193 protein-coding genes, 4 tRNA genes, 2 pseudogenes and 1 riboswitch (2 of these 200 only partly in view) are annotated in these 230,686 nt (G+C 43.9%); of the genes and pseudogenes, 97 read left to right on the plus strand and 102 right to left on the minus strand.

Annotated features, from left to right (window positions below):
* From F7R58_RS07345 to F7R58_RS07360, 4 genes are all read right to left on the minus strand, one after another.
* Positions 1–1,157, minus strand: the 5' portion of a protein-coding gene (locus tag F7R58_RS07345) for an alpha-amylase family glycosyl hydrolase (protein ID WP_158064285.1). Its footprint begins 121 nt before the window's first position; the window shows 1,157 of its 1,278 coding nt (coding positions 1–1,157); the start codon lies at positions 1,155–1,157; its stop codon lies off the left edge, out of view.
* A gap of 142 nt (positions 1,158–1,299) precedes the next feature.
* The gene (locus F7R58_RS07350; RefSeq protein ID WP_158064286.1) at positions 1,300–1,878 is read right to left on the minus strand and encodes an IS1096 element passenger TnpR family protein; all 579 of its coding nucleotides are present in this window, start codon (positions 1,876–1,878) and stop codon (positions 1,300–1,302) included.
* A gap of 120 nt (positions 1,879–1,998) precedes the next feature.
* Positions 1,999–3,033, minus strand: coding sequence for a sensor histidine kinase (locus tag F7R58_RS07355; RefSeq protein WP_158064287.1), 1,035 nt, complete (start codon positions 3,031–3,033; stop codon positions 1,999–2,001).
* A gap of 27 nt (positions 3,034–3,060) precedes the next feature.
* Complete coding sequence (locus tag F7R58_RS07360) at positions 3,061–3,738, minus strand: response regulator transcription factor (protein WP_158064288.1); 678 nt, start codon at positions 3,736–3,738, stop codon at positions 3,061–3,063.
* A gap of 192 nt (positions 3,739–3,930) precedes the next feature.
* Between F7R58_RS07360 and F7R58_RS07365 the strand changes: the two genes are divergently transcribed.
* The 3 genes from F7R58_RS07365 (at position 3,931) to F7R58_RS07375 (ending at position 8,258) form a co-directional block, all read left to right on the plus strand.
* Positions 3,931–6,471 (plus strand): TonB-dependent receptor domain-containing protein, encoded by a 2,541-nt coding sequence (locus tag F7R58_RS07365; RefSeq protein ID WP_158064289.1) that lies wholly within the window; start codon positions 3,931–3,933, stop codon positions 6,469–6,471.
* 36 nt (positions 6,472–6,507) lie between these two features.
* On the plus strand, positions 6,508–7,689 hold the full coding sequence (locus F7R58_RS07370; protein WP_158064290.1) for a hypothetical protein: 1,182 nt from the start codon (positions 6,508–6,510) through the stop codon (positions 7,687–7,689).
* A 182-nt stretch (positions 7,690–7,871) separates the two neighbouring features.
* A complete protein-coding gene (locus tag F7R58_RS07375; RefSeq protein ID WP_158064291.1) occupies positions 7,872–8,258 on the plus strand; it encodes a hypothetical protein in 387 nt (128 codons plus the stop codon).
* 52 nt (positions 8,259–8,310) lie between these two features.
* Here F7R58_RS07375 and hemL read toward each other — a convergent pair whose 3' ends face one another.
* Genes hemL through F7R58_RS07390 form a run of 3 tightly spaced genes read right to left on the minus strand, consistent with a single transcriptional unit; the run spans position 8,311 to position 11,620 of the window.
* Positions 8,311–9,600 (minus strand): glutamate-1-semialdehyde 2,1-aminomutase, encoded by a 1,290-nt coding sequence (gene hemL, locus F7R58_RS07380; RefSeq protein WP_158064292.1) that lies wholly within the window; start codon positions 9,598–9,600, stop codon positions 8,311–8,313.
* 35 nt (positions 9,601–9,635) lie between these two features.
* Positions 9,636–10,688 (minus strand): glucosaminidase domain-containing protein, encoded by a 1,053-nt coding sequence (locus tag F7R58_RS07385; protein ID WP_158064293.1) that lies wholly within the window; start codon positions 10,686–10,688, stop codon positions 9,636–9,638.
* Entirely contained in the window at positions 10,685–11,620 is a 936-nt protein-coding gene (locus F7R58_RS07390) for a 1-aminocyclopropane-1-carboxylate deaminase/D-cysteine desulfhydrase (RefSeq protein WP_158064294.1), read from the minus strand. Before F7R58_RS07390 ends, F7R58_RS07385 begins: the two co-directional genes overlap by 4 nt.
* A 338-nt stretch (positions 11,621–11,958) precedes the next feature.
* On the opposite strand from F7R58_RS07390, the gene F7R58_RS07395 reads away from it, so the two are divergent.
* The 4 genes from F7R58_RS07395 to F7R58_RS07410 all read left to right on the plus strand — a co-directional run bounded on the left by F7R58_RS07395 (position 11,959) and on the right by F7R58_RS07410 (position 16,251).
* Positions 11,959–12,711, plus strand: coding sequence for a 4-hydroxy-tetrahydrodipicolinate reductase (locus F7R58_RS07395; RefSeq protein ID WP_158064295.1), 753 nt, complete (start codon positions 11,959–11,961; stop codon positions 12,709–12,711).
* A 95-nt stretch (positions 12,712–12,806) separates the two neighbouring features.
* Positions 12,807–13,178: a hypothetical protein gene (locus F7R58_RS07400; protein ID WP_158064296.1), complete on the plus strand. Its 372-nt coding sequence runs from the start codon at positions 12,807–12,809 to the stop codon at positions 13,176–13,178.
* Positions 13,179–13,658: 480 nt separating this feature from the next.
* A complete protein-coding gene (locus tag F7R58_RS07405; RefSeq protein WP_158064297.1) occupies positions 13,659–15,758 on the plus strand; it encodes a TonB-dependent receptor plug domain-containing protein in 2,100 nt (699 codons plus the stop codon).
* Between the two features lies 1 nt (position 15,759).
* Positions 15,760–16,251, plus strand: a complete 492-nt coding sequence (locus F7R58_RS07410; protein WP_187695215.1) for a thioredoxin family protein — start codon at positions 15,760–15,762, stop codon at positions 16,249–16,251.
* Between the two features lies 1 nt (position 16,252).
* Here F7R58_RS07410 and F7R58_RS07415 read toward each other — a convergent pair whose 3' ends face one another.
* Complete coding sequence (locus F7R58_RS07415; RefSeq protein ID WP_158064299.1) at positions 16,253–16,597, minus strand: hypothetical protein; 345 nt, start codon at positions 16,595–16,597, stop codon at positions 16,253–16,255.
* Between the two features lie 37 nt (positions 16,598–16,634).
* On the opposite strand from F7R58_RS07415, the gene F7R58_RS12940 reads away from it, so the two are divergent.
* Positions 16,635–16,811: a DUF5522 domain-containing protein gene (locus F7R58_RS12940; protein ID WP_187695216.1), complete on the plus strand. Its 177-nt coding sequence runs from the start codon at positions 16,635–16,637 to the stop codon at positions 16,809–16,811.
* 7 nt (positions 16,812–16,818) lie between these two features.
* Positions 16,819–17,343: a DUF4136 domain-containing protein gene (locus tag F7R58_RS07420; RefSeq protein WP_158064300.1), complete on the plus strand. Its 525-nt coding sequence runs from the start codon at positions 16,819–16,821 to the stop codon at positions 17,341–17,343.
* Between the two features lie 75 nt (positions 17,344–17,418).
* Here the strand turns inward: F7R58_RS07420 and F7R58_RS07425 are convergent, their stop codons facing one another.
* Genes F7R58_RS07425 through namA form a run of 3 tightly spaced genes read right to left on the minus strand, consistent with a single transcriptional unit; the run spans position 17,419 to position 19,159 of the window.
* Positions 17,419–17,751 (minus strand): CCC motif membrane protein, encoded by a 333-nt coding sequence (locus tag F7R58_RS07425; RefSeq protein ID WP_158064301.1) that lies wholly within the window; start codon positions 17,749–17,751, stop codon positions 17,419–17,421.
* Between the two features lie 22 nt (positions 17,752–17,773).
* Entirely contained in the window at positions 17,774–18,064 is a 291-nt protein-coding gene (locus F7R58_RS07430) for a DUF2752 domain-containing protein (RefSeq protein WP_158064302.1), read from the minus strand.
* A 48-nt stretch (positions 18,065–18,112) separates the two neighbouring features.
* Positions 18,113–19,159 (minus strand): NADPH dehydrogenase NamA, encoded by a 1,047-nt coding sequence (gene namA, locus F7R58_RS07435; RefSeq protein WP_158064303.1) that lies wholly within the window; start codon positions 19,157–19,159, stop codon positions 18,113–18,115.
* A gap of 138 nt (positions 19,160–19,297) precedes the next feature.
* Here namA and cdd point away from each other — a divergent pair, with 138 nt between their 5' ends.
* Together cdd and F7R58_RS07445 are read left to right on the plus strand one after the other, a co-directional pair.
* Positions 19,298–19,777, plus strand: a complete 480-nt coding sequence (gene cdd, locus F7R58_RS07440; RefSeq protein ID WP_158064304.1) for a cytidine deaminase — start codon at positions 19,298–19,300, stop codon at positions 19,775–19,777.
* A 92-nt stretch (positions 19,778–19,869) separates the two neighbouring features.
* Positions 19,870–20,067: riboswitch (cobalamin riboswitch) on the plus strand.
* Positions 20,068–20,170: 103 nt separating this feature from the next.
* Positions 20,171–22,075, plus strand: a complete 1,905-nt coding sequence (locus tag F7R58_RS07445) for a TonB-dependent receptor plug domain-containing protein (protein WP_158064305.1) — start codon at positions 20,171–20,173, stop codon at positions 22,073–22,075.
* A 74-nt stretch (positions 22,076–22,149) separates the two neighbouring features.
* Here the strand turns inward: F7R58_RS07445 and F7R58_RS07450 are convergent, their stop codons facing one another.
* The 7 genes from F7R58_RS07450 to F7R58_RS07480 form a co-directional block, all read right to left on the minus strand.
* Positions 22,150–22,494, minus strand: coding sequence for a phage holin family protein (locus F7R58_RS07450; protein ID WP_158064306.1), 345 nt, complete (start codon positions 22,492–22,494; stop codon positions 22,150–22,152).
* Positions 22,495–22,506: 12 nt separating this feature from the next.
* Positions 22,507–22,974, minus strand: a complete 468-nt coding sequence (locus tag F7R58_RS07455) for a DUF2147 domain-containing protein (protein ID WP_187695217.1) — start codon at positions 22,972–22,974, stop codon at positions 22,507–22,509.
* A gap of 182 nt (positions 22,975–23,156) precedes the next feature.
* On the minus strand, positions 23,157–24,248 hold the full coding sequence (ychF, locus tag F7R58_RS07460; RefSeq protein WP_158064308.1) for a redox-regulated ATPase YchF: 1,092 nt from the start codon (positions 24,246–24,248) through the stop codon (positions 23,157–23,159).
* 172 nt (positions 24,249–24,420) lie between these two features.
* Complete coding sequence (locus F7R58_RS07465; protein WP_158064309.1) at positions 24,421–24,774, minus strand: RNA recognition motif domain-containing protein; 354 nt, start codon at positions 24,772–24,774, stop codon at positions 24,421–24,423.
* A gap of 164 nt (positions 24,775–24,938) precedes the next feature.
* Positions 24,939–25,856 (minus strand): ribonuclease Z, encoded by a 918-nt coding sequence (locus F7R58_RS07470; RefSeq protein WP_158064310.1) that lies wholly within the window; start codon positions 25,854–25,856, stop codon positions 24,939–24,941.
* Positions 25,857–25,924: 68 nt separating this feature from the next.
* Positions 25,925–26,494, minus strand: a complete 570-nt coding sequence (gene rdgB, locus F7R58_RS07475) for an RdgB/HAM1 family non-canonical purine NTP pyrophosphatase (RefSeq protein ID WP_158064311.1) — start codon at positions 26,492–26,494, stop codon at positions 25,925–25,927.
* A gap of 1 nt (position 26,495) precedes the next feature.
* Positions 26,496–27,338 (minus strand): CPBP family intramembrane glutamic endopeptidase, encoded by an 843-nt coding sequence (locus F7R58_RS07480; RefSeq protein WP_158064312.1) that lies wholly within the window; start codon positions 27,336–27,338, stop codon positions 26,496–26,498.
* Positions 27,339–27,461: 123 nt separating this feature from the next.
* Here F7R58_RS07480 and F7R58_RS07485 point away from each other — a divergent pair, with 123 nt between their 5' ends.
* Entirely contained in the window at positions 27,462–29,060 is a 1,599-nt protein-coding gene (locus tag F7R58_RS07485; RefSeq protein WP_158064313.1) for a peptide chain release factor 3, read from the plus strand.
* 65 nt (positions 29,061–29,125) lie between these two features.
* On the opposite strand, the gene F7R58_RS07490 is transcribed toward F7R58_RS07485, so the two are convergent.
* Positions 29,126–29,692: a YceI family protein gene (locus F7R58_RS07490; RefSeq protein WP_158064314.1), complete on the minus strand. Its 567-nt coding sequence runs from the start codon at positions 29,690–29,692 to the stop codon at positions 29,126–29,128.
* Positions 29,693–30,647: 955 nt separating this feature from the next.
* Between F7R58_RS07490 and F7R58_RS07495 the strand changes: the two genes are divergently transcribed.
* Both F7R58_RS07495 and F7R58_RS07500 read left to right on the plus strand, forming a co-directional pair.
* The gene (locus tag F7R58_RS07495) at positions 30,648–32,687 is read left to right on the plus strand and encodes a dipeptidyl-peptidase 3 family protein (RefSeq protein ID WP_158064315.1); all 2,040 of its coding nucleotides are present in this window, start codon (positions 30,648–30,650) and stop codon (positions 32,685–32,687) included.
* A 213-nt stretch (positions 32,688–32,900) separates the two neighbouring features.
* Complete coding sequence (locus F7R58_RS07500; protein ID WP_158064316.1) at positions 32,901–33,428, plus strand: DNA-3-methyladenine glycosylase; 528 nt, start codon at positions 32,901–32,903, stop codon at positions 33,426–33,428.
* A gap of 5 nt (positions 33,429–33,433) precedes the next feature.
* Here the strand turns inward: F7R58_RS07500 and F7R58_RS07505 are convergent, their stop codons facing one another.
* The 14 genes and pseudogenes from F7R58_RS07505 to F7R58_RS07570 all read right to left on the minus strand — a co-directional run bounded on the left by F7R58_RS07505 (position 33,434) and on the right by F7R58_RS07570 (position 49,342).
* On the minus strand, positions 33,434–34,348 hold the full coding sequence (locus F7R58_RS07505) for a WG repeat-containing protein (RefSeq protein WP_158064317.1): 915 nt from the start codon (positions 34,346–34,348) through the stop codon (positions 33,434–33,436).
* A gap of 56 nt (positions 34,349–34,404) precedes the next feature.
* Positions 34,405–35,337 (minus strand): helix-turn-helix transcriptional regulator, encoded by a 933-nt coding sequence (locus F7R58_RS07510; protein WP_158064318.1) that lies wholly within the window; start codon positions 35,335–35,337, stop codon positions 34,405–34,407.
* 211 nt (positions 35,338–35,548) lie between these two features.
* A complete protein-coding gene (locus tag F7R58_RS12945; protein ID WP_187695218.1) occupies positions 35,549–35,722 on the minus strand; it encodes a hypothetical protein in 174 nt (57 codons plus the stop codon).
* A 259-nt stretch (positions 35,723–35,981) separates the two neighbouring features.
* Entirely contained in the window at positions 35,982–36,320 is a 339-nt protein-coding gene (locus F7R58_RS07515; RefSeq protein ID WP_158064319.1) for a hypothetical protein, read from the minus strand.
* Positions 36,321–36,334: 14 nt separating this feature from the next.
* Positions 36,335–36,778 (minus strand): hypothetical protein, encoded by a 444-nt coding sequence (locus F7R58_RS07520; protein ID WP_158064320.1) that lies wholly within the window; start codon positions 36,776–36,778, stop codon positions 36,335–36,337.
* A gap of 127 nt (positions 36,779–36,905) precedes the next feature.
* Positions 36,906–40,076, minus strand: coding sequence for a type I restriction endonuclease subunit R (locus F7R58_RS07525; protein WP_158064321.1), 3,171 nt, complete (start codon positions 40,074–40,076; stop codon positions 36,906–36,908).
* 6 nt (positions 40,077–40,082) lie between these two features.
* Entirely contained in the window at positions 40,083–42,224 is a 2,142-nt protein-coding gene (locus F7R58_RS07530) for a DUF262 domain-containing protein (RefSeq protein ID WP_158064322.1), read from the minus strand.
* Positions 42,221–43,755 (minus strand): annotated as a pseudogene (locus F7R58_RS07535) (DUF262 domain-containing protein). Before F7R58_RS07535 ends, F7R58_RS07530 begins: the two are co-directional and overlap by 4 nt.
* Positions 43,756–43,796: 41 nt before the next feature.
* On the minus strand, positions 43,797–44,090 hold the full coding sequence (locus tag F7R58_RS07545) for a hypothetical protein (protein WP_158064325.1): 294 nt from the start codon (positions 44,088–44,090) through the stop codon (positions 43,797–43,799).
* A 14-nt stretch (positions 44,091–44,104) separates the two neighbouring features.
* Positions 44,105–44,526, minus strand: a pseudogene (locus tag F7R58_RS13140) (GxxExxY protein).
* A 196-nt stretch (positions 44,527–44,722) separates the two neighbouring features.
* Positions 44,723–45,961 (minus strand): restriction endonuclease subunit S, encoded by a 1,239-nt coding sequence (locus tag F7R58_RS07555; protein ID WP_158064326.1) that lies wholly within the window; start codon positions 45,959–45,961, stop codon positions 44,723–44,725.
* Positions 45,958–47,556 (minus strand): class I SAM-dependent DNA methyltransferase, encoded by a 1,599-nt coding sequence (locus tag F7R58_RS07560; protein ID WP_158064327.1) that lies wholly within the window; start codon positions 47,554–47,556, stop codon positions 45,958–45,960. Before F7R58_RS07560 ends, F7R58_RS07555 begins: the two co-directional genes overlap by 4 nt.
* A 98-nt stretch (positions 47,557–47,654) precedes the next feature.
* Positions 47,655–47,924, minus strand: a complete 270-nt coding sequence (locus tag F7R58_RS07565; RefSeq protein ID WP_158064328.1) for a hypothetical protein — start codon at positions 47,922–47,924, stop codon at positions 47,655–47,657.
* Between the two features lie 464 nt (positions 47,925–48,388).
* A complete protein-coding gene (locus tag F7R58_RS07570; protein ID WP_158064329.1) occupies positions 48,389–49,342 on the minus strand; it encodes a helix-turn-helix transcriptional regulator in 954 nt (317 codons plus the stop codon).
* Positions 49,343–49,438: 96 nt separating this feature from the next.
* Here F7R58_RS07570 and F7R58_RS07575 point away from each other — a divergent pair, with 96 nt between their 5' ends.
* Positions 49,439–49,804 (plus strand): DUF2493 domain-containing protein, encoded by a 366-nt coding sequence (locus F7R58_RS07575; RefSeq protein WP_158064330.1) that lies wholly within the window; start codon positions 49,439–49,441, stop codon positions 49,802–49,804.
* Between the two features lie 46 nt (positions 49,805–49,850).
* Here F7R58_RS07575 and F7R58_RS07580 read toward each other — a convergent pair whose 3' ends face one another.
* The 7 genes from F7R58_RS07580 to F7R58_RS07610 all read right to left on the minus strand — a co-directional run bounded on the left by F7R58_RS07580 (position 49,851) and on the right by F7R58_RS07610 (position 60,039).
* Positions 49,851–50,969 carry a PD-(D/E)XK nuclease family protein gene (locus F7R58_RS07580; protein ID WP_158064331.1) on the minus strand — a complete coding sequence of 373 codons (1,119 nt, stop codon included), beginning with the start codon at positions 50,967–50,969 and terminating at the stop codon, positions 49,851–49,853.
* 22 nt (positions 50,970–50,991) lie between these two features.
* Positions 50,992–51,519, minus strand: coding sequence for a hypothetical protein (locus F7R58_RS07585; protein ID WP_158064332.1), 528 nt, complete (start codon positions 51,517–51,519; stop codon positions 50,992–50,994).
* A gap of 1,509 nt (positions 51,520–53,028) precedes the next feature.
* Positions 53,029–53,101, minus strand: a tRNA-Met gene (locus F7R58_RS07590).
* 121 nt (positions 53,102–53,222) lie between these two features.
* Positions 53,223–54,809, minus strand: coding sequence for a calcineurin-like phosphoesterase C-terminal domain-containing protein (locus F7R58_RS07595; RefSeq protein ID WP_158064333.1), 1,587 nt, complete (start codon positions 54,807–54,809; stop codon positions 53,223–53,225).
* Positions 54,810–54,813: 4 nt separating this feature from the next.
* A complete protein-coding gene (locus F7R58_RS07600; protein WP_158064334.1) occupies positions 54,814–55,563 on the minus strand; it encodes a glycerophosphodiester phosphodiesterase family protein in 750 nt (249 codons plus the stop codon).
* On the minus strand, positions 55,560–57,014 hold the full coding sequence (locus tag F7R58_RS07605; protein WP_158064335.1) for a SusD/RagB family nutrient-binding outer membrane lipoprotein: 1,455 nt from the start codon (positions 57,012–57,014) through the stop codon (positions 55,560–55,562). Before F7R58_RS07605 ends, F7R58_RS07600 begins: the two co-directional genes overlap by 4 nt.
* 43 nt (positions 57,015–57,057) lie before the next feature.
* The gene (locus F7R58_RS07610) at positions 57,058–60,039 is read right to left on the minus strand and encodes a SusC/RagA family TonB-linked outer membrane protein (RefSeq protein WP_158064336.1); all 2,982 of its coding nucleotides are present in this window, start codon (positions 60,037–60,039) and stop codon (positions 57,058–57,060) included.
* A gap of 459 nt (positions 60,040–60,498) precedes the next feature.
* Here F7R58_RS07610 and F7R58_RS07615 point away from each other — a divergent pair, with 459 nt between their 5' ends.
* Together F7R58_RS07615 and F7R58_RS07620 are read left to right on the plus strand one after the other, a co-directional pair.
* Positions 60,499–61,668, plus strand: a complete 1,170-nt coding sequence (locus tag F7R58_RS07615; protein ID WP_158064337.1) for a hypothetical protein — start codon at positions 60,499–60,501, stop codon at positions 61,666–61,668.
* On the plus strand, positions 61,668–62,534 hold the full coding sequence (locus F7R58_RS07620; RefSeq protein WP_158064338.1) for a DMT family transporter: 867 nt from the start codon (positions 61,668–61,670) through the stop codon (positions 62,532–62,534). The genes F7R58_RS07615 and F7R58_RS07620 overlap by 1 nt, the downstream gene beginning before the upstream one ends.
* Positions 62,535–62,552: 18 nt before the next feature.
* On the opposite strand, the gene F7R58_RS07625 is transcribed toward F7R58_RS07620, so the two are convergent.
* The 3 genes from F7R58_RS07625 to F7R58_RS07635 all read right to left on the minus strand — a co-directional run bounded on the left by F7R58_RS07625 (position 62,553) and on the right by F7R58_RS07635 (position 64,993).
* A complete protein-coding gene (locus F7R58_RS07625) occupies positions 62,553–63,506 on the minus strand; it encodes a T9SS type A sorting domain-containing protein (protein ID WP_158064339.1) in 954 nt (317 codons plus the stop codon).
* A gap of 550 nt (positions 63,507–64,056) precedes the next feature.
* The gene (locus F7R58_RS07630) at positions 64,057–64,272 is read right to left on the minus strand and encodes a hypothetical protein (protein ID WP_158064340.1); all 216 of its coding nucleotides are present in this window, start codon (positions 64,270–64,272) and stop codon (positions 64,057–64,059) included.
* A gap of 4 nt (positions 64,273–64,276) precedes the next feature.
* Positions 64,277–64,993, minus strand: a complete 717-nt coding sequence (locus F7R58_RS07635; RefSeq protein ID WP_158064341.1) for a hypothetical protein — start codon at positions 64,991–64,993, stop codon at positions 64,277–64,279.
* A gap of 746 nt (positions 64,994–65,739) precedes the next feature.
* Here F7R58_RS07635 and F7R58_RS07640 point away from each other — a divergent pair.
* On the plus strand, positions 65,740–65,979 hold the full coding sequence (locus F7R58_RS07640; protein WP_229723792.1) for a transposase: 240 nt from the start codon (positions 65,740–65,742) through the stop codon (positions 65,977–65,979).
* Positions 65,980–66,326: 347 nt separating this feature from the next.
* Here F7R58_RS07640 and F7R58_RS07645 read toward each other — a convergent pair.
* Positions 66,327–66,399 (minus strand) — tRNA-Met (locus tag F7R58_RS07645).
* A gap of 87 nt (positions 66,400–66,486) precedes the next feature.
* On the opposite strand from F7R58_RS07645, the gene F7R58_RS07650 reads away from it, so the two are divergent.
* From F7R58_RS07650 to F7R58_RS07720, 14 genes are all read left to right on the plus strand, one after another.
* The gene (locus F7R58_RS07650) at positions 66,487–67,098 is read left to right on the plus strand and encodes an L-threonylcarbamoyladenylate synthase (RefSeq protein ID WP_158064343.1); all 612 of its coding nucleotides are present in this window, start codon (positions 66,487–66,489) and stop codon (positions 67,096–67,098) included.
* A gap of 21 nt (positions 67,099–67,119) precedes the next feature.
* Positions 67,120–67,878: a peroxide stress protein YaaA gene (yaaA, locus tag F7R58_RS07655; RefSeq protein ID WP_158064344.1), complete on the plus strand. Its 759-nt coding sequence runs from the start codon at positions 67,120–67,122 to the stop codon at positions 67,876–67,878.
* Positions 67,878–68,765, plus strand: a complete 888-nt coding sequence (gene prmC, locus F7R58_RS07660; protein ID WP_158064345.1) for a peptide chain release factor N(5)-glutamine methyltransferase — start codon at positions 67,878–67,880, stop codon at positions 68,763–68,765. Before yaaA ends, prmC begins: the two co-directional genes overlap by 1 nt.
* A 152-nt stretch (positions 68,766–68,917) precedes the next feature.
* A complete protein-coding gene (locus F7R58_RS07665; protein WP_158064346.1) occupies positions 68,918–70,063 on the plus strand; it encodes a hybrid sensor histidine kinase/response regulator in 1,146 nt (381 codons plus the stop codon).
* Positions 70,053–73,631, plus strand: coding sequence for a response regulator (locus F7R58_RS07670; RefSeq protein ID WP_158064347.1), 3,579 nt, complete (start codon positions 70,053–70,055; stop codon positions 73,629–73,631). The genes F7R58_RS07665 and F7R58_RS07670 overlap by 11 nt, the downstream gene beginning before the upstream one ends.
* Before the next feature lie 9 nt (positions 73,632–73,640).
* The gene (locus F7R58_RS07675) at positions 73,641–74,015 is read left to right on the plus strand and encodes a response regulator (RefSeq protein WP_158064348.1); all 375 of its coding nucleotides are present in this window, start codon (positions 73,641–73,643) and stop codon (positions 74,013–74,015) included.
* Positions 74,016–74,849, plus strand: coding sequence for a CheR family methyltransferase (locus F7R58_RS07680; RefSeq protein WP_158064349.1), 834 nt, complete (start codon positions 74,016–74,018; stop codon positions 74,847–74,849).
* Complete coding sequence (locus F7R58_RS07685) at positions 74,836–75,402, plus strand: chemotaxis protein CheB (protein WP_158064350.1); 567 nt, start codon at positions 74,836–74,838, stop codon at positions 75,400–75,402. Before F7R58_RS07680 ends, F7R58_RS07685 begins: the two co-directional genes overlap by 14 nt.
* 13 nt (positions 75,403–75,415) lie before the next feature.
* Positions 75,416–75,778, plus strand: coding sequence for a response regulator (locus F7R58_RS07690; RefSeq protein ID WP_158064351.1), 363 nt, complete (start codon positions 75,416–75,418; stop codon positions 75,776–75,778).
* A gap of 36 nt (positions 75,779–75,814) precedes the next feature.
* Complete coding sequence (locus F7R58_RS07695) at positions 75,815–76,015, plus strand: hypothetical protein (RefSeq protein ID WP_158064352.1); 201 nt, start codon at positions 75,815–75,817, stop codon at positions 76,013–76,015.
* Between the two features lie 187 nt (positions 76,016–76,202).
* Entirely contained in the window at positions 76,203–76,739 is a 537-nt protein-coding gene (locus F7R58_RS07700; RefSeq protein ID WP_158064353.1) for a DUF2975 domain-containing protein, read from the plus strand.
* Between the two features lie 3 nt (positions 76,740–76,742).
* The gene (locus F7R58_RS07705; protein ID WP_158064354.1) at positions 76,743–76,952 is read left to right on the plus strand and encodes a helix-turn-helix domain-containing protein; all 210 of its coding nucleotides are present in this window, start codon (positions 76,743–76,745) and stop codon (positions 76,950–76,952) included.
* A gap of 840 nt (positions 76,953–77,792) precedes the next feature.
* A complete protein-coding gene (locus tag F7R58_RS07710; RefSeq protein ID WP_158064355.1) occupies positions 77,793–78,197 on the plus strand; it encodes a hypothetical protein in 405 nt (134 codons plus the stop codon).
* Between the two features lie 477 nt (positions 78,198–78,674).
* Positions 78,675–81,191, plus strand: a complete 2,517-nt coding sequence (locus F7R58_RS07720; protein WP_410493617.1) for a multicopper oxidase domain-containing protein — start codon at positions 78,675–78,677, stop codon at positions 81,189–81,191.
* A gap of 77 nt (positions 81,192–81,268) precedes the next feature.
* Here F7R58_RS07720 and F7R58_RS07725 read toward each other — a convergent pair whose 3' ends face one another.
* The 5 genes from F7R58_RS07725 to F7R58_RS07740 form a co-directional block, all read right to left on the minus strand.
* On the minus strand, positions 81,269–82,054 hold the full coding sequence (locus F7R58_RS07725) for a glycosyltransferase family 32 protein (protein ID WP_158064356.1): 786 nt from the start codon (positions 82,052–82,054) through the stop codon (positions 81,269–81,271).
* A gap of 1,975 nt (positions 82,055–84,029) precedes the next feature.
* Positions 84,030–84,179 carry a hypothetical protein gene (locus tag F7R58_RS12950; protein ID WP_187695219.1) on the minus strand — a complete coding sequence of 50 codons (150 nt, stop codon included), beginning with the start codon at positions 84,177–84,179 and terminating at the stop codon, positions 84,030–84,032.
* A 41-nt stretch (positions 84,180–84,220) separates the two neighbouring features.
* Positions 84,221–84,439: a hypothetical protein gene (locus F7R58_RS07730; protein ID WP_158064357.1), complete on the minus strand. Its 219-nt coding sequence runs from the start codon at positions 84,437–84,439 to the stop codon at positions 84,221–84,223.
* The gene (locus F7R58_RS07735) at positions 84,436–84,840 is read right to left on the minus strand and encodes a DUF5675 family protein (protein ID WP_158064358.1); all 405 of its coding nucleotides are present in this window, start codon (positions 84,838–84,840) and stop codon (positions 84,436–84,438) included. The genes F7R58_RS07730 and F7R58_RS07735 overlap by 4 nt, the downstream gene beginning before the upstream one ends.
* Before the next feature lies 1 nt (position 84,841).
* Positions 84,842–85,600: a hypothetical protein gene (locus F7R58_RS07740; RefSeq protein WP_158064359.1), complete on the minus strand. Its 759-nt coding sequence runs from the start codon at positions 85,598–85,600 to the stop codon at positions 84,842–84,844.
* A gap of 185 nt (positions 85,601–85,785) precedes the next feature.
* On the opposite strand from F7R58_RS07740, the gene F7R58_RS12955 reads away from it, so the two are divergent.
* Positions 85,786–85,959 carry a hypothetical protein gene (locus tag F7R58_RS12955; protein WP_187695220.1) on the plus strand — a complete coding sequence of 58 codons (174 nt, stop codon included), beginning with the start codon at positions 85,786–85,788 and terminating at the stop codon, positions 85,957–85,959.
* Positions 85,960–86,537: 578 nt separating this feature from the next.
* Here the strand turns inward: F7R58_RS12955 and F7R58_RS07745 are convergent.
* The 3 genes from F7R58_RS07745 to F7R58_RS07755 form a co-directional block, all read right to left on the minus strand.
* Positions 86,538–86,741 (minus strand): hypothetical protein, encoded by a 204-nt coding sequence (locus F7R58_RS07745; RefSeq protein WP_158064360.1) that lies wholly within the window; start codon positions 86,739–86,741, stop codon positions 86,538–86,540.
* Between the two features lie 807 nt (positions 86,742–87,548).
* Entirely contained in the window at positions 87,549–88,400 is an 852-nt protein-coding gene (locus F7R58_RS07750) for an RteC domain-containing protein (RefSeq protein ID WP_158064361.1), read from the minus strand.
* An 18-nt stretch (positions 88,401–88,418) separates the two neighbouring features.
* The gene (locus F7R58_RS07755; RefSeq protein ID WP_158064362.1) at positions 88,419–90,131 is read right to left on the minus strand and encodes a helix-turn-helix domain-containing protein; all 1,713 of its coding nucleotides are present in this window, start codon (positions 90,129–90,131) and stop codon (positions 88,419–88,421) included.
* A gap of 271 nt (positions 90,132–90,402) precedes the next feature.
* Here F7R58_RS07755 and F7R58_RS07760 point away from each other — a divergent pair, with 271 nt between their 5' ends.
* The 4 genes from F7R58_RS07760 (at position 90,403) to F7R58_RS07775 (ending at position 92,757) form a co-directional block, all read left to right on the plus strand.
* Positions 90,403–90,654: a hypothetical protein gene (locus F7R58_RS07760; protein WP_158064363.1), complete on the plus strand. Its 252-nt coding sequence runs from the start codon at positions 90,403–90,405 to the stop codon at positions 90,652–90,654.
* A gap of 26 nt (positions 90,655–90,680) precedes the next feature.
* Entirely contained in the window at positions 90,681–90,860 is a 180-nt protein-coding gene (locus tag F7R58_RS07765) for a hypothetical protein (RefSeq protein WP_158064364.1), read from the plus strand.
* Between the two features lie 89 nt (positions 90,861–90,949).
* Positions 90,950–92,455, plus strand: a complete 1,506-nt coding sequence (locus F7R58_RS07770; protein ID WP_158064365.1) for a MauE/DoxX family redox-associated membrane protein — start codon at positions 90,950–90,952, stop codon at positions 92,453–92,455.
* A gap of 32 nt (positions 92,456–92,487) precedes the next feature.
* Positions 92,488–92,757, plus strand: a complete 270-nt coding sequence (locus F7R58_RS07775; protein WP_158064366.1) for a DUF6520 family protein — start codon at positions 92,488–92,490, stop codon at positions 92,755–92,757.
* Between the two features lie 13 nt (positions 92,758–92,770).
* On the opposite strand, the gene F7R58_RS07780 is transcribed toward F7R58_RS07775, so the two are convergent.
* The 3 genes from F7R58_RS07780 to F7R58_RS07790 all read right to left on the minus strand — a co-directional run bounded on the left by F7R58_RS07780 (position 92,771) and on the right by F7R58_RS07790 (position 99,918).
* A complete protein-coding gene (locus F7R58_RS07780; protein ID WP_158064367.1) occupies positions 92,771–95,296 on the minus strand; it encodes a prolyl oligopeptidase family serine peptidase in 2,526 nt (841 codons plus the stop codon).
* A 110-nt stretch (positions 95,297–95,406) separates the two neighbouring features.
* Entirely contained in the window at positions 95,407–96,783 is a 1,377-nt protein-coding gene (locus F7R58_RS07785) for a RagB/SusD family nutrient uptake outer membrane protein (RefSeq protein ID WP_158064368.1), read from the minus strand.
* Positions 96,784–96,930: 147 nt separating this feature from the next.
* The gene (locus F7R58_RS07790) at positions 96,931–99,918 is read right to left on the minus strand and encodes a SusC/RagA family TonB-linked outer membrane protein (protein ID WP_158064369.1); all 2,988 of its coding nucleotides are present in this window, start codon (positions 99,916–99,918) and stop codon (positions 96,931–96,933) included.
* A gap of 1,051 nt (positions 99,919–100,969) precedes the next feature.
* On the opposite strand from F7R58_RS07790, the gene F7R58_RS07795 reads away from it, so the two are divergent.
* The 3 genes from F7R58_RS07795 (at position 100,970) to F7R58_RS07805 (ending at position 102,991) form a co-directional block, all read left to right on the plus strand.
* Positions 100,970–101,233 carry a helix-turn-helix domain-containing protein gene (locus F7R58_RS07795; RefSeq protein ID WP_158064370.1) on the plus strand — a complete coding sequence of 88 codons (264 nt, stop codon included), beginning with the start codon at positions 100,970–100,972 and terminating at the stop codon, positions 101,231–101,233.
* 188 nt (positions 101,234–101,421) lie between these two features.
* The gene (gene tcmP / locus F7R58_RS07800) at positions 101,422–102,279 is read left to right on the plus strand and encodes a three-Cys-motif partner protein TcmP (protein ID WP_158064371.1); all 858 of its coding nucleotides are present in this window, start codon (positions 101,422–101,424) and stop codon (positions 102,277–102,279) included.
* Positions 102,266–102,991 carry a DUF5131 family protein gene (locus tag F7R58_RS07805; protein ID WP_158064372.1) on the plus strand — a complete coding sequence of 242 codons (726 nt, stop codon included), beginning with the start codon at positions 102,266–102,268 and terminating at the stop codon, positions 102,989–102,991. The genes tcmP and F7R58_RS07805 overlap by 14 nt, the downstream gene beginning before the upstream one ends.
* 944 nt (positions 102,992–103,935) lie before the next feature.
* Here the strand turns inward: F7R58_RS07805 and F7R58_RS07810 are convergent.
* A complete protein-coding gene (locus F7R58_RS07810) occupies positions 103,936–108,234 on the minus strand; it encodes a hypothetical protein (RefSeq protein WP_158064373.1) in 4,299 nt (1,432 codons plus the stop codon).
* Between the two features lie 504 nt (positions 108,235–108,738).
* Complete coding sequence (locus F7R58_RS07815; RefSeq protein WP_158064374.1) at positions 108,739–109,614, minus strand: DUF4238 domain-containing protein; 876 nt, start codon at positions 109,612–109,614, stop codon at positions 108,739–108,741.
* A 414-nt stretch (positions 109,615–110,028) separates the two neighbouring features.
* Here F7R58_RS07815 and F7R58_RS07820 point away from each other — a divergent pair, with 414 nt between their 5' ends.
* Positions 110,029–110,997 (plus strand): DNA cytosine methyltransferase, encoded by a 969-nt coding sequence (locus tag F7R58_RS07820; protein ID WP_158064375.1) that lies wholly within the window; start codon positions 110,029–110,031, stop codon positions 110,995–110,997.
* Positions 110,997–111,740 carry a hypothetical protein gene (locus F7R58_RS07825; RefSeq protein WP_158064376.1) on the plus strand — a complete coding sequence of 248 codons (744 nt, stop codon included), beginning with the start codon at positions 110,997–110,999 and terminating at the stop codon, positions 111,738–111,740. The genes F7R58_RS07820 and F7R58_RS07825 overlap by 1 nt, the downstream gene beginning before the upstream one ends.
* 323 nt (positions 111,741–112,063) lie before the next feature.
* Here the strand turns inward: F7R58_RS07825 and F7R58_RS07830 are convergent, their stop codons facing one another.
* Positions 112,064–112,282 carry a hypothetical protein gene (locus tag F7R58_RS07830; RefSeq protein WP_158064377.1) on the minus strand — a complete coding sequence of 73 codons (219 nt, stop codon included), beginning with the start codon at positions 112,280–112,282 and terminating at the stop codon, positions 112,064–112,066.
* A gap of 149 nt (positions 112,283–112,431) precedes the next feature.
* Here F7R58_RS07830 and F7R58_RS07835 point away from each other — a divergent pair, with 149 nt between their 5' ends.
* The 3 genes from F7R58_RS07835 to F7R58_RS12960 are packed head-to-tail and all read left to right on the plus strand — an operon-like array spanning position 112,432 to position 114,520.
* Positions 112,432–113,910 (plus strand): hypothetical protein, encoded by a 1,479-nt coding sequence (locus F7R58_RS07835; RefSeq protein WP_158064378.1) that lies wholly within the window; start codon positions 112,432–112,434, stop codon positions 113,908–113,910.
* Positions 113,911–113,959: 49 nt separating this feature from the next.
* Complete coding sequence (locus F7R58_RS07840) at positions 113,960–114,310, plus strand: hypothetical protein (protein ID WP_158064379.1); 351 nt, start codon at positions 113,960–113,962, stop codon at positions 114,308–114,310.
* A 54-nt stretch (positions 114,311–114,364) separates the two neighbouring features.
* Positions 114,365–114,520 (plus strand): hypothetical protein, encoded by a 156-nt coding sequence (locus F7R58_RS12960; RefSeq protein ID WP_187695221.1) that lies wholly within the window; start codon positions 114,365–114,367, stop codon positions 114,518–114,520.
* Positions 114,521–115,093: 573 nt separating this feature from the next.
* Here the strand turns inward: F7R58_RS12960 and F7R58_RS07845 are convergent.
* From F7R58_RS07845 to F7R58_RS07870, 6 genes are all read right to left on the minus strand, one after another.
* On the minus strand, positions 115,094–115,216 hold the full coding sequence (locus tag F7R58_RS07845) for a DUF3606 domain-containing protein (RefSeq protein ID WP_158064380.1): 123 nt from the start codon (positions 115,214–115,216) through the stop codon (positions 115,094–115,096).
* Positions 115,217–115,291: 75 nt separating this feature from the next.
* Positions 115,292–115,537: a hypothetical protein gene (locus F7R58_RS07850; protein WP_158064381.1), complete on the minus strand. Its 246-nt coding sequence runs from the start codon at positions 115,535–115,537 to the stop codon at positions 115,292–115,294.
* A gap of 436 nt (positions 115,538–115,973) precedes the next feature.
* On the minus strand, positions 115,974–117,854 hold the full coding sequence (locus F7R58_RS07855) for a T9SS type A sorting domain-containing protein (protein WP_158064382.1): 1,881 nt from the start codon (positions 117,852–117,854) through the stop codon (positions 115,974–115,976).
* Positions 117,855–118,091: 237 nt separating this feature from the next.
* The gene (locus F7R58_RS07860) at positions 118,092–119,978 is read right to left on the minus strand and encodes a T9SS type A sorting domain-containing protein (protein WP_158064383.1); all 1,887 of its coding nucleotides are present in this window, start codon (positions 119,976–119,978) and stop codon (positions 118,092–118,094) included.
* Positions 119,979–120,112: 134 nt separating this feature from the next.
* Entirely contained in the window at positions 120,113–124,138 is a 4,026-nt protein-coding gene (locus F7R58_RS07865) for a T9SS type A sorting domain-containing protein (RefSeq protein WP_158064384.1), read from the minus strand.
* 12 nt (positions 124,139–124,150) lie between these two features.
* Positions 124,151–125,101 carry a PKD domain-containing protein gene (locus tag F7R58_RS07870; RefSeq protein WP_158064385.1) on the minus strand — a complete coding sequence of 317 codons (951 nt, stop codon included), beginning with the start codon at positions 125,099–125,101 and terminating at the stop codon, positions 124,151–124,153.
* A gap of 660 nt (positions 125,102–125,761) precedes the next feature.
* Here F7R58_RS07870 and F7R58_RS07875 point away from each other — a divergent pair.
* From F7R58_RS07875 to F7R58_RS07890, 4 genes are all read left to right on the plus strand, one after another.
* Positions 125,762–126,331 carry a Crp/Fnr family transcriptional regulator gene (locus tag F7R58_RS07875; RefSeq protein WP_158064386.1) on the plus strand — a complete coding sequence of 190 codons (570 nt, stop codon included), beginning with the start codon at positions 125,762–125,764 and terminating at the stop codon, positions 126,329–126,331.
* A gap of 65 nt (positions 126,332–126,396) precedes the next feature.
* Positions 126,397–126,918, plus strand: coding sequence for a GlcG/HbpS family heme-binding protein (locus F7R58_RS07880; RefSeq protein ID WP_158064387.1), 522 nt, complete (start codon positions 126,397–126,399; stop codon positions 126,916–126,918).
* A 16-nt stretch (positions 126,919–126,934) separates the two neighbouring features.
* Positions 126,935–127,333 (plus strand): hydroxyisourate hydrolase, encoded by a 399-nt coding sequence (gene uraH / locus F7R58_RS07885; RefSeq protein WP_158064388.1) that lies wholly within the window; start codon positions 126,935–126,937, stop codon positions 127,331–127,333.
* A 67-nt stretch (positions 127,334–127,400) separates the two neighbouring features.
* Positions 127,401–128,162 carry an META domain-containing protein gene (locus F7R58_RS07890; protein WP_158064389.1) on the plus strand — a complete coding sequence of 254 codons (762 nt, stop codon included), beginning with the start codon at positions 127,401–127,403 and terminating at the stop codon, positions 128,160–128,162.
* Between the two features lie 249 nt (positions 128,163–128,411).
* Here the strand turns inward: F7R58_RS07890 and F7R58_RS13145 are convergent, their stop codons facing one another.
* Positions 128,412–129,260, minus strand: a complete 849-nt coding sequence (locus tag F7R58_RS13145; RefSeq protein ID WP_158065425.1) for an RteC domain-containing protein — start codon at positions 129,258–129,260, stop codon at positions 128,412–128,414.
* 137 nt (positions 129,261–129,397) lie between these two features.
* Here F7R58_RS13145 and F7R58_RS07900 point away from each other — a divergent pair, with 137 nt between their 5' ends.
* From F7R58_RS07900 to F7R58_RS07950, 11 genes are all read left to right on the plus strand, one after another.
* Positions 129,398–130,750 carry a sigma-54-dependent transcriptional regulator gene (locus F7R58_RS07900; protein WP_229723873.1) on the plus strand — a complete coding sequence of 451 codons (1,353 nt, stop codon included), beginning with the start codon at positions 129,398–129,400 and terminating at the stop codon, positions 130,748–130,750.
* A 179-nt stretch (positions 130,751–130,929) separates the two neighbouring features.
* Entirely contained in the window at positions 130,930–131,289 is a 360-nt protein-coding gene (locus F7R58_RS07905) for a hypothetical protein (RefSeq protein ID WP_158064391.1), read from the plus strand.
* Between the two features lie 218 nt (positions 131,290–131,507).
* Entirely contained in the window at positions 131,508–131,873 is a 366-nt protein-coding gene (locus tag F7R58_RS07910; protein WP_158064392.1) for a hypothetical protein, read from the plus strand.
* A complete protein-coding gene (locus tag F7R58_RS07915; RefSeq protein ID WP_158064393.1) occupies positions 131,870–132,247 on the plus strand; it encodes a hypothetical protein in 378 nt (125 codons plus the stop codon). The genes F7R58_RS07910 and F7R58_RS07915 overlap by 4 nt, the downstream gene beginning before the upstream one ends.
* Before the next feature lies 1 nt (position 132,248).
* Positions 132,249–132,326, plus strand: coding sequence for a potassium-transporting ATPase subunit F (locus tag F7R58_RS13150; protein ID WP_158065426.1), 78 nt, complete (start codon positions 132,249–132,251; stop codon positions 132,324–132,326).
* A 166-nt stretch (positions 132,327–132,492) separates the two neighbouring features.
* Positions 132,493–134,181: a potassium-transporting ATPase subunit KdpA gene (gene kdpA, locus F7R58_RS07925; RefSeq protein ID WP_158064394.1), complete on the plus strand. Its 1,689-nt coding sequence runs from the start codon at positions 132,493–132,495 to the stop codon at positions 134,179–134,181.
* A 25-nt stretch (positions 134,182–134,206) separates the two neighbouring features.
* Entirely contained in the window at positions 134,207–136,219 is a 2,013-nt protein-coding gene (gene kdpB, locus F7R58_RS07930) for a potassium-transporting ATPase subunit KdpB (protein WP_158064395.1), read from the plus strand.
* 11 nt (positions 136,220–136,230) lie between these two features.
* Entirely contained in the window at positions 136,231–136,794 is a 564-nt protein-coding gene (locus F7R58_RS07935; protein ID WP_158064396.1) for a K(+)-transporting ATPase subunit C, read from the plus strand.
* A 24-nt stretch (positions 136,795–136,818) separates the two neighbouring features.
* Complete coding sequence (locus F7R58_RS07940; RefSeq protein WP_158064397.1) at positions 136,819–137,907, plus strand: porin; 1,089 nt, start codon at positions 136,819–136,821, stop codon at positions 137,905–137,907.
* Between the two features lie 66 nt (positions 137,908–137,973).
* Positions 137,974–139,098, plus strand: coding sequence for a sensor protein KdpD (locus F7R58_RS07945; RefSeq protein WP_158064398.1), 1,125 nt, complete (start codon positions 137,974–137,976; stop codon positions 139,096–139,098).
* Positions 139,099–139,181: 83 nt separating this feature from the next.
* Positions 139,182–140,912 (plus strand): ATP-binding protein, encoded by a 1,731-nt coding sequence (locus F7R58_RS07950; RefSeq protein ID WP_158064399.1) that lies wholly within the window; start codon positions 139,182–139,184, stop codon positions 140,910–140,912.
* Positions 140,913–141,151: 239 nt separating this feature from the next.
* Here the strand turns inward: F7R58_RS07950 and F7R58_RS07955 are convergent, their stop codons facing one another.
* Both F7R58_RS07955 and F7R58_RS07960 read right to left on the minus strand, forming a co-directional pair.
* Positions 141,152–143,146, minus strand: a complete 1,995-nt coding sequence (locus F7R58_RS07955; protein ID WP_158064400.1) for a KUP/HAK/KT family potassium transporter — start codon at positions 143,144–143,146, stop codon at positions 141,152–141,154.
* A gap of 817 nt (positions 143,147–143,963) precedes the next feature.
* Positions 143,964–146,048 carry a T9SS type B sorting domain-containing protein gene (locus F7R58_RS07960; RefSeq protein ID WP_158064401.1) on the minus strand — a complete coding sequence of 695 codons (2,085 nt, stop codon included), beginning with the start codon at positions 146,046–146,048 and terminating at the stop codon, positions 143,964–143,966.
* Positions 146,049–146,901: 853 nt separating this feature from the next.
* On the opposite strand from F7R58_RS07960, the gene F7R58_RS07965 reads away from it, so the two are divergent.
* From F7R58_RS07965 to F7R58_RS08020, 12 genes are all read left to right on the plus strand, one after another.
* Positions 146,902–147,960: a hypothetical protein gene (locus F7R58_RS07965; protein ID WP_158064402.1), complete on the plus strand. Its 1,059-nt coding sequence runs from the start codon at positions 146,902–146,904 to the stop codon at positions 147,958–147,960.
* Between the two features lie 102 nt (positions 147,961–148,062).
* A complete protein-coding gene (locus F7R58_RS07970; protein ID WP_158064403.1) occupies positions 148,063–148,716 on the plus strand; it encodes a DNA alkylation repair protein in 654 nt (217 codons plus the stop codon).
* A gap of 83 nt (positions 148,717–148,799) precedes the next feature.
* Entirely contained in the window at positions 148,800–149,651 is an 852-nt protein-coding gene (locus F7R58_RS07975; RefSeq protein ID WP_158064404.1) for a GLPGLI family protein, read from the plus strand.
* 174 nt (positions 149,652–149,825) lie between these two features.
* Positions 149,826–150,728 (plus strand): universal stress protein, encoded by a 903-nt coding sequence (locus tag F7R58_RS07980; protein ID WP_187695222.1) that lies wholly within the window; start codon positions 149,826–149,828, stop codon positions 150,726–150,728.
* 9 nt (positions 150,729–150,737) lie between these two features.
* A complete protein-coding gene (locus F7R58_RS07985) occupies positions 150,738–151,181 on the plus strand; it encodes a GNAT family N-acetyltransferase (RefSeq protein WP_158064406.1) in 444 nt (147 codons plus the stop codon).
* The gene (locus tag F7R58_RS07990) at positions 151,181–152,311 is read left to right on the plus strand and encodes an alanine racemase (RefSeq protein ID WP_158064407.1); all 1,131 of its coding nucleotides are present in this window, start codon (positions 151,181–151,183) and stop codon (positions 152,309–152,311) included. The genes F7R58_RS07985 and F7R58_RS07990 overlap by 1 nt, the downstream gene beginning before the upstream one ends.
* A 61-nt stretch (positions 152,312–152,372) precedes the next feature.
* A complete protein-coding gene (locus F7R58_RS07995) occupies positions 152,373–153,254 on the plus strand; it encodes a helix-turn-helix domain-containing protein (RefSeq protein ID WP_158064408.1) in 882 nt (293 codons plus the stop codon).
* 132 nt (positions 153,255–153,386) lie between these two features.
* Entirely contained in the window at positions 153,387–154,778 is a 1,392-nt protein-coding gene (locus F7R58_RS08000; protein ID WP_158064409.1) for an MBL fold metallo-hydrolase, read from the plus strand.
* 5 nt (positions 154,779–154,783) lie between these two features.
* Positions 154,784–155,020, plus strand: a complete 237-nt coding sequence (locus F7R58_RS08005; RefSeq protein ID WP_158064410.1) for a hypothetical protein — start codon at positions 154,784–154,786, stop codon at positions 155,018–155,020.
* Between the two features lie 16 nt (positions 155,021–155,036).
* Positions 155,037–155,333 (plus strand): thioredoxin, encoded by a 297-nt coding sequence (gene trxA / locus F7R58_RS08010; protein ID WP_158064411.1) that lies wholly within the window; start codon positions 155,037–155,039, stop codon positions 155,331–155,333.
* A gap of 63 nt (positions 155,334–155,396) precedes the next feature.
* Entirely contained in the window at positions 155,397–155,999 is a 603-nt protein-coding gene (locus F7R58_RS08015) for a TlpA family protein disulfide reductase (protein ID WP_158064412.1), read from the plus strand.
* 76 nt (positions 156,000–156,075) lie between these two features.
* A complete protein-coding gene (locus tag F7R58_RS08020; RefSeq protein WP_158064413.1) occupies positions 156,076–157,605 on the plus strand; it encodes a SulP family inorganic anion transporter in 1,530 nt (509 codons plus the stop codon).
* Between the two features lie 272 nt (positions 157,606–157,877).
* On the opposite strand, the gene F7R58_RS08025 is transcribed toward F7R58_RS08020, so the two are convergent.
* The 4 genes from F7R58_RS08025 to katG all read right to left on the minus strand — a co-directional run bounded on the left by F7R58_RS08025 (position 157,878) and on the right by katG (position 161,700).
* Complete coding sequence (locus tag F7R58_RS08025; protein ID WP_158064414.1) at positions 157,878–158,303, minus strand: organic hydroperoxide resistance protein; 426 nt, start codon at positions 158,301–158,303, stop codon at positions 157,878–157,880.
* Positions 158,300–158,740, minus strand: a complete 441-nt coding sequence (locus F7R58_RS08030) for a MarR family winged helix-turn-helix transcriptional regulator (RefSeq protein WP_158064415.1) — start codon at positions 158,738–158,740, stop codon at positions 158,300–158,302. The genes F7R58_RS08025 and F7R58_RS08030 overlap by 4 nt, the downstream gene beginning before the upstream one ends.
* Before the next feature lie 15 nt (positions 158,741–158,755).
* Positions 158,756–159,388 carry an NAD(P)H-dependent oxidoreductase gene (locus F7R58_RS08035; protein ID WP_158064416.1) on the minus strand — a complete coding sequence of 211 codons (633 nt, stop codon included), beginning with the start codon at positions 159,386–159,388 and terminating at the stop codon, positions 158,756–158,758.
* Between the two features lie 200 nt (positions 159,389–159,588).
* Positions 159,589–161,700: a catalase/peroxidase HPI gene (gene katG / locus F7R58_RS08040; RefSeq protein WP_410493618.1), complete on the minus strand. Its 2,112-nt coding sequence runs from the start codon at positions 161,698–161,700 to the stop codon at positions 159,589–159,591.
* Positions 161,701–162,129: 429 nt separating this feature from the next.
* On the opposite strand from katG, the gene F7R58_RS08045 reads away from it, so the two are divergent.
* From F7R58_RS08045 to F7R58_RS08055, 3 genes are all read left to right on the plus strand, one after another.
* Positions 162,130–164,253 carry a type IA DNA topoisomerase gene (locus F7R58_RS08045; RefSeq protein ID WP_158064417.1) on the plus strand — a complete coding sequence of 708 codons (2,124 nt, stop codon included), beginning with the start codon at positions 162,130–162,132 and terminating at the stop codon, positions 164,251–164,253.
* A gap of 181 nt (positions 164,254–164,434) precedes the next feature.
* On the plus strand, positions 164,435–164,935 hold the full coding sequence (locus F7R58_RS08050; protein WP_158064418.1) for a peptidylprolyl isomerase: 501 nt from the start codon (positions 164,435–164,437) through the stop codon (positions 164,933–164,935).
* Positions 164,936–165,125: 190 nt separating this feature from the next.
* Positions 165,126–165,207, plus strand: a tRNA-Leu gene (locus F7R58_RS08055).
* A gap of 315 nt (positions 165,208–165,522) precedes the next feature.
* Here F7R58_RS08055 and F7R58_RS08060 read toward each other — a convergent pair.
* The 4 genes from F7R58_RS08060 to F7R58_RS08075 all read right to left on the minus strand — a co-directional run bounded on the left by F7R58_RS08060 (position 165,523) and on the right by F7R58_RS08075 (position 167,006).
* Positions 165,523–165,596: transfer RNA gene (locus F7R58_RS08060), tRNA-Ala, on the minus strand.
* Positions 165,597–165,634: 38 nt separating this feature from the next.
* Positions 165,635–166,015, minus strand: a complete 381-nt coding sequence (gene ytxJ / locus F7R58_RS08065) for a bacillithiol system redox-active protein YtxJ (protein WP_158064419.1) — start codon at positions 166,013–166,015, stop codon at positions 165,635–165,637.
* Complete coding sequence (locus tag F7R58_RS08070) at positions 166,012–166,470, minus strand: DUF1569 domain-containing protein (protein WP_158064420.1); 459 nt, start codon at positions 166,468–166,470, stop codon at positions 166,012–166,014. The genes ytxJ and F7R58_RS08070 overlap by 4 nt, the downstream gene beginning before the upstream one ends.
* A complete protein-coding gene (locus tag F7R58_RS08075) occupies positions 166,470–167,006 on the minus strand; it encodes a YfiT family bacillithiol transferase (RefSeq protein ID WP_158064421.1) in 537 nt (178 codons plus the stop codon). Before F7R58_RS08075 ends, F7R58_RS08070 begins: the two co-directional genes overlap by 1 nt.
* Positions 167,007–167,128: 122 nt before the next feature.
* On the opposite strand from F7R58_RS08075, the gene pncA reads away from it, so the two are divergent.
* Positions 167,129–167,734 (plus strand): bifunctional nicotinamidase/pyrazinamidase, encoded by a 606-nt coding sequence (gene pncA / locus F7R58_RS08080; RefSeq protein ID WP_158064422.1) that lies wholly within the window; start codon positions 167,129–167,131, stop codon positions 167,732–167,734.
* Here pncA and F7R58_RS08085 read toward each other — a convergent pair.
* The gene (locus tag F7R58_RS08085; protein WP_158064423.1) at positions 167,718–168,281 is read right to left on the minus strand and encodes a dihydrofolate reductase family protein; all 564 of its coding nucleotides are present in this window, start codon (positions 168,279–168,281) and stop codon (positions 167,718–167,720) included. The genes pncA and F7R58_RS08085 overlap by 17 nt on opposite strands.
* Positions 168,282–168,488: 207 nt before the next feature.
* Between F7R58_RS08085 and F7R58_RS08090 the strand changes: the two genes are divergently transcribed.
* Together F7R58_RS08090 and F7R58_RS08095 are read left to right on the plus strand one after the other, a co-directional pair.
* Positions 168,489–170,645 (plus strand): outer membrane beta-barrel family protein, encoded by a 2,157-nt coding sequence (locus F7R58_RS08090; protein WP_158064424.1) that lies wholly within the window; start codon positions 168,489–168,491, stop codon positions 170,643–170,645.
* Between the two features lie 96 nt (positions 170,646–170,741).
* Positions 170,742–171,518 carry a sulfite exporter TauE/SafE family protein gene (locus tag F7R58_RS08095; protein WP_158064425.1) on the plus strand — a complete coding sequence of 259 codons (777 nt, stop codon included), beginning with the start codon at positions 170,742–170,744 and terminating at the stop codon, positions 171,516–171,518.
* A 44-nt stretch (positions 171,519–171,562) separates the two neighbouring features.
* On the opposite strand, the gene F7R58_RS08100 is transcribed toward F7R58_RS08095, so the two are convergent.
* From F7R58_RS08100 to cphA, 5 genes are all read right to left on the minus strand, one after another.
* Positions 171,563–172,291, minus strand: a complete 729-nt coding sequence (locus F7R58_RS08100) for a hypothetical protein (RefSeq protein ID WP_158064426.1) — start codon at positions 172,289–172,291, stop codon at positions 171,563–171,565.
* A gap of 648 nt (positions 172,292–172,939) precedes the next feature.
* Positions 172,940–173,428, minus strand: coding sequence for a DUF4920 domain-containing protein (locus tag F7R58_RS08110; protein ID WP_158064427.1), 489 nt, complete (start codon positions 173,426–173,428; stop codon positions 172,940–172,942).
* A gap of 15 nt (positions 173,429–173,443) precedes the next feature.
* Complete coding sequence (locus F7R58_RS08115) at positions 173,444–174,574, minus strand: cytochrome-c peroxidase (RefSeq protein ID WP_158064428.1); 1,131 nt, start codon at positions 174,572–174,574, stop codon at positions 173,444–173,446.
* A gap of 189 nt (positions 174,575–174,763) precedes the next feature.
* Positions 174,764–175,168, minus strand: a complete 405-nt coding sequence (locus F7R58_RS08120; protein WP_229723795.1) for a hypothetical protein — start codon at positions 175,166–175,168, stop codon at positions 174,764–174,766.
* Between the two features lie 440 nt (positions 175,169–175,608).
* On the minus strand, positions 175,609–177,867 hold the full coding sequence (gene cphA, locus F7R58_RS08125; protein WP_158064430.1) for a cyanophycin synthetase: 2,259 nt from the start codon (positions 177,865–177,867) through the stop codon (positions 175,609–175,611).
* Between the two features lie 257 nt (positions 177,868–178,124).
* On the opposite strand from cphA, the gene F7R58_RS08130 reads away from it, so the two are divergent.
* A complete protein-coding gene (locus tag F7R58_RS08130) occupies positions 178,125–178,898 on the plus strand; it encodes an exodeoxyribonuclease III (RefSeq protein ID WP_158064431.1) in 774 nt (257 codons plus the stop codon).
* Here the strand turns inward: F7R58_RS08130 and F7R58_RS08135 are convergent.
* Together F7R58_RS08135 and F7R58_RS08140 are read right to left on the minus strand one after the other, a co-directional pair.
* Positions 178,895–179,266, minus strand: coding sequence for a cupin domain-containing protein (locus F7R58_RS08135; RefSeq protein ID WP_158064432.1), 372 nt, complete (start codon positions 179,264–179,266; stop codon positions 178,895–178,897). The genes F7R58_RS08130 and F7R58_RS08135 overlap by 4 nt on opposite strands.
* A gap of 99 nt (positions 179,267–179,365) precedes the next feature.
* Entirely contained in the window at positions 179,366–180,019 is a 654-nt protein-coding gene (locus tag F7R58_RS08140) for a CoA transferase subunit B (RefSeq protein WP_158064433.1), read from the minus strand.
* A 121-nt stretch (positions 180,020–180,140) separates the two neighbouring features.
* On the opposite strand from F7R58_RS08140, the gene F7R58_RS08145 reads away from it, so the two are divergent.
* Positions 180,141–181,925: an ABC transporter ATP-binding protein gene (locus F7R58_RS08145; RefSeq protein ID WP_158064434.1), complete on the plus strand. Its 1,785-nt coding sequence runs from the start codon at positions 180,141–180,143 to the stop codon at positions 181,923–181,925.
* 44 nt (positions 181,926–181,969) lie between these two features.
* Here the strand turns inward: F7R58_RS08145 and F7R58_RS08150 are convergent, their stop codons facing one another.
* A complete protein-coding gene (locus tag F7R58_RS08150) occupies positions 181,970–182,674 on the minus strand; it encodes a CoA transferase subunit A (RefSeq protein WP_158064435.1) in 705 nt (234 codons plus the stop codon).
* A gap of 282 nt (positions 182,675–182,956) precedes the next feature.
* On the opposite strand from F7R58_RS08150, the gene rplS reads away from it, so the two are divergent.
* Together rplS and F7R58_RS08160 are read left to right on the plus strand one after the other, a co-directional pair.
* Positions 182,957–183,310: a 50S ribosomal protein L19 gene (gene rplS, locus F7R58_RS08155; protein WP_158064436.1), complete on the plus strand. Its 354-nt coding sequence runs from the start codon at positions 182,957–182,959 to the stop codon at positions 183,308–183,310.
* 237 nt (positions 183,311–183,547) lie between these two features.
* Positions 183,548–185,344 carry a hypothetical protein gene (locus tag F7R58_RS08160; protein ID WP_158064437.1) on the plus strand — a complete coding sequence of 599 codons (1,797 nt, stop codon included), beginning with the start codon at positions 183,548–183,550 and terminating at the stop codon, positions 185,342–185,344.
* 70 nt (positions 185,345–185,414) lie between these two features.
* Here the strand turns inward: F7R58_RS08160 and F7R58_RS08165 are convergent, their stop codons facing one another.
* Together F7R58_RS08165 and rpsA are read right to left on the minus strand one after the other, a co-directional pair.
* Positions 185,415–187,970, minus strand: coding sequence for a T9SS-dependent M36 family metallopeptidase (locus F7R58_RS08165; protein ID WP_158064438.1), 2,556 nt, complete (start codon positions 187,968–187,970; stop codon positions 185,415–185,417).
* Positions 187,971–188,075: 105 nt separating this feature from the next.
* Positions 188,076–189,860, minus strand: a complete 1,785-nt coding sequence (gene rpsA, locus F7R58_RS08170) for a 30S ribosomal protein S1 (protein ID WP_158064439.1) — start codon at positions 189,858–189,860, stop codon at positions 188,076–188,078.
* Positions 189,861–190,103: 243 nt separating this feature from the next.
* On the opposite strand from rpsA, the gene F7R58_RS08175 reads away from it, so the two are divergent.
* The 3 genes from F7R58_RS08175 to F7R58_RS08185 all read left to right on the plus strand — a co-directional run bounded on the left by F7R58_RS08175 (position 190,104) and on the right by F7R58_RS08185 (position 193,264).
* Positions 190,104–191,411 (plus strand): DEAD/DEAH box helicase, encoded by a 1,308-nt coding sequence (locus tag F7R58_RS08175; protein WP_158064440.1) that lies wholly within the window; start codon positions 190,104–190,106, stop codon positions 191,409–191,411.
* Between the two features lie 45 nt (positions 191,412–191,456).
* Positions 191,457–191,801: a MerR family transcriptional regulator gene (locus F7R58_RS08180; RefSeq protein ID WP_158064441.1), complete on the plus strand. Its 345-nt coding sequence runs from the start codon at positions 191,457–191,459 to the stop codon at positions 191,799–191,801.
* An 83-nt stretch (positions 191,802–191,884) separates the two neighbouring features.
* Positions 191,885–193,264: a helix-hairpin-helix domain-containing protein gene (locus F7R58_RS08185; RefSeq protein ID WP_158064442.1), complete on the plus strand. Its 1,380-nt coding sequence runs from the start codon at positions 191,885–191,887 to the stop codon at positions 193,262–193,264.
* Between the two features lie 18 nt (positions 193,265–193,282).
* Here F7R58_RS08185 and rluF read toward each other — a convergent pair whose 3' ends face one another.
* From rluF to F7R58_RS08210, 5 genes are all read right to left on the minus strand, one after another.
* Positions 193,283–194,005: a 23S rRNA pseudouridine(2604) synthase RluF gene (rluF, locus tag F7R58_RS08190; protein WP_158064443.1), complete on the minus strand. Its 723-nt coding sequence runs from the start codon at positions 194,003–194,005 to the stop codon at positions 193,283–193,285.
* A gap of 21 nt (positions 194,006–194,026) precedes the next feature.
* Entirely contained in the window at positions 194,027–194,734 is a 708-nt protein-coding gene (truB, locus tag F7R58_RS08195; RefSeq protein WP_158064444.1) for a tRNA pseudouridine(55) synthase TruB, read from the minus strand.
* Between the two features lie 397 nt (positions 194,735–195,131).
* Positions 195,132–195,947 (minus strand): undecaprenyl-diphosphate phosphatase, encoded by an 816-nt coding sequence (locus tag F7R58_RS08200; RefSeq protein WP_158064445.1) that lies wholly within the window; start codon positions 195,945–195,947, stop codon positions 195,132–195,134.
* A 31-nt stretch (positions 195,948–195,978) separates the two neighbouring features.
* Entirely contained in the window at positions 195,979–196,275 is a 297-nt protein-coding gene (locus F7R58_RS08205; protein WP_158064446.1) for a DUF3098 domain-containing protein, read from the minus strand.
* Between the two features lies 1 nt (position 196,276).
* Entirely contained in the window at positions 196,277–197,173 is an 897-nt protein-coding gene (locus F7R58_RS08210; RefSeq protein ID WP_158064447.1) for a cell division protein FtsX, read from the minus strand.
* 159 nt (positions 197,174–197,332) lie between these two features.
* Between F7R58_RS08210 and rsmA the strand changes: the two genes are divergently transcribed.
* Positions 197,333–198,133: a 16S rRNA (adenine(1518)-N(6)/adenine(1519)-N(6))-dimethyltransferase RsmA gene (gene rsmA, locus F7R58_RS08215; protein ID WP_158064448.1), complete on the plus strand. Its 801-nt coding sequence runs from the start codon at positions 197,333–197,335 to the stop codon at positions 198,131–198,133.
* Positions 198,134–198,193: 60 nt separating this feature from the next.
* Here the strand turns inward: rsmA and F7R58_RS08220 are convergent, their stop codons facing one another.
* From F7R58_RS08220 to F7R58_RS08240, 5 genes are all read right to left on the minus strand, one after another.
* Complete coding sequence (locus F7R58_RS08220; protein WP_158064449.1) at positions 198,194–200,824, minus strand: choice-of-anchor L domain-containing protein; 2,631 nt, start codon at positions 200,822–200,824, stop codon at positions 198,194–198,196.
* Positions 200,825–200,955: 131 nt separating this feature from the next.
* Positions 200,956–201,498 (minus strand): DUF1003 domain-containing protein, encoded by a 543-nt coding sequence (locus tag F7R58_RS08225; protein WP_158064450.1) that lies wholly within the window; start codon positions 201,496–201,498, stop codon positions 200,956–200,958.
* A gap of 15 nt (positions 201,499–201,513) precedes the next feature.
* Positions 201,514–202,278: a TIGR02757 family protein gene (locus F7R58_RS08230; protein ID WP_158064451.1), complete on the minus strand. Its 765-nt coding sequence runs from the start codon at positions 202,276–202,278 to the stop codon at positions 201,514–201,516.
* Between the two features lie 65 nt (positions 202,279–202,343).
* Positions 202,344–203,912, minus strand: a complete 1,569-nt coding sequence (locus F7R58_RS08235; RefSeq protein WP_158064452.1) for a glycoside hydrolase family 10 protein — start codon at positions 203,910–203,912, stop codon at positions 202,344–202,346.
* A 333-nt stretch (positions 203,913–204,245) separates the two neighbouring features.
* The gene (locus F7R58_RS08240) at positions 204,246–205,352 is read right to left on the minus strand and encodes a M23 family metallopeptidase (protein WP_158064453.1); all 1,107 of its coding nucleotides are present in this window, start codon (positions 205,350–205,352) and stop codon (positions 204,246–204,248) included.
* A gap of 409 nt (positions 205,353–205,761) precedes the next feature.
* Between F7R58_RS08240 and F7R58_RS08245 the strand changes: the two genes are divergently transcribed.
* The 9 genes from F7R58_RS08245 to F7R58_RS08285 all read left to right on the plus strand — a co-directional run bounded on the left by F7R58_RS08245 (position 205,762) and on the right by F7R58_RS08285 (position 220,405).
* On the plus strand, positions 205,762–208,929 hold the full coding sequence (locus tag F7R58_RS08245; protein ID WP_158064454.1) for a helicase-related protein: 3,168 nt from the start codon (positions 205,762–205,764) through the stop codon (positions 208,927–208,929).
* Positions 208,930–209,709 (plus strand): DUF4391 domain-containing protein, encoded by a 780-nt coding sequence (locus tag F7R58_RS08250; RefSeq protein WP_158064455.1) that lies wholly within the window; start codon positions 208,930–208,932, stop codon positions 209,707–209,709. It abuts the gene before it with no gap.
* Positions 209,710–209,875: 166 nt separating this feature from the next.
* Positions 209,876–210,772 (plus strand): Abi family protein, encoded by an 897-nt coding sequence (locus F7R58_RS08255; RefSeq protein ID WP_158064456.1) that lies wholly within the window; start codon positions 209,876–209,878, stop codon positions 210,770–210,772.
* A 39-nt stretch (positions 210,773–210,811) separates the two neighbouring features.
* A complete protein-coding gene (locus F7R58_RS08260; protein WP_158064457.1) occupies positions 210,812–212,551 on the plus strand; it encodes a DUF262 domain-containing protein in 1,740 nt (579 codons plus the stop codon).
* 3 nt (positions 212,552–212,554) lie between these two features.
* A complete protein-coding gene (locus F7R58_RS08265) occupies positions 212,555–214,549 on the plus strand; it encodes a site-specific DNA-methyltransferase (protein ID WP_158064458.1) in 1,995 nt (664 codons plus the stop codon).
* Positions 214,550–214,584: 35 nt separating this feature from the next.
* Positions 214,585–215,406 carry a BRO family protein gene (locus tag F7R58_RS08270; RefSeq protein ID WP_158064459.1) on the plus strand — a complete coding sequence of 274 codons (822 nt, stop codon included), beginning with the start codon at positions 214,585–214,587 and terminating at the stop codon, positions 215,404–215,406.
* A gap of 47 nt (positions 215,407–215,453) precedes the next feature.
* Entirely contained in the window at positions 215,454–218,489 is a 3,036-nt protein-coding gene (locus F7R58_RS08275) for a type III restriction-modification system endonuclease (RefSeq protein ID WP_158064460.1), read from the plus strand.
* A 13-nt stretch (positions 218,490–218,502) separates the two neighbouring features.
* Entirely contained in the window at positions 218,503–219,186 is a 684-nt protein-coding gene (locus tag F7R58_RS08280; RefSeq protein WP_158064461.1) for a hypothetical protein, read from the plus strand.
* Positions 219,187–219,340: 154 nt separating this feature from the next.
* Positions 219,341–220,405: a DUF6998 domain-containing protein gene (locus F7R58_RS08285; protein WP_158064462.1), complete on the plus strand. Its 1,065-nt coding sequence runs from the start codon at positions 219,341–219,343 to the stop codon at positions 220,403–220,405.
* Positions 220,406–220,834: 429 nt separating this feature from the next.
* Here F7R58_RS08285 and typA read toward each other — a convergent pair whose 3' ends face one another.
* On the minus strand, positions 220,835–222,640 hold the full coding sequence (gene typA, locus F7R58_RS08290; protein WP_158064463.1) for a translational GTPase TypA: 1,806 nt from the start codon (positions 222,638–222,640) through the stop codon (positions 220,835–220,837).
* A 206-nt stretch (positions 222,641–222,846) separates the two neighbouring features.
* Between typA and F7R58_RS08295 the strand changes: the two genes are divergently transcribed.
* Complete coding sequence (locus F7R58_RS08295; RefSeq protein ID WP_158064464.1) at positions 222,847–224,016, plus strand: methionine aminotransferase; 1,170 nt, start codon at positions 222,847–222,849, stop codon at positions 224,014–224,016.
* A 32-nt stretch (positions 224,017–224,048) separates the two neighbouring features.
* Here the strand turns inward: F7R58_RS08295 and lat are convergent, their stop codons facing one another.
* A complete protein-coding gene (gene lat, locus F7R58_RS08300) occupies positions 224,049–225,386 on the minus strand; it encodes an L-lysine 6-transaminase (protein ID WP_158064465.1) in 1,338 nt (445 codons plus the stop codon).
* Between the two features lie 73 nt (positions 225,387–225,459).
* The gene (locus F7R58_RS08305; protein ID WP_158064466.1) at positions 225,460–227,010 is read right to left on the minus strand and encodes an aldehyde dehydrogenase family protein; all 1,551 of its coding nucleotides are present in this window, start codon (positions 227,008–227,010) and stop codon (positions 225,460–225,462) included.
* 286 nt (positions 227,011–227,296) lie between these two features.
* Here F7R58_RS08305 and F7R58_RS08310 point away from each other — a divergent pair, with 286 nt between their 5' ends.
* Positions 227,297–228,163, plus strand: coding sequence for an RNA polymerase sigma factor RpoD/SigA (locus tag F7R58_RS08310; RefSeq protein ID WP_158064467.1), 867 nt, complete (start codon positions 227,297–227,299; stop codon positions 228,161–228,163).
* A 50-nt stretch (positions 228,164–228,213) separates the two neighbouring features.
* Here the strand turns inward: F7R58_RS08310 and F7R58_RS08315 are convergent, their stop codons facing one another.
* The 3 genes from F7R58_RS08315 to F7R58_RS08325 form a co-directional block, all read right to left on the minus strand.
* A complete protein-coding gene (locus F7R58_RS08315) occupies positions 228,214–228,705 on the minus strand; it encodes a Crp/Fnr family transcriptional regulator (RefSeq protein WP_229723796.1) in 492 nt (163 codons plus the stop codon).
* A 116-nt stretch (positions 228,706–228,821) separates the two neighbouring features.
* A complete protein-coding gene (locus F7R58_RS08320; protein WP_410493619.1) occupies positions 228,822–230,228 on the minus strand; it encodes an efflux transporter outer membrane subunit in 1,407 nt (468 codons plus the stop codon).
* Positions 230,229–230,274: 46 nt separating this feature from the next.
* Positions 230,275–230,686: the final stretch of an efflux RND transporter permease subunit gene (locus F7R58_RS08325; RefSeq protein WP_158064470.1), read on the minus strand. It continues 2,735 nt past the right edge of the window; the window shows 412 of its 3,147 coding nt (coding positions 2,736–3,147); its start codon lies beyond the right edge, outside the window; it ends in the stop codon at positions 230,275–230,277.

Below are 230,686 nucleotides of genomic sequence, written 5' to 3' on the forward strand. Positions count from 1 at the left end.
TCAAAATTGATTGGTTTTGTGGAAAAACTGAGCACCGTTAGTACTGCGTGCATTCCGTTTTGCCTTAGGTATGCCAGAATTTTATCATCGGCTGTAGTCTTCAGCAAAAGCGTCCTCACGGCCGGGTCGCCACCCCGCAGCGCCGGATTATTGCTTTTAAGGCGCAACAGAGTCTTATAGAAGTCATGCAGTTTATTAGTACCGGTCCACGGAATAGGGTCCTTCTCAAAAAACTCAAGTCTTTTTGTGCGCATCGGTATTTCCTGCCCGTTATAGATGAGTGGCACGCCGTTCCACGTCACTGAAAAGACGGCCAGCGCCTCTGCATAGATCCCATATTTCTCAAATTCAGTACCGTTCCAGGTATTCTCGTCATGATTAGATGTAAACCAGGCACGCATAGAGCCGTCTCCAATCTCTGAATATCTGGTCAACAGTGTCTTAAGTTCACCTAAAGTAACTTTGCCATCGCAAAAATCCCTGGTCAGGTGCATCCAGTTCCAGGAATAACTGGCATCGAAAATCTTTCCGTACCCGGGATCATCAAGTTCGTCAAATTCACCGAGCCAAAAAAGTGGTTTCAGTTTTTCCAGTTCAGGTCTTGCCTGTTGCCAGAAACCCAGTTCCACCCATGCTGCCAGGTCGCAGCGGAATCCGTCTATATTTGCTTCCCTAACCCAATATTTCATGGCCTCAATCATGGCCAAGCGCATATCAGGTTTAGAGTAATCCAGTTCAATGATGTCGGCCATTCCGGATGCGGGTTGAAAATCGCCGGTAAGGGGATCCCGCAGATAGAAATCCGGGTGGGTATTCGTCCACACATGGTCCCAGCCTGTATGGTTGGCTACCCAGTCCATAATCACTCTGAATCCGAAGCTGTGCGCTTCATGCACTAAATTTCTTAAATCTTCCAGTGTACCAAATTCCGGGTTTACAGCTGCATAGTTGGCCGCCGCATACGGACTGCCCATACTTCCTTTTTTGTTTTTCTGTGCGATAGGGGTGATCGGCATCAGCCACAGCGTTTCAACACCCATATCCCTGAGCCGGGGCAAATGTGCGGTAAATTCCTTGAAAGTTCCTTCGGGAGTATACTGTCTCAGGTTTACTTCATAGATATTGGTGGTGTGCTTCCACCTGCAGGTTTCATTCATATTGTTCTAATGATAGAAGTGTTAAGAACAGCAAGGTCGGGATAATTCCCCAATTATTCCCCGAATGGAGTCCTACAATTCCAGCGAAACAAAATTCGCAGCCGGACATTAAAAAACCCTGCGGTTGCAGGGTGTAAATTTCTTAATCTTCATCGTCATCATCCAGTGGCTCATCAGCGAAATCCAAAGCATCGTCATCATCAAAATCATCATCCTCATCGGCAAAATCACCTTCTTCAAAATCATCGTTGAAACCAAAATCTTCGTCCTCGTCCAGAAGCGGCATCACCGGCTTCTTGCTTTTACCTGTACTTTTACCGGGTGCCTTCAGTGGCACCGCACCAAAACGGAAAACGGTTATTGGATAATTAACAGCAGGCTTTTCATCCACCATCTCTACAAGTTCGCAGAAAAATTCCCAAAGGTCAAGCAGTCCGTACTGAAACTGTGCACGGTCGCCTTCATTTGCGAATGCTTCATCAATATAAACGTCTGACATAATCTCACCATCGCCCTCATCGGTCATATCCTCCAGAGGTACGGACTTAATGATGGTCCCGTCTGACTCGAGCAGATTAAAGGCTGACAGTTCCTCACCCTGAAGGCTGAAGGCACTCTTGATACCTAAATGCAGGTTCCAGAGTGTCTGTTTCCCTTTGATTTCAATATCGCGGAAAATATTGTCCTTGGTATCTAAAATGACGCGGATTTTATAAACCATTATTGCTTTCTTGTATTAGTTTTGCTTAATGTTAACGGTACAAATATAGGATAATTGTAAGCGGAGCAAAAAGTTTTAAAAATCTTTTTTTTTAAAATATTTTATTACATTCCGCGCCGTCTAAGGCTCGGTTTCCAGCATAAAAGTAAAGGTGGTTCCTTCCAGATAAACGCTGTGTACAGAGATGGCTTCGTTGTGTGCCTCGAGAATATGTTTTACGATGGCCAGCCCTAATCCGGAACCGCCACCACGGCGGCTGCGTGAAGATTCAACCCGGTAAAACCTTTCAAAGATGCGCGGCAAAAGTTCCTTTTTGATGCCCATTCCATTGTCGGCCACCTCTACCAGTACTTTTGAGCGCAGTTTGTTGGTGCGCACCGTGATCAGTGCATTCTCGCGGTTGGAGTAATGAATGGCATTTGAGATAAGGTTAATGATCACTTGGCTGATCCGCTGCCTGTCCGCACGCACCATAATTGCAGCATGCGAGGTCTGGAGCTGCATCCTGGCTTCCCGACGCTCAGCTTCAAGATCCAGCATATCCATGATTTCGCGGATGAGGATATTGAGGTCAAATGTGGTAATATTAAGGTTGATTTCGCCGTATTCAAACTGGTTCAGCATATCCAGGTCCTTCACAATATCCAACAGCCTTTCCACCGATTTATCAATGCGTTCCAGGTACTTGTCCCGGATGGCCAGGTTCTCAACACCGCCGTCTATAAGGGTTTCCACATAGCCCTGAATGGAGAAGAGTGGTGTTTTCAACTCGTGTGAGACATTGCCTATATATTCTTTGCGGTAGCTGGCCATCCCTTTCATGGTGTCAATTTCGTTTGCATTTCTCTGGGAAAGCTCGGAAACCTTTTCACCAAGTTGTGTGAAACTCATTTTACTCTCGTCTGTCGGGATAATGCCCTGCGGCAGGATGGTACTGATGCGTTTGATCTGTTTTTTGCCATAATAGCCAAACAAAAATTCCAGAAGAAAATAATTTACGGCCAGCATTATCAGGACACAGAGTGACATGATCATGTAAAAACGGTTGCGGTCCTCCGCCAGCTGTTCCTGTGAGAGATTGAAGGCCAGCGCCACAAAAACCGTCACAAGGGTGATGAAAAGCGAGGCGATGAAAGTAAGTTCCCTGAATTTCAAATTGAAGAAATATTTAAAGATATCCGGTTAAACAATGAGCTTATAACCAATTCCTTTAAGCGTCTGAATAGAACTGAGACCTAATTTTTCCCGCAGGCGGCGGATGTGCACATCTATTGTACGTTCTCCCACCACTACATCGCTACCCCAAACTTTCTCCAAAATCTCCTCTCTCTTAAAGACTTTATCAGTATTGGAAGCTAAGAGATAAAGAAGGTCAAATTCTTTCTTGGGCAACAGAAAAGCCTGTCCGTTTCTGGAAACCCTGAAGTTATCCTTGTCAATCACCAAATCGCCCACTTCAATAAGTTTGGCCTTTTCATTTACCTGCGAAGTAAGCTGCAGAAGTGCATTCACCTTGGATATAAGAACCTTGGGCTTGATGACCTTTACAATATAATCATTACCGCCGGCCTGATATCCCGCCAGTTGGGAGAACTCCTCGCTGCGAGCCGACAGGAAAACGATAAGTGTTTTCTGAAGGCTTTTTATCTGTCTGAGTTCCTGGCAGGTTTCAATACCGTCCTTTCCGGGCATCATGACATCGAGAAGGATAAGATCCGGTACGAGTGTGCGCGCTTTTTCGATACCTTCTTCACCACCACTGGCGGTAACTACTTCATATCCTTCCTTTTCCAGATTATAAGACAGGATTTCCAGGATGTCCTGTTCATCATCAATCAGTAAGATCTTTTTGGTACTCATCTTCAGTTTTTATCCTTTCAAAATTACTAAAAATTAACACGTGGACCGGCCTGCCTGCCTTTATTCACGGAAAGTTAATATTGGCATTTTCCTGTTCATTATTTATTAAAACAAACTTAAAACTGAGTATACAGCAATTCGCAGGGGACTGAGGACCTTTGCAGTGAAAGAAAAACAAGTAAAAAACAAGAAATGAAAATCACTAAATTAAGTGTTGGAGTTTTATTCCTCCTGGGAACGGCACAGACACTTTCAGGACAACAGGCCGCACAGGATACGCTTAGGACAGAGAAACAGATTGAAGGTGTTGTCCTGCGCGGCAGCGTAAAAAAAGGTGCGGAAAGCAACCTGATCAGCCTTCAGCGCAAATCTGCCGAAGTAATTGAAAGAGTAGGTGCAGTGCAGCTTGAGAAACAGGGAGTCGGCGACGTATCTGTAGCTGTAACCAAAGCCACCGGCGCACAGAAGCAGGAAGGCAGCGGCCAGGTTTTCATACGCGGTCTGGGCGACAGAAGTAACTCCACAAGTATGAACGGGCTGCCCATTCCTTCCAACGATCCCGCTTATAAGAACATTGACCTCGGTATCGTGAAAACAGACATGATCGATTTCGTAGGACTGGAAAAAGTATATAACCCCAGGCTTTGGGGCGATATGGCGGGCGCAAATGTGGATATTGTCTCCAAAGTATACACCGGTAAGCCCTATTTCAAAGTAAATTTAGGATCATCAGTGAATTTCAACGCTTTCTCAAAGCCAAATTTTTACCTTCAAAACGGTCCGGATTATTTGGGCTTTAAACAGATCAGTAAGCCCAAAAACGCCAAAATTGCCCAATTTGGATATGCCTTCAATACAGGCTGGCAAAATGAAGAGACCTATAATCCCATTAATTCTTCGCTTGGTGTTGACTTCGGCAAATCTTTCCGGATAGGAGAAGAAGGAAAGCTGAGTGTTTTCGGATTTGGAAATTTTGACAATGATTTCAATTTCAGGGAAGGCATCATACGTTCCGTAGATAATTCCGGCGCGCCACTCAAAGACCTGTGGGGTCAGGAATTCACCTACGACACTAATACCACCGGGCTTCTAAACCTCAATTACCGCATCAACAGTGATCATACGGTGAAGGCTACCACCAATTATATTCATACCACAGAACAGAAACTGGGACTTTATGAAGGGTATATACGGGATACAAATGAAGACCGGACCAATGAAACCGCACATATGCGCAGGGCAACCTACAAAACAAATGATCTCTGGATTAACCAGATTGTCGGTGAGCACCGTATAACAGATCCGCTGAAGCTATATTGGAATCTTGGTTACAACCGTCTGGACAGCAGAAGACCGGACCGGCAGCAGAATATCAGTGTTGAAAACCTGAACACCGGCCTTCACCACTTCATTGCCGGAAACGCCGGAGCCAATCACCGCTATTTTGACCAGCTTCTGGAGAATGATTACGCTGCTAATATCTACGCAGATTATCAGCTGAGCGACAAAATAAAGATCACCGCAGGTTACCGCGGACGCTTAAAAGATTCGGATTTCCGTGCTACACAATATAATTTTCGGGTTAAACTGGCTCCTGGCAATTATTATGTAACTCCCGAAGATTACGGTGCATTTTTCAACTATGAAAATTACCAGTCCGGTGCATTCTTTGACATAAGGACCTTCCGCGGAATTGTGGGTGCAGATGAGATGGCCCTTGTTCCACAATACTATCAATCCGAAGTGATGAACCACGGAGCTTTTGCCAATGCTGAATTTAAAGCCGGAGAAAAGCTGACTGCCCAACTCGGTGTGAGTTATGAGAACCTACAGCAGTCCATCCTTTACAATACTAGTATTCAGGAAGGGGATGTAGATAAAGACTATTCCAAAATCCTGCCGGCGCTGAACCTAAAATACAGTCTGAACGACCTGCATAACCTCCGTCTGTCCGCGTCCAAAACGTACACTACCCCACTTCTTCTAGAAATTGCACCTTTCGAGTATGAAGATATAGACGAACTCAGCTTTGGAAATACAGACCTGAACCCGGCAGATAATTACAACCTGGACCTGAAGTGGGAATGGTTCCCAAAACGGGGCGAATTGATTTCGGCTACAGTTTTCGGAAAATACATTTCAAACCCAATTTCCCGCGTCACCGTAAACTCCTCTTCAAATTCAGTTTCGTTTGTGAACACAGGCGACAGCGGAATGATCTTCGGTGTTGAGGCCGAATTGAGAAAAGATCTGTACACGAATGGTAATTCCCGGTTCTATACTTTTATGAACGCCACGTACCTTAATACCGAACAGGAACTGGATTCCGAAAAGGTGGACAGAGAAAATCCAAATTCAAAAGTTGCAGTTTCCTTTATCAGCAGCCAGGACAGAATGCAGGGGGCTTCCGGCTTCTTGGCCAACCTTAACCTCGGCTGGGAACAGAAATGGAACCGGAACACTATGGATGTAGTCCTGTCCTACACTCATATTTCCGATAATATCTATGCTCTGGGTTATGAAAGTAAGGGCAACCTGGTAGATAAAGCAGTAAATTTTCTGGATGCGACCGTGAGGTTTTCCCTTAATAATGGCCTGGGAATATCTGCCAGTGCGAAAAATTTGCTGAACACAAGTTTCACCCGCGTACAGGCCAATGCCAATGGTGATGTAATAGTGAGGGAGTATAAAAAAGGGATAGACGCCGGAATCGGTTTTTCCTATCAGTTTTAAAAATCAAAACCATTATAATCTAAAAAAAGCTTTATTATGAAAAAGAACAGTCTGAAAGTACTGACCGCAGCACTTATCCTGAGCACAGCCACATTTGCGGTACAGTCCTGCAGTAATGACGATGATCCCATCATCACCACACCCGCCGGCAGTTTTGAGCCGGGAAATTTTAAAGGTGAAATAACCACGGGTAATACAATTACACTGGATCCCTCCAAAGTATACAAACTTACGGGACCTCTGGTTGTGAAAGAAGGTGGTAAGCTGATCATCCCTGCCGGAACCAGAATTGAAGCTACAGGAGGTACTTCAGCCTACGTCACTGTTGAACAGGGCGGGCAGATCTTTGCCAACGGTACTGCGGCTGCACCTGTTGTTTTCACAGCTTCCAATGCGACACCCGGTGCCTGGGGCGGACTCGTAATCTGTGGCCGCGCACCCATCAACAAAGGTACAACTGCAATGTCTGAAGTGGGCAATGCTACTTACGGAGGAACCATAGCCACTGATAACTCAGGAACACTGAACTTCGTGCGTATCGAATATGCCGGCGCCATCTTCACCGCAGAAAAGGAATTTAACGGTCTGTCCCTTTTTGGAGTGGGCAGCGGGACTCAAATCAACAATTTAGCCGTAATAAACGGTTCGGATGACGGTATTGAATTCTTTGGCGGAACTGTTAATGCCACAAATATCCTGTCTGTAGGCAATGAAGATGATGCTTTTGACTGGACTGAAGGCTGGAACGGTACAGTGAACGGTGTTTATGCCAAAAGAAGAGCCGACAATACCGGAAACAGAGGCATTGAAGCCGATAACAATTCCAATAACAGAGATGCAAGTCCAAGGTCTAACCCTACCATTAAAAACGCCACATTCATAGGAGCTCTTACCGGTGAAGCGGACGGAATTAAACTTAGAGAGGGAACGCACGCAACCATAGACAATGTTGTTCTTTCCGGTTGGAAAACAGGAATCAATGTAGAGCACGACCAGTCTGTCGCTTATTTCAACGGAGCTGGTAAGATCACCAATGTAAGATTTGACAATGTGCAGACCGAGGCCTCAGCGAAAGCAACGGCGGTAGGAACTACGCCTGGAGTCACAATACCTGTACTGCCCGGTACATTCACTGTAAATGCCGCAGCAACCGGCGCAGGTGGAAGCAACGGAACTGGACTGCCATCATGGGCAACTGGTTGGAGCGGACTTTTTTAGAACTTTTTTTCTTTCATTCATATCAGCAAGGCGCCGGAATTATCCGGCGTCTTTTTCTATACATCAGGATTTCCAATATTAAATTTTTCCGTTCCAGTGTTAATTTAATATGAATTTTTTGTTAATTCAATAATAATTATAGTACTTTGACTGAACAAACGAAAGACATAAATAATTGAGATATGAAAAAGACGGCAATAAAAACAGCAGTATTGGGAATCCTACTTTTCGTGGGATTTTCAGAAGGTCTGCAGGCACAGCATACCAACAGCCTTATAGAAGAAGTAAGAATTACTAATAAGGACGGCTTTACCCAGTTGAGAAACATTATAGCGCAGAATTTTGATTTTACCGATCCGCAGCTCACCGAAGGAACCACCAATTCGTTGGTGAAATTTAATATTTCAACAGACGGCAAAATTGAAAATGTTCGGGCAGATAGCCGCTGCAGGGCCATTAACAAAAATCTTGAAAGTGCCTTAAGCGGTCTTCATTTACGTTTTAAAGGGCAGCGTGAGAGGCCTGTGACCTATGTAATGCCGGTAGAAATCGCTATTGCGTCCCGTTAGGCATAAAAATGATGAGAAAAACGAAACCGGTTCCCATTTGGAACCGGTTTTATTATTTATCTGAATATTCGAAGCTCTGAACCGCTTCCAGCGTCCGGCTGATTTCCGCGTCTTTGACCGCGTCACTAATGAAGTACGTTTCATAACCGCTCGGTGGCAGGTAGATTCCGTTCTTCAGCATATGGTGGAAAAAATTGTTGAAGAGAGAATGATTGGCACGCTGTGCCTCATCAAAATCAGAAACGGCTGCAATGTGGAAAAACACACTCATCATGGAACCTTTCCTGTTGATGCGGTGCTGGATATCTTTGCTGTTCAGAATCTTACCAATCTCAAAATCAAGCGTTTCGGTGGTTTTGTTAATCCGCTCATAGAAACCGGAGTCATTCTTTATCAGTTTCAGTGTTTCAAGACCCGCACGCATGGCCAGCGGATTCCCGCTTAAAGTTCCCGCCTGATACACGGCTCCTTTTGGAGCAAGATGGTCCATAATTTCGTTGCGCCCGGCAAATGCGCCTACCGGAAGACCACCGCCAATCACCTTACCGTAAGTCACCAGGTCGGCTTTTACGCCGAATACTTCCTGTGCCCCTCCGAAAGCCAACCTAAAGCCGGTCATTACTTCATCAAAAATCAATAAGGCCCCGTTGGCATCACAAGCTTTCCTAAGTTCCTGCAGGAAATTGTTTTCAGGCAATACACAGCCCATATTTCCCGCCACAGGCTCAATGATTACCGCGGCGATCTCCCCTTCATTGTGGCGGAAAAGGTCATGTATCTGTGCTATATCGTTATATCTGGCGAGCAAAGTATCCTTCGCTGTTCCCTGCGTAATTCCCGGTGAATTGGGGTGCCCGAAAGTGACGGCGCCGCTTCCAGCTTTGATCAGGAAAGAATCGGAATGTCCGTGGTAGCAGCCTTCAAATTTAATGATCTTGTCTCTTTGGGTAAATCCACGGGCCAAACGTATGGCGCTCATGCACGCTTCCGTGCCGGAAGAAACCATGCGGATCTGATCCACATTGGGAACATTTTCTACAATGAACCGGGCAACTTCAGTTTCGAGTTCGGTGGGAGTTCCGAAGGAAAACCCTTTTTCCGCCTGCTTTTGGACAGCTTCCAGAACCACAGGGTGGGTATGTCCCAAAATGGCAGGACCCCAGGAATTTATATAATCAACATAGGTTCGGCCATCCTCATCGGTCAGGTAGGCTCCCTTAGCCGACTTCATAAAAACGGGTACACCTCCTACAGATTTGAATGCGCGCACAGGTGAATTAACTCCGCCCGGAATATAGCGCTGCGCTTCTGTAAAAAGCGCAGAACTTCTTTGATATATCATCAGTTTATTTTTAAATAATGTGCAAGTGTCTCTAACTATCTTGGCTTACGTCCCTGCAGGAAAACAAGGTCTCCGGCACGCAGTTTTCCACCGTCCTCCATCCTGTTCTTGGCCAGCAGTTTGTCCAGCCGCACACCGAATTTCTGAGCAATAGCATGCATGTCTTCCCCAACTTCCGCCTTGTATGCCGGCACATTTCCTTCGGAACTTTTAGACTCTAGGAAAACAATATCATTCTGCTTCAGTTTGCCGCTGCTCAAGTCATTCCACTTCATCAGGCGGCTCTCACTGATGCCGAATTTATCAGCAATTTGAAGAAGGTTCATATCTGCAGGTACTACAAGATATTTCATCCCGCCGTTCGGATGGTTCTTAACCAAAACTTCTTTTAAGAGATCGCTGTTCTTCTGCTGCTGAACTTTTTTCTGCTGAGTGGCATAGGAGGTCTGCTCGTAACGCACCTTAATCGTTTTAGCCTGACTGTCTGATGCAGATTTACGTCCCGGATTCATCTGCGCAAGAAAAGTACGGTCGTCCTGAAGGGATGGATATTTATTGAGTAGAGCCGTATAGACCGTCTTGGAATCTGTATTATCGTACTCGTAGAGCTTATGCTTTTCAATGATGGATAAAAGGATTTGCGCATAGCGGGGGTTGGTGGCATAACCGGCCTTTTTCAGACCGTGGGCCCAGCCTTTATAATCCTTGATGTCGAGCTTGAAAAGGCTGACATAGTATTTTCTTTCTGCCAGAAATCGCGAATGGTCTTCGTAGCTTTGGCGGACATCATCATACACGCGGAAACATTCGTTGGGTGCGTCATCGTTATGCCGCATTGTTCTGCCGGTCCATTCGTCCTTACACTTAATACCAAAATGGTTATTGCCTTCCTTTGCCAGACGGCTTTGTCCGGCACCGGTTTCAAGAAGTCCCTGTGCCAGTGTAATGGAAGCCGGAATCTTGAATTTTTCCATCTCCTCTACCGCATAAGGTGCAAATTTTTGAATATATTGTTCGTCGGTGGTCCAGGTTTGGCCTTGAATTTGCGATAAAATAATCAGTGCTAAAGCAATAAATATTTTTCTCATAAATAGTTAGTTTGTGAACTTACTGTATTGTTAATCAGCTTCCTGCCTTTTGCTGCCAACATTTTATTGGCGCCGGAAATGCCCTGAAGGCCACCGGTGTGAAAGGAAAGGATTTTACTTTCTTTCGGGAAGAAATCTGCCTCTATGAGTGCAAATATACCCTGCATCATCTTTCCGGTATACACCGGATCGAGCTGTATGCCGTATTTTTCGGCAAAAACATTTATAAAACGAATATCTTCGTCAGTTATTTTGCCGTATCTGCCATTTATCTCATTTATCAGCGAAAAATTATTTCTGCCTGATAAAGCAAGCACGCTTTGCTGAAGAGAATCATCATTCACGATTTTAAAGCCCAGAATGTTCTGTTCTGCCTCTGCAAATTTTGAAATTCCGGCTAAAGTCCCGCCGGTTCCAACAGCGCAGCAAAGATAATCAAAACTTTTTGTTTGTTCATTCAGCATGTGCCGGATGCCGTCTACAGCCAGTTCATTAGTTCCTCCCTCCGGAATGATAAGTGCTTCGGGATACTGCTGTAGCATTATTTCCCCAAGTTCCTCCTTTCTCCTGTACTGCTCGCGAGATACAAAGCAAAACATCATTCCTTTTGCCGCGGCAAAGCTCAATGTAGGGTTATGCTGCCATTTATTTGCAAGTTCATCACCGCGTATTATTCCAACGGTCGGAATATCTTCACGATATCCTAGCGCGGAAACAGCGGCAATGTGGTTGGAGAAGGCTCCGCCAAATGTAATCAAACGGGGATTTGCCGTTTTGCGCGCCAGATAGCTGTTGATGTTGTAAAAGAGTTTCCAGTACTTATTCCCTGAAATTTCAGGATCGATAAAGTCTTCCCTTTTTACGAAAAGTCGCACATCTCTGTTTTGTAACGGTATTTCGGTGATGGGGATGTGCGTTTCAGGAAAAATCATCCTGCAAAGTTGTAAAAAAGTTTGAAAATGGAGAAATTCGAAGCTTTTGCTCGAAGCACTTGCTGGAAGACTGATTTACACGGTACAGTTAATATTGATTTACAGAACTGAAGGAGGCTGGTTAAAAATGACATTCAATATTGCACAGGACCAATACTTTATTGAGAAAAGATCAGGAATCAGCGGTAATCCAATTGCATCAGCACATCTAACGGACCAAACGGCATCAGTTAAAGTTACACTGCAGATCGCACCCAGACTTCTACATAAAACTTCTATTTCTTATATTTACGAAGGGTTTTGTAAAATTAAAGCCTGAAATAAGCTAAAAAAGATATATGAAAATAGGTTTACTGGGTTTTGGAAAGACAGGAAAAGCAGTCGCGAATGTAATTCTGCAAAATAAAAATTTTCAGCTGGAGTGGGTGCTCAAACGCAGCAACCAGCTTGAAAACAGAAATGCAGCTGAATTTCTGGGCGTAGACTCGGAAGACCCCGGACTGATAGTTTCCAGTGCCGGCATGACCGTTCCCGATCTTCTGGATAAGTATCCTGTAGACATTATTATCGATTTCTCATCGGATTCTGGAATTCATTCCTATGGTCGCCATGCAGCACAGCGTGGCATAAAAATAATCTCTGCAGTTTCCCATTATAAAAAGACGGAGCAGCAGCTTCTGCAGGAGCTTGCAGCCCAAACGGTGGTTTTCTGGAGCCCAAACATCACGCTGGGCGTAAACTATCTGCTGTTCGCAGCCAAATTCCTGAAGAAAATTGCTCCTGATGTGGACATTGTAATCGTTGAAGAACATTTTAAAGACAAGGACGGAATTTCCGGAACTGCAGCCAAGATTGCTGAAGCCCTGGATGTAGAGAAGTCTGAGATCAACTCAGTACGGGCAGGGGGAATCGTGGGTAAGCACGAGGTAGTATTTGGTTTCCCCTATCAGACAGTAAGGCTTACGCATGAATCCATTTCGCGTGACGCATTTGGCAACGGAGTGCTTTTTGTGGCAGGTAACCTAACCGACAAAAGCACCGGCCTTTATAATTTCGAGGATATTCTTCTGCCTTATTTTTCTACAAATTAGCATATAAGGTTAATAATCCCGAAAAGGCAGTTGACTAAGCATAAACATTACTGTGTATTTCCTTAAATTTATACATAAATCTAAAGGATGGGGCGATGCCAACACGAAGCTACAGTCTTATTCGCCGGCCACTGGGCACCTTACTTTTGCTGGTGGCTCTTAATGCCTTTGGCGGTGGCTGGTACGGAATGGCGGGAGCGGATGCTGTGCCAATATCCTGGTTGGAGGGCAGTCCTTTTCGGGACTATTTTATTCCCAGCATGATACTGTTTGTGGTCGTAGGCGGCTCAGCACTCCTTTCAGCCATATCGGTATTTATGAGACAAAGGAAAGCACGTTTTCTCTCTTTTCTGTGTACTTACCATCATCCTGTGGCTCTCTGTGCAAATAATTATTATCGGTCATGTGTCGTGGATGCAACCTACCACAACGGCAGCAATTTTCATAATCCTTCTGTTAGCCCTTAAACTGCCGAAAAAATGGAAACTAAATATTTTAGTGAACTCCGGGCCCATCAGTATTCTACACTATTACTTTGCTTTCTTTGCGCAGCTTATATCTGGATTATTTATCCATTTCTACATATCCAAAATACCAATGAAGCTTTAATCATTGGCGTTGCATGAGCAATTCTGACCGTTGTTTTTTAATTCTCCCTTGGGCGTATGACCGGCAAGTCATGGGATTTCCTGTTCCGCGATTTCAATCTGACTGAGGGACGCTTATGGACAGTATTCGTCCTATTCCTTACGTTGCTTCCTTTGCTTTATTTGTTAATCAAATGATAGTAAGCAAATGTCCGCGAAGTTTTAGTGATTTTATCCTCAACTCTTAATAATCCATTTTTGACGATAGTAAACAGGCCTTGGATTACTAATATTTTGAGGCTATAATAAATTTGTTAGATTATTCTAACTTATGTAAATTTGCAGCTCAAACTTTCCCGGATGAAATTGAAATTATTCTGCCTGACGGCTGTTCTGCCCTTAATGTTCCACACTCAAACCGCCTCATACGATAGTTTATCTGTGAATACATTGATCCGGGACACCATTACGGAAAAAGTATCCTCGTCCATCGATGAAGTGGTGATTTCCGGTACTATGAAGGCAGTAAAGCGACTTGAAAGTCCAATTCCGGTGGAGGTGTACTCACCGGCATTCTTCAGGAAAAATCCTACACCTAATATCTTTGATGCGTTGCAGAACGTAAATGGGGTTCGTCCTCAATTGAACTGTAATATCTGCAGCACCGGCGACATCCACATTAACGGACTGGAGGGCCCGTACACGATGGTTCTCATTGACGGTATGCCGATGGTAAGTTCACTGGGCACTGTGTACGGTCTTACGGGCATACCCAACTCGCTGGTTGAAAGGATTGAAATTGTAAAAGGTCCGGCATCGTCACTGTACGGAAGTGAAGCGGTGGGTGGCATCATTAACATCATCACCAAAAAAGCGGGAAACGCACCGGCTTTCAGCGCCGATGTGATGTCTACGACATGGGCGGAAAATAATATTGATCTGGGTTTCCAAATAAAGGCCCGCCCCGGCACTACCCTGCTTACCGGAATCAATTATTACAGTTATAAGGAAGTTTCGGATATGAACAGCGACCGCTTTACCGATGTTCCGCTGCAGAAAAGGATTTCGGTTTTTCAGAAATGGAATTTCAGGTGTCCCGAAAACAAACTTTTCAGCATGGCTGCCCGGTATATGTATGAGGACCGCTGGGGCGGCGATGTACGATGGAACCGTTCCTACCGCGGTGGAAATGAAATTTATGGGGAGAGCATCTATACCCAGCGTGCCGAACTTTTCGGTGCCTACCAGCTGCCGGTTCGGGAGAGTATGAATCTGGCTTTTTCCTTTGTACACCATGACCAGGACAGCCGTTACGGTACGCTAAGCTATATTGCAAATCAGAAAGTCGCCTTCGGACAGCTGGCCTGGGACCGCCGTTTGGGAAAACATGACCTGCTTGCAGGTGCAGCAGTGCGCTACACTTATTATGATGACAATACGCCGGCGACGGTTAATCATTCCAATAACAACCAACCCGATAAAGTACTGTTGCCGGGAATTTTTGTTCAGGATGAAATTAAGCTGAACGACAAACACAGTGTCCTGGGAGGCCTGCGCTTTGATTATAACCAAAGTCACGGTTCTATATTTACGCCACGATTCGCCTACAAATGGGCACCAAATGATGAAAACATATTGAGGTTCAATGCAGGCACGGGTTTCCGTGTGGTAAATCTCTTTACCGAAGACCACGCAGCCCTCACCGGTTCACGTGACATTCTGATCCTAAACGGGTTGAAACCTGAAAAGTCCTATAATGCCAATCTTAATTTCACTAAAAAATTTTATTCGGAATCCGGCACATTCCTGGGTCTTGAGGCTACCGCATTTTATACTTATTTTACCAACCGGATTGTACCGGATTATGAAACCGATGTCAACAAGATCATTTATGACAATCTGGAGGGACATGCGGTAAGCCGCGGCCTTAGCATTAACACAGACCTGAACCACCACAGCGGAGTTAAATTCATCCTAGGGGCCACACTTATGGAAAATACCCTTTCGGAATTTGGCATGCGCAGCCACCAACTCCTTACCGAGAATTTTACCGGAACGTGGGCTATCTCCTATAAAATACGAAGAGCCAGACTAACTCTGGATTACACCGGAAACGTATACAGTCCCATGCGTTTACCGCTTCTGGGAGATCTGGACCCACGGAAACCTACATCGCCATGGTGGAGCATACAGAATATACAGCTCAGCTATGACGGCCTTAAAAACTGGGAAATCTACGGCGGCGTAAAAAACCTGCTGAACTGGACGCCTAACCGTGGAAATCCATTCCTGATCGCGAGGAACCATGACCCGTTTGACCAAAACGTGGTGTTCGATCCTTTGGGTCAGGCAGTCGCTACGCCGGAAAATCCGTACGCCCTTACCTTTGATCCCACGTATGTGTACGCACCCAACCAGGGAATACGTGGATTCCTGGGTGTCAGATTTAAACTGGACTGATATGAAATTTACTGCTGCATTTATTCTGTTTTTATTGCCTTCGATGATGTTGTCACAGAGCAATAATGAAAGCACTGATAAACATGCGCTGGAAAAAGCTGAAATCCGTCGTGTTGCCGAACCTCGCCCGCTGCTGATATTTATAACCGCCGACTGGTGCTCTTACTGCAAGATGATGAAAAATAAAGTATTCAGTAATCCTGAGGTTGCCGGAAAATTGCAGACTGACTTTTACTTTGGTGAACTGAATGGGGAATATACAGGACCCATTGTCTGGCAGGGAGAAACCTACCGCTATGTGCCCAATGGCCCGCGTACCGGCACACATGAACTGGCGCAGCATTTGGGTGCAGTTAACGGGAAACTTACTTATCCGACACTTGTTATAGTGGATAAAAAAGACAGGGTGCTTTTCCGGTATGCCGGATTTCTGACAGGCAAAGAAATGGTGGCGCTCCTGGATAAATTAACATCCAAACGATCAAACTACTAATTTACGCTCCCGCCTGCTTTCCAATAAACTTCCGGAACCCCCAAATTTTCCGTTTGCGCAGGTAGTTAAAGTCATGTTCGTAGCTGAAGGCTTCACGTTCGAACGAAATGGACTGATAAGCGCGGTGCGCATTGCCCAGCCGCAGATACCAATAAAGATACTCCAGGATGTACCAAACGTAGAAAAGTACAATCAGAAGTTCGAGTTGCTGCCGCAGGTGGATTTTCTCGTGATTCAGCAGGATCCGGTTGCGGCGGAGCTCAGGGCTTCGAAGCAAAATGAAAGGATAGAGGGTGATCCCTGAAATTTTTGTATTTTTGAGAAGCCATTGCCAAATGATGATCATACCACAAAGATAAAATTTTCAGCATTCCTTTTAACCAATGCAAAACAATCCAATCAAAGAAAACGAGGACTTTTATTACAACGAACAGGGTTATAAGGTCTTTACAGAAGCGTATCACCTGAAGCGCGGTTACTGCTGTAAAAGCGGCTGCAGGCACTGCCCCTACGGATACGACAAGAAAACAGACACCTTCAAGAAACCAATTAAAAAATAAGACAGTCATGAAAAAATATCTTCTATTGATTTTAGCTTCGGCTACCCTGGGACTTACTTCCTGCAGCCCTTTCAACGTGCGTTCCGACTATGCCGAAACTGCTACCTTCAGCAATTACAGGACGTATAAATTAAGGATCGACGACCTTAAACTAAACGATATTGATAAAGACCGCGTACTGAACGAAGTTTCACGCCAACTGCAGACAAAAGGCCTGAGTGTTTCCGACAGTCCAGACCTTATTATCAATGTGAAGGCTAACCACAAAAAAATTAAAGATATCCAAAGCAGGAATCCTTACGGAATGTATGGCTGGGGCGGACCTTTCGGATGGGGTGTGGGCATGAGCCGCACGTGGACTTCCAATCATAATGAAGGTGCACTGATCATTGACCTTATTGATGCAAAAACCAGCAAACTGGTATGGCAGGGAATAGGCAGCGGCATTTCGGTAGATTCACCGCGTTCCAAACAAAAACAGATCCCACAGATCGTAGCCGAAATAATGGCCAACTATCCGCCAAAGAAATAAATTCGAATTTTCCGTATCAACAAAGAGCGCCCCAGTAATTAAACTGGGGCGGTCCTTTTTTCCGGAACTGGTTACTTACTGACCCATGAGGTCACGCAGTCTTTCCTGCATAAGTTCCTGATCCGACAATGCGTCTAGACCTACAGTCATGATCATGATCACCATGTAAATCACTGTTAGTGCACTAAGCACAATACCTACATAACACAGGATTTTGCCCGTTTTTAAAGTCTGAAAATCGCTGTAAAGGGTTGGATTGGCCAGGTAAAGTGCCTCATCTTTCTTAGCCAGCACCAGACCAACAATTCCGCACACCAATCCGATAATTCCATAACAGCAGCATCCCAGGATGGAGATAATGCCCAATACAAGCACAAGTGTAGCATTTGGTAATTTCTGTTCGTTCATAGATTATTGTTTTAAAATGTTTTTATTTGAATAAATAATCGTTCCGCATAAAATAGGAAACAACCATAATCACGGAATTCAGGATGGCCAGAATGACCAGGGCTGAAGCGTAATTCCTTTTTTTGTCCATGAAATGCAGCGCTACAGTAATTCCGAAAACAATCAATGTGTACACTGCCGGAAAAAGCTGGAAAGCCTCTGCAAACCTGCCCTCCCAAACCATAAGCAGGGCCCGCTGCGCACCGCAACCGAAACATTCTATGCCGAATATCTTTTTATTCAGGCAGGAAACCATATAATCCTCCGCCGCCATTCTTAATTTTTATGCATTCAATAATACAACTTTTTCAGGTCTTACACATTACTTTTTCGCACGGTCATACTGGTGCGGAAACGGACAGTCTGCGCCGCTGTCCAAAGCGCCCTGTATGGCCAGATAAGGATTCCTCAGGATCTCACGGGCCACAAAAATAATATCAGCCTGATTTTTCTGAAGGATTTGTTCTGCCTGTCCGGCACTGGTAATAAGACCCACGGCTCCGGTGGCAATACCGGCTTCACTTCTGATAGTTTCGGCAAAAGGAACCTGGTAACCGTCAAATACCGAGATGCGTGCACCGTGGATGTTTCCGCCGGATGAGACATCTATGAGATCTACACCTTTTTCTTTAAGCATTTTAGCCAGCTGTACACTTTCATCCAGGTCCCAGCCGTTTTTGGCATACTCCGTGGCTGGGATCCTCACAAACAGAGGATGGTCATCATCCAGGAGTTCCTGTACAGCCTCTACAATTTCGAGCAGGAAGCGACTGCGGTTCTCCAGACTGCCCCCATACTGATCCTTTCTGATGTTTGATAAAGGCGAAAGAAACTGATGAATGAGATAGCCGTGTGCAGCATGTATTTCAATAAGGTCAAAACCTGCATCTAGCGCCCTTCTGGCACCATCCCGGAAAGCCTGAACCAGACCCGTAATTTCTTCTGCAGAAAGTTCGTGCGGCGTACGCTCACTTTCCTCGTAGGGAATGGGTGACGGAGCTACGGTTTCCCAACCTTCCTCCAGCGGGATCTGTTTGCCGTTCCAGGTAGAGGCTTTACGTCCCGCATGCGCAAGCTGGATGCCGATTTTGCTCTCTGAGTGGGAATGTACAAAATCCACGATATCTTTAAGTTTTTGAGCCTGATCATCATTCCAGATGCCCATACAGCGGTTAGTGATCCGGCCTTCGGGCACCACGCCGGTAGCTTCTATAATCAAGAGACCTGTACCACCCTGAGCGCGGCTGCCGTAGTGAACAGTGTGAAAATCATTTGCCAAACCCTCTTCGCAGGAATACATGCACATGGGCGACATGACCCAACGGTTCTTCAGTTCAAGGTTCCGGAATTTTATCGGAGTATAGAGCATATTTGAATTAAATTTGGTTAAGGCGTAAAGTTAGTGATTACCGCAGGAACTGCGACAGGACCGCAACGAAGAAGCCCAAAAAGCCATGTAGAATCTAAAGAAAAAACACTTACCTTTACTTCCCCATTTTTTATATGCATGCAAAAAGAAATCAAGATCCTGTTTGAGGAAATCGCAGGATATGCCGAACTGAGTGAGACCGAAAAACAACTCTTTGAGGCCGCTAAAAAAGTTCGGGAATCGGCGTATGCACCCTATTCTCATTTTAAGGTGGGTTGCGCGGTGCTGCTTGAAAACGGTGAAATCGTGACCGGCAGTAACCAGGAGAATGCAGCATATCCGTCGGGACTCTGTGCGGAAAGGACTACCATTTACTGGACATCCGCAAATTATCCGGGAGTGAAAATGAAAAAACTTTTCGTAATTGGCGCACCCGATTCAGCACTCACCTCTGTACCTATTCCCCCTTGTGGTTCCTGCCGGCAGTCTATCCTGGAGTACGAAGCAGTGCAGGGTGATAATATCGAAATATATTTCTCTTCCCTCAGTGGCGAAATATATAAAACTTCATCTGTTCGGGATCTTTTACCCTTCTCATTTGATTCGAGCTTCCTCTAAAAAATTCAGCAAAAATAAAATTCTTTATAACTGACATTCTGTTTGTTGTAACGGCAAGTGTGCAATTTTACGCCATCTGCGTTCATCAACATAAATTAAAGACTATCTTTGCGCCACTTTCAGAAAAGGGAATCACGTGCAATCCGTGAACTGTCCCCGCAACTGTAAATCACACGCCCACAGAGATAAAACATCTGTGAAGCAATATTTTGTTTTAATTAAGCCACTGGAAACGGGAAGGCAAAACAAAGGTGAAAGTCAGGAGACCTTGCTGAAATACTTTTTTTATTAATCGCTTTCGGAGGAAAAGTCGGATTACCGTGCGTTTTCACGCGTGGTTTTTTACACTTTATTTTTTCCGGTAGGCATTTACCTTAACTTAAATTTTTTTTCATGAAGAAAAGAGTAATTTATGTTGGAGCTTTGCTTGTCGTTAGTTCGCATGTACTGTCCCAACAAACGCATGAAACCGTCATTGATGAAGTAACTGTGGCGTCAAAAATTCCGCAGCAGCTTTACAAAACCGGTAAAAATGTAAAACTGCTGACGCAGGAGGACCTGAAAAAATATCAGGGCCAAAGTGTAGCGGAGGTGCTGCAGCAGGTGGCCGGTGTTCAGCTAACCGGTAGCGCAAACAATGCGCAGGAGCCCAAATTCACCAAGGTTCGCGGCGGTAAACTGGCTAATATCCTGATTTTGCTGGACGGTGTCCCGCTAAAAGATGTCACCGGAAATGACTACAGTGCGGCTGACATTAGATTGCTGGCGCTGGAAAATATAGAACAAATAGAAGTACTAAGCGGCGCCTCATCCGTTCTTTATGGCTCCAATGCTGCCGGTGCCGTAATCAATATCCGCACGCAAAAAAACACCACGAAAACTGTGGAAGGCGAAGTTGCAGCCAGAGGCGGCTCCTACGGAACATTTGCGCAAAATGCAGCAGTTAGGGGTCAGATTAAAGGATTTCACTATCAGCTTTCAGGATTTAATGAAAAGTCGGATGGTTTTTCCTCGGCTGAAGGTCAGGGTTTTGATAAGGATGGCTTTGAAAAGCAAAATGCTTCCGCCACTGTGGGCTATCGTGGTGCGCGTGTAAGTGCAAACGTGCAGGCAGGCTGGAACCACCATCTTTTTGAATATGATGCCGGGGCGTTTGCTGACGGGAGGAGTCGTGGTGATGATACCCAGAAATTCATTGGCGCCCACTCTGATTTTAGATACAACAAAGGTCAGCTGGTGGCCAATTTGCGTTATACCAACACCGAAAGAACGATTCAGGGTTATGCGAATGATACGTATCGCGACGAATATTTCTATGGTGGCAACAACCTTTTCGCCGAACTCTTCAATAACTATAATGTTTCCGAGCGGTTCAGCATCACAGCTGGCGTTCAGCACGAAAGACAGCAGTTGGGCTCCAGTTCACTACCCTGGGGCGGTTCTGAAATGCAGGAAGATCTAAAAAAAGCCGATACGGAACTTTATAACACCGATCTTTTCGCAAAAGCAAGTGTAAATTATCTGGATTTCCATCTGGATGCAGGTTCCAGGATGACCAATAACTCCAGGTTCGGGAATCATTTTGTGTACAGTATAAATCCGTACTACCTTAAAGAGACCGCAAAGATTTACTACAAGATAGGTTACTCATTTGCCACCGCATTCATAGCGCCTACCCTCTATCAAACCTACGGAACGCTCCCATATACCACGGCCAATTTTGATCTGAAACCGGAGCGCAACAGTACACACGAGGTAGACCTTAGCATCGGGAACAGGGACCGGAGTTTGCTTTTTAATGCCACCGCTTTCTTTACAGAGGAGCAGGATGTATTTGCCTATGCAATGAACCCCGACTTTACAGGCAATTTTGTGAATGTGGACGAAAACAGGATTAGGGGAGTTGAAGTTGGCTTTGATTACAGAATCATTGATCAGGTAAAAATTGGCGGCAATTACAGTTTTGTTGAAAAGGAGAAGGAAGCTACAAGACTCAGAGTACCAAAAAACCGGGTAAATTCATATATTGACATCACTCCGTTGGAAGGAACACGCATTGCCCTTTCACACCAATACGTTTCCAATCGTGCTGATTATTATTTTGATGAGAATTTTCAGCGCGTAGATGTTATGCTGGAGGCCTATCATCTGATGAATCTGAACATCAATCAGAAGCTGGGGAAATCTTTTGAAGTATTCGGGAACATTGGCAACCTCTTAAACACGGGCTACACCGATGTCGTAGGATTTACTACTAAAAGACGAAACTATACAGCAGGATTCAGTTACAGATTCTGATGCTTAACGTAAAGAAAACAGAAGCGCGGCGCAAAAATTTGATTTTTGCGCCGCGCTTCTGTTAACATTTTTAATCAGTCATCGGACGAAAATATGCCGCTCACCAGGGAGGTAATCAGCGAAAGAGCGATACTGAAAATAAAAGCCCACCAGAACCCGTCGATTTGCATACCTTCGATAAAATAATCGGCGATCAGGATTACGATGGCGTTTATCACCAGTGAGAAAAGCCCCAGAGTGATGATGGTAAGCGGTAGTCCTAACAGTTTCAGGATGGGTGATACGATAAGGTTAAGTATTCCCAGCACGATGGCAAAGACGATGGCCGTGGAAAAGCCATCAATATGAACCCCCGAAAGTACCTTGGTAAGCAGAAAGGCAACTGCAGCAGTCACCAGCAAATTGATAATAATCCTCATAGTTTACATTTTTTATAGTTTTGTAAAGTTAGCAAGATTTGTTCTTTTGAAAGTGAGGCTTTTGCCCATCCAGGAAAATTTCCAGAAACCCCGAACCTTCAGAAACCCCTCTTCCGTAATTTGGGCAGTTGAATCCCAAAATTTACCGGAGCTTGCGTCATAAATCTTCCCTTTTTCCCAGATGTGACTTTTTGCATTATACACCAACCCTTCCAGAATTTCCATGCCAAGAATTTTCCTATTGCGAAGTTCAGGTCTTGGATTACGGTGATCCAGGCGGGTATGAATGGGTGTACCACTCCCCAACTCGGGGTCAAACCAGAGAATTTTAGCTTTGTATTCCCTGCCGGACTTATAGATGCCAACCGCTACAGAATGATCGGTTGCCAGCCAGGTGCCCAACACCTGATCGGCACGGGACTGCGAATATAGAAGAGGAAATGAAAGAAGGAAGGTAAAGAAGGATATTTTTGCAAACATCCTATCGAGTATGCAATCTTTCTGCCATGTACGCAAGGAAAACTCAAACTCATGAAACATTTATTAATCGAAGTACCGTAATAACCTGCTGTCGTTTGAGTGATAATCAACATTAAAAAAAAATTCTCAACAAAAAAAACCACCGGCTGTCCGGTGGCTTCTATTATTTTAATGCAAATTAATTATACGTTAAATCGGAAGTGCATGATATCGCCGTCCTGAACGATGTATTCCTTACCTTCAACGCCCATTTTACCGGCTTCCTTCACTTTAGCTTCGGAACCATAGGTTATGTAGTCATTGTATTTAATGACTTCGGCGCGAATAAATCCTTTTTCAAAATCGGTGTGTATCACGCCGGCAGCCTGCGGTGCGGTCCAGCCTTTTCCTATAGTCCAGGCACGAACTTCCTTCACACCGGCAGTGAAATACGTCTGCAGCTGCAGCAGGTCGTATGCCTTACGGATCAGCTTGTTTACACCCGGCTCGTCCAGACCTATCTCGTCCAGGAACATTTTTCTTTCCTCAAATGTTTCCAGTTCGTTAATATCGGCTTCAATCTGGGCTGCCAGAACCACCACTTCCGCATTTTCGCGTTTGGCCATCTCTTCAATTTTGGCAATCCAGTCGTTACCGTTCTTAATTGAATTTTCATCTACATTACAAACATACAATACCGGTTTATTGGTAAGAAGCTGCACATCATCAATTATGGCTTTCGTATGGTCATTGGTTTCAAATTCACGGGCATTGCGTCCGTCTTCCAGGAACTTCTGCAGATTCTGCAGGGTTTCGTAGTTCAGGATATCCTCTTTTTTACCGGATTTGATGAACTTTTTCGCTTTCTCCACTGCCTTGGTCACCGTTTCAATATCTTTCAGCTGAAGCTCAATATCAATGACTTCCTTATCACGCATTGGATCCACAGAACCTTCCACATGAATAATGTTGCCGTTTTCAAAACATCTTAAAACATGAATAATGGCTTCACATTCGCGGATGTTGGCCAGGAACTGGTTACCCAGACCTTCCCCTTTGCTAGCCCCTTTTACAAGGCCGGCAATATCCACGATTTCCACCACCGCGGGCAGAACGCGCTCCGGATTCACTAATTTTTCCAGCTCAAAAAGCCTTTCATCCGGCACAGAAACGGTTCCCAGGTTGGGTTCAATAGTGCAGAAAGGATAGTTGGCAGACTGTGCTTTGGCGTTGCTTAGGCAGTTAAAAAGAGTTGACTTACCTACGTTTGGAAGTCCTACGATACCACATTTCATAAAAAAGGAATTTGAAAATCCGTCCTAACCGGAATTCCGGATTGAACCATAAAATTAATGTGCGCAAAGATAGGGATATATTGTGAATTGAAACTGGCAATAACACCCAATTAACGCTAGGTAAAACAAAAAGTCCGGCAAAAGCCGGACTCTATCTTAACAGTAGTTTATTTTACCACTCTCTTCTTCTGTCGTTATCGCCACCTCTGTTATAACCGCCGCCGCTGTTGCCGCCTCTGTTATAGCCGCCGCCGTTACCGCCACCGAAACTTCTTGGTCTGTCCTCTCTCGGACGGGCTTCGGATACATTAAGTACTTTTTGCTTGAATTCCTTTTGATTAAGTTCCTCGATTGCTTTCAATGCCTCCTCGTTGTTTGGCATTTCTACGAAACCAAAGCCTCTGCTTCTTCCGGTTTCTCTGTCTGAAATCACTTTTGCAGAATCTACGTCTCCATAATTTTCGAATAACGCCTGCAACTCGGACTCAACTACTGAGTAGTTAAGATTTGAAATAAAAATGTTCATAATAAATAAATAAATAAAAATTGTTGATTAATTAAGCGGAAATCAACTAATGAACAAAGGAACCTTGATTGAATTTCTCTTTAAATAATTAGCTGCAAGATACAATAATAATTTATTTATCAAAATAAAATTATATTTATTGAAAATTTTGTCACACAAGCGCTTTAACCAATTTTTATCGGCTCCAGTGCTTTTGGCAGGTAAGATTCGGAAAACACAGACTTTGCCTCATCTGTAAATACACTCAGGTCACCATACCTGTTGGAGAAATGACCCAGAATAAGTTTTCCTACATTGGCTTTCCGGGCAATGCGTGCCGCCTCCAGCGCAGTGGAATGCCCGGTATAATCGGCCATTTCCTTCAGGTCATGCAGAAAGGTGGACTCGTGATAAAGCACATCTACCCCTTCAATAATGGGAACAACGCTTTCCAGATAACGTGTATCACTGCAGAAAGCATAGCTAACCGATTTGCTGGGCTCCAAGGTCAGCTTTTCATTCTTCAGTACATAACCATCCCTTAGTGTAAAATCTTTACCCAGTTTCAGATTGTGATAGTCGCAGATTTCAATTTCAGGATATTTGGAGATTTCGGCCATATTGAGGTGCCTTTCCTTCGGTTTTTCACGGAAAAGATAGCCGTTGCAGTAAATCCTGTGATCCAGTGGAATAGTGATGACTTCTACTCTGTTATCCTCATAGATCTTTTCTGAACTCCTGCTCTGCAATTCATGATAGATAATTTCGAAGCCCCGGTGGGTTTGGGTGATTCGGAAAATGGTTTCCAGCATTTCCTTTATTCCTTTTGGCCCGTAAATGTGGATGGGTGTTTCGCGCCCCAACAGCCGGAAAGAGGAAATAAGGCCCGGCAAACCGAAGAAATGGTCGCCATGGAGGTGGGAAATAAATATATGGTTGATCTTGGAAAAACGTGCTTTTGCCTTGCGGAGCTGTACCTGAGTACCCTCGCCACAGTCGATCAGGAAATGACGCTCCTCCATTTCCAGGAACTGCGCGGTAGGTGAGGAATTAACTGTAGGGATGGCCGAATTGAATCCCAGGATGGTCAGACAGGTGCTCAAGGTTGCTTATTTTAAACTCGTAAATATAGGAAAGATTATGCCGTAAGGTTCAACAGGAATTGCCGGAACTACTGCTCCATATCGGCAAGAAAAGCATCCAGAGCCTTTTTGCGGTGGCTGATCCGGTTCTTGTGTTCGGGTTCCATCTCAGCGAAGGTCAGTTCGTAACCTTCCGGAACAAAAACTGGATCATAGCCAAAGCCCTGTTTTCCTTTATTTTCTGAGAGGAGATTTCCATAGACACGGCCTTCATAATATTTCGGACCTTCGCTGCTGTAATAACAAAGAACTGTTACAAAATAGGCACTGCGGTTTGTATTATTCCCCAGCTCTTCCAATACCTTGGCGATATTCTTCGGGAAGTCATGGTTGGATGCATAGCGTGCGGAATAAATTCCAGGTCTGCCGTCCAGAGCATCCACTACCAAACCGGAATCGTCGCCCAGGCTCGGGATCCCCGTTTTATCAAAACAGTATTTTGCCTTAATCAGTGCATTTTCGTGAAAGGTGTGGCCATCTTCAATGATTTCATCATGAATATCGTAATCAGTAAGGCTTTTTACTTCAAAAAGTCCTTGCAGGATCTGCTGTATTTCTTCTTTTTTATGCTGATTGTGCGTGGCAACAAGTAATTCCATATTAAGTTTTTAGCTGGTTTGAAGATGTATATTTTTTTGTGAAAAGAAAGTGAAACAGGACAAAAAGTACAATTCCTACGGCCAGCAAAAGATATTCTGACACTTCAAAAGCTTCTGAGAAACTTTCGGTGTCACTGTTGGTGAGCAGGAGCACGGAGAGCAGATTGTTAAACGCGTGCAGCAGCACGGGCATCAGCAGCGACTTGGTACGGTGATACACCAGTCCCAATACATAACCGAGCAGCACCGCACCTACAAACTGCCATGGATTGGCATGAACAACACCAAATACCAAAGCGGATATCCAAATGGCCGTCACAGGTTTCATTCCCTTATTGATCAGACCTTTCTGAATAATCCCACGAAAGACCACTTCCTCAAAGACAGGTGCCATAATCACAGCCAGTATAACCAGAGTGGCAGTATTCTGCGTCATCTGTTCCATTAACTTTGAGAAGGCTTCGTACATGGGTCCAAAAAAAGGTCCTGTAACCGGCAACATGCCACTTAAGAATTCAGCGATCAGCATCATGCCGAACATTAAGGGAAATATCAGGATGTACGTGCGGAAACTCAGGGGATTCAGGTTGAACCTCAGCGGCCTGCCCGTAACTGCACGGCATTCAAAATAATCAAAAGCCCAGATGGCACCGATCCACAGTGCTGCATTTGAGAGCATGATATAGAGATTATTTTTCCGAACATCAATACCGAAGACAGTTTCTGTAAAAAAAACGCCCAAACTGAGAAGAATGACAGGAAGCATGGCTCCCATCAGGAGGACCACGGCACCGCGCCAGCCAAATTTATAATGCGGTAAGGATTTAGGGGTCAGTTCTGACATGTGGAAGCATTTACGGCAAATATAAGATTTTGCCATGAAGACCTCAACCGTATTGCTGGCATGCAGGTTTAGAACTTTCACATGTCATTAAAAATCACGATTTTTGCAGCCACAATTTTCTATATGTCAGATTTAATCAAAGAAATACAAAAACGGAAAACCTTTGGTATCATTTCCCACCCGGATGCCGGTAAAACGACGCTGACCGAGAAACTTCTTCTTTTTGGAGGGGCGATACAGGAGGCAGGAGCCGTAAAATCAAATAAAATAAAGAAAGGGGCTACTTCCGACTTTATGGAAATTGAAAGGCAGAGGGGAATCTCCGTTGCCACCTCGGTGCTGGCATTTAACTACCGAGACCATAAAATCAACATTCTGGATACACCGGGTCACAAAGATTTTGCAGAAGACACCTACCGAACCCTTACGGCGGTGGACTCTGTAATTGTGGTAATAGATGTTGCTAAAGGTGTGGAAGAGCAGACGGAAAAGCTGGTGCAAGTGTGCCGTATGCGGAATATCCCGATGCTGGTTTTCATCAACAAACTGGACCGTGAAGGTAAGGATGCATTTGATCTACTGGATGAAGTGGAACAGAAACTGGGCCTTACCGTGGTACCGCTTTCACTGCCCATCGGTATGGGATCGGATTTCCAGGGGATTTACAATATCTGGGAAAACAATATCCAGCTCTTCCTGGAGGAAAAGAAGCAGCGCGTAGGCGACACCATAAAATTCGATGATATTTCTGACCCTCAAATTGATGAAGTCATAGGTGCAAAAGCCGCCGCTACTTTACGCGAGGAACTGGAACTTGTGCAGTCCGTCTATCCGGAATTTAAGCGCGAAGATTATTTGAACGGTGATTTGCAGCCGGTATTCTTCGGGTCAGCGCTTAATAACTTTGGAGTACGTGAGCTGCTGGACGCCTTTATTGACATTGCTCCCATGCCGCAACCTAAGGAAAGTGAAAAGCGGGTGGTAAAACCGGAAGAAAAAGACTTCACCGGTTTCGTATTCAAGATCCACGCGAATATGGATCCCAAACACCGGGACCGTCTGGCTTTTGTAAAGATCGTGTCCGGCACCTTCAAACGGAATGAAAACTACTTACTGGTGAGAGAAAACAAGAAAATGAAGTTCTCTTCGCCAAACGCTTTCTTCGCTGATAAAAAAGAAGTGGTGGATGAAAGTTTCCCGGGAGACATAGTAGGTCTGCACGATACGGGTAATTTCCGCATAGGGGACACGCTTACGAGCGGAGAAAAAATAAGTTTTAAAGGAGTGCCGAGTTTTTCGCCTGAACATTTCCGTTACATCAACAACAATGATCCCCTTAAGGCCAAGCAACTCGCAAAAGGTATTGACCAGCTTATGGATGAAGGTGTGGCCCAGCTATTCACTATGGAAATGAACGGACGAAAGATTATCGGAACGGTAGGTGCGCTTCAGTATGAAGTAATCCAGTACCGACTTGAACATGAATACGGTGCAAAATGTACTTATGAACCGCTTTCCATTCACAAAGCGTGTTGGATAGAGGCCGATGAAAAATCGGAGGAGTTTAAAGAGTTCGCCAGACTGAAGCAGCGTTTCCTGGCCCGCGACAAGTATGATCAATTGGTTTTCCTGGCAGATTCGTCATTCACCATCCACATGACACAGGAAAAATTCCCGAATGTAAAACTGCATTTCGTAAGCGAATTCACGCATCAGGATTAAAAAATATCCCCAATAAAACAGGCGGCCCCTTTTACCGGAGCCGCCTGTTTTATTTATTGAACTGTTTATTTTGCTATAAAGTTGATCTGCAGGTCAATATCATCCTTTATTACCACATCTTTCATGGAGGACTGGTAAGCAATGTCCCATTTCTGTCTGTCTATGGCGAATTTATCAGAAGTTAATGTCAGCACACCTTTATTCAAACCGATTTTTGCGGGAAAAGACACTTCATTGGTCTTCCCTTTTGCAATCAGCGTACCTGAAACCAGATGCGGGAAAGCGGCATTGCCGGACTTCTTCACACTGCTGACCTTAAATACCGCAGTTGGATATTTATCCGTTTCGAAAAAGTCACCGTTCTTCAGGTGTCCGTTAAGTTTCTGCTGAGTGGTTCCGGTAACATCAGTTGCATTGATGGAGTTCATATCCAGCACAAAAGTTCCGCCGGTAATGGTATTGTTCTTCATCTGTACATTACCTTCTTTCACTTTCAGGTTGCCGTTGTGTGAAGACGACTCAGTTTTAGCTACTTTATAGCCCCACCACTTAATATCGGAGGTCACGACTTTTTTGGTCTGCGCAGTAGCTACAGCAGACAGCATTACGAATGCAAGTGCCAGTTTTTTCATTTTTCAGTATTAATTATTAAAATTATCCGGCAAAAATAAGGTTTCCGGGAGGAATGGCAAATGTCACCAGATGTCAAATGTCAGATGTCAGATGTCAGATTTCAGAGCCAAGAGCCAGGAGTCAGGAACCAAGAAGCTGGATTTGGAATTTTGAATTATGAATCTTGGATTTTTCTCCTGTGTACGCTGTAAGTTCTCTGTGTACTCTGTGGTTAAATAAGAGTGAAGATATTGAATTTTGAATTTTGGATTTTGAATTTTTACAGGGCAGATTTCAGAGCCAAGAATGAAGAATCAAGAAGCTGGATTTGGAATTTTGAATTATGAATCTTGGATTTTCTCTGTGTACGCTGTAAGTTCTCTGTGTACTCTGTGGTTAAATAAGAGTGAAGATATTGAATTTTGAATTTTGGATTTTGAATTTTTACAGGGGCAGATTTCAGAGCCAAGAATGAAGAATCAAGAAGCTGGATTTGGAATTTTGAATTATGAATCTTGGATTTTCTCTGTGTACGCTGTAAGTTCTCTGTGTGCTCTGTGGTTAAATAAGAGAGTAGATTTTGGATTTTGAATTTTTGCAGGGGCAGATTTCAGAGCCAAGAATGAAGAATCAAGAGCCAGTCACCACCAACCACTCACCACCAACCACACCAATCACCAATCACCAATCACTGCATTTCATATTCACACAGGTGCCAGAGGAAACAGATATGAGCTAAGGTTGAGGTTGAGGTTAAGGCTGAGGGTTAGACTGGAGGGTTAGAAGGTGAGAAGGGTCAGTACAGGGTTGAGGCAAAAATCGCTTGTAGCGTATAACTTATAGCATATTGCCGATGGCTGATGGCCAACAACCAATGACCAACCACCAGTCACCACCAACCAATCACCAATCACCAGCCACTACCCCCGTCATCCGTCTCACCTGAAATAAATATCTTTGTTAAAATTATTCAAGATGAACAGAACCAAAATTACGCTGCTCGCGCTGGCATCCATGCTTGTACTTTCGTGTACGTCACAGAAGAATGTCACCGCGGAAACAGCTCCTCAGGAACAGAGTACACCCAAGGGCCAAAACAGAATTGACCGATTTGCGGACATTGAAGTTCTGCGCTACGACGTGCCGGGATGGAATGACCTTACTTTAAAGGAAAAGGAATATGTGTACTATCTGAGCCAGGCGGGCTATGCAGGGCGGGATATTATCTGGGACCAGAACTATAAAAATAACCTGACAATCCGCCGGGCGCTGGAAAATATTTATCAGAATTACAAAGGTGATAAAACCACGCAGGACTGGCAGAATTTTGAGATTTACCTAAAACGTATCTGGTTTGCCAACGGTATCCACCACCACTACTCCAATGACAAGATGAAGCCGGCATTCTCCCGCGCCTATCTGGACCAGCTATTAAAAGAGACCAGTACAAAGCTGAACACCGCGGTGGCTGACGTACTCTTTAACGAAAAAGACAGCAAGAAAGTAAACCTTGATCTGAGTAAGGGACTTGTAGAAGGTTCAGCGGTTAATTTTTATGGTGAAGGCATCACCGCTGATGAAGCAGAACGTTTTTATGCCAACATGAAAAGCCCGGATCCGAAACGTGCGCTTTCAACAGGGCTTAATTCAAAACTCGTTAAAGAAAACGGTAAGCTGAGAGAGAAAGTCTGGAAAAGCGGCGGCATGTACGGTTCAGCCATCGATCAGATTACCTACTGGCTTGAAAAAGCAAAAGGCGCCGCCGAAAACCAAAAGCAGGCAAATGCGCTGGCCTTACTCATTAAATATTACAAAAGCGGCGACTTAAAAACCTGGGACGACTACAACGTAGCCTGGGTGGATGCCACTGAAGGCAATATCGATTATATTAACGGCTTCATTGAGGTGTACAGCGATCCGCTTGGCCATAAAGGCACGTATGAAAGTATTGTGCAGATCAAAGATTTTGATATGTCCAAAAAGATGGAAGTCCTTTCAAAACAGGCGCAGTGGTTTGAAGACAACTCGCCGCTCATGCCTCAACACAAAAAGAAAAATGTGGTGGGGGTAAGCTATAAAACCGTCATTGTGGCCTCGGAATCCGGTGACGCTTCACCCAGCACGCCAATTGGTGTGAACCTCCCGAATGCCGACTGGATCCGCGCTGAACACGGATCAAAATCCGTTTCACTGGGAAATATCATTGATGCGTATGATAAAGCAGCCGGTTCCAGACGTCTGAAGGAATTCGTGAATGATGATGAAGAACTGCAGCTGGCGCAGAAGTACGGCGAACTTTCCAGCAAACTCCACACCGCCCTGCACGAGGTGGTGGGCCACGCCTCTGGTCAGCTCAATCCGGGTGTAGGCACGCCTAAAGAGACACTGAAAAGCTACGCATCAACACTGGAAGAAGGCCGTGCTGACCTTGTAGGACTCTACTTCCTTTACAATCCAAAACTTCAGGAACTCGGACTGACCGACGACTGGAAAGGTGTAGGAAAAGCTGCTTACGACAATTATATCCGCAACGGACTTATGATGCAACTGGTACGTCTGGAACCGGGAGCTGATATTGAAGAATCGCATATGCGGAACCGCCAGTGGGTAAGCGCGTGGGTATTTGAGAAAGGAAAAAAGGACAATGTGATTGAAAAAATTACACGAAACGGCAAAACCTATTTTAATATAACCGACTACGATAAACTGCACGACCTGTTCGGCGAGTTGCTGCGTGAGACACAGCGCATTAAATCGGAAGGCGATTACAATGCCGCCCAGAAGCTTGTTGAAAATTACGGTGTGAAAGTGGATCAGGCTATTCATAAAGAAGTGCTGGCACGCAACGCACAGTTTAACGAAGCACCGTACCGCGGATTTGTGAATCCTTATATTACACCAATAAAAAACAGTGCCGGAAAGGTAACTGATTATGTTTTGAAGTACCCGCAATCCTTTGCGGAGCAGATGCTGCGCTACTCTAAGGAGTACAGTTTCCTGCCGGATCAGAATTAAATTGAGCGTACGGGCACGCCCGTTTGACTTTTGAAAGTCAGACAGCGGTACACTCGCCAACAGCAAACCGCTTCATCTTGTGATGGAGCGGTTTTTTTGTTAATCAAACGCAGGTAAGGTCTTGAAAATTTTCGTTTGATAAATTAAGGGTATACAATTTGAGCCTTTAAGGTGAATTTCAATCTCATTTAATGCTTTCTTAAATTATGTCAGATGGCACAACGCATTTCTAAGGCCCATTTTCAACAATACGACGCTGTTCATCTGGCGAAGTCGCTTTTAGGAAAAACGCTGGTCCGTAAATTCCCTGACGGACGGGAGCTGCGTGCGATCATTACGGAAACAGAAGCCTATGCCGGCAGCGATGATCTGGCGAGCCATGCCAGCAAGGGCCGGACTCCACGCACCGAAATTATGTTTGGCGACGGTGGGTATGTGTATGTTTACCTTATTTATGGACGCTATTGGCTGCTGAACATCGTTACCGGCAAAGCCGGGCAGCCTGAGGCCGTGCTGATCCGGGGGCTGAATACCGTAAGCGGACCGGGACGGATTGGCAACCTTCTGGAACTTGATAAAAGCTTTTACGGCGAAGATCTTGAAACATCGGAACGGCTGTGGATTGAAGATACTGTAAAGGCAGGATGTGTGAGCACGGGTCCCCGTATCGGGGTAGATTATGCCGGTGAGATCTGGAAGAATATGCCGTGGCGGTTTGCGCTGGAGCCGGGAATTAGCTGAGGTGATTAATATGGCCAGGTGCCTTTGCCCCAAATGAGTTCATGACAGCTTTTGTGGAAAGTATCAATCCACTCCTCCTCTTTTATAGGTGGATCGAACCGTATTCGGTTACCTTCCATATCGGCTACAAAACTAAGGTAGTCAACGTCTGCAGCAGGATTTTCAAAGTGATTCAAAGAGATTTTTGCACGCCCGCTGGCGGGATTGAATACCTGTATGGGTGAATCAGATATAAAGGGATAAATCACTTTTCCGTCCCTGTTGATGATGCCATACTTTATTTTCTGGTACCGGTGTCCTACATCCTTATAATTTTCAGAACTGTAACTCCCCAGAGAATCTATTTTATCTTTATCAAAATAAATCTCAAGCGCCTTTCCAACGGAAAAATTACCATCCAGAAGATGAAGATAATCCCATTTAAAATTCATTACCGTATTTTGCCCGTAATCAACCACTCCGAAGTACTCGCCTAATCGGACAGCAATGTGATGATCATTAAAGCCAGTAATAATATCATATACGAAAGGCAGTATTTCGTTTTGCCTTAAATCCATTAAACCCCATTTCCCGTTTAGGGATGCCGCCAAAACAGGATCACTTTTGTCAAAATCTCCGAACACTGTATCATAAATAAAAGGTATTACCGCATTATTATCACGGTCAAAAATACCATATTTCCCATTTTTGATCGCCCTGCAAACACCGTTTTGGAAGTGCGGATAAAAAGTCAGATCATATTCATCCGGAATAACGAGATATCCATCGCGGTTGACGAAGCCCCAGCCACTATCGGTACTCACCCAGCCGTAGCCTTCCTCATCAAAATCGGTTACCTTGTCCCATTCTGTGTGATGTGGCACCTCATCGCCTGGGCTTGAGAAATCATTGACTTCCCAAGGATATATTTTTTTCATCATTTGAATTATCTTTAAAAATGGATTAAACTATAAATCTTTACTCATCGTGAGGATGATTACTCATAAAACGCAAGCATCTCCTGAATTTCTTTTTTAACCTCATTACGAAAAGTGGCAGGGCTTATTACGCAAACGCGGTTGCCGTAGGACAGGATTTCCTGTTTGAAATCGTAGGTGGGATACAGCTTGAGACGGATGCGGAGTTCGGTGTCATCGTCTTGAATAATTTCCTGCGAATGATGCAGCGGCAAAGACTTGATGTACTGACCCTGATGGGCATCAAAACTCAGTACAATTTCCTCCAGTTTATGATCATTTGGCGAAATAATGCCAAAAAGATTGCTGTATTCCTCCTTTACGTCAAAATCTGTCCTTTGGAAAGTGGTTTTCTTTATCTCAAGAGCGGAGATACGGTCCAAGCCATAGGCCTTAACTATGCCATCAGGTTGCGCTGAATCATTTTTGTCGGAGTCGCGGGCCAGCAGATACCAGCGGTAACGGAATTCCTTAAGCGCGTAAGGTTCCAGCACCCTGTCTTTTCCCTCCGATTCAGAAAAACTCTGATAGCGCAGGCTGATCAGCCGCCGGTTCATAATGGCGTGCACCAGGCCATGAAGGTGCTGCAGACCCCTGGACTTCCGGTCCTCAAAAAACATAATGTCGCTGCGGTCACGGGTCTCGCGGTACGCCTGCACCAGCAGCAGATTATCGAAAACACTGTCCTGCGACTGCTCCAGTTCCTCCTCGCTGATAACGTATTTATCGTATTTACGCGAATACGAAATCTCAAATCCCATAATTTCAGAAATGGCTTTCTTATCGCGCTCAAAGGTTTTTTTGCTGAACCTCAGTTCCGAACCCAGGTCCTTGGAGGCAAACTGTTTTTCCAGGTATTTTTCAATTTCGTCGTAGGAAGCACCATTTTCCTTACGCTCCCTGAGCAGGACTTCAATCAGTTTAAGTCTCAGGATCTGTTCATTCTTTGCCATAATCTGTGTTTATTAAGCGGTAAATATACAGAAGTAAAACGCCATTTTACGACGGTTAACTTTATACTTTTGCCTTTTGTTTTTACTTTTGCCTTTGTTCTGGCTATACGCACTATGCTTTAAACTCTGTGAATTCCAACTGGGAATGATCTCTGCCGACAGCGGCGGATGCCTATTTGCCTTTTTCTTTTCACTTGTACCTTCTAACTAACTACAGAGCTGCAACCAGAACTGAAGTAACCAACAGTATAAAACCAACCGGAATGGCAATCAGCAGACACTTATAAAAAGTCCTCAATATCTTTTCGCCAACTGAATACTCCCGCGCGCATGTAAGTTCGTCCTCAGGCACCTTCTCAAAGAAATGTGAAATCAGTTTGTTCATTCTGTTTTTTTTTGTAAAAGTAGATTCAGACAACGCCTGGAGAGGACGGTTTTAAACATTATTTAACAGACTTCGCTTGGTTTGCTGCCTGGTGGTTTTTCAAGAAATTACTGAAATGCACACCCCGCAATACCGTGACGCTGATTAGCAGCTGTGCCCATAATACCTTTCTAAAATAAACCTTGTCAGGGTTCGAAACCCTGACAAGGTTAAGTCGGCTGGGACAAGAAAAGAAATCACCTCCCGTTGGCAGATATCATTACAGCGTTCTGTGATTAACCTCCTTTATCTTACTTTCCAGCGTATAGGCGAAAAACTTTAACAGCCGGTCTTTTGGGGTTTTCCGAACAAACCCGATCAAATAACAAGCGAGTTCAGTAAGGTCCTTTGCCGGCATTTCCTGCGAGTACCTGAATTTATAGAATTGCTGCAGGAAAGATTCAGTCAACGCAGGTGCATCTTCACTTTCTGTCCATATTGCTTCAAGCATAGCTTCTTCCTGGTTACGGGGGTAAAGATTGTCCTGGTTATCCAGATAGGACTCGAGTGATTCCGGGATATCATGTTGAGTTTGATTTGCCTTAAGTGTTCGCCTCATAATTCTTTAAACTTTTAACGGACTTCATCTCCATCATAATTAAGTCGGGTGCTAAATTTCTGCTGAATTGCCACCAATTCAAAGTAGTTCTCACGGCCTTTTCTTCGGGACAGTTCCTTCATTTCGGAATCAACTAACACGTTAATCCCGTCCAGTAGACGCTGAAAAACATCGCTGTTAAAGAAATCCGGTTTGGTCTTGGGGAAAATAAACTCACTTAGCTCACCGAAGACAGATTCAACATTCAATTCTGCCTCAAGTTCCCGATTCCTGTCTTCCAAATTCTTTATGTCTACCCCAAATTGATCTAACACCAAGGTCAGAGATTTCATCAGATGATAATTCTGATCAGCTACTGCCTTCTGCTTCCTGCGTTCCAGGTCGTTGAGGATAAGAAGTGAATTCAGCAGTGCGGCTCTGGTTTCAAAAAGTTGAGAATTAACCATCTTTGTTTTCATGATTTGTGTTTTGCAAAGATGAGATAGTTGAGGGACAAAGTATGGCGGTTAAGAAATTATCTTAACTTACCAGTTAAGACCTTATCTATAAGGACAAGCGAAGGCAGGTTAGATTATATTCTACTTCCTAAGCAAAACTATACGTGTAAAGATGCTGATACACCGCAACAGTCTTCATGCTCACTTCTTCATCGGTATATTTTTCCTCGGGTAGCCAGAGAAGCTGATCGTAGATGATGGTCTTCACACCGGCTTTCAGTTCACGGCTTTCCTTCCAGTTGGGAATATTCAGTTTCTCGCGCTGCAGTAGTTCCAGGGTTTCCTTAGCAACTTTTTTCACCTGTTCGCGCTCTTTCAGATTGAGTTCTTTATTCTGAATCAGAAGATCGAAGATCGAAAGGGTTTGTTGGTCCAAGTTTTCTGAGTAGGCTCTTCTCTCCTCCGCCGACAGTTCTTTTACAAACGCCGTCAGCTGCTCAAAACTGCGGATCAGTTCTGTTTCACTCTTACCGTTGTTATAAGCCTCAACAATTTCCCGGTACCGCTCATAGAAATCCAGACGCAACGGGTTTTCCTGAAGCATCTGTTCGAGTTTCTGTTCTACGGCCGTATTCAGATCGTACACCAATTCATTCTTTCTGGCTACCTTTTCAAATGCTTTCCGCAGGGCATCCATGTCGAATTTTGACAGATCTATTTCAACGTTTACGGGTTCAGCCACATGATCCACCTGCACATGCTCGTCTACCACCGCTTGCAGCCGCATAATGATTTCCGTGACATCAGCAGACTTTACTTTCTGATTTAGTTTACTGTACAGCGCGTCAACCGCATTGTACTGTTTTGTAAACTGCTTCGCCTGCTTTTCGGGAAAGAGGGCTTTGTATTTCCTGAACACATTTCTGGCAGAGATTTCAAACTTGGCGCGGGTTTCTTCATTACGGCACACCGCATTCGCTCCTTTGTTAATCGCTGCAATTTTCTGCATTGGGGTAGCATCCATCAGTTCTTTAAGATCAAAATCCAGTTCCTGCAGCATGGCGGTTACCTCTGCAATTGCCGACTTCACCTCTCCGGCCATGGCTTCCAACTGTTCAAAAGGCTTATCATCATATTTGCCGCCTCCCTTCTTTCCGCTGTCACCTTCACCATAAACCGCATAGGCTTTTTCGAGCTGCCGGTACACATTACCATAATCTACGATAAGTCCATTTTCCTTTTCGTCATCATACACACGGTTGGCACGCGCAATTGTCTGCATCAGCGTATGCCCTTTTATGGGTTTGTCCAGATACACGGTCGAGACACAGGGCGCATCAAAACCGGTAATCCACATGGCGCAGACAATCGCAAGGCGGAAAGGATGGTCTTCGTCCTTGAATTCCTTCTCCAGATTTCTTTCCACCATCTTTCGGCGGTGACTTTCAATATCCAGATTCATCGTCCTGAATTTATCCACTTCATTCTGTTCCTGACTCACCACCACGCAAACCTCAGTTGAAGCAGCGATACTGTATTTGCGGCGAAGTTCCTGCTCTTCCTGCGGATCTTTTGACAAGGCAATCTGCTGGTCGAGCTCGGCCAGATACTCCGGCCAGTATTCCATCACATACTGGTACATCCGTACGGCTGTAGGTTTATCCAGCGCGACATACATCGCCTTTCCCTGATAGCCTCTTTCATTGAAATGCCACACGAGGTCTTTCGCTATTTTACGGAGTCTGGGCTCCGCGGTTAAGATGGGATATTCCTTTTTAAACAGAAAGGCCAGTTTTTTTTTCTGGTCTTCGTCCAGATTCTCGTTTTCGAAAACTTCCGCCATCTGCTCGTTCAGGGCCGGATTTTCAAGCTTCAGCTTCTCGCCTCTGTTCAGGTATTTTAAAGGAAGCGTAGCTTCATCTTCAATGGCTCTTTTGAAATCGTAGACGGATACATATTCACCGAAAATATTCTTCGTCACCTCTTCTTCATCCTTAATAATAGGTGTTCCTGTGAAACCAAGGTAGGAAGCATTCGGAAGTCCGTAGAAGCGCATATTCCTCGCATACTTTCCGCCCTGGGTACGGTGTGCCTCATCGGAGATGACGATAATATTCCTGCGATCGGTAATCAGCGGATATTCTGTTTCTAACGCAGGATCGATTGAGAATTTATGGATAAGGGAAAACACATAGCGGTGATTCTCGCTCAGCAGTTCCCGCAGATGCTCGCGCCCCGAAATGCCTTTCTTCTTTCCGGCAATGATGTTTTTGTTGTGCACCACTCCCACACCGGAGAAAGTATCATAGGCCTGATTCTCCAGCTCGGTACGGTCCACCACAATGAGGAAGGTATAGGCGCCGCCAAACTTGCGGTGGATCTTTTCGCAGAGGAATACCATCGAATAGGTTTTACCCGACCCCTGCGTGTGCCAGTAAACACCAAGTTTACCTTCCAGGTCTTCAATGTTCTGCACATTTTCCAACACACGGTTTACGCCGATAAACTGGTGGTTTTTGGCCATCAGTTTTACGATGCTTCCGCTGCTATCATCAAACAGGAGGAAGTTTTCGAAAATGTCCATGAGATTTTCCGGCGCGCAGGTACCGCGGAGCAGCGTATCCAGACTTACTATGCCTTCTTCCTCTTCCGTAATCCTTTTCCAGTCCAGAAAGTATTTGTAAGGGCTTGTGATGGTTCCTACTTTGGCGTCGGTACCGTTGGAAAGAATGATAAATGCATTGTGATAGAAAATATGCGGAATGGTGTCTTTATAATCCTTCAGATTGTCCTCATACGCTGAACGCAGATCCACGGCGTGCGCTTTAAGTTCAAAGAAAACCAATGGAATCCCGTTTACAAATCCTATCACATCCGGGCGGCGGTTGTGCAGTTCACCCGACACTTCCAGCTGGCGCACGGCCAGAAACTCATTGTTGCGGTAATCCCTGAAATCAAAAACTTTAAGAATTTTCTTCTGTGACTTACCCTCTTCAGTGATGAACGAAACTTCAACGCCATTTTTAAGCAGGAGTGCTTTGGCTTTGTTCTGCTGCGCGGTGGTTTTCCCCGATTCCTTCTGTACGATTTTCTCAATAGCACGCGAATACGCCAGATCAGGCAAGCCGGGATTAAAGCGTTTCAACGCTGCCAGCAGATGCCGCTCCAGTACTACTTCGGTTTTATTGTCCCTCCCCAGCAAGCCCGCTTCTCCAATAGTCTCATTCTGCCAGGCGGTAATGGTCGTCCAGCCGAGTTCCTTCAGCACATCTTCAGTGGCCTGTTCTATAAGAGCGTCTTCTGAGTATTCGTAGGACATAATTTATTACAATTTTAAATGTTTTTCGTACAATGGAATGATGTGGTGTTCTAAGTGATATTGCGCTTTGCTGAAATTCCAATCTTCTTTAATCCATTTTCTGTCTATATCTTCGGTAACAACTAAATTAAAGATAAGAGATGACTTCAATGAATCAATATAATTATTTTCAAGTTTAGCTCTATATTTATCCTTCTTAACTTCCGGCATTAATGCAGAATATTCAGAATTTTCGCTCACAGTCAATAATACTAAATTTCCAAAATGATCCTTCAATATCGGCGTTTCAACCGACTTCTGATATAAAACACGATCCGCATCTTCTTCGAAGTGATCCTTACTTTGGGGAAAGATGTGTTCTATAGAAGTCTTAAATGTAATTTTATATTTATTCCATAGCTGATACTCCGCCTCGGGTATTATGGCTTTAAATTCATCTCTATATTTCCAAATTAAGTATTCCGTTTTATGAAACCAATATCGGAAGAAAAATGTTCCATTTAGTAAATTAAGCTCTTGATGGATAAAATTAAAATCTCCACTTACTTCTTTTTCAAATATGGTCTTAAAATTTTTGAAACTAAGTTGTGACATACTTTGATCATCATTTTTTTGACAATAGAAATAATTGTCCAATTTTTCAATAAATAAAGTGGATGATATAATAGAATCTTCGTAGGATTCTAAGACATTCTGGTGATTATATCTGTCGTACAAATAATAAAGAAAGGACGTGAGCCAATATTGAGTTTTGGACTCTTGTACAATATACAGGACAGACTGTATGAGACTTAGCTGTTTATTACTTTCTGTAAATTCTCTTTTTACTGAGTAAGACTTGTCGCTATTGTTATAATATACTTTATTAATCAAAAGGCTTTCTTGATTATCCTCATCTTCAGAAGTCCATTTAATGACAAATTTGTCAAATAAGAATCTCAGTTCAAATAATAAATTAATAAATTTCACAATATTTTCCGATGAAGAAAATTCTCCTTTGTCTGTGGAAAAAAATCTCAGTAAATTTTTTGAATCCACTTGGATGGGATCATTAATGTTATATAACAGATTATACACTCTCAAAGTATGTAAAATTAATTGGGGAAATCCAATTATACTTCTGCTGTTTTCGTGCTGAGAGTTATTTTTTGATACAGAAGCGTCAGGTTCATTTTCTAAAATAGATAGTAAGTCAATAGGTTTTCTATCATTCGCTATGTAATTATTTAACAGAAAATAGGCATCGGAGTGATTGGAGTGGAATCCTGAATTCCAAATCTGTGAATGAAGGACCTTTTCCCATTTTTCAGCTGTAGTGCTGTACACGCTTCTTTCTAAATAAAGATTCATTTTTGAAGATGCATCCCACTTATACACTAAAACATCAATGTCAGCATTAGATAAATTCTCTTTTTTTCTTAGAACACTTAAAAACCTCGATTTAAGGATTTGATGATTCTCCAATTGCTTCCCGCCACTATTTAATGATTCAAAAATTTGATTAAGATTATTTTTGGATGGAACTGTAGTTTGAACCATTATAAGATTTTGGTAGATGTAACTTCCAAAATCTTCTAAGTTATCTTCCTTCCAACCATACTTAATAATTACTTCTTTTAAGGAATTGAAAATATTTAACATCCCACCTATAATTGGCTCAAGAGATTCATCATGATCATCAAAGTGAATATTCTCCTTTTTTAATATATCAATTGTTTGATTACCCAATAGAGCGAAATACTCATTCACTTTATCTCTTGAACTGAAACTCAAACGAGGTCTGTCATTTACAAAGGCAAACTTTGCCAGGTCATTACTGTATTGTCCAAGAATAATCGATAATAGCCATAATGTAGTGAACCTTTGCTGGCCGTCTATTAAATCAATAACTAGTTTATCATCTGTAATTTTACTTGCAAACATCATATTGCCGATATAATACGACCCATTATTTTCTAAAAAAGCTTCAGAAATATCTTCAATAAAAAGTTTGATTTCTTCAACACCCCAAACATACAATCTCTGGTAAAGTGGTATCTGTAAATGAATAGTTTCGGAAAAGTGTATAAGAGTTTCTAAACTAAAATAATTAGATGTAATCCCATCTTCTACTTGAATAACTTCTTTTATTTTTTTAAAACCAATCATTGTATTTTAATTTTAACGTTCTTCCAGTTCATTGCAATAAATTCTTTATCTGTAGCTTCTTCAGATAGATATGTTTTTTTTGCTCTCCTTACATATTCAGGTCGAGATGTATGGGAATAATATTCAACATTTTTATCTTTGAATTTGAAGGTGGTGATATTCCGTTCTTCTGTGTTGCCTATATCCTTCACTTTTACCCTCATTTTATATTTTACGATTTCTTCCAACAATATGTCCGGCTCTATATTTAAATAAATATGTTGTAATATATTAAACTCTTTGCGCATCATGACCTCAGGTGATTCTCTCCGGACACTTTGTAGATACAAAAATTTATTACCCAGTATCTGTTCTATTTCAAATGCAAATTCTTCCAACCTATATTTTTCATATTTCACATAATACCCTAAGACAAGCAGATAATAAAAATGTAAAAAATAATCATTATAAGACCCTTTAACAATACCAGTTATTTTATCCAGTTTCGGAAACTCACAATTAATAAACAAAATATCAAAATAAATTCGTAATCTTTCCAAGGAAAGGAAGAATCCTAATCCTTTCTGAACGGGCTGCATTGGATTAAAATCAATAAGCTTATTAGAACCTAGTGCTTCTTCGTAAGTCGAAGTGTAGATATGTTTATTTTCTCCAATAACGACTTCTGTATTACGCATATTTCGAATACCGGGAAACAATTTTATAGCTTTTACATCTGCACCATAACGTACTGAATTATCCCGAAAATAATTTTCAATTGCATTTTTATCTATAAGACTAAAATCACCTTTAGTCCAATAATTATGTTTTACCCATAAAAGAGAGACAAAATTATTTAAGGAGTATATTTTACTTAATTTAAAACTCCTGCTCTCTATTTTTGCATTTAACGAGTCAAAGCTTGAAGCTACTTCTTTTTGTAACTTTACTTCATCTTTTAACTCTCGAAGATGGTACGACTTCAATACATTTATAGTATCTAGCTTTTTACCTTTGCTGTTGAGTGAATCAAAAAATTGAAAAGCTTTGTTCTCATCAGACGTTATTATTATATTCAGACGTATTTTTCCTAATACTTCTGTATAAAATTCAGTATTAGTAAAGTGGTACTGATTTTTATAAATTTCTATTATTTTCTTAACTTCTAATATGTTTTTCACAGAGATATTACTGTGATAAAAAAAAGAATTATTCTGCAGGTAGCACTTTGCTGGATCAACCAAATAATCAAGAATAAGAAAAGTTGTCAATCGTTGTTGCCCATCCACAATTTGTAATTTTCACCCTCCTTTTTATTTAAAAGAATTGACCCTAGGTAAAAATCACTTACATCTTTAGTGGCAATTGTATCTGAAAAGAAATGGTCATCAATATCTTTAAACAGTTTTAAAACTAATCGCTCACTCCATTCATATGGGCGCTGAAAATCTGGAATTGATAATTTATTTTTAAATAGATCAGATAATGTTATGGTTCCAACATTTATCTGACTTACAACTTCATCTGCAACCAATGTATTTGTTTCAATCATATCAATTTAAATTAATCATTCCTAAAAACATCCATACTCTCCTAATCAAAATCCTCCTCATCCCCATTAGGGAACATCATATCCCGTTCGCCCTGTTCATCATAAAAATCAAATTCTCTTTTTAGTTTTTTGATGTCTTGTAAGATTGCCTTCAAAGCATTAAATTCAGTGGGCTTTCCCTTGTAGTTAAAGTCATTCTGATAATCAAACTGATGCATCATTTCAGTAACTTCTAACTCAAGATCTACTACATCCTGCTCGGCATCGTAGTTCTCATTTTCCAGTTCGTTGCGGTAATGTTCTAATCTTTCTCTTAGTTTTTCAATTTCTCTCATGGTTATTGTTTTTTTTATTTCACATCAGGATTGCCCTGATTTTTTTGCTTGAAGGTATGGTTGAGCAACCGTTTAAACTCTAAACTCTTTGCCCCGAAATTAACTAGCAGGCCCACTTCCAGATCATACGCTTCCAGATAGTTAATAGCCTGCGCGAAATGCACATCTTCCAGTTGCGTCAGTGCTTTCAGTTCTACAGAAATTACTTCCTCTATCAAAAAATCAAGTCTTCTGGTCCCAATTTTCTGCCCTTTATAATAAACAGGCATCACATGTTCCGTGAAAAAGACAGCTGGTGATCATTCATCTCAATCTGTAATGCGCGCTGGTAAATCACTTCCTGGAATCCATTTCCTAAGGCGCTGTGTACTTTCATCGCACAGCCAATAATCTTAGAAGTTAACTCCGAATATTTATACTGCTCGTTGATTATCATAATTTTATTTATTATTAATGGTCGACTTCTAGATGCCTGAAGTGTGATTTTTTTCTATAATTACACTTATCAATTGTCTGAACTGTGATTTTTTTGATTTATTTGATTGCTCTGATAATCCGTTTAAACATCACAAATCCTAACCTTCAAAAAATCATATTCATCACAATAATCAGCTTAATCAAAGTTCAGACACCTACACCTCCACCATCCCCATCATCAAGCGTGGCAATAAAATATCTCGCGCCTCACGTAAACGTTGGTTTTGGTATGTTAGATTGAATAGCTGTTTTGTTATTACATCAAAATATTCTGAAAATTGATTTAATACCTCAACTGAAGGTTTTATAATATCTAAAACCTTAAATTTTGATTTAGATAATTCGGGAAATGTAGCACCAGTCGCTAAACCTTTCAATTGATCCATTCTAAAAATGAAATTATATAATAAATATCCTTTCAAATTTTTATGGTTAGGAGTTATATTAATAAAACCTTGATTAGTTGAAAAAGGCTTATCTAATAAAGCGAACACACCAATAGTTGCTCTACTAGTCATTATAAAAGAATCAGACTGTAAAATTTTCGCAGAGCTTTTAGATATCCCTAAACTATTAGTTTTTAATTCGCTATCAGTAATAACTAATGACTTATTCTTAGTTAAATCAGATGGCGTAAACCAATTAATATCACCATCTATCCAATATTCTTTATTGTTTTTTGATGGAGTACCGCCACCTGATACCATACATAAATTTTCAATTTTCACTTTCTCCCAACCCTCAGGCAAACCTGTTTCGGGATTGATGGTTGCGGATTCGTGCCCCGGAAAACGCATACGCACAAACCATTCTTCGTAGGTTTGCTGTGCCATTTCTTGCAAAATTTTGATGCGCTTGAGGTTGTTCTCTATCAAATCATCATAACCTGATAAAATCGAAGCGATTTTCTTTTGGGTTTCGAGTGGGGGAAAATCCCAAGAAAAATCTTTAATTCCAGAAATTGGAATCCTCATCTGATTAGCAGCCCCTTTTCCCCTTTGTTGTATAAAATTTCTAAATTCAGTTGTTTCAGTTAAATAATACAGGTAAATCTGATTAATGTTTTCATCATAATTAACTCTTAAACAAATTGCGTTTTGATTTAAAAAGTAATTAACAACATTTGAATTAACTCTAATTGTTCTACCAGCAGCTGAATTAACTAAACTTGGATGAGAACCAACAGTTGCAATTATAATATCGTTAATTTCTAATTTATTTTTTATGTATTTATTTCCTAATTCAGAATTTAAAAAACTTATATCATTAATAGTAAATCCTGAACTATTAAAATTTGAAACCTTTAAAACAGGAAGTCCACATTCACGATAATCACTTTCAGTCCAACTTCCACCATTTATAAATTCACAAGCATCTCCAATTTTTATTCTCATAATTTCACCGCTTGAATTTGGTTCATCAACTGGTTGGCTTCTTCGTTCAAGGTCGCTAATTCGCTGTGGAGTTCTTGCATACGGCTTTGGTAATCAAAATCCATATCAATGTCTATATTCACGCCTACATAACGTCCTGGTGTGAGGCTGTAATCCTGTTCGGCTACTTCGTCTATCGTCACCATCTTGCACAAACCTTCAATATCACGATAGGTTCCATCAGGGAAATGCTCGTTAAACCAAGCGTTATCAGCAGCTACTTCTGGAGTTTCGCCTCTGTAAAGCGCCATTATTGCTGTTAAGCCTTCTAATTGCTCTTCCGAGAAATCGTTAATCGTCGTGGTTACTTTTCGGTACACATTACGTGCATCGATCATCAGGATTTTATTCTTGTTTTCAGGACGTTTGCCTTTGTCAAAAAACCAAACGTGGCAAGGCAACGAACGCGTATAGAAAAAGTTGTTCCCGATAGAAACAATACAATCTACATTTCCGGTTTTTACCAATTCTTCAAGAATACGTTTTTCGGCATTTCCGGCATCCGTAGCCGAAGAAGCCATTACAAAACCCGCACGGCCTTTCGGGTTCAGGTACGACATAAAATACTGTATCCACAGATAGTTGGCGTTGCCAATCGTTCCTTTTCCGGTCAACGGCGCACCGAAAGGCAGCCGTTTGTCTTCCGCCAGGAATTTGTTTTTCGCATCTACTTTATCCACGTTAAACGGAGGATTGGCCATCACAAAATCGCATTTGCCGTACAGTTCATGCGGATCGCTGTAGAAGGAATTGTTGTTGGCTATTTTGCCTTCAATGCCGTGAATGGCAAGGTTCATCTTCGCCAGCCGGGTGGTGTTGGATTTATATTCGGTGCCATACACCGTTATGGCTTCGTTCACCCTTCTGTTCAGATGGTCTTTAATGAAATGTGCCGTCTGCACAAACATACCGCCCGAGCCACAGGCCGGATCGTGAATAATACCGTGGTCGGGCTTAATAAAGTTAACGATGAGCTGTACCAGAGACGGCGGCGTAAAGAATTCGCCACCTTCCTGTGCACCTGCACCCATCATGGAAAGTTTCATCAGGAAATATTCGTACACCCGCCCGAACACATCGCCTTTCGCCTGCCGCACCGAATCGCTGTTGAAAATCCGGATTAGGTTGGCCAGGAGGTTATTGTCGGTATCGTCTTCGGGCGTCAGGTCCTGATAGTTCTTCGGGAGAATGCCCGCGAGCTCTTCATATTCCGCTTCAATCAGTTTCATGGCGGTATTCACGGCTTCGGCCAGATCTTCACTTTCCGGCAGCGCGGCCAGATAGCTGTACTGGGCTTTTTCCGGCAGGAACATGGCTCCGGCACGTGCGTAATCATCTTTGGTGGCTTCGCGGCGTTTCTGCGTACGCGGATTTACGGGCAGGGATTGTTCCAGCTGCTGCTGAGCCTCATGAAATTTATTTTCGGCAAAGCGCAGCAGAATCAGTCCCAGTAAAGGGTCTTTGTATTCGGCAGCCGTCAGCTTGGAGTTGGCTCTGAGTTCGTCTGCGGCTTCCCACAGTTCTATTTCGAGTTGTTTGATTGATGTTTGGGTCATTTGTAATTTTTACAGAGCACGGCCACCGTAGAAACCAGTTGATACGGTGTCATGATGCTGATGTTAAATTATTTGGAGTCAATAAGAAAAATATAAATTTACCCCTTCGCTGTCACGAAGATATCCCAGTCTTTAACCACCTCCTCAAAGTAGGCATTCAGGCAGTCAAAGTCATGGAAAGGCACCGTTGTCACCGGTGACTCGTTGATATGATAAAGTTGCAGCTCGCCGGTTTCTGGATTCTCAAGGAATTCGGCGCGGGTTTTAAATTCGAAAATAATGGTATTTGCTTCAGAATCTTTTTTGATGGTTTTAATCTGGGAAAAATCGAGGCAGTAGCGGCCGCTGCAGTAAATTTCGGGTCTCATTCGGTTATATTGTGTTTTTAACAAATCTAATTAAATTCAGCCAGCTGGAAAACAGCAGATGTAAAAGATTTTAGTCTGTTCCAACCTATCAGACTTTCCCCTGGCGCTCACCGACAAAGATAGACAGGTAGTAAGACAAAGGGTGACGGTTATCTGATTGCCACTGTCTGAATCTGATATCTTTATTCTTGGCTCTAGGCTCTAGGCTATACTTAACCACAAAGAGCGCAAAGGCTGCACAGGGAACACGAAGTTCTAGATTATCGATTCTGGATTTGTGGACCTTGGTAATTATCTAGCCTCCCAACTTTCTAATCTCCTAACCTTTTGACCTCCTAACCATCCAACAACCCAACTTACATCGGTACATGGACGCCTTAAATCTGAAATCTGACATCTGATGTCTTATATCTAAAATCTTGACTCTTGGCTCTAGGATCTTTTGACTTTTTCCTTTAATCTTTTTAACTTCTGCCCCGGATTTCAGCATTCGAATACATTTTCAAAGCGGCCTTTAGCCTTTTCTGAAGGTCATCACGTAGTGATGCAGGCTCCAGTACTTCCACATATTCACCATATCCCAAAAGTTCCATCATAAACTCCCAGTTTGGTTTCAGCCTGACTTTAAAGATGATTTCTTCCGGAGTGTCTTTCATGATTTCCTGCGACGCATGCAACGGCATGGTTTTGAGATATTCGCCCTGATTGGGAATATAGATACTGTCTGCCGGACTTTTTCTGAATGAAAGTACAATGTCCTGCGTTGTAAAGTCACCCGAAGAGCCAATAATTCCAAAGACTTCTGTAAAATATTCCTTGGGATGAACAGTTTTGGGATGCTGAAACTTAAGGCCGGTTTCCAACAGGTTCCTGATACGGTCCAGACCAAAAACCCTGAAATCCCTCGAATTGAGCTCATAGGCAAAAACATACCAGCGCCGTCTGAATTCCTTCAGTAAATAAGGTTCAAGCGTACGCTCTTCAAAAGTGTCCGACCAGAATTTCTGATAGGTGATTTTAATCTGTTTTCTGTCCCGGACAGCGACCAGCAGTTCGGCAAGATACCCCGTACCGGAGGGCTTGCGGGTATCGAACTGAATATATTCAGAGAAATCATCGCGGCTTTTGAGTGCCTGATAAATATCAAAAGCTTCGAACATGCGTTCAGAATACTCATCAGCCATTGAACAGACAATCTCATATTTTTTTGTGGACTTGTTAAAAGCGATTTCTATGCTGTAGAGCGTGGAGATATCCTGCAAATCACGCTGAAAGGTGCGGATGGAAACAACATAATTTCCGCCCGTTATTTCCGATTCTTTATTCAGTCTGCCCTGAATTTCTTCAAAACTGCAGGGTTTTACGCGCAGTTTCTGAATAATGATCCGGTGACGTGTTAATGTATCAAGTAACGACATTGGGCTATTCTGTTTTAGTTAACAAACTTCATAAATAATTCGCAGCGACATGCCCTGGCGCGCGTGCCCAATAGTTTCGCATAAAAATTAAATGTTATGCTGAAATGTGCAATTATTGGAGGTCGTGATTTTGATGATTATGACTTTATGAAGAAAATGTTGGATGAAAAATTTGACAATCTGAGTTTTGTGGAATGCATTGTGTCCGGTGGTGCAAAAGGTGCTGATACCCTTGCTGAACGTTATGCTAAGGACATAGGACGTCCCATGGTGGTTTACCGTCCGGATTATAAGAAGTTCGGCCGGGCCGCACCTTTTATAAGGAATTCCGAGATCGTTGAACATTCGGATATTGTATATGCATTTTGGGACGGCCGTTCGAACGGCACGCGGGATGCACTTAATAAAGCAAAAGAACTGGGTAAAATCATCTACATATTTAATTACAACCAGGAGGAGTAAAGAAAGGAATGCGACTGCATTCCTTTTCTCTACGTTAATTAGGCACTCAATTCGCGATGGCTGCTGAACTGGCAGTCTTTACAGAAAGTACTGTATCTGAGATTTGCTTAAGAATTTCGTCATGTGTTGTCTGTTTTTGGGCGGGCAGAAGGCGGTCGTCTGTCAGGACTGGAAGTATTTTCCACCATGCGGCAATCTTGCCGTCAACGGTGTCAGTTTTGAAACCGCTTAACCCTGCGCCCTCGTAATCAGATGTCTCAGGACGAATGCTGATTACCGGCCATTTGTGATTCTTAAATCTGAAATTCATTGTAGCACCATTTGTAAAACCTGAAAGTTTAATGGACTTCACATCTCTGTGCGGACCTGTAGAAATAGTTAAATATGGGAATTCCAATTTTAATGAGGCGGCCATCTCTTCCAGCAAATCATCTTTGATTTTTAAGGATACGCGCTCAAAGTTTTTATAGATCTCCAGGCAGGCTTCGAAGTTGTCGGTTATAATATCAGTAATTTTTTCAGTCATTTCAGTATTGTTTGTGGAATTAGTTAATTTTTTGATTAGATGAAGATATTGGTTCAAAATCTCACGAAGCATAGGTTTGTCATATGCCATTTGTGCGCACTTTTCAATCCATGAACAAATATCCTCTTTGTAGGACAAATTTCTGTATATTTTAAATTCCTGATCACTACTGGCCTGGTCACTTTCTTTACCATCCAGCGTAAGATAAAATAATTCTGCATCCGGATAGTTGTTTCTGTACCGCTGCAGTTGATTCAGCTGCTCAGCCGCATAAATCTTGTTTTCAATAAGTATCACATGCCCTTTTAAATCCTTGACAACAATATCAACCCGTCCGCCCTCAGTACTTGCCTCATTTGTAAAGCCAATATGCTCTTCTTTCCTGCATGATGCAGTTGTTGTGTCCATTGGGTAATTCTCGTCCAGGAACTGCTCAATAAATAGCATAAGAGGTCTCTCTCCTAGTCCATGACTCCCTTTTGGATTTAAAAGCTCTGCCAGCAACGCGGAGTGGGTAAAGACTTCATCTGACTCCATACTCATGATGGAAAAAATATTGAAGTTTTCCCCGGATAGCTCACGTTTCAAATTATAGATTTCCAGCAGACTGGATACATCCTTAATAAAATTGTAATTCATATGATTAGTTCGTTATTTAATATCAATTCATACTGTTGATGTAATCTCTGATTAGCGGTAAATATTCCGTAAACTTTTCCAGGCGGTGTCCATCTTTAACCTCATGCAGCACAAACTGTGTATCTTTTTGGTGAAAGATGACCGTTTGGTCAATTACCTCATCCTCACGCGCAGCGATTATCAAGCACTTTTCAGGATTAATAATTTTAATAAGTTGCTTCTCAAATGCTATTGGAAACGGAATATTCCTTAAACGGGTAGAAACATCCAGCAACGGGCTGAGCAGGATGAGTTTATCCTCAGGCACACTGCGCATCTCCCGCAGCTGATAGGCCAGGTTAGCGCCGGTAGAATCGCCTATGATAACTAGCCGACTGATTTTTTCACATTTCCTAAGAGCCAGTCGTAGAAGATGCTCAATATCGGATTCCACCATCCATTCTAAACAGTGGCAGTTATATTCTGCGCCAAAATAGTTCTTTAAGTCCAGGAACTTACGTGAATTACGGTCAGATCCATAACCGTGGATGTATAAAAGTGTTTTCTTCATTCTAACTTCTTAACTCTTTTTGTTTAAATATTATTAAAACAAAAATATATGTCCGTCACGACAGGATGAGACGTTTAACATAAGCAATTTAGCTGCTTGGTAATGGTTACAATATTAAGAAATCAAAGATGTTGATTTATGGCCCAATTCTGTCCTTTTCGAATTACCACGATCATGAACTGCTAATTATGATGTTCTGCAAAGGTGTAAAAATCGTACTGGTGTAGCGGTTGCGCAGATGCCAATTCCTAAACTGTTAAACCTTAATATTGTAAACTGTGTGCACTCTGATATCTGACGTCTAAAATCGTGGCTCTTTCCTAACCACGGAGATACGGAGGATGCACAGAGGGCACGGAGATCATGAATTATGGATGTTGAATTTTGAATTTTGAATTACTACTTTGTGCTCTTTCTGAATTCTTCGTGATTTTTGTGGTTAAGCAGGTGCGGCGAGGCCGAGAACCGAATTTTGAATTTTGCATCCAGGATTATTTTAATTGGTCTCTTCATAACCTTCTATCCTTCTGGAGTCTGACATCTGACATCTGATATTTGATAACTAACATCCTGCCTCAAAAACTCAAATACTCACACTCAAACACCCTACTACATATGCACCTAACCTTCTAACCAGCGAACTTACGGCGATAAACTGTCTGATGTCTGACATTTTGCATCTCACGTCTAAACTCTGGCTCTTTGCTAACCACAGAGATACAGAGGATGCACAGAGGGCTCGGAGATCATGGATTATGGATGTTGAATTTTGAATTACTTCTTTGTGTTCTTTCTGAAATATTTGTGACCTTTGTGGTGAAGCAGGTGCGGCGAGGCAGAAAACTGAAATTTGAATTTTTGATTCAGGATTATTTTGATTGGTCTCTTCATAACCTTCTGGAGTCTGACATCTGAAATCTGAAATCTAATATCTGAAATCTAACATCCTGCCTCAAAAACTCAAACACTCAAACACCCTACTACATATGCACCTAACCTCCTAACCTTCTAACCACCAACTTACGGCGATAAACTGTCTGATGTCTGACATCTGACGTCTGCTATCCTGGATCCCCAAGCAAGAGAACCACCTCTGTGATTCTCTTTGTCTAGTAGCGGGGACACGACTCGAACCTGCGTTCGCCGCGGCGAATAGGAGCCCTCCACTGGCTATAAAAAAAGAGAACCACCTCTGTGATTCTCTTTGTCTAGTAGCGGGGACACGACTCGAACCTGCGTTCGCCGCGGCGAATAGGAGCCCTCCACTGCCTACAAAAAAAGAGAACCACTTTTGTGATTCTCTCTGTCTAGTAGCGGGGACACGACTCGAACGTGCGTTCGCCGCGGCGAATAGGAGCCCTCCACATGCTACAAAAAAAGAGAACCACCTCTGTGATTCTCTCTGTCTAGTAGAGGGGACACGACCCGAACGTGCGTTCGCCGTGGCGAATAGGAGCCCTCCACATGCTACAAAAAAAGAGAACCACCTCTGTGATTCTCTTTGTCTAGTAGCGGGGACACGACTCGAACGTGCGACCTCCGGGTTATGAGCCCGACGAGCTACCTACTGCTCTACCCCGCGATATGACTGCAAATATATGACAAAAAAGTCAGCTTACCAAATGTTAATACTATTCCTGCATAAAAAGCCGGCTGAAACAGATCAGCCGGCCCCGAAAGAAAAACTAAGAAAAAATTTGAAATTATGGAACCGGATTCGGCTCCTTCACCTCAAAGTTCTGTTCTGCGGTATGAACCTTTCCGTATCGGTCAGTCGCTCTTACCTGCAGTTTGTGCACACCCAATGGCAGTTTTCCGGGGAACGGTGCGGACCAGATATGCTTGGATTCCTCCGCATTGGAAGGCCTCCTGCCCTGTAAAAGTTCATTTGTAGAATCCCATTTCATTACAGACTGTAAAAATGAAGGATCCAGGCTCTCGGTATAGCTCAGTGGTTTCCAGTCGCCTCCGTCCACACGGAATTCCACTACGTCATTTTTGCTGCCCATGAAGAAATTAGCCACAATTCGGGCAGAGTTCCTGCGGCTTGCAATTACCTGAGGTACATACAGTTTAATTTGAAACTCTTCCGGCATGCCCGCGGCTTTATACTGTATACTGTACTTATTGTCTTTGAAGTCAATAAAGGAGTAACCACGATAGGTACCGTCTCGCATAACCGACGCCGGAACGCCGCTGGAATCAACCGTGCCCGAATACCAGTCACCGGAAGTAGTACCCACATTGTACTCATGCAGGTTTGACGCGCCTTCCCAGCCTTCTCCTTTTCCATAGAAAATCTGGGTCTGCTTATGGGTATGTGCCGACATCATCAATACGTTCTCGAAAGGCTTAAGTAAATCAAAAAGCTTTTTACGGTCTGAAAGTCTGAAGTGATCGTCACCTTCGCGTTCGGGCATCATCTGAATATGAAAGGCCAAAACGACCAGTTTATTCTTTGGAACATGTTTGAGACTGTTTTCGATAAATTTAAGCTGATCTTCCCTGAAGCCTCCCCAGTAACCTTTGCCATCGCGAGGGTCCGGGTACAGAATATCATCCAGGACCATGAAGTGAACATTGCCGTAGTTAAATGCATAGTTGGCAGGTCCGAAATTCTCTTCAAAAGTCTCATCCGAAAGATGATCCTCCACTGCATCAAAATTCATATCATGATTCCCAATGACATTGTACCATGGCAAGCCAATTTCTTTTACAGCTTTTATATAAGGCTGATGCAGCGACAGATCATCGCCCACCAGATCTCCCAGACTGATACCGAAAACTGCGTTTCTGCGGTTGTTCTTAACCTCATTGATGATCCCTCTTCGGAAATAATCGATTTCCTTAAGGTTGTAGGGTTGCGGATCACCAAATACCAGGATCTGAAAATCTTTGCTTTCGTCATTTTTGTACAGCGGAAAATTTAGATCTGATGCAGGTTTCCCGGTAGGCGAAGTTCCTTTATATTTGAAAGTGGCAGGAGAACCTTTTGGTTTGTGGTGATAATAAAATTGAGTCAGATTGTTGGCATCAACCTTTGTACGGTAACCTTCAGGCTTGATCACAAAAACCGTGTGGTGTCCGTACAGCGGCAGCGTGTAACGTCCGTTCTTATCTGTAAGTACCACTTCCACCCCGTTGGAAACTGCCACATTTGCTACTCCTTTTTCGCGCTTTTCTTTCACTGAGTTTCCGTTGGAATCCTCGTACACCCAACCTGAAATGGCACTTTGGGCAATTGCAAAAGAGGAAATGAAGAGGCATAATGCCGATATTTTTACATTCATGTTTTTAAAGATTGTTTAGTTGGTCAGGAATATTGGTAGTAACGAAATCAATTCCCATCACCTGTAGTTTTTTATAAGTTTCAGTATCGTTCACCGTCCAGCTGTTGGTCAGAAGTCCCAGTTTACGTGCTTCGCCAATCCATTCCGGATGTCTTTCCAGCAGGACCTTATAATGATAATCAAGACCGTCCAGATGTTCGTCTTTAAGCTGTTGGGGCGACAGATCTCCGTTCAGGTAATGCACCGGGTAAGCGTGTTGCCGCTTTTTTATTTCACGGCAGATATTAAGGCTGAATGAAATGAATTCCACCTGATTTTCAGTTTTCGTTTCTGATACCAGTTTCAGGGCCTTTTCCACAATTATATGTTCAAGTTGCTTTGATTTGGCAGGTTTCAGTTCCACAATAAGTTTCATCCCGGGCGTACGTCTTCCCAGTTCCAGGTATTGCTTCAGAGTAGGAAGTTCTTCACCATTCGACAACTTATGGGTTCTCAATGATGATAATGCGTTTTCCGAAACTTCCATACCGGCATGGTGCTCATCATGATTCACCACCAGGATTCCATCGGCTGTCATTCTGACGTCAAACTCAGATCCGTACACTTTTATAGCCTGCGCATTTTTCAAAGCCTGCAGCGAATTTTCAGCGGTTGGCGGATTGGATTGGAAGAAACCACGGTGGGCAATAATCCGTGTTTGTGCACTCATCAGTTCAGCGGTTAACATCATCAGTAAGATTACATATTTTGTCATTTGTTCCACCACATTTTCACATTAATATCATCTCCGCCCATGGCCGCCACCGCTGCATTATAGTTCTGCGTATTCATTATCCTCGGATTTGTGGGATACATCATCCGCTGAGGCATTTGGCCATTGTTCAGTAATCCACCGTTGTTGGGCATAACGGGATAACCTGTGCGCCGCTGTTCATACCACTGCTGATGGTCCACAAAGAAAAGCGCGATATACTTCTGGGTCATAATCTGTTCCAGCGTGCCGTTGTAAGCCACTTTTGGGTTGGCAAAATAATTGGCAGGAACCGCAGCTCCCCATTGCTCCAGTGTGGCTTTAACACCATTTTCGTAGAAGGTCTGGGCATTGCCGGCTATAATTCCCTTCTGCGCAAATTCGGCCAGGGTAAACTGAAGTTCTGAGTAAGGATACACCAGGATTTTCATTGGAGCTTTTGCCAAATTCTGGTTCATATTGGAAGGCTGATAGTTAAATAACGTTCCGGGAGCATAACCTGCAGGGGCTCCAAAATAACCTATATTGGGGTTTGGTGAGGCCAGACTTTTCGCCTGGGTAAAGAACTGGCTCAGTCTTGGGTCACCGTTATCTTTAAGGATATTAACAAAAAGTTCTCCTGCAGCCCGGTAAGCGGTAAAGTCCTGAGGTCTGGCAATGGGCGCAGTGAACGGCGCAACGCCGGAAATATCAAGTACAGCACCATCCGCAGCATTCTGGAAGATTGGATAGGTAGCAGCATCGTTCACGATTTCCTGAATCCTGGCGTGCACATTTACCTCGCCGTTACGTTTCTGAATTCTGTTCAGCAGCCGCAGCGACAGTGAATTCGCAAATTTTTTCCACTTCACCATATTTCCTGCAGAAGCTTCACCACGGTAAAAAAGATCTGTTTCAGCAAGAGGTTTGGTGGTATCAAACAGTGCGTTTGCTGCCTTCAGGTCAGCCAGAAGACTTAAATAAATATCCTTTTGACTGTCGAATTTTGGCCGGTCCAGATTTTCCTCGAGCCGCAGGGCTTCTGAAAAAGGGATATCCCCGAAGGCATCTGTCAGATTGGCGTAAATAAAGGCATTCAGCACCAAAGCAATGGCCTGGTAGTTCTTCTGATCTTCAGCAACAGCATAGGTGTGCATTTCCTTAACCTGCTTCAGCCATTTATAACTCGTGTTCCAGTAGCCGGCGCCGGTGCCTTCGGTCAGGTAGTACCTGCTCACCGTATTGCCCTCGTTTGGAAAAGGTATGGCTACCTGCATAATCTGGAAGGTGAAATCATCTGCGCGGTTATAACCATAAGTGGCCATGTCATACTGTATGGGAGCCAGCAGGCTGCCGGCGGTGGGGTTGATAATTTTACTTGTGTCCGTATTGATTTCCTCAAAAGAGCGGCCGCAGGAGTTGAACACAAATACTGAGCACAGGAGAAGGCTCCCCTTTATAATGATGCGTTTCATAATAATCTGTTTATTTAGTTGATGAAAAAAGTTCTGCTATAGGTTAGAATTTCACATTTAGCTGAAAACCGATTGTCCTTGCCGACGGTAACTGGCCTATTTCTACGCCCGGCGTAATGGTGCTGTTGTCCAGTGTAGCCACTTCAGGATCAAACATTGGAAATTCAGTCCACATCCAGAGGTTCTTGCCAAAGATGGCTACCGTCAGATCATTCAGTTTTAGCGGCGCGATCATCGCTTTGGGAAATGAGTATGCAAGGCGTGCGTCTCTGAGTTTGATGAAAGAGGTATCAAAAGTATTGGTTTCCACATTAGCACGGCGGTAGTAGTCACCGTAATAAGCGCTCAGACTCACTGCCTTGGTGTTGGGGCTGAATGTACCGTCTGCATTCTGCACAACTCCTGCACCCACAATGGTTCCGCCCGGATTGTCGCGGCCCATTAGGGTATGTCCCAATTTGCCCTGTTCCGACATCTTATGGTGCGTCTGGGAATAAGCCATTCCGCCGTACTGTCCGTCTATGGAAAAACTGAGGGTTACATTTTTGTACTGGAATTCATTTTGAAAACCGGCACGCCATTTCGCAAAGGCATTGCCCACTTTCTCTACATTTGCCGGCCTGGCAGGTAATCCGTTTTCCCCATAAACAACCTGTCCATCAGGTGCCCTAAGGAGTTTAAAACCATAAAGGTCTCCAAGGGAACCACCAACTACAGCGTTGAAATAGACCACACCCGCGACTGTCGCCATAGTGTAGGGTTCAGAACCTACAGCTTCCGGCAGACTCATGATTTCATTACGGTTCATGGACCAGTTTCCGCCCAGTTTCCAGCGGAAATCCGGAGTTTTCACCGGCGTATAGTCCAAAGACATTTCTATTCCCCGGTTACGTATCTCGCCGGCATTAATCCACCTGTGTGCGTACCCGGACTCGTACATCATGGGAATCCGGATAATCTGATTGGCCGTATTGTTCTGGTAAAGGGTAAAGCTGTAATTCAGTCTGTTTCTTAAAAGCCCCAGATCCATGCCCGCCTCTATATTGGTATTGATTTCCGGTTTCAGATTAGGATTTGGGAAGGTGGAGGGAGTAATTACACCTCCCGGAATATCATCCATGTCATAGTATTTCTCCAGCTGATATGGAGAACCGTCAATTCCAACCTTGGCCCAGGAACCACGCAGTTTCCAATAATTTAACGCCGGCGATTTCAGGTTGAACAGATCGGATAAAATGAAACTGGTACTGACGGAGGGGTAAAAGAATGAGCGGTTTTCGGCAGGAAGCGTGCTGCTCCAGTCATTTCTACCGGTAATATCCAGGAAAATTTTATTGTCCCAATCCATTGTAACAAGGGCATATGCACTGTTTACCTGTTCGTCATATGGTTTTGGCACTTTTGTAATGAGCGATATGGCATTGGTAAGTGTGTACTGGCCCGGAACCTTCAGACCTTCGGCACGGTAATCATTCATGATATACTCGTTATAGCGCATACTGGCACCTGCCGAAGCCGATACATTGAACTGCCCGAAATTCTTCTTATAGTTAAAAAGGACGTCGCTGTTATATTCCTGATTGGTTATATGCTGTTCCCTGTAAAAACCCTTCAGGTAATTGGCCGAGCTCCATGGGCGCTGTGTGGTCCGTTCTTCATTCAGAACCTCAACACCTGAACGCAGCATCACGCTGAAGTTTGGAGAGATGTTATAATCCACCGTCATATTTCCGCTGATGTTGCGCTTGTCCACACCGTTGAGCATTTTGTAGGCAATCAGGTACGGATTGTCGATAAATGAGCTGAAGGGATGAATCTGGTCCAGCTCTTCCTGACCGTTCTTCCAGATGGGTTGGTACCACGCCAAATCTACATTAGGATTCTGGAAGATCATAAAGTAGGAAATGGACTGGTTGTTATAACCGGTTGCCGGAAGATTGTCACTCTTGGTCCTGTTGTAAGCCAGTTTTGTTGAAATTTTAAGCCTGTCGCTTAGCTTGTGAAAAAGGGATCCCGCAAAATTGAAGCGGTTAAAGCCTGTATTCGGCATCATCCATTCGTTATCAAGATAAGTGAGAGAGGTACGGAAACTGGTTCTGTCATTGGAATGTTCTACAGCAATGCTGTTGGAATAGGTAGAACCTACTTCCCAGAAACCTTTCACATTGTCGCGGTACGGACGCCAAAGCTGCCTTTCTGCACTTTGACCCTGAACGGTAGGATCGTACTGGAAATAATACTGACCCGCGAACTTTGGCCCAAAGGCACTGCTGGTGCCACCCGTACTAACGCCGTCGGGCGACGCTCCGTAGGAGTAATAGAAATTCCCGTTCTTATCTTTTGCAAGAGTTCCCTGTCCGTATTCGTACTGGTAATCGGGCCACTTCAAAACAGAATCGTAGCTGGAATAGGAATTAAAGCTTACCTGCAGTTTACCGTTCCGGCTTTTCCCGGATTTGGTAGTAATCATCAGCGCGCCGTTTGCAGCGCGCGACCCATACAGTGCCGCCGCGGATGCTCCTTTCAGTACGGTTACACTTTCTATATCATCGGGATTAATACTGTTCAGACCATTTCCCAGATCAATGGGCAGGTCACCGCCCGAGCCGGCACCATAGGCCGGCGTACCTGTGCCGGAGTTTACGCGGGGTCCGTCGCTCAGCGGAATTCCGTCTACAACGATCAGTGCATAATTATTGTCCATGAACATGGACTTTTCACCACGAAGCGTGATTCTGGCAGAGCCCAAAGGTCCGGCGCCGGCAGTCTGAACTTTCAGACCGGCCACCTTGCCTTCCATAGACTGTACCCAGTTATTGTTCTGTGTTTCTTCAAAGGTTTCCGACCCTACAGTTTCTGCTACATAACCCAGGGATTTGTCCTGGCGCTTGATTCCCAGTGCTGTTACAACAACTTCTTCAATCTTTTGCTCTTTCAGGGAATCCTGGCGGGTTTGAGCTGCCATTTCTACAGTCACGATACCGCTAAGTACAAGTACAAGGATTTTCTGTATGTTTCTTTTCACGATCTTTTAATTTGCCGCAAAATTACCGAGCACCGGTGGGTATTGTCTTTAACCCTGCTTTAAGGCTTTATGAAGAAATCGGTACTTTTGGGTTAAAGCAGTCTTAACAGATATTGTAAACTATTGCATACCACGACCTGTACTATGTTAAGCATCGGTAATATAGCATAACGTATGTGAATTTAGAGAAACAGACCCCGGACTAAGCAAGGGGAAGGAGTAGTTTTTTGAACTGCTGCAAACAGTAAACAGGAAAAAATCCAGACTGTAAAAAATCTGGATTCTCTATATAAATTTGTGTTTTTCAGTTGAGATGGAAGTCATTTCAAAAGCTCTTAAAAAGACCGTTTGACAACTCCGTATCTCCACTACAAAATTACAGATAAGGGATCTTTGATATTTTGCCCAAATTTGCCCAGATGGTAAGTAAATTCTTAAAGAAAAAAAGTAATTTGCGGCATGATCAATAAACTGCGAGAGGAATTTGAAAAAATATACTTCAGCGACATTGCCACAACAAAGGGACTGGAGAGTCTGGCCATCAACATGGGTGTTTCCCGAAACTCGCTTCGCAGGTTCCTGGGAAAAATAAAGAATGAAAGTCAACTGCGCATTTCCACACTGAATTTAATAGCGGTGCGCCTGGGCTACCGAAACTTTCAGGACTTCTGCGAGCGCTCCGGATCGACCACACCCATACTTGATTTCGAACTACTGGACATCTACTACGGAACCGTAAAAGGAAAAGGCACATCGTTAAACGAAACCCGTTTCCAAAAAGCTAATTACCATTTCGCAAAAAAAATCATATCCCACCCGGGCAACCTTACAGAATTTGTAAAACGTTTTGCGGCCAATGAAGAAGCACTGGAATATGTCTTTGCCTGGTATCCCTCCTATGAACATATTGCCAACGATAATTATCAGGAAGCCCTGCTTTATGTGGCAAAGATCAGCAAGAAAGCGCACGTAAAGGTTTTCGCATATTCATTTGTTTATTTCGGCAAATTCATGTCCGAAAACCTGTCTCAGGGTGAGGCTACAGAACTTATGAATAAGATTGAAAAGCAGGTAATTAAAATGCGATGTGAAGAATTTGAGGTATTTCCGGAAGCCCGATACAGCACCGTTAAAAGTATTCACTCTCACATTTTTGGAAATCCTGAAAAAAACAGTCCTTTTCCGCTGCTACCTCACTCTGATTTCGGATTTATCCACAGCCGGCCACTTATCGATCGGATTATTTACACCAGTTATGTGGGAAATATGCTCACAATCCTGAAAGATTATAACACCGCAGAAATGCTCATTGGCGATGCGCCCACTGAGAAAGCGCTTAAGACCTTTGAGGACGAAAATCCTCTCTATAAATGCCACGTACATCTGTACCGTATTACACGTGCGCTCCTTATGTTTCATTTGGGTAAGGAGCAGGAAGCCATGTACATGTTCGACCAGTTGCTGGTTAACTCCACCGATGTAATGCGTTATTCCTTCGACAGTAAAATTTATTTCGAACTTCAGTACTATAATCTGGGCTACAAACTTTACCCAAATCGTGAGGACTTTCATCAGAAGTACCAGATTCTGCTGCAGAAAACTAAATTCAGTTATTTAACCAGTTTTTAATGACCGCACTTTTAATTACTATCCTTGGTCACCTGTGCTACGGTACCACTAATGTGATGTGGAAAAATCCGCGTAATGAGATGGGTACCCTACCACTTATCATTACCCGTAGTTTTTTTTCATTCCTGATTTTTCTTTTTAGCTTTATTGCACTCACCAATTTAGGGCTGCTTACTGCACCAAAAATCACTTTTAGGGATTTGCTGAGTACCGCAGGCATCTGTGCAGTGAATTATTTCGGTCTGTTCTTTTATCTGAAAAGCCTGAAGCATGCGCCTGTCTCCAGCACCATCGGTTTCGGAAAAGTGAGCCTTATTATTGGTGTTTTGTCTGCGTACTTTCTTTATGATGAAGAAATTTCGGCCCTGAAAATAGGTATGTGCATCATAGTTCTGATCGGAGTTACTTTCATTGAAAGAGCTGCCAGAATTGGATCCGCAGTAATGTCTAAAGGTTTAATGTACTCAATATTATGTAAGTTATTCTGGGGTACGTCTTATCTTTTTGTCCCTTTTATAGATAAACTGGGACCTATCCTTTTCTGCGTAGTTCTGGAATTTATAGTCTGCACACTCAGTTGCCTTCTGCTGCTTGCAAGCCGCAGCAAGTTCCCTTCCCATACGGTAAGCCGAAGAACAAAATTTGAGATCGGCATCCTTGTCGTATTGGGAACCGGAGGCACTTTCTGCCTGAATTTTGCGCTGGCAAATATCAGCATTCTCCTTTTCGCGACACTGGCCTTAATAGAACCGATTCTGGGTCTCATCATCTCCAAGATTTATCACAGGGAAAGGCTGACACCTCTGCAGTATGCGGGGGTCTGGATGGGTATAGCAGCAGCGTTTGTTTTGGGTGTACTCAAATAAAATCCGGGTCTGCTCTTTCTAGTTCTTAATAAACCGTGTAGATACAGAATTTCCTTCCTTATCTAAAGTCTGCAGGATATAGTTGCCGGCAGGCAGATGAGCTACGTTCAGTTTCTGCAATCCGGAATCATCAGACTGTACCATGATTTTCTGCCCTGCATAATTGAATACAGTGAATTCAATGATGTTCCTGGCAGACCTGACGTGAAGTACATCCTTTACAGGGTTAGGATACACGGTCATTTCCGTATCCAATTCCACCGATTTTACACCAAGTGCATCCTGCGAATTGATTTTCACAAATGAGAAATTACCCTGAACAACCCCAGCTGTTCCCTGCCAGCAAGCGGTATAAAGCGTTCCGTATCCGGCAGTACTTGTTCCGGTAGAATTTGTGGATCTGGAAGAGCTAATATCATTTCCTGTATGCCTAATTTCAATCACGAGGTTGGTACCGGTATACAGGTAGGGCGTGTTAAAGTTGATGGTGTGACTGAAGGCATTAGGATCAGCACCCGATGTTAAAGCTCCGGCAGGAACTACAAGTACTCCGGAGCGCACCTGAGTCTGCGGTCCCACCACATTCGCACTGAAATCAAACTGACGGTTGGGAGGCTCCACCCCATTGCTGAGGAAGATTTCGTAGCTTGGGAAAGTAGCATCAGTAGCCGGCCAGTTTGAAGTTGCGTTGGCGGGCAGCCTGAAGGCAATGGAAGTGAGGTATTTTCCGTTTAACGCGGTCAGCAGGGAATCGTCTATAATAAGCTGATAGGTTCTGGCGGAACTCGCATAAACACCGGTAAATCCTGAACTGGCACTAAGATCCGGAACGGTAACTGATGTCTGCGCAGCGGCATGATGCGTTCCCAGGGCTAGGAAAAAAGCTGCAGAAAGTATTGCTGCCGATCGCCTGATTGCTGTTAATTGTCCTGCATGGCTGTATTTTCTGAAACGAAGTAATTCTGTTTTCATACGTATTTATTTTGATTATCATAAAGTTAGGAAAAAAAATACTGCGCAATTCATAAAAAACTTTGTTAATGAGATTTTAATCATCAATGAGCATTATTAAACTGCAGCCTGTAACCAGAATTGTTTTTGTTTGTCAGATCTTTCACACAGATAAAAAACCAGCGATATCTGCGGTATCAGCGGGAAACTAACTAATACAATCTCTGAAACCCGTGCAATCCGTGCGGGAAAATACATTCACACAGATAAAAAATCAGCGAAATCTGCGGTATCAGCGGGAAAATGAAAAGGTAGTTAACTGATAATTGCGGTACTTACAGCACACAGATTACACTGATTCGCACAGATAAGAATCTGCGAGAATTACAACAAAAAAAGAGAACCACCTCTGTGATTCTCTTTGTCTAGTAGCGGGGACACGACTCGAACGTGCGTTCGCCGCGGCGAATAGGAGCCCTCCCAAAAAAAATCCGTCTCACTACCAAAGCATGACGGATTTCGTGTTCTCAAATACTTGATAGACCTGTAGAACTACTGATATAGAATTTAATTACGTGTTGCCAGACTTATCTAAACTTTCTTTATCTATAATTGTACCGAGATAAGAAAAAAGCAATATAAGCAGCATGACTAGACTGTCCAATATTTTATCCAAGTCTTCGAAATTGGTGTGTAAAACAATAGCAGAAATACGAGAATAAAATTTTAAAATGACAATAAATATAGTTATATAAACTAAAATTTTTACAATAGCTTTTGTTTCCATCTTTTCAATTTTGAGAGGCATCATATATACAAGCAGCAAATTCTGCAATCATAATTGCTGATCCTATTGGACCCGCAAATTTAATCAGCGCTTTAGTTATCGCTTTAGTTATTATTGTTGCACCCACTTTTTTAAGAGTTTTAAGCCCAATGTAACTGACAAATCCCAAACCTACGGCATCCACTGCACAATCCCAAACTTCGTCCCAACTCACATTAACACCTTCCAAATTTACTGATGTGGGCGGAGATACCTGGCCAATTATACTACCAATTCCTGATAGCAATTCCTGCTCAAATTCCAACTGGCTTCCTACTTCAAGAATTTCCGGATTTATTAATACAAATTTATAAACTGCGTTATCCATTTCGTTTTGGTATGTTAAAATGAGATCGAAATCTAATCCGTATTTTTGATAAATAAATTCAGAGTCATCTTTTGAGATATTGTCATTCCGTATCTCATTGTAAAACATTTTAGAATTTCCATTTAATGCTAGTGTTTGATTTTGATAGTTATATAATTTAGCGAACGCCGAAAGATATTCATTGGCAAAATTTAGCCAAGAAATCTCATCTATATTTTTATATCTCATACTGCCATTATACTGATTTTTAACTTTTGCAACGTAGATTTCATTCTCTAAAGAACTAATGTTCGTATCAAAACGGCAAGAAGTAATTGATGTCAATATCGCTATCAACAATATAATGTTTTTCATGATAAAATAGTTTTAAATGTTACCCTACTTTCAGTATTAAGGACGCTGTTTCAGAATTCCGACCGAGTGCAATTCACTTTTGCATGTACGGACCTTTTGCTAGTGCATTTTAAAGAGGACCGTTAGGAGCATCAACAACTTGGGTGATTATCTTTGTTTGTTTCATAAATTCAAAGAAATATGTTGTTATACTTAAATAATTTAGTCAAACCAGCCTAAAAAAACGGCTATTGAAACTAGCGGATTAAAAGTAGAGGCATATACCAATAAGTTAAGATTGATTTCTATAAAAATAAGCACTTGATTAAGTAATTCCCTTTTTAAACCCCTAGACAAACATTTTTTCAAATATATTATAAAAAACAATAAAAAAAGATAGGAAAAACACTCATTTTTATTAATTATATTCTTTAGGAAGACTGACGGTGTTCACTGGAGTTCTGTTTCAAAAGTAATTCGTATGATATTATTATTTGTCCGATAGTTGACTGAAATATTATCTAACTTTAATTTTTTGATGGCATATAGATACGATTTCTTATTTCTATTACTTCAGTACTTTTTTTCAAGAAACTTTATTTTAAGGAAATTGACTTTTATTATGGAGAACTCTACACGGTGCTCGCCAGCAAGAAAGCAAAGGGCAGAAAAGGCTCCATTGTGGCTGCGGAAAGAGTCAGAAGGAAAGGACAAAAATCCTGTTCTGGAAATATCCGCATTAACAAATAGCGTATCAGTTAAACGATGTGCTGCGAAAGATCTATAATCAGAAAATAATCAAATCCGTAGCCATACTCAAGCTTGCCCACTGGTTTAAAGACGTAGAGGAGTTCGGAAATAAAGCCTTCAGCACCGTTGTTCGAACCATCAGGACGCATTCTAATAATATCCTGAACGATTTTACCAACCGCACCACAAATGCTTCTGCCCAATCCTTCAATGCAAAAATCAAAAACTTCAGAATCCAGTTAGGAGGAGTAAAATAGAGGTCTTTCTTCCTATACAGACTCACCACACTTTTCGCCTAATCCTCCAAGTTTTGGACTTTATCCGACTCGAACGTGCGTTCGCCGCGGCGAGTAGGAGCCCTCCACATGCTACAAAAAAAGAGAACCACCTCTGTGATTCTCTTTGTCTAGTAGCGGGGACACGACTCGAACGTGCGTTCGCGGCGAATAGGAGCCCTCCACATGCTACAAAAAAGAGAACCACCTTTGTGATTCTCTCTGTTTAGTAGCGGGGACACGACTCGAACGTGCGTTCGCCGCGGCGAATAGGAGCCCTCCACATGCTACAAAAAAAGAGAACCACCTTTGTGATTCTCTCTGCTTAGTAGCGGGGACACGACTCGAACGTGCGACCTCCGGGTTATGAGCCCGACGAGCTACCTACTGCTCTACCCCGCGATATGACTGCAAATATACAACTTTTTTCCGGCTTTCAAAATAAATGGACATTATTTATAGTGTCGGCTTAATTCATTAACTTTGTGTATGGCAAAAATTCTGCGAATACACCCCGACAATCCTCAGGAAAATGTAATTAATGAAGTAGTTACCGTTCTTAAAAACGGCGGACTCATCATCTACCCTTCCGATACAGTTTATGCTCTTGGTTGCAATATTTTTGACATCCGCGCTATGGAAAAACTTGCCCAGCTAAAGAAAATCAAGCTGGAGAAGGCTCGTTTCTCCATTATCTGTAATGACCTGAGCCACCTTTCCAACTTCACAAAACCAATAGACACGGCTGTTTTCCGCTTCCTGAAAAGCAAAATCCCGGGGCCCTTCACTTTTATCCTGGAAGCCAATAAAAGCCTGCCGTTAGCCTATAAAGGCAACAGGACCGTGGGAATCCGTGTGCCGGACCATGCCGTGCCGCAACTGATTGTGGAAAAACTGGGGCATCCCATTGCATCAACCTCTATTAAGGACGATGATGAAGTCCTGGAATATTCCACGGATCCCGAACTCATTGCCGAGAAATACGACAGCTTTGTAGACCTGGTTATCGACAGCGGTTACGGCGACAATATAGCCTCCACAATTGTGGATCTCACCAGCGGGGAACCGGAACTCATCCGCCAGGGAAAAGGTGACCTTTAGTTCAACACTCAAAAAGAATTCATGAAAATCATTACCTCACCGGCCAAACTCATGACCGTGGAGCCGGCGGCCAGTCCGCTCAAGCCTACCGTGCCTACTTTCATTGATGATGCCGCATACATCCATTCTTATCTGAAGGAAAAATCTCCCAAATATCTGTCGGAACTTATGGAGATTTCGCAGAAGCTCGCCGATGAAAACTGGGAACGGAACCAAAACTGGAGTTCCAAACCTTCCAAAAAGGAATCTGCGCAGGCCATCTTCGCTTTTACCGGCGAAGTATACCGTGGCCTGGATGCAAGAACAATGGACAGTGATTCACTGAAATACCTTCAAAAGAATTACCGGATACTCTCCGGCTTGTACGGACTTTTGAAACCATCGGATAAAATCATGCTGTACCGCCTGGAAATGGGCCGCAAGTTCGAATTTGAACAGTATAAAAACCTGTATGAGTTCTGGCGCGGAAAACTGACGGACAAGTTGAACAGCGAACTGACGTCTAAGGACCTGATCCTGAATCTGGCCAGTTCGGAATACTTCAAGGCGCTGGACCGCAAAAAACTGAAGGCTCCCGTTATTGACTTTGATTTTTTTGAGCTGAAAGACGGCAAACTCAAAACAATAGTAGTTTACACCAAGCATGCACGCGGCATGATGGTCCGCTTTTGTGCCGAGACGCGGGCCAAAACGCTGAACGATGTAAAAGCGTTCAATATGGAAGGTTACCGTTTGGATGATTCGCTGTCGACCGCTACGAAACTGGTTTTTACACGCTGATGACTTTGCTTGGAGATATTAAATCGGAATTTCAGGGGGAACTTTCCCGGCAGTATTCCGCCTCAGAAACCGAGGTTCTTTTTGAGATTTTCTGTGAAGAATGGCTGGGACTGAACCGCCCGGGCCTGCGTAAGGCCCTGCAAAACACTGTGGCCGGCGAAACTTGTCAGAAATTCAGGGTGGCACTGCAGCAGCTGAAGTCCGGAATTCCTTACCAACAGGTTTTGGGTAAGGCTTTGTTCTATGGCCTGGAATTCCTGGTGGACAGTTCTGTACTTATTCCAAGGCCTGAAACCGAAGAACTTGTGGAGATGGCCATCACGGAGCTTGGGACTCTAACCCAAAGACGGGCCGAAGGGTCAGCATACAGTGCTGCTGCGTCAGGAAATCGCCTACGGATCATTGACATCGGAACCGGTAGCGGCGCCATTGCCATTACCCTAAAAAAGCATTTTCGCGAAGCCACGGTCTGGGCTGTCGATTTTTCAGAAGCCGCGCTGCAGACCGCGGCAAAAAACGCTGAACTGCACAATGCCTCAATCAACTTTATTCATACAGATTACCTCAATTCGCCACTCGATGGTAAGTTTGACCTGATCATCTCCAATCCGCCTTATATTGGAAAGAATGAAGCGGATGAGATTGCGGACTCGGTAAAAGAGTTCGAACCTAAAATGGCCCTGTTCTCTCCTGTGGACGATGCACTGGTTTTCTACCGGAAGATCGCAGCCGATGCAAGGTGTCATCTTGCGGAAGAGGGCATGGTTTTATTGGAAATCAACCAGAAACTTGGTCCGGAAACCCTTGCACTCTATAATAATTTCCCCAGCTCGGAACTGCTGAAAGACCTCTCCGGCAACGACCGTTTCATACGAGTGCGTACATGAAATGTAGCCGCTCCTGAGGTTACCTGTTTTGTGACAGGCTTCCCTGCATTTTCGTTTCATGGTTTTCAGTTAGACAGTCACCCGAAATTCCGGCAGCTAATTCCAAAAAGATTATCTTTGGTCTCTTATTACCATTAAATGCGTACTGAATAATGATTCTAATCGTAGATGATTCACCTGAAAATATAATTTCCCTAAAACGGGTGCTCGAGAAAAATGACTTTGAAGTGGACACGGCATCATCCGGCGAGGAGGCATTAAAGAAAATTCTGAAGAAGTCGTATGTACTTATAATCCTGGATGTTCAGATGCCGGATATGGACGGTTTCGAAGTTGCTGAAGCCATATCGGGTTACAGCCGCGCGCGGGAGACTGCCATTATATTTCTGTCGGCCGCCAGCGCCAATGTCAATCTTATTACCAAAGGATATTCCTCCGGTGGCCTGGACTACATCAGCAAACCGGTGGATATGAATATCCTGCTGCTGAAGGTGAAAACCTTTTACCGTATTTATGAACAAAGCCGTGCGCTGAACCAAATGCAGGATGCCCTGCGCGAGGAAATTGAATTCCGTAAGGAAGCCGAGCGTAAGAAAGACGAATTCATAAGTATAGCCAGTCATGAGCTTAAAACCCCAATGACCAGCATCAAAGGCTATATCCAGTTGCTGGAACGCAGTCTGGATAAACATGATATCGAATCCATCCGGACGAAACTCAAAAAAGTACACAACCAGGTGGAAAAACTGAATCTGCTGATTGCTGACCTCCTGGATATCTCTAAAATCGAGAGCGGAAAGCTTAAATTCAACAAAAGATATTTTGCCTTCAATGAGGTGGTGGATCATATTATCGAGATTATGCAGCAATCCAATCCGCAAATAAAGATCCTTAAAAAAGGCAGCGTAAACTGTGAGATTTACGGTGATGAGATGCGCCTGGAACAGGTAATCGTGAATTTCATTTCCAACGCGATCAAATATGCACCGGATACCGAGGAAATACATGTAAATTGTAAACTGGAAGATGACAGGATTTATTTTTCTGTCCGTGATTTCGGGATCGGCATGTCCGAAGAGCATCAGGAAAAGATTTTCGATAAGTTTTACAGAATCGAAGAAACTTCAGAGCGGTTTGAGGGACTGGGTATCGGCCTTTATATCTGTCAGGAAATCATTGACCGCCACCATGGAACCATAGGTGTAAAAAGCACTTTAGGCGAAGGGTCAGAGTTCTTCTATTACATCCCCCTGCATCCAACCGGGGAAAAAATCAATCAATTACAGCATGAGTTTTAAAAAAAATCTACTTTTTGGGCTGGGCTTTTCGCTCCTCCTACTTCTTGTAAGTTCCGCTGCATCCTTTATCAGCATCAGGAACCTGATAGACAGCTCCACAATGGTTCGCGAAACCAATAAGAATATCAAGGACCTGGACCATATACTTTCCCTGGTAAAAGACGCAGAAACGGGACAGCGCGGATACCTGCTCTCCGGTGACACAAGGTTTCTGGAACCCTACACCCGCGCAAAGGCCAAAATAGACGATGCAATTACGGATTTATCGGTACAGCTAACCAAAACCGGCGGGCAGACCCGGAATATGGAAAAGCTGCGCAACAGTATCGATACACGAATTGCAATCCTGGACCGCAATCTTAACTACAAACACGGTAACAATCCGGTTTCGCCGGAACTGCTGCTGGAAGGTAAGAAGTATATGGACGAAATCCGGAATCTGGTTTCCATTATGCAGTCGGCGGAAAAAAATGTGCTGGAATCGCGTACGGATAACATGAATAAGTTTGCCTCCTATACTCCTCTGCTTATCATTCTTTCGGCCATTCTCGCCATCACAATCACCCTTATTTTCTTCCGCAAGGTGAATCAGGATTTCATGGAAAAATCCAAACTTACGCAGGAGCTTGAGGAAAAGAACGAGGAAACAGAGAACCGTCTGAAAGCCATTGAAAAGGTGACATCACAGATCTCAAACGGCGATTACGACATCCTGAGCGACCGGAATGCGCAGAAAAATCTGGGTAATGTGGCCGGCCCGCTGAACAGTATGGCCGCATCCTTACAGGATTCATTTAATTCACTGGAAGAAAAGGAGTGGCTGAGCAGCGCCGCAGCCAAACTGAATAACCGCATGATGGGTGAAAAAAGCCTGGAAACGCTGGCCGCCGACATCCTGGATACAGTTACAGAGCTCACAGGAAGCAGTGTGGCCGCCATCTATCTGCATGAGAACAACCAGTTACACCTGGCCGGAAGTTTCGCACTTTCGCAGTCAGAAATGCGCAGAACTGTACAGATAGGCGAAGGAATCTCCGGCGAAGCCTTCCGCTCATCGAAACTTATCATGGTTAATGAGATTGTGGATGACGCGCTGACCATCAGCTATGCAAGCGGTGCCGCGAAACCCACCAATATTGTCGCACTGCCAATCACACGTTATCAGATTCCTTTGGGCGTACTTGAACTCGGCAGTACCCAAACCTATACACCACGACAGCTGGAATTCCTGGAAGCCGTGGCCGGTAACGTGGGTCTGGCTTTCTACGGCGCACAAAGCCGCATCAAACTTCAGGAATTACTGGAAGAAACACAGGTACAGTCTGAGGAACTGCAGACCCAGCATTCCGAACTCGAAAACATCAACGCTGAACTGGAAGCACAGTCCCAGAAACTTCTGGCCTCGGAAGAGGAACTGCGCGTACAGCAGGAGGAACTGCTGCAGAGCAACCAGGAACTGGAAGAAAGGACCGCACTTCTGGAAGAAAAGAACCTCCTTATCGAGCAGCGTAACATCGACATTCAGCAAAAGTCGATTGAACTGGAGCAAAGCACCAAATACAAATCGGAGTTCCTGGCCAACATGTCGCATGAACTGCGGACCCCGCTCAACTCCATACTGCTGCTTTCCAAACTGATGACTGAAAGTGACGACCTGGACGGGCAGTATGTGGAGTATGCGGAGGTTATGCAGAGCTCCGGACAGGGCCTGCTCACCCTCATTGACGAGATCCTGGATCTGTCCAAGATAGAATCGGGCAAAATGACGCTGGAAATAGAGGAAGTACCGTTAGCCGACATCACCTATGATATGAAGATGCTCTTTTCGCCGCTGGCTAAGGAGAAAAATCTGGAGCTGATCATCGAGACTGCGGAAAGCGCCGCAGAAACACTGCATACGGACAAACTGCGTCTGGAGCAAATATTGAAGAACCTGCTGTCCAACGCCATCAAATTCACCTCTGAAGGCAGCATCACACTTCGCGTGCTGGGCGATGCTTCGGGACACAGGATCAGTTTTAAGGTCAAGGACACAGGTATCGGGATTGCGCGTGACAAGATGAGGCTTGTTTTTGAAGCCTTCCAGCAGGCCGACGGTTCTACACAGCGTAAATACGGCGGCACCGGTCTGGGACTTTCCATCAGCCGTGAACTTGCCCGTCTTTTGGGTGGTGAAATCACTCTGGAAAGCACCGAAGGTGAAGGCAGTGAATTTACACTGATCCTGCCGGTTGATGCTACCAAAGCGACACCGGCGGCTACTGAAATTACAGACAAAGTGGAAGAGGTAACGGAAGAAACCGATTCCGAACAGCCTGAAAGATACATCGCCTCCCATATTCCGCAGCCTATAGAAGATGACCGTGATGACATCAAAGCGGGTGACAAGATTATACTGATCATCGAAGATGATACGCCATTCGCCAAGATCCTGCTTGATTATGCACGCAGTAAAGGTTACAAAGGCATCGCGGCGGTCCGCGGAGATGCCGGCCTTGAAATGGCGCAGCTTTACAAACCCCTGGCCATCCTGCTGGACATACAGTTGCCTGTAATGGACGGCTGGCAGGTAATGGAGGCGCTTAAAGCCAATCCGGAAACCAAACCAATACCGGTGCACATCATGTCGTCCATGAAATTCAGGCAGGAAAGTCTGCTGCGCGGCGCGGTGGATTTCATCAACAAACCCTTCGCCCTGGAACAGATGCAGGACATCTTCAGCAAACTGGAACATGCACTGAACAAGGGTCCGCGCAAGGTACTGATCGTGGAGGAAAATGAACAGCACGCCAAGGCACTCAGCTATTTCCTTTCAGCCAATAATATCACGACCGACATTGCCTCCAACGTGACGGAAAGCATTGATTCCCTGCAAAACAGAGAGATAGACTGCGTGATCCTGGATATGGGGGTGCCACACCATAATGCATATGAAACACTTGAAACCATCAAGCAGAGCGAAGGACTGGAACAACTGCCCATCATCGTATTTACCGGTAAGAACCTGTCGCAGGGCGAGGAAACACGGATCAAGAAATACGCTGATTCCATAGTCGTAAAGACCGCCTATTCCTATCAGCGCATCCTGGATGAAGCCGGCCTCTTCCTGCACCTTGTGGAGGAAAAGAACAGAAAGAAACAGGACGGAAGCAGTAATTTTGAGAATTCCGGTGAACTCAGAAATATACTGAAGGACAAAACCGTTCTTATTGCAGATGATGATGTGAGGAATATTTTCTCGCTGACCAAAGCACTGGAAGTACACGGCATGAAGGTCATCCCGGCCATGGACGGTAAGGAAGCGCTTACCGCGCTGCAAAACAACCCGGATATCGATGTGGTACTCATGGATATGATGATGCCGGAAATGGACGGTTACGAGAGCATCCGTGAGATCCGCGCCACGCCCGAGTACAAAAACCTGCCTGTACTGGCGGTTACTTCCAAAGCCATGATGGGCGACCGCGAAAAATGTATCGCTGTAGGAGCCTCAGATTATATTTCAAAGCCTGTAGACATAGACCAGCTGATATCGCTTCTGCGTGTCTGGCTGTATGACAAAATTTAACCATTCCTGATGAACGAAAATAAAGAAATCCTGATTATTGACGATGACAGCAAGAATATCTTTGCTCTCAGCGCGGTACTGAAGGCCAGAAAATACGGCTGCCTGTCGGCACTCAGCGCAAAGGAGGGACTGTCACTCATGGTTCACAACCCCAATATCGGTGTGGTACTTATGGACATGATGATGCCCGAGATGGATGGTTATGAGGCCATAAGCCTGATGAAATCTGATGACCAGCTGAAAGACATCCCGGTGATCGCCGTTACGGCGCAGGCCATGACAGGCGACCGCGAAAAGTGCCTGGAGGCCGGTGCCGACGGATATATTTCGAAACCGGTGAATGTGGACGAACTTTTGCAGTTACTGAATGAAATACTGAACTAAGTGACTTCTGAACATGCTGATGAATATCTGGAAATCCTCCTTTCCGATGTTCTTGAAATCTACGGTTACGACTTTACAGGCTATTCCCGCGCTTCACTGAAGCGCCGGATCGTCCGCCTTTACGAACTGGACAGGTTCGTCAGCTTCGCCGAATACCGCTATAAGATCCGTACGGACGCAGTTTACTTCAAGCGCTTTCTGGAACAGGTGACAATCAATGTGACCGAGATGTTCCGTGATCCGGCCTTTTACAGGACTCTGCGTACCGAAATCCTGCCGCGCCTGGGTACCTATCCCTTTATCCGGATTTGGATTGCCGGCTGCAGCACCGGCGAAGAAGCCTATTCGGTGGCGATTTTTCTAAAGGAACTTAACCTGCTCCAGAAATCGCTGATCTATGCCACAGACATCAACAGTGCCGTTCTGGATAACGCTTCCCAGGCCATGATCCCGATGAGCAAAATCCAGCTGTACACGGAAAACTATATTGCTGCGGGCGGAAGTAACAACTTTTCCGACTATTACTCAGCGAATTACAGCCTTGGCAAGCTTAACGACAAACTCCGGTCCAAAATCATTTTCTCCAGCCATAACCTGGTGACGGACAATTCTTTTAACGAGTTCCAGCTGATCCTTTGCCGCAATGTAATCATTTACTTCGACCGGCCACTGCAGAACAAGGTGTTCCGACTTTTCGACAACAGCCTGGAGAAATTCGGTTACCTGGCTCTGGGCACCAAGGAATCCCTGGACTTCTCGCCTACTTCCAAAAACTTTGAAAGGCTGAAAGGCGAAAAAATCTGGCGCAAAATCTCCGAAAATGGAAAGGTGTGAAGCACTGATCATAGGAGGCTCGGCCGGAAGCCTGGAAGTATTGCTGAAAATACTGCCGGAACTAGATCCTGCACTGCCCTTCCCCGTGATCATCGTCCTGCACAGGATGCCCGGTAAAGACAGTATCCTGACCAGCCTGTTGGCTGCCAAGACACTGCTTCATGTAAAGGAAGTGGACGAAAAGGAAAAGATGAAACCCGGCACCATCTATATTGCTCCGCCCAATTACCACCTGCTTTTTGAGCGCAACCGCACCTTCTCACTGGACGCCTCAGAAAAAGTAAATTTTTCGCGACCCTCGCTTGATGTCAGTTTTGAAAGTGCTGCGGATGTGTTCGGAAAAAAGTTGGCCGGATTATTGCTGTCGGGAGCCAACAGCGACGGCACAGCCGGATTAAAAGCTATTGCAAAAAAAGGCGGTAAGGTTTTGGTGCAGGAACCGAACAGCGCTGTGGTGAGTTATATGCCGGCGCATGCCCTGGAACAGGTTGCCACAGATGCAGTACTCACGCCGGACCTTATGCCTGCTTACATCAACTCATTAAAAAACTGACAGACAATTATATATGGATAAAAAAGTATTTATTTTTGATGACAATGTGGAGATCCTGGAGCTTTGCATGGAGATCCTGGAGGATCTGGGCTTCGAGGTGAAGACTTCGCCCACAACCAACGAGGTGGAAGAGCAGGTACTGGAATTTATGCCCGACCTGATCTTTATGGACAACTGGCTTCCCGACATCAGCGGCATAGAAGCTACAAAACGCATTAAAGCAAATTCAGAACTCAGCCACATTCCGGTCATCTATTTCTCGGCCAACAGCAATATCAGCGAACTGGCCGCGCTGGCAGGTGCCGATGATTATATTGCCAAGCCTTTTGATATTGAACTGTTTGAAGAGAAGGTACTGAAATACGCAGAAGCATAACTGCAGACCGGGTATTCAAACTGACCAAAATTCAAGATGAAAAACATTTTCTTAAAATTATTTTGCGCAGCATTTCTGTTTACCACCATTGCCTACCTGATGGATGGTGATGCTAAGGAGCAGGATATGGGTGTGAGATTTGCAGAATTCGCGGGAATGCTGGCGATCATTTACCTCATGATTTCGGTGAAATGGTTTTCGGCCGGATTTCTGTTAAGAAAATTACGCCGGGCGTAGGTTGCGGTCACTTCTTAATACAGGGAGTCTGTTTTCAGACTGCTTTTTTTTATCAGCTGCCAGGAGGAGCTCAATACTTGGCCGATTACAGCACTACGTAAAACAACGTATTTATTGTTAAAAGCATTTTATTTATTGTTTTTCAATAAATATTTATTAATTTTGGCTCAACTTAAAAGCCTAAGTCATGTCAAAAACCGATTACACCCTGTTTATAGTGCTTCAGGTATTCGCGTGGATTATCTTTGTAGGTCTCAGCATAGAAGCTGGCGGGCTTATGGTTAATTTCGTATTCAGCATCTTCAGTCCGGATATGCTGCCCAGGCTCTACAACAAACTGGACCTCACCGGAATCTTCAACCAAAGCAGTGCAGCTTATTATGGACTCTACAGTTTCATCCTGATAATTTCTCTGCTGAAAGCCGTCCTTTTCTATGAGGTTATCAAACTGACCTGGACGCTGAAACTGGATCATCCCTTCACACAGACGGTGGCCAGGCAGATTGCCAGGATCAGTTACTTTACTTTGTGCATCGGGCTCTTAAGTTTTATAGGCAGACAGTTCGCAAAACAGGTGGAGCGCGGTGGCTTCAATACTTCCTTCCTTGATCTGTACTGGAACGACAGTCAGGCATTTGTGCTGATGGCCGCGGTCATCTACATCATTGCGGCCATCTTTAAAAGAGGTGTGGAATTACAGGACGAACACGATTTAACCGTTTAAGCCATGCCGATCATTGTAAACCTGGACGTCATGATGGCCAAACGTAAGATGTCGCTGAATGAACTTTCAGAGAAAGTTGACCTTACCCTCTCCAACCTCTCCATCCTGAAAACCGGCAAGGCCAAAGCCGTGCGTTTTTCAACTTTGGAGGCCATTTGTAAAGCACTGGACTGCCAGCCGGGGGATTTGCTGGAGTTTGTGAGTGAGGAATAAAAGAAGTGATTTCTACAACCAAAATACTGTCTTAAAGTTATTGAAGACTATTGAAATCGTATCTATATCCGCTGTCACAGTTGATACCAGTCTTCACAATGGGAAACATGTTGGAATTAATTCATTATGTACAAAATGTGAGGAGGTACGGACAGATATATAAGAAATTCCTATTTTTGTACTGTACTTTTTTATTATGCACCGAAATTTAAAAATCCTGTTACTTTCTTTCACACTCGCGTTATTTCTGGCGCCGGGGGTGAGCTTAGCTTGCAGCAAGAAGGATACACAGTATTTTAAAAAGAGTGTAGCTACCGGAACTTTCATTAAACCGTCATTCGCGGCAATGCAGCTATCCTGCGACAGTGGAGATTGCAGGGACGAATGCTGTCATCCCCAATCACACAATTGTCAAACCGAAGGATGCTCAGGAAACTGCAGCGGCAACCTTTGTGGATCAGTTCAGTATACTGCTGCCACTGAGAGTAAATTATTAGAGTATTGCAAAACTGAAGCCTCCGGCTACTATCGCAACAATTCCAATTTCTATTATCAGAATCCCCATTACTCAGGTGGATTCCATACCATCTGGCAACCGCCCAAAATAGGTTAATACTTCTTTCTTACAGCCCGAGTTATGTCCGGTCGTGAAGTGTTTTTTAACACTTTATCCCTGTTCTTTTAGTGGCGCTGTAAATAAATTTGAACTTCTACTACTCCCGTAAGAGTAAATCTTTCAAAATAGTCTCCTTTTCGGCCGATGACATTTTTGAGGATCCCGATGTTCGTAAGCAGTTTCTAAACAAGGAAACTAAAAATTAACCTGTAATATAAAATTTAATGAAAAATATTCTTCTGGGAATACTGGCTTTCGCATCGGTAATTCTCGTTTCCTGCAATAATCCGCAAACCGACAATACGCACACTGCCGTGACCGCTTTTACAATTGGCGATATTGTGCCCAATGACCAGGTGTGTATGGTCAACAACGCCTATATGGGCAAAAGGCAACTGGAAGTGCAACATGAAGGCAAAACCTATTATGGCTGCTGCGAAAACTGCCAGGTAAGGATTCCACAGGAAGAGAGTGCGCGGATGGCGTATGATCCCGTATCGAATAAAATGATTGATAAAGCCACCGCTGTAATCGCTATTTCGGATAAAAATGATAACGTTGTTTACTTTGAAGATAAAGCCAATTATGAAGTCTTTTTTAAAAAGAAATTTACTTTGATCAGTAATTAATATTGCAGGACTGACTGCAAGTTGTTAAGAATTAAATAATGATATAATATGAAATATCTACTAGCGCTCTTTATGTTTGTGGCAATATCCATAAATACATATGCACAGAGCACCAAAAGTTTTTATACCTGCCCCATGCACCCGCAGGTCGTGAAATCAGCACCCGGCGACTGTCCGATTTGTGGCATGACACTGGTAAAAAAAATTGTTGCGGTAAAAAAGCCGGCAGCCAGACCCGCACCGGTTATGAAGAAGCCGCAACCGGCCGCCATTCCCCCTAAAAAGGCAGCAGTAAAAAAGGTAACAGCCGCTAAGGCTAAAGCTACTCCTACAAATGCAGTGGCGAAACCTACAGTTAAGCCTAAACCGGCGGTCACAAAACCTATTTCACCAAACTTTAAAGCTTCTGCAAAAGCAAACGATTCAGCACGAGTTCATCAACTCGTGCAGCCTAAGACGGACGCCGCTCAGAAAGAAATGGAGCACAAAACGTTTACCTGTCCGATGCACCCCGAAGTGGTTTCTGATAAGCCCGGCAAGTGTCCGAAATGCGGGATGAACCTCGTCGCAAAAAACGAAAGTGAGCAGCACGCTGTCTCGGTCAATAAACACACACATCCTACTTCAGATAATCATCAGCATGAAGCTGCGCAAAAAAAATACACCTGTCCGATGCATGCTGAAGTGGTTTCAGAAAAAGCGGGAAAATGCCCGAAATGCGGGATGAATTTGGTTCCGAAGAAGGGAAGTCTGGATGCTCACACCCACCACCCAACTGCAGTACCTACAATCAAATTCCCGCTGGCTGATAAAAATCTGAAAGGCGGGCGCAAAGTAACCTATCATCTCTACGTGAAAGATACCCTGGTTAATTTTGCCGGAAAAGAGAAACGTGCAATTGCGGTAAACGGCCAGATTCCGATGCCGAAACTGGTATTTTACGAAGGCGATACCGCAGAGATCGTGGTGCATAATTTGTTGAAAGAAGAAACTTCGCTGCACTGGCACGGCCTCCATCTTCCAAACCGAGAAGACGGAGTACCATGGCTTACGCAGAAACCCATACCGCCGAATTCCACTTATACCTATACGTTTCCGATTATTCAGAACGGCACCCACTGGTACCACTCCCACACGGGTTTGCAGGAACAGATCGGGATGTATGGCATGATGATCCTCAAAAAGCGCGCTGATGATCCTACCTTCCGCAAAGGAATTGATGATTTGCCTACGGAACATCTGATCCTGAGCGAGTGGACAAACCTGAACCCCAATAATGTTCAGCGGATGCTCCGCAATGCGAACGACTGGTTCGCAATCAAGAAGGGCGCTACGCAGAGCTATTCTGAAGCCATAAAACAGGGACATTTCAAAACCAAGCTTACCAATGAGTGGAAGCGCATGCTGGCCATGGATGTGAGCGACGTTTACTATGACGCATTTCTGGTTAACGGGAAAACCGAAAGCCAGCTGGCAGGATACAAAGCCGGTGACAAAGTACGGCTGCAAATTGCCAACGGCGGGGCTTCCTCTTATTTCTGGCTTAATTATGCCGGCGGAAAAATGAAAGTAGTGGCCAGTGACGGACTGGATATTGAACCCGTGGAGGTAGACCGTCTAATCCTTGCTGTTTCTGAAACTGTGGATATTGTAGTTGAAATTCCGGAAGAAAACACCTCCTATGAACTCCTCGTTACCCCCGAAGACCGAACGAAATCAGCATCTGTTTATATTGGAGAAGGCGTCCGTAAATTCCATCATCCATTGCCAAAACTCAAATATTTTGAAGGCATGAAAATGATGAACGATATGATGAAAATGAACGGCGACATGAAGGATATGGGCATGGACATGAGTTACCAGACCATGGATATGAATCAGGTTATGTATCCCGAAATCATCGCGGAAAACAATGCGACCATGAAAATGGAAACCGAAGATGCCGAAATGGACCATTCGAAGCACCAAATGCCCGCATCAGGAATCACCACACTGAACTACGGAATGATGAAATCGCCTTATGATACTTCATTATCCAAAGACGCGCCGTTGCGCGACCTGAAATTTACCCTCACAGGGAACATGAACCGGTATGTATGGAGCATGGACGATAAAGTGCTGGCCGAATCTGATAAAATATTGGTAAAAAAGGGTGAGATACTCCGCATTACGCTTTATAACAATTCCATGATGCGCCATCCGATGCACCTTCATGGTTTTGATTTCCGCGTCCTCAATAAAAACGGAATCCAGGCTCCGCTTAAAAACGTCATGGATATTATGCCAATGGAAACCAATGTAATTGAGTTTGCCGCCAACCAGGATGGCGACTGGTTTTTTCACTGTCATATTCTGTATCATATGATGGCGGGTATGAACCGAGTATTCACTGTGGGTGATTATCAGAATCCACTTTTGCCGGACAGAGCCTCAGCTTATAAAAAACTGCAGCGAGAGAGCGATATGTGGCATCTTATGGCCGAGAATGATTTTGCGACCAATGGAAACGACGGGATGGCCATGCTTTCCAATACACGTTGGGAACTGAGCACAGAATGGCGGTTGGGATATAATGACCATCACGGTTACGAGGTCGAAACCCAACTCGGAAGATATGTGGACCGCATGCAGTGGCTAAGACCATTTATCGGATTCAATTACCATTACAGAAAAATTGACAGGGAGAATATTGAAAAGAATCTTTTCGGTCAGGCCAGCACTAAGGATGAAAGGAAAACCTTCAGCGCGGGTGTGGTGTACAAACTTCCGCTGCTGGTCGATCTGCAGGCTGAAATATTTACAGACGGCATTGTCCGTTTCCAGCTAATGCGTGAAGACATACCGCTGACACCTAGATTGCGAGGAGCTTTTATGGTCAATACCGACAAAGAATATATGGCAGGTCTTAAATATATTGTCACCAAAAATATAGGAATATCCACTCATTATGACAGTGATATGAGCTGGGGGGCAGGTATTACGCTAAGCTATTAAGATTATACGGTGCAAAGCGCCGGAATGTCAGCCGGGGATTTGTTGGAGTATGTGCATGAAGATATACAAAATCCAACTTAATCTCCGGCCTGGCTTTCCTGCAGATACTCCCTGATCTTTTCTTTCGGAATTAAATCCAACACTTTACTGATGTCGATGATCTTATGTTCGTCAATGATGCTCCTTACCGCTTTAGCCGCATCAGGATAATTCACCAGACGTTCCAGAAGACCGTAAACGTTGACCATCTTTTTATGCGTGTTCTCAGCATCGCCGCCAAACCAGGAGCCGTTGAAGTGGTGGCTTACATAATTCCGGGGCAGATCCTGCGAGAAATACACCGACGGATACAGTTTCACACCGTGTTTAAGCTCCTGAATGGTGTCACTGTCGCGGTTGGCACCGTATTCCTTTTCCAGCATTTCGGAGAAGATATCGGTATTTATGCGTTCAAAAAAACCTTCCTGCCGGGTGTACCAGTCCATAAAATCCTTTGAGAGCTTATGTTTCGGCTCGGCCATCCAAAAAGCGGAGTACGGCACACCTTTCACCTCGAAACCGCAGACGGCCTGCTCGTTCAGGAACTCATCCAGCGGCAGTTTAAGTTCCATATCGGTGTCCAAATAAATGCCGCCATGTTCGTACATCACTTTGGAGCGCACATAGTCCGACGTAAAGGCCCATTTTCCCTGCGCATACGCCTCGCGCACATACGGGTTATCGTCCAGCGGCGAGTTGGAATCGTTCCATTCAATAATCTCGAAATCGGGATGAATACGCTTCCATGAAGCAATGCAGTGTTCGGCCAGTTCATGCTTAGGCTGCCCGCCAAACCAGCAGTAATGTATTTTTTTGGGAATCATGTGGTAGATTTTGGAATATGGATGGGTGGCTGCAAAGATTGAACCTAAATTCAAAGAGAAGAGGTAAGATTGTGCAGCAGTACATTAATGTAGCAGTGTAGCAATGGAGCAATGTACCGATGGAGCAATGTACCTGAGACAGCCCAGGCCAAGGTGTTGAGTTGTAAAGTAATTGTAAAGCGGTTTATGACCAGAGAAGTCTTTTTAACCACAAAGGGCACGAGGGTTTTACACAAGGGGCACAAAGGGGCGTCGAGTTTTAGCCAAGGGTGTCTTCTTAACCACGGAGACACAGAGGATGCGCGGAGGATACGGGGGATGTGTTGAGATGATCTGCAATCCCCAACTTACACGGAAGTTTTTGCGAGGAGCGGACGAAGGAAGCGACGCGGCAAGCCCAAAGTAGATTCTGTGAGAAGGTTAGAAAGTAAAGTCGTTGAGGTGTGAAGTTGTAAAGCAGTTAAGGTGTTGAGGTGTAAAGTTGTGGAGTTGTGGAAATAATGTTCCGTAGGAACATCATCTGTGTAGCAGGGAATTAGGGAGGAGAATGGGCGTGCCGTAGGTACGCTATCTGTTGGCAGTGGAGGGTGCAAATTGGTAATAGCGAAGTAAAAAGGCAAAAGTGCGGCAGCGGTAATATCCAGTTAGGTTCACACGTTACTTTTTTGCCTCAGGTTTTTTTTATTTTTAATGGAATCGGCGATTCGCTATCAGCGAATTGTCTTGATGAAAAAAGTAACCAAAAAGTTGCCTCACTTATTTTTATTTTTTTTAATGGAATCGGCGATCCTTCTGCGAAGGATTCAAGACTTGGATCTTTTTTCTAAAAAACAAATTTTTCTTTGTAGAAAACTTGCCTCATAGTTTTTATTTTATTTTGAATCGGCGAACCTCGCCTGCGGCAGGTTTATCAAACTAGCGCGAAAACGAATGAAAGTAGTTTAAAGAGGATAAGTGTCGCGCGTCGGACAGAGGAAGTTTTTATTGTTTCCACAGGATACCGCAACGTAATGAAGAAAAATCTGTTTTTATTAACGCAAAAAGCTCCTAGGTCGTTGCGTGCGGTAGGTATCGGCGTGAGGCATCCGAGTGTTTCGGAAGGGATCGCTGCGGGATGACAAAAGGGAAGAAAGAGGAAAGAAGAAAGAAGAAAGAGCCAAGGGAGAAGTAAAAAGTAAAAAGTGAGGCTAGCGACATTTCCCAAACTTACAAGGCTGTCATTGCGAGGAGCGACCGTAGGGAGTGACGCGGCAAGCCCAAAGTAGATTCTGTGAGAAGGTTAGAAAGTAAAGTCGTTGAGGTGTGAAGTTGTAAAGTCGTTAAGGTGTTGAGGTGTAAAGTTGTGGAGTTGTGGAAATAATGTTCCGTAGGAACATCATCTGTGTAGAAGGGAATTAGGGAGGAGAATGGGCGTGCCGTAGGTACGCTATCTGCTGTCAGTGGCAGGTGATAATTGGTAAGAGCGAAGTAAAAAGGTAAAAGTGCGGCAGCGGTAATACGCATTTAGGTTCACACGTTACTTTTTTGCCTCAGCTTTTTTATATTTTTAATGGAATCAGCGATTCGCTATCAGCGAATTGTCTTGATGAAAAAAGTAATCACAAAGTGGCTCGGATAGGCACCGCGACCAGCCTTGGAGCCAAAGGCTAGCGGTGTTTTTTTAACCACAAAGGGCACGAGGGTTTTGCACTAGGGACACAAAAGTGGCTTCCGCTGTAAGCGGAAGAGATCTTGTCGGCGACGAGATGACAAAACTGAAAAGTAGGTTTAGTTTAACCACGGAGACACGGAGGAGGCGTGGAGGACACAGAGGCTTTCAAAGTAGCAGTATGTTTGAGTTTTTGAGTTTTTGAGTGATTGAGTGTTCGAGTGTTATACGCGAGGGTCCGCTTAACGTAGGAGAGATCCCGTCTACGACGGGATGACAGCGGCTTCCGGCGGAAAAAAAAGGCCTCCGGTGAAGGAGGCCGATCCGCTAGGGGTTGGGGTTTTTCTTTCTGAGGCGGTGCAGAAGAAATTTTACTGCTAGGGTGACCAGGTAGCTGGAGGTGCCGCCAACGGCTGCCAGGATCACGGTCTTCAGTATTTCGGAACTTTCGAGCTGGACGAGCAGTACGAGCGCCATGCCGCCTGCCGCGCCTACGCGCTGGGAAGTGTCGAAGAGCATCAAGGCTGCTGCCCGGTCTTTACCGCGGTCTGACTCACCGCCCCGGCAATGGCGCCCGCCAGGGCCAGATAGCCCGCAGCAGTGACGACAGCTGCCGGCAGAGCAACCGGAGCAGTGGCAATGGCGCCGGCGACGCCTGTAAGGAGCAGACCGACATTGCGCAGCCGGCGGAAGAACTTCGGTGTGGGTGCCTGAAGTCTCTGAATAATCTCTTTCATGATTTTGCTTCTTTTATTGTTAATGTCAAATTAATGCCTTTGTCCAGGACAGGATACAGGCGGTCTTTCATTTTCTGCAGGGCCATCCGTGAATGGAGGCCCCTGCCCTCTCCCGTGTGCTGCAGCACCGGTGCTATACATCCGCGCAACTCTTTGACTGCATCATTTCCGGCGTGGAAGAGAATGTACTTTCTGCCGGGAACTCCCAAGATCTCAAAGTGGTTCTTAAACCGGGGACTGAAGCGGCGCCTAAGGGCGTAGCTGCCCTCGGGGATGCAGGATACCCCCGGTTTATTCTCCTTCCAAGGCAGTTCCAGTGTGCGGCAGATTTCCTCCCCATAGAAAAGCAATTTGCCGTTTACACCGCCCGGACCATAGGTTCTGAGTAGGATCGCTTCCATCTTACGGAGTACCTGAAACCCTTACGATACGCAGGGCGTTGAAGGCCCCGTTTTTCAGCGGATAGAAAAAGCCGTTCACCTCCTGGTAAAAGCTGATCCCGAAAAACAGGAACAGCGGATTTACAGAAGCAGCCGGCAGCGCGTTCTCCAGTTCTATGGCCGTTGTAGGCACGGCAGTGAAAGGCAACATGGTGCTTTCGCTTGTTGCAGCAACCGTATCGCCGGTCTCAAAGTTAATGTCGGCAGCACCGGCAACGAGTTTAAAATGCGTGGTTCCCGGCTGTGCCGTCACCTCTACCTGAGGCACAAAGGGTGCGATGGAGATATTGGCATCACCGGTCGCACGGTCCAGAGTAATTGTGAGCGGTGCCGTAAAGCTGGTTTCCAGCGGAGAGCCCGCATTGAATTCAAAGCCCTGGAGCAGTTCCGCTTCACCGTCGATGACATTTCGCTGACCGCGCGGATTAACAGCATCCAGATGGATCACCTTCACCATTTCGCGGGTCATACGGTTCTGCATCCGACTGTCGGACGCGCCTTTAATGAGCTGCTTTACCGAGTTGCGCAGGTATTTGCCGGCCTGACCGGCACGACCGAACTCGGCCATGTTTTCGCGGGTTCTCTCGAAGGCAGGGTCAGTCTGCATACGCTGTGCGGAAATTCCGCCTTTCTCACGGGCCATATAGCCGTCTTTGGTACGGTAGAAGGTAATGTCGCCAATGGTACCGTCCAGTTTAATAATTCCTCTTTGTTTAGGCATGACTTTACGTTTTAAAAATTTAACCATCAGATGTTGAGGTACACCTGTAAAAACCTTTTGTGATCACGGTGTAAAATTTGGGTTAAAATTCCAGGAAAGCAAGTGCCGGTGCCGGTTGCGGCGGTTATTGCCGGAAGAGAAAGTTTGTGCCGGAAGAGGTGTTTTCAGACTGAAAAGGACGCATTATGCCGGAAAGGACTGAATGTGCCGGGAAAAAGGGAGGGTGTTTCACCCAAGTATCCCCGAAGTATCCCCGAAGTATCCCCGAAGTATCGGGTAAGGAGGTTGAGGGTGAGGTTGAGGTTGAGGTTAAGGTTGAGGTTAAGGGTGAGGTTAAGGTTAAGGGGTTAGGAGGTTAAGGGGTAAGGGTTAAATGCTAGGGTGGTTTGGTGGTTGGGTGTTTGAGGGAAGATGTTAATTTCAGATTTCAGATATCAGACATCAGACATCAGATATCAGATTGGAGATGGGAGATAGGAGATTTTAGACAGGAGAATGCAGCAATGTACGAGTGTACAAATGTAGCAGTGTACCAATGTAGCAATGTACCAATGTAGCAATGTAGCAGTGTAGCAGCTGATGATTTGCAGTTTTCCATTTTTAAGATTCTGGAGCCCCGTAGGGGCATTATTTGAAGTAAGAGCCAAGTAAAATGAAAAATGTAAAAAGTGGGTTTGTTTAACCACGGAGATCACGGTGGGGGTGCGGAGGGAACGGAGAGATATTGGGGTAGAGAGTGGCTGAGTGTTTGAGGGAAGATGTTAGATTTCAGATATCAGATATCAGACATCAGACATCAGACATCAGATTTGAGATTGGAGATGGGAGATGTGAGATTTTAAATAGGAGAATGCAGCAATGTACGAGCGTAGCAATGTAACAGTGTAGTAATGTAGCAATGTAACAATATAACAGTTTAGGCAGGTGGCGATGGGTGTCAGTCCAGAATGAGTTCGCGGATCTGGTCGGGCGGAAGGTTGAGGTAGGTGGCGAGTTCGAGCCAGGTGACGGGGTGATGGGGCTGCTTGCCCAGGGAGGTTCTGATCCGTTGCATGAGGTTACGGCTGTAGCGCTCGCTTTTGCCGGTAATGCGCTGGATGTCTTTGGGGTAAATGCAAAGGCGGGTTGGGCGTGGTTTCATGGCTGTGTTTTTTAACTGTGTTAAAGCTTAGAAAACACCGGCAATATTGAACGGAAGAGTTTCGGTAGTAACGAACGATTTTATTATAACAGACCGGCAGAAGGTGCAAATATACTTTAGCGCAGATAATAAAAAAGGGCGGCTCCCGCAAAAGACCAGTCCGTGTAAACGCTGGAAATCCCCGCATAAAAGGCGCTCTGTACCGTCAGTCCCCAAAAAAAATCTGCCCGCAGATCAATTAAAAACAAGGAACAAAAGACAGAACTGTCCAAAGGCCGGTAAAAGGGCATTTCAGGTAAGCGAAATCCATTTGCAGAGGTTTGACCAGGCGGCTGCCCGGGCAACACAGAGGCGGAGTACACTAACCGAAGCAAGTGCTATCGAGGTGACCGCAAGGTGTTGCGGTTACCTAAGCGGTTTACATTTAATAGCAGCCACAGCTCAGATCATTTTAAAGGTGGTCTTTCCAGAATGAACATTCCCCATAATAAGCAAAGAGATTAAACGGACTGTTTTGATTCATTCTGCAAAAATGTGGCGTGGAAGATCAAAAAAAAACGGATGATCAGGAAAAAAGAGCTTTCCTAATCCAAACTTATAAAAGGGTACCGCCATGCAGGTGAACTGCAGCGCGGGTGGGTGGACAAAACGTTGTATGGCGTAACAGGAAGGCGGCTTACAGGTGCCAAAACAATATGCTGAAGTATTGTAAGTACAGATTTACACAGGCTAAGCATTTATATTACTCAGTTGCCTGAGGTGAGATCAGTTCTGTAAATGTGAGACTGCCGGCCCGTATTTCTACGGTTATTGCCCGTCCAGATCATCGAACAACCTGTTCAGGCTGTCATGAAGTGTTTTGGTGAACTTGGTGCGGTCGGTTTTGCGGTTCCGGATCTCCCCTATTGTTTTGTGGTAATTACCCAGATCCACCTCCAGTGACCGCTCTGCCCACCGCATGACTTCGGCGAGATCCGCGCGGCCGCCACTGAAGCATTTGGTATGGTGAAGGGCTACCAAAAGTTCAATCAGTGACGCTTTGGAGGCTGTCCACGGCAAAGGATTATACGGAACAGCCTGCGGCAATAAAGATTTTCCGCTGTCTGAAATCTTTTCTTTAATATACGTTTCCAGCTGAGCATTGGCCAGGATATGCGCTACCGTAATGTCATGAGAGGTTGAAAATCTCTCATCGTAGCTGTGAAGGTCCGGAGCGAGTTTCACTTTCATATCGTACCGGTAGCGGACAAAATATTTTAAATCGAGATAGGTGGCGCGGCGCCTGTAATAGTTGAGAAAATCATGATTCTCTGAGGAGAAATACTCAAGCGCGGTCAATTCCTTTTCATAGTATTTTTTAAGTTCAGTGCCGCTGCCGTACGGAACGGAGGCTTCCAGTGAGAGAATTTTTGTGTAGTAAATAAACTGTGCTACAAATTTGGGCTTGATCTCCCGGAAAAAAGTGACTTCAGCCTGCCAACAGTCAAATTCATGGGCAGCCACCCAGGTTTTCAGCTGCCGTACGGCCGTGTCTGTTTCCGCCAGTACGCACTCGGCAAAGTAAAAAAAATCATGCGCATCGCGCCGGAGCTGTTCCGTCTTATCGGTTAACCGGTTCCACAGCAGGTCACATTTTTTAAACAGCAGTTTTGAATTCATATACAACGGAATATTAAATCATGTTTGGTCACGGTCGCGGTTCTCTTTTCTGTATTTTTCTATGAATTCGCTCGGCCGGAGTCCATTAATTTCGTAAAAGTGATCAGAAAAATTTTGGCGTCTAAGCATTCCGCATTCCTTTGCGAGACCGTCCATATTGTAATTCAGGTATTTTCGGTCGGTATACAGCAAGTGAGTAATGTAATTTATGCGCAGTACCTTCAGGTAGGTATGGAAGTTCATACCTTTATACTGGTTTATTACGTAGGAAAGGTGGGTTCCGTTGGTCCCCAGTTTGTCCGCCAACTTACGGAGGGTAAGACCTGTTGCAGTGAAGCCTTTGGTTTCCTCGAATCTCTTTAGTTTTTCAAGGAGATCGTGTACCACCTCGTCTTTGTATTCATATTTCCTTTTCCCGTAATCCACCGTTTCAGGAAGGCACTCCGTCTGTTTCTGCAGGTCCTCTAACTTACGCAGCAACTGCAGGTACTTTCTGTGAATCCGACGGCTACGGTAATACCTGTAGAGCACAAAAATCAGCAACATACTACCGGTAACAGCCAGCACCGTAATAAATATATTTTTGCGCCGGGAATCCTGCTGAAGCCGGAGCTTCTCTGCCTCCAGTGTTTTTGTATCGTATTCTTTGTGCATACGCGACATTACGTGGCGGAAATCGGAGTACAGAAAATCGTCAGCCTTCAGCAACTGCTGCGTATAATAAAGTTCCTGGCCGGCATCTGCCGTATTTTTATAATGCTTAATAAGGAGTTCATAGTTTTCCCGAAGTTCCGGGAAAATGAAATTATGTCTGGTAAATGAAGAATCTACTTTTTTAAAGAAAATTACCGCATCCTCCGTCTGCTTCAATTTCAGGTAGGATTTTCCGATGTAAAAATCATTTACAGCATTCCAGGCGAAATCGTCCGGTGCCGACAGCAGGCTTCGTGAGCGTGAGAAAAGTACTATTGCCGAATTATAACTGCCATTTTCATATTCGGAACGGCCAAGGCATTTATAAATATAGCCCTTCTCCTGTTCAAAACCTTCAAGATCACGGATCCGGGCAGAAGCTGTGGCCAACAGCGAATCAGCGACGTGCCAGCGGTCCATCTTCTGATTACAGACAATCATCTGATGCAGGGTGTTTAAATACCCTCTGGTGTAATTGTGCCATTCATTAGGATTCGCCGTGCGCACTCTGTTTTCCTCAAAGAAGCGCAGCGCTTTTTCAAAATGAATCAGTGCCTCATCGCAGTGCCCCAGGTAGCTTTTCACTTCACCAAGGTGATAGCGTATTTTGTGCTGGAGATAAGAATCCGGATCTCCGGCAGCATATCCGAAGGCATTCAGATATTCGTGCATGGCCGCTTTATAGTTGCGAAAACTGAAGTAGTACACCACCCCTTTACCAAGCAGGGCTCTGCTGATCTTCACGCTGTCGCCCAACCTCTTTGCCGTAATTACAGCACTGTCGGCATAGCGCAATTTATCCTGTCTGTCCGCAGAAAAGTAAACACCATGCTCGAAAGCGAGAAGGAGCTGCTTATGTCTGGCGTCTTTCCGCGCCTGCTGTGCATGGATCTGTACAAACGGGAGTGCCCGTACATCGTTCTCTTTATAGCGGTCATATATTTCCATAAACTGCCTGTAAGGAAAAGCACCCTTTTCCTGCGCACCCGTGAAAACGCAGGCAAGTGTAAAAAAAATACTGAATACATTTTTAAACATTTCCGCCAGTTAAAAGAAGGGAGAATCAGTCAAATTTACCTAAAAAGTATTTAAACGGAACGGCCACCGCTGCACAAAACTGCCTCACACCAACCTTTTACCCTATTTACCTGATTACCAATTATATAACGAAGGGTTTATGGATACATAATGACATAAAAATGGATACATGATGCCCCAATACGCTTTTTTTCGGCTGCCGGAGCAGGTAATTTCGGGTCAGAATTCTACTCACCCAACCGGTTGGGATAACTTTTAAAAATCTACAAAAATGAAAAAGTCTATCTCAATATTTATGATCATGTGCCTTCTTTCCGCAACCGCATGCAGACCCCTTGAAGGAGAGGCAGAAACCAGCGACCACAGTTCCGCAGAGCGGGATGAATCCAGGATTACCACAGGGCGTGACCCTTATGAAGGAGACAGTACAAAAACCAGCAGTACGGCGAGACCAAGCGACACCGGCGATGATGACGATGATGAACCCACCAAAGACAGGCAGCAGTGGCGCACCATACCGTAATGAAAATCAGCAAGAAACACCATCCCATGAAGAAGATACCAGAACTACCGATACCCAAAACCGCCGCGAGCGGAAGCCTCTGTCCGGAATCCGGAGAATGGGAAATAACGGGCTCACTTACGACCACAGCGGTACTGGCTAAAAACCAGATCATGCCGGAATACTGCGGAAAAAAAGTACGCTGGAGACTGATCAGGCCCGGATAGCGGAACAGCCACCGCAGAAGAATCCGAAGCTCTGACTTTAAAAGCCCGGCCATGAATGAACCAGACGTGAACTACTGAATTAAATCTAAATGATGAAAGATCTAAAATCAACTACTGTACGGATAATCTGTTACTTTTTTATGCTGCTGTTTACGTATGCCGCATTAAGCAAAGTACTGGAATTTGAAGAATTCCAGATACAGCTGGCACAGTCGCCGTTACTGAGTGCCTACGCAGAAGCGGTATCGTACGGAGTCATCGGTGGTGAGCTTATAACCGTATTGCTGTTCTGCTTTGAGCGAACCAAAATTACGGCACTTTACCTGTCGACGGGGATTATGGCGGCATTCACCGTGTATATTTATCTTATTTTAAATTTCAGTGCTTTTGTACCGTGCTCATGCGGCGGCATTCTGGAGGAACTGGGCTGGACAGAGCATCTGATATTCAATATTGCCTGTGTGATACTTGGGGCGGCGGGGATGTGGATTGCTGCGGGAGATCATATTAAGGGCCGCAGGAAAGTGCTTCATCTGGGCGTGCTGCTGGTGACTGCTTCGGGATTTGTAACTGTTCTTTTTCTTTCCTCAGAACATATCATTAAAAAGGAAAACAATTTTACGAGACGGTATATGCCCCACCCTGTGACTGAAGAAAAACGTCTGACGCTGCCGGGTGATGGCTACTATTTTGCCGGAACAGCCCAGAATCAGGTTTGGCTGGGGAATACCGGAGCGCCATTTCTGCTGACTGCCGCTGACTCCGCCCTGACTGTGCTGAAGGAGATGAAGATCAAGCCTGACCACAGCCCCTACCTGTTCCGGTCGGTACGGCTTGCTGTAAGCGGAAACCGGTTTTATGCCTACGACGGCAGTGTTCCGGTGATCTATACCGGAGAACTGGGACAGGCCGAAGCTAAGACCCTGAGCCATAAACAGGCATATTTTGACCAGCTGGAAGTAACCGATTCCCTAAGTTTCGGTATCCGTACCCAAAGCAGTAAAACGAGGAGCCATGTAATTGGACTGCTGAAGCCGCAGGCCGACCAACCGCTCCAATTGCACGAAAAACTTCTGAAGCATGGCCGGGACGGTATATTCGGCGCTGACGGGCAGCTGCTTCAGGACCCCGCCACAGAAAAGCTGATCTACCTGTACTACTACCGGAATGAATTTCTGGTAACCGATTACGGGATGCGGAAGTTCGCGAACTATCACACCATTGATACGGCCAGAGTGCAGCGCGTGAAGTCCGTACGTCTTCCGACAGGGGCTGAACAGATGAGCGCACCACCGGTTACCGTGAACAAAAAGGCATCGGCATACGGGGGTCTTATCTTTATAGAATCGGACCGGCCGGGGCTGCATGAAGATAAAACCCTCCGGAAGCGCGCCGCAGTAATTGACGTGTATTCCACTGAAGAACAGCTTTACACGGGCAGTTTTTACCTCAGCCGACCCGAAAATATTAAACGAATACAGTTTCTGGCCACAGACCGACATCTGTTTGTTCTGGCCGGCAGTGAACTTATCCGGTACCGTTTTGCGCAGAACGTTAGCCGGTATTTTAAAAGCAGGGGAAGCCGAAAACCTTAAACAGAGTAGGCAAAATTTTAAATTTTAACAAGATGAAAAAATTCATTTTACCTGCAGCCGTTATAATGATCGGTGCAGGAAGTGCATTCGCTTCGAATGCCACACAGAAAAAAGCCGACGCTGTGCCGGTGGGGTTCAGGTATGACCCTTCCGCACCGGTGGTGAAATGTATTGAAACTCCCGTGGACTGTACGACGCAGGTTGGGGAGCTATGTACATGGGATGACGGGGCTACTGTTCATCAACTCTATCAGGAAGTGAACAGTACCATGTGCGGGGTACCGCTCTATAAGATCAATTAATTAAAAAGGGATGCTAAAACTTAGCATCCTTTTTCATTTCTTTTCCGATCCAATCTATGGGAACATCCTTGAGAAAGTAATCCAGCCAGTCGAGCAGGCGCCGGGAAAGGTCGGTCTGCGACTTTTCATCTATCATCCCGTGGCCGTTATTTTTATAAAACAGGGCGATCACCTTCTTATCATTCCTTCTGAGGGCATTGTAAAATGTGCGCGTTTCCTGCCAGTCTACATTCTGGTCTTCCAAACCTGTCCAAAGCAACACCGGTGCACTGACGCGGTCGGCATTATAGAGCGGGTTGTTGTCGAAATACTTCTGCCTGTCTTTCGCAAACGGTACGCTCATCCGGTACTGATAGGTCTCATATCTCCAAAAATCCGGCTTGAAGTAATTATAGTTAAATGAGTGATAGTCGTGAACAATGTCAATATGCGCAGTCCCGGAAATAAAAGCAGCAAAGCGTTTGCTGTGTCCGGCAATGAAGTTGGTTTCATAACCGCCGAAGGACTGACCGACCAACGCGATCCTTACCTCATCAACCGCGGGGTTTTTCACCAACTCATCCATTGCAGCGTTCACACACTGCAGGGCCGAAAGACCCGGGCCGTCGTCACCGTACGAGATATCGGGCAGATAGACGAAATATCCTTTTTCCAAGAGGTTCCGAATGTTGAAACCCAAGGACTGCTTCATCGAGGGTTTCAGGAAACGGTTGGCATTCTGACTCTGCTTTTCATAAATATGCACGACAACCGGGTATTTGCGGCTTTTATCATAGCGGGCGGGATAATACAGAATTCCTCTCAGGAACTTTCCATCCGGACCTTTATAGGCTGTGTACTCCATCCTAACCTCTGCTGCTTCGGGACGGCCGACATTGCTTTTATAAAGGGTGACCGGTTTTCGTCCCGCAACAGCCGTCTGAACTTCGGGTACCCGGTTGTAATTTTCGCGTATCCATGTAAAGCGCCGCAGTTGGCTGTCGCCCGAAAATTTCCGTATCAGGTCCTTTGTAAACGGTATGATGACCGTGGTGACGCCGCGCTGCCACAGGCAGTACATTACACTGCCACTCTCCTGCTGTGTGACTTCAAGCAGCAAAGGCCTGTCGGCAGGGGCCTCCGTTACCTGTAAAAGATTTCCACTGAGCAGTGCGGTACTTTTACCGTTCAGCAATTTCACATTGGAGCCCGGGAACGGTGCCAGCACAGTAACCTTACCGTTGGCGGGATCGACAGTGCGGAGGCCCCCGATACCGTCAAACAGGATGTCTCCCCTGCCGGTAAAATAAGGGGTCTGCATTCCGGACCGGTCAAGCAGCGTTTTGCTGCCATCTGCCAACCGGTACAGATTCCACGGTGTTTCCGGTATTTCGCGAAGTTCGTTATAAACCGGTGTATTCAGCACCGGACTCAGCAGCCATTTTCCTTCCGGATCACTGTAAAGCTGCTGCCGGACTGTATCAAGTACGGCTCTTTGGCCAGTGACCGCATCGTAGCGGTACAGTTTTAAAGGGGGCTGACCCTGCGTATAGTCCTGCAATTCCGTGGGATTATAATTCAGGAAATATCTGTCGCTTCTGAGGTTTGCGGTTCTTCCGTAACCGCCGGTAATTTCCTTTAAGATCTTTCCCTCTTCTGCGTCCCATATTACATTTGGGAGCTGATGATCCGGATAAAATTTCTTTATGAGATCCCGGTCGCTGCCATACCAGATATCGGGACCGGAGGTCAATTGCTGTTTTTCCGGCCACAGAAGTTCGAGGGAATAAATGCTGCCGAAAGGCGACCCCAGCGTCGCAACACTGCGAACGGGCCCTGCTGGGTCTGAGAGCCGGGCTACCCTACCGGACTGCAAATTTACAGCAGCCAGGTCTTTACCTGTGTGCCCTGACAGAAAGACCAACAGCCTCTTCCCGTCCTCCTCCGGTTTCAGTACAGTGACCTTTTCAGGAACGACGAGCAGTTCGCGGCTGCCCTGTGCTGTAATGCTGATCACAGCAGTTTTTCCGTCCTCCCTTTCTACTGCCGCGAAAACCGTCCCTGAAGGTCCGGCAGTGCAGGCGACCGTATGTTCCATCTTCCGCACGGTTCTGCCCCCGGCATCCATAAGGATCAGGGCACCGCGCCGTTTCTTATCATGTTGAATCAGCAGCAGGCCCGAAGCAGGAAGATACTCCATGGCGGCCACACCAGTGAAGCCGACGGACTTTCCTGTTTTCATATTCAGCCACTCTCCATTTCCGTCCTTACTGATCAGCCAGATCTCATCCTGCCGGAAAAAACCGTGGCGAAGGATCTGCAGCCGGTTAAAATACCGCGTCCGGTTCGCCGCACTTTGGATTCGCAGGGTATCGTTCTTCCGGTCATATATTTTGCGCCATGTGACCCACCGGCCGCTGTCACTGGCCGTAAGGAAATCTATGTCTTCGGTTGTTTTAATAAGACGGGAAAGCGACGCTTCACGCATTTCCTGGGCGGCGTGAAGGGCAGACAGGAGAAACAGAAGAAGGAGAAGGAGTTTTAGTATTGTTTGTTTCATAAGAGGCTAAGGCTAAGGTTAAGGTTAAGGTTGAGGTTGAGGTTGAGGTTGAGGTTGAGGATGACCCTTCGGCAGGCTTAGTGCAGGGGTTGAGGATGAGTGGGAGTGTCTCAATAACCGGGGTTTTGGGGGTTCAGGTTGGGGTTCAGGAGGAGTTCTTTCTGAGGGAGGGGCCAGACGGAATGGTGACTTTTCCAGTTGGGCTTATAGGCAGCCAGAGTGCTGAGGAGCTCCCAGCGTTTCAGTGTGACGAAGCGCTGCCCGTGTTCGGCAAAGAACTCCCGGCGGTATTCCTTCTGAAGTTCTAAGAGTGCTGCGGCCTGCGACAAAGGCATCACGAGAGCAGCGAGGCCTGCCCGCTGCCGCGTGGCATTTAACCAAGGCAATGCTTCGGCTACCCTGTTCTGACGGATCAGCGCCTCTGCCAGCAGGAGGTTAACTTCCTCCAGCCGGTACACGACAGAATATTCCGTACTGTTTGCAGAAAGGTTCTTATACTTTGCAGAGCGGTAATAGGTCTGGGAGCCGGAGGTTACAGCAGCCATCCAAGCCTGTTTCCTGAGATCGCCCGCATCAAAGGAAGTTAGCAGCTGAGGGCTCAGCGCAAAAGAATTGGGCGCGGCATTGGTAAAGTAATAGAGGGCAGCTTCCTTTGTGGCATCGCCGGAATTCTTTGGTTTCAGCTGCCAAAGGATATGGGGACGTGATTTGGTGAACACTTTTGTGAGGTCGTTCTCAAAAGTATAGGCAGAACTCTGCAGAATATCCTTAGCCAGCAGTTCTGCTTCCTGCCATTTGCCGAGTTCCATTTTGACTTTTGCGAGCACCAGCTGCGCTACTTTGCGGTTGGGGTAAATACGTTCGGCACTCCGGTAGGTTTCCGGCAGCCACCCCACAGCCAGCGACAAATCGGTTTCCACCTGCATGAGTAACTGATCTCCGGTCATTTTCTTTAACTGGCGGTTCACCTGATAATCTGTTGTCTGTGTATAGGGGATCTCACCGAAGATGCGCTGCAGGTAAAAATAAAGCACAGAGCGCAGGAACAATGCCTCCCCTCTGATGCGCGTTTTGTCATCCGCACTCAGCGAAGTGGATTTCTCCACCCCCTCCATGACCGAGTTTGCCGCGTAGATCTGCTGATAAGCGGAGGCCCAGAATTTTTCGACCATGGGGTTGGTAGGCAGTTGCTGGTTATTGTACAGATCAAGGGTGCCATTGGAGTTCGTGGGGTAATAGCAAATAAGGTCATCTGTATAGGCGCCCAGTACAGCTCCCATACCGTCGCCGCCTCCGGCAAGGAGTGAGCTGTTCCAGAGCCCGCCATAGAGTCCGGCCAGGGCGGCATTGGCCGTCTGCACATCATCAAAGACCTGAGGGGTGCTGATCTGGCTGTTGGGCCAGTCGGTTTCGGTAAGTTTTTCGCATGAAGCGGTGCACAGCAGCAGGGCTGAGACACAGGCTGTAAGGGTATTTGTGAGGTTCATTTTTATGGGGTTTTTAGTGGTTTGTTGGTGATTGGTGATTGGTGGGTGGTTGTGAAGTTGTGAAGTTGTTAAGTCGTTAAGGTGTGAAGTTGTGAAGTCGTAAAATCGTGAAGTTGTTAAGTTGTAAAGTTGATTGTTGATTGGTGGCTAGAAGTTGAGCTGGACGCCGGCGGACCATGTTTTGAGCGGGGGCAGGTAACCTGTGAGAATGAATTCTGGATCGAGGCCGAAGTAATTCGTCAGTGTAAGCAGATTCTGGCCCTGTACATAGACCATGGCTTCTTTGAGACCGACCAGGCCTGAAGGTAGGCGAAAGTTGAGCTGGACGTTCTTCAGACGGATGAATGAGGCATCGCCCACAGCGGCCGTACTGTTCTGAAAATAAGAATGAGCCGCATTCTTCTGCGCATTACTGCCTGATGTGTAGGCCATATAGGCCGCATCCGGATTTTCGGGAGCCCATGCGTTCAGCACTTCGACGGGCTGGTTGTTCATGGTTCCCGGTGTGGGCATTATTCTGTTATAATTCCAGTTGCGCTGTTTTACAAACTGGAAGAGGAATGAAAGCTCCAGCTGTTTATAGCGCAGTCTGTTGTTCCAGCCGCCGAAATACTCCACACCGACGCGCTCAATCACTTTATTGTCATCGGGGGATGAGATCTTACCGTCGCCGTTGAAATCCATAAAGCGGTAGAGTCCGGTAACGGGATCAATGCCTTCCAGCTGATAGACCTTCACGAGGGTAAGGGGCTGTCCGACTACAAACTGATTAACGTAGGTGGAGCCCTCGAGGCCCGGGAAGGACAGCAGTTTGCTGTTGGGGATGCTGATGTTGAACCCTGTTTCCCATTTCAGTGCCGCGGCGGTGATGGGCTTCGCGGACAGTTCCAGTTCCCAGCCGGTATTCTGTACGGTGGCGGGAAGGTTGGCCTGCACGGAAGAAAAACCTGTGGTGAAAGGCAGGGGAATACCTACCAACTGGTTGGAAGAACGGTTACGGTACCAGGCACCCGTGAGGCTGAGTCTGTCTTTCAGGAAAGACAGTTCCAGCGCGGCCTCGGTTTTTACCGTCTGTTCCCAACTGAAGTCCGGGTTGTAGAGACGTGAGGGATTCAGCCCGGTAGTTCCGTCGTAGATGTTGCTGCCTACGGTATAGGTGTTCAGGAACATATAATCCCCTATACGGTCATTTCCGGCAGTACCGATGCTGCCGCGCAGCTTGCCGAAACTGAGCCAGCTACTTTCCTGCAGGAACGGTTCGTCGGAAAAGATCCAGGCCGCACCCAGGGCGCCAAAATTCGCAAACCGGTTGTTGGGTCCGAAGCGGCTGGAGCCGTCTCTCCTGCCGGTCATGTTCAGTATATAGCGCTTTTTCCAGCGGTAATTGAGGCGGCCGAAGCCGGCTGCATAGCGGTACTGGCTCCGTACCTGGTCTGTTACCACTTTCGTTTTTGCCGCACCGAGGTTCTGCATGAGGGCATTACTTTCGAAACCGTAGCCCTGTATGCCCGCCTGATCTGACACGGCCTGCTGCACGGTGCCGCCGACCAGAAGTTCAACGGCGTGACTGCCCCACTTCCGTTCCCAGCCCCACTGCGGCTCCAGGATATAGGAAAAACTCTGCAAACTGTTTTTGAAGGCTGTGGAGTTGGCGCTGGTAAGTCCGTAAGAGGGATTGTTTACCGTATGGGGTTTCAAAGACCATTCCTCGAAGGCCTGCCACGAGATCCCGCTGTTGAGCCGCAGCGTCATTTGCGGGGCGAGGCGGTACTGTGCGTTCATGTTGGTGTTCAGAAATTTTGTGCTGTTGGTGTAGGTTGCGAGGAAAGCGGCCAGCGGGTTGGTGAAGGTATTGTTCTCCCAATTCAGGCTGCCATCGGAGCTGTACAGTCGCGGAGCATTGGGGCTGAGGGTGAGGGTTTTATTGGTCAGGTCTTCACTGATGACGGTATTTTTCTGAAAGGAGAGCTGATTCGCGAGGCCGAGTTCGAGCCTGCGGTCGGGGGTGCGGTAACTGAAACTTGTGGCCACATTATTGGTTGTGTATCCGAAATCGGCGGGGAATACTGTGGTCTGTTTCTGGTGCCCAAAGCTGATGAGGTAGTCCGTTGTTTCGCTGCCGCCACTGAGACTGGCCTGGGCCTGAGTGCTGACGGCCGTTTTTCCGATGAGTTCGTCCTGCCAGTTCACAGAGCGGTTCTGGCCCCAGGTACCATTTATATCATAAGCGGTGGCGGGATAGACTGTAAGGCCGTCATTGGAAAAAGCTTTACGGCGCATGCCCAGGTACTGCTCCGTATTCATCATTTTCATTTTGCGCGCCAGCTCACTGAGGCTGTAAGACGAATTGAGTCTGAAATCCGTACGGCCTTTCCGGCCTTTCCTGGTGGTTACGAGGATAACACCGTTGGCACCGCGGCTGCCGTAGATGGCGGTGGCATCGGCATCTTTCAGGATCTCGATGCTCTGGATGTCATTAGGGTTGAGGGAGTTGAGCGGGTTCAGGGATGAATAGGGAAATACGGTGGCGGAGAGTTTGGAAGGACTCTCGGAAAGTATTGGCACACCGTCTATAATGTAGAGGGGGTCGTTGCCCTCGCGCCGGAGGCTGTTGCGGCCGCGGATCTGGATATCAAAGCCGCCGCCGGGGTTGCCGCCGCCCTGAGTGATGCTGACGCCGGCCATGCGGCCCTGAATGGCCGAGAGGACGTTGGTGACGGGCTGGTTTTCGATGTCCTTTGCGGTGACTTTGGCGATGCTGCCGGTGCGCTCTTTGTCTTTTACGGTGTAGTAACCGGCATTAATGGTTACTTCCTGGATCTGCTGCACTTTCGCGCCGAGTTCTACATCTATGGCTGTGCGGCCTGCAACTTCTTCGCGCCAGAGCGGGTGGTTGGGATGGCGGAAGATGATACCGGGATCTGCACCGGAGACGGAGAGCTGGTAACGGCCGGAACTGTTGGTTACGGTGGCCTGGGTGCTGCCTTCCTGAGAGACGGTGACGCCGGAGAGGGGCTGGCCGTTATGGGTGACGGTGCCGGAGACCGTTAGTGTTTGCGCCCGGGTGTGGGAGCAGAAGGCGCTGAGCATGAGAAAGGCGGCGGCGCCGTAAAGTGGTGGGAGATTTTTTTTCATGAGTTTTTTTAGATGTCAGATGTCAATTTTAGATATCAGATATCAGATGTCAGATTTCAGACTTGAAACTGAGGGTCTGGGTCTGATGTCTTTACTTCTGAGTCTTGAGTCCTGAATCTGAAATCTTATTTTAGGGTTAGACATGGGAGGTACCGGGGACGTTTTGCGGAGGCAAAGTCCCGGGGTAAATCCGGATTGGTTTTTCAGTACAGGGGGAAACCCTTTACGAGGCGGGATTTCCCGGCCTGCTACTAAAAAACAACTGATATGAATGTTTCTGAAAATAAGCCCTAAAGGCCGCAGTGGCTGTGCACCCCCACTGTAAGTGTCATCCCGCGCATCGGACGAAGTCTGTTTGCTAAGCAAAAGCCCTTAATCGCAACCTTAAAAAACCAACACTACCCCACTTCCACCCGCTTTTCTGCTTCATTTGGATAATTGGAATAAACAGACTACTTTTAACGTACCAGTTTAAAAATGTGCTTACTCCCACTCTCTGGCTCCAACAAGGGCTTTGGTGTGCTTGGAGCAAAATTTTGTTTAACCGATTCTGTGCGGCATTTGCGTACACAGGATCCTTACCCTTCGCAGCCGTGGGTATAGCGTTGACGTTCTTTATCTCCCAAACGGATTGGGAAAGCTGTGGCGGGAACCTTCAGGTTCTTGTGTATTTAAGGGGGTAAATGGGCAAATGTCGTTCTCATACTGATGTGTTTTGGGTTTATGGAACGATGTACTCGGAAAAGTATGGAGAAAAATAGAGGCGAACTCCAATGCTTTGAAAGAGGCACCGCAAAGAGCCACCATGATTTCTCATGGCTCCACAAAGTCTTACATGAAGTTCGCCCTATTAGATATACAAAAGTAATGAAATCTAATAGATAGTGGCGAACCCATGTCAACTCATGTGGAATATTGCGGTTTTCTTTCACGAGTGACATCATTTATGAAATGTCTTAATTATTTCATAGTAATCGCATTTTTAATTATTAACAAATATAAACACTTTGACGTAATACGCCAAACTTTTTCTATAAAATTTTTTAGGATAATGAAAATAAATAGACTCGACGATATATTTAAAGAAAGAAAAGTACAAAACAGAATATTAGCTAAATACTTTAGCAAATCTGAGGAAACAATCTCAAAATGGAGAAATAACAAGCGACAACCGTCACTTGAAAATCTTTTGGCTATTGCACAATTTCTACGCGTTGATATATGCGAACTATTGGAACCTACAAATTGGGCAGATAAAAAATCAGAGACCTATGATCAGTTTTCAGCGAGAGTTAAAGATGAAGCCAATAAGTAACAGTAACCAGTGAGGTTATAAAAATAATATGAAGCTAATGAGCAGTGAGGTACTTAAGACTCCAAGGTAAATACTTTTTATATATTTAGCTTATAAATAATGTATCCCTATAGTTATCAGTAGCGAAGTACCATAAGTAGTTTTTATGAATTTCGGGTTATCTACAATATAAAGCTAATACTGAAGCAATGAATCAATTTGGAGGAAACTGGAGTGAAAACAAAATCGAAATTTTAGTTGGATATGCTAAAGCTTATCTAACTATAATGAACAAATTTGCTGAAAAATTTAATTGGCAATTATTATACTTTGATGGTTTTGCTGGCTCTGGACACATTAAGGGGGAAGATGGAAATGAAAATCCAATAGTTGGTGCAGCGAAGAGAATATTAGAAATAGATGAACCTAGAAGTTTTGATCTGTATTATTTTGTAGAAAAAGAAAAGGTATATGCTGATTTACTACATAAAGTAACGGTTGAAGCTTTTCCCAACAAAAAGATATTTATTGCAAACACGGACTGTAATCAAAAAATAGAATCTCTAAGTAACTTTCTTTCCTCAAAAAAAGGAAAAGCTTTTAAAGCACTTGCATACATTGATCCCTATGGAATGCAATTAAATTGGAAATCTTTAGAAACATTACAAAAACATTCTGTGGATGTATGGATTTTAGTTCCCACAGGAATGGGAGTAAATCGGTTACTAAAAAAGGATGGAGACATTTCTGACGCATGGCTATCTAGGCTAGAAAATTTCTTGGGTATGACGAAAGAAGATATTTTGCCGTATTTTTATCAAGAAGCTAAAATTTACACATTGTTTGGAGAAGAAACTAAAATAACAAAGGAAGAAAATGCGATAGAAAGATCAGCCAAATTATATGAAGAAAGATTAAACAGCCTTTTTAAATTTGTATCAAAACCATACGTACTGAAAAACAAAATGAATTCTGTAATGTTTCACTTTTTCATGGTATCAAATAACAAAGCAGCAATTAGTATAGCGAATGACATAACCAAAAAGTACAACGATGGCACAATCTAATATAGAATGGACAGAAATGACTTGGAATCCCACGACTGGATGCGACAAAATATCTCAAGGATGTAAATTCTGTTATGCAGAAATAATGTCAAAAAGATTGCAAGCTATGGGTGTTGAAAAATACAAAGATAATTTTGCTGTAAGAACACATGAAGAAGCATTAAAAATTCCATATACATGGAGAAATTCCAAAGTTGTATTTGTAAACTCAATGAGTGATCTATTTCATAAAGATATCCCACTGGAATTCATTAAAAAAGTTTTCAAGGTAATGAATAGCAATCCACAACACGTTTTCCAAGTATTAACAAAACGTGCTGAAAGACTTTTAGAACTGCATACAGAATTAAAATGGACGCATAATATTTGGATGGGAGTTTCTGTTGAAAATGAAAAATTAAAAGATAGAATAGACTATTTAAGACAAACCAACGCAAAGGTGAAGTTTTTATCTCTTGAGCCCTTAATTGGTCCTTTACCTAATTTGAATTTAAAAAATATTGATTGGGTAATTGTGGGTGGAGAAAGTGGACACAGACCACGCCCTATGGATGCAGATTGGGTAATTGATATCCAAGCACAATGTGAAACGCATGAAGTCGCATTCTTTTTTAAACAATGGGGTGGAAAAAACAAAAAAGCAAATGGTAGAGTTCTAAATGGTAGAACTTATGATGAAATGCCAGAAATAGAATTACAGCAAAGTGTTTAAAAAGTCACGATAATAATTAAGCTATCGTTTTCCGACGGACAATAAATTCCGTTGGATCGAAGTTGTAGGTAACTTTTTGGCTCCTACAGAGTAGCCGTTTAGAAAATTTAAGCAATCTAACCACTCTTCTTTGAACAGGCCAATGAATGGGAAGATTACAATTGATTGTGTGACAACCAAAGGTGAAAATAATTTTGATGCCTCGTCTGGGGTACTTAAAAGTACTGTTAATCATTGATAAGCAGTCTTTTTGTTCTTAGAGTTGGCTAAAGGGGCTAATTATTTATGATCTTAAATTATAAATTTATAATTTCCATTAATTGTTCTAGTAAATATTCAGAATCTAAGTCCTCTTCTTCTTTCAACATATTAACAAATCGCGGCTCGGTTGCTATGGTTATCGCTACAGAATTTGTTATAAGACTTTTAAAAAAGGAAAGATTTTCCGGATTGATTGAACTTTTTGTTTTGAAAAAATCAAGATCAATATCCAAAATATAATTTTGTTTCCACAAGTTAGGGTCTATATAATTGTCATAAAACGAGAAGCACGGCTGTAAATTTTCCGTATTTATTACTGTATTACTATCCTTAACACAAAGCGCATTTACGATTATTTTTTGACCCTCATATGCTTCGTCGAAATTGATCATGTTGTAAGCTCCCCATTTTCAGTACACTTCAAAAGTAGAATTTTTTCTTGATATATATTGCTGTTGTTGTTGTCGGATGTGGAAAATAGGCAGGAACCGCAGTGCCCAATTTTCACTGATAAGCACATCGGCACTGCGGCCGCCGACAAACTCCTTTAAAAACACCCGCAATCTTAGCAGGACTGAATGTGCTCTTTGTCATTGTACTGATTGCCGGCTTAAGTTAAATAATTTTATACTTTTAAAACGTGCTGTTTTCGGGGGAGAAGGTCAGAATGGGTAAAGTATTTTTCAAAATTCTTTTTCATTTTGTTGTAATGTAATGTTTGGATTACCATATAAATGCATCGCTAATCTCCCTTCAGGCACATAAAATGAATCTGATATTTCCTGTTGATAATCAGCTAAACTATTATTTGCTAAATATACAGACTCACTTATTGTAAAACCATCTCTAAAATTTTCTAAAAAAAATCTTAACCAAAAAGATGGAATAGTAGCATCTAAAGCCCAAAATGGAGCTATTACAGAACTATAACCATACTCAATCAATTCGTAAATTAAGGATTGAACCTTGTTGGAGAATATGTCTTCATTAATAGAACCTGAATGACAAATAAACAATATTGCGATTTTACCATGACCGAAAATCGATTCTTTATTGACTACAAATTTATCATCATTAAGAGAAACAGCTTTAAAACCAATTTTATCTAATTCTCCATGAGCAAAGAAGATGTTGATATCTTTATCGAACGGTTGCTCAGGAATGCTTTTAGTAAAAACCTCTATATTAAATTCATCAAAAACAGGTTTTATCTTGTCATATCCTAGATTTAGTGTAGGGTCTCCATCTTCAATGGGTATCCAACAGTTTATTAGTAAACTTTCTATTATTACATCCTCGCAATACTCTACAAACCATTCGATTAATAAAACATTTGTAGTGGGTTTTTTTGAGCCAATAAAATCTCCATTATTAACAATTAGATTAAATGGTGTTTTAGAAACTTCTAAATTGGTAGTTATAAGTAATTCTTCAAACTCATCATTTATATCTATTGAAGTATAGTTTAATTCCGCTAGCAACTCTGAATAATGTTTTTCTTGTTCTTCAATTCCGTAATAATCGGCAGAATTGAAATGAAATTTATTCTTACTCTTCAAAAAATTATGCTTAGAGTTCCAAGTTGTGAGGGCGTTAATCGTAACTTTTTTATCACTATTAATTTTAAGATAATGAACTTTATTTTTATGACTAAAAAAGTATATGAATAATTGTTTAGGCTTTAATGTTAGTTTGTCTAAAATATTTTTCAAATAGTGGTCAAATATTTCACTATTCGAATTATCAATAATAAACTGTAGTTCCCCACTACTATCAATATTTGTTTCTTTATAAATGAGGCGTATATCATTAAGAACAATTCCAGTCAATAATATGCTTTCAAAATCATCTTCTTTTAATGCATTTTCAATAATAACATTTGTATCCATTTCAAGATTAGTTATCTCAGATACAAAATCATTAACATTATACGTTGTAAATATCCTTTTTATGTTTTTAATAAAAGTTGCTTTTGTATCTGCAGTATAAAAATGTCTACTTTTTATTGGTAAGATATCTTTTTCATCTAAAATCTCTTCTATTGAGTTGATAGTATCATCCACATTTACAGTCGCAAATCCCTCATCATTAAGTCTTTTTACATTATAGAAGTAATTCAACCAAGGTATTGCCCCTTTTGCTCCGTATTTAAAAATACGCTCCTTATTTTTACTGAAAAACATAATAGAATCATCTACTATTTTTTCTCTATCTTCTTGTTTTCTATTTGCTATAGATAAATAATATGTTCTATGAACTTTCTGATAATCATATTCTTCTAGTTTTAAACTTGTCATATAATTAAATACATCATCTAGGACTGTAGGTAATTCTAAACTTCTAGCAAACTTTAAAATATTGTAAAATACATCTATTGCTTCAGTATAAGGTAATTTGTCAACTACGGATAAGGAGTTAAGATAAAAACAACTGTAAATAAGCGAATTAAATTTATTGCGTTGCTGGTCTGAACACATAAATAATATTCCCCAACCTTTATATTCCTTTCCTTCTTTTATTGCAATAGCAAATATTTCCTCAGATAAATTTCTCGCTTGTTGATATAGAAAATTATGATTCAAAGTTGAAATTATATTACTAACACCTAAATAAAAATAATCACTCAAATTATACATGGTCTTATAATATCTGATGATTGCTAGCATCAATAGATAATTTTCTATATCTTCGGGTTCATACTTTTTAATTGTTAGAGATGAAATTACATCTATTGCCAGAGAAATAATTTCTTTCTCCTCTTCTTTTGTAAATGTATTTTCAATATCTAATGTGGTTACACTGATCTTATTATTTTTTTCAAAGATTTTTTCCAAACACTTGAAGACTTCTTCAGAATTGTATTCTACCGATTTGAACTTCATATCTTTTTTCAATTTTATGTTGTTCAAGTATCTAAATGATATGCTGAAATAATGTAATAAATGAACATAGCCATCAATATTAATTTCAGAAAACATCTTAATTAAAACGTGTCTGTGTGAAGTTAATTGGTATTTACTAAAAGTTATATAATGAAATACGTTAGTTAATCTAAATAGTATATTTTTATTTGCCAAATCACTTAATTTTCCCGCAGGATTAATCAAATATTGATTTGTTAATGCATTAGAAAGTATATTCAATTCATATTCAATATTGCTATCTTCTTTTTCATAATAATAATGGTCAATATAAATTTGAATATCAGCATCATCAGGTAGTATTGGTGTTTCTGACCAAAATAATTTGTTTTTTATTTCATATATAGGAACTGGAAAATGCAAAAAATTCACAAGATTATTGTTAAAATCATCTTCATCATCGTAATATGTAAAACGACTCATAATATCTGATTTTACTCCTTTCTTATTCCTTATAATCTGTCCTTTTTGAAATGCTCCAGTAACAAGGTAGTTTCTCAGCAATATAATGTCTAAAATAGGTACCCCATTTAATACTAAGCCAGAATATTTATTATAATTAGTTAAAATAATCGGAATATATGGCTTCGTACTGTTGGCATTTAATGCTTTTTGTTTTTTCTCTATTTCAGATACCTCATTAACGATTTTATCTAAATAATCAGCATTTTCTTTAGCTTCGATTGGAAATTCTAGAAAGTGGAAAATATTAATTGTTAAGTAGTAATCTCTAAGTTCTAAAACGATTTGATTTGAAATCTCTTCGTCAATTTTGATTTTAGAATATTTAATTTCAGTCAGTTCAGACAGTATAAGTTTTTTAAATATCTGTTGTCTCTCAACAATATCTATTTTTAGTGTATTTAAATAACTTTCTAATAATAAACTGTAATTAGGCGCAGTAAGTATTGAAAATGATAAATATATTTTATTGTCATTTTCAAACAGTGGTTTACGCCAAAAATACGGAGAATTACTTTTATCAGTAATAGAGTGAATTACGGTATTTATTTTTACCTTATCTAAATTCGTGATAAAGTTTATTTTCTCGATCAATAAATCTTTATCTATACTAAAAGGTGTATTTTTTATAGTAACATTTTTTGTAAAAACCTCTTCTGATGTTTTCTCTACCAATCGAGAAATAAAACTAAATATTTTTACTAGCTCTATTAACTCCAAATCCTCATAATCGTCTTTTGAAAATATACTTTCTAATCTCAAAGATGTAACTATGTCATGAATTTCGGATTCATTTGTATTTTGATATCCAACATTTGGGAAAATATATCCATCCAAAATTTTTACGGATATAATAGATTTTCCTCTTTTTTTCTCTTTTACAAATCTTTTGAATCCAAAGGAATATTCATTGTAATTGTTTAAACTTCTTACTTCTCCTATCACCTCTAATGTTGATAGCATAATATTTGTTTCGGATTTTTTTATTTTAATTATTTTCCCATCCTCTTCGAAAATTACTTTTCCATTTTCATATTTTACAATTTCAAAAAAAGAATTAAATGCATAAAGTTCTGAAGCTAAGTTCCAAAGTTTTCTAGAGAGTTCTATCAATAAACCATCTGGATAATCCTCAATAGTTTTTGCCCCAATTAATTCCTTTCCTAAGGAATTAAAAAATTCCATTAGTATAATAGCAACGTCTCCACCTTTTTCCATTCCCTGTACTAAAGGAATATGGGCACCATTTTCGAATGAAATTTTTTCAAATGCAACAGATTCTAAACTAAATACTTTACTTTCTTTTCTCGCAAAATCTAATTGCTTAAAATATAATTTTCGAACTTCATTATAATGATAATTAACGACTATATATATAAATCTTAAAGCTTCTTCTTTGGTAAGTTTGAGAGTTTCAAAAACTTCTATAAAACCCCTGGAACAATCTATAAATATGTTATGACAAAAGAATAAAAAATCAATAATATCTTTATTTTCATCCTCCAAACTAGTATCTTCAATTAGTCTTTTTAGTTTCGCAACATCAAATTCTAATGAAAAAGGATTTTCTTCTAATATGACTTCTCTATTTGTTTCCATTCGGGTTCTAATATCGCTCTTTAATTGTGGCTGCTTGCCGGTTTACTTATTTGTTTTCTATAACTACCCCTTTAGGCACTCCATCTCTATCGCTTCGTCCGCAAAATCTCCGGCTTCAAATATTAAAGAACTCCGTCAACCCTTTAAAGTATCCTTCGAGAAACTCATTTCTGTCTGTGGGGTGAGCCCATGTTGCATGATTAGCATTCGGATAAAGCGTTGGAGAAGGCTTATTGTAAGTCGGTTCTTGTTGTGTAAGCTCCCCATTTTCAGTATACTTCAAAAGTGGAATTTTTGTCGATATTTTGCTGTTGTTGTTAGATGTGGAAAAGCAGTCTGGAAAAGGCACTGCCCTTTTTTCACTGGCAAGCGTATCGGCACTGCGGCCTCCGGCAAATTATTTTATAACACCTGCAATCTTTGCAGTACTGAATGTGCTCTTTTTCATTGTTTTAATTACGATTTAAAATTTAAATTCTTAAACCGTACTGCTTTCTGGGGAACTTACAATCGCTGCTTTAAAGGATCAAATTTCACGATAAAATTTTGTAAATACTCTGAATTTTCGCACGCAATTGTCTGGTGTGCGTAATCATAATTTGCTTTATTAAGCATATATATTTGGTCACTAGTAACATAATGAATTCCTGGTGGTCTAGGTAAAATTTTAAGTTTTGAGGAGCAGAAATGTAAATAGAGTTTACTCGTTAACGGTAAACCAATGTAAGCTATTTCCTTTGCATCAGGGTTAAAATGGTTATTTATACGTTCTCGCACTGTAGCGGCTCCAAAGTCTGGCAAAATAAAATAGTCATTTTCATTTTGAGGTATTTCAATTGATAAAATAAGATCACCCATAGCTTTGATTACATTGTTAGCAAATTCAATGTAGTTAAGACTATTGCTATATTTTACTTCATCGTCAAAGCCGAAAAATCTTTCATATTCAGCCTTTAATTCATCAGTTCCCATTTCCATAATAATCTTCATCCCGTTTTTGAGTGTATCATCAGTATGTTTTTTACGAAAAGGAGTTCTTAATTCAGCGATCAAACCATAACCTGATAGATATATTAATGCTTCTTGTGTCTCATCATTTAAATTTTTTGTCTCAATAAATTTCTTTACTATCGCAACGCAACCCGGGAAGTCTTTCTCAAAGTTTTGATTCAATTCTTCTTCGATTGTAGAATAGTCATATGTGCTATCGGCTAAACGTTTGGTATTCAAATTTTTTTCACTAAAAATTCTCTTGGTAGTATTTTTTTTATAGTGCCGATTTTGGATTTTATCAAAAAGATAAATCTCGTTTTTCTCATTATTAAAAAAATTTCTTATGTGCGCCTGGGAAATATAGTGGTGGTTCTTGGGTACACTCATAATCTGGTTTTAAAGTTGGACTATTATTTCACTAAATTATCTTCGTAAGTGAAGTGTAAGCTCCCTATTTTCAGTACAATTTAAAGGTAGAATTTTTTTCTTGATTATTTACTGCTGTTGTTGTCGGATGTGGGAAAGTCCCAGGAACAGCAGCGCCTTATTTTGACTGACAAGCATATCGGCACATAGGTCCTGCTAATTTCTGTGAACAAAAAGCAATCTATGCAGCATCAATGTGCTCTTTTCATTGTCTTAATTACGATTTAAAGTGAATTAGTTATATGCTTTTAAACTGAATTGTTTTCGGCGGAGCTTGCACATTTAGGTGCAACGGCATTTCAACACTCGTGCTAAAACCACCATTTGGAATGAAACCATAATTTTTAGTATTTTCGGACTTTAAAAGTAGAAAAAATGGAAAAGATAAAATTCATTGACTTATTTTGTGGAATTGGAGGTTTCAGAGTTGCTATGGATGAGGCTTGTGTTGAAAACAACCTTATTCCTCAATGTGTTTTTTCTTCGGACATTGACAAGTATTGCCAAGATAGCTACGAAAATAACTTTGGACACAGACCAGCAGGCGACATTACCCAAGTTGACCCAAAATCAATTCCAGACCACGATATTTTATTTGCAGGTTTTCCGTGTCAACCTTTCAGTATAATCGGACAAATGAAAGGTTTTGATGATACAAGAGGAACATTATTTTTCCATATTGCAAATATTTTGAAAGAGAAAAAACCAAAGGCTTTTATCCTTGAAAATGTGAAGCAATTAGTTGGACACAATGGCGGACAAACTTTAAAAGTTATTATCAAAACTTTGCAAGATTTAGGTTATCACGTTCAATATGCAGTGCTGAATGCTCTAGATTATGGTCTCCCGCAAAAGAGAGAAAGGGTTTTAATTGTTGGACATAGAGAACCAATTTTATTTTCTTTTCCATCGCCTATAAAACCATTTAAACCACTTTCTGAAATTTTAGAAAAAAAGGTAGATAAAAAACATTACGCATCTGATTACATTCGAGATAAAAGAAAAGAAAGTCACAAGTCAGCTTACAAACTTTCTATTTGGCACGAAAATAAATCGGGAAACATATGTAGTTATCCATACTCTTGCGCTTTACGTGCTGGAGCTTCTTACAATTATTTACTTGTAAATGGAGAAAGAAGATTAACGCCAAGAGAAATGTTTAGATTACAGGGCTTCCCTGATACATATAAAATCATTAATAACGATACTCAAGCGAAAAAACAAGCGGGTAATGCTGTTCCTGTAAACCTTGTAAAAGCCACGATTTTAAAGCTACTGCCCTTTGTAGCTACTACTTTAGATATGACAAACCTTTTGAGAGAATATGAAGTAGAATATAACTAATGAGTAAAAAGCCAAGATTAAGAACAGTTGAAAAGTCGTTACCGCCATTTCCGTTAAACGAATTTCCAAAAGATTTTCCATTCATACTTGGAAAAGAATTAGTGTATTTACTTGCCTCAAAAGGCAAAGCAATACTAGAAGGTTCGGAATTTGAATCCATATTTGCAACTTGCATTGGTGCAGATTGGAAACCTTCAAATGTTGGTCTTGACGATATTATACTTGGCAATACAGCTTGGGGAGCAAAAACCGTAAAAGCTACAAAACCAGCGACACAAAAAAAGGTAAGACTGATTTCAGGACGTAATTCGCCTGTTTATTCATTCGGAGAAACTATTGATACACATCACGACCCAAATGCGGTTGGGAAATCAGTTTTAGAAATTTGGAATGAAAGGGTTTCAGCTGTTAGAGAGAAATTTCAAAATCTTAGAACAGTTGTTATGGTAAAGTCTAACGACTTAACCGAAGTAGTTGTATTTGAATTTGACACCATTCGTTACGACCCTGAACTTTTTGTATGGGAATGGAATAAAAACGGTAATCTTCGTGGAATTGAAAAATCAACGACAGAACATCGATTTACTTGGCAACCTCACGGTTCCCAGTTTACCATTATAGAAGAAATTCCCGAAGATAGCTTACTCATAAAAATCAAAGAACCTAAAACGCTAAACAAAGAAGACATTTTGAAAGCACTTGGCTTTGACAAAACGTGGATAAGTGTATCGAAAAGAAGCTAATTAGCAAAAGCTGACTGCGCCTAATATCTAAGCTTTAGCTTCGCTCCATTCGCCTGCGCCTCTGGTCCTTTGGTCTGCTTGACACAAAAGGGAAGATTCGCCTAAGGCAAATGAAAGCCCGTTTAACCTAACCTCCGGATGTTTATTAACCGAAAAGAACAGGAAGGTATTCGCAGGGAACACAACGGTTTGAGAGCCACTGCCTACCCTATTGCGTTCTTTTCTGCACTTCATTAAAGATAGACGGGAATAAGTCGCTCCTTTCGCATCCAATGTGATTAAGGTTTATCGTATTTCGCAGGTAGGAGGCGTATGGCCGTTCTTTAGCGTTCCTCCTCTTCGTCCTGTTCCAAGATGAACTGAAAGCCACAAAGCTCTGAAAGGCATTTGTGGCGCTGCGACCGTTCGGATTGGGCTGTGATATCGGTTCTGTTGCCGAAGTGTGGACAGGTGGCGGGCTGGTCAATGCTTAGAAAAATGGGCGGATGTTCCATAGTGGGCTTAAGAGGTAAGGGGGTTTTGGCCGGAAATCTACAAGCCAAAAATGTAGGTTGTTATTTTCTATCTGCAAAGCGCACTACGCAAAAACATGCAGAAAGGCTCAAAGTGAGGACACTTTGCGCAGCAGGTCTATTCGATTTATTAGATTGAGCAGTTAAAAAATACTGGCAGTTTCATAAATTTGATGACCATGACACCTATCGTTACACAAGAGTCTATTGTTAAGAAAATTAGGGGCTACAATAAAGCCCATTTACTTAATAACCTATTTTATACATTAAAACAGATCGACTTAAAGGAAGAGAATAATCATCCTTTATGGCATTATCTTTTATTGATAAAATGGACATTATTGTACGGGAACGATAAAGGAAAAAAGATTCTTTCAAGGGAAAAATTTATAACACTTTTAAAGTATGTTGAAAAATTTGAAAAGAAATCATTAGATCATTACGTCAAAAATCATGAATGGGATAAATTTTTTCAAATTATAGGCTATCAGCAATTCTATCTGCAACAGGAAGTGCATTGGAGTGATTTTGCCAGACAATTAAAACTATTTGGCTCTTCCTTGAATAGTAAATATGATATAGAGAAATCTTTCAATGAATCATCTGGCCTGCAGCTTTTTGACTTTATATTTTTCATGCATATTTTATGGATGTTTACTTTAGCAAACAGGATGAAAAAAGGCGTAATCTATACAGGTTATATTGGAGAAGAAATTCATGAAATGATGAGAGATATCTTTAATCTTAAAGCGGAGTTTGACAACTTTCTTGTATTACTGACGCTGAATAAATCAATCGTGGGGAAGTCAATAACTCAATTCAAAACAGGAATAAAGAAAACCAACTTACAGGCATTTGAAATGTCATTTTTTACTCAACTTCCTTTTGTACTAAATAGTGAAAATAAATATGAAATCGTACACAGGAATATTTTTAACTATTGCTGCAATTATTTTCTCTATGATTATTTAAAAGCCAATGATGAGAAATTTACTGGGGAGTTTGGAAGAAGATTTGAAAAGTATGTTGAATTAGGCTTAAAAGAGTCTGGTGCAACATATGTGAGTGAACAGGATTTAATAAGAAAATTTGGTAAAGGAGAAAAAATCGTAGATTACGTAGTGGACAATCAAGTATTGATAGAATGCAAAGGGATTGAACCTAAACCATTGTCCTCCGTAATCCCTGAAGATGGAATTGTCTACAATGCTTTTAAGGATTCAATTTTTAAAGCATATTTGAAGCAAATGCTGAATGTAGTAAAGCTACATGAAAAGTTAAAAGATCCTCTATATGGTATCATTATATGTTATAAAGATTTTTACTTATCTTCTTTGGATGATTTTTGCGGGATTTTAAGTGATAATATAGAATCCATATGTATTCAGAATGGGTGGGAAGTTAATCCTCTTCCTCCTGAAAATGTATTTGTAATCAGTATTGTTAATTGGGATATAATTGTTGAGCACGTTAAAGAATTGAGAGTTACACTGCCTGATTTACTTAAACAGGCTGTTTCAAAAAATAAGAAAGAAAAGAATAAATGGTTTTTAGGTCTTTTAAAAGAATATGGTAACGCAAAAGCCAATCTTTCTTATCTTGAGTTAGAAAACAGAAAACTTTCAGAAGCAATTAAAACGCCATCTAAAAAAATGTAGTTGATTTTATTATTTATGTTGTACTGGTTCAAGGTTATTAAATTGCCTCTTGTTCTTGCTTGTTAAAAGCCGCCAGATTTATAAAAACAGTAAAGAGGACGGCACGCCGCTGCACGAAGCCCTGCCGGAATATCTGAACGGTGCCGTGCTGATACCCGATGATACTTTCGTACTGGTGGGCTACTCGACCAGCGAGGAACGTTTCCGGTGGTATGAGGACAATAACCGGTATATCTTCCGGATGGATGAAGAAACGGGTTCGCTGGAACTGCACAGCGAGGTAGTCAATGCAAAATACCTTTTACTTAGACGCAGCGGGCAGCCGTACGCAAGGGACCTGTATGAAATAAAAAGCAGGGGGCCGAAAGTATTCTCCAGCCAGTATTTAAATCAGCTGTAATATCCACCCTCCGCGCGGCCAAAGGATTATTATTTAGCCATTGAGATTGAGAGGGTGAGCGATCCTGAGTTTGAGGATGTACTCTGGGATTTTAAAGAACTCGAAGCCTACAAAAAAATACAGCTGGAGGTTAAAAACCCGTACAGCAAAGCAGGGATGCCGTTTGCAGTGTCGCTTACTAAACTGATGAGGGTGAAGGTGAAGGGATAAGGCCTCACGTACAGGAAAATCTTTAATCACAAAGAACACGAAGGTATTCACAAGGGAAACAAAGTGGGTTTGAAAGTGTTTAGTAAGAGCCAAGGCAAAAGTAAAAAGGAAAAAGTGAGTCGAGCGACAGGCCCAAGTTGGCTTCGAGGGCCGCAGCTATCGGAGGACTATGAAGGGGTAAAGTTGCAGAGTTGTAAAGTTGTAGAGTTGAAAAACTGTTGTTTTTTTTACCACAGAGGGCACGGAGGTTTTCACAGAGAACACAAAGTTAAAACTATCTGAAATCCAGAATCTTAAGTCTTGCAAGCAGGATTGAAAAAAACCGACTTTGGGATTGCTTCGTCGCCTCCTTTGTCGGCAACTCGCAAGGATGCGGGTAATTTAGGACTTTACCCGGCGGTATATAACTGTTGCGGAGTTCATGACAAAGAACAGATCCCCGCTTTCAGAAAAAGTGCTGATCATTCTGCACTCCCCATTCCTGTACCTTATAACCGGATATCTGTCCAGTTAAGCATAAGAAGTTCGAGCACAGCATAGCAGCCGGCTGAAATGGCGGACAGTCCTTAGGTATTATTTCCCGTTTTTCAGATAAGCTTTCACTTTATCTGCACTGTTGCCTACTGACTTTACCGCAGCTTTAAGTTCTGCAGGTGAGACTCCCAATTTTTTTAGGGGTATAATCTTACTCTCCATGTTGCTTTACTAAAACAAAAAAGCTGCAATCTATTTTGTTAGAAAGCCAGAACTGGATGTTCTGGCTTTTCTATATCATTTTCTCATCAAAGAAACTGGATAAATTGCAACTAAAGATATTGCCATTATTGAAAGTGCAATTTTTTTATTACGTTCTATTTTCTTTTTTAATTCTTCTACATTCCTAATTTGATTTTCGGTGGGGTTCAATCCCTCCAATTGAGTTTCGTACTTATCTGCAACACATAAATCAACATATTTTAAACCAGATCCCAATAATGAAATAAATAATGCAATCATTAATATTGTTTTTATTTTCATAATATTTTATTTTGACCCCAAATATGACCACCAGGATTATCCCTGTTTATTATCCCTTCGGGATGACCGAAGTGAAGAGACAGGGCAAAAAGAAACAGTGACAAGTGCGGCTACCTTACAACGCCGTCATCGGGAGCGGAAGGAACTGGAGCGAAGCAATCCCTGAATGAATAGTTAACCTCCTAAGTTGGGGATTCCTTTGGTGGCTGTCCCGACTGCCGTCGGCACAACCAACGAAGCAATGACATGACACGTTTGGTTAAATTTATTATACACTTAAATAAGGCCAGTCAGATTCCTGCGGAATGACAAAGAGGCTGCTGAATTTTAGCAGATTATTGAAAACGAATCTGCATTTTCTCTTTAAAGTTCGCTCTTAACCCCGCAGTCCGGCGGCCGTTTTGACCGCCATGTGCAAGGCCGTTATGAAGAAACTTTATTTTTTAATCACCTTGCCGGTAAGGGTACCTTTTTCGGTTTCAACCTTTACCATATAGGTGCCTGTGGCCAACTGACTCATGTTTATCCGGTTGCTGCCGCGGTTGAAGGCTCCTTTACTTACGATTTGTCCCGTCATGCCGTAGATCTCCCAGGATTTTGGGGTGTCTTTGGTGCTAACCTGCACTTCATCCTGTGTGGGATTGGGGTAGAAGGAAATATGGCTGTCCAGTTCTGTTTCGGTAGTAGCCATGGCGCTGCAGGCCGATTTTGCCAGCTTGGCTACGTAAAATTGTGACTTTCCGTTTGCATTATAGGAAATCGTAGGGATATTGTCATTGGGATCCGTAAAGATATCCGAATGAAAATACCCACCTACTACATAGTTTCCGTCATTATCCACCGCCACGGAGGTAAGTTCATCAGCGGTACCGTAAGCACTCAATATCGGATGCAGTCCAATGGCATTACCCGTGTCTTTGTTCAGTCTTACCAGCAGCGAGTTGGGTTGGTCGTTTTGCGGGCTGGTTACTGAAAAACTGTCCCAAATTTCGTTTAGGGTGGTACCTTTTACAAATGCGATCTCATTAACGTTTATGGCAAGGCGTGCTCTCATGGATCGCGTAAAACTAGAGTCCATATTGTTACTTGTAGGTATTTTAGTCCATAGTATGTTGCCGGATGGATCCATTTTCATTACAAAGTTCTGTTGGCCGGGTTGTACATAGGGAAGAGGAGTGGTTCCAAAGGTTGCGGCTGGTGTACCAATGTGAAAATATCGGCCAGACAGATAGATGTTGGAATTACTGTCCTTTATAAGCGAATAAATTTTTTCGTCTGGAGACGTGTTTACGCTTCCGTTAGCCGAAGTAGTAAATTCCTTTCGCCACACTTCAGTTCCTGTGCTTCCATCGAATGCCAGCACGTAACCGTCATTTGAAAGTGGAGTGTCATTGTAACTCAAAGGCTGGTAGTCCTGAAAGCTTGCACTTGTGCTGCCCGCAACATAATATCTGTTTAATACTTCATCATAAAGCATTTGCACTTTACCTGAAAAAATGCCGGGAGATAGAAAGCCGCTAATTGGCAACAGTAAGGGATTGGGCGCAGGGGTCATATTACCGTTATCATAATTGAATTTTATCAGGTAGTACTGATAAGCGTTGGTAAAATTTGCCGGAACGGTAATGTAGTCGTTAAAATGTGTTCCGGCCAGAAATCCAACTATTGCATGAATGTTTTTTCCTGAGTCCATATACCACACACCGTTATCTGAATAATTTTGTTGCATGGCCACATTCCCCTGTAACGGTTTGCTCCAGGCTAAATTTCCGGTACTGGTATTGTACTTCAGTAAATAGGAAGTTTTGAATCCAGGATCAGTGGACGCTCCGTACGGATAGGTTAGTTGGATCTTGGGTATAGTGTGGGTAGGATCAAAATGTATAGGTTCCATTGTAGATGGAGAACTTGCTTCCACCTGGTTAAAAGCGTTGAACATCATATAGAGACCACCCTCATTATCCACCGCCAGTTTCCATGCATTTTCACTATCACTATACCCGCCTATGGTGGTGGACCAGCGGAGATTCCCCTGACAGTCCAGAGAGAAGAGCAGAAGATCCTTTTGGTGATAAGAGGTTACAGCAGTACCGTTAATATTTGGATTCTGTGGATATATAGCGGTAAGATGGTAGGAGTTATTGTTATTGTCCACTACCACATCGCGAATCATCTCGTCTCTGGTTTCGTAAAACCCCGATCCACCTGCGGAACCTGTATCACCGCCCCCGGCTTTGGCCCACTGCCAACTATAAGTTTGGGCAGTAGCGAGGGTGGTTACAGTGGTGAGGAGTAAAAGGTAAAGTTGTTTTTTCATATTTTACTGTTTCTGTATTTGCGTTATTTAGTGAGGTTTTATACAGGTTTGTTGTACTTCTAAAGGTTCTTTATACACTTTATTAAAGCCAGTCAGATTCCTGCGGAATGACAAAGAGGCTGCTAAATTTTATCAGATTATTGTAAACGAATCCAAATTTTCTCTTTAAAGTTCGCTCTTAACCCCGCAGTCCGGCGGCCGCTTTGACCGCCATGTGCAAGGCCTTATGAAGAAACTTTATTTTTTAATTACTTTTCCGGTTAGTGTCCCTTTTTCGGTTTCCACTTTTACCATATAGGTGCCTGTGGCCAGATGACTCATGTTTATCCTGTTGCTGCCGCGGGTGAATGCTCCTTTGCTTACTATCTGTCCCGTCATGCCGTAGATTTCCCATGATTTTGGGGTGATTTTGGTGCTAACCTGCACTTCATCCTGTGTTGGGTTGGGGTAAAAGGAAATATGGCTGTCCAGTTCAGTTTCCGTAATAGACATTACGCTGCAGGCCGATTTTGCCAGCTTGCTCAAAAAGAACTGTGATTTGCCGCTGCCTGTAAGGCCGTTCATGCTGGGAATCCCGTCATTGGGATCCTCGAAAAGAATACCGTGCATAAACCCTCCTAAAATATAATTACCGTCATTATCCACCGCCACTGCGGTAAACTCATCTTTGGAACCTGCAGAACTCAATATGTCATGGGTGCCCAGTACTGTGCCTGTATCTTTGTTTAATCTTACCAGCAGGGGATCGGCATTATGATTTACAGGACGTACCATAGGGAAGGAACCCCAGGTATCACCTCTACTGCCTTTTACAAAGGCAATTTCATTGTTATTCAGGGCCAGGCGACCTTTTTCAAAACGGTAGCCACCACCGGAGTTTGCGGAAAGTCCCGTAGGTATGGTGGCCCACTGTACCTGGCCTGCCGGATTAAGTTTCATTACATAAGGATTATAGTTTTCTGTTATGTAGGGAAAAGTATAATTTCCGAATGACACTGCAATATTACTGGCAAAAACATTATAGAATCCCGCGATATAAATATTGGAATCCGCATCCTTAATTATATCGAACACGCAATTGTCATCCGGTATATTGTTAGGATTTGCAGTAGATACAAATTCCTTGCGCCACACTTCAGCTCCGGTGGTGCCGTTAAAGGCCAGCAGATAGCCATCTTCTGTAAAAGGAGTGCCTCCGTAGGAGAAATCGGAATAAGTGAAATTTCCATACTGCATTCTTTTGCCGGCCAGATAGTACTGGTTTACTCCTGCAGTTCCGTCATATAATAGACTTACTTTACCTTCGCTATACCCCTGAACTATAAAACCCGTAATTGGTAACAGTAAGGGATTTGGGTCAGGGGTCATATTGCCGTTGTTATAATTGAACTTTATCAGGTAATACTGATAACTGCTCGTAAAGCTGGCAGGGACGGTTATAGTCCCGTTAAGATGTGTACCAGCGGCAAATCCGACAATAGCGTGGATGTTTTTGGACGAATCCATATAAAATATTCCACAGTCTGAGGAGCGTAAGGCGGAGGTAACATTACCCTGTAACGGTTTTTGCCACTCCAGATTACCGTTTGCCGTACTGTATTTTAACAGGTATGCGGTCTTCAGACCCGGGTCCGGAGTCGTGGTATCGGTTTGTGATATCTGTATTACAGGTATGTGATTGGCAGAATCAAAATGCAGCGGTACATAAGTAGGATTACTTGCATAGGCTCTGTTTTGAAATGTTCCCATTATATAAAGCCCGCCATTATTATCCACCTCGATATTCCAGCTTTGCTGCACAGCGGTTGTACCACCAATATTTCGTGTCCAGCGTACATTTCCCTGGCAATCGGTAGAGAACAGAAACAGATCCTGTCGGTCATAATTATTTACGGCAGTTCCGTGTAAGGTAGGACTTGTTGGGTTCATGGTAGCCAGGTAGTAATAATTGTTCTGATTGTCCACCGCGATATCCCGTATGCTTTCGTCTTGTGTGTAATTAAACCCCGAACTGGTTGAGCCCGTGTTTCCACCACCGTATTTTGCCCACTGCCAACTGTAGGTCTGGGCAGTGACCGATATAGTGGACAATAATGTGAGCAGTAAGTAAAGTTGTTTTTTCATTTCAATAATTTTATCAGTACAAAATAGTAATTTTTTCAATAGGGTAAAGTTTTAAGTCATAAATAGGTTTGTCAATTTCACAAAAAAATCAGGTGCCCTCCGCAGAGGGCTACCTGAAGTAAAAAAAAGAAACGTTATTCTTTAAGTAATTTGCTTTGCAGTGCCTTACCGTCGGTAATTACACTTACAATATACACACCCTGCAGCCAGCCGTTCAGCGGTACCGTTATTCCGCCTTTTGCTGCATTCAGTGTTTTGCGGAACTTCACATTTCCGTTGATGTCATGGATAATAACCATCTTCGCTACAATTTTCTCATCACCCGTGTTATAGCTGATCCGCACCTGTTCTCTTGCAGGGTTAGGACTGAGAATAATCGCTTCAGCCGTGTTTTTCTGTGCTGCCATCCTGTTTTCCGGTTTCGAAAATTCGATCGGATGTTTAAATTCACAGAAAGGGCTTTGGAAAAGGATATCATCGCCACCACCACTGAATCCAGCCATCGGATAGAAGAGTAGCGGATTTACATTGAAATCATAAGAACCGCCCGGCGGTATGGTTACGCTGGAAGGAACGTAAGTTCCGTAGCCGTTTGCACTTACAATGCTGAAGGTTACAGCAGTAGAGCCATAATTGTGAACTTCTCCGTAAATCAGGTATGGGTTTCCCCCTTTAACCTCTTTAATGTAGCCGTCTGTTTTGCATCCTCCTGCTTCACAGTTTTCAGGATCCGGCGCTACGTTCATCATACCTGAAGTTACCGTACAGCCGCCATTGCTGACGGAAAGCTGGTAAGTACCGGGCTGGTTGGGCTGCCAGAGCGGCTCAATGAATCCGCTTCCGTTGCTTAAGATGTGCCCGTTGTGCAGCCAGGACCAGTCTGCATAATCCCCTCTTGGGCCAATGATATAACCCTCGTCACGTGGGCAGCGTTCAAAACAGCCTGTAGGGAAGATCCACATCAGACTTTCAAGGCTGTGCGGAACCATTTCGTCCGCCGTGGCGGAGCATCCGCTTGGCCCGATATAGGTTACCTGGTAGGCGCCACCTACTGAAACCTGAATGCTTTGTCCCATCATACCGTTGCTCCAGAGATACGTGCCGGTGGCAGGGCCGTTGGCTGTCAGCGTTACCAGATAGGGAGTACACTGGTCTACGGAGTAGGTGACAGACGGAGCTGCCGGCGGATTGCTTACTGTAACTGTAAAATCTTTGTAAATAGTGCAGTCTCCGGTGGCCGGATTACCGACCCTTAACCTGTAGTTGTAGGTACCAGCAGTCAGTACACCTGTATCAAAACTAATGGGTGTGCTGGTACTCCAGGCCTGCAGCACACTTCCGTTGCCGTCCTCCCACTGGTGGGCGAGCGCCGGGTCAGCAGTGATGCCCATCAGTGTAGTTGAACTGCCGGAACACAAATTGGCTTTGCCACTAATGTTTACAAATGGCTTCTGCTTAATTACTACGTTTACCGGACTGGCCGCCAATCCCTCATCTTTACAGCCATTAGGCGCGGTAAGGACAGCCCAGTAACTTCCGGACTCGGTTGGGGTAAAACTTCCCGTTGTGGGCGCTCCCGCCACAGGTGTGCTGCCATTCATCCATGTATAACTGATGGGTGCGACAGTTCCAAACTGCACATTATAAGTAATTGGAGTCGCAACACTTCCTTCACATATATTATAACTACTTGGTGATAAATAGTTGTTAGAATCAAAGCTTGCTTCAGAAATTGTGACGGATCTCTCATAAACATAAGTACATCCGTATGGTGATTTTGCATGCAGTTTTATCAATCCGCTCCAGTTTCCGTTAATGGTAATCTGCGTTGGCAGGTTGCTACTGGGAACAAAAAATGTTCCGTCAAATTCCCATTTATAACTGTTTGCACTGTTATAGTTCGGAATAGTAAGCGTAATGGTTTCGCCTTTACAGAACTGGGTTCCGGGGTTGGCAAATGCCACATCCGGGATAGGCTGCAGGGTAACGGTTTTGGTTACACTGCAGGTAGGTTCGCCGGGCAGACTAAGCTGCAGGGTAAAAGTATAGGTTCCGGGTGCCAGATTGCTGAATGTAGCAGACTGTAAGCCCTGGCCACTATACTGGGTGGCACTGCCAATTTCACTGTAGGTATAGGTAATGGCAGCAGGGTTAACATCAAACATGGTAGAGCCGTTGTGCACCACAACATTGTAGGTAGACTGCGTGCTGTCACAAAGCACCTCAATACTCAGTTTGGGTTCGTACCGTTTAATGATAGTTGTACTTGTGCTGGTTAAGCAGCCATTATAGTTAAGGACCGCCGTTGCTGTATGCGCGCCTGCTACGTCGACATTGAAAGTGGCACTCTGAGTTCCCTGGCCGCCGGTTAAAGTCATCAGCGGGCTGGGCATCCACGTAATGGATGTCGGGCTGCCAATGCCGGTTACACTTGCTGTAGCAACATTACATGTATTCCCCCAGTCGCCTGTAGCCACAGGATTGATTCCGGCCGGAAGCGGACATGGGTTGGGGTTACAGTTGTTGTTATTTACAGAAACAGCCTGCGAAACAGCTTCGCAACCGTTAGCATCCTGTACCACAAGAAAGTAGGTTCCATACGGAGTGTTACTGCTAATGGTGTAGTTACTTGCTGTAGCTAGCGCGATTGGATTTGTAAGAGTATTTAAATACCACTGGAAACTTACAGAATTGGTGATCCCAGTGGACACATTACCGTATAAAGTAATGGGCTGGTAATTGTTAGGATCACAAACGGTATAGTTATATCCCGGCGTAACGGTAATCTGTGTTTTTGGGAATACCGTAAAACTCGCACTTGCCGTTGCTTTGTAATTGGGGCATAAGCCGACGGTTAGCGTAGCTGTTACATTTTCCGTAATGGTGGCTGAAGGATTGAGGCTGTTGTTTATGATGTAGCCATTATTGGGAAATGTATAGATTCCGCTGGTCTGGTAAGCTAAAGGCGGAGTTGCAGTTCCGTTGGAAAAAGTAAAAATCATTGTCCCGCCTGCATTTGCCAGTGAAGAATTTACCTGAAAGGTCAGCGTATCACCCAGGCACACAGGACCCGGATTAACAAATGTAAGTGTAGGAGTCACCAAAATCTCAACCTGAGTTGTAACAGAATGGGAAGTCCCACATTTAACCACAGTCAAGACAAGGTCAGCATGCGTATTACCACCGCTTACTTCATTAAACTGAATGATAACATTATCCGGGTTGGAAGGATCTGGCAGGATACTGCCGAAATTAGCCAGCGTTGCTCCTGTAACAGGATGCACAAAGGACCATTGTACCGTGTCCGGATCAATGTTATTATAATTTACACTGAAAAGTACTGAACTGCTGGGGCAGAACGGGCCAGTCTGTGCCGGTGTGACGGTAATGCTGCTCAGGTCTATGGTATTTACGGTGAGTTGTGTTGCGTTAGCGGAAGTACAGCCCAGTTGGTCATTGGTCTTATTTCTAACTTTTACAACATAAGGCGCTGCCCCCGCATTAAATACCACAACGACACTTTGTCCTGTATTTCCGCCTTGTATTACTCCGTTGGTCACCTCCCAAACAGGAAGCATGCCCGGATCGACACTGCTTAAGGTATAGGTGTAAGGAATTCCCGCACAAACATTCATCTCGCCTGTAATGGTTCCGGAAGGAGCCGCCGGAGTTTGGGTCACTTTAATTACCCGTGGTTCTCCAGCACATCCGCCCGGTTTTGTTGCCGAAACGATATAAGTTCCCGGTGTTGGGAACGAATACGCTGCCGAGATTCCCGTTGTAGTATAGACGGTAGAATTGTTTAGTGTAATGTTCCAATTCACAGGTACACCGGGGTTGCTGTTGAAAGTTTGCGCCGTTCCGGCACAGATTTCATCAAGTCCTCCCGTGATTGTAACCGGTTCTTCTACGACTATGGTAAAGGAAGCTTCACCCGGACATTGCAGCAAAGTATTATAATATGACGAGGACAATGTGTAGGTACCCGGTACAGATGCTCTAACATAAACTTCGTTTCTGTTGGCAGTATACGTCAGTTCTGCATTGCCCGGTCCCGTAATTCCCCAAAGAAAATTGGTTGTGGGCCACTGTGGCAGGGTATACAAACTTTGCTCTCCAGTACAAATTCCGTTATCACCCTGTATTTCTGCATGCTGCAATACCACAGGAATTTATACGGTAGTCCAGGCTGAGCAGCCACATTCCGATTTGTACATTACATAACCGAAACCGTCAGCAGGATCTACCTGATCCCATAACACCTCAATAATGTTACCGTTTTGATTAACAATAGTTCCTCCAACTACATTCCAGTCTCCCCCGCATACATTGTTAGCAATATATTTTTCCGTGCTCCCTTCACATACAACTGATTTACAGGTTATATCAATTGGAGGTGCAGACTCTACTTCGATGTCCATTTTGTAGACCTGGGATTTGCAGTTACAGCTGTTTGTCACCGTAAGAAAAACAGTATATGTCCCTGCCTGCGTAAAGGTATAAGAAGGTTCATAAGCAGTAGAGAAAATTTCATCTATTCCCGGCCCCTGTACAGCCCATTCGTAATGAACAATGGCAGATCCCCCATTATCATCACTCAGATTATCAAAATACACCTGTGTATTAACACAAACCTGTGGTTCCTGTCCCAATGCCAACTTAAAATTGGCATTTGGGCGGTTGATTTTCTGCAAACATAAAGTTGAGGTTTGCTGCGTATTGTCAGCGTAGGTTACGGTAATCTGCAATGAAGCGCTTCCATGCGCACCCCATTGCACAGTTGCGGAGGAATTACTGCTGGATGTGATATTTCCTCCAGCTGCACTCCATGTAACCTGAGCAATGTTATTGCCCTGTACAGAATATACTACAGTACTCCCCTCACATACTTTCTGACAAGCCTGCCCAGGTGGCAGACTTTCAAAAACCACCCCGTTTCCGGGTTCCCTCGGGTCTTTAGGATCTTCAACTTCTGATCCGTATTCAATGCATCCTACCTGCGTATTCCAGGTTAAAGAAGCGCTGTTACTTTGGGCCAGTCCCCAAAAAGGCAGAAACAAAAGCAGCCACAGCAGCAGCCACTTTTTTCCTGAACGAACTTTCTGACAGTCGTTTTTTTTCATGTTAAATAATTTGAGTTTGTTCTCAGGACTTTCCTGAGATGAATGGTTATTGTGATTTATACTTTAGCTGCAGATCAGGAGTTTCACGCCGGACCATTTGCCCTGTACAATCAACTCTGTAAAAGTTTCCCGATTTCAGTAAAAGGACAGGCAATGTAACCCAATCCTGCAGGTAAATATTTTTTATTAAATCTATGATGTTTCGGCTGAATTCACCAAATATCGCCTCCCATGACAACGGTAAATTCTTAAAAAATAACGGTAAAATCTTAAAAATTTTTAGGACTGATCATCTAAAAAACCGCTAAAACAGTAACATAAGAGCGGATATGTTTTGTTAAATGCAGATAATACCAAAACTGTTTTTTAAAAAAGGAATACAGTGCGGAAAGCTGCAATTATTAGTACGAGATTATAAATTAAAGGGAACGATCGGCGGGCGATAAGTATCAAGAATATACTCCAGTTATACAGATAACGGGATGATCCGTCGCCTCTATTTTCGAAAGTCAGTGTGAAAAAGTTTTATGGGTCCAAATTAACAGTTATCTTTATGAAATTGCATGCAGCTGAACAGAATTTACCCAAACAACTCTAGAGTATATTTTCCAGAAAAGTAATCAACAATTTGTCCTTCGGAATTCCTATTATCTCCAATCTATGTACGAAACCCTGAAACACTTTATCCTCATGCGACAACCTACCGATGAGGCAGCGCTGCAGCGCATCTTTGCGTGCTTTAGTGCGGTGAAGACGGCACGGCGCGAGATTTTGCTGGACCGGAACCAGGTGTGCCGGCATTATTACTTTATTAATTCGGGCGCCATGCGCATCTTTACCACAGATCAGAACGGGAATGAAAGCTCGCGCTACTTCGCCTTCGAGGGTAACTTCATCACCGCACTGCCCAGCTTTATAGACCAGCTGCCTGCAGAGGAATACCTGCAGAGTATTGAGCCCTCGGATCTGCTGCGCATTGGCCGCGCCGATTTCTACGAACTGGTGGCCACCGAGCCCGCTTTTGCGGCCATCTACACTGAAATCCTGGAACTGGGATTCATTAACGCACAGAAAAGAATCTACGGTTTCCAAAGCTTTGATGCCGAAGAAAAGGTAAAATGGGTGATCCGTCACCAGCCTTTGCTGCTGCAGCGCCTGTCCAACAAAATGGCGGCAACCTATCTGGGACTTTCACCTTCTACCCTGAGCCGGATTAAATCCAGACTTTAAGGAAAACGTTGACCTGGAGCAACATTTTCTTCGTCACGGCAAATTACCTTTGCTGAAATATTAGTATGAAAATGTACCTGCCCTTCCTGATGCTGCTGTCCACACTGGCTTTGGCACAAGGCAGCCCGGAGCATACCCCGAAACCGCTTGCCACTTTGGTAAAGCCGGCGGATCATCTGACTTTGGAGGCTGCGCTGGAACTTGCAAAGAGGAGTACTGCTAAGGCTGCGCAATTGGATAAGCAAGTCTCCATAGCCGTGCTGGACGCCTCCGGAACCGTTATCCTGCTTATGCGCGGTGACGGTGTAGGTACTCACAATACCGAGGCCGCCAGGCGCAAGGCCTACACGGCGGTATCCACCAAAACAAATACGCTTACACTCCTGAGGAACGCCCGAGCCAACCCGGACACCCAAAATCTGAACACCCTGCCCGAGCTCCTGCTCCTGAGTGGCGGTGTACCCATTTGGTACCGCGGTAATATAATAGGCAGTCTAGGTGTGGCAGGTGGCGGCAGCCCTGAAAATGACGACGCGATCGCGCGTGCGGCCGCTATTCCGGAGAAAGGAATCTTAACATCCAAATAATCTGAAAATAATCAATATGAAAAAAATGTTTTTTACTGCTGTCTTTGCCGTCCTGTCGGTTATTGCTTTCGGCCAGACGCACAGCCATCAGCTTTCCAGTCACATCCTGGATGTGTCGCGCGGAATGCCCGCCAGCGGCGTAAAGATCCGCCTGGAAAAGCAGGTGGCCGGCTCCTGGACTTTTGTAGATGAAAAGACCACCGATGCCAACGGCCGGATTACCGATTTCCTGCCGGGAAATACATCCAACGGCATCTTTAAACTGACCTATCTGGTGAGCGATTACTTCAAAAAGAACAATACAGAAAGCTTTTACCCATTTATTGAGGTGGTTTTCCAGATCCGCGACGGGCAGCACTATCATGTTCCCATTACGCTCTCGGCCTATGGCTACTCCACTTACAGAGGAAATTAGAGGCGGCAAAGTAGGTATCAAATTAGCACCCTCAGCGTAACATCATTAACCTATTAACTGAAAAAACATGAACAAGCTGATCCACTTACTCTTTGCAGCGGCACTTGCCACAGGCTGCAACGCCGGCAAAGCGTCCGCAGAAAAACCTACATTAACCGGCACCTGGGAAATGCAGGAACTTCAGGGCCAGAAACGCACCACCGGGAAACCGGTCTATATTGACCTGACAGCGGACAGGAAACTAACGGGATTCACGGGCTGCAATACCGTGCGCGGAAACTATACCGCAGACCTTACAAACAACCGGCTAAGTCTGGAGGGCCTGGCCAGCACGCGCATGACCTGCCCGGACCAGCAGGTGGAAAATGATGTGACCGGAGCCCTGCGCAAAACTGCATATTTTGTACTGGAAGACGGAATCCTTAACTTACAGTCGGAAAACCGTACAACCATGGCCCAATTCAAAAAGATCGACCATCCCGACGTGGTGAATAAATACTGGAAACTGACCGTGCTGGACGGCAAGCCGGTAACCATGGAGGCTGCCCAGGAGCGCGAGGCGCATTTCATCCTGAAGAGCGACGGCAGCCTAAGCGGATTTGGCGGCTGCAACAGTTTCAGCGGTTCCTATGAACTGAAGGAGAGCAACCGCATTGACTTTGATGAAAATATGGCCGTGACCATGCGGGCCTGCCCGGAACTAAAGCTGGACGAGCGCGCTTTCCTGAATGTATTTTATAACGCGGACAGTTACGTGCAGGATGGCGACAAGCTGTCGCTGAAAAAAGGCAGCACTACCCTGGCGGTCTTTGAGGCGGTTTATTTCTGAGTAACCGTGGCGTAAAAGGCGATTTCATAAAATAATCACAGTACAGGCAAGCACTGTTCTCCGCATAATTTGCGGAGAACAGTGCTTTTTTTCGCCGCATCATCCAAAATCTGAAATCGCCCGGCCGTAATTCAATAACTTTGCTCTAAATGTTAGCTTTTGGAACAGCCCGTTCAAATTTTTGATGCGAAGAATATTTTTGATTATATAGAAATCAAACATCCGTATCATCCGAAGAATCCGGCATTTTTAATTCTGAGAAAAGGCCTGGTGGTTTATCATGAAAATGTAGACAAGATAGAACTTAGCGGAAATCATGTGGCGCTTATTGATTCGCGGCGGGTGTACGAAATCCTGGAGATCAGTCAGGACCTGGAACTTCTGCTGGTGGCTTTTTCGAAGGAGTACACAGAGAAGCTGCCGCTGAAGATTAACCGGCTGAATGCCTTTGTTTATTTCCGCAATGAACTGGTAAGGCATTCCGGACTGGAACCCGAACCCTTTGAAAGGATATGGAAAAATGCTGACCTCCTGAAGGCGGTACTGGAAAGCAATGATGCCTCCACGCACCGTGGTGAGATCATCCGGCATTTGTTCTCTTCCACCGTTTATCAGTTTGGGGATATGATTGCACAGTCGGCACGTTTTACCAGGGACAGAATTTCCAGAAAACAGGAAATTGTGCTTCAGTTCCTGAAAAATGTAGGTGACTCTTACCTGGATGAACGTGAGGTGACCTACTACGCCGAAAAACAATTTATTACTTCCCGACATCTGTCGGCGGTCCTGAAAGCAGTGACCGGACAAACTGCCGGCCAGATCATTGCCGCATTCGTGATGAAGGAGGCCAGAGGACAGATACTTCTCCAGCCTGTCTCCGGCCAGGATCTGTGCTACAAGAACATCGTGTGAGGTTGTGAATTTCCCGTCGGAGTTATACCGGTTGGCATTCAGCAGTACCTTTATATCAAACTGCTGCCGGACGAAATATTTCTGATACAGAGAGATGGCCTTACGCCGGTTAATATTCGTAAAAATCCGGAAAACTATCCGGAAGGCGTTACAGATACTGAAGTTCGTATTTGTATATTCCTTCAGAACGTACTAGCCGGCACGGGGTTTATCGGCTTCAAGGGAGAGGATGCGGGAGTGGTAAAATATCTGTTTGGTTCTGCCGGAGTGCGATACCCGTTTGGATTATATTCTTAAATTTGTAATTCATTTGGACCAAATCTATTTTGAAAAAAATACTGATTATAGACGACGAGGAAAAGCTGAGATCCTTACTCACGAGAATTATCACTTTAGAGGGGTTCGAAGTATTACAGGCCTGGGACTGCAAATCCGGTTTAAAGAAGCTTGCTCAGGACGATATTGATGTTGTACTTTGTGATGTAAGACTGCCAGATGGCAGCGGCGTGGAGCTGGCGAAGACCATTAAAGGAACATATTCTTCCATAGAAATTATTTTGCTCACCGCTTTCGGAAATATACCTGACGGCGTACAGGCTATTAAAAACGGAGCATTTGACTATATTATCAAGGGTGATGATAACAGCAGGATTATTCCTCTTTTGTATAACGCATGCGAAAAGGCAACATTAGCCAAAAGGGTTCGGCAGCTGGAAAAACAACTTGATGAAAAGCATTCGTTTGACAAAATCATAGGAAAATCAAGACTCATCCTGCAAGCTGTGGAGCTGGCTAAAAAGGTAGCAAAGACCGATACTTCCATTCTTCTAACCGGTGAAACGGGAACCGGAAAAGAAATATTTGCGCAGGCCATTCATCATGAAAGTAACCGCCATAAGCAGAATTTCGTAGCCCTCAACTGTTCCGCATTCAGTAAAGATTTACTCGAGAGCGAAATGTTTGGGCATAAAGCGGGGTCATTTACCGGCGCTTCAAGAGACCAGAAAGGCTTATTTGAAGAGGCCCATAACGGGACTATTTTTCTGGACGAACTGGGTGAAATGGCGCTGGACCTACAGGCCAAGTTATTAAGGGTGATAGAAAGCGGAGAATTCATAAAAGTTGGGGAAACAAAGCCCACCAAAGTAAATGTCCGGATTATTGCCGCTACGAACCGCGATCTGAAAGAGGAAATTGAACAGGGGCACTTTCGCGAAGATTTATATTACCGGATTTCGGTATTTCAAATTCCCTTACCCCCACTGCGCGAGCGGGTGGCAGATTTAGAAATATTGGTGCCCTATTTTATAGAAGTTCTATCTCATAAAATGAATAAGAAAATTAATGCCGTGCACCCCGATGTCATTAACGCTATAAAACAGCACCCGTGGAAAGGCAATATCCGCGAGCTGAAAAATGTCCTTGAAAGAGCAATTATCCTTAACACGGGACATGAAATTTCACTGGATGATCTGCCCATTGATATTCAGATACAATCCACCGTCAAATCCGGAAAGCAACTTTCGGCGTTTTCACTGCAAAGTGTGGAAAAACTTCACATACAGAAAGTACTCAACCATACCCACGGAAATAAAGCGGAAGCTGCCCGTCTTCTGGAGATTGGCATTGCTACCCTATACAGAAAAATTGAGGAATACAGGTTGAGCGAAATTTAAAAGTTCGATTCTATTTACATCCTTTCGTATTGATAAAAAGTCTATCATTTTGATAGGCTTTTTTCGTGGCTCATCTTTACACCCATAATAGTAAATTGCTGATAATAAATTACATACATGTCGCGTGGCACAGGCGGTATGTCATTCGTATGTATGGAAACAAACCATAAACATTTTAAATGAATGCACATCAGGCCGCGGCAGATATCACCGCTACATTACCGGAGCTTACCCATGAAGTGACAAGAAGCATCAACCTGCAGAATCCGTTTGCACTGGTCAGAATACTAACGCGCTACACGCAAAAGATGGTGCAACAGCACAATATTTCAATGGTAGAAAAATGCCTGAATCTGATCGGAAGGATTCATGCCAGAGGAGATCTGATGATCAGGCATGCAGTAGAACACGTATTTGTTTTTTCCATGGATCGCATCATTTTGTCCTGCTCCCCAACCGAAAGAAATCAGGTGATGGAAAAAGTTCCTGCAGGTTTATATCAAATTTATATAAATGAGGTCTATAAATCAGGAATGTGAGGGGGCCAGATCTACGGAATAGCGGAGATCAAGAAAGAACTTTCCCGGGTATGCTACCTACTCCGAAATCCGAATCAGTTATCCGAATTTTAAATGACCAATTAATAACACTAACAGTAAAATAGAAAACCAATGATTACCCTTATTTTAACAATAGCCGGAACAGCCTGCTTCGCCCTTTTAATTAAGTCCATCGATTTTTTTGATAAAATATAGAAATGAAAACGGAATTAGAACAATGTTTACGACTCAGGTTCCCGGAAATCTACCCTTATGGACTGATTTACCATGAATCAGGTGACGACTGTATCGTTTACCGATTGTTAAGGCATTTTGGGCAATATTGTATCGGCAATCTGGAGGAAAGACAAACAGGAGAAATATTGAGTGTAATGAATGAGCTGTATCATTCGAAAGATCTGTTCTGTAAAAACGCAATTGAAAACGAGTTTCTATCCGTCATAGCAGAAAATTTAGGAACAGTTGATCTGATGACTCACCTTAACAGGATTCCTGCAACACTTCAGCTCACCTATATTAAGGTACTGCTGGAAACACTAAAGTATAAAAAAGCAATAGGATGAGTAAAATTAATCAAATCCGGGCCTCCCGCTATTTCGCAGCAAAAGTACCGGAAATCAAAGAAGAAATAAATGTCCTGACTATCACGGGAAACTTTGCGGGAGTACTGCAGGCCGTCGTCAACCACTTAAAATCATTGCTGCAAGAGCGCAAGATAAAAACAATGACAAGCATCATCCGTAATGTAGGATGGGTGTATGCAAGAGGAAGCCAGTATATTAAGGAAGTCATCGGAAATCTTTTTGTACGCTCTTTTGAAGGGTTGCGCAAGCGGTGCGGAGTCCCACAGTGGCAGCTTTTGTACTGCAAATTTCCACCCGCCTTCCGGAAAATTTATGTACGACAAACTCACAATAACTTAATCAAAATTCAATGACATGATCGCATTATTCATCTTAGCTATCGCAGTATTTTTCTACATCATTTATGTATTGCTGAATCCCGAAAAATTTTAGCGGTACAGACACCGCTCATAAAACCATAAAATAAATGTCAAAAAAATTGAGAGATTATTGGAGCGATACCAAAGACGTCAGCCGAACCGTACTCATTTTTCTACTCGTGTACGGTTTGTACCAATTTATTGTATGGCTCTTTAAACTAATTATTAATTAACAAAAAATGAACACAGAAATTTTAGGAATCATCGTAATGTTTGCCGCAGCTGTTGCTTTGGCAATACCCTTTGGTAAATACATTGCCAAAGTGTATGGGGGCGAAAAAACACTGCTCGACCCGCTGTTTAATCCAATAGAAAAAATATTCTATAAAATCAGCGGCATTGTCCCTACCAGAGAAATGAACTGGAAAGAGCACATGACCGCATTATTAACCATTAACTTTGTCTGGTTTCTCCTTGGAATGGGAATTTTAATGACTCAGCAGTGGCTGCCGCTCAATCCCGATAACAATCCTAACATGAGCGCCGACCTTGCATTTAACACGACCATATCATTCGTGGTGAACTGCAATCTGCAGCATTATTCAGGAGAAACGGGACTCAGTTATCTGGGCCAGTTGTGGCTGATGTTTCTGCAGTTTGTAAGTGCGGGAACCGGTTTGGCTGCCGCTGCCATTCTGTTCAGGGCATTCCGCGAGAAAACAACTGTGGAGTTAGGAAATTTCTATGATTTTTTCCTTAAATCCTGCACCAGAATTCTTTTGCCGGTTTCGTTTGTAGTTGCTTTGCTGTTGGTTTTTAACGGCACACCCATGACTTTTAACGGCAAAGACCAGATCACTACTTTGCAGGGCGACACTGTGGAAGTTTCTACCGGTCCCGCTGCTGCATTTATTGCCATTAAACACGTAGGAACAAATGGCGGAGGATTCTTTGGAGTGAATTCTGCGCATCCGTTTGAAAATCCCAGTTATTTTACCAACATGGTTGAAATGGTTGCTCAGCTCATCATACCAATGGCAATGATATTTGCGTTCGGCTATTTTATCAGAAGAAAGAAATTTGCATGGATGATCTTTGGGGTGATGACGGTCGGATTTTTACTGCTTGCGGTTCCCAACATCAATATGGAAATGAACGGAAATCCCGCTATCGCCTCCATGGGCATCGATAACACATTAGGCGCTACAGAAGGAAAGGAAATACGGCTTGGTTCAGCTGCATCAGGTTTCTGGAGTATTGTAACCACTGTAATTTCAACTGGTTCGGTGAACTCAATGCACGACAGTACCATGCCGCTGTCGGGAATGAATGAACTGCTGGCCATGATGGTGAATGCTTTTTATGGCGGTAACGGTGTCGGACTTTTAAACTTTTTCATCTTCATTATTCTTGCGGTCTTCATCAGCGGATTAATGGTGGGCCGAACTCCGGAATTTATGGGTAAAAAAATTGAAGCCAGAGAAATGAAAATCGCGATGATCATTGCCCTCCTGCATCCTTTTCTGATTTTGGTGGGCACCGCGTTAGCGACTGCTTTTCCGGAACAGGGCGCATCTACGCTCAATAATCCGGGCTATCATGGATTCAGCGAAATCCTGTATGAGTATACGTCCTCGGCGGCGAACAACGGAAGCGGTTTTGAGGGATTGGGTGATAATAATTTATGGTGGAATATCACTACAGGTTTTGTTTTGATTTTAGGCAGATTTTTACCCATTATCGGACCCATCGCAATCGCAGGCTTGCTGGCCGGTAAAAAATACATCCCTGAAGGCAACGGTACCTTAAAAACAGACACCTCCACCTTCGGTCTGATGGTATTTGCGGTGATCGCGATCATTGCTGCTCTGGCATTTTTTCCAGCGCTGACCTTAGGTCCGATCGCAGAATATTTTTCAATGAAATAATTAGCATTACTTATAAATAAATAAAATGAAATCAGATAATAAATCCCTGTTTCAGAGAGATTTGCTTAAAGAAGCTTTTATCCACTCTTTTGTTAAACTCAATCCAAAACTTATGTTCCGGAATCCGGTGATGTTCACTGTAGAAATTGGAACAGCCGTGATGCTGATCGTGTCGCTGTGGACCTTGGCCGGTGAAACATCCCAGGGAAGTTTCGGCTACAATTTTACCGTATTTCTTATCTTACTGATGACGTTGCTTTTTGCCAACTTTGCTGAAGCAATCGCCGAAGCGCGCGGTAAAGCACAGGCCGACAGTTTGAGAAAAACAAGAGAAGAAACCCCCGCAAGATTAGAAAACGGAGAGATGATTTCTTCCTCCCAACTTAAAAAAGGAGACGTGTTTGTCTGCGAAGCGGGGGACATCATCGCCACCGACGGAGAAATTATTGAGGGCCTTGCAACAATCGACGAGAGCGCCATTACGGGCGAATCAGCTCCGGTAATCCGTGAATCGGGCGGCGACAAAAGTTCGGTTACAGGCGGCACAAAAGTATTGTCCGACCGCATCAAAATACAGGTAACCACCGAACCGGGAGAAAGCTTTCTGGATAAAATGATTGCTTTGGTAGAGGGGGCATCCAGGCAAAAAACGCCCAACGAAATCGCACTGACTATTTTGCTGGCAGGGTTTACTTTGGTATTCATCATAGTAACCATCACCCTGAAACCTTTTGCCGATTATGCCAATGCACCCATTACGATTGCATCCTTTATTGCCCTTTTTGTCTGTCTGATTCCCACTACGATTGGAGGATTACTCTCTGCGATCGGGATTGCAGGAATGGACCGCGCATTGCGGGCGAATGTGATCACTAAAAGCGGAAAAGCCGTGGAAACTGCCGGAGATATTGATGTACTGTTGTTGGATAAGACTGGAACCATCACCATCGGAAACCGAAAAGCAACCCACTTTTATCCTGCAGACGGCATCAGCGAAACACAGATGATCAGAGCAGCGGTATTAAGCTCTATGAGTGACTCTACTCCAGAGGGAAAATCAATTATCGAGTTGGCCGGCGTTGATCCGCAAAGCTTTGGAGTGAAAAATCCCCTATTTATACAGTTCTCTGCGGAGTCCAGAAGTTCGGGAATAGATTTTGAAAACACGCGGATCCGTAAAGGAGCGACTGATGCTATCAGAAATATTTCTGAGAAAGCAGGCCATATTTTCCCTGTAGAAATTGCAGAACAAGTCAAGGTCATCTCCAGCAATGGCGGAACGCCCCTGGTCGTAGCAGAGAATGAACAGGTTTTGGGTGTCATCGAACTCCAGGATATCATCAAACCCGGGATCCAGGAACGCTTCGCCCGTCTGCGTAAAATGGGCATTAAAACGGTGATGGTGACAGGAGACAATCCGCTTACCGCTAAATTTATTGCCGAAAAAGCAGGGGTGGATGATTTTATTGCGGAAGCCAAGCCAGAAGACAAAATGAATTACATCAAAAAAGAACAGGCTGAAGGAAGACTTGTAGCCATGATGGGCGACGGGACGAATGATGCGCCGGCGCTCGCGCAGGCAGACGTAGGTGTAGCCATGAACAGCGGGACTCAGGCAGCTAAAGAAGCTGGAAATATGGTGGACCTCGATAATGATCCCACCAAACTCATTGAAGTGGTTGAAATCGGAAAACAGTTGCTGATGACCCGCGGAACGCTCACCACCTTCAGTATTGCCAATGATGTAGCCAAATATTTCGCGATCATACCCGCTCTTTTTATCACCGCAATTCCTGCCCTTCAAAGCCTCAATATTATGAATTTGGGCAGTCCTCAAAGTGCCATTTTATCGGCTGTAATCTTTAACGCGCTGATCATTCCTTTCCTTATTCCGCTGGCGTTAAAAGGCGTTACATACAAGCCGATCGGTGCGTCTGCATTATTACGAAGAAATCTGCTTATTTACGGATTGGGAGGCGTTGCGGTTCCGTTTATAGGAATCAAAATCATTGATATTCTTGTCTCTATAATTATTTAAAACTATATAAAATGAAAAAACATATTTTACCGGCTATAAAGCTGACAGCAGCCGCCATTGTATTTTTTGCAGTGTTCTATCCACTCACTGTTTGGGGAATCGCCCAGTTGGCCCCGAATAATGGAAAGGGAGAAATCACTGAACTTCAGGGGAAAAAATATTACACCAATATCGGGCAGTCTTTTACCCAGGCGCAGTATTTCCATTCACGCCCGTCGGCGGTCGGCTATAACGCAGGCGGTTCCGGAGGCAGTAACAAAGGACCATCCAATGAAGAATATCTTGCAGAAGTTCAGGCCCGTATTGATACCCTTTTGAGAACGAATCCGGGAATGACAAAAGCGGATATTCCTGTGGACATGGTTACCGCCAGTGGGAGCGGTTTAGACCCCCATATTTCTGTTCAGGCAGCTCAGTTTCAGCTAAAACGAATCTCCGAAATCAGAGGTATTGATCCCGGAAAACTGGAACAGCTTATTGCCGATCATACCGAATCACCTTTAATAGGTCTGTTCGGCCCGGAAAAAATTAATGTCCTGAAATTGAATATCGCATTAGACCAACTAAAAAAATAAAAACAATCTTATACTAACAGAACAATGACTAAAAAAATAATAATCGCTGCATTTCTTGCAGGCAGCATAGGCAGTTTATCCGCTCAGGCAGAATTTGATTCAGCAAAAAAACTGAACCTTACCGGTTATGCCGAAGTGTATTATCAGTATGATGGCAACCGACCTTTAAACAACTCACGGCCCGGGTTTATTTACAGCCACAACAGAAATAATGAAGTGAGCCTGAATCTGGCTTATTTAAAAGCGAATTACAGTACTGAACAGGTTAGATCCAATATCGCCCTGGGAGCAGGTTCTTACATGAGTGCCAATTACGCGGCGGAGCCTGATGTTTTAAAGAACATTTATGAAGGAAATATCGGTTTCAAAATTTCGAAAAAACACGATTTGTGGATTGATTCGGGAATTATGTCCTCTCATCTCGGTTTCGAAAGTGCTACAGGTAAAGACAACTATACCCTCACCAGAAGTTTAGGAGCCGAGAATTCTCCCTATTTTGAGACAGGTGCTAAAATTTCTTATACTTCGCCCACCGGAAAGTGGTTCTTAAGCGGACTGGTGCTGAACGGGTGGCAGCGCATCCAAAGGGTTGACGGAAATACCACACCCGCTTTCGGGCATCAGCTCACTTACAAGCCCAATACGAGACTGACTCTGAACAGCGGATCGTTTATTGGCAATGACAAACCCGACAGCATCCGGCAAATGCGTTATTTCCATAACCTATATGCCATCTATCAAGTCAACGAAAAGGTCGGAATTACTGCCGGATTTGATATCGGAGCCGAACAGAAAGAAAAAAACAGCAACAGTTATAATACCTGGTACACAACGGTTTTAGTGGCTAAATACGCTGCCACAGACAAGCTCAGCATCACCGCGCGGGGCGAATATTATCAGGATGAAGCAGGAGTGATTATAGCAACAGGAACGCCGAATGGATTTAAAACTTTTGGTTATTCGGCAAATGCAGATTATGCCATTCTACCTAATCTGGTCTGGCGTACAGAAATTAAAAATCTGGCCAGTAAAGACCCTATCTTTGTAAAACATGACGGAAATCTTAACTCCAACAGCTTCTCGGCCACCACAGCGTTGGCAGTCAGCTTTTAAAAAAAGTGAAATAAAAGACGTTAATCTGTATTTCCTGCCTTGAAAAATATCCGGCACCACAGAAAAATGGAAGAAGAAAGAAAAACCGCAGAACATTTTCTCCAGCTGATTAAAAAATCGAGGCGGGGAAAATTTAAACTGTACATCGGCATGAGTGCCGGGGTCGGTAAAACCTTCCGAATGCTTCAGGAAGCACACACGCTGCTGCGCAACGGGATCGATGTGAAAATCGGATATATCGAAACCCATCACCGTGCAGAAACAGCAGCACTACTGGAAGGACTGCCGCTGATCCCCAGAAGAACTTTATTCTACAAAGGGAAAGAACTGGAGGAACTGGATGTTCATGCAGTAATAAATCTCCGGCCCGAAGTGGTGATCATCGATGAACTGGCACACACCAATATTGAAGGCAGCAAAAATGAAAAGCGCTGGCAGGATGTATATGAGATCCTGGACGCAGGAATTAACGTTATTTCTGCAGTAAACATTCAGCATATCGAAAGTCTGAATGACGAAATCAAGCACATTACCGGAATTACCGTTCAGGAGCGGATTCCGGACAGTGTGGTTGGCAGGGCAGATGAAGTGGTCAACATCGACCTTACGGCCGATGAGCTGATCGGGAGGCTGAAGGAGGGTAAAATTTATCAGGCTGAGAAAATCGCAGCGGCTTTAACAAACTTTTTCCAGAGCGACCATATTTTACAGTTGCGCGAACTTGCCTTGCGAGAAGTGGCAACGCAGGTCAACAGAAAAGTGGAGACGGAGGTTGTCAAGCCCAATACCCTGAAACAGGAACGGTTTCTGGCCTGCATCAGCAGCAATGAGAAGTCGGCAAAAAATATTATAAAAAAGACGGCCAGACTCGCTAATTATTATCACAGCAAATGGTATGTACTTTATGTGCAGACCCCCGCAGAAAATGCGGACAGGATCCCTTTAAGCAGGCAGCGGCATTTGATTAATAATTATAAAATAGCCACGGAATTAGGTGCCGAAATAATCAATGTAAAAGGTACATCAGTTTCCAAGGCGATTATGAAGCAGGTGGAGGAAAAGAAAATAACGACCGTCTGTATTGGAAAACCCCGTTTGGCGATTTGGAATTTGCTTATGGCTACAGATGTTTTTAATGTGCTTTTAAAAAAACTGGCTGCCAAAAATGTTGATATGGTTATTCTCAGTTGAGGGGCCCATCAAAAACTCAGGGAATCGGCTTGTAAAGCAAACCTATAGAGCTAAATTGATGCTGCTGTACATAAAGAAAGAAAATGAAAATAAAAACGAAACTTATATCGGGCGTAGGTCTGTTGTTTGCCTTTATTATATTGCTTGCGGCAATGAGTATTATTTATGTCAATGCACTGCAACGTGACACAAAAAACATACTGGTCGCCAACTACAATACGCTTCAGTATTCAAGAAATATGCTATTGGCGTTGGAAGAAATTCCCACAAATACAGAGGCACTTTCCGGTTTTGAAAAAAATCTTAAAAAGCAGGAGGCGAACGTTACAGAAATTGGGGAACAGGAAAAAACTTCGGAGCTCTCTTCCCATTTCCGCAGATTAAAACTGAACCCGGATGATCCGTTACTGGCTTCCTTCATCCGGAGTGATATTGCAGAACTTATGCGCCTGAACATGGAGGCTATTGAACGGAAGAGCAGCATTGCCAATATCACCGCCGAACGTGCGGTATTCTGGATTTCTGTTGCAGGCACTGTTTGTTTTATGATTGCTTTTATACTGTTGGTGAATCTCCCTGGGAATATTGCCAACCCGATAAAGGAACTTACCGAAAGTATCAGACAGATTGCCAACCAAAACTACAAGGAACGCGTAAGGTTTGAAAGTCACAGCGAATTTGGCGAATTAGCCAGGTCTTTTAATACCATGGCTGAGAAATTGGAAGAGTACGCCGAGAGCAAACTTGATAAAATCATCAAAGGGAAAAAACGTATTGAAACCCTCATCAACAACATGCACGATCCGGTTATTGGGATCGATGAGCATAAAAAAGTACTGTTTGCCAACGATGAAGCATTAAAAATTTCAGGTCTTAAAAGAGAAAATGTCATTGGGCAACAGATTCAAGACATTGCGGTCTCCAATGATCTGGTGAGGGATTTAATAAAGGAACTTATTAATCCGGAATTCACAAAAAATGAAGGTCCGATAAAGATTTTTGCTGACGGTAAAGAAAGTTATTTTGAAAAAGAACTGATCGACATTCAGGTCATTCCTACTGGAGAAAAGGTATCACAACTGATCGGTCATGTGATCATGCTTCGTAATATTACTCCATTCAAGGAACTGGATCTGGCAAAAACCAATTTCATAGGCACGGTATCTCACGAGTTTAAAACACCAATCTCCTCGATAAAAATGAGCTTGCAATTATTAGAAGACGTGCGCGTCGGGAAATTAAACGCGGAACAGAAACATTTATTGGAAAGCATAAAAGATGACTCCAACCGTCTCCTGAAAATTACAGGGGAACTGCTGAATCTCACTCAGGTAGAAAGTGGCAATATTCAACTGTCGTTGAAACCAACGGATCCAAAAGAATTGGTACACTACGCTCTGGAAGCTACCAAAACACAGTCAGAACAGAAGAACATCCTGGTGGAAGTCAGCTGTCCCGATCATCTTTCTGAAGTAATTGCGGACGGCGAAAAAACAATCTGGATATTGATTAACCTGATCTCAAATGCTATTCGTTACTCGCATGAAGGTGGAAAAATTGGAGTAAAGATTTCTGAAGAAAATGGTCATGTCAAATTTATGGTAAAAGACTCCGGTAGCGGAATTCCTGAGAAATATCTGGGCAAAGTCTTTGACCGCTATTTCAGGGTTCCCGGAACGCAGAAGGAAGGTACCGGACTTGGCCTGGCGATCAGCAAAGAGTTTATAGAAGCGCAGGGGGGATCTGTAAACGTTGAAAGTGAAGTGGGATCCGGCAGTTCTTTTTACTTTACTTTAAAGCGGTCTGAAGTTTAAAGATTTTCTTCCTTGTCTACTTTGCATCTTTTCTGAAGCAATAGCGCCCTTCAACCTCTGATGTTTCTAAAGCCTCAGCAATCATGAGTCCCTCCAAAACTTCCTGTTTTGCGCCTCCGGATAAGCTCAGGAAAATTTCTATAAAGTCAAAGGCGACTTTAGCTGAGTTTAAAACTTTTGGGAAAGGTGGAGAACTGGCGTTTGGTGTGGTAACAATAGAGGAAAATTAACTGATTAAATCATGAATTGTAATGTTTGAAATCAACCTGCTGAATCTTTTTGGTGACCACCTTCTGATCCAAAAGAGGTGCGGACTCCACCACCACATTATGCGGTGAAACGCCCCAGGCTTTGAAATCATCGCTGCCGATATACTTCACAAAGTTATAAATGTTAAGGGTAATCTTTTCTTTCACGGTCAGCAATGTGTCGTTGATATAGGTGTTGTCGATTACTACATACTTCAGATCGGGTGGAATATTGTGCGAACGGAGCGAAGGATGACTGCTCCTGGAAGGGATGTTTCCTTCTTCCATCATGTCCGCCAGAACCTGATCGAAATAATCATTGATCCTCCGGTCAACTTTAAATCCGAGCAGGAAGTGGATTCTGTAAATCGTGCCCGGCATAATTTCATCAACGGTATATTTGTAGGTAAAGGGATCTTCCTGATTTACAATATTCAATATAAAATAATGATCTGCACGTTTTGGCTGTTTTCTCAATATGGAATAGATAATCTTCGATTCAATTTCGTCCTCTCTTTTAGCGCGGCTCAGGAATGCAAGATTCGTAGCATATTTAGGAATACTTTCATCGAGTTTAAGGTCTTTAATAACAGGTACATATTTGGCAAGTTTCACAAATTTGATGAACTTGGCTTTGATAAGCCTACCGTTAATCCAGGCATACATACAAACACCAATAAATCCGGCAAGAATGACAGTAATCCAACCACCATCAAAAAACTTAATAATATTTGCACTGAAAAATCCTATTTCGATCGCAGCATACACCAAGAAAAAACCTAGAATTAACAGCTTATGTACTCTCTTCCTCAAAAGCCAGAAAGTGAGTAAAATAGTAGTCATAAACATGGTAACAGTAATGGAGAGGCCGTAAGCGGCTTCCATATTGTGAGATTCTTTGAAAAACAGCACCACTATGATACAGAAGAGCAACAAACCCCAATTGATTCGGGGAATATACATTTGTCCCTTCAGCCCAGAGGGGTAATCGATCTGCTGAATAGGCCATAAGTTTAATGCCATTGCTTCAGAAAAAATGGTAAAAGATCCTGTTATTAATGCCTGCGATGCGATAATTGCCGCAGCTGTTGCAAGTATGACTCCGGGAAGAATCATCCATTCCGGCATAATACCAAAGAACGGATTCATTCCTTTTGTGTGGATTAGACTTTCGTTTTTCAGCAACCATGCACCTTGACCCAGGTAGTTCAAAATGAGCATCACTTTCACGAACATCCAACTTATTCTGATGTTTTTGGCTCCACAATGACCTAAATCCGAATACAAGGCTTCTGCTCCTGTGGTACAGAGAAAAACAGCACCTAAAATGATAATTGCACTAGGCGAATCTATAATGAGCTTATAAGCATAATACGGATTGAATGCTTTCAAAACTTCCACATCCTGAAATAAATGAAAAGCGCCCAAACCGCCCAAAACCAAAAACCAAACTACCATTACGGGACCAAAAAACTTCCCGATAAAACTGGTTCCAAATTGTTGCACTACAAATATGAGGATTAAAATACCACAAGTAATGAGTACGACAGGAGTCTCAGGATTATAAATCTGCAAGCCTTCTATGGCTGACATTACGGTTAGTGACGGCGTTATAACTCCGTCTGCAACCAAAGCGGATGCTCCTATAATTGCAATAAGATATAGCCACCTCTTTTTAAGATTTTTCACTAATGAAAACAAGGCCAAAATACCTCCTTCACCTTTATTGTCCGCCCGTAAAGCTATGATCACGTATTTTAATGTGGTCTGCAGTGTAAGGGTCCAAATAATACAGGATAGTGCACCTTCTATATATACGTCAAATGGCATGGTAGCACCTTCACCCCGCGCATTTACAATCGCTTTCATTACATACAGCGGCGATGTGCCAATATCGCCGAAAACAATTCCCAGCGATACCAAAACTCCCACAAAAGAGAGTTTCTTGAGATCGAAGTGGTGCCCACCTTCTACAACTTCGGCCATAATATTTTTAATTTTTTTGAATATGCAAATTTAAATTAAAAAGTAATCCAGCAATGATAAATATAAATTAATGTGAAACTACACAAGAAAACTCTCCCGGTTAAAATTCCAGGCGTTTTAGCCGGGTCCAGGGGGCTGATGGCTGATGGCTTTATTCGGGATGCTGCCGGCCTTCTGGCCTTAGCCCATGGCTTAATGCGGGAGCAGATAGACGGTTAATCGATCGGTTAACCGGTTAAAATTCCAGCCGTTTACCCCGAACCCTTACTTCGACAGGCTAATGGGACTAGTAAGGAAGTTGGGTCCGTCCCGATTTGGGAGCGGGAGGGAGTGGGTGAAGTAGCAGTCCCAATGTAGCTCAAGAACCTCACGCACCATGGGAACTGTCATCTTTGTATGCCTGTGGTTATAAGAGAGGTGAGATGTTGGAATAAATAACCAAGATGCTAGAATTCACATAGCAGACATCAGCTCGGCCAATTAAAGGGATTTATTTACCACAAAGAGCACGAAGGTTTCTTATAACTGACATCAATTGGCTTCGAGGGCCTCAGCCACGAGCGAGAAGAGCCAAGGAAAAAGTAAAAAGAAAAAAGTGGTTTTTTTTACCACGGAGGCACGGAGGAGGCACGGAGCATACTGAGGGGCTTAGAGCGCGAAGAGCCAAGGCAAAAGGGTTCCGATGATGTCGGAAGAGATCCCTGCGGGATGACAGAGTGGCCGTTGGTGGACCTGTACAATCAGGAGATGATGCGTGCAATAATAAAAAAAATCCGGCTCAGTTGTGAGTCGGATTTCTTTTTTAATTTAAAGTATGCTATTCTACGTTTTTAACAAGAATCCATCCTGAGTATTTCACCGGTGTACCGGCAGCATCAGGCTCGTTCCAGGTTACCGTGTACCAGTAGGTGCCGGTTGAAATATTTCTGTCATTACGTCTGCCATCCCATTTATAGCCATTTGATCTGTCGGCCTGGTACACATTAATTCCGTAACGGTCGAATATCTTTATCACCAGATTCTTTTTGTAACCCAATGAAGAATAATCAATGGCATCGTTTACCCCATCGTTATTCGGCGTAATCGCATTAATCAGATTCGGCACCGTTACTTCTACAGCAATAGGTTCACAGTTGAAAGAATCCATAATATAGATCACGTTTTTACCCCTTGGAACATTAGTAAAGATGTTGGAATCCTGCCAAACAGCATTGTCCATAGAAAACTGGTAAGGTGGCGTGCCTCCAATTACATTCACCGTGATGGTGTTGTTTGAAATATCGATGGATGAAACAACTGGAATTGGAGCTGCTGAAACAGTTACTGTCTGCTTGGTAACACATTCGCCCAAGGTTAGTTTTACCCAATAGCTGCCTACACCTACATTTGAAATAGAGGAAGTAGTGGCTCCGGTACTCCACAGGTAACTGTTATATCCCGGACCGGCATCAAGTGTAGTGGTATCTTCGGGGCAAATGATCTTATCCTTTAAGACCGCCGAAAGATTGGGAGGAGTTACGTTAAGGGTGATTTCGGAGATACCGGTACAGCCGTTCGGGCTTGTACCCTTTACGTAAACCACGGTAGTTGGCGATACAAAGGCGGAGGGATTAGCGATGGCGTTAGTTCCGTTGGCAGCATCAGTATAGGAAGGATAGTAGGTTTTTGTGACTGTTCCCCCGCCAACTGCAGCACTGTTGAGATCAAACAGTCCTGTAGCTGGGTTTGTTTCAATGAAGCAGGTGGTAAGCGAAGCATGATTCATCACAACGGTAGGATAAAACTCCAGTGAAATGGTGCCGTAGTCCGTACAGCCGTGAGCGGTGGTAACATGCATATAAACCGCAGTAGGAGCTGCCGTGAAAAATGCAGCAGGATTGGTAATAGGATTTACGCCATTATTCATGTCACTTATTGTGCGGTAATAGACCCGTGTGGCCGTTGGATCTGCAAACATGGCGGTTGAAACTGAAGTAAGATCGAATATGGCGGTACCTTCGTTGTTATTGTTACAGGCTTTAACTGTTGCATCGCCAACCGTGATGGCACCCTGCACAAAGTTGACAGTTCCTATTTCCAAACACTTATTTATCGGATTAAGCGGATTGGTAGGATCCGTATAGTGAAGTGCATAATAATAAGTATTGGCAGTATTCACTGTAACCGTACCCAGAGGATTACTGTTGGTTAAAAGATCATTGGTGTTATTGTGGTAGGTTACGGTGAAGTTGGGATTTCCATTGACGATTCCCGCAGAGAGCGTGCTGAAATCAAATACGCCCGGATTTGTACAGAGGGTAATGATCCCGTCCTGATTGGGACCTGGGGCAATAAAAGGGTTGGGACTGATTGCCGGGTTATTGTAAGGAGACGCCATGGTAGCCGTTCCTCCCCAGGTCAGCGAAAATGGTGCGGTAGTCGTACTTCCCGCTCCCACCCAGTTATCGATGTATAAATAATAAGTCTGACCTGCTGTAACATTTAGGTACTGACAGTATGGAGTGGTGGACCCTCCGGCAGCACTGATCACCGTACTTGTCATATTGAGACCTGTAGAAGCGCCAACGCCGATCACCGTGGCGGCATTGCATCGGATGGGTGAACCCAGGTTTCCGCAGGAGACATTCGGACCATAAACAGCCCAGTCATAATCTGCGGCCGGATCAGTAGGAACAAGATCGAAAGTTAATGTTCCGCTGGTTGCAATCGTTATCTTATACCAGATCGAATTATGTTCACCGGTACTCAGACATCCTCCCAAAGGTTCATTGACCAAGCCAATACCGGAAGGGCTGTAGGTAATACTGGAGTTTCCACAAACAGTTAATGCGGTGGAGCAATCTTCCTGGGAAAAAAAAGTTTGCGAGATAAGGAAAATGACGAGGAGTAAAGTTTTTTTCATATCAGATTTGGGCTTTATGGTTTAGTATCTATCAAATATAGAATTATTTATTATTAATGCTTAAATTATTATACGCTTTTCATAATTAAAAAATAAAATGACAAGTCATTCGGTTTAACCACAGAGATACAGCGAATGCACAGAGGTCACGGCGATTATGGATTATGGATGTTGAATTTTAAATTTTGAATTTTGAATTTTAGATTCTGAATATTTTGAATGGTTTTCTCATAACTTCCTAACCTTCTAACCTTCTGGAGTCTTACATCTGAAATCTTTACTCTTTGCTCTTTGCTCTTTCTTCTAATTAATCACAGAGACACAGAGAATGCACAGAGGTCACGGCGATTATGGATGTTGAATTTTGAATTTTAGATTCTGAATTATTTTGAATGGTTTCTTCATAACTTTCTAACCTTCTAACCTTCTAACGTTCTGGAGTCTTACATCTGAAATCTTTACTCTTTGCTCTTTACTCTTTCTTCTAATTAACCACAGAGACACAGCGAATGCACAGAGGTCACGGCGATTATGGATGTTGAATTTTGAATTTTAGATTCTGAATTATTTTGAATGGTCTCCTTATAACCTACCAACCTTCTGGAATCTGACATCTGATATCTGATATCTGAAATCTGAAATCTAACATCCTGCGTCAAAAAACTCAAACACTCAAACACCCTGCTACATATCCACCTCGCTCTCTAACCTTCTAACCCTAATTAACCACACTGTCGCCAGGATATATTTAAAATTCACCCCACAGATCTCAGCAAAAATCATAAATTAGCCAGCCCTACCTCCTAACCTTAGCTTTACTTATAGGCTGGATGTCGGCATTGCTGAATAATTTATGCAACTGAACAACATCCTCTACAAAATAAGCCACTGGGAAAGCTGGGACTGGCGAATCAAATACATCCCAATCGTCCCGGTATGGGCCTGGAACTGCGCGCGTGCAGGGTCGTTCTGGTTTTTCACACCCTCCAATCCTAAACTCGCTTTCGGCGGTTTTGAAGGCGTTACCAAAATGTCCATTTATGAACACCTGCCACCGGGCAGTTATCCGGAAAGCAGGCTGATCAAGGCCGGACAGGATTTCGCAGATGTAGAGCGGCTGGTGGCAAAACGTTACACCTACCCTTTCGTTGTGAAACCCAATGTGGGCCGAATGGGCTTTATGTTCCGCATCATCCGCAAGCCGGAAGACCTAAGGGCCTATCATGAACTGATGCCTGTGGATTATATCATACAGGACCTCATTGAATTCCCCCTGGAAGTAAGCGTTTTCTACTACCGTTTGCCGGAGGATAAAAACGGTACCATCACCGGATTTATACGCAAGGAATTTCTGGAAATTACCGGCGATGGTCACTCTACCATGGACGAACTTATGGCCGCCAGTCCGCGCGTCTGTTTCCGCCTGGAAGAGATGCGCGCCAAGCATGCCGATAAGCTGGATCTGGTGCTGCAGAAAGGCGAAACTTTTTGCCTGAGCCATGCACTGAACCTCAGCCGCGGCTGTTCACTGGTGAGCCTGGAAGATGAGAAAGATGAAAGGCTGCTGAAGGTCTTCGATGAAATCAGCTCCTATTCCGACACCCTGTTTTATGGTCGCTACGACATTAAATGTGCCTCCATTGAAGACCTGAAGGCCGGCAGGAACTTTTCTATCATAGAATACAATGGTTGTGGCGCCGAACCGCACCATGTGTATGGCAACGGCAACACTTTTGCGCAGGCCTGTCTGATTTTGGCGCGGCACTGGAACATTCTGTACCGTGTGGCTCGCAGCAATTACCGCCGTGGCGCCAAATACGACAGTTTTAAAACGGGCTGGAGGACAATGACGGGTTGCCGCCGGCATTTCGCCAGACTCCGCCGGCTGGATTCGCACTTCCCGGACTCCTGAGCCTGCACGACCCATAGCCGGCTGCGAAATTTCAGTATTCCTCCTATGGTAAGTCTTTAATACTGTATATTTGATTTTCCTGAAGCTTTAAAACCAAAGCCTATGACTCAACTATCCGGTACGGCAGCCGAAATTTATGATCAGATCAAAGGCACGGATACCAAACTCGGTGACCTGCGCCAAATTGCTAAAAACATCAGAACCAATCATCCCCTGGCACTGGAATTATGGTCCACCGCGGAACTGTATCCGCGGCTGTTAGCGATTCTGATTATGGATAAGAAAGAACTCACGGAAACGGTGGTCCAACAACTTATATATGATATGGACAGCCACACCGGTACAGACCGTACCCAACTTGCCGACTGGCTGATGGCTAACCAGCTTACAAAAGATAAAAAAGGGCTTTCCATGCTGAATTCCTGGGAGCACCATCCTTCACCGCTACACCGCCGGCTGTTCTGGTACCATCAGGGCAGGTTGCGTTGGGTAGGACAGCAACCTCCCAACAATACCGCCGCGCTTCTGGAAGCTTTGGATGAAAGGATGACTACCGAAGAACCCGAAGTACAGTGGGCGATGAACTTCACGGCTGGCTGGATTGGTATATTTGATGAGTCCCACCGGCAAAGATGTATTGAAATTGGCGAAAGAACCGGCCTTTATATAGACATGCCGGTAGCCCGAAACTGTGCGCCGGATTATCTACCGGCCTTCATTGAATCGGAGCTGGCAAAGCGTAAAGCGAAAAAATAGCCAACATCTTAGCGGCAATTGTATTATAGAATTTTCTTTTTAACAACGAATGGCTTGTTTACTGTACCTAATAATTAATTCTGATGAAAAAAACTGTATTCTCCCTGCTATGCATCCTTCTCGCGTTATCCTACAATGCACAGAGCCACCGCTTTCTCTACGAATATACCTTTAAAATAGACTCCCTGGACCGCAGTAAATCTGAAAAAGAACTGATGGTACTGGACATTGGAAAGGAAGGCTCACGTTTTTACAGTTTTGAGAGAGCACAGTATGACTCTGTCAGGGAGTCGGAAATAAAAAAGGCTATGCAGACAAAATCAACACATATAGATTTTACGCATATCCGTGATCGTTCAAAAGTCCGCAGCCGTGTAACCAAAAAATATCCAGACTACCAAACTACCCTGCATACAACCATCGGGTCAGATGATTTGGCTGTCCTGTACGAAGCTAAAATGGAATGGTCGATTTCGAAAGAAACCAGGACCATTAAAGGTTTGAAGGCTCAGAAAGCTACAGGTTCACTTGCCGGCCGCCAGTGGACTGCATGGTATACTCCTGAAATTCCCTTGCAGGACGGCCCTTACAGATTCGCCGGACTCCCAGGCCTCATCCTTGAGATCAACGATTCAAAAAGAGATCACGTATTTACATTTGCAGGAAACCGTAAACATAAAGACTTGCGGCTGCAGGAGAACGAGAAAGGTATTCCTGTCTCGGAAAAAAAGTTTAACGAACTATGGAAAATATATTTTAAAGATCCAGCAAAATCTACACGTATGATATTGGCGGACCCCGATGTTAAGATTACGATGAGCGATGGTTCCGGCCGCATTATTCCTCAGGCAGAAATGATTCGCAACAATGAAATCAGGCTGAAGGAAAAATTGCAGAAGAATAATAATTTTATTGACCTGACTCTATACAGGTAGTTGTTATCAGAAGAACGGTTTTAACTCTTTTATTTTTGCCGCCCAACTTTCAATAGAAACAAACAAAGCTATTGTATAAGTAATTCGTACCACGATAGCGTGAGTTCTGTACATCTTTTTTGCGATTTGAATCTTATTTTTGTTTACCTTAAGAAGATGCAAATACTGATGAAGATGAATACACCTGTACAAACACTGTTGGTACCGACAGACTTTACCGATAAATCCCGAAACGCCGTCAACCTGGCCGTTCAGGTTGCACTTCGGCATGAAGCGCGAATACTGATTACCCATACCGTACCTGCCAATTTCATCATAGACCATACGGGAAGACAACTGATCGGCGGCGAGCGTGTTAGCCAGAACGTAGAAACTGCGGTGCGCGAACTTCGTACCCTTTATGAAGCCCTGACTGCGGAGTATCCTGCGCTGAAGCTGGAAACCCGTGTTACTACAGGCGACGTATGCGACTCACTGAATGAGCTGGCTCTGGAACTGGGTGCCGACCTCATCATCATGGGAACTTCCGGCGTGCAGAAATTCAGACAGGCGCTGCTGGGCTCCCACTCCTATTCTGTGCTGAACCGTGCTGTATGTTCGGTGATGCTTATGCCGGAATCCCGCATGCAGTACGAATTCAAAAAAATCCTTTTTCCTGTGCGGGCCGTAGATCATTTAGTGCTAAAGATGGAATTTGCGCTGGCCATTGCCAACAGAAATGAAAGCGAAATCAGCCTGATGGGTGTGGGCAATATGGATAATATGCCCGCGGTACGCGATGCCTTCCTGCAAATGAAGGAGCAGCTTCACCACAATGCTGAGCATTTTAATTCGAAACTGGTGCTTACTGCAGACAATGCTGAAATGATCAGCCAAACAACAGAATCCGAAAGCAGTGATCTGGTGATACTGAACTTCGAAGACGAGATGAAATGGAAATCACTTTTTTCCGAAAATTTCTTCAAGAAAATCATTAATGATACCGATACCGCACTGCTTTTTGTAAAACCTCAGAATCCGGAGCCAACTCCTGTGGATATCAATTCCTACGACATCACACTTCCCATTCCGGGATAAATACTTATTATGACTGAATTTAAAAAATATACCGAAACAGAAAAAGCCACTGACCGGCAGATTGAGCAGATCGTTGACTTCCTGCATGACCATCTGAATCAGTACGGCGATGAAAAAGCAGATATTGAGAAATCCATCCTTTACGCGATGGGACATAACGGAAAACCGGGTGGCCTGGTGATTACCGCAGAAAATGCCGGGGGTCTGAAGGGCGCGGTAGTTGTCAATAAAACCGGTATGGAAGGTTATATTCCGGAAAACATCCTGGTATATATTGCCATAGACCGTGATACCCGCGGTACCGGACTGGGAAAAAAACTGATGCAGCAGGCCATTGAGTACAGTGATGGTGATATTGCCCTGCACTGTGAACCGGAAAATCCGGCCAAGCATCTGTATCATAAATTAGGTTTCACATCCAAATACCTCGAAATGAGGTTAAAAAAACACTAATGTCTTATATTTCATTAAACAGCGATAAACTTTTTCATAATTTTAATTTTCTTGACGCATTGTTCAGTCAACATCAGATTGACTGGGCAATTGTCGGGAAACTGCTTTGCGGAAACGCAACCTTTCTGAAGGTGCTGCTGGATATGACCGATAAGGAAATCTGCGATTCACGTCTTAGCAACCTGAAGACCATAAAGAAAATTTCTCCCGAAACCAATACCATCTATATAAAACCGCCAGCCAAGAGACTGGCGCGCAGCATTGTAAGATTTGCGGATGTAAGTTTCAATACAGAACTGCAGACACTGAAAGCGCTTTCAGAACAGGCGGTAATTCAGGAAAAAACACACCGTGTTGTACTGATGCTGGAGATGGGTGAGCTGCGCGAAGGCATTATGCTTAAAGACCTGATGGATTTCTATGCCCGGGTGCTGGAGCTTCCCAATATTGAAATCGTAGGTCTTGGAACCAATCTCTGCTGCCTGAACGGTATCCTGCCGGATGAAGACAAGCTGAAGACGCTGGCGTGGTGCAGAAATATCCTGGAGGATCAGTTCGGTCATAAAATACCCTATATTTCCGGCGGATCCTCGGTTACGCTGCCGTTGCTGATCAGGGACGAAGTTCCCACAGCCATCAACCATTTCCGCATCGGGGAAACACTTTTCTTCGGTACCGATGTTTATGCGGACAAGCTGATCCCGGGAATGCATCAGGATGTCTTCACGCTGCATGCTGAGGTCATAGAACTTTCAGAAAAACCGCTCCTCCCCACCGGTACGGCGGGCACCAATCTGACGGGTGAAACTCCCGAATTCAGTGAGGAGGACAGGAACCGAAGCTCCGTAAGGGCTATTGTAGATGTAGGTTTACTGGACACCGATTACAATAATATCATACCCACGCAGCCTGGCATCAGTATTATAGGTGCCAGTTCAGATATGCTCATCCTGGATCTGAATGATAACCCCGGCGGCATAAAAGTGGGTGACACGCTGGAATTCAGCATGAATTACATGGCCGTACTGCGCGCCATGAATTCGGATTACGTTGACAAGTCAGTGATACCTCCTTCGGCGGCATCGGACCTAAAGGACAGCAGAAAATCCGGCGGCTTTTCCTATATTTAGTCAATTAAAGTTGGCGGATGCTTCATCAGGAAATGAAGTAACCTCACCCTGACTGATTATTATGCCCGAATCCACAATCATCGCCCTGAACATCAGTACTCTGAAGTGCCCCGTCTCTTTTGGGGGTGACTTTGGGATCCTGCCGTTGGATGCAGCCCCGGTGCCTGATGTGCTTTCAACATCGGTGAAGACAAAATTCTATGCCCTTCTGATCCCGCTGGCGGGTACCGGCGAACTCATTCTGGACGGCAATATCTTAGAAATGCGGCGTGGGCGCGTGTTTTTCATCAATTACAGCCAGGTTCTCCGCTTATCGGCGTCGGCTACTTTTCGGGGTAAACTGATTTTATTTACCCGGTCCTTCTACAACCTGATCTATACCGGCAACCGTAAAATAAAAAATGACACCGCTTTCTCCGGACTTCCTGCTTTCAGCGACTTCCGGCGGGGGGATTTTGCTGATTTTTTGGCTACGGTGTCGGATATCACCACTGAGGCGTCAAGACAGCAGGCGCTGAACCGGGAAACGGTGTGCCTGCTGCTGAAGGTAACCATGCTGAAGTTCATACGCGCCAGTGGTGGCGACAATTATATAGGTTTCAAAACCAACCGGACCCTGGCTTATGTGGAAGCTTTTGAAACACTTGTGAACCATAATTTCCGACAGCTGAAGCGTACTTCCGAATACGCAGAAAAGCTGAATATCACACCAAACTACCTTAACTCCATTGTAAAAGACCGCCTGGACCTTACTGCTGAGCAGTACATCCGTAACCGGGTTATCCTGGAGGCGGAACGTCTGCTGCTGAACACCAGTCTTTCTGTTACCGAAATTTCCTTCGATTTAGGTTTCTCTGATAAATCCCATTTCGGAAAATATTTCCGTAAAGCTACCGGCCACAGTCCCAACCGCTTCCGTCACAAATTCGTGAACGGACAGTAGGTGCATTGTGCTTAACTCATTCGGCATCCGTCACCTGAAAGTAACATATGTTACGGTGCAGGCCTGAGTCATTGCTTAATTTTGCATCACTGAAAAGGAGTAAGTATTAAAATAATTCAAAAATATACAACTATGTTCTTTAAACACATTTACGACAAAAGTTTAGCACAGGCAAGTTACCTGATCGGCTGTCAGGCCACCGGTGAATCGATTGTTATTGATGCCAAGCGCGATGTGGATACCTACCTGCAGATTGCAAAGGAAAACAACCTTAAGATTACCCATATTACCGAAACACATATTCACGCCGATTTCCTGGCTGGTTCCAGAGAACTGGCGGCACTTACCGGCGCGCAGATGTATCTTTCTGATGAAGGCGGCCCGGAATGGCAGTATGAATTTCCGCATAAGGGACTGAAGCACGGCGATCAGATAAAAGTGGGAAATCTTACCCTGGAAGTTCTTCACACCCCGGGGCACACTCCGGAAAGCATCAGTTTCCTGTTAACAGACCATCCAGCTACTGATGAACCGGTGATGATCTTTACAGGCGACTTTGTTTTTGTAGGCGATGTGGGCCGGCCTGATTTACTGGAGAAAGCAGCCGGATATGCAGGAACACAGGAGAAAGGTGCTCATGAGATGTACGCATCGGTGAAGGATTTTGCACAACTGCCTTCTTTCCTTCAGGTCTGGCCTGGACATGGCGCGGGATCGGCCTGCGGCAAAGCGCTGGGAGCAGTTCCAAGCTCCACCGTAGGGTATGAAATGAAGCGCAACTGGGCCTTCCAATATGAAAATGATGAGGATGGTTTCGTAGAATATCTGCTTGAAGGTCAGCCTGAACCTCCAAAGTATTTTGCGATGATGAAGAAGCTGAACAAAGTGGACCGGCCCCTGCTTACTGAAGTTCCCAAACATAAAGAACTCAGCAGCGAAGAAATTTCAGCGGCTATGCAAAAAGGAATGACAGTTGTTGATACGCGCAACAAAGCGGATTTTGCAGAAGGATTTCTTCCGGGCAGCCTTAACATTCAGAATAACAACAGTCTGAGCACGTGGGCGGGTTGGCTTCTTGACTATGAAAAACCTTTCATTTTAATTGCTGAAGAAGGTGACATGGAGGAACTGACCCGCAAACTGATGCGCATTGGACTGGATAATATACAGGGATATTTCCCGGTAGCCAAACTTTCTGAACCTGAACTCGAGAAAGCTGATGTGATTGATATTGAAGAATTCAAATCCTATATCGGACAACCTGATGTGCAGATTGTGGACGTACGCGGAAAAACAGAATTTGAAGCAGGTCATGTAAAGGGTGCCGAAAATAATTTTGTAGGTACTCTGCCGCAAAATCTGGATAAAATTGACCGCGATAAGCAGGTGGTGATTCACTGCCAGGCAGGTGACCGTTCTTCTGTAGCCTATTCTGTTTTGAGAAAAAATGGATTTAGAAATGTAAAAAACTATTCCGGCGGAATGAAGGAATGGAAGGAAAAAGGCAATCCCATAGTCTCGTAGGCAGCATGATAAGGATCATTCAAAACAGGACGCTTCTCCGTGCATTACGCTTGGCAGTAGGGCTGCTGCTTATGGCTGAAGCTCTGCGGTCGCAGAACTGGTTTATGACAGCCGCAGCCGCGGTAGTTATCATCATGCCTTTGCTGAATATAGGCTGCTGCAACCACGGAGGTTGCGGAATACAGGCAGATAAAGTAACTGCAAAACCGCAGAAGGAGACAGATTATGAAGAAGTTATTTAACTAAAAAAATAAAAAAATGTCAAAATTCAATGAAGTGATCGCTCAGGACAAGCCGGTTCTTGTAGACTTTTTCGCTGAGTGGTGCGGACCCTGTAAAATGCAGGCTCCCATTCTGGAGGAACTGAAAAAGAAAATCGGAGACCGGGCAACCATCATTAAAGTTGATGTAGACAAAAACCCGGCAGTTGCGGCGCAGTTTGGGATAAGGAGTGTTCCTACACTGATTATTTTCAGGAAAGGCGAGATCCGCTGGAAACAGTCCGGTGTATTTCCTGCCAACGAACTGGAGCGTCTCATCAGCGAAAATTATTAATATACACCAATATCAGGAGCTGCAGCGGAGATCTTAACTCTTCTGCAGTTTCTCTTTTACATTATGAACAAGGAAAAAACAAAAGAATGGTTTAAAAAAAACTGGAGCACCGCCTTACTCACAGCTTTCCTGGCCGTAATACTCATCAGTCCTGACGCAAAAACATGGTTTATGCGGCAGGTAATTTCCACTGGTGTAATGAATCTCACCCTGCAGGACCAGAGTAAAGAATCTAAGGGCAAAACTATAGGCGAAATTGCGGACTTCAGAGTTCAGGACGAGGATGGCCGTTTGGTAAGTACACAGGACTTAAAGGGCAAAGTGGTCTTTATGAATTTCTGGGCATCCTGGTGTCCGCCCTGCCGGGCAGAATTTCCATCCATACAGAAATTCTACGACCGTTATAAAGATGATAAGGATGTGGTCTTCCTTACAGTAAACCTGGACGATCAGCCCGACGCCGGCAGGAATTATCTGGATAAGCAAAAGTATACCCTACCATTATTGGTGCCGGCGTCCGCCATTCCGGCAGCTTATTACACAGGTTCGCTTCCGACCACCGTTGTTCTGGATAAAAAAGGTGCTATACGGCTGCACCACACCGGCATGGCCGATTACAGCAAGGAATCATTTTACAAAAAAATTGATAAGATGCTGGCAGAGTGAGGCTGATGAAAAGCCATATTCCTGCGGTGCTCATACATCATTAAAACCCTTACTTTTGCAGGATTGTTCCTGAAAGATGAAAAGCGTACTGAACCTGTTCGATTTTAGTCAGAAAGTAAATTACCGCACCGAAATCCTGGCAGGCCTCACCGTAGCCATGACCATGATTCCGGAATCCCTTTCATTTGCCATCCTGGCGGGTTTCCCCCCGCTTGTAGGTCTGTACGGCGCCTTTATTATGGGTTTGGTGACAGCTATATTTGGTGGCCGTCCCGGATTGATTTCCGGTGGTGCAGGCGCTACGGTGATCGTACTGATTGCCCTTATGAAATCTCACGGTCTGGAATATGTTTTTGGGGCTGTGGCACTGGCCGGCGTAGTGCAGATTGCTGTGGGATTGCTGAAACTCGGAAAATTTGTGCGACTGGTCCCTCAACCTGTAATGTTCGGATTTGTAAACGGTTTGGCCATCATCATCTTCATGTCACAGTTTGAGCAGTTCCGGACGGTGGTGAACGGAGAAATTACCTGGCTTCGCGGAACACCGCTGTACGTCATGTCTGCCTTGGTCGCATTAACCGTCGCCATAGTCCTGTTGTTTCCCAGAATCACAAAAAAAATACCGGCCTCGCTGGCGGCCATTGCGGTTGTTTTTCTGCTGGTGATCGGCTTTAACATTGACACCAAACAGGTGCAGGATATCGCCTCGGTAAGCGGCAGCCTGCCGCCCTTTCATATTCCGCAGATACCGTCTACGCTGGAAACGCTGCAGATTATCTTTCCCTACGCAGCAATTATGGCCGCTGTAGGACTTACCGAGGGTTTACTGACGCTTAATTTGGTTGATGAAATTACCGGAACCAAAGGAAACAGCAACCGGGAATGCGTGGCGCAGGGCGGTGCCAATATCCTGAACGGATTTTTCTACGGAATGGGCGGCTGTCCAATGATAGCCCAAACGCTGGTAAACCTTTCGGCCGGCTCCCGAGCCAGACTTTCCGGAATTGTAGCGGCTTTAACTATCCTGATTATTATTCTGGTGGGTGCCCCGGTTATTGGTAAACTACCTGTTGCCGCACTTGTGGGCGTAATGATAATGGTGGCTGTAGGTACATTCGAGTGGGCCAGCCTCAGGATCCTGCGCCGCATGCCGCGTTCCGATATTTTTGTGATGATAGTTGTTACAGGCATCACCGTTATCCTGCATAATCTGGCTTTAGCGGTACTTATAGGCGTCATCATTTCAGCATTGGTCTTTGCCTGGGATAATGCCAAACGCATCCGGGCGCGCAAACATGTGGACGGTGACGGAGTGAAGCACTACGATATTTACGGACCTTTATTCTTCGGTTCGGTGGCCGGATTTGCCGAGAAATTTGACCCGCAGAATGACCCTCAGCAAGTGATCATTGATTTTGCCGAGAGCCGCGTAGTGGATATGTCGGCCATAGAGGCACTGAGCAGTCTTACGAAAAGGTATCATCAGCTTGGCAAAACCGTGCGTTTGCAGCACCTGAGCCCGGATTGCCGCCAGCTGCTGAAAAATGCCGAAGCCATCATTGAAGTAAATGTAGTGGAAGACCCTACTTACAGGATTCCGGTATAGACAGGAACTGATTAAGAAATAACTTCACTTTTTAATTTTGAGCTAAGTTATCAGTTTCCAGGAGGTCTGCGCGGACTCCTGCTGCGTGATTCAACTTAGGAAACTTTGTAAACAAAGCTAAAGAAGACCGTTCTTTGTGTTCGGGAAAGTGCGCCGAAATATAGCGTTGCAGCAACTCATGGTGGTGACTGTTCATAAGGGAAACAAATGCTTCAAAAACAAAAGCCTTTCAGAATTTCTTCCGAAAGGTTTAAGTTAAAGCGTTTACGAATTTATCCCCTGTTGGACACGGTCAGTTTTACATCCATATTATTTCGCGTGGCATTGGAATAAGGACAAACTTCATGCGCTTTCTCCACCAGGGACTGTGCCTCTTCCAGAGAGACACCCGGCACGTTTACGGCCAGTTCCGCAGCCAGACCAAACCCTCCATTGTCCAGCTGTCCAATGCTGATTTTTGCAGTTACAGAAGTTTCGCCGGTTTTCACTTTTGCGATTCTTGCTACCTGTTTCAGTGCGCTGTCAAAACAGGCCGAATAACCTGCGGCGAAAAGCATCTCGGGATTAACATAATTATCATTGGCACCGCCCAGAGCCTTAGGCATGCGGACATCCATGTCGATCAGTCCGTTATCACTTTTTACATGGCCCTCGCGGCCTCCTGTGGCAGTGACATTTGTGGTATATAATGTTTTCATAACTGTTTTTGTATTTGATTAATGATTTTGTTAAGGGTGATTTTCAGGGCGTTAAGTTCTTCCACCTCCACATCTATATTTTTCAGCATTTTAGCCGGGATGTCCAGGGCTTGCTCACGAAGCGACCTACCGCTGTAGGTAAGAAACAGATGCACCACCCGTTCGTCATCAGTACACCGTTTACGTGTTACAAAACCCTTTAACTCAAGCCGTTTCAGCAGAGGTGTCAGCGTGCCGCTGTCCAGAAGGAGGCGGCTGCCCAGGTCGCAGACTGCAAGGCCGTCCTGCTCCCACAGAACCAGCATCACCAGATACTGGGGGTAGGTTAAATCCAGCTCCTCCAGCAGCGGGCGGTACAGGCCGGTAATCTCCCGGGAAAGAGCATACAGGGGAAAACACAGTTGTTCGTTCAGCAGCAGGGAATCAGTGGTGCCCATATCTTTACCTTTATGTTATTTTCTGATGATGAATTCCTCCATCGGCAACCTTACCTTTTTCATGGACGAAAGCCAGTCTTTTTCAGCATCGCGGTAACCCAAGTAAAGCAGAGTCACACTCTTCAGTCCAAGTTCCGGAAGCCCCAGGATGTCATCAACAACATCATTGCTGAAACCCTCGGCGGGCGTACTGTCTATCTTAAGTTCTGCCGCCTGTGCCATAGCCAGTCCAAGAGCAATATAAGTCTGTCTGGCGGTATGTGCAAAATGTTCAGCCGGGGTTTGCGATCCGTACAGCTGCTTAAGCAGATCAGTATAACTTCCAAATCGTCCGCGCGGCAACTCACGCACATCAGTATGATAATCATAAACCGCGTCGATTTTCTCGGCTGAATACTCATCCCACGCTGCAAAAACCAGCACATGAGAGCAGTCGCGCATCACCTCCGGATTCAGGGCGCCCTTCACCATCTGCTCCTTCAGTTCCTGATTTTCCACCACAATTACACGGAAGGGCTGCAGTCCCGACGAAGTTGGTGCAAGACGGGCTGCTTCAAGAATCTTGTTTAAATCCTGTTCTAAAACCTTTCTGTCTGGATTGTATGCTTTAACGGCGTGTCTCCAGTTTAAATTTTCTATTAATGACATTTATTTGAATTTTGTAGATTGACTTTTATAAGTGTTCAAATCATCTTAACTGAACGGCACAAAGGTAGTGCGCAATTACATTGTGCGCAATTTAATTGCTAGAAATGAACAACAGACAGATTCTATCAGGAAACTGCAGCCTCACCCTACCCCAGGAAAATATATCAAAAAAAATCCCCTCAGAAATGAGGGGAAAAGCTTTACCTTAAATCATACCTGTCGGCATTCATCACCTTTGTCCAGGCTTTAATGAAGTCTTTTACAAAACGTTCGCGGTTATCGTCCTGAGCATAGAATTCAGCATAAGACCGTAAAATGGAATTCGAGCCGAAAACAAGGTCCACACGGCTGGCTGTCCATTTCACCTGGCCGGATTTCCGGTCGGTGATATGATAAAGGTTATCGGTTACAGGTACCCACTTAAAGTTCATATCAGTAAGGTTGATGAAGAAATCATTGGACAGTGTGCCGGATCTGTCTGTGAAGACACCCTCCCCGTTTCCGCCATAATTGGTATCCAGGACACGCATACCTCCGACAAGAACCGTCATCTCAGGTGCGGTAAGACCCATCAGTTGGGTACGGTCCAGCATCAGTTCCTCTGCGGAGACCACAAAATCGGCTTTCAGCCAGTTGCGGTAACCGTCGTGTACCGTTTCCATCTCGTCAAAGGATCCGGCGTCTGTCATTTCCTGGGTAGCATCACCTCTGCCGGGCGAAAACGGCACCTCCAGATTATAACCCGCCTCACGGACCGCCTGTTCCACTGCAGCCGTTCCCCCCAGCACAATAAGGTCTGCCATGCTCACCTTCACACTGTAATTCTGCTGAATACCTTCCAGCACACGCAGCACTCTGGCCAGCCTTTCAGGTTCATTGCCCGCCCAGTTTCGCTGCGGTTCCAAACGAATACGCGCACCGTTTGCGCCTCCCCGGTAATCGGAACCACGGTAAGTCCGGGCGCTGTCCCAGGCTGTGGTAATCAATTCTGTACGGGTGAGTCCACTGTTCAATAGTTTTTGTTTCAGTTCATCAATCTGATCATTGCTCAGTGTATAATCAGGAATCGGTATTGGATCCTGCCAGATAAGGTCTTCGGCAGGCACATCAGGACCGAGATAGCGCGATTTAGGACCCAAGTCGCGGTGGGTCAGCTTGAACCAGGCGCGGGCAAAAGTATCCGAGAAATAATCAAAATCCTTGTGGAAGCGTTCCACAATCTTGCGGTAACCGGGATCTACTTTCATCGCCATATCGGCATCAGTCATCATGGGATTCCTGCGAACATCGGGATTGTGGGCATCCACAGGTTTAAGTTCTTCCGGAAGATTCACAGGCTCATACTGATTGGCACCGGCCGGGCTCTTGGTCAGCCTCCACTCATGGTTGAGCAGAAGGTCCAGATATCCATTATCCCATTTTGTGGGATGAGTGGTCCAGGCACCCTCCAGTCCGGAGGTGACGGTATCTTCGCTGTGTCCTTTACCTTTGGGATTCAGCCAGCCAAGACCCTGGGCATGCAGACCTTCTTCTTCGGGATCGCCGCCCAAAACGGAAGCATCACCGTTACCGTGGCATTTACCTACGGTATGACCACCTACGGTAAGCGCAGCCGTTTCTTCATCATTCATTGCCATACGGCTGAAGGTCACCCTTAGGTCTGCCGCCGTCTTCAGAGGATCCGGATTACCGTCTACCCCCTCGGGGTTTACATAAATCAGACCCATCATAACAGAAGCCAGGGGATTTTCGAGTTCGCGGTCGCCGGTATAGCGGCTGCCCTCACTGCCTGTTGGCGCCAGCCAGTCCTTCTCGGCTCCCCAGTAAATATCTTTCTCAGGATGCCATACATCTTCGCGCCCGCCTGCAAAGCCAAAGGTTTTAAGCCCCATGGATTCATAGGCCATGTTTCCGGCTAAAATAATCAGGTCGGCCCAGGAAAGTTTATTGCCGTATTTTTTCTTGATGGGCCATAGAAGCCGTCTTGCTTTGTCCAGGTTCACATTGTCCGGCCAGGCATTCAGCGGCGCAAAGCGCTGACTGCCCGTGTTACTGCCGCCACGACCGTCTGCCGTTCTGTACGTTCCGGCCGAGTGCCAGGCCATACGGATCATGAGACCGCCATAGTGGCCCCAGTCTGCCGGCCACCATTCTTTGCTGTCGGTCATCAGCGACTTCAGGTCGGATTTCACCGCTTCCAGGTCCAGCTTTTTAAATTCTTCGGCATAATTAAATTCTTCGCCGAAGGGATTGGTCTTTCGGTCGTGCTGTGAGAGTATATCAAGGTTCAGCGACTTGGGCCACCAGCTCATCACATTTTTACCATCTTCAGTGTTTGCACCATGAATAACAGGGCATTTTCCGCTTCCCAGACTCGCACCGGCCACCGGAATTGGATTCTCTTCATTCTGACTGTGGATGGTTTCACCCTGCTGAGGGTTGTTCTCCACCGGTTGATTGGCCTGCTCCATGGCCTCCTGAGCTTTCTGCCCTTCATGGTGAGGGCACTTTTCGTCTGAGTTTGTCATTTTGCTTGTTTTTACCAAAGTTAGGATTAATTCGTAGCTGTGCAGTCATCAAATTCATAGTTAATCATCATTCTTATCATAGACACCGTGAATAAAAACAATCAAATTAATATAAATCGTCTATTACAAACAACAAAATCTAATCAAAGTTGCCGCATTCTGCAGATTAATAAAAATTGCTGAAATTTGCGGACATTCTTAATGCTGCCGAAAATGAAGTTATGTATTGCTGAGAAACCCAGTGTGGCCCGCGATATTGCCAAAGTGCTGGGCGCGCACCAGGCCCGTGCGGGTTATATGGAGGGAAACGGTTATCTTGTGACATGGACTTTCGGGCATCTTTGCACCCTCAAAGAACCTCATGATTACAGTCCGCATTATAAATCCTGGGACCTGATCTTCCTGCCCATCATTCCAAAAAATTTCGGCATCAAACTCATTCCCAATCCCGGAGTGGAAAAACAGTTCCGTGTAATAGAGGAACTGGTGGAACAGTGCACGGAGGTAATAAACTGCGGGGATGCCGGTCAGGAAGGTGAACTGATACAGCGGTGGGTGCTTCAGAAAGCACGGTGCAAAAAACCGGTACAGCGGCTTTGGATTTCTTCACTGACTGAAGAAGCTATTTTGGAAGGATTTGCCAATCTGAAACCCGCTGAGGACTACCACAACCTATATCTGGCAGGAAACGCAAGGGCGGTGGGCGACTGGCTTCTGGGCATAAACGCCACCAGGCTTTTTACGAAGAAATTTGGCGCTAACCGCGGCGTACTGTCTATTGGCAGAGTGCAGACACCGACGCTCGCAATGCTGGTTCAGAGGCAGAAGGAGATTGATGCATTTACTTCTGAAGAATATTGGGAACTGAAAACAGTTTACCGGGAAGTCCAGTTCACGGCGGCCATTGACCGTCTAAAAACCAAAGAAAAGGCAGAGAAAGGACTGGAATATCTGAAGCAGCATCTGTTTGAAATCGTTTATTTTGAAATAAAGGAGGGTAAAGAGAAAAATCCGCGGCTGTTTGACCTCACCGCACTGCAGGTAGAGGCCAACCGAAAGTATGGCTTCTCGGCCGAGAACACATTAAAGTACATTCAGAGTCTTTACGAGAAAAAACATACAACCTATCCGCGTGTTGACACCACTTACCTACCCGACAGCCTTTATCCGAAAATTTCCGGAATCCTGAAGTCAATGACTTTTTATAGTGAGTTTACGGCACCCCTGCTGGCCGGAGAACTCCCCAAGACCAAGGCGGTCTTCGATGATTCCAAAGTGACCGACCACCACGCTGTCATTCCTACTGAAATCACACCGGGAACCACGCTGCCCCGTGAGGAGAAACTTATTTACGACCTGGTGGCAAAGCGGTTTATCGCCGTATTCTATCCTGAATGTAAGATTTCAAATACTCTGGTAGAGGGTAAAGTGGGTACCATACCTTTCAGGACAAGTGGCCGGCAGGTGCTGGAACCCGGCTGGCGTTCGGTGTACGCAAAAGATAAAGCAGATGTCGCCGAAAAATCCGCGACAGAGACAAAAGCTGAGGAGCAGGAAATCCCTGAATTTAAAGCAGGGGAAACAGGTCCGCATCATCCGCTGGTGCATCAGGGAAAAACAAGCCCGCCGAAACCTTATACCGAGGCTACCCTGCTGCGGGCCATGGAAACGGCCGGAAAACAGGTGGAGGACGAAGAACTGAGGGACATGCTGAAAGCCAATGGCATAGGGAGACCTTCTACAAGAGCCAATATCATTGAGACCCTTTTCAAAAGGAAATATATTGAAAGGAAAAAGAAGAACATTTTTGCCACCCGCACGGGCATGGACCTTATAGACACCATAGATGATGACGTCCTGAAGAGTCCGGAACTCACAGGCGAATGGGAATATAAACTCAGAAAGATTGAAAGCGGTGAATATGAAGCCAATGTTTTCCGGGAAGAGCTGGTGACTATGGTGACCAACCTTACCCGAAAGGTAATTAGTGAAAAAGCCCGAAGCATTTCGTTTGAGGAAGCTCCTGCCGCACAAAAAAAAGAAAAGACTGTCCGCAAGAATCCGGTACCAGAATGGACAGAAATAAAATGCCCTAAATGTAAGGAGAACCACCTGATTAAAGGCAAGACGGCCATAGGATGCGTAAGACACAGGGAGTGCGGCTTAAAAATACCCTTTGTCTGCTTCGGAAAAAAGCTTACAGAGAAACAGATTCATGACATTGTCGCTAAAGGTAAATCAGGAAAACTGAAAGGATTTACAGAACATCCTAAAGGCCTTACTGAGGGCTTGCTGATATTAAGAGAGGATGGCGTTGTTGAGCTATTCGCCGGATAAGTGCTTCAACTTCAGCAATAAAAATTTTCCGTTGATTACACTAATCTTTATCAGCACTTCAGCCTTCGCTTCCTGTAAAATCCGGAATTATTTAAAAATATTACCTTTGCAACTTCGCGGCCGGCAGGCCGTCATATTTTTATAATGAAAGGGATACAATCCCTTTGCAAACTTTACCCTCATGACAATAGAAAAAAACCACGTAGTTGCACTTCAGTACACTTTGAATGCGATTGAAGAAAATGGAGCGCAAACCTTCATTGAAAAAACGGATGCTGAGAACCCTTTCAACTTTCTTTACGGTGTGGGAATGATGCTGCCTAAATTTGAACAGGAAATTGAAGGACTGACAGCCGGCGATAAGAAGTCGTTCACACTTAGCCCTCAGGAAGGTTATGGCGAAAGAGTGGAAAACGCAACAACGCAGCTTCCTGCAGACATGTTCGCACAGTCCGGAATGCCACCGGTAGGCGCAATTCTGCCGTTACAGGACCAGGATGGCAATCATCTTAGCGCTGTTGTAATGGAAGTAGCTGATGATGCAGTTACCGTAGACCTTAATCATCCTATGGCGGGAAAGACCCTGAATTTTGACGTTGAAGTTGTACTTACCCGTCCGGCAACCGAGGAAGAACTTTCTCATGGTCATGCACATGGTGCAGACGGACATTCCGGACACTAAAAATATTTTATTATCAGTTAAGGCTCCGGTGAATATCGGGGCTTTTCTGTTTCAATGAACAGGTTTTTGGTCCACTTTAAAAGAGGTTAACAATCCCTATGAGAAAACTTTTCTGCAGTGTTATATTTTTTGAACAATTAAATAGGATATCGACAAAATTTGTGTACTTTTGTGCCTCACAAAATCCGATGCCCGGATGGTGAAATTGGTAGACACGCTCGTTTCAGGTGCGGGTGCCCACAAGCTTGCAGGTTCGAGTCCTGTTCCGGGCACATTGAAGCTCTCATTTTTAATGAGGGCTTTTTTTAGCTATGTTATTCCCGCTGTCATTTCTTTTAAACCTTTCCATCCACTAAAATACCTACGGCCCAACTAATTTAACTGTCTGACGTCTGAAATCTGAGATTAACATCTGAGCTCTTGACTCCCGGCTCCACTAACCTCAACGAGTACAAAGGTTGCAGCAGGATCAGAAAGTTTGTATTTGCAGAAGTGGTGAACATTCTAAACTTCTAACCCCCCAAACTACCTAATCGCTTAATAAACAAAAAAACACTTACAGTTGCCCGTAAGTGCTTTATTTCCAGTGGAGGATATCGGGATCGAACCGACCACCTTTAGACTGCCAGTCTAACGCTCTAGCCAGATGAGCTAATCCCCCGTTTTGGTTGTGCAATATTAGTTATTTTTTTTAAATATTTAAACTAAATCAACAGAAATACTGTTATGAGATGCATTTTTTATGGCCTTGCCTTTTTCCAGCACGATCATTTGCGGACTTTGGTGCTCAATATCAAATAGTTCCGCAATCCTGTTTGAGAGGCTGCGGAAAGCCAGAAGGTCCAGAAAATAATACTCCGCGTCCTTATCAGAAGATTCCACTTCCCTTTCAAAATTCTTCAGTACAGTCTGACTGATGAAGCATCTGGTGGAGTGCTTAAACAAAACCACTTTTTTTTCATGTGATTTCTGCACGGCGTCTTCCAGCATCTGCTCCGAGGTCAGTATTTTCCAGAAACCCCGCTCTGCTTCGCTGTTCCGTCCCTCATTACTTCCAAAAAGTCTGTTCAGTAAACTCATAATCCAAATTGTTTTAAATGGTGATCCAGATGTTTGTACTCCAGGAAACCCCAGTCCTTAGGCTGCATTTTGCCGAACAGCGGATGCGTGTCCGGGAGTTTTCCTACATCTGCGAGGGCACAGTACCCGTCCAGCGTATGCAAAAGGTCTACCATTTCGGTTTTATAGTCAGTGCATTCTTCAGCCCGGAGTTCTGCAAAGGTGGGCATATTTCGCGGAATTCCGTTTTTAAAAATCTTCATCTCCGTTTTGGTTACGATTCCGACAAAACGAAGAATACGCGGTGGCTCCGGCACTGAAATCTTCCCCAGTGGAATCTCCAGCACCAGCCGGCAGTGCTTCAGCATCTGTGTAGCGTTCATCCGTCCCCAGCGGGCTTCAGCATCTTCTGCAAGTGCGGATAACCGCTGTTTAACTTCATCCTGATCACAAAGCCGGTGCAGACTGTTCAGCATTACCAGTTCATCCTTTTTTTCAGGTTCTCTATGTGGGCAAGATGATGGCTGCAGTGCCAGGCATAGAATGCCAGACTTTCGCGCAGGGTAATGCTTCGCTGCTGTTCCGGATGGACAAAGGTGCGCTGAAATTCACGGTTGGTTAATGCCTTCAACTCGTAGACCCAACGCTGGTGCAGGCCCTTAAGGATGCGGAGCGCAGGCTTTATGTCTATCGTAAAACTGTCCTGCAGCTCGGCCCATTTGGCTTCATTATAAGGTTTGATTACAGGATTATCCTCGGTAAGGGCAAGTTTGAACCGGATATAACTGTTCATATGACTGTCTGACAAATGATTGATGAGCTGGCGAACGGTCCAGCCGCCGGGACGGTAGGGTGTGTCCAGCATATCGTCTGTCCACGAGTCCACTACATTCTTCAGGCGTCCGGGAAAATCCTTGAGAACGCGAATATAATCATCTACATCGGCATCGCTGATCTCAACTGCCGGTTCATATTTTCCCAAGGGAAATCGGTAATCTTCCATATCATTCATAAACAGGACGTTTTGGCATCAGCAGCTCTTTGGCTGGGCTTTTGCGTTTAACGCGTAAATTTAGTCAGAGAAGCGGCAGATGCTGCTTACAAGATAAACGAAATAATTTATACTTTAACCGAATGAAAAAAGCCCTGATAATTGTAGATGTACAGAATGATTTTTGTGAAGGCGGTGCGCTGGCCGTTCCGGGTGCCGCTCAAATCATCCCCTATATTAACTTACTGCTGAAAGACAATCAATATGAACAGGTGGTCCTGACCCAGGACTGGCATCCTGCCAACCATAAAAGTTTTGCCTCCACCAATAACCGTAAGGTAGGCGAAAAAATCAGTCTTAACGGTATCCCGCAGTTTATGTGGCCTGATCACTGTGTGCAGGACACACATGGTGCAGATTTCCACCCGGACCTGGACCGGACCAAAGTAACCCATATCATCCAGAAAGGCAAGAATCCTGAATTCGACAGTTACAGTGCGTTTCAGGACAATAACCACTTTATGAAAACCGGTTTGGAAGATTTCCTGAAATACCACGATATTCAGCTTGTTGAAATTGCAGGTCTGGCTTTAGATTACTGTGTAAAGGCTACATGTCTGGACGCCGTGCAGGCCGGATTCATAACCTGCCTTCATTTCCACGGCACGAAAGCGGTAAATGTTAAACCCGAGAACGGCCGCGACGCAATTTATGAGATGCTGGAAAGGGGTGTCACCGTGCTTGGTTAACGGGTTCATAATACAGGATAACAGCACCGTTTTTAAATGTTTTTGTACGCAGTAAATTCATCCGGATTCTTTGGCGAATACCGTCGAAAAGCCTTGTGCCGCCGGCCGTCAAAACCGGGTGTATGCAAAACTGGTATTCATCAATGAGATTGAGATTTAAAAGCTGGATAATAAGATCCGGACTGCCCACCAGAATACTTTTGCCGGCAGACTGCTTCAAAAATTTAACTTCATCTTCCAGTTTCTGCGATGAAATCCGGGCAGAATTCCACCTGTCAGCAAATTCTTTAACAGTTCGCGAAAACACCACTTTTGGAATCTGGTTAATCGCCTGCGCAAAGCGGTTCATGGAAGGGTCGGCAACCGGATTTTGCAGCACTTCACGCCAATATTCCATCAGCTCGTAGGTAGTATGGCCATAGAGTATGACGTCTGATTCACGCAGGAGTTGGGTATAATGCTCATGAAGTTCACTGTCCGCAAGGCCGGCGGAATGATCACTGACACCATCAAGGGTAAAGTTAATAACCGTAACTGTTTTTCTCATGAAGGATTAGTTCAGTAATTGTTGTCAGACCGCCAAATTTGGGGAATATGAAATTAAAATATTCTACTGAAACTGCATACATTTTCTGAGTTAAAAATAAATATTTACAGGTTACAACCTATTGAGGAACGGTAATCTGAAGAATAAAATACTGTTTTGCTGTAACACAATTCCTTCTTTTGTGTCTAATTGCGGTAACTGTAACCAATGAAAAAAAATCTGATTGCCGCTATCCTGCTTTGCGGGATCTTTACCCATGCGCAGAATGCCACGGCTGATACTTTAAAAACGAAGAGTATAGATGAAATTGTAGTAACGGCACGGAAACCGACGATTGAAAGCAAAGCGGACCGCACCGTGTTTAATGTGGCCAACAGTGCTATCCTGACCGGCAACAGTACCTGGGATGTACTGCGCATGACACCACTGGTGAACATAGACAATAATGACAATGTTCAGGCCGAAGGAAACGCAGTAACAGTTTACATTAACGACCGGAAATCGGTATTCACGGGCAAAGAGCTGAAGGAATACTTGAAGACTATTGCCGCCGACAATCTTATGAAGATTGAAGTCATTACCACACCCTCCGCCAAATATGAAACAGGCGGTGCGGTAATCAATATTGTGCTGAAGAGGAATGAAAATGAGGGTATGAAGGGCAGCGTTTCACTGGGAAATTCGCAGAGTTTCAAGAATTCTCAAGCGACCAGTGGCAACCTTAACTATCACCGTAAAGGTTTCACCCAGTCACTTAACGGAAGTTTCAACAATACCAACAGTGTAAACGAATCATTTAATGAAAACCTCATTTACGCGGACAATTCACTCAGGCGGGTCGGCAGCGAAAGCAACAGCACCGGTAAAGCACCATCTTTAACGTCTGCAACTGAGTTTGAACTGGATGAAAAGAACAATCTGGGACTTGTGGTACAGTATTACGGATCTACAAACAGCTATGACGCTGTGGCGGACGGTCAGTATTTCCTGAACAGTGTACTTCAGAATTCGTATACCAATCATATAAATGCCCACGGCAGCAACCTTTTTGCGGGCAGCAATCTCTTTTACAAGTTTTACGACAAGGAAAAAAACCGGATTCTGGATGTGAACACAGGCTTCAACTATTCTGCAGACGATAATACCAGAATACAGACAACAATATGGGATCCCGCTGCGTTTGAAGGTATAAAAACAGCTTCCGAAAACCAAAACCGCGAATACTATATTAAAGTGGACTATTCGCAGCCTGTAGACAAGGATGGCAATCTGCTGGAATTTGGCGGAAAAATGAATTTCCGGAACAATATTATGCCTTTTGATTATTTTAATCAGCTGGGCAATTCCTGGATTTTGGATCCCGACAGAACCAACACCTTTGGCTATGTTGAAAATCTGAACTCCCTTTATGCGAACTTCAGTAAGACCTTCTTTAAAAAACTTGAAACACGGATCGGATTACGGTATGAGTATATTAACTTCACGGTAAAACAGGATGTGGGCGGCATAGAAAGAACTGATTCCTACGGAGCCCTGTTGCCGGATCTACTTCTAAAATACTCCTTTAACGAAAACTACAATCTTACCGCAACTTACAAGCACAGTTTGTGGCGGCCCTGGTTTACGGAATTCAATCCTTTCCTGATGCCTATGGACAACGGGATTTACCAGCGCGGAAATATGGAACTGGAGCCAAACCCCAACGACCGTTTCGGGCTGAAACTGGGACTTCACAAGAAATATTTCCTCTCGGTCAATTACAATACCACCAATCAGGATTACTGGACGTCTTACGTTGTGGAAGACGGAAAGACCATCATGATGCCGGCCACCTTTTACGGCCGTGTAAACAACTATTCGCTGTACGCTAATACCAATCAGAACTTCCTGAAAAACAAACTGAATGTAAATTTCAACCTGGGACTTACGTATGTGGACAATAGTGATTTCAGACAGCGCAATAACTTTGTGGGTCTGCAGGATTACATTACCAACTTCAGCGGCTCAACAAATTTTTCGTATACCAATCTTTTCAGCAAAAACATCAACATCAACGGATGGATGGGCCTGCACTCCCAGAACTGGGGCAACTCCATGGGCAATAAAATGAACTTCTTCCACAGTTTCGGAGCCACCAAACTATTTCCTGCCACACAGATGGAAGCCGGAATCCGGTTCAATAATATCTTCCGCAGGCCCGGAAATGATTTCATCACGTATTCCCCCATCGGCACATTCCGAAGTGTAAATAAATGGGATTGGTATGGTGCGCACCTGACTTTTGTTAAGAGGTTTGGCAATCAGAAAGTGAAGGAAAGCAGCAAGACCAATGTGGAAAAGGAGAACGGTGGCGGTAAAGGCTGATCAGAATCGGGCAACAGTTGATTTGCAGCATGACGCTCCCGAATAAGGATCGTGACAGCTTATTAAGCCTTAACTTTGCAGGCTAAATTTGCTGTTGTGCCCCAAACTGAAATACTGATTTACCTTTGCCTCGCAGCCTTTGCTGCGGGTTTTATTGACGCTGTGGTAGGTGGCGGTGGACTGATACAGACGCCACTGGCTTTGGCATTTCTGCCAAATATTCCCGTAGCTGCGGTAATAGGCTCACTAAAGGTTCCCGCTTTCTGCGGAACAGCTCTGGCAACATCACAGTTCCTCCGGAAGGTCAAAATCGACTGGAAGCTGCTGCTCCTGATGGCTCTGCTGGCTTTTATTTCAGCCTTCCTGGGTTCCCGGCTGCTTACCGTAGTCAGCAATGAGTTTATGAAACCGGTATTACTCTTTGTGCTGATAGTCCTGGCCATTTACACCATCTTTAAAAAGGATTTCGGGAATGCTAAAGAGAAGAAGATGCCGTACCACACCGCCGTCATCAATGGCTGCATCGCGAGTATTGCTGTTGGTTTTTACGACGGTTTCATTGGTCCCGGCACGGGGACTTTCTTCATTCTGGCATTCGTAACCCTACTGGGTATGGATTTCCTGAAGGCCAATGCCAATGCGAAGCTTATTAACCTGGCCACCAATGCCGGTTCCATCTGCCTGTTTCTTATTAAAGGTCAGATTATCTGGGCAATTGCGCTGCCGATGGCCATTTGTAATGCTGCAGGAGGACTTGTAGGCGCACAGTTAGCCATAAGGAAAGGCAATAAATTCATCTGGTACCTGTTTATCTTTATCCTGATCCTGTCCATTGGCCGGTTTGGATATGAGGTGCTTTTCGTGGAATTTTAAAAAGGTTCTGGAAGTTCAGGTTCGTAGAAGTAGCAGCGGAAGTTTTAATCCGGAACAGTCATACTATTGTAATGAATTTTTATTTCGTTGCTTAATAATTCCCCCGAATACAATTTGTAACCACTTAATTTGCTTTTTTGATCTTCTGTTAAGTAGGTGTAAATACTATCGTCAACACAATGTAATAAAGCAAAATCAAGATCAGAATCTTCTTTCAGCATATAAAAAAAATAAAGGTCACAATCTAAACAATCTAGACTGCTGGGTCTAAAAAATATTGACCATGATATTTCTTCTTTAGGATTTAATAGTACAATATTCTCGGAAAGAGTTTTGTTCATTTCAGCAAATTTTATATCCGATATATTGTGCTCACACATCCATCTTCTTAAATTATTTTGCTTTATTGAATTAGCTATTTTGTTTTCTTTTTGCATAGCAAGTAGATCTTCCATAGAATACTGTGGAAAAGGGCTATTATACGCCTCCATAATATTGCCACTACTTTTAAGTACAGCTGTCACATCTAGATTTTTAATCTCAGTGAAATTTAGATTATCGACACATCTATCACCTTCAAAATAGCCTTTGAGTTTCGTCAAAACTACAGGAATGGCAAAAAAATCATCGGTCGTATTTTTGAGATTAACTTGAATTTTATAACTGGGTCCGTTAGTGGTTTTTTCCAAACCAATTAAGTTAATTTTCATTTTAATTTGTGAATGAAGCAAACAACCAAGTAATATAGCCAATAGAATATATGTTTTTTGCATGAGTTTATTGGTTTTTTAAATTAAGTCTTCCAATCTCAGATTGATGTAACATAAGCCTATCGTAATTACTCTGCAGGTTTTTGTGGTCCCTAGATATTTTTATCATTCACCCGCTGCGTAAAGTTCCCTGACTTTGAGCCGTTCCAAATCTCTTCTTGCTCCAAGAACATGAATGATTTAATCTCTTTAATATAAAATTAAAAATGTAATGTATTTAAGAGGACCACACTATTTCTAAATGGTTTTTTAAGAGTCAGCTTTTATCAAAGATAATAATTTATGAAAATGTTAAGTAATGAAATTTGCTCAAAGTCTCCCGACTTTGAGCAGCGGATTGTAACGCGTTGGGCGGCCTGGTAGGAGCGCAGCTGGCCATCAGGAAGGCAACCGGTTCATCCGTTATCTTTTTATTTTCATCCTTATTCTTTCCATTAGCCGGTTTGGATATGATGTGCTGGTTGTGGATTTTTAAAGGTTCTAATGGTTCACATTGTTCAGAGGTTTGATAGTTTGAAATTGCTCGAAGGTTGCATCTCATCTGAACGTCGGAACTGTTTGAGTTAAAAGGGTTTTCATCCCGTTGACTATGGCGCAAAAATAAAAACGTCTCCCAAAGGAGACGCTTAATTTCATCAGGTCAGATGTCGGTTAGTCCACCACCTTTATTCCCTGCGCCAGGATTCGTATTTCGGTTTGAGGTTCAGTGATTTTGGCAATATCTTCCTTGCTTGCACCAGAATCTTCAGCATAATGCTGCAGTTCTTTTACAGGTGTAGTCTTCTTTTCGGCGTTTGCGTGCAAAAGTACCGTTTTCCCTACCATAGACTGGGGCAAAAAGAAGGCATAGTCTTTCATTTTCACCATAAATCGAGTGTCATTATCTACGAGCGTTAACCAACAGCCCTTCTTTTCACAAACTTCACTCACCTTTGCCTGGATGATGATATTGTCCAGTTTATCCGCTTTCTGTAAAGCTTTTTTTATCCTGCCGGTGCTGTACACATCAAAGGTTTGCTCTTCGCTGACACCCGATCCGTACTGCTGGCCTTTTACGGCTTCCGGAATATTCAGTTTCTGCTGCGCACTGGCGGTAACTCCCATTACAGCGACCATGGCGGCCAATAATAACTTTTTCATGAATTTAAATTTAAATTATTTGGTGGGGAGGACCGGAGCCCTCATTTTATACTTATAACTGTGCAGCGAAGTTAAGAAGTTTTCAATATCTACAAAATCTTCTTCAGAAAGATTTAGAGTGGTGAGCATTCCGGATTTTTTCGGAAAAAGAGGATCCTCTTTATTCCCTTTCTCATCGGGCATACCGGCATTGTACATATTAAGCACCCCACGGATATTGGGGAAGAGTCCGTTATGCATATAGGGTGCAGTATGGCTCACTTCCCGTAAGGTTGGTGTCTTAAATTTGCCTACATCTTCCTTTTTCTTCGTTATTTCATAAAGTCCCAGGTCCTGATATTCCCGTCCGAAATAGGTAAGACCTAAATTATGGAATTTCTGATCAGAAAAATAAGGGGTATTATGACAGTTTATACAGTTGGCTTTGGTGCGGAAAAGGTGCAAACCGCGAACTTCTGAATCGCTCAGTGCATTTTTCTGTCCGCTGACAAACTTATCGAAACGGCTTGGCGGACTCACCAGCGAGCGCTCGAAAGTGGCAATAGCTTTTACAATACGGTCTTCATTAACCTTAGAATCACCAAAAGCTGCTTTAAAAAGATCTTTATAACCCTCAATTTTCGCAATCCTGCGTACTGCCAGACGGCTGTGAATATTCATTTCCAGCGGATTCTCTATAGGAAATTTGGCCTGTGCTTCCAGGTCTTTTGCCCGTCCGTCCCAGAACAGCTGTGTAGCATACACAATATTAAGCACTGTGGGAGCATTACGGGTTCCGGTTTGTTTGTCGTGTCCGAATGACACACGACGGCCATCGGCCCACATCATTTCAGGATCGTGACAGTTCGTGCACGAGATTTGTCCGGAGCCTGAAAGGCGCGGATCAAAAAACAGCATCTTGCCCAGTTCTTCCTTTTCTTTGGAATATGGATTATCTTTCGGGAAGGCCGGCCTGGGAAGCGGTCCAATATCCTGAAACCCTTCAATGGCCTCATCAAAAAGATGAGCCTGCGGCCACCGGCCTGGGTCGCCACTGCCGTAAAGCTCGCGAAGATCAATAGCGGAGTAGGTACGGTCTATCTTTTCCGTTCCGGAAAAAGAGTAAAGAATTCCAAGCGTGGCAAAAATGACTAATACATACTTCATACTGTCCTTAGTAAATCTAACGCTAACTTCAGATAAACAAATGAAATTTGTGTTCTATTAAACGGACTGCAAAGTTAGAAAAAATCCTGAGGGTAAAATCGGGTCAAAATAGCTGAAAAAAATATCGATTAATCCAGGTCTATTCTCATTCTAAGTTCTGTTTTAAAGTTAACAGCCTGCTTCACTCATCTATACCTCTGCCTTTGGTGGGTTGTTAATTTCCAGCTGCATTTTCTTTAAATTAAAAATATCATGCTGGCTCATCAGATGGAGGGTCATATTCTCTATAGACGAAGGTGCACCAGTTACAATTTCAAGTAAATTGCTTTGAGAGATAGTACGGCCATCCAGGATAATGGCCATTCCGGGGCCCATGGCTTCCATCCTGTCGCGGTGAATCAGGAGTGCTGTATTTTCTTCCAGTCCCACACCCAGCACAGCCGGATTACTGACGACCACCTCAAAAAGCCTTGCAATACGCCCGCGTTCAATAAAATGTGTGTCAAAAACAATATCATTGACAAGGCGAAGACCAGTCATTGCGATCACCTCCCCTTTATACGCGGCCTCCGTACTTCCCCCCTCGATAATCATAATTTCCGATGCTGCCGCAGCGCCGGCAGAGGTCCCGGCGTAAATAAAATCCGAATCCTCTAATTTTCTTTAAGCAAAGCGTAAAAGGCAGTGCCTCCTATTGTAGATGTAATGTCGCAAATAAGGCATCACAATCCTTAAGGCGTTTAAGTATGGCAGCGTCATCAGCCTGCCACCTGTTTTCCACATTCAGAAAGCCACAGTTATCAGCACCTAATTTATGATAGGCTTTTATATAATCGCGCCCCATTTCTTCCGGTACAGATGAGGCCGATGTTAAAATCTCGATTCGACCGTTTTTTCACCCGTGTTTCGCTAACGAATCGTTCCATAATGGAAATATCTTAAAAACGGTCTTTTTTTCCGCTTTGGTCCTCAGCACCTCCAATAACCAATACTTTAGCTTTCATTATTTTTGAAGATTATTTAAAAACATAAAATCAGTTTTGATGAGCCCTGATGATTTCTGTAACTGCAGGATAATCATCGCACAAAGCCACAATAAAATCGTCTTTTTTTGCCCTGGCCATGGCCTGCCGGATAGCTTCCTTCTCATCGCGGATTAGTTCATAGGAGACTTCAGCACCGGATTCAGTAATTCCCTGAATCATGAGCCTGTTCATTTCATCTAAGGTCCGTCCGCGCAGATTATCGTCCTGACGGATAATGATATGGTCAAAACAGTGGGCAGCAATACCTGCCAGTTCAATGATGTCACAGTCGCGCCGGTCCCCCACTCCTGCGATAATTCCCACCTTCTGTCGGGCAGAAACCTGACTAAGATAATGTTGTAGCTCCATCATTCCGTGAGGATTATGTGCATAATCAACAAGTACTTTAAATCTATTCAGTTCAAAGAGGTTCATACGCCCCGGAGTAAGTTCAGGACCCGGCCGGAAGGATTTGAGTGAAGCACGGAGATGTTCCGATGAAATGCCGTAGGCAAAAGCTGCAGCCACGGCAGCCAGTACATTCGCGGTCATACAGCGTACTTTTCCCTGCATTGTAAGAGGAATATGATCTAAATTCAGTAGAGTTTCTGCCTGACAATTGTGATAGATTATAACGTTGTGATCCACTACTGTAATGGCCAAACCACCTTCAGAGATATGATTTTGCAGGATTTCGCCGGAATTGTCCATCGCAAAATAGGCAATATTACAGTCCAGCGTTGCCGCAATGCGAATACAATGCTCATCATCAGCATTCAAAACTGCCCAACCCGACTTTTTTACACTTCGCAGTAATGTTGCCTTAACTTCGGCAAGTTCTTCCAATGTGTTGATGTTTTTCAGCCCAAGGTGGTCGGCCGCGATATTGGTCAGTACGGCAACATCACAGGACTCAAAGGCGAGTCCTGAGCGCAGAATACCGCCGCGTGCAGTCTCCAGTACTGCAAAATCCACCAAAGGATCAGCGAGTACGGTGGAGGCACTGGACGGACCGGAACAGTCGCCGCTTATAATTTTAAAACCGGAAATGTAAACGCCGTCAGTTGTAGTAAAGCCCGGATTATATCCAGCGTTCTGCGCGATATGTGCCAGCAGCCTTGCAGTAGTTGTTTTACCGTTGGTTCCGGTAACCGCAAGAATGGGAATCCGACTTTCTGAACCGGGCGGGAAAAGCATATCAACCGCCGCGGCAGCTACATTGCGGGGCTCGCCAATTGATGGCGCGAGATGCATACGGAAACCCGGCGCCGCATTAACCTCAATTACCGCACCGCCGTTTTTTGAAAGTGGGACAGCAAGGCTGGGCGCAATCACGTCAATTCCGCAGATATCAAGGTCCATAAGTGCTGCTACACGCTCGGCCAGGAACCGGTTTTCAGCATGTACCTCATCGGTTACGTCGGCCGCTATGCCGCCAGTACTCAGATTGGCTGTTGATTTCAGGAAAACAGTCTGCCCCCCCGGAACTACTGCATCAAAACCATAACCCTGTTGCTTCAAAAGATTTTCAGTATCACAATTGACGCTGATTTTGGTCAACACCGCCTCGTGACCCTCGCCTCGTTCAGGATTGCCGTTCAATTTAGTTAAAAGTTGATGTACAGTGGACTTTCCATCGCCCACAATATGAGCCGGAATCCGGTGTGCTGCTGCAATCAGTTTTCCGTTCACCAGAAGAAGACGGTGGTCATGACCTCTGATGTATCGTTCCACAATAACCCTGGAGCATATTTTCAGCGCATTTCTAAATGCCTGTAGCGCATTTACTTCGTTCGTAATATTTACAGATACCCCTCTGCCATGATTGGCAATCAGCGGTTTAATAACCAGAGGAAACTGGAGCTCCGAAAGAGCATTAAGAAGTTCTCCCTCTTCACTGCAAACATATCCTTCCGGTACCGGTATTCCGGCCTGCTGAAGCACGTTTTTTGTTTCCTGCTTATTATCGGCGAGTTCCACACCAATACAGGAAGTCTTTCCGGTGATTGTGGCCCGGATATTTTGCTGATTCTTGCCATAACCCAACATTATCTTTGAACAGCCATCCATCCGTCTCCACGGAATTCCACGTTTTTCAGCCTCCCTAATTATAGAGAGGGTGCTGGGTCCGAGACCGTCAGTGTTTCGCAGGCGTGCCAATGTGCTTCCCTGCTGATAATGATTAAGTTCCGAATTTGCAGTAGACCGATAGACACCGGATGAAAGATCTTCAGTATTCTCAGGTAAGGAATTTGTAGTAATATTCATTAGACCAGGATATGTAAGTTAAACGGACCCGCAGAAAAAATTGCCGGTTAAACAAAAAACTGCGAATATGCCGAAGGATCATAATTTTCTAAGTATCGCAGCATTAACGCAGTCCCTTAACTTGGAAAGAGCCCTTAAGTATGGCTGAAACGCATCAAATGAAGTGCCAGCCGAGGTTTATAAAAAATTGGTTAAGCCTTACTTTACAACTTGAATTTATATAGTTGGAATGGCTATTCTTCAGTATTTTTGCAGGCATGAAAATTATCTCTTACAATGTAAACGGGATCCGTGCGGCTTTTACAAAAGATTTTCTGGGCTGGCTTAAAGTTGCTGATCCGGATATTATCTGCATCCAGGAAAGCAAAGCCGGCAATGACCAGATTGATATTGAAAGTCTGGAAAAACTGGGTTATCACAGCTATTGGCACTGTGCGCAGCGAAAAGGATATTCCGGTGTGGGCATTGCATCCAAAGTGAAACCTATGCACGTGGAATATAGCTGTGGAATTGAACACTACGATAATGAGGGTCGGATTATCCGTGCTGATTTTGAAGATTTTTCCGTTATCTCCGTCTATGTGCCGTCGGCATCCAATGCAGACCGTTTGGGTTTTAAACTGGAATTCTGTGATGATTTTCTGGAATATATAAAGGAGCTTAAGAAATCAATTCCAAATCTTATCATTTCCGGCGACTTCAATATCTGTCATAAGGAAATTGATATCCATAATCCTACGGGCCTTAAGAACGTTTCGGGGTTTCTGCCTGTCGAGCGGGAATGGTTAACACGCTTTATTGATGAATGCGAACTCATCGACAGTTTCCGGTTCTTTAATGACCAGCCTGATAATTATTCTTGGTGGAGCTACAGGCAGAATTCCCGCGAGCGTAATAAAGGCTGGCGTTTGGACTACAATTTCGTTACCTACGGTATGAAGGAAAGACTTAGGCGTGCAGTAATTTTAAAAGAAGTAAGACATTCCGATCATTGTCCGGTGATGGTGGAATTAAACGCAGGGCAAAACTAGTTTGCCTCGTTTTCTTCCCTATTCACCAAATCCATTGAAAAAGCCGGAAGACAGACGGCCAGGTATTCGCATTCGTCATCAAATGGATTGCTGTAGCGTATACGGGCACCCTTCTCTATCCGGATGCTTTGTCCGGCTTCCAGAACAAGAATTTCCCCATTGATTTCAAACTGCTTCTTTCCTTTTATAATGTAAGTATATTCATCAAAATCCGGTGTCTGGTGTGGCTCACTCCAGTGTGGCGGTGCCAGCATATGGGCAATGGAGATTTCCGGGTGGCCGGTAGAGTGACCCCAAATCTCTTCTATGAGTTTACCGTCTGTAGTGGGAACTACAAATGGGGACTTCTGAATAGTATATTTTTTCATTTTAACAGCATAGCAGGCTTAATTACCTGCACAACCAAATTTAACAAAAAAATCCTTCTCAAATAATGAAAAGGATCTTCCTGTATGATCAGTGTGGACTTAAAACTGCATTTCAGGAATTTCTCCTTCAATAATCAGATCTGCTTCGGTTGCTTTCACAATATCTTCCACACTCACGCCCGGAGCACGCTCCAGCAGTTTGAATCCGTTTGGTGTAATGTCCATGACCGCCAGTTCCGTTACCACCTTCTTCACACAGCCCACGCCGGTTAAAGGAAGTGTACATTTTTTCAAAATTTTGCTCTCACCTGCTTTATTTACATGCATCATGGCTACAATGATATTTTCGGCCGAAGCCACCAAATCCATGGCACCGCCCATACCCTTTACCATTTTACCCGGTATCTTCCAGTTGGCAATATCGCCGTTCTCGGCCACCTCCATAGCGCCCAGAATGGTAAGGTCTACTTTTTGGCTGCGAATCATACCGAAACTGAATGCGGAATCAAAGAAGGATGCACCCGGCAGCGTAGTAATCGTTTGCTTTCCTGCATTGATAAGGTCCGCATCTTCCTCACCCTCAAACGGAAAGGGGCCCATCCCGAGAACACCGTTCTCACTCTGAAACTCCACAGAAATATCTTCAGGTACATAATTAGCCACCAGTGTCGGAATCCCGATTCCCAGGTTTACATAATAACCGTCTTTAACTTCTTTCGATATTCTCTGTGCGATTTGTTCTTTTGTGAGCATGCTTCTACTTTTTCAGGGCAATTTACTCAATTTGGCAATAATACGGAAATTCCGGGGGACAATGTTGCCGGTGGGCCATTCAGATTTATATGATTATTTTTGCATATACTTTTATTCCTGAATGAAGACCCTCTTTCATTATCTCAAACCACATAAATGGCTAATTGCCCTGTCGCTGCTGTTAACAACTATAAATCAGGTGTTTTCGCTGTTCGCGCCGGCCATCACCGGTAATATCCTGGATGAACTGGTTACCCACCCTCATACTTTCGATGCGGAAGGCACGCTGCCACGGACACTGAACGAGTATCTGTACGGCAGTGCTGTGTACAACGGCGTATTTTACTTTCTGGGCCTGCTTATAGGTACAGCCATGGTTAGCCGGATAGCGAAGGCCCTGCAGGATTATACAGTTAGTGTGATCACCCAGAAATACGGCGCCAAGATATTTACAGACGGATTGCAGCATTCCATGGCACTGCCCTATCAGGAATTCGAAGACCAGCGGAGCGGTGAAACCTTATCCATCCTGACCAAAGTACGGGAGGACACGGTGAAATTCATCACCAGTTTCATCAATATATTTTTCGGGATTCTGGTAAGCATCATTTTCGTTTCCATTTACGCCATACAGCTGCACTGGTCCATTATGCCGGTGTATACGGTGGGGATTTTCCTGATTGCATTTGTCACCAATCTGCTCAGCAAAAGGATTAAGAATATCCAGAAAACAATTGTGGGCGAAACCACGAGTTTGGCGGGCAGTACCACAGAAAGCCTGCGGAATATTGAAATCGTTAAAAGTCTGGGTCTTACAGGACAGGAAGTGAAGCGTCTGAACAGCAATACGTATAAGATACTCGGACTTGAACTGAAAAAAGTAAAAAGGATACGCTCCTTAAGTTTCATTCAGGGAACCATGGTGAACTTCCTGCAGCAAATGATCACTTTCACGCTGCTGTTCCTGATTTTCCGCGACATTGTGACACCGGGACAATACCTTTCCCTTATGTTTTATGGTTTCTTTATTTTCGGACCTATGCAGGAAATCGGCAATATCATCATCTCCTACCGCGAGGCACAGGCTTCACTCCACAACTTCGACAGACTCATGGAGAAACCTGCGGAAGAAAAACCACTTCATCCGGAGCATATAGGTGCAATTGAGGATCTTGAATTCCAGAGTGTCTCATTTCAGCATCAGACTGCACATTATAAGGCACTGAACGGTATCTCATTTCGGGTAAAAAGCGGCGAAACCATTGCTTTTGTGGGTCCCAGCGGTTCAGGGAAAAGTACCCTCGTAAAACTGCTCGTCGGGCTGTACCGTCCGAAAGAAGGGAATATACTGTACAACCGCAAAGATGGGAAAGCTTTTGATTTTGATGAACTTCGCAACCAAATTGGTTTCGTTACCCAGGATACACAGTTGTTTGCCGGTACCATACGCGAGAACCTTCTTTTTGTGAATCCCGATGCCACAGAAGAAGATCTGAGTATCGCATTAAAGAAAGCCAGCTGCACCGGACTACTGCAGCGGGCTGAAAAAGGAATTGAAACCGTTATCGGCGAAGGCGGTCTGAAACTGAGCGGCGGCGAGAAACAGCGTATTGCCATTGCAAGGGCACTTTTACGCAAACCACATCTTCTTATTTTTGATGAAGCCACGTCTGCCTTGGACAGTATCACTGAAGAGGAAATTACAGCAACCATAAGGGATATTTCCCGGGAAAAAGACCAGATCACCGTTCTTATAGCCCACCGTTTAAGTACCATCATGCATGCAGACCGCATTTATGTTCTGGAACGCGGTAACATAATTGAAACCGGCTCACACCTGGAACTTATTTCGGAAAAAGGCCTTTATTACGCAATGTGGAGACAGCAGATTGGCGAAAGAAAATAAAAAAACGGGCGAAAGCCCGTTCATGTGTTTAGAATGAAATCAGTTTACGCTTCGCGTTTTCTAACCGTTCTTTGTTCAATTCTTTTCTCAAACTTTTCACCCTGGAAAATACGCTGAACCATAATTCCGGGAATGTGGATTTCATTGGGATCCAATTGTCCCGGCTCTACTAGCTCCTCCACTTCCGCAATCGTAATCTTTCCGGCACCGGCCATAGGCGCGTTGAAGTTACGTGCTGAACCTTTAAAGATAAGGTTACCGGCATGATCGCCCTTCCAGGCCTTTACGATTGAAAAATCAGCTTCGAATGCGTGCTCAAGAATGTGCATCTTGCCGTGGAATTCCTTTGTTTCCTTGCCTTTGGCTACCTCGGTACCATATCCGGCAGGTGTGTAAAAGGCAGGGATGCCCGCCTGCGCGGCACGGCTTCTTTCGGCCAGCGTTCCCTGGGGTATAAGTTCCACTTCCAGCTCGCCGGAAAGCATTTGCCGCTCAAACTCCGCATTTTCACCTACATAGGAAGAAATCATTTTTTTTATCTGCCTTTTCTGAAGCAACAGGCCCAAACCAAAATCATCAACTCCGGCGTTATTGGATATGCAGGTCAGACCGGTAATATTGCTGTCTACCAATGCACCGATGGTGTTTTCCGGAATTCCGCAAAGGCCGAAGCCGCCCAGCATCAGAGTCATTCCGTCTTTTATACCTTCAATAGCTTCCTGCGCGTTCTTTACTCTTTTATCGATCATAATGAGGTGTGAATTTTCTGCCAATAAAATTAAGGTTTTTTTTGGAATCTCAGCCCCGCACATATCAGCCTTAGCCGAATAAAATCCCTCAGACAGCGCCATTAATTTTTAAGACAGATAATGATTGTTTCAATAATTTATATGACGTAATCTTTTTTCAGAATATAGTGATATAACTTTTGCGGATAAGCGGAATTTATGTTATTTTTGCAGCCTGTTAACCAACCTCTGACGAAGGACGTGAATGTTGCTTAGCTTGACAAAAATTTTTTTATTAAAAAAATGGATTTATTAAAGTACGTACAGGAGAAGTACATTGCTAAAAAAGAATTCCCGGAATTCAAAGCGGGTGACACCATCACCGTTTACTACGAAATTAAGGAAGGTGCCAAAACAAGAACACAGTTCTTCAAAGGTACTGTAATCCAACTGAGAGGAACTGGAGCTACCAAGACTTTCACCATCAGAAAAATGAGTGGCGATGTTGGTGTAGAGAGAGTATTCCCAATCAACCTGCCTGCACTTCAGAAAATTGAGGTAGACAGAAGAGGTAAAGTTAGAAGAGCAAGAATCTACTACTTCCGCGATCTTAGAGGTAAGAAAGCCAGAATTAAAGACGCTTCCTACAAGAAGTAATTCAGACTTTTACAATATTAAAACCATCGGAATTCCCGATGGTTTTTTCGTTTTACCATACAATAAGAATTTAATTGTAACCATTATAAATTTCGGGAAGCAGATAAATATCATTTCCATTCCGGAGATTCACACCTCGGGCATTAGGTATATTTGTGTACAACATAATATTTTTCAAAGAGAACGGTCACCGGTACTAGCGACTGCCTCAATGAAACTAAAAACCATGAAATTTTTATGACAGACATTAAACATGCCCACACCTTTCACATTCCTGTAATGGGTCTGGCATTCTCCATCGACAGTCCGCTGCGTGTAGCCCAGTACGGAATCGATTCTGTGATCTCCATTATGGATGATGATCTTATTGAAAAGATGAATGCCTTTTATGCAGACAAATTTAAACGGCCCTACCGGGAAGTCACGCAGAAGATGGAGGATTACCGTGCAAAAAGGATTACCAATTACCTAAACCTGATGGATGATGTAATCACTGAAAAGTTTGAAAACTACAAAAAGGAACTTTCTGAAACACAGGGTAAACTGATGGAATTCATGTCCATCTTACCTTCTACTTCAGCTTTAAAAGAAAAACTTCTTCAGGCAGTATCAACCGGCAGGCAGAACATAAGCGAAGTAAAGTCCGTACTGGATAACTATTTCAGCCCCGGAAGTATTGATGTAAACATTATGACCAAGGTGGACAAGGACAACTTCAGCGGAAAGGAGCAGCTGCCCACCATTTACAACGATGCGCATGCCGCACTGCGTGGTTTTGTAAACAGTACCACCCGCTCTTCCGTCGTATTTTCAGCTGGGATGAATCCCCGGCTGTACAGCTATATGGAGACCTTCCCAGAGTTTTATCCCGATGCCGAAGGAAAATTCAGTAAAAAAATAATCATCAAGGTAAGTGATTTCCGCTCGGCAATGGTTCAGGCCAACTTTTTGGCTAAGAAAGGCCTTTGGGTCTCCGAATTCCGGGTGGAATCCGGTCTGAACTGTGGCGGCCACGCTTTTGCGACCGAGGGACTTCTGATGGGGCCGATCCTGGAGGAATTCCGGACGCGCAGACAGGAACTTGAAAAGACTGCTTACCAACTGTATTGCAGTGCACTTCAATCAAAGAATCTTGCTGTACCGACCGCAATTCCAACCGTAAAATATACTGTTCAGGGAGGTGTGGGAACCGCAGAAGAGCATCAGTTCCTGCTGGAACACTACCAAATGGATTCTGTAGGTTGGGGATCACCGTTCCTGCTGGTGCCGGAAGCCACGTCTGTAGATACCGAAACCAGGATGCTCCTCGCTAAAGCGGGCGAAGAAGACCTCTATTTGAGTAATATTTCACCATTGGGCGTACCCTTCAACACGCTTCGGGGCACCAGTAATGAGATTCTAAAAAGCAAACGCGCACACAGCGGCAAGGCCGGAAGCTCCTGTCCCAAGAAATATCTGGCATTGAGTAAGGAATATGAGGCTGAAGGAATTTGTACTGCGTCCAGAAAATATCAGGACAGAAAAATCGAGGAACTGAATGAGCGGAAAAGCGGACTTCCGCCAGAACAGTACCACAGTGCCTACAGCACGATTACGGAAAAGGCTTGTCTGTGTGTTGGTCTGGCCAATTCATCCTATATTGAACTGGGACTACCCGTGAAAGGTCAGGCACAGGGAGTCGTGATCTGCCCCGGTCCAAATATGGCTTATTTCAGTAAAACGTATACTCTGAAAGAGATGGTACAGCACATCTACGGTGAAAAATCCGCTGAAAACCACTTGCAGCGTCCTAACGTTCTGCTTAAAGAACTGAGTCTGTATATTGATAATCTGGCCGGACAGCTGCAAAATGCAGTGGAAATTACGGCACAGCAAATCAAGAAGTGGGAGACATTTAAATCCAACCTGCTGCTGGGAATTTCTTACTATAAAAGTCTATTTGCAGAATCAAACTTTTTCAGCAAGGACAGGTCGCTTATCCTTGCACAGCTGTCCAGCTATGAAACAGAGCTGGTGAATATGCAGGCCTCATAAAGTTACAACTTCATAAGTTGGGCGGGACTAAAATGGTCCCGCCCAACTTTTTATACACCCGTATGGCCAGCTATTTCTTTGAGACAATCAGTTTTAAAACTTTTTCGCCGCCACTTCCTTTTATTTTTACAAAGTACACTCCGTTGAGCAAGTGCCGCGACGAAAATACCTGTTTTACATTCACCACCAGCTTTTGCTCTGCTCTTACAAGCCTGCCGGAGGAATCATAAATTTCGATACTGACCTTCCCAAACATTGTTAGCGGAAAGTCAATATAGTAACGGTCATCAGCCGGATTTGGATAGAGGTTAAATTCTGTGGCAGCTGTGTTACCCGCCTTACATTCATCGGGCACTGTAAAATCTTCAGTCTGGTCATTGATACTTTTTCTGCTGCCCGCAGAGGCGTAAAGTCCCACTCCGCGCTTAGCGAAGGTTTCCCAGATCATGCAGCGGTTAGCGCCGCCCGTGGCTGCGATATCGGCCGCAATAACAGCATCCCTTCCCGACGGAAAAGTTGGATTACATTCCTGGAGTTTTATTCCGTCCATTACAGTTTGCAGCACTCTGGTACTACCGTTGTCGGAATTGATCATCACATCGGAGGCATATCCGTATTTTTCCGCATATTTCCAGTGAAGATCCCATAAAATGGTAGCCCAAACGAATCCAATAGAATGTATGTCAGGTGTCATTACACCGTCTTCCAGGAATTCCATTCCGTTTGTTCTGGCATAAGTATAATCATTGGTTCCGAAATCCGGTGAATAAAACCGTGGACGGATACCCACTCCGGCATTGGTTTGTCCCGCCGCATAGGTTGCAACCGACCTTGGTACTGATGCGGTGGCATTTGGCTGGTTGGTCAGCATTAAGGCAAAGAAATCAGACCACCCCTCGCCCATCTGCTCGCCGGACACTTCTTTGTTCAGGCAGGAGTATCCGTTTCCCGTGAGACGGTTGGTGATTCCGTGAGCATATTCATGGATAATGATTCCGTTGTCAAAAGCGGCATCGGCATACTGGTCCTGAGTGGGGTCATGCTTTAAAGTTACATTAACCGCGGTACCGGCAGTAAGTGTTGTTTTGATGAATTCACCCTCAGAATTTTCAATCAGAACCGACGGAATACTGATGGAAGCGTCTGTTCCACCCATATTGCCAAAGTTGGTGGCTCCCGGATTGTTGTAAATAATGGCACCTCCGGCTCCCGCTTCCTGCATATTCTTCACCTTAACCGTAAAATTACAGCCGCCACGTTCGGCCAGGCCTATTTTGCCAGCCATAGAAGCCGGTGCAACAGGGGTGCAGGCATCAATAACCGGAGAAAGAACGATATTGGCAGTAATGCCTGCCGGCGTTAGCTGCGGACCGAACTCTGCTGTCCTGCTGTTGGGCTGCCGCGGAACCGCACTCGCAGGACTGTTGTAGAAAAGGCGCTGCACAAAAGAAGGGGTCCAGAGGAACATCTGCATTCGAGGATTGGTACCTTCGGGCGGCGTAGAGAAGTTTGAGTTATTAAGATCTGAACTGTCCTGAGCTTCTGCCAGTACCGCATCATTGCCTAAACCACCTTTTCCGAAATTATTGGTCTGGAAATTCCGCGCATTTTCATTGAAACCCAGCCGGTAGAAGATGTCATGGGTTTTATTTCCGGTATAAAAAAGATTGGTAATGGCCGCTGCCAGACTGTTCTGCGCTGGCAGGCCTGTCTGCAGCGGGAAATCGAACAGGCGTGCGGGTCCTCCATCAGGTGAGAAACCGGGATTGTTATTACCCGCAACATCATCATAAGCATAGATATTATTGCCCCGCGTTGTAGTATAGTGCGTAGCACCGTCGGAATGCCAGCCTTCGGGAGAAGCATCGGTGAACCAGGGATTTGAAACCACCGAACGCGAACCGAAATTGGGACTTTCCACCGGTAAGGCAAAGACATTATAGGAAGCATTGTCCGGCGCTGCGACAGAGAACCTGGACGCATTGTCGCCATAAGCACCGGATAGGCTAGCGGGGTGATCCGTCCACCTTTCAGTATGATTAAATGTGCAGGATAAGGTCAGGTTTTGCTTATGGAGAATTTTTCCTGTCTCTGCATCGGCAATAATGTCCCAGTATCTGCTGCTGCCGGCCTCATGAAAGTGAAATTCATAGCCTAAAACAAGATTTCCGTCCTTATTGAAATAGACCGTACGCTGCTTCGCCACTTTACCGGAAGTTGGGTCACTGAAGCCGGCCAATGTATATTTTTCGGGATCCTGAATATTCAGTTGCTTAAATGCGGCCTGCAGCGCTGCCTCAGGCAGTATGGTTTTTGCGCTACGCACCGGTAAACCGGCGGACTTTATCATTTGATCTGAAAAATAATGAACTTTACCCTCTTTTACCAAAGCCGTTGCCAAACCGTTGAAAACGGGGATATCATTGACCGTTTGCTGCAGTTTAAGTACGGTAGCCTTCATGGACCCGGAATAATCTTCCTGCTGAATAACAAAGTCCGGAATTTTTCCCATGTGGCGGGCCGAAGGATCTTTCCTAAGAAAATCTTCCATAATTCTCCGGTGATCCTGAGCCTGCAGAAAGCCAAAAGTAAGCAGAAGTGAAGCCGAAAGTATCAGTTTTCTCATAGGTATGAAATAACACCGAATTTACAATATTTAGAAATAAGGTGATCACAACCCATAAAAAAACCACCCCTTACGAGGTGGTTAAGTGTATTAAGTTTGAAAAGCTTATTCGCCGCCTTCCATTCTCTTTTTAAGTTCAGCCAGAGCGTCGATATCTCCAAGAGTTGCTCTCTCTTCGTTACCTGTAGAAGTTACCTGTGGTCTGGAGTTAGACTCACGTGTATTTCTCTTCTCTTCGTCTCTGAAAATTCCGGTGTGGGAAACTACAACTCTCTTGAATTCTTTGTTGAATTCAATTACTTTGAACTGAGCCTCTTCACCTTTCTTGATTTTAGAACCGTCTTCTTTCTCAAGAAGTCTGGACGGACAGAAAGCTTCAACTTCTGCATCTTCAAACTGAACCTGAGCTCCTTTGTCGAATACATCTGTAGTTTTTCCTGAATGTACAGTTCCTTCAGCATACTTGGTTTCAAACTTATCCCAAGGATTTTCCTGAAGTTGCTTGTGTCCTAAAGAAAGTCTTCTGGAAGCAGTGTCAAGTTCAAGAACCACAACATCCAGCTTGTCTCCTACTGCGCAGAACTCAGATGGGTGCTTGATTTTCTTGGTCCAGGAAAGGTCAGAGATATAGATCAGACCGTCAATTCCTTCTTCAAGTTCAACAAAAACACCAAAGTTTGTAAAGTTTCTAACTGTACCTACGTGCTGGGAACCAACAGGGTATTTAGATTCGATATTTTCCCAAGGATCTTTGTTAAGTTGCTTGATACCAAGCGAGATCTTTCTGTCGCTTCTGTCCAGTGTAAGAACTTCAGCTTCAACCTCGTCGCCAACTTTTACGAAATCACCGGCACTTCTCAGGTGAGTAGACCATGACATTTCGGAAACGTGGATCAGACCTTCAACACCCGGAGCGATTTCTACAAATGCACCGTAGTCTGCAAGGACAACAACTTTACCTTTTACTTTATCTCCAACTTTCAAATCTGCAGAAAGCGCATCCCATGGGTGAGCTTCAAGCTGCTTCATACCAAGCTGAATTCTTGTTTTCTCATCATCGAAATCAAGGATAACCACTTTAACCGTTGCACCGTCTTCAAGAATCTCTGACGGATGGTTAACACGGCTCCAGGAAAGGTCAGTGATGTGGATAAGTCCATCAACACCGCCAAGGTCCACAAACACACCGTAAGAAGTGATGTTTTTAACAGTTCCTTCCAGAACCTGACCTTTTTCAAGCTGAGCAATAATTTCTTTTTTCTGACCTTCAAGATCCGCCTCAATAAGCGCTTTGTGAGATACAACAACGTTCTTGAACTCCGGGTTAATTTTAACCACCTTGAATTCCATTGTTTTACCTACGAACTGATCGTAATCCTTAATAGGCTTCACATCAATCTGAGATCCCGGTAAGAAGGCTTCGATACCGTGAATATCCACGATCATACCTCCTTTAGTTCTTGATTTTACGTAACCGTTTACGATTTCGCCGGTTTCGTGCAGCTCGTTCACTCTGTCCCAAGCCTTAAGTGTTCTGGCTTTTTTGTGAGATAACTGAAGCTGTCCAGTTTTGTCCTCTCTTCTGTCTACCATTACTTCAACCTCGTCACCTACTTTCAGGCCGCTGTTGTAACGGAATTCATTCAGAGAAATAACACCTTCTGACTTAAAGTTGATGTCAACGATCGCCTCTTTGTCAGTCAGTCTGACTACTTTACCTGTCAGTACATCATTGTCTGCAAGGCTGGTAAGAGATCCGTTGTAGATTTCTTCAAGATCACTCTTCTCCTTTCTTGCATCAGCATCCAGTCCGGATTCAAAAGAATCCCAGTCAAACTGTTCAGGTGCTACGTTTTGGTTCATAAGAACCGCGTCTTTATTTTCAGACATAATAAAAAATTTGTATTCCTTCTCTTTCAACCTTTGGCTTAATGTGCATGATGAAAAATACGGAAGATGTTAGTTGTTACTGTTTTAACTTTGCCAAAAGTCCGCACAAAAAGTTTTGCAAAAGTACAAAATAAAGCAGAATCTGCAATAACTTATTCTTTATAAAAGCTCAAATAATCACCTCGTAAAAAGGAGTATCCCCGGATGTAGATTATACCGGCCGGATTGGATTATCTTTGCAGCATGGATTTAGAAGCTATTTACACCAAACTCGGCATTTCGGATATGAACCAGATGCAGAAATCAACATATACAGCCACTGAAAACGGCAACGACGTTATCCTTCTGTCGCCCACGGGTTCCGGGAAAACCCTGGCTTTTCTGCTTCCGGTATTAAGAGACCTGGAGACGTCTAAATCCGGGATCCAGACCCTGATACTCGTTCCGGCACGGGAGCTGGCACTGCAGATCGAACAGGTATTCAAATCCATAGGCTCCGATTATAAGGTTACTGTGTGCTATGGCGGACACGACAAGAAGATTGAGGTGAACAGCCTTACCCAGGCACCCGCTGTTCTTATCGGCACGCCGGGCAGGATCACCTATCATATCCGAAACAATAATTTTGACCCTTCTACAATAAAAACTCTGGTACTGGATGAGTTCGACAAATCCCTTGAACTCGGGTTTCAGGAAGATATGGAATTCATCGTTCAGTCTATGCCCAATCTGTCGCAGCGCATACTCACTTCGGCCACAGCCATGGAGCAGATACCGGCATTCACAGGTCTGCGCACGCCCAAGCAAATCAATTTCCTGAAAGTTCACGACTCCAAACCAAATGTACAGCTGAGGAAAGTGATGACCACTTCTGAAGAAAAACTGGACACTTTATTCCACCTGATCTGTAAAATCGGAAATAAGAGAACCCTGATTTTCTGTAACCACCGCGATGCCGTAGACCGGATTTCGGAGCTCCTGCGTGAAAAGGGAATCTCGCGCGAGACTTTTCATGGTGGTATGGAACAGGATGAACGCGAACGTGCCCTGCTGAAATTCCGTAATGATTCGGCCAGGATTCTTATCACGACTGACCTGGCAGCACGCGGCCTGGATATTCCGGAGGTGGAATCCATTGTTCATTATCAGCTTCCGCCCAAGGAAGATGCTTTCATTCACAGAAACGGACGTACAGCCCGTATGAATGCCAAAGGTTTTTCCTATCTGATTATGACTGAGGATGAAAATTTCCCTTTTATCAAAAGCAATACTCCTGAGGAAAATGTATCAGAGAGCAGTAAGCTACCTTCACCTACTCCGTTCCAAACCATTTATATCAGTGCCGGCAAGAAGGATAAGGTAAATAAGGTGGATGTTGTGGGTTATCTAATTAAAAAAGGCGGACTGGAAATGTCAGATATCGGAATCATTGAGGTGAAGGATACCACTTCGTACGTTGCCGTAGACAGGAAAAAAGTCAGTGCTGTTCTGAAGAAACTTCAGAATGAGAAGTTAAAAGGCAAAAAGGTCAAGATGGAAGTAGCTTATTGATTTAATCCTGAATTTATTTACCTTTGAATTAGACCTTAACCTGTTATGAAGATTAATCTGCCGGACAAACTCTATTATTCCATAGGCGAAGTGGCCAGGGCATTTGATGTAAATACTTCTCTTATCAGATATTGGGAACAGGAATTTCCGATTTTGCGGCCCAAGAAAAATAAGAAAGGAAACCGTTATTTCACTCCGGAGGACCTTACCAATCTGAAAATCATCTATCATTTGGTGAAAGAGAAAGGTTACACGCTGGACGGCGCCCGTGTGGCACTGGCCACCAACAGCAAGATTTCGGAAACCATCTCCCTTATCGACCGCCTGCAGTTTGTGAAGGCTGAACTTCAGAAGCTGAAGGAGTCCCTGACCGACCAACCGGAAAATTAAGGGTGTTTTTCCTGTAAACAAAAAGGTGATTTCCCCTTGAAATCCAATTTGATGCACTGCTAATTTTACACAAAATTAGACAGATGAACTCTACCCTACAATTTACAGTTTCCCGAAAGCATCTGATTCTTATTCTCCTGCTGATTCTGGCGGTAACGGTCGGCTTAACCGTTTACAGCGGTCGTGAACCGGCGGAATCCCGGGAGCCCGGTGATCTTACATTTACTGAAGTTGGCCCGGCAAAAAAAGACATCCCACTTTCTGAATTTGACCCTAACGAACTTGACGCTTCCCAATGGATGGCCCTGGGATTTTCGGACAAACAGACAGCCACCATCCTGAAGTATAAGCAGGTCGTGGGTGGTGCATTTACTTCCAAAGAACAGTTTAAAAAATGCTACGCAGTATCCGACAGCCGGTTTGAAGAACTGGAACCTTATCTTCTGCTACCCGAAAAGGAGAAATCAACCTACAGGACTTCAGCTTACTCTTACAGACATGTGTCAACCTTTTCACCTGCCAAAAAAACACTTTCAATTCCTGGGAAATTCAATCCCGATACCTACAGCCAGCGTGACTGGGAAAAACTCGGATTCAGCGAAAGGCAGGCCGCCGCCATAGTGAAATACCGTTCCTATCTGGGTGGCAGTTTCATCAGTAAGGAGAAGTTCAGGGATTGTTTTATCATAAGCGATGATAACTACAGGAAACTTGAACCCTACCTGCTACTGCCTTCCACCCCTGTGGCCGCACCGGTGGCAAACGAGTCCGGGAAAAGTTTCGCACGTTCAGATAACAAAGGATCTCAGGCAAAAATTTCTGTGTTTGATCCCAATCTTCTGGATGTGCAGGGGTGGATAGGTTTGGGATTTTCTGAGAAACAGGCCAATGTGATAATGAACTACCGCAACAGGATCCTGAAAGGAAGTTTCAGAAGCAAGGGTGACATCAAAAACTGCTTTGTTATATCGGAACAGAAGTTTGCTGAACTGGAGCCATTCATCAACCTTAACCCCGAAAATATAGGTAAACGGAACAGTTCTGCCGCTAGCCAGGGTCAGATTTCAGGACCTGTCACAGATTTCAGCAAGGTGGATCTCAACGAAATTACAGCTGAACAGCTTGTTGAATTTGGTTTTGATGAAAGGGCCGCGCGTAACTACGTGTCCTTCCGCAAAAAGCTGGGCGGATTTGCGGTAAAGAACCAGGTGTTCGAAAGTTATGACATCGACCGTGAACTTGCGCAAAAGCTGATTGATATCTCACCACTGAACCTGTCAAAAGTGGAGCGTTATACATTGATTGAAGCGCCTGAAAGCTGGCTGAAAACACATCCCTATTTCAGATATTCGGCAGATAAGATCATCTATTACCGGCTGAGCAACTCTGATGAAAAGAAAATCTGGAAACTGGTGAACGCGAAACCGGAATATCAGGCGAAAATGAAACTTTATCTGAAATAAGAAAAGTTGGCAGAGGTCTTAATCAATGGTTTTTGGAGAATCGGCCAGCAACGCATTGAGCTCGGAAAGTTCTTCGGCAGTAAGATCCCGCCATTGTCCTACAGGCAGGTCAAGTTTGATGTTCATGATGCGGATCCTTTTCAGTTTCTTCACTTCGTAACCAAGGTATTCGCACATACGCCGTATCTGCCTGTTTAAGCCCTGTGTGAGCACAATTCGGAAAGAAAGCGTATCAATTTGCTCCACTTCGCATTTGTTAGTCACTGTTCCCAGAATCGGAATCCCGTTACGCATTTTATGCAGGAATTGCGGCGTGATGGGCTTGTCCACCCTTACAATATATTCTTTACCATGGTTGTTTCGCGCTCTAAGGATCTTGTTTACGATATCACCGTCTGAAGTCAGCAGGATAAGTCCTTCACTGGGTTTGTCCAGGCGGCCGATCGGGAATATCCTTTTGGGATGATTCAGGAAGTCGATGATATTGTCCTTCTCCCGCTTTGTATCTGTAGTACAAACGATGCCAACGGGTTTGTTTAGTGCGATATAGACATGTTCTTCCTCCGTCTTGCGGATGGAAACACCGTCTACCATTATTTCATCTTCATCCGAAACTTTTGTGCCCATTTCCGGAACCACACCGTTTACGGTAATCCGGCCGTGCTCCAGCATCCGGTCGGCCTCACGGCGGGAGCAGAAACCAACTTCAGAAAGATATTTATTGATCCGGGTCTTTTCCATGTCTTGCGGTATGAGCGGTTATTAATGTTGCTGGTGGTCTGAAAAACGGAAATCATTTTCCAGCAGTTCAGCTGAAGCGTCGTTAACAGAATAGTCTCCGATTTTGGTACGCCGCAGATTCGTGAGATAGGCGCCAACTCCCAGCTCCTGACCAATGTCGTGCGCCAGACTTCTGATATAGGTGCCTTTTGAACAGCCTACTGCAAAGCGGACGAAGGGAAGGTCTATTTCAATTCCGTTCAGATAGTGAATCGTAGTTGGCCGCAGCTTCAACTCCACCTCCTGGCCTTTTCTGGCCATATCGTAGGCACGCTGTCCGTCAATCTTGATGGCAGAAAATACCGGCGGCTTCTGCTGAATCTCACCCACAAATTTAGCTAAAGTTTCGTGTATGAAATCTATGGAAATATGGGAATAATCCTGCTGAAGGATTTCCGGCTTTTCGGTATCGTAAGATTCCGTCTGTACCCCGATCTTGATTTCGGTCAGGTATTCCTTAGGCGCATCCTGAATTTCCTGGATTTTTTTGGTGAATTTGCCGGTGCAAACGATCAGAAGACCTGTCGCGCGCGGATCCAACGTGCCGGCATGCCCGATCTTAAACTTCTTCGGCAGTTTAAATTCGTTCTTAAGTTTGTATTTAAGTTTGTTAACCGCCTGAAAACTTGTCCAGTCTAAGGGTTTGTCGAGTAAAATAACCTGGCCAGCAAGTAAGTCTTCTGTATTCATTTGTTTGATCCTATCTCATTAATTTCCTCCCTAATGCTATAATCATATTTTAATCTGTTTGCGAAAAAAAGGTAGACAATAACTCCCAATATGGTCCATAAAACTTCAGGCTCATAAATGTAATGAGTCTCGTAAATTGTTATACTGTCCCACAAAGAAAAAGGTATAAAAAGGCAAAAAAATATATTTATTAAAATAATCGATTTATTATGCTTTTCAAAAACCAGCACAGCAGTTACAATGGATAAAATAGCTAGGATTGCAAGAGGTATGAGGGAATAACTATCGCCAAATCCCAATTGAAATATAAATTTTACAATGGAAAAAAGGGCGTATACTGTAAAGAAAACTGCAGTAATCCAATAGACTAGCTTACTTTGGAAAAGTTTTTTATCGATCACTGAAACTGCGTAAAATAAATCAGAAGCACTATCCCTACTATAATCCGGTACCAACCCCACGGTTTGAAACCATATTTGGTAAGGACTCCGATAAAGAATTTGATTGCAATTACAGCCACAACGAATGCCACCAAATTTCCCACAAAGAAGCTCGTGGTATTCTCAGAATTCGCGAAGATCATTTCGTAACCCTTCTGCTCCACGCCGTGGTGGTTCCAGTTCTTCAGGAAAATAGAATAGGTAGTTACAGCAAGCATAGTGGGAACCGCCAGGAAGAATGAAAATTCAGCAGCGGCCACTCTGGTCAGTTTTTGCTGCATCCCCCCAATGATGGAGGCGGCACTGCGGCTCACGCCCGGCATCATAGCCAAACACTGCCAAAGTCCAATAGTGAAGGCCTTTTTGTAAGTAATTTCCTTTTCGTCGTGAACAGTATGCTGTGTGAAAAATCTGTCAATAAAGAGAAGGACAATCCCACCCAAGATCAGAACTACGGCAATAGGCACGGGATCTCCCAGAACGGATTCGATCATATCATCAAAAAGATAACCCAACACCAAAGCAGGAATTACAGCGACCGCAAGCTTGAGATAGAACTTGATATTTGAAAAATCAAGAAATTTTTTCCAGTATAGGAATACAACCGCCAGGATGGCTCCAAACTGTATTGAAACCTGAAACATCTTTACAAATTCATCCTCCTGAATGCCGAAGATTGAACTTGTAAAAATCATGTGAGCGGTGGATGAAACCGGCAGATACTCGGTAAGTCCTTCCACAACAGCAATAAAAATTGCTTTGATTAGATCCATATAAGGGTATTGATTTTAGTAAATTTCGGGGCTACCTGCTTCGCTTCAGGATCGCGTACACCTGAACGGCAAATCCCGCTACCACAAGAAATGGAGCCAGCCTAATCCTGCGAAAGGAGAAAATATCTTCGTTCCAGCTGTTGGGATCAAATTTTCCGTCCACCGTATTGGCATCGGCACCCATCATCAGCAGAAACCCAAGGATGGTAAGTCCCAAACCTATGAACATCCATCGGTAGTTTTCCTTACCAAAATAGAACGGAGCCGGTGTTCTGTTGTCCGCAGTCCCGAAAGAATCGGCAGAGAATTTTGCTGTTTTTTTAGCCATCTTAAGTGTAGTATAAATCGTCAATATTAGACCTCAGGAACCTCCACGTTGCAAATACAGTACTGATTACGGTGATGAAAATACCGATCAGTGCAATTAATCCCACAAGGAGGATAAACTGATTGGTGTCCTGAACAAATGGCGTCTGAATGGTTGATGTAAAATAGTACCACACCCCAAATAAAGCCAAAATACCCAGTACAGCGCCTAAAACTCCCAATATGATTGCCTCCTTTACAAACGGCATAAGGATAAACCTTCTTTTGGCTCCCACCAGCTGCATGGTCTTGATGATGAATCTCTTTGAAAATATCTTCAGTCTGATGGAATTATTAATCAGAACTATGGCAAGAATCAGAAAAAGTATGGAGAACGCCAGAATCCATTTCAGTATCTTATTCAGGTTTTCGTAAATCTGCTGCGACTCGGAGTTGTTCTTCACATCTACAATGCCCGGCACAGTCGAGATTTGTTTGATGGCATCGTTCACTTTTGCGGGATCCACATACTCCGGTTTCAGGGCAATCTCCACCGAGGAGGGGAAGATGTGCGCGTCGAACAGTTTTTCCGAATCAATACCAAGACTGACCCTCGCCTCTTTACTCGCCTGTTCGCGGCTGATGTAGGTGGCTTTTTTTACAGGAGCCAAAGACTTGATCTTCTCCACAGCGTCCAGTTCCTGCTTGGCAAGTTTCAGGGAATCTTTGGCGTCGTAATCCTGATCAAAATAGGCGTTTACCACAAGTTGCTCCTTCAGGTAATCGGAGTATTTCTGAGCGTTGATAAGAATGAGACCGGAAAGTCCGACCAGAAAAAGTACCAAAGCGATACTTACGACCACTGTGATGTTACTTGACCTGAGCCTTCTCCTGTTAAAATCCTCCACTGTTCTAGCCATTCACAAAAATTTTTGGCTAAAATAGAAAAAATCTTCCGAAATTTGCCCGGCGAAGGAGAAAAATGAGTGTTAAGAAAACACAAAATCAGATCAGTAAGACTTCCTGAGACACTGTAGCACAGCCGCAGCGCCGTGCACTTTCCACATAAATAAAACCACATGAGCGTAAGGGCGAAAAAACACCTTGGACAGCACTTCCTGACTGACGAAAACATAGCGAAAGATATTGTTGACGGGCTTACCGGCATCGGTTACAAAACCATAGTTGAAGTGGGTCCCGGTATGGGTGTCCTTACCAAATACCTGCTGCAGACGGACAGCAAGCTTTTTCTGGCAGAAATTGACGACGAATCCATAGCTTACCTCAGGAAGAATTATTCCCAGTTGGGTGAGTCTTCATTTATCGGCGATTTCCTCAAAACGGATTTTAGCTTTGCTGATGACAGCCAGACTGCCATCATAGGCAACTTCCCCTACAATATATCGTCACAGATCTTATTCAAAATAATAGACCACCACAGGATTATTCCGGAAATGGTAGGGATGTTCCAGAAAGAGGTTGCAGAACGGACCGCAGCTGTGCCACGCACCAAAAGCTACGGAATCCTGTCCGTGCTTGTACAGGCGTATTATGATGTGGAATATCTGTTCACGGTTCATGAGAATGTCTTTAACCCGCCACCGAAGGTAAAATCGGGCGTTATCCGGCTCACCAGAAACCTTAAAGACGGCCTGGAGGGAAATGAGGAGATTTTTAAACAGATTGTGAAGGCTGGTTTCAACCAAAGACGGAAAAAACTTTCCAATGCCCTGAAAACACTTGATATTCCGGAAGCCCTGCAGGATCACGGGTTCATGGATAAACGTGCCGAAGAACTTTCGGTAGCCGATTTCATTGCTTTTGCCCAAATATGGAAAAGTCATAAATACTGTTCGTTCGGTTCTGACTTGATTCTTTAATCTTAATAAAAAAGGCTGTCTTACCAATGCAAGACAGCCTTCTTTATTAACTGATTTTTTCTATTCTCTGTTTTTCAACATGATCCAACCTGTTTTATTCACAGGGTTCTTGTTCGCAGGATCTTCATACTTCACCTGGTACCAGTAGGTAGACGTCGGTAAAGTCTTGCTTTGGAAACGTCCTGTCCAGATGGCTGCATCTTTTGTAGCCTTCCAGATTTCTTTCCCGTAGCGGTCGAACACAGAAGCTCCAAAATCCTTGTAGCGACTTATTCCGCTCAGATCCAGCACATCATTTACACCGTCACCGTTTGGCGTGATTACATTCTGAATATGTAATGTGAAGAACGGCAGGGAGCCTACACAGCTGGTATACTTCACACGAACCTGCAGGTTAAGCGTTATGTTGGCAGCCACATTATTGAATACATTGGAATCCTGCCATGTAAATCCATTGTCTATGGAGTACTCTAACGGTCCGTTACTTGGATTGTTTGCCGTCAGGGTTAAAGTATTGGTCTGGAAATCGGCATTAATAATCTGCGGTATCTGTGCCTCAACCACCTGTGTGGTGAAAGTGGCTGTACATTCTCCGTTTCCGATGGTCACCGTATAGATACCTGTTTGGTCTACAGTTACTGTCTGCGAATTTCCGATTACATTATCATCTACATCCTTCCACTGGTAAGTATACCCGGGTCCTGCACCGGCATCCAGCGTGATGCTGTCGCCCACACAGATCTGTCCGGCCACGGGCTGCAGCGTAGTGGAAATCGCAGGGATCACCTCAATAGTGACGGTAGCCGGATTGGTGGACTGACATCCGTTTACCCCTACAGAATACACTGTATAAGTAGTGGTCTGAGTAGGAGCCACAGTAATAACATTGAGCGGTGAGGCGTTGGTGTTCCAGACATAGGTGGCGCCTCCCGTAGCGGTAAGCGTCACCGTTTCACCGGCGCAGATTTTCGTATCATTTGCCGTTACGGTTACAGATGGCGGTGTGAAATTCTCCTGAACTGTTACGGTTCCTGAAGCAGAACAAACTATATCGCCTGGTTGGTAAGCTTTGGTGATGGTCAATGTGTAATTTCCACCGGCGGCCACCACAGGAGTAAGTGTATTGGCACCGGAGAAGATGTAACCGCCGTTTGTAGCTACCCAGCTGAATACGGAGCCTGCGGGATAGGTAGAGCCGCTCGCTATCAGGGTTACCTGCGGATTCGTACAGTTGATGGCCGGTGGCGGTGCAATATCCACGGTGATCTGTGGTGCTTTCACCAACTCTATTTCGGCTATCTTAGGACAGAAACCGGATTTCACCAAAGCATACACCATTACGTTACCCGGACTTGAAAATGCCCCGGGATTGGCAATTACGTTCGCATTCTGAGCCTGGGCATCTGCCAGATTCTCATAGAAGGCATACGTAACGCCGGGCGTACTGCTTATGGCGGTCGTTGTAAGATTCAGGTTAAAATTAACGTTGCCGGGTCCATAACACTGTGTAAAAGTAATGTCATTAACCACCGGAGAAGTGCCGCCGAGGATGGTTACGGAAGCTTCGCCCGGACACTGGTTGCCAGGCACAAAAACCTCAACGGAATACACTCCCGGCGCAGTAGCTACATAGGTAGGATTGGTAGCGCCTGAGATAGGATTGCCGTTCAGAGACCATTGGTAAGTTGAACCTGCTACCTGCACAGAAGCTGTTAATGACTGTGGTGTATTGTCACACATTTCCACCTCTGCGGGTAAGGCTACGCCGTTCGGGTTTAGGATCTGTACACCGATATCGAATGAACCGGCTTCCAGAAATACCGCAGAATCATAACTGCTGTCACGGGCATCGGCAATAACCATCTTGATATGGTAGGACTGTCCCGGAATAACGGTTGCTGTTGCCTCCAACGGGATGGTACGCCCGTAATAGTTGGTTTGGTTAGGCGGCAGCGATCCGAAGTACTGCGCATTAATCGGTCCGCAGGTAAAACTGGCAGGAACGATATTGGTAGCAGTTACCGGTCCGGCCCCGCCCGGAAGTACCGCCAGGTTTGTATACGTAGCACCTGGTGTATTAGGTTTCAGCAACAGGGCAAAGGCATCATCGTAGCCACTGCAGGGGAAACCGCCGGTATATTCTTCCGATGCAAAAATGTAGTTGAATTTCATCTGCGTACTGGCAGGTACGAAGTCAAACTCCAGCACCACTGCATTATAAAGTGAAGCTGACGGATTGGTAGCTGCTACCAGGTCCGGATCACTGTTGGTGCCGGTGCCATCTCCCAGAACGCCGGAATCCGCTGTATTTCCTGCCCTGCGGGCATATCCTGTGGTCAGTACAATACCTTCATCAAAGGGAAACTGTGAAGTCCCCTTGTTAAAATAACCCCAGAAGCGGTTGTTATCTGTCACCGGCTGATTCGGCGAAATGGTAACGTTCGAGATATTTGGGGTACCGCAGGTTGGAGACGCCCCCACCAATACATCGGTCACCAGTTGTGCAGGAGTAAAGTTCGACTCCGGATATGGGGCCACGTTCACATCAATGTAATCCCCTGCTTTGGCTAAGGTATTTATTTCTTTCATGGCCGGCGGCCGGGTTTTCTGACCAAACACTGAGGTTGTGGACAGGAGGCTTAGCGCAATGAAGGAAATACTAAAGTAGTTTTTTAATCGATAATTTAGCATTTTGACAAGTTTTAAACAAATATAACATATATTTTGATTTTCACCTGCCCTAAGTTATAAATTTTCCCAAATAAACATGTATTTAATCCTTATTATAGGAAACACAAATATATTATGCACCAAATAAGGCTCTATGGCTCGTTCTTTAAGCTTTCAATCTGCTCTTCCAACTCCCTGATCTTATCGCGCAGCGTTTTTATAGCCGTCTTGTTGGTGGTAACATGGCTTTTCAGCATTACATTTTTTGCACGTTCCAGTGGGTCCTCCTCATCTTCATCCTCGGCTATATCTTCAATGTCCTCCTGAATGTCCTCAATATCGTCGCTTATCTCCTCGATATCTTCCGAAATTTCTTCAATATCTTCCTGGATATCCTCAATATCCTCCTGGATTTCCATTACGTCGTCACGGAGCACCTCAATATGTTCTGAACTCTTATTTACAGACATCTGGATAAAGATAGCCAGATAGATGGCCTCCAGTGAAAGTACAGTGGTGAGAACAAGCAGCATTTTGTCAAACTCCACCACTCCAAAGATTGGCAAAAGGAAGGCCGTGATGAAAAGTAAAGTATGAACAATGAGCGAGGGTATGGACCCGATCCACCACATCACTCCGTTTGCAATACCTTCCAATACCGTGATTTTCTCAGCAGCTCTTTCCTTAACTTTCATTTGTAATTCCTTTAATTAAAATTCACCGTTTACGCCCATGCCGAAGAGGGCGAAATCATAACGCGCCGGATCTTCACTGTCCAGCTTTCGCAGCGTAATATCCATTTCTGCCACCGCTTTCCAGTCATTCTGCTTCCGCGAAATCAGCTGAAGCTGCCTGCCTGTATTCCCGGTATGCACATCCAGCGGAACTGACAGATGCGCGGGATTAAGGCGCGTCCACAGACCAAAATCCACCTTCCGGTTATCCTGCCTTACCATCCAGCGAAGGTACATCATAAGGCGCTTTGCTGACGAATTTTTATAGGTGGAACTTACATGCTTGGAAGCACGGTGCACCCCGTTTCCCAGGAATTCATTACGAAAGCGTTCCAGACTGTGATAAAAGTCGGATTCGCCGGTGTGCAGCAGAAAATGATTTTCCAGAGTGTCCGATTTGCGGTAAAGCCGCGCAAGGTTGCGGATAAACTGCGCAAGATCATCGCCGTTGAACGTACGGTGAACACTTTTTGACATAAAATGCCGAAGGTCTTCCTCGGTATGATTGATCACAAAATCATAGGGAGAACCATCCATATAGGATAAGATCTTATCGGCGGAATTCAGTATGGATTTGCGGTTGCCCCATGAAATTGTGGCCGTCAGAAATCCCGCAATTTCAACATCCTGTTTCAGCGAAAACCGGTGCGGAATCTGTATGGGATCATTCTCTATAAAGTCCGGATGGTTATACCGGTCGGCTTTCCGGTCCAGGAAATCCTTTAGTTCACTTAATTTCATACTGAGTCTGTAAAAGGCAGTTGGGTACTGCCCTTTCGCCTGCACATTTTCGCAGCAGCTGCTTATTAATTTACTGTTTTTATTTCGTAAGCACTTTCATTACCCAGGCGGTCTACAGCCCGGACAGTGACCGCCTGCAGCTTCTTTCCGGACTTGCTTACTGCCAACGTTTTTGAACGGTCTGCGACATCCAGGATCTCTGTCTCCCACTGATCACCGTACCGTGCATACAGTACCCAACGTTTAACTTTTTGCAGGTCACTGGCAGACCACTCCACCCTGGCGGTATTACCTCCGTTTGAGTAGGTAAGCCTGGGCTTCTCCAGGAGGTTTGTTTTTAGCCAGGGCGTGCGCGGAACCAGCGCTTTGTCACGGTAAGGCCCGTTTTTCAGCGCACTGACCATCTGCGGATTCTGCAGCAAACCGGCTACACTGTAATGTATCTCTCCGTCGCTTTCCTTCAGGATGGTCCGCGAGGTTTTTATCTGGCTCACAATTTCAGCCGACTTATCGGTTACACCCTTAATACCGACCGTATTAAGGCCCGGCCAAAGATGGCGCTTCCGTAAGTTTTCGGAATCCCACCATTTCAACAGTGAACTGAAACGCTGCGGCCCCTCCTCTTTCCAGTACAGCTGCGGCGAAAAATAGTCTATCCAACCCTCGTTAAGCCACAGTTTGGCATCAGCATAAAGCTCATCATACTGTGAGGATCCTGTGATACCTGCCGGGTAACCAGGTTTCCAGATGCCGAAGGGTGAAATCCCGAATTTCACATGGTTTTTTTCGGCCTTAATCTCATCATAGATCCGCTTGATAAACTTATTTACATTTCCGCGCCGCCAGTCGGCACGTGACAGTGTACCGCCTGAAGCAAGATAAACATTCCAGGACTTGTCATCAGGAAAATCCTTGCCACCGTTATACTCGCGGTAAGGATAAAAATAATCGTCGAAATGCAGTCCGTCTATATCGTATCTCCTTACAATGTCTTTTACCACATTGGAAACATGGTCCTGCGTTTTCGGGTTGGAAGGATCGAACCAGTAGGTTCCGTTTCTGAGTTTTACAATCTCGGACGGCATTTTCTTCACCATCGACTCGGAGGTCACAGCACCGCCCGTAGTGTGGAAGGCCCGGTAGGGATTCAGCCAGACATGCAGCTCCATACCTCTTTTATGCGATTCGGAGATCCAGAATTCCAGGGGATCATAGCCGGGAGCTTTTCCGGTTTGCCCGGTAAGGAAGTAGGACCACGGTTCATAGGAACTTTTGTACAGTGCATCTGCTGAAGGCCTCGCCTGAAAGATAACGGCGTTGAAGTTCAGGTTGTGCAGCAAATCAAGCAGGCGGATGGCTTCCGCTTTCTGCTGTTCGTCACTCAGGTTATTACGTGTAGGCCAGTTGATATTGGCCACCGTGGCAATCCAGGCACCGCGGAACTCGCGTTTAACTTCCGGCAGAACCACGGCCGCCGGAGCTGCCTGAGGTACCGTCCTCACCGGAATATTCCTCACAGTTCCGGTTGTGGTGGCGGCAGGTGAATGTGCACTTATTTCAGTTTGCTGCGTTGCACACGAAGATACCGCGGCGAAAGCGCAGAAAAGAGAAAGTTTAATATGTCGGATATTCATCTTACAAAAGCAATAGTATTAAAAGAAAAGATTCCCGCGCTAAAACCCGCGCGTAATCTGATTTACAGCGTATTAATCGCTTTTCCCCCTGTTTAGCTCCAACAGTCATCTTCTTTTAAGATACGAATACAGGCGCAACGCAAATTTGCCAATAAAGTAAAGCAAAAAGAGTCCGATGATGATTGTGAAGGACTGAATGAGGAATAAATCCCAGCTGAAATCATTAACCATACTCAAATGTTTTATGCTAAAGTAATAAAATTATTAAACAGGATGCCTGTAATCCCTTCCTGTGCATCAAAAACCGTTCTATCCTGCAAATATTCAGCGGAATCATCTGAATCCGGAAACAGTAACGAAACCTTCGCTGCGGTCCTTTAACCTGATATGGTACCATTTTCCGTTTCCGGCCAATACCTGCACGGCTGAGGATTCCGAAGTAGTTTTAGCAATACCGTATTCTGTTCCCGGTCCAAGCCGGATATTGGTCCCGGCTTCCAAAGAATTTCCCGGAGGCCTGGCGGCTTCACTTTTGGACGGCACAGCTCTTTTCCGTATGAAGGGATACGGATCTACCGCTCCACCACTGCCGTAAATACCGAAATGCAGATGCGGCGCCCCGCCTTCCGCATTGCCGGTGCTGCCCACCAGGCCGATAGTGTCGCTTGCTTTCACCTGCCTGCCGTCAGTTGCGATAATGCTGTCCAGGTGAGCATAATAGTAAGAATAACCAAACATAGCGTCGCGCTGCCAAACCTGCTTACCGCCCAGGCCGGAATTTCCGGTGCGGGTGATGTATCCGTCTGTCACCGCAACAACAGGTGTACCGCGCGGAGCAAAGATATCCACACCTTCATGGCTACGTGCGCCGCTGTCACGTGCGGCACCCCAAAAGCTTTGCGCATCTTTATTACCCTTCCTGGCCACCGGAAAACCAAGTGAAGGCTGTGTGTAAATACTGACTGTAAAATCACCCTGATGCATAATTTCAGGCTGAATAATTACCCTGTAAACCCCTGTTCGTTCCATAACTTTGGCAAAGAACCCGTTTTTAAGGAGCTCACTTTCCGGAGCTTCGGCTGAAGAATCCACGCTGTAGACATCAATAAAAAACTTAGTGTCGGGATGGTGACCGCTCAGCGTTATCCTTAATTCATCTCCCTGAGTGAGCGGCAGTGAATATCCATAGGCGTACAGGTGATTAGCAGCTGAAAATGCTGTAAAAGTAAAACCGTCTGCGACTTCAAGGCTGTTTGCACCTGCCAGGGAAAACTCTTTTTTCCACTGCGTCATCAGACTGTCCGGGCCGGAAAACTGCCTTTCATAGTTTGCACGCGCCGACGTCTCAAAAAGCCTGCTCACCGACTCCTTCAGTCCTTCACAGGAGGTGACGGTCATCAGAATAATCAGCAGAAAGATGGCGTGTTTCAGTCTGTACATGCCGGCTTTAAAGCAAAAATTCAGCCGCAAAGGGTTGAGTAAAGGTGAAATACGGATCGGTCAGTTATGCTAAAATAATCAACACAAAACCTCATCGCAATGGCGAAATACCAATTCTTCCGCAACGCTTTTTAGGTTTGAAAAAAAAACTTTTGCGAAGGTTTACAGGTTCCTATTAAGGCACCAGAAATTCGAAGAACTTTCTTAAATGGAAAAATGAGTAGTTTTTAACTGCATATTATAAGATTCATCTGTATGTTCTGCATTGTGCTTCGTACGATTAATAGTTAAATTTCTACTTAATAAAATATTTTTTTTGTTAAAGTCTGTTTACGACCTCACACCTAAATTTCACGGTTTAATTTTCCTTATATCCATTTTTCGCTACATTTGTAAGAAACACGATCTTTTGAAAATAATTAACAATCAGGAAACACTTCTTATCAATGAGCTAAAAAACAGCATCACATACGATACTGAAGTTTTCGTCGCAACATCCTATTTTTCCATTCTTGCTATTTATGAACTGCTGTCAAGCTTCCAGGATGCTTCAAAAATCCACATCCTACTAGACAATAGATATATTTTAGAAGATTCGAGGTTTTCATATGATGAAGAAGAATATAAATCGTTTTATGACTTAACATCAAAGTTTAAGGCAGACAAAGTATTGAGTCTCTTAAAAGATAAGGTAGAAATTAGGGAGGGTTCTGTTGGAGGCCAGAAATTTATTCTCACTGTAGAAAAGAATATAACCAACTATTTCATGATGGTTCCTAATGACCTGAACCTAAAAACGTTGGGTATTGAGAAATCCTCCTCCCCAATGTTGCTAACCAATATCATTGATGATAAAAATCAGTTCTTATCGATATTTGAAAATGCATGGTCAACGAGTAAAAAAGATGCTAAGCAAAAGGTAATATCTTTAATAGAAAAAACAGCTAAAATTTATTCCCCGGAAAAACTATACAAATTCACGCTCAATAATATCTTTCAGAATAAAACATTTGATGAGATTGCGGAGCAGCGATTAAATAAAACCGGGTTTAAAAGTTCAGTAGTTTGGAATATGCTCTACAATTTCCAAAAAGATGCAGTCTTGGGCGCCATCGAGAAGATTGAAAGTTTCGGAGGTTGTATCATAGCGGATAGCGTTGGTCTGGGTAAAACTTTTGAAGCGTTGGCGATCATGAAGTATTATAATCTCCGTAACGACCGAATACTGGTGCTCTGTCCTAAAAAGCTGCGCGAGAATTGGGTGATATACAGCATGATTTCAGATGTGCGAAATATTCTTGCTAAGGACCGAATGAACTTTGATGTACTAAATCATACTGATCTCTCACGGGAGAGTGGTATTTCAGGGTTGATTAATTTAGCAACAATTAATTGGGGAAATTATGACTTAGTGGTAATTGATGAAAGCCACAATTTTAGAAATAATAATCCGCGTAAAAACACAATTGGTCGATATCAGCGACTGATGGACGATATCATTAAAGCAGGTGTAAAAACTAAAGTCCTGATGCTCTCAGCCACACCGGTAAATACCAGAATGAATGATATCAAAAATCAAATCGCTTTCATTACGGAGCAGGAAGATGATTTGCTTTTGGATTACGGCATCGAAAGTATTGATACTTCATTGCGCATCGCCCAACAGAAATTCAACGGCTGGTTAAAAGCAAATCGCAGTCAGACTGGTAATCGCGATGGCTTGGTGAACGCATTGAATGGTGATTATTTTAAAATCTTAGATCTTTTAACAATAGCGCGTTCGCGTAAACACATTGAAAAATACTACGATACGTCAGATATCGGAAAGTTTCCGGAAAGATTAAAGCCAATTACAATTCATACAGATTTTGACCTTAGTAAAACTTTTCCTCAAATGGGCGAAGTGAATATGTTACTTAATGACCTTGATCTGAAATTTTACTCTCCTCTGTCGTTTGTTAGAGATGATAAGCGTGAGATGTACGAAAAAAAATACGATTACACCACCAAAACAGGTTCGGTATTTTCCCAGCTCGACCGGGAAAACAGCTTAATCCACCTTATGCGTGTCAATCTGCTTAAGCGTTTGGAGAGTTCTGTTCATTCTTTCACCCTCACTATAAATACATTGCTGAAACAGGTGAATGACTTGCTCGCCCGCATTGAAAAAATAGATACTGATGAGTACTATTCTAACGATTTAGACATCGGAAATTTAGATGCTGATGATGATCGTTTAGATGATTTATTAATTGGGGGCAAGATAAAAGTACTCCTGAGTGATTTAGATTTACTCAAATTCAAAGAAAGTCTCTCAGATGATCAGCGGAAATTAGAGGAACTTTACGCAATGGCCGCCGTAGTGGATGCTGCTCGGGATGCGAAATTGAAAGATTTGCTCCATAAAATTGAAGAGAAACTGGCAAACCCCATTAATGAAGGAAATAAGAAAGTGATTGTTTTTTCTGCCTTTGCAGATACGGTGAAATATTTATATAAAGCATTGTCTGATGATTTAAAAAATGAACATGGGGTATTCTCTGCCTTGATAACAGGAAGCGATGAGAATAAATCGAATATGCCGCACACTAAAATGGATCTCAATTCACTGTTGATTAATTTCTCACCACTTTCTAAAAAAAGAGAAACTATTTTTCCTAATGAAAACAACCAGATTGATATCCTCTTTTGTACAGACTGTATTTCGGAGGGTCAGAATCTTCAGGATTGTGACTATCTGGTTAATTACGACATACACTGGAATCCCGTTAGAATTATTCAGCGTTTCGGTCGCATCGATCGTATCGGCTCCAAAAACGATAAAATTCAGTTGGTAAACTTCTTCCCTAATCTCGATCTGGACAGTTATATTGATCTCATTGCCAGGGTTAAAGGCAGGATGCAGCTGTTGGATACTTCTGCTACAGGCGATGAAAATATTATTGATGAAACCGATGACCAAAAGCAGGATTTAGACTACCGCAAAAAACAAATGCTACAGCTCCAAAACCAGGTTTTGGATTTGGAAGATATCGAAGGCGGCATTTCAATTACCGACTTTACCTTTAATGATTTTAAAATAGATGCGGACCGAATTACAGCAGAAGAACGTGCTGTATTAAATGCCCTCCCAAAAGCCATCTTTTCCATTGTTGAAAATAACCTTGATGAAGGAAAAACAGGTGTGATTTTTTGCTTTCGTGAGATGGGTACTGAAGATGCTAAGGCCAAATTACACAATAACATTTTATATCCCTATTCTTTGTGTTTTATTGCAGACGATGGTTCGGTTTTCATCCCTTCGGAGAATCCGAAGAAATGTTTGGATTTCTATAAAAAGTTATGTGCCGGCCAAAAAGATATTTTACCCCAGCTAATTTCCTCATTTAATCAGCAGACCAAGAGCGGAAAATACATGGACACTTACCGTACACTCATGAATGCTGCCCTGACTCATTTGCATGGCGTAGATGCCGAGGTCGGAATAAACACCCTGGCGTTGCCCGGAATATCCCAGCTGTCTAAAAATGACATAGAATACGATGCGGAATTAATCTCCTTCTTAATCGTTAAGTAAATGGAGTTTATACCTTTCATTTCTTCCGTTTTTGCCTTGCCGGCTACTGCTGTTAACATACAGAAGCTACCTAAAACTTTTTTCTACAAAAGTTTCGATTTGCTGCCTTCGGAAAAGAAAATGATCGAGGATCCGGCCATTCTTGAGCAGTTCGAAATATTATCATTGATTAATCCACGATCAGCTAATATTCCCGCGGTTCATACAGAAGAAGAAACCTATGACGAAATCATTTTTCTGTTGGTCAAAACTTCTTCACTACATTTTGAAAGTCATAAAACCAGGATTGCCGAAGTATTGCATAAATACATTCCCAACCATCTAATGGTAGTTGTGTATGGCGACGATAAAATGTTGCTCTCCATAGCGGAAAAGAGGATCAATCAAAATGATAACACCAAAAGAATAATAACCCAGGTATATTGTACAGAAAATATCAATTGGCCCAACCCTGTTACTCAACATCAGTTATTTTTAGAAAAGCTGGCCTTTCATGAAGCCAATACCTTCAATCTGCAGCAGTATTATCAATACTTTATACAGTGCTTCTCAGGGCTGCTGCTTACCGAATCCACTGGTCAGTTCAGATTAAGATCATTTGAAAGAAGTAAACAGGATGTGGCGGTAATGAATCAAATTCAGGAACTGAACAACCAAATAATTGCCTTACAAAATCAGGCAAAAAAACAAAAACAAATGTACGAAATGGTTACATTAAATACCATGGTCGCGGAGAATAGAGCTGCAATTAAAAAGCTTCGTGACTCACTCGAAAATTAACATATTTTAATAAAATTGTGTATCTTAAATCCCTTGCTTTTATGAAAAATATGTATAACTTTGCACTTAATAATACCTGCCACGGTTCTCATAAGAACACCGCACCTGGGCAGGTTTTCGCTTTTTATACCATAGACACTCAATTCTCTAATTCTTTTAGCGGTCTATGAACTACCATAAACCATTTGTTTCCGTTTCCGACCAAATTAAGAACTTGCAGTCCCGGGGATTGACGGTCAATGATCCTGCAAAAGCGGCGTCTTACCTTTCCAACATCAGTTATTATCGGTTACGGGCCTATACGTATCCCTTTCAGGACAATAATGATCCCACTCATCCTTTTATAATTCCGGTTTCTTTTGAAGACATTATTAAACTCTATGTCTTTGACCGCCAGTTTAGGCTCTTTGTTTTAGATGCAGTAGAGAAAATTGAAATCTCAATCCGCACGCAGATCATCTATAACTGGGCAAGGAACCACGGCAGTCACTGGCATTGCGATGGAACACTGTATCGCAATTCCGTGCAGTTCGCAAGAGACTTTACCCGCTTGCAGCAGGAAGTGGATAGAAGTGTTGAGACATTTATAGGTCATTATAAAACTACCTATACAAATCCTCACGAACCACCGTGTTGGATGAGTCTTGAAGTAACGAGCTTTGGCCTCCTCTCACTCATATTCAGGAATCTCAAAATGGGCGCGGAAAAAAAAGCAGTGACTAAATATTACGGTTTAGGAAAGGTGGATATCCTGGAGAACTGGATGCATGCCTTCAGTAACATCCGCAATGTTTGTGCACACCACAGCAGAATGTGGAACCGCAGACTCACAGCACATATTACCATACCCAATCATACGGTTAATCCGTTTATCACAAATAAAAACATTTTACCCTATAAAATTTATGCTGCCTTATGTGGCATGAAATACATCTTGGATACCATAAGTCCGGGCAATTCCTTTGCGAAACGGCTCAAAGACTTAATGCAAACCTGTCCGCTAGCCCAGGAAAAGGAAATGGGTTTTCCTACTGATTGGAAAACTGAAAGCTTTTGGAATTAACGCAATTATGAAAAACAAAGTAAACTCAACAAAATAAACATGGATATTGTAAAAGAACCAATAATTAATCTTTTCAGCACAGGAAAAAACCAATATATCATTCCTTTCTTTCAAAGACCTTATGTCTGGAAAATTGAGGACTGCGAAAACTTATACGAAGATTTCATACAGACTTTGGAAACCTCAAACAAGAATCCCCTGAAAGAACACTTTATTGGAACAGTTATTACAAAGCCTAATCCTGCCAGTAGAGCCTCAAGCGCTAAATTTGATCTCATTGACGGGCAGCAGCGATTAACAACATTTGCATTGGCTATTAAGGCCTTGGCAAACTCAGTAGACACTTCGCAGGAAAACGCGCAGCATCTTTACAATAATATTAATAATGCGCTATCGTATATAGATTCCTTTGGTAAACAGCATTTCCGAATAGTACATAATAGAATAGACAGTTCATATTTCAATAAGGTGATGGCTTCCGATGCTGATACAATTTTTGATGAAGAAGAAGGAAGAAGCAAGATCATTGATAATTACAGATTTTTTGCCAAAAACTTTAAATCACTTTCCAATTTTGAAATCGATGAATTCAACGAAGTGATACAGGGAAAGTTTTCTGCCATCAGCATGGTATTGGATGCACACGACGATGAACAGGAAATTTTTGATACCATAAATTCTCTCGGAGTAAAATTGACGACATCAGAGCTTTTGAAAAATTTTGTTTTCAATAATGATTATACCAAGGACCTTTATAAAGAATTTTGGGAAGATGTTTTCGAATCCGACGAAGAAACAATTAAATTCTGGAATACCAAAAAGACTGCAGGCCGTGTTTACCGGGAAAATATCGACGTTTTATTGTACTGTTTTCTGTTGATTGAAACCCAGAAAGACGTTTCATTAGAGCACCTCTTCAAAGATTATAAATCTTGGTTGAGCATTAAATCTGATAAGGAAAAGGAAAACTTTCTTAAAAAGTTGAAATCTTATGCCGAAGTGTATACCACTTTTCCAACCGGTACCGAACTCAATAACCTGAACTTTTCAGACTACGAAAAAAGATTTTTCCACGTCATTGAAAATCTGAATATTACTACAATATTCCCTCTGGTTTTGTTCATCTACGATCAGGAAAAAAACAATCAGGAAAGATTAAACTGCCTGCAGCTTTTGGAGAGCTACCTGGTAAGAAGAAATATAGCCAAACTCACTACGAAAAACTATAATAATCTGTTTATTTCCATTATTAAAGGTCTAGCCGACAGAGAGGAAAAATCAGTTTTTGAATCGCTCAAAGAAACCGTATATGGGTACAAGGACGAAACAAACCGCTTCCCGTCGGATGAAGATTTAGAAACCGCATTTGCAAACAATGTACTGAGTAATCAGCATGCAAAGGAAACTTTATTTACCATTGCGCTCTATCAGATCAATACGGTCCTTCATGATGTTACGGCTTTAAGTTCCAACAGTTTCTCCGTAGAGCATATGATGCCTAAACAATGGCAGGCAAACTGGAATAAGGTTATGACACCTGAAGAAAAAAACATACGAAATCAAAAATTGCTTACATTGGGCAACCTTACAATAATTACTAAAAACCTGAACAGCAAATTGCGAAACAGTTCCTGGAGTATAAAGCGAAACGTATTGCAGGAAAACTCTGCAATTCCTCTTACCACAAAATATACGTCGTTGGATCAATGGGATGAAGCTTCAATCGCTCAGCGAGCTACTGACCTGTATGATATTGCTGTAAAAATCTGGAAAAAATAACCCATGAACAAAATCACCTCCCTTACCTCCGAAGACCTGGTAGCCCAGAATATTGCCACCCTCAAACAGCTGTTTCCCACGATTGTAAAAGAAGGCGAAATAGATTTCAAAGAACTGGAATCTTTGCTTAAAAACGATCTGGTAGAAGGCGACGAATACTACCGCTTCACCTGGGCAGGCAAATCACAGGCACGCCTGGAAGCCAATAAACCCAGCACCGCCACTTTGCGTCCCGATAAAGAAAGCAGTAAAAACTGGGACACCACCAAAAATATCTTTATAGAAGGCGACAATCTGGAGGTGCTGAAACTTTTGCAGAAATCTTACGCCAACCGCATTAAGATGATTTATATAGACCCGCCTTACAATACGGGGAAAGATTTTGTGTACATGGATAACTATGCCGACAACCTGCAGAACTATCTGGACATTACCGGCCAAACCGATGCACAAGGAAAAAAAACCAGCACCAATACCGAAAGCGACGGCCGCTACCACAGCAATTGGCTCAATATGATGTACCCGCGATTGCGATTAGCAAGAAACCTGCTTACCGACGACGGCGTTATTTTTATCTCTATTGATGATAATGAGGTTCATAATCTAAGAAAATTATGTGATGAAGTTTTTGGGGAGGAGAACTTTGTAGAATGTTTAAAATGGAAAAGAAAAAAGCAACCTTCTTTTTTAGCAAGGCATACTGCAAAAGTTATGGAGTACGTCTTAATTTACGCAAAGTCTTTTAACAAACTTGAAAAACTTTCAATTGAAGGAACCTCAGATTCAACTAAGAAGGTTGTAAATCTTACAAATCAATATTCAGAAAGATTTTTTAAGAAGGGTGTAATGGTTAAATCAGGTGGTTCAGGTATTATTAAAAAAGGTAAATATCAAATAAAAACAATGACAGTTGAATATTTAGATGATGTGATTTATGAGGAAGGTTTTACAACAAATGATGTCAGCGTTTTTGCTCAGTTTTCAGTCTCTCAAGAAAAGATTGATAACTATATCGATGAAAAATTATTATTTATTACTATTAACAATGGTTTGCGAAGAGATGTTAGTGAAGAAGAAATTGGCAAAAAAAAATCAATAACTGATTTGCTATTGGATTGGGGAGATAATCAAGATAGCGATAATGAGATGAAAGAAATTTTTGAAGAGAAATATTTTGATTATACAAAACCTCTTAAATTTATGTACAATTTATCGAAATCTTCTGATACTGAAAATAATATTATTCTTGACTTCTTTGCCGGTTCCGGAACCACCGCTCACGCCGTAATGCAACTGAACGCAGAAGACGGCGGAAACAGGAAATGTATTTCGGTCCAGTTGCCGGAACTTACAGACGAAAGTTCCGAAGCTTTTAAAGCCGGTTACACCAACATTGCAGAAATTACCAAAGAACGCATCCGCCGCGCCGGAGAAAAAATTGTAAATGCAGAAAAAGAAAACCTGCAAAAAGCAGAAGCAGAACTTTCTGCAGAAAACGCCAAAGCCATTAAAGACGAAAACCTTATAGAAGAATTGGCATCTAAAATCCAAAATCTAAAATCCAAAATCCAAAATTTAGATATTGGTTTCAAGGCCTTCAAACTCGACAGCAGCAACATCCGCCCCTGGGACGGCAACCCCGAAAATCTGGAAGACCAGCTCTTCACCTACGCCGAAAACATCAAAGAAAACCGCACAGAAGAAGACATCCTCTTTGAAGTGCTCCTGAAATATGGTTTAGACCTTACCGTTCCCATTGAAGAAAAAGCCGTGGCCGGAAAAACCGTGTACAACATTGGCGCCGGAACCATGTTCATCTGCCTCGCAGATAACATTACCCCGGAGATTTCCGAAGCCATTGGCCAGTGGAAAGAAGAACTGCAGCCCGCCATTTCCCGCGTCATCTTCAAAGACAGCGGCTTCGCCACAGACAAAGATAAAACCAACGCCGTGCAGATCCTTAAACGCTTTGGTGTAGAAGAAGCGAACAGTATTTAATGCTAAGATTTTTTCCTGTTTAAACCTTTACAATAATGAATGATATAAAAGTTTTTGAAGATAAAAAAGTCCGTAGCCATTACGACATGGAAACAGAAGTTTGGTTTTTCTCTTTGGTCGATATTGTTGCGGCGCTTACCGATAGTGCAAATCCTACTGACTACCTTAAGAAAATACGGAAAAGGGACGTTGAACTTAATTCCTACATAGGGACAAATTGTCCCCAGGTACCAATGTTGGTGAATGGCAAAAATAGAAAAACACTTGCAGGCAATGCAGAACATATATTTCGATTAATACAGGCTATCCCATCACCAAAAGCAGAACCCTTTAAACAGTGGCTGGCAAAGGTGGGCTACGAAAGACTGCAGGAAATTCAGGATCCATCCTTAAGCATAGATCGCGCACGCGAAAACTGGCAAAAGATAGGCAGAAGCGAGAAATGGATTCAGCAAAGGATGACCGGACAGGAAACCCGAAATAAACTGACCGATTACTGGAAAAATTCCGGGGTTACCGAACAAAAAGAATTTGCCGCCCTCACCAATATTATTCATCAGGAGTGGACCGGCCTTTCTGTAAAGAAACACAAAGACCTTAAAGGGCTTAAATCTCAGAATCTTCGTGACCACATGTCAGAAGCCGAACTCATTTTTACCGCACTGGCAGAACTCTCCACAAGACAGATTGCTGAGAAAGATCAGTCCGAAGGTTTTTTGCAGAATGCAGTGGCAGGTAAAAAAGGAGGTGCGGTGGCAAAAAATGCCCGAAAAGAACTCGAGCAGCAAACAGGTAAGAATGCGATTACAGGTCAGAATTTTCTGCCTCCTAAAAAACAGAAGAAAGACAAGCCCTAAGTAATACATCATCTACCTTCACTTATTAATTTTTGCCCATATCTATTGTGAAAATAAAATTTGAATCCAGCCTCGATTATCAGAACGATGCCATCAACGCTATTGTCGACATCTTTAAAGGACAGGAAGCCTGCACTTCCAGTTTTACGGTGTTCTCACCGGAGTTCATCAACAAACAGGGACTCCAGTACGAGAACGAAACTGGGGTAGGCAACAAATTAGTCCTCACCCAGAGCCAAATTCTGGAAAATGTCCAGAAAATCCAATTAAAGAATGGCCTACGCCCTGCTGCAAGTCATGAGATAGACAAAGAAAATCTCGACTTTTCCGTGGAGATGGAAACAGGTACCGGTAAAACCTATGTCTATCTTAAAACCATAATGGAAATGAACCGCCAGTATGGTTTCAGTAAGTTTATCATTGTCGTTCCTTCAATACCAATTAAGGAAGGGGTTTATAAATCCTTGCAGATGACCTTGGATCATTTCCGTGAACACTTTCCGGAAAACCTCTATAACGAAAAAAGCTTTTTCATCTACGACAGTTCCGATCTGGCCTCTGTCCGAGACTTTGCCCTGGAAAACAGAATTAAAGTCATGGTGATTAATATCCAGGCCTTCTCCAAAGATATTGACGACACGGCCAAGAAAGGAAACCGTGTTATCCTGGATTACAACGACAGGTTAGGGTATCGCCCCATCTCTTTATTACAGAATACCAGACCTATTGTCATTGTAGACGAACCTCAATCCACCATGAGCAGTGCCCTGCAGAAAAAATCGGTAAAGAATCTGCATCCCTTGGCCGTCGTGCGATATTCAGCGACACATACCGAAAAAATCAACCTCATGTATAAACTGGATGCCGTGGATGCCTACAACCAGCAGCTGGTTAAGCAGATTGAGGTGGCTTCTGTTCAGGTATCCGGCGCGGCATCAAGTGGTGCTTATATAAAACTGCTTTCACTCCAGAATAAAAAAGGTATTTCAGCGAAAGTGGAATTGGATGTAAAGCAAAAGGATGGCAAAGCGAAGCGAAAGACCGTGGAGCTGAAAAAGAATGCGGATCTGCAGCAGGAAACAAAATTGCCACAATACGCAGACTACTTCCTTAAGGACATCTATGTGGAACATGAATATATCGAGTTCACTAACGGGACAGAAATAGCTTTAGGAAATTCCATTGGTGAAGTAGATGATCTCATGGTGAAGCGACACCAGATCAGAAAAACAATTGAAGAACATCTGGACAAAGAAATCAGATTGAATCCCAAACGAATAAAGGTCTTAAGTCTCTTTTTTATTGATGCAGTGAAGCACTACCGTATCTATGATGAGGATGGGAATGAGCAACTGGGAGACTACGCAAGAATCTTCGAAGAGGAATATAAAAAACTTATTGTCCTTCGTAAATATCAGTCTTTATTTCAGGAAATCAAAGATCTGGATACTGAAGTCTCTCTTGTGCACAACGGTTATTTTTCAATCGATAAAAAAGCTAAGGCCAGTAACAAAAAAGAAAAATTTGAATTCTTTAAAGATACCAGCGGTGCTGTAAAAGCAGATGAGGATACCTACAACCTCATTATGAAAGACAAAGAAAAACTGCTGAGTTTTGACAGTAAACTTCGCTTTATATTTTCGCATTCCGCACTAAAGGAAGGTTGGGACAATCCGAATGTTTTCCAAATCTGCACACTTAAGGAAGCGGGTTCCAGTGAAACGAGAAGAAGGCAGGAAATTGGCCGTGGTCTGCGTTTGGCGGTAAATCAGGCCGGAGAGCGGGTGTATGGCTTCGAAACAAATACCTTAACGGTCATGGCTAGCGAGAGCTATCAGGATTTTGTCGATAACCTGCAGAAAGAAATTGAACAAGATACCGGCATCAAATTCGGTGTTTTGCAGGATCACAGTTTTGGAAGTGTAGTGGTGGACATGCACGGTAACGAACCGGTATATCTGGGTCACGAAAAGTCCAAAGAGATTTTCGACTTCTTCTTACTAAAAGGATATATCAACAAAACAGGAAAAATCCAGGACTTGCTGAAAACCGATATTTTGGAAAATCAGGTTGATCTCGGTCAGGAATTCGAAAGTCACATCAAAGAGCAAATACTCAAGGAAATCACCAGAACGGCAGGTAAAATTAATATTAAAAGCAGCGACGATAAAATAACGGTTAAACTGAACAAGCATGTATTTTTAAGCGACGAATTCAAATCCCTGTGGGACAAAATAAAATTCAAAACTACCTATTCTGTTGATTTCGACAGCCAAAAGCTGATAAATACCTGCATCAGCCACATCGATGCACGTATCGTAATTAATGGCGGTAAAGTAATTTATAATAAAGGAAAACTTACCATGTGCGAGGGCGGTCTGTTGGTTAAGGAGGAAGAAATTTCTTACGATACCGTAAAACAGGAAGTTCATCTACTGCCGGACATTATAGGTTATCTGCAGAACGAAACGCGGCTCACAAGAAAATCAATTGCTAAAATCCTTCAGGGTGTCAGCAACTTAAATTACTTCAAAGTCAATCCTCAAAAGTATATTGAGGGTTGTATTGATGTCATCAACGAAGCTATGCGGATGCACATTGTAGATGGTATCGTTTACAAAAAAATGGGTGATCAAGAGTATTACAGCCAACAGCTGTTCGAGAATGAAGAACTTACGGGATACCTCAAATCAAACGCGGTAGAAAGCTCAAAGTCTCCTTATGAGTATACGGTTTACGATAGCAATATTGAAATGAACTTAGCCACCGAGTTCGAGAAAAATAAAAATGTCAAGGTCTACGCTAAATTACCTGATTGGTTTAAAATTGATACACCCCTCGGCAAATACAACCCGGACTGGGCAGTGCTTTTTGAAATTGACTGCAAAGAAGAACTCTATTTTGTCGTGGAGAGTAAGGGAACTTTAGGGTATGAATTTCTGCGCCCGTCAGAAAAAGGCAAAATTGATTGCGGAAAAAAACATTTTGAAGAACTTGCAAAAGGTACAGGGTATAAGATGAAGCTTGAATATGTTACCAATAATGAAGAGTTTGTAGACAAGGCAATGAGCATCTTTAACTGATAATAGTATCATCATGGAACAGAAGCAGATCCTCGTCACTTTTGAAGGTTATAAAAATTATGATTTGATCAGAGCATTGTTGCGGGAATTGAATATTCAATTTGAAGAGATTGCCTACGATTCCAGCCGCAATAGCACCGACACAGGGATTGCAGAAAACAATATTCAAGATACTACAGCGACCCAAGATGTTTCTCCTGAAGATAAAACAGAACCCAAAATTCAGAGTAAACATCGGGAAAATAACTTTGATTTTACTTTTTCAAATGATACGGTGGATCTTACCCTGCAGTTTATAAGGGAAAAACAAAAAGCCTATTTACAAAGTGGCTTACTTCGGGATTTGGTACCAATGAAATATTTGGATGTCGCCCAGGCCCTTGATAAGGATATTTCTACAATAGCGCGTATTATAGGTGACCGGGAATATGTATTCCAGGGCAAAGTACACTACTACAAAGACTTGTTTGCGGAAGGACGTTTGGTAACAGACGATGGGAGACCGGTATCTCAATACGAATTCTTTGACGAAATTCTCGATATTTTAAAAAATGAGAACAAATACAGACCGCATACAGACGAAGAAATTAAAGAAATTTTAAATAAACGTGGCTACAATATTGAGCGCCGCACAGTCTGCAAGTACAGAAATGACTTTCTTGAAATCGAAAGCTCACACGGGAGGAAAATTTTTTAGTATGATTTTTACGATACGAAGATTTCTGGACTTATTGTTCTTGCAGTTAATTCCCAGAAGACAAAAGTACAATTAAAAAATTAATCTGCTACCACCTCCTAGAAAGTGAATTATTACACTACAGCAGCTAATTGCAAAATTACTACGTAAAAATTTGTACACAAAAAAGCAATTTAAACTCTTAAAGGACTTTGCAGATAAGAATGATGCATTGTTTGATCTGGGAATTACTACCACGGATAGTTTTACCGGGGAAATCGGTGAATTCATAGCTTGTCAGCACTTCAAACTTACGAAGACCGGTCGGTCACATAAGGCAGTAGATGGCGTTGCGGTAAATGGTGAAAGGTATCAGATCAAATCAAAAGTAATTTCCACAAGCAACTTCAGTCATACAATCTCAAACTTACAGCCAGATTTATTTGATAAACTGGTTGTCGTATATTTCGATACACATTATAAGCTTCTGCGAATGCTGGTGATACCAGTTTCGAAAATCCCAGGAGATGTTTTCAAAATTACAAAATCCAATATTTCAAAATTTGAGTCTATTGATAGCGTTAAAATTCCTTTGAAATACCAAAAGGCAATTACAGATTTTGCAAAGTCATTCACCGCACTCCAGATAAATGGAATAATACGCAGTCGTAGAATAGTCGGTGATATAGGAGAATTTTATGCATGTAAGGAATTAGGTTTAATAATCTGTGAAAATCAAGCGGAGAAAGGGATAGATGCACGACATCCAAATGGTTTTACCTTCGAGGTCAAGACGAGAAGGGTTTATGATAGTGATCGCCGGATTTCGGAAGAAAGAAGATTAAATAATTTAGTAGGAAAAACTGCCGACTACCTAATCGTAGTAACACTGGACAGATGTTTTGAATGCTCCGGAATGTGGCTTATACCAATGAAGAATATCGCAAACTCTAAGTCCGCTAATCTGAAAATTGTAAATAGCACACCAGGTGTTAAAAATATTATCCCAAGCAAAATTTCCTGGTTACAGACAGGGGAACATTTAAAAGATTTCGACACAGATTTAAGAGAACGGCAGCCATCAAAAACTACTGCGGGAAAAAAGAAAATTCCTATCAAGCAAAATGAGGCTTTTCGTCCACATAAACCCGTTGCAGAAATCAAGATTACTATTATTCAACAAATTATCATCGCAGTTGTTATAATTGCCTTTGTCTATCTCGTAGCATTTAAAATGTGATAGATTGTTTTCAATAATACGCTGCCAATCAAAAATAACCTCCGCTTCACAAGTGTCCTCACTTGCAGAGTCCAACTGTGGCTGTTTGCACACAATTGTATCGTGTGGTAATAAAATAAACAATAGAGAAAAATTTTCAGGGTTGGACCAAGCCTTGCTGCCCGAAATGTTCCCTTGCTGTACTAAGGTCCCTGCCGCTCCGGACTTATTCTCTAAAATTACTTACTACTATAATACTACTCCTCATCATGAAAAACCAAAAAGCTAATTAACTAACATTATTTTTGCTATTAGAGCCGAATAAGAACCCTGTTTGGCTCATATGTGTATCCTGGAGATCAACATCGATCCCTCTGCGACAGATTTAGCCAGCCATTAAAATAAAAATGCCCCGGTAAACCGGGGCACAAATTACATATACGGAAGGAATTATGCTTTCGCGTTTCTTTCAATTCTCTTTCTTTCTTCTTCCGAAAGGACTTTCTTACGCATTCTGATAAAGTTTGGAGTTACCTCAATGGCCTCATCCGCCTGGATGTATTCCATACATTCTTCCAGTGAGAAAAGGGTTTTTGGAGCGATGTTCCCGTCCTTGTCCTTTCCTGAAGCACGCATATTGTTCAGCTGCTTGGCTTCCACAATGTTTACCACCAGGTCACCCGGCTTATTCTGCTCACCCACGATCATACCTGCGTAGATTTCCTCGCCCGGATCAACAAAGAATTTACCTCTGTCCTGAAGTTTTGCGATGGAATATTCAGTAGCCGGCCCCTGAGACTTACTTACCAATACGCCTACCAATCTGCCCGGAATGGTACCTTTGTAAGGCTTGTACTCCGTGAAACGGTGCGCCATAATAGCCTCACCTGCGGTTGCCGTAAGCATCTGAGATCTCAGACCGATCAGTCCTCTGGAAGGAATCTCGATCTCCAGGTGCTGCATTTCACCTTTGGTTTCCATAATATGAAGGTCACCTTTTCTTTGCGTGGCAAGGTCAATGACACGTGATGCGTACTCCTCAGGTACGTCAACTACCAAAGATTCATAAGGCTCACATTTTACACCGTCAATCTCCTTCAGGATCACCTGGGGCTGACCGATGGTCATTTCATAACCTTCCCTTCTCATCGTCTCGATAAGGACTGAAAGGTGCAGGATACCGCGGCCGAACACAAGGAAGGTGTTGGCATCTTCAGTTAACTCTACACGAAGCGCCAGGTTTTTCTCCAGCTCCTTCATCAGCCTTTCTTTAAGGTGATTGGAGGTTACATACTTCCCGTCTTTTCCGAAGAAAGGCGAGTTGTTGATGGAGAAGGTCATATTAAGTGTAGGCTCATCAATCGCCGTACGCGGCATCGGATCCGGATTTTCCAGGTCCACGAAGGAATCACCGATCTGGAATTTGTCGAAACCTACGATGGCACAGATATCACCCGCTTTTACTTCCTGAACTTTCTTCTTGCCCAGACCTTCAAAAACGTATAATTCCTTAACTTTTCCTTTGATGATATTACCGTCTTCCTGTGCAAGACCGATCCACTCGGATTCCTTTACAGAACCCTGAGTAATTTTACCGATAGCAATTCTGCCAAGGAATGAAGAGAAGTCAAGGGAAGTGATCTGCATTCTAAGCGGACCTTCTTTGGCTTCCGGTGCAGGAACATATTGCAGGATACCGTCCAGAAGCGGGAAAATATTGTCGGTTGGCTCCAGGGAGGTATTGAACCAGCCCTGCTTGGAAGATCCGTAAAAAGTTGGGAAGTCAAGCTGCTCCTCTGTTGCGTCCAGGTTGAAGAACAGGTCGAACACCTGGTCATGAACCTCATCCGGGCGGCAGTTCGGTTTATCTACTTTGTTAATTACCACTACGGGTCTAAGACCCAGTTCCAGTGCTTTCTGCAATACGAAACGCGTCTGTGGCATGGGTCCTTCAAAGGCATCTACTAAAAGCAAAACACCGTCGGCCATTTTCAGAACCCGCTCCACTTCACCACCAAAATCGGCGTGACCGGGAGTATCAATTACGTTAATCTTGGTATCTTTATATGATACCGATATGTTTTTGGATAAAATGGTGATACCACGCTCTCTTTCAAGATCGTTATTATCCATGATTAAATCGCCGGATTCCTGATTTTCTCTGAAAATGCTGGTTGCGTGAATAATTTTGTCAACCAAAGTGGTCTTACCGTGGTCAACGTGCGCAATGATTGCGATATTTCTAATGTTTTGCATAAATATTTTTTGACGGTGCAAAAGTAGTTTTTTTATTTGAGAGTAGAAACAATATATTTAAAAGATTTATCCACCGTTAATGTATTGATAATGAAATCATTTCGCGGGCTCACAAAATAAAGAAATGCGGCCAATCACAACCCTCTCTACCTAAAATCAAAGTATTGATTCTCTAATAAAAAACAGGAAAGATTAGCTAAAAAAAAATGTACATTTGGTTAAAAGATCCCAATATGAGAATTGAGCGGAAGCACAGCGGCAAAGACATCAGCATATTTTCGGAAATGACTTTACTGGCACAGCAACACGGCGCTGTAAACCTGTCGCAGGGCTTTCCCGACTTTGAAACAGACCCAAAACTTAAAGAACTTCTGGCCAAAGCAACGGCAGATAACCATAACCAATATGCTCCGCTCACGGGAGTTCCCCTGCTTATAGAAAATCTGGCAACCTTCAATGCTGCCCGTCCTAAACCCCTTCGCATCCACCCGTCTGAAATAATAATTACGCCCGGTGCCACGTACGGAATTTACTGCGCGCTGGCCACTATCCTGAATCCCGGCGACGAGGTAATTGTTTTGGAACCCAGCTACGACAGTTATGTGCCGGCCATCGAGATAAACGGTGGCAAACCGGTATTCGTTAGTCTGGATACAGATTTCAGACCTGATTTTGAAAAGATAAGAAATGTGGTTACGATGCAAACCCGGGCAATCATAATAAATTCACCGCACAATCCGTCAGGAAATATCTGGACAGAAAGTGACTGGGAACAGTTGTGGCAGATTGTAAAGGATACGGAGATCATCGTTATTTCGGATGAAGTTTACGACCTTCTCTGTTATGACGAAAATACGTTCACGAGTGTAATGCACCACACTCAGCTTCGGGAGCGGAGCTATGCGGTGTTTTCTTTCGGCAAAATGTTCCACGCTACCGGCTGGAAGGTAGGATATGTGCTGGCAAGTGAAGAACTTAATCACGCTTTCCGGCGTGTGCACCAATACTTAAGTTTTTGCGTGAATGTTCCGGCGCAGTATGCCCTGGCCGGATATCTGGAAGTCTTTGATGCCAAAGCCAATGCGCAAATGATGCAGGAAAAAAGAGATTACCTGATTGATGCTTTCGCCTGTTTACCTTTTGAAATTAGTTCAAAAGCCCAGGGCGGCTATTTCCAAACCATGGACTACCGTAACTTTTCAGATCTGAATGATAAGGACTTCGCGGTCTGGCTTACCAGGGAGAAAAAGGTCTGCACCGTACCCGTTTCGGCGTTTTATCATAACGGGCAGAATACCGGGAAAGTCAGGTTTTGCTTTGCCAAAAAAGAAGAGACCATGGATAAGGCCGCAGAACTTCTGCGCAACCTTCTATAAAAAAAGCCGGAAAAAAATTCCGGCTTCGTGTATTACGCTATTTGGCTGATGACGTCTTCAATTTTATCCAGCGCCAGCTGAATTTCCTCTTTAGTTACGTTCAGGTGCGGGCGGAAACGCAGTGACTGGTCACCGCAACCCAGGATAATCAGGTTACGGCGGTACAGCTCGTCACGTACGGCGTCACGCTGTGCACCATCGGTAAGGTCTATGGCACACATCAGGCCTCTTCCTCGTGCATTTGAAAGATACTGAGGATATTTTGCAGCCAAATTCTGCAATCCTGAAAGCAGATAATCTCCTACCACTCTGGCATTTTCGCAGAGGTTTTCTTTTTCAATCACCTCAAGAACCAGTTTGAAACGCATCATATCGATGAAGTTACCACCAAATGTGGAGTTAATCCTGGAACTCTCGCGGAAAACATTGTTCGGTATTTCATCAAATTTTTCCTTATTGGCCAGAACCCCGCAAACCTGGGTTTTCTTTCCAAAGGAAATGATATCCGGCTTCGATGTAAAATGCTGGAACGCCCACATTTTCCCTGTAATCCCGATGCCGGTCTGCACTTCATCGAAAATCAGTAAGACTTCGTTTTCATCACACAGCTTTCTTAAGCCGGTAAAGAACTCATCGCGGAAATGGTTGTCGCCGCCTTCTGCCTGAATAGGTTCGATGATGATGCAGGCTACCCGGTTTGGATTTGCCAATATCGCCTCTTCAATATTCAGCAGCGCCAACTGCTCATTTTTGATTGTCGTCTCCAGATTTTCCTCCGTTACCGGGAAAGTTAAGTAGGGGTTTATGATCCGTGGCCAGTCGAACTTCGGGAAGTACATATGCTTCCGCGGGTCTGAGGTGTTGGTTAAACTCAGAGTATAACCGCTGCGGCCATGGAAGGACTGACGGAAATGGATGCAGATATCACCTTCCACCGTGAGGTCCTTTTCAAAGTTCTTACGCGTTTTCCAGTCGAAGCAGGCCTTCATGGCATTCTCTACCGCCAAAGTTCCGCCTTCAATAAAGAAGCAGTACTGCAGTTCCTGCGGAATAGCAACACGTTCGAAAACTTCCATAAATTCCGCATACTCCTCGGAATAAACATCAGCCAGTGTGGGTTTGTTAATCGCCATGCGGCCCAGCCAGTCGGAATGCTGTACTACGTAGGGATGATTATAGCCGATGGAGGCAGACGCAAACATGGAAAACATATCCAGAAATTCAGTGCCGCTTAATTTGTCGGCGATATAGGAACCGTGGGATTTCTCGATATCCATAACGAAGTCGAAACCGTCGGCAAGGATATGTCGGGCCAGGGTGTTTTTTACTTTATTGGTAGTCTCTGGTTGTTGAGCGATGGTGTTATTCATATTTTTTATGATTGTTTTAAAAGCTGCAATAGCCTTGGTGAAATAATATTCTGTGATTTGGGGAACTGCCGTCTTAGATATCGAACTTAATACCCTGAGCCAGCGGCAAAGTTGTACTGTAATTGATGGTGTTGGTCTGTCTTCTCATATAATACTTCCAGACATCCGAACCTGATTCGCGGCCGCCACCGGTCTCTTTTTCGCCCCCGAAGGCACCGCCGATTTCCGCACCGGAAGTACCGATGTTTACATTGGCAATACCGCAGTCCGATCCTGCATGAGACAGGAACAGCTCAGCCTCACGAAGGTTTTGGGTCATGATCGCCGAACTCAGACCCTGTGGTACGTCGTTCTGCATCTCAATAGCCTCGTCCAGGTTTTCGTATTTCATGATATAAAGGATGGGGGCAAAGGTTTCGTGCTGCACGATTTCAAAGCTGTTTTCAACTTCAGCGATGCAGGGTTTCACATAACAGCTGGAGCTGTAGTCAGCGCCTTCCAGCACACCGCCTTCCACGATGAACTTTCCGCCTTCTTTTTTACACTTTTCAATAGAATCAAGGTACTGCGAAACTGCATCGGTATCGATCAGCGGACCTACATGGTTATTCTCATCCAGCGGATTTCCAATCTTAAGCTGTCCGTAGGCTTTCACCAACCGGTTTTTAACTTCATCATAAACAGACGAGTGAATAATAAGCCTTCTGGTAGAGGTACACCTCTGTCCGGCCGTTCCTACAGCACCGAATACCGCGCCGATGATGGACATATCCAGGTCTGCATGTTCTGAAATAATGATGGCATTGTTTCCGCCCAGTTCCAGGATTGATTTTCCGAAACGCTCAGCTACCTTTGTTCCTACCATTCTGCCTACACGTGTAGAACCTGTGAAGGAAACCAGCGCAGTTCTTTTGTCTGCCACCAGTTTCTCCCCGATGGTATGATCTCCAACGATCATTCCGGAAATGCCTTCAGGCATATCATTTTCCCTCAAAACCTCAGCAATGATATTCTGGCAGGCTATGGCGCAAAGCCCTACTTTTTCAGACGGTTTCCAAACGGTTACGTTACCGCAGATCCAGCTCAGGGCAGTATTCCAGCTCCACACAGCTACGGGAAAGTTGAAGGCCGAAATCACCCCTACAATTCCCAGCGGATGGTACTGTTCGTACATACGGTGCAGCGGTCTCTCGGAATGCATGGTAAATCCGTGAAGCTGACGGGAAAGACCTACCGCGAAATCGCAGATATCGATCATCTCCTGAACCTCTCCCAAGCCTTCCTGAAGGGATTTACCCATTTCATAGGACACGAGTTTACCCAGGTCGTCTTTTTTCTCTCTTAATTTATTACCGAACTGTCTTACAAGTTCTCCCCTTTTCGGCGCGGGCATTAACCGGAATTCCGGAAAGGCGGCTTTAGCGGCAGACATTACCGTTTCGTAATCTTCTGCAGAACCTGTTTTTATTTTGGCGATTAGCTGGCCGTCGGTAGGCGAATAACTTTCAATAACGTCTCCGTTGGAAAAGCTTTCCAATCCTGTGGAAACGCCTGTATTTTCATTTGAAATTCCTAAATTCTTCAAGGACTGCGCAATGCCGTAATCCTTTTCTGCTTTTACCATGTTTTCTGTTTTCATATGCGCTTAAAGGTACTAAGATTTGGTGAAACAGCAAAAAAGCGGATTCATAGTTTTGTCCCAAAGCACCATATTTTACACAGTGATTTAAATTAAACATTAAGATATCTCAGCAATTTATAGTCATCAATTATCAATGAAGCAATCCTTCTCCAGCGGAGGGACAGCGGTGACCAAAATAATTAAACAATAATTTAAATTTCTGTAACCTTTACGGGTTGCATAGCGTACATATACTTAGAGCCCGACGTTAAACGGGCGTTTATTGTACATGAGACAGTTAAAAATTACCAAGCAGGTTACCAACAGGGAAACCGCGTCACTGGACAAGTATCTTCAGGAAATCGGAAAAGTGGAACTGATTACCGCCGACGAAGAGGTTGATTTAGCACAAAAGATCCGCGCCGGCGACCGCGCCGCACTGGAAAAACTCATTAAAGCCAACCTTCGTTTCGTGGTATCTGTTTCCAAGCAGTACCAAAATCAGGGACTGTCCCTTCCCGACCTTATCAATGAAGGTAATTTGGGACTGATGAAGGCCGCCAAAAGGTACGATGAAACCAGAGGTTTTAAATTTATTTCGTACGCGGTATGGTGGATCAGACAGTCCATCCTGCAGGCGCTGGCAGAGCAGTCCAGGATTGTGAGGCTACCACTGAACAAGATTGGCTCCATCAACAAAATCAACAAGGCTTACGCTCACCTGGAGCAGGAAAACGAAAGACCTCCATCCCCGGAAGAACTGGCTGAAGTACTGGATATGAGCGAGGAAGACATCAAGGAATCCATGAAAAACAGCGGAAGACACCTTTCTATGGATGCACCGCTTGTAGAAGGTGAAGATTCCAACCTTTATGATGTACTGCGCTCCGGTGAATCACCAAGTCCCGACAAAGACCTGATGCTGGAATCCCTGCAGATTGAGATTGAAAGAGCCCTGCAAACACTTACCCCAAGGGAAGCAGACCTTGTACGTCTTTATTTTGGCCTGAACGGCAAACACCCGATGACTCTGGAAGAAATTGGCGAAACCTTCGACCTTACCAGAGAGAGAGTGCGTCAGATCAAGGAAAAAGCCATCAAGAGACTTAAGCACAATACCAGAAGTAAGATCCTGAAATCTTATCTGGGCAAATAACATAACCGATTATAGCTTCAAAGGAACCTCAAAAGGTTCCTTTTTTTATGTCAAACATTCTTCTTTACCAGGTCCTTACGTACTCTGCTCAGACTTTCAGGTGTAATCCCAAGATACGAGGCTACCATCCATTGAGGTACGCGCTGCATAAGATCCGGATACATCTTGATGAAATCGAGATAACGCTCCTGCGCGGTATCAGAAAGCAGGGAATTCACACGGTTCTGAAGGTTACGTATATGTTTTTGGAGCAGTAGGTCATTATTCGCAATGGTGCCGGGAAACTGAAGGTTCAGGTTGCGGAAAAAATCGGGTGTCAGCAGCAGTACCTTTGAATTCTCAACCGCTTCAATATAATAATTGGACTTTTCATTGAAGTAAAGTGAACTCCTGTCGGACATCAGCCATTTTTCGGGTGCAAACTGAATGATGTGTTCCTTTCCGTTCCGATCGGTGGAGAACATGCGCAGCAGTCCTTCTTCCACAAAATAAGTCGATTTGCAAACTTCACCCGCACTTAACAGCAGTTCCCCTTTCTGCAAATTTTTAACGGTATAATGTGAGCCACACATGGAAACATCAGCTACAGGAATTTCCAGTACTTCCGAAGATAATGTTCAATATTGTCCATGATGTAATTTTAACCAAATATAAGGAATTAACGCCATCCGCCGCCCAGCGCCTGATAAAGTTCAACCGCCGATCTTAGCTTCGTATATTGGGCATTGGCAATGTTCAGTTCTGCACTGAGGGCGTTTACGCTGGAGTTCAGTACCTCCAGATAATTAGCCATACCGTAGTTCACCAATTCCTGGGAATAGTCCACGGAATTACGGTAAGCGGCAACTTCCTTTTCTTTCAGTGCGATAAACTGATCCTGTGTTTCATACATCTTCAGGGCGTCTGAAACTTCCTTACCGGCATTCAGCAGCGTTTTCCGGAAGTTCAGATAGGCGATCTGTCTGTTATAAAGACTTACCTCGTAATTGGTGCGGATCTGCCTCTTGTTCAGGATGGGCTGCACCAAACTTCCCACAACGGTAGCGAAAATGGAATTTACGCTGAAAAACTTATCGAGCTCTATACTCTGCAGCCCAGTACTTCCGCTGATTCTTAAACTCGGATAAAACTGCGCTCGGGCAGCGTCTGTCAGTTCGTAGGCCTGAATCAGTCTTGCCTCTGCCTCCATAACATCGCCCCGATTCGAGAGCAGGTTAGCCGAATACCCGAGAGGGAAACTGGCAGGCATTTCCTGCTGACTGATAGTGGAGCGTGCAATACTTTGGGGAGCCTCACCCTTCAGTAAGCTGATGGTATTCTCCAGCATGGAAATCTGAACATCAATGTCCAGCAGAAGTGCCTGGGCATTATACACCAGTGCTTCACTTTGCTGCACCGCAACTTCGGTAAGGATACCGGATTCTTTAAGCGCCCGGGTAGTTTCCAGATTTTTATTGCGCAGGGTTATGGTCTCGTTAATGACCCTTTTTTGCTCATCAAAAGTCAGCAGCTGGTAATAGGCAGAGGCAATAGCCGCCACCAGGTCGGTTTTCACTTCACGGTGTGCAGCAACGGTTCCGAGGTAGGCCGCCCACTGTGCTTTCTGCTCTGCTTTCAGTTTCCCCCAGATATCTGCCTCCCACGAAATATCACCTTCAAGGCCCAGTACATTGATGTAGCGCCGGCTGCCGCCCACAATCCGGCCCAGTTGCGTATTCAGCGACTGGGTTTGGAAGGTGTAGTTTGGTCCCACAGACAAAGTAGGCTGATAGGCCGCCTTTCGCTGTTTCAGATAGGATTCGGCTACAGAGATATTCTGCAGCGCAATCCTGATGTCCAGGTTATTATCCAAACCTTTCTGGATATGGTTCTGCAGTACCGGATCGGTAAATATTTCACGCCAGGAAACTGTGGCGATGCTGGCACTGTCCCGCGGAATGCGGTCGGTGCGGAAAACATTTTCGTTCACACCCAAAACTTCGCGGTCATAGGGCTGCCTGGCCACGCATGAGGTGAGCACCCAAGCAGCTGAAAGGGTGAGAACTGTATATTTAATCTTAAAAATAGTTGTCATCAGTAAAATTTTAACGCTGTTAAGAAGGAGCAGGTGGCTATTCGCTCAAATTGACCTTCTCCTTTTTTATCGGAACTATCTTTTCGTGCAGTGCCTGAAAAATAACGTACAGCACAGGAATGGCCAGCAGGCCGAAGAAAGTACCGATCAGAAGTCCCATAGCTGCCCCTGTACCAATGGACCTATTACCCACAGAGCCAATTCCGCTTGCAAATACCAGCGGCAACATACCGAATATAAAGGCGAAGGACGTCATCAGTATAGGCCTCAGTCGGGCTTTCGCGGCATTGATTGCCGACATGGCAAGGGTTTCTCCGTGATGCCGGCGCTGCAGTGCAAATTCAACAATAAGAATTGCATTTTTGGCCAAAAGCCCGATCAGCATGATGATGGCAATCTGGAAATAGATATTGTTCTCCAGGCCAAAGACCCTTTGTCCGAAATAGGCA

It is taken from the genome of Chryseobacterium sp., assembly GCF_008831505.1.
Lineage (GTDB): Bacteria > Bacteroidota > Bacteroidia > Flavobacteriales > Weeksellaceae > Marnyiella.

Coding starts and splice junctions, on each gene's coding strand:
- F7R58_RS08020 (WP_158064413.1), top strand. CDS start 156,076: ATGAAAAGCGTACTGAACCTGTTCGATTTTAGTCAGAAAGTAAATTAC.
- namA (WP_158064303.1), bottom strand. CDS start 19,159: ATGCTCTATACTCCGATAAAATTCCGGAACCTTGAACTGAAGAACCGT.
- F7R58_RS07395 (WP_158064295.1), top strand. CDS start 11,959: ATGAAAATAGGTTTACTGGGTTTTGGAAAGACAGGAAAAGCAGTCGCG.
- F7R58_RS07565 (WP_158064328.1), bottom strand. CDS start 47,924: ATGAGACCCGAAATTTACTGCAGCGGCCGCTACTGCCTCGATTTTTCC.
- F7R58_RS08180 (WP_158064441.1), top strand. CDS start 191,457: ATGAAGATTAATCTGCCGGACAAACTCTATTATTCCATAGGCGAAGTG.
- F7R58_RS07845 (WP_158064380.1), bottom strand. CDS start 115,216: ATGGAGAGTAAGATTATACCCCTAAAAAAATTGGGAGTCTCACCTGCA.
- F7R58_RS07870 (WP_158064385.1), bottom strand. CDS start 125,101: ATGAAAAAAAACGACTGTCAGAAAGTTCGTTCAGGAAAAAAGTGGCTG.
- F7R58_RS07735 (WP_158064358.1), bottom strand. CDS start 84,840: ATGGAAGCGATCCTACTCAGAACCTATGGTCCGGGCGGTGTAAACGGC.
- F7R58_RS07455 (WP_187695217.1), bottom strand. CDS start 22,974: ATGTTTGCAAAAATATCCTTCTTTACCTTCCTTCTTTCATTTCCTCTT.
- F7R58_RS07410 (WP_187695215.1), top strand. CDS start 15,760: ATGAAATTTACTGCTGCATTTATTCTGTTTTTATTGCCTTCGATGATG.
- rluF (WP_158064443.1), bottom strand. CDS start 194,005: ATGGAAAAGACCCGGATCAATAAATATCTTTCTGAAGTTGGTTTCTGC.
- F7R58_RS08310 (WP_158064467.1), top strand. CDS start 227,297: ATGAGACAGTTAAAAATTACCAAGCAGGTTACCAACAGGGAAACCGCG.
- F7R58_RS07910 (WP_158064392.1), top strand. CDS start 131,508: ATGAAAACGGAATTAGAACAATGTTTACGACTCAGGTTCCCGGAAATC.
- F7R58_RS07850 (WP_158064381.1), bottom strand. CDS start 115,537: ATGAAAATAAAAACAATATTAATGATTGCATTATTTATTTCATTATTG.
- F7R58_RS07960 (WP_158064401.1), bottom strand. CDS start 146,048: ATGAAAAAAACTTTACTCCTCGTCATTTTCCTTATCTCGCAAACTTTT.
- F7R58_RS07625 (WP_158064339.1), bottom strand. CDS start 63,506: ATGAAAACAGAATTACTTCGTTTCAGAAAATACAGCCATGCAGGACAA.
- F7R58_RS07945 (WP_158064398.1), top strand. CDS start 137,974: ATGGAAGAAGAAAGAAAAACCGCAGAACATTTTCTCCAGCTGATTAAA.
- F7R58_RS07770 (WP_158064365.1), top strand. CDS start 90,950: ATGATGAAAGATCTAAAATCAACTACTGTACGGATAATCTGTTACTTT.
- F7R58_RS07430 (WP_158064302.1), bottom strand. CDS start 18,064: ATGGCGGCGGAGGATTATATGGTTTCCTGCCTGAATAAAAAGATATTC.
- F7R58_RS07465 (WP_158064309.1), bottom strand. CDS start 24,774: ATGAACATTTTTATTTCAAATCTTAACTACTCAGTAGTTGAGTCCGAG.
- F7R58_RS07775 (WP_158064366.1), top strand. CDS start 92,488: ATGAAAAAATTCATTTTACCTGCAGCCGTTATAATGATCGGTGCAGGA.
- F7R58_RS08295 (WP_158064464.1), top strand. CDS start 222,847: ATGTACATTTGGTTAAAAGATCCCAATATGAGAATTGAGCGGAAGCAC.
- F7R58_RS07755 (WP_158064362.1), bottom strand. CDS start 90,131: ATGTTTAAAAATGTATTCAGTATTTTTTTTACACTTGCCTGCGTTTTC.
- F7R58_RS08130 (WP_158064431.1), top strand. CDS start 178,125: ATGAAAATTATCTCTTACAATGTAAACGGGATCCGTGCGGCTTTTACA.
- F7R58_RS07880 (WP_158064387.1), top strand. CDS start 126,397: ATGAAAATGTACCTGCCCTTCCTGATGCTGCTGTCCACACTGGCTTTG.
- F7R58_RS07615 (WP_158064337.1), top strand. CDS start 60,499: ATGATCAATAAACTGCGAGAGGAATTTGAAAAAATATACTTCAGCGAC.
- F7R58_RS07825 (WP_158064376.1), top strand. CDS start 110,997: ATGAGTAAAAAGCCAAGATTAAGAACAGTTGAAAAGTCGTTACCGCCA.
- F7R58_RS07835 (WP_158064378.1), top strand. CDS start 112,432: ATGACACCTATCGTTACACAAGAGTCTATTGTTAAGAAAATTAGGGGC.
- F7R58_RS07905 (WP_158064391.1), top strand. CDS start 130,930: ATGAATGCACATCAGGCCGCGGCAGATATCACCGCTACATTACCGGAG.
- F7R58_RS07730 (WP_158064357.1), bottom strand. CDS start 84,439: ATGAAAGAGATTATTCAGAGACTTCAGGCACCCACACCGAAGTTCTTC.
- typA (WP_158064463.1), bottom strand. CDS start 222,640: ATGCAAAACATTAGAAATATCGCAATCATTGCGCACGTTGACCACGGT.
- F7R58_RS07935 (WP_158064396.1), top strand. CDS start 136,231: ATGAAAAAACATATTTTACCGGCTATAAAGCTGACAGCAGCCGCCATT.
- F7R58_RS07665 (WP_158064346.1), top strand. CDS start 68,918: ATGATTCTAATCGTAGATGATTCACCTGAAAATATAATTTCCCTAAAA.
- F7R58_RS07385 (WP_158064293.1), bottom strand. CDS start 10,688: ATGAGAAAAATATTTATTGCTTTAGCACTGATTATTTTATCGCAAATT.
- F7R58_RS07425 (WP_158064301.1), bottom strand. CDS start 17,751: ATGAACGAACAGAAATTACCAAATGCTACACTTGTGCTTGTATTGGGC.
- pncA (WP_158064422.1), top strand. CDS start 167,129: ATGAAAAAAGCCCTGATAATTGTAGATGTACAGAATGATTTTTGTGAA.
- F7R58_RS07785 (WP_158064368.1), bottom strand. CDS start 96,783: ATGAACCTCACAAATACCCTTACAGCCTGTGTCTCAGCCCTGCTGCTG.
- F7R58_RS08160 (WP_158064437.1), top strand. CDS start 183,548: ATGACAGACATTAAACATGCCCACACCTTTCACATTCCTGTAATGGGT.
- F7R58_RS07580 (WP_158064331.1), bottom strand. CDS start 50,969: ATGAATTACAATTTTATTAAGGATGTATCCAGTCTGCTGGAAATCTAT.
- F7R58_RS07705 (WP_158064354.1), top strand. CDS start 76,743: ATGCCGATCATTGTAAACCTGGACGTCATGATGGCCAAACGTAAGATG.
- cphA (WP_158064430.1), bottom strand. CDS start 177,867: ATGAATATTACTACAAATTCCTTACCTGAGAATACTGAAGATCTTTCA.
- F7R58_RS08185 (WP_158064442.1), top strand. CDS start 191,885: ATGAACTCTACCCTACAATTTACAGTTTCCCGAAAGCATCTGATTCTT.
- F7R58_RS12955 (WP_187695220.1), top strand. CDS start 85,786: ATGCCGGAAAGGACTGAATGTGCCGGGAAAAAGGGAGGGTGTTTCACC.
- F7R58_RS08115 (WP_158064428.1), bottom strand. CDS start 174,574: ATGAAGTATGTATTAGTCATTTTTGCCACGCTTGGAATTCTTTACTCT.
- F7R58_RS08145 (WP_158064434.1), top strand. CDS start 180,141: ATGAAGACCCTCTTTCATTATCTCAAACCACATAAATGGCTAATTGCC.
- F7R58_RS07370 (WP_158064290.1), top strand. CDS start 6,508: ATGAAAAAGAACAGTCTGAAAGTACTGACCGCAGCACTTATCCTGAGC.
- F7R58_RS07780 (WP_158064367.1), bottom strand. CDS start 95,296: ATGAAACAAACAATACTAAAACTCCTTCTCCTTCTTCTGTTTCTCCTG.
- F7R58_RS07630 (WP_158064340.1), bottom strand. CDS start 64,272: ATGGAAACAAAAGCTATTGTAAAAATTTTAGTTTATATAACTATATTT.
- F7R58_RS07675 (WP_158064348.1), top strand. CDS start 73,641: ATGAACGAAAATAAAGAAATCCTGATTATTGACGATGACAGCAAGAAT.
- F7R58_RS08250 (WP_158064455.1), top strand. CDS start 208,930: ATGGAGTTTATACCTTTCATTTCTTCCGTTTTTGCCTTGCCGGCTACT.
- F7R58_RS12950 (WP_187695219.1), bottom strand. CDS start 84,179: ATGGCGCTCGTACTGCTCGTCCAGCTCGAAAGTTCCGAAATACTGAAG.
- F7R58_RS08090 (WP_158064424.1), top strand. CDS start 168,489: ATGAAAAAAAATCTGATTGCCGCTATCCTGCTTTGCGGGATCTTTACC.
- F7R58_RS08225 (WP_158064450.1), bottom strand. CDS start 201,498: ATGAAAGTTAAGGAAAGAGCTGCTGAGAAAATCACGGTATTGGAAGGT.
- rplS (WP_158064436.1), top strand. CDS start 182,957: ATGGATTTATTAAAGTACGTACAGGAGAAGTACATTGCTAAAAAAGAA.
- F7R58_RS07420 (WP_158064300.1), top strand. CDS start 16,819: ATGAAAAAATATCTTCTATTGATTTTAGCTTCGGCTACCCTGGGACTT.
- lat (WP_158064465.1), bottom strand. CDS start 225,386: ATGAATAACACCATCGCTCAACAACCAGAGACTACCAATAAAGTAAAA.
- F7R58_RS07855 (WP_158064382.1), bottom strand. CDS start 117,854: ATGAAAAAACAACTTTACCTTTTACTCCTCACCACTGTAACCACCCTC.
- F7R58_RS07505 (WP_158064317.1), bottom strand. CDS start 34,348: ATGATGAAAAAAATATATCCTTGGGAAGTCAATGATTTCTCAAGCCCA.
- F7R58_RS08305 (WP_158064466.1), bottom strand. CDS start 227,010: ATGGTAAAAGCAGAAAAGGATTACGGCATTGCGCAGTCCTTGAAGAAT.
- F7R58_RS07765 (WP_158064364.1), top strand. CDS start 90,681: ATGAAGAAGATACCAGAACTACCGATACCCAAAACCGCCGCGAGCGGA.
- F7R58_RS07365 (WP_158064289.1), top strand. CDS start 3,931: ATGAAAATCACTAAATTAAGTGTTGGAGTTTTATTCCTCCTGGGAACG.
- F7R58_RS08120 (WP_229723795.1), bottom strand. CDS start 175,168: ATGATTATCGAGGGGGGAAGTACGGAGGCCGCGTATAAAGGGGAGGTG.
- F7R58_RS13150 (WP_158065426.1), top strand. CDS start 132,249: ATGATCGCATTATTCATCTTAGCTATCGCAGTATTTTTCTACATCATT.
- ytxJ (WP_158064419.1), bottom strand. CDS start 166,015: ATGAGTTTACTGAACAGACTTTTTGGAAGTAATGAGGGACGGAACAGC.
- F7R58_RS07390 (WP_158064294.1), bottom strand. CDS start 11,620: ATGATTTTTCCTGAAACGCACATCCCCATCACCGAAATACCGTTACAA.
- F7R58_RS07575 (WP_158064330.1), top strand. CDS start 49,439: ATGCTGAAATGTGCAATTATTGGAGGTCGTGATTTTGATGATTATGAC.
- yaaA (WP_158064344.1), top strand. CDS start 67,120: ATGAAAATCATTACCTCACCGGCCAAACTCATGACCGTGGAGCCGGCG.
- F7R58_RS07555 (WP_158064326.1), bottom strand. CDS start 45,961: ATGAGAATAAAAATTGGAGATGCTTGTGAATTTATAAATGGTGGAAGT.
- F7R58_RS07605 (WP_158064335.1), bottom strand. CDS start 57,014: ATGAAACGCATCATTATAAAGGGGAGCCTTCTCCTGTGCTCAGTATTT.
- F7R58_RS12945 (WP_187695218.1), bottom strand. CDS start 35,722: ATGAACAAACTGATTTCACATTTCTTTGAGAAGGTGCCTGAGGACGAA.
- F7R58_RS07995 (WP_158064408.1), top strand. CDS start 152,373: ATGCCCGAATCCACAATCATCGCCCTGAACATCAGTACTCTGAAGTGC.
- F7R58_RS07745 (WP_158064360.1), bottom strand. CDS start 86,741: ATGAAACCACGCCCAACCCGCCTTTGCATTTACCCCAAAGACATCCAG.
- F7R58_RS07350 (WP_158064286.1), bottom strand. CDS start 1,878: ATGGTTTATAAAATCCGCGTCATTTTAGATACCAAGGACAATATTTTC.
- F7R58_RS08205 (WP_158064446.1), bottom strand. CDS start 196,275: ATGGCTAAAAAAACAGCAAAATTCTCTGCCGATTCTTTCGGGACTGCG.
- F7R58_RS08265 (WP_158064458.1), top strand. CDS start 212,555: ATGAACAAAATCACCTCCCTTACCTCCGAAGACCTGGTAGCCCAGAAT.
- F7R58_RS07545 (WP_158064325.1), bottom strand. CDS start 44,090: ATGAGAGAAATTGAAAAACTAAGAGAAAGATTAGAACATTACCGCAAC.
- F7R58_RS07515 (WP_158064319.1), bottom strand. CDS start 36,320: ATGAGGCGAACACTTAAGGCAAATCAAACTCAACATGATATCCCGGAA.
- F7R58_RS08280 (WP_158064461.1), top strand. CDS start 218,503: ATGGAACAGAAGCAGATCCTCGTCACTTTTGAAGGTTATAAAAATTAT.
- F7R58_RS08210 (WP_158064447.1), bottom strand. CDS start 197,173: ATGGCTAGAACAGTGGAGGATTTTAACAGGAGAAGGCTCAGGTCAAGT.
- uraH (WP_158064388.1), top strand. CDS start 126,935: ATGAAAAAAATGTTTTTTACTGCTGTCTTTGCCGTCCTGTCGGTTATT.
- F7R58_RS07510 (WP_158064318.1), bottom strand. CDS start 35,337: ATGGCAAAGAATGAACAGATCCTGAGACTTAAACTGATTGAAGTCCTG.
- F7R58_RS07450 (WP_158064306.1), bottom strand. CDS start 22,494: ATGAGGATTATTATCAATTTGCTGGTGACTGCTGCAGTTGCCTTTCTG.
- F7R58_RS08220 (WP_158064449.1), bottom strand. CDS start 200,824: ATGCTAAATTATCGATTAAAAAACTACTTTAGTATTTCCTTCATTGCG.
- F7R58_RS08075 (WP_158064421.1), bottom strand. CDS start 167,006: ATGAATGATATGGAAGATTACCGATTTCCCTTGGGAAAATATGAACCG.
- F7R58_RS08100 (WP_158064426.1), bottom strand. CDS start 172,291: ATGCAAAAAACATATATTCTATTGGCTATATTACTTGGTTGTTTGCTT.
- F7R58_RS07760 (WP_158064363.1), top strand. CDS start 90,403: ATGAAAAAGTCTATCTCAATATTTATGATCATGTGCCTTCTTTCCGCA.
- F7R58_RS07695 (WP_158064352.1), top strand. CDS start 75,815: ATGAAAAACATTTTCTTAAAATTATTTTGCGCAGCATTTCTGTTTACC.
- F7R58_RS07490 (WP_158064314.1), bottom strand. CDS start 29,692: ATGAAAAAACTGGCACTTGCATTCGTAATGCTGTCTGCTGTAGCTACT.
- F7R58_RS07940 (WP_158064397.1), top strand. CDS start 136,819: ATGACTAAAAAAATAATAATCGCTGCATTTCTTGCAGGCAGCATAGGC.
- F7R58_RS07805 (WP_158064372.1), top strand. CDS start 102,266: ATGGCACAATCTAATATAGAATGGACAGAAATGACTTGGAATCCCACG.
- F7R58_RS07595 (WP_158064333.1), bottom strand. CDS start 54,809: ATGAATGTAAAAATATCGGCATTATGCCTCTTCATTTCCTCTTTTGCA.
- F7R58_RS12940 (WP_187695216.1), top strand. CDS start 16,635: ATGCAAAACAATCCAATCAAAGAAAACGAGGACTTTTATTACAACGAA.
- F7R58_RS07685 (WP_158064350.1), top strand. CDS start 74,836: ATGGAAAGGTGTGAAGCACTGATCATAGGAGGCTCGGCCGGAAGCCTG.
- F7R58_RS07890 (WP_158064389.1), top strand. CDS start 127,401: ATGAACAAGCTGATCCACTTACTCTTTGCAGCGGCACTTGCCACAGGC.
- F7R58_RS08000 (WP_158064409.1), top strand. CDS start 153,387: ATGTTCTTTAAACACATTTACGACAAAAGTTTAGCACAGGCAAGTTAC.
- F7R58_RS07405 (WP_158064297.1), top strand. CDS start 13,659: ATGAAATTGAAATTATTCTGCCTGACGGCTGTTCTGCCCTTAATGTTC.
- F7R58_RS07795 (WP_158064370.1), top strand. CDS start 100,970: ATGAAAATAAATAGACTCGACGATATATTTAAAGAAAGAAAAGTACAA.
- F7R58_RS08150 (WP_158064435.1), bottom strand. CDS start 182,674: ATGATCGATAAAAGAGTAAAGAACGCGCAGGAAGCTATTGAAGGTATA.
- F7R58_RS08260 (WP_158064457.1), top strand. CDS start 210,812: ATGGATATTGTAAAAGAACCAATAATTAATCTTTTCAGCACAGGAAAA.
- F7R58_RS07820 (WP_158064375.1), top strand. CDS start 110,029: ATGGAAAAGATAAAATTCATTGACTTATTTTGTGGAATTGGAGGTTTC.
- F7R58_RS07570 (WP_158064329.1), bottom strand. CDS start 49,342: ATGTCGTTACTTGATACATTAACACGTCACCGGATCATTATTCAGAAA.
- F7R58_RS08230 (WP_158064451.1), bottom strand. CDS start 202,278: ATGAAATTAAGTGAACTAAAGGATTTCCTGGACCGGAAAGCCGACCGG.
- F7R58_RS08240 (WP_158064453.1), bottom strand. CDS start 205,352: ATGTACAGACTGAAACACGCCATCTTTCTGCTGATTATTCTGATGACC.
- F7R58_RS07585 (WP_158064332.1), bottom strand. CDS start 51,519: ATGAAGAAAACACTTTTATACATCCACGGTTATGGATCTGACCGTAAT.
- F7R58_RS07360 (WP_158064288.1), bottom strand. CDS start 3,738: ATGAGTACCAAAAAGATCTTACTGATTGATGATGAACAGGACATCCTG.
- F7R58_RS08235 (WP_158064452.1), bottom strand. CDS start 203,912: ATGAATATCCGACATATTAAACTTTCTCTTTTCTGCGCTTTCGCCGCG.
- F7R58_RS08135 (WP_158064432.1), bottom strand. CDS start 179,266: ATGAAAAAATATACTATTCAGAAGTCCCCATTTGTAGTTCCCACTACA.
- trxA (WP_158064411.1), top strand. CDS start 155,037: ATGTCAAAATTCAATGAAGTGATCGCTCAGGACAAGCCGGTTCTTGTA.
- hemL (WP_158064292.1), bottom strand. CDS start 9,600: ATGATATATCAAAGAAGTTCTGCGCTTTTTACAGAAGCGCAGCGCTAT.
- tcmP (WP_158064371.1), top strand. CDS start 101,422: ATGAATCAATTTGGAGGAAACTGGAGTGAAAACAAAATCGAAATTTTA.
- F7R58_RS08025 (WP_158064414.1), bottom strand. CDS start 158,303: ATGAAAACATTATATACCACAAATGTCACTGCCACAGGAGGCCGCGAG.
- F7R58_RS07965 (WP_158064402.1), top strand. CDS start 146,902: ATGCAACTGAACAACATCCTCTACAAAATAAGCCACTGGGAAAGCTGG.
- F7R58_RS07860 (WP_158064383.1), bottom strand. CDS start 119,978: ATGAAAAAACAACTTTACTTACTGCTCACATTATTGTCCACTATATCG.
- F7R58_RS08015 (WP_158064412.1), top strand. CDS start 155,397: ATGAACAAGGAAAAAACAAAAGAATGGTTTAAAAAAAACTGGAGCACC.
- F7R58_RS07445 (WP_158064305.1), top strand. CDS start 20,171: ATGAAGAAAAGAGTAATTTATGTTGGAGCTTTGCTTGTCGTTAGTTCG.
- F7R58_RS07985 (WP_158064406.1), top strand. CDS start 150,738: ATGACTGAATTTAAAAAATATACCGAAACAGAAAAAGCCACTGACCGG.
- F7R58_RS08165 (WP_158064438.1), bottom strand. CDS start 187,970: ATGAGAAAACTGATACTTTCGGCTTCACTTCTGCTTACTTTTGGCTTT.
- F7R58_RS07400 (WP_158064296.1), top strand. CDS start 12,807: ATGCCAACACGAAGCTACAGTCTTATTCGCCGGCCACTGGGCACCTTA.
- prmC (WP_158064345.1), top strand. CDS start 67,878: ATGACTTTGCTTGGAGATATTAAATCGGAATTTCAGGGGGAACTTTCC.
- F7R58_RS07950 (WP_158064399.1), top strand. CDS start 139,182: ATGAAAATAAAAACGAAACTTATATCGGGCGTAGGTCTGTTGTTTGCC.
- katG (WP_410493618.1), bottom strand. CDS start 161,700: ATGAGCTGGTGGCCCAAGTCGCTGAACCTTGATATACTCTCACAGCAC.
- F7R58_RS07970 (WP_158064403.1), top strand. CDS start 148,063: ATGACTCAACTATCCGGTACGGCAGCCGAAATTTATGATCAGATCAAA.
- cdd (WP_158064304.1), top strand. CDS start 19,298: ATGCAAAAAGAAATCAAGATCCTGTTTGAGGAAATCGCAGGATATGCC.
- F7R58_RS07415 (WP_158064299.1), bottom strand. CDS start 16,597: ATGATCATCATTTGGCAATGGCTTCTCAAAAATACAAAAATTTCAGGG.
- F7R58_RS08050 (WP_158064418.1), top strand. CDS start 164,435: ATGACAATAGAAAAAAACCACGTAGTTGCACTTCAGTACACTTTGAAT.
- F7R58_RS07485 (WP_158064313.1), top strand. CDS start 27,462: ATGTCAGATTTAATCAAAGAAATACAAAAACGGAAAACCTTTGGTATC.
- F7R58_RS07875 (WP_158064386.1), top strand. CDS start 125,762: ATGTACGAAACCCTGAAACACTTTATCCTCATGCGACAACCTACCGAT.
- F7R58_RS07375 (WP_158064291.1), top strand. CDS start 7,872: ATGAAAAAGACGGCAATAAAAACAGCAGTATTGGGAATCCTACTTTTC.
- F7R58_RS08175 (WP_158064440.1), top strand. CDS start 190,104: ATGGATTTAGAAGCTATTTACACCAAACTCGGCATTTCGGATATGAAC.
- F7R58_RS08140 (WP_158064433.1), bottom strand. CDS start 180,019: ATGCTCACAAAAGAACAAATCGCACAGAGAATATCGAAAGAAGTTAAA.
- F7R58_RS08005 (WP_158064410.1), top strand. CDS start 154,784: ATGATAAGGATCATTCAAAACAGGACGCTTCTCCGTGCATTACGCTTG.
- F7R58_RS08030 (WP_158064415.1), bottom strand. CDS start 158,740: ATGGGCACCACTGATTCCCTGCTGCTGAACGAACAACTGTGTTTTCCC.
- kdpB (WP_158064395.1), top strand. CDS start 134,207: ATGAAATCAGATAATAAATCCCTGTTTCAGAGAGATTTGCTTAAAGAA.
- F7R58_RS07955 (WP_158064400.1), bottom strand. CDS start 143,146: ATGGCCGAAGTTGTAGAAGGTGGGCACCACTTCGATCTCAAGAAACTC.
- F7R58_RS07975 (WP_158064404.1), top strand. CDS start 148,800: ATGAAAAAAACTGTATTCTCCCTGCTATGCATCCTTCTCGCGTTATCC.
- F7R58_RS08110 (WP_158064427.1), bottom strand. CDS start 173,428: ATGAAAAAGTTATTATTGGCCGCCATGGTCGCTGTAATGGGAGTTACC.
- rsmA (WP_158064448.1), top strand. CDS start 197,333: ATGAGCGTAAGGGCGAAAAAACACCTTGGACAGCACTTCCTGACTGAC.
- F7R58_RS07650 (WP_158064343.1), top strand. CDS start 66,487: ATGGCAAAAATTCTGCGAATACACCCCGACAATCCTCAGGAAAATGTA.
- rdgB (WP_158064311.1), bottom strand. CDS start 26,494: ATGGAATTACTTGTTGCCACGCACAATCAGCATAAAAAAGAAGAAATA.
- F7R58_RS07500 (WP_158064316.1), top strand. CDS start 32,901: ATGGCACAACGCATTTCTAAGGCCCATTTTCAACAATACGACGCTGTT.
- F7R58_RS07815 (WP_158064374.1), bottom strand. CDS start 109,614: ATGAGTGTACCCAAGAACCACCACTATATTTCCCAGGCGCACATAAGA.
- F7R58_RS07725 (WP_158064356.1), bottom strand. CDS start 82,054: ATGATTCCCAAAAAAATACATTACTGCTGGTTTGGCGGGCAGCCTAAG.
- F7R58_RS07670 (WP_158064347.1), top strand. CDS start 70,053: ATGAGTTTTAAAAAAAATCTACTTTTTGGGCTGGGCTTTTCGCTCCTC.
- F7R58_RS07750 (WP_158064361.1), bottom strand. CDS start 88,400: ATGAATTCAAAACTGCTGTTTAAAAAATGTGACCTGCTGTGGAACCGG.
- kdpA (WP_158064394.1), top strand. CDS start 132,493: ATGAACACAGAAATTTTAGGAATCATCGTAATGTTTGCCGCAGCTGTT.
- F7R58_RS07520 (WP_158064320.1), bottom strand. CDS start 36,778: ATGAAAACAAAGATGGTTAATTCTCAACTTTTTGAAACCAGAGCCGCA.
- F7R58_RS08085 (WP_158064423.1), bottom strand. CDS start 168,281: ATGAGAAAAACAGTTACGGTTATTAACTTTACCCTTGATGGTGTCAGT.
- F7R58_RS07915 (WP_158064393.1), top strand. CDS start 131,870: ATGAGTAAAATTAATCAAATCCGGGCCTCCCGCTATTTCGCAGCAAAA.
- F7R58_RS07560 (WP_158064327.1), bottom strand. CDS start 47,556: ATGACCCAAACATCAATCAAACAACTCGAAATAGAACTGTGGGAAGCC.
- F7R58_RS07700 (WP_158064353.1), top strand. CDS start 76,203: ATGTCAAAAACCGATTACACCCTGTTTATAGTGCTTCAGGTATTCGCG.
- F7R58_RS07530 (WP_158064322.1), bottom strand. CDS start 42,224: ATGATTGGTTTTAAAAAAATAAAAGAAGTTATTCAAGTAGAAGATGGG.
- F7R58_RS07980 (WP_187695222.1), top strand. CDS start 149,826: ATGAATACACCTGTACAAACACTGTTGGTACCGACAGACTTTACCGAT.
- F7R58_RS07495 (WP_158064315.1), top strand. CDS start 30,648: ATGAACAGAACCAAAATTACGCTGCTCGCGCTGGCATCCATGCTTGTA.
- F7R58_RS07990 (WP_158064407.1), top strand. CDS start 151,181: ATGTCTTATATTTCATTAAACAGCGATAAACTTTTTCATAATTTTAAT.
- F7R58_RS07720 (WP_410493617.1), top strand. CDS start 78,675: ATGGAGCACAAAACGTTTACCTGTCCGATGCACCCCGAAGTGGTTTCT.
- F7R58_RS08255 (WP_158064456.1), top strand. CDS start 209,876: ATGAACTACCATAAACCATTTGTTTCCGTTTCCGACCAAATTAAGAAC.
- F7R58_RS07525 (WP_158064321.1), bottom strand. CDS start 40,076: ATGTCCTACGAATACTCAGAAGACGCTCTTATAGAACAGGCCACTGAA.
- rpsA (WP_158064439.1), bottom strand. CDS start 189,860: ATGTCTGAAAATAAAGACGCGGTTCTTATGAACCAAAACGTAGCACCT.
- F7R58_RS07635 (WP_158064341.1), bottom strand. CDS start 64,993: ATGAAAAACATTATATTGTTGATAGCGATATTGACATCAATTACTTCT.
- F7R58_RS08035 (WP_158064416.1), bottom strand. CDS start 159,388: ATGTCATTAATAGAAAATTTAAACTGGAGACACGCCGTTAAAGCATAC.
- F7R58_RS08200 (WP_158064445.1), bottom strand. CDS start 195,947: ATGGATCTAATCAAAGCAATTTTTATTGCTGTTGTGGAAGGACTTACC.
- ychF (WP_158064308.1), bottom strand. CDS start 24,248: ATGAAATGTGGTATCGTAGGACTTCCAAACGTAGGTAAGTCAACTCTT.
- F7R58_RS07810 (WP_158064373.1), bottom strand. CDS start 108,234: ATGGAAACAAATAGAGAAGTCATATTAGAAGAAAATCCTTTTTCATTA.
- F7R58_RS07690 (WP_158064351.1), top strand. CDS start 75,416: ATGGATAAAAAAGTATTTATTTTTGATGACAATGTGGAGATCCTGGAG.
- F7R58_RS08045 (WP_158064417.1), top strand. CDS start 162,130: ATGAAGTTATGTATTGCTGAGAAACCCAGTGTGGCCCGCGATATTGCC.
- truB (WP_158064444.1), bottom strand. CDS start 194,734: ATGAATACAGAAGACTTACTTGCTGGCCAGGTTATTTTACTCGACAAA.
- F7R58_RS07710 (WP_158064355.1), top strand. CDS start 77,793: ATGAAAAATATTCTTCTGGGAATACTGGCTTTCGCATCGGTAATTCTC.
- F7R58_RS07790 (WP_158064369.1), bottom strand. CDS start 99,918: ATGAAAAAAAATCTCCCACCACTTTACGGCGCCGCCGCCTTTCTCATG.
- F7R58_RS07740 (WP_158064359.1), bottom strand. CDS start 85,600: ATGCCTAAACAAAGAGGAATTATTAAACTGGACGGTACCATTGGCGAC.
- F7R58_RS08270 (WP_158064459.1), top strand. CDS start 214,585: ATGAATGATATAAAAGTTTTTGAAGATAAAAAAGTCCGTAGCCATTAC.
- F7R58_RS07480 (WP_158064312.1), bottom strand. CDS start 27,338: ATGTCAGAACTGACCCCTAAATCCTTACCGCATTATAAATTTGGCTGG.
- F7R58_RS07600 (WP_158064334.1), bottom strand. CDS start 55,563: ATGACAAAATATGTAATCTTACTGATGATGTTAACCGCTGAACTGATG.
- F7R58_RS07620 (WP_158064338.1), top strand. CDS start 61,668: ATGACCGCACTTTTAATTACTATCCTTGGTCACCTGTGCTACGGTACC.
- F7R58_RS08070 (WP_158064420.1), bottom strand. CDS start 166,470: ATGCTGAACAGTCTGCACCGGCTTTGTGATCAGGATGAAGTTAAACAG.